The 230,686-nt window shown below is 39.1% G+C and carries 214 protein-coding genes, 9 tRNA genes, 3 rRNA genes, 1 other RNA gene, 2 pseudogenes, 1 riboswitch and 2 other annotated features (2 of these 232 only partly in view); of the genes and pseudogenes, 188 read left to right on the forward strand and 41 right to left on the reverse strand.

The genetic code is table 11. From position 1 onward, the window contains the following. Both AB3217_RS02415 and AB3217_RS02420 read left to right on the forward strand, forming a co-directional pair. Positions 1-343, forward strand: the end of a protein-coding gene (locus AB3217_RS02415) for an alpha-glucosidase (protein WP_317763376.1). 1,319 nt of this gene lie to the left of the window's left edge; 343 of the gene's 1,662 nt are visible here — the last part of the coding sequence; its start codon lies beyond the left edge, outside the window; its stop codon occupies positions 341-343. 94 nt (positions 344-437) lie between these two features. Then, positions 438-965: a hypothetical protein gene (locus AB3217_RS02420; protein WP_057783993.1), complete on the forward strand. Its 528-nt coding sequence runs from the start codon at positions 438-440 to the stop codon at positions 963-965. A 355-nt stretch (positions 966-1,320) separates the two neighbouring features. On the opposite strand, the gene AB3217_RS02425 is transcribed toward AB3217_RS02420, so the two are convergent. After that, a complete protein-coding gene (locus AB3217_RS02425; protein ID WP_367365628.1) occupies positions 1,321-1,764 on the reverse strand; it encodes a hypothetical protein in 444 nt (147 codons plus the stop codon). 386 nt (positions 1,765-2,150) lie between these two features. Further along, positions 2,151-3,131: an ROK family protein gene (locus AB3217_RS02430; protein WP_068805774.1), complete on the reverse strand. Its 981-nt coding sequence runs from the start codon at positions 3,129-3,131 to the stop codon at positions 2,151-2,153. A 241-nt stretch (positions 3,132-3,372) separates the two neighbouring features. On the opposite strand from AB3217_RS02430, the gene AB3217_RS02435 reads away from it, so the two are divergent. The 3 genes from AB3217_RS02435 to AB3217_RS02445 all read left to right on the forward strand — a co-directional run bounded on the left by AB3217_RS02435 (position 3,373) and on the right by AB3217_RS02445 (position 6,472). Next, the gene (locus AB3217_RS02435) at positions 3,373-4,248 is read left to right on the forward strand and encodes a DegV family protein (RefSeq protein ID WP_057783987.1); all 876 of its coding nucleotides are present in this window, start codon (positions 3,373-3,375) and stop codon (positions 4,246-4,248) included. Positions 4,249-4,430: 182 nt separating this feature from the next. After that, positions 4,431-5,159, forward strand: a complete 729-nt coding sequence (locus AB3217_RS02440; RefSeq protein ID WP_068805777.1) for a gamma-glutamyl-gamma-aminobutyrate hydrolase family protein — start codon at positions 4,431-4,433, stop codon at positions 5,157-5,159. A gap of 23 nt (positions 5,160-5,182) precedes the next feature. Then, positions 5,183-6,472 carry an APC family permease gene (locus tag AB3217_RS02445; RefSeq protein WP_057783983.1) on the forward strand — a complete coding sequence of 430 codons (1,290 nt, stop codon included), beginning with the start codon at positions 5,183-5,185 and terminating at the stop codon, positions 6,470-6,472. 85 nt (positions 6,473-6,557) lie between these two features. Here AB3217_RS02445 and AB3217_RS02450 read toward each other — a convergent pair whose 3' ends face one another. Next, positions 6,558-7,400, reverse strand: a complete 843-nt coding sequence (locus AB3217_RS02450; RefSeq protein WP_068805780.1) for an aldo/keto reductase — start codon at positions 7,398-7,400, stop codon at positions 6,558-6,560. Positions 7,401-7,543: 143 nt separating this feature from the next. Here AB3217_RS02450 and AB3217_RS02455 point away from each other — a divergent pair, with 143 nt between their 5' ends. Both AB3217_RS02455 and AB3217_RS02460 read left to right on the forward strand, forming a co-directional pair. Next, the gene (locus AB3217_RS02455; protein ID WP_057783980.1) at positions 7,544-8,410 is read left to right on the forward strand and encodes an aldo/keto reductase; all 867 of its coding nucleotides are present in this window, start codon (positions 7,544-7,546) and stop codon (positions 8,408-8,410) included. A 198-nt stretch (positions 8,411-8,608) separates the two neighbouring features. Further along, on the forward strand, positions 8,609-8,863 hold the full coding sequence (locus tag AB3217_RS02460; RefSeq protein ID WP_057783977.1) for a GlsB/YeaQ/YmgE family stress response membrane protein: 255 nt from the start codon (positions 8,609-8,611) through the stop codon (positions 8,861-8,863). A 220-nt stretch (positions 8,864-9,083) separates the two neighbouring features. Here AB3217_RS02460 and pnuC read toward each other — a convergent pair whose 3' ends face one another. Beyond that, positions 9,084-9,851, reverse strand: a complete 768-nt coding sequence (gene pnuC, locus AB3217_RS02465) for a nicotinamide riboside transporter PnuC (RefSeq protein WP_057783976.1) — start codon at positions 9,849-9,851, stop codon at positions 9,084-9,086. 196 nt (positions 9,852-10,047) lie between these two features. Between pnuC and AB3217_RS02470 the strand changes: the two genes are divergently transcribed. Continuing rightward, positions 10,048-11,094 (forward strand): YdcF family protein, encoded by a 1,047-nt coding sequence (locus AB3217_RS02470; protein WP_084254256.1) that lies wholly within the window; start codon positions 10,048-10,050, stop codon positions 11,092-11,094. 45 nt (positions 11,095-11,139) lie between these two features. Next, a complete protein-coding gene (locus AB3217_RS02475) occupies positions 11,140-12,063 on the forward strand; it encodes a hypothetical protein (protein WP_057783968.1) in 924 nt (307 codons plus the stop codon). 181 nt (positions 12,064-12,244) lie between these two features. On the opposite strand, the gene AB3217_RS02480 is transcribed toward AB3217_RS02475, so the two are convergent. Then, a complete protein-coding gene (locus AB3217_RS02480) occupies positions 12,245-13,189 on the reverse strand; it encodes a magnesium transporter CorA family protein (protein WP_068805785.1) in 945 nt (314 codons plus the stop codon). A gap of 300 nt (positions 13,190-13,489) precedes the next feature. Between AB3217_RS02480 and AB3217_RS02485 the strand changes: the two genes are divergently transcribed. The 11 genes and pseudogenes from AB3217_RS02485 to AB3217_RS02535 all read left to right on the forward strand — a co-directional run bounded on the left by AB3217_RS02485 (position 13,490) and on the right by AB3217_RS02535 (position 23,576). Then, positions 13,490-14,383 carry an SDR family oxidoreductase gene (locus AB3217_RS02485; RefSeq protein ID WP_068805787.1) on the forward strand — a complete coding sequence of 298 codons (894 nt, stop codon included), beginning with the start codon at positions 13,490-13,492 and terminating at the stop codon, positions 14,381-14,383. Between the two features lie 12 nt (positions 14,384-14,395). Then, positions 14,396-14,962, forward strand: coding sequence for an alkaline shock response membrane anchor protein AmaP (gene amaP / locus AB3217_RS02490; RefSeq protein ID WP_057783962.1), 567 nt, complete (start codon positions 14,396-14,398; stop codon positions 14,960-14,962). Positions 14,963-14,972: 10 nt separating this feature from the next. Further along, positions 14,973-15,167 (forward strand): DUF2273 domain-containing protein, encoded by a 195-nt coding sequence (locus tag AB3217_RS02495; protein WP_068805789.1) that lies wholly within the window; start codon positions 14,973-14,975, stop codon positions 15,165-15,167. A 67-nt stretch (positions 15,168-15,234) separates the two neighbouring features. Next, complete coding sequence (locus tag AB3217_RS02500; RefSeq protein ID WP_057784022.1) at positions 15,235-15,759, forward strand: Asp23/Gls24 family envelope stress response protein; 525 nt, start codon at positions 15,235-15,237, stop codon at positions 15,757-15,759. Between the two features lie 496 nt (positions 15,760-16,255). Continuing rightward, positions 16,256-17,761 (forward strand): annotated as a pseudogene (locus tag AB3217_RS02505) (helix-turn-helix domain-containing protein). Between the two features lie 312 nt (positions 17,762-18,073). After that, a complete protein-coding gene (locus AB3217_RS02510; protein WP_367365629.1) occupies positions 18,074-19,570 on the forward strand; it encodes a WxL domain-containing protein in 1,497 nt (498 codons plus the stop codon). Between the two features lie 14 nt (positions 19,571-19,584). Next, on the forward strand, positions 19,585-19,899 hold the full coding sequence (locus AB3217_RS02515) for an LPXTG cell wall anchor domain-containing protein (protein ID WP_147206809.1): 315 nt from the start codon (positions 19,585-19,587) through the stop codon (positions 19,897-19,899). Between the two features lie 428 nt (positions 19,900-20,327). Then, positions 20,328-21,047, forward strand: a complete 720-nt coding sequence (locus tag AB3217_RS02520) for a WxL domain-containing protein (protein ID WP_068806856.1) — start codon at positions 20,328-20,330, stop codon at positions 21,045-21,047. A gap of 27 nt (positions 21,048-21,074) precedes the next feature. Further along, positions 21,075-22,148: a DUF916 and DUF3324 domain-containing protein gene (locus tag AB3217_RS02525; protein WP_367365630.1), complete on the forward strand. Its 1,074-nt coding sequence runs from the start codon at positions 21,075-21,077 to the stop codon at positions 22,146-22,148. A gap of 117 nt (positions 22,149-22,265) precedes the next feature. Then, positions 22,266-23,159, forward strand: a complete 894-nt coding sequence (locus AB3217_RS02530; protein WP_367365631.1) for a YihY/virulence factor BrkB family protein — start codon at positions 22,266-22,268, stop codon at positions 23,157-23,159. A gap of 54 nt (positions 23,160-23,213) precedes the next feature. Beyond that, a complete protein-coding gene (locus AB3217_RS02535; protein WP_057783607.1) occupies positions 23,214-23,576 on the forward strand; it encodes a DUF3899 domain-containing protein in 363 nt (120 codons plus the stop codon). Positions 23,577-23,632: 56 nt separating this feature from the next. Here AB3217_RS02535 and yidA read toward each other — a convergent pair whose 3' ends face one another. Both yidA and AB3217_RS02545 read right to left on the reverse strand, forming a co-directional pair. Beyond that, positions 23,633-24,445 carry a sugar-phosphatase gene (gene yidA / locus AB3217_RS02540; RefSeq protein WP_068806862.1) on the reverse strand — a complete coding sequence of 271 codons (813 nt, stop codon included), beginning with the start codon at positions 24,443-24,445 and terminating at the stop codon, positions 23,633-23,635. Further along, positions 24,445-25,818, reverse strand: coding sequence for an HD domain-containing protein (locus AB3217_RS02545; protein WP_057783603.1), 1,374 nt, complete (start codon positions 25,816-25,818; stop codon positions 24,445-24,447). The genes yidA and AB3217_RS02545 overlap by 1 nt, the downstream gene beginning before the upstream one ends. Positions 25,819-25,975: 157 nt before the next feature. Between AB3217_RS02545 and AB3217_RS02550 the strand changes: the two genes are divergently transcribed. The 6 genes from AB3217_RS02550 to AB3217_RS02575 all read left to right on the forward strand — a co-directional run bounded on the left by AB3217_RS02550 (position 25,976) and on the right by AB3217_RS02575 (position 31,984). Continuing rightward, entirely contained in the window at positions 25,976-26,416 is a 441-nt protein-coding gene (locus AB3217_RS02550) for a DUF1934 domain-containing protein (RefSeq protein WP_367365632.1), read from the forward strand. A gap of 45 nt (positions 26,417-26,461) precedes the next feature. Beyond that, positions 26,462-27,034, forward strand: coding sequence for a DNA-directed RNA polymerase subunit delta (gene rpoE / locus AB3217_RS02555; protein WP_057783600.1), 573 nt, complete (start codon positions 26,462-26,464; stop codon positions 27,032-27,034). 175 nt (positions 27,035-27,209) lie between these two features. Further along, a complete protein-coding gene (locus tag AB3217_RS02560) occupies positions 27,210-28,808 on the forward strand; it encodes a CTP synthase (RefSeq protein WP_068806866.1) in 1,599 nt (532 codons plus the stop codon). A gap of 227 nt (positions 28,809-29,035) precedes the next feature. Beyond that, entirely contained in the window at positions 29,036-30,316 is a 1,281-nt protein-coding gene (locus tag AB3217_RS02565; protein WP_057783596.1) for a UDP-N-acetylglucosamine 1-carboxyvinyltransferase, read from the forward strand. Between the two features lie 9 nt (positions 30,317-30,325). Further along, complete coding sequence (gene rho / locus AB3217_RS02570; protein WP_367365633.1) at positions 30,326-31,618, forward strand: transcription termination factor Rho; 1,293 nt, start codon at positions 30,326-30,328, stop codon at positions 31,616-31,618. Between the two features lie 108 nt (positions 31,619-31,726). Further along, a complete protein-coding gene (locus tag AB3217_RS02575) occupies positions 31,727-31,984 on the forward strand; it encodes a type B 50S ribosomal protein L31 (protein ID WP_057783593.1) in 258 nt (85 codons plus the stop codon). Positions 31,985-32,043: 59 nt separating this feature from the next. Here AB3217_RS02575 and AB3217_RS02580 read toward each other — a convergent pair whose 3' ends face one another. After that, positions 32,044-33,270 (reverse strand): multidrug efflux MFS transporter, encoded by a 1,227-nt coding sequence (locus AB3217_RS02580; RefSeq protein WP_068806913.1) that lies wholly within the window; start codon positions 33,268-33,270, stop codon positions 32,044-32,046. 84 nt (positions 33,271-33,354) lie between these two features. On the opposite strand from AB3217_RS02580, the gene AB3217_RS02585 reads away from it, so the two are divergent. Continuing rightward, positions 33,355-34,056 (forward strand): class A sortase, encoded by a 702-nt coding sequence (locus AB3217_RS02585; RefSeq protein WP_057783591.1) that lies wholly within the window; start codon positions 33,355-33,357, stop codon positions 34,054-34,056. Positions 34,057-34,182: 126 nt separating this feature from the next. Here AB3217_RS02585 and AB3217_RS02590 read toward each other — a convergent pair whose 3' ends face one another. Next, a complete protein-coding gene (locus tag AB3217_RS02590) occupies positions 34,183-34,656 on the reverse strand; it encodes a low molecular weight protein-tyrosine-phosphatase (RefSeq protein ID WP_057783589.1) in 474 nt (157 codons plus the stop codon). Positions 34,657-34,760: 104 nt separating this feature from the next. On the opposite strand from AB3217_RS02590, the gene AB3217_RS02595 reads away from it, so the two are divergent. The 10 genes from AB3217_RS02595 to AB3217_RS02640 all read left to right on the forward strand — a co-directional run bounded on the left by AB3217_RS02595 (position 34,761) and on the right by AB3217_RS02640 (position 43,330). Continuing rightward, positions 34,761-35,354 (forward strand): LemA family protein, encoded by a 594-nt coding sequence (locus tag AB3217_RS02595; RefSeq protein WP_057783588.1) that lies wholly within the window; start codon positions 34,761-34,763, stop codon positions 35,352-35,354. Between the two features lie 32 nt (positions 35,355-35,386). Further along, positions 35,387-36,283: a zinc metalloprotease HtpX gene (gene htpX / locus AB3217_RS02600; RefSeq protein WP_068806873.1), complete on the forward strand. Its 897-nt coding sequence runs from the start codon at positions 35,387-35,389 to the stop codon at positions 36,281-36,283. Positions 36,284-36,381: 98 nt separating this feature from the next. Then, positions 36,382-37,137, forward strand: a complete 756-nt coding sequence (locus AB3217_RS02605; RefSeq protein ID WP_367365634.1) for a hypothetical protein — start codon at positions 36,382-36,384, stop codon at positions 37,135-37,137. Between the two features lie 116 nt (positions 37,138-37,253). Continuing rightward, the gene (murF, locus tag AB3217_RS02610; protein WP_057783582.1) at positions 37,254-38,630 is read left to right on the forward strand and encodes a UDP-N-acetylmuramoyl-tripeptide--D-alanyl-D-alanine ligase; all 1,377 of its coding nucleotides are present in this window, start codon (positions 37,254-37,256) and stop codon (positions 38,628-38,630) included. Between the two features lie 172 nt (positions 38,631-38,802). After that, complete coding sequence (locus AB3217_RS02615; protein ID WP_057783580.1) at positions 38,803-40,365, forward strand: DEAD/DEAH box helicase; 1,563 nt, start codon at positions 38,803-38,805, stop codon at positions 40,363-40,365. Positions 40,366-40,640: 275 nt separating this feature from the next. Continuing rightward, entirely contained in the window at positions 40,641-41,000 is a 360-nt protein-coding gene (gene acpS, locus AB3217_RS02620) for a holo-ACP synthase (RefSeq protein ID WP_057783578.1), read from the forward strand. 8 nt (positions 41,001-41,008) lie between these two features. Next, positions 41,009-42,136: an alanine racemase gene (alr, locus tag AB3217_RS02625; RefSeq protein ID WP_367365635.1), complete on the forward strand. Its 1,128-nt coding sequence runs from the start codon at positions 41,009-41,011 to the stop codon at positions 42,134-42,136. A gap of 74 nt (positions 42,137-42,210) precedes the next feature. After that, on the forward strand, positions 42,211-42,474 hold the full coding sequence (locus AB3217_RS02630) for a hypothetical protein (RefSeq protein ID WP_057783574.1): 264 nt from the start codon (positions 42,211-42,213) through the stop codon (positions 42,472-42,474). A 21-nt stretch (positions 42,475-42,495) separates the two neighbouring features. Continuing rightward, on the forward strand, positions 42,496-42,867 hold the full coding sequence (locus AB3217_RS02635; RefSeq protein ID WP_260266779.1) for a type II toxin-antitoxin system PemK/MazF family toxin: 372 nt from the start codon (positions 42,496-42,498) through the stop codon (positions 42,865-42,867). Between the two features lie 97 nt (positions 42,868-42,964). Continuing rightward, positions 42,965-43,330 carry a DUF488 domain-containing protein gene (locus tag AB3217_RS02640; RefSeq protein ID WP_367365636.1) on the forward strand — a complete coding sequence of 122 codons (366 nt, stop codon included), beginning with the start codon at positions 42,965-42,967 and terminating at the stop codon, positions 43,328-43,330. Here AB3217_RS02640 and AB3217_RS02645 read toward each other — a convergent pair. Next, the gene (locus AB3217_RS02645; protein WP_068806892.1) at positions 43,315-43,803 is read right to left on the reverse strand and encodes a GNAT family N-acetyltransferase; all 489 of its coding nucleotides are present in this window, start codon (positions 43,801-43,803) and stop codon (positions 43,315-43,317) included. The genes AB3217_RS02640 and AB3217_RS02645 overlap by 16 nt on opposite strands. Before the next feature lie 42 nt (positions 43,804-43,845). Then, a riboswitch (PreQ1 riboswitch) is annotated at positions 43,846-43,890 on the forward strand. Between the two features lie 7 nt (positions 43,891-43,897). Between AB3217_RS02645 and AB3217_RS02650 the strand changes: the two genes are divergently transcribed. Continuing rightward, a complete protein-coding gene (locus AB3217_RS02650; RefSeq protein WP_367365637.1) occupies positions 43,898-44,407 on the forward strand; it encodes a QueT transporter family protein in 510 nt (169 codons plus the stop codon). A 100-nt stretch (positions 44,408-44,507) separates the two neighbouring features. Here AB3217_RS02650 and cbpA read toward each other — a convergent pair whose 3' ends face one another. The 3 genes from cbpA to AB3217_RS02665 all read right to left on the reverse strand — a co-directional run bounded on the left by cbpA (position 44,508) and on the right by AB3217_RS02665 (position 47,812). After that, complete coding sequence (cbpA, locus tag AB3217_RS02655) at positions 44,508-45,155, reverse strand: cyclic di-AMP binding protein CbpA (RefSeq protein WP_057783566.1); 648 nt, start codon at positions 45,153-45,155, stop codon at positions 44,508-44,510. A 130-nt stretch (positions 45,156-45,285) separates the two neighbouring features. Then, on the reverse strand, positions 45,286-46,668 hold the full coding sequence (locus AB3217_RS02660) for a L,D-transpeptidase family protein (protein ID WP_057783565.1): 1,383 nt from the start codon (positions 46,666-46,668) through the stop codon (positions 45,286-45,288). A 181-nt stretch (positions 46,669-46,849) separates the two neighbouring features. Next, positions 46,850-47,812: an L-lactate dehydrogenase gene (locus AB3217_RS02665; protein ID WP_057783563.1), complete on the reverse strand. Its 963-nt coding sequence runs from the start codon at positions 47,810-47,812 to the stop codon at positions 46,850-46,852. A gap of 273 nt (positions 47,813-48,085) precedes the next feature. On the opposite strand from AB3217_RS02665, the gene pth reads away from it, so the two are divergent. The 24 genes from pth (at position 48,086) to AB3217_RS02785 (ending at position 73,014) form a co-directional block, all read left to right on the forward strand. Further along, positions 48,086-48,643 (forward strand): aminoacyl-tRNA hydrolase, encoded by a 558-nt coding sequence (pth, locus tag AB3217_RS02670; protein WP_057783561.1) that lies wholly within the window; start codon positions 48,086-48,088, stop codon positions 48,641-48,643. Positions 48,644-48,665: 22 nt separating this feature from the next. Further along, complete coding sequence (mfd, locus tag AB3217_RS02675; RefSeq protein ID WP_367365638.1) at positions 48,666-52,172, forward strand: transcription-repair coupling factor; 3,507 nt, start codon at positions 48,666-48,668, stop codon at positions 52,170-52,172. 33 nt (positions 52,173-52,205) lie between these two features. After that, complete coding sequence (locus AB3217_RS02680; protein ID WP_068806915.1) at positions 52,206-53,780, forward strand: polysaccharide biosynthesis protein; 1,575 nt, start codon at positions 52,206-52,208, stop codon at positions 53,778-53,780. Positions 53,781-53,811: 31 nt separating this feature from the next. Next, complete coding sequence (locus AB3217_RS02685) at positions 53,812-54,081, forward strand: RNA-binding S4 domain-containing protein (protein ID WP_068806901.1); 270 nt, start codon at positions 53,812-53,814, stop codon at positions 54,079-54,081. Between the two features lie 213 nt (positions 54,082-54,294). After that, positions 54,295-54,666: a septum formation initiator family protein gene (locus tag AB3217_RS02690; protein WP_057783555.1), complete on the forward strand. Its 372-nt coding sequence runs from the start codon at positions 54,295-54,297 to the stop codon at positions 54,664-54,666. Between the two features lie 154 nt (positions 54,667-54,820). Further along, on the forward strand, positions 54,821-55,303 hold the full coding sequence (locus tag AB3217_RS02695) for a S1 domain-containing RNA-binding protein (protein ID WP_057783553.1): 483 nt from the start codon (positions 54,821-54,823) through the stop codon (positions 55,301-55,303). 80 nt (positions 55,304-55,383) lie between these two features. Continuing rightward, positions 55,384-56,781 carry a tRNA lysidine(34) synthetase TilS gene (tilS, locus tag AB3217_RS02700; protein ID WP_367365639.1) on the forward strand — a complete coding sequence of 466 codons (1,398 nt, stop codon included), beginning with the start codon at positions 55,384-55,386 and terminating at the stop codon, positions 56,779-56,781. Continuing rightward, positions 56,781-57,323 carry a hypoxanthine phosphoribosyltransferase gene (hpt, locus tag AB3217_RS02705; RefSeq protein WP_057783549.1) on the forward strand — a complete coding sequence of 181 codons (543 nt, stop codon included), beginning with the start codon at positions 56,781-56,783 and terminating at the stop codon, positions 57,321-57,323. The genes tilS and hpt overlap by 1 nt, the downstream gene beginning before the upstream one ends. Before the next feature lie 96 nt (positions 57,324-57,419). Beyond that, positions 57,420-59,579 carry an ATP-dependent zinc metalloprotease FtsH gene (ftsH, locus tag AB3217_RS02710; RefSeq protein WP_057783547.1) on the forward strand — a complete coding sequence of 720 codons (2,160 nt, stop codon included), beginning with the start codon at positions 57,420-57,422 and terminating at the stop codon, positions 59,577-59,579. Between the two features lie 148 nt (positions 59,580-59,727). Next, on the forward strand, positions 59,728-60,612 hold the full coding sequence (gene hslO / locus AB3217_RS02715) for an Hsp33 family molecular chaperone HslO (protein WP_057783545.1): 885 nt from the start codon (positions 59,728-59,730) through the stop codon (positions 60,610-60,612). Between the two features lie 127 nt (positions 60,613-60,739). Beyond that, positions 60,740-61,747 (forward strand): tRNA dihydrouridine synthase DusB, encoded by a 1,008-nt coding sequence (gene dusB / locus AB3217_RS02720; protein WP_367365640.1) that lies wholly within the window; start codon positions 60,740-60,742, stop codon positions 61,745-61,747. A gap of 73 nt (positions 61,748-61,820) precedes the next feature. Next, positions 61,821-63,314 (forward strand): lysine--tRNA ligase, encoded by a 1,494-nt coding sequence (gene lysS / locus AB3217_RS02725; RefSeq protein WP_057783541.1) that lies wholly within the window; start codon positions 61,821-61,823, stop codon positions 63,312-63,314. A gap of 507 nt (positions 63,315-63,821) precedes the next feature. Continuing rightward, a 16S ribosomal RNA gene (locus AB3217_RS02730) occupies positions 63,822-65,399 on the forward strand. Positions 65,400-65,488: 89 nt separating this feature from the next. Further along, a tRNA-Ile gene (locus tag AB3217_RS02735) sits at positions 65,489-65,563 on the forward strand. A 13-nt stretch (positions 65,564-65,576) separates the two neighbouring features. Further along, positions 65,577-65,649 (forward strand) — tRNA-Ala (locus AB3217_RS02740). A 181-nt stretch (positions 65,650-65,830) separates the two neighbouring features. Beyond that, positions 65,831-68,754, forward strand: a 23S ribosomal RNA gene (locus tag AB3217_RS02745). A 92-nt stretch (positions 68,755-68,846) separates the two neighbouring features. Then, positions 68,847-68,963: ribosomal RNA gene (gene rrf, locus AB3217_RS02750) — 5S ribosomal RNA — on the forward strand. The 16S, 23S and 5S rRNA genes sit together here with 4 tRNA genes alongside, the layout of an rRNA operon. Before the next feature lie 6 nt (positions 68,964-68,969). Beyond that, positions 68,970-69,042: transfer RNA gene (locus AB3217_RS02755), tRNA-Asn, on the forward strand. 53 nt (positions 69,043-69,095) lie between these two features. Next, positions 69,096-69,168, forward strand: a tRNA-Thr gene (locus tag AB3217_RS02760). A gap of 115 nt (positions 69,169-69,283) precedes the next feature. After that, a complete protein-coding gene (locus AB3217_RS02765) occupies positions 69,284-70,762 on the forward strand; it encodes a peptide MFS transporter (RefSeq protein WP_367365641.1) in 1,479 nt (492 codons plus the stop codon). Between the two features lie 109 nt (positions 70,763-70,871). After that, positions 70,872-71,693 (forward strand): metallophosphoesterase, encoded by an 822-nt coding sequence (locus AB3217_RS02770; protein ID WP_367365642.1) that lies wholly within the window; start codon positions 70,872-70,874, stop codon positions 71,691-71,693. Positions 71,694-71,797: 104 nt separating this feature from the next. Next, positions 71,798-71,880 (forward strand) — tRNA-Tyr (locus tag AB3217_RS02775). Between the two features lie 9 nt (positions 71,881-71,889). Next, a tRNA-Gln gene (locus AB3217_RS02780) sits at positions 71,890-71,961 on the forward strand. Positions 71,962-72,177: 216 nt separating this feature from the next. Continuing rightward, positions 72,178-73,014, forward strand: coding sequence for a metallophosphoesterase (locus AB3217_RS02785; RefSeq protein ID WP_068806263.1), 837 nt, complete (start codon positions 72,178-72,180; stop codon positions 73,012-73,014). Between the two features lie 64 nt (positions 73,015-73,078). Here AB3217_RS02785 and AB3217_RS02790 read toward each other — a convergent pair whose 3' ends face one another. The 3 genes from AB3217_RS02790 to asnB are packed head-to-tail and all read right to left on the reverse strand — an operon-like array spanning position 73,079 to position 77,703. Then, positions 73,079-74,560 carry a UDP-N-acetylmuramoyl-L-alanyl-D-glutamate--2,6-diaminopimelate ligase gene (locus AB3217_RS02790; protein ID WP_367365643.1) on the reverse strand — a complete coding sequence of 494 codons (1,482 nt, stop codon included), beginning with the start codon at positions 74,558-74,560 and terminating at the stop codon, positions 73,079-73,081. 42 nt (positions 74,561-74,602) lie between these two features. Beyond that, positions 74,603-75,823 (reverse strand): aspartate kinase, encoded by a 1,221-nt coding sequence (dapG, locus tag AB3217_RS02795; RefSeq protein ID WP_367365644.1) that lies wholly within the window; start codon positions 75,821-75,823, stop codon positions 74,603-74,605. A 5-nt stretch (positions 75,824-75,828) separates the two neighbouring features. Continuing rightward, on the reverse strand, positions 75,829-77,703 hold the full coding sequence (gene asnB / locus AB3217_RS02800; protein ID WP_367365645.1) for an asparagine synthase (glutamine-hydrolyzing): 1,875 nt from the start codon (positions 77,701-77,703) through the stop codon (positions 75,829-75,831). Between the two features lie 198 nt (positions 77,704-77,901). On the opposite strand from asnB, the gene proC reads away from it, so the two are divergent. The 3 genes from proC (at position 77,902) to AB3217_RS02815 (ending at position 80,677) form a co-directional block, all read left to right on the forward strand. Beyond that, positions 77,902-78,693 (forward strand): pyrroline-5-carboxylate reductase, encoded by a 792-nt coding sequence (proC, locus tag AB3217_RS02805; RefSeq protein WP_367365646.1) that lies wholly within the window; start codon positions 77,902-77,904, stop codon positions 78,691-78,693. Between the two features lie 73 nt (positions 78,694-78,766). Beyond that, a complete protein-coding gene (gene nagA, locus AB3217_RS02810; RefSeq protein WP_367365647.1) occupies positions 78,767-79,912 on the forward strand; it encodes an N-acetylglucosamine-6-phosphate deacetylase in 1,146 nt (381 codons plus the stop codon). Positions 79,913-79,975: 63 nt separating this feature from the next. After that, the gene (locus AB3217_RS02815; protein ID WP_057784636.1) at positions 79,976-80,677 is read left to right on the forward strand and encodes a GntR family transcriptional regulator; all 702 of its coding nucleotides are present in this window, start codon (positions 79,976-79,978) and stop codon (positions 80,675-80,677) included. 57 nt (positions 80,678-80,734) lie between these two features. Here the strand turns inward: AB3217_RS02815 and AB3217_RS02820 are convergent, their stop codons facing one another. Next, positions 80,735-81,478: a WecB/TagA/CpsF family glycosyltransferase gene (locus tag AB3217_RS02820; protein ID WP_367365648.1), complete on the reverse strand. Its 744-nt coding sequence runs from the start codon at positions 81,476-81,478 to the stop codon at positions 80,735-80,737. A 115-nt stretch (positions 81,479-81,593) separates the two neighbouring features. Between AB3217_RS02820 and AB3217_RS02825 the strand changes: the two genes are divergently transcribed. The 14 genes from AB3217_RS02825 (at position 81,594) to AB3217_RS02890 (ending at position 97,910) form a co-directional block, all read left to right on the forward strand. Further along, positions 81,594-83,066: a nicotinate phosphoribosyltransferase gene (locus AB3217_RS02825; RefSeq protein WP_057784634.1), complete on the forward strand. Its 1,473-nt coding sequence runs from the start codon at positions 81,594-81,596 to the stop codon at positions 83,064-83,066. A 14-nt stretch (positions 83,067-83,080) separates the two neighbouring features. Next, positions 83,081-83,902 carry an ammonia-dependent NAD(+) synthetase gene (gene nadE / locus AB3217_RS02830; RefSeq protein ID WP_057784633.1) on the forward strand — a complete coding sequence of 274 codons (822 nt, stop codon included), beginning with the start codon at positions 83,081-83,083 and terminating at the stop codon, positions 83,900-83,902. 247 nt (positions 83,903-84,149) lie between these two features. Further along, entirely contained in the window at positions 84,150-86,813 is a 2,664-nt protein-coding gene (locus AB3217_RS02835) for a cation-translocating P-type ATPase (RefSeq protein ID WP_367365649.1), read from the forward strand. Between the two features lie 23 nt (positions 86,814-86,836). After that, complete coding sequence (locus tag AB3217_RS02840) at positions 86,837-87,274, forward strand: hypothetical protein (protein ID WP_057784631.1); 438 nt, start codon at positions 86,837-86,839, stop codon at positions 87,272-87,274. Between the two features lie 139 nt (positions 87,275-87,413). Continuing rightward, positions 87,414-89,597: a Tex family protein gene (locus AB3217_RS02845; RefSeq protein WP_367365650.1), complete on the forward strand. Its 2,184-nt coding sequence runs from the start codon at positions 87,414-87,416 to the stop codon at positions 89,595-89,597. Beyond that, a complete protein-coding gene (locus tag AB3217_RS02850) occupies positions 89,594-90,049 on the forward strand; it encodes a SprT family protein (protein WP_057784629.1) in 456 nt (151 codons plus the stop codon). The genes AB3217_RS02845 and AB3217_RS02850 overlap by 4 nt, the downstream gene beginning before the upstream one ends. A gap of 70 nt (positions 90,050-90,119) precedes the next feature. Continuing rightward, positions 90,120-90,205: transfer RNA gene (locus AB3217_RS02855), tRNA-Leu, on the forward strand. Between the two features lie 220 nt (positions 90,206-90,425). Continuing rightward, positions 90,426-93,359 carry a sigma 54-interacting transcriptional regulator gene (locus AB3217_RS02860; protein ID WP_367365651.1) on the forward strand — a complete coding sequence of 978 codons (2,934 nt, stop codon included), beginning with the start codon at positions 90,426-90,428 and terminating at the stop codon, positions 93,357-93,359. 263 nt (positions 93,360-93,622) lie between these two features. Beyond that, positions 93,623-94,600 carry a mannose/fructose/sorbose PTS transporter subunit IIA gene (locus AB3217_RS02865; protein WP_068806240.1) on the forward strand — a complete coding sequence of 326 codons (978 nt, stop codon included), beginning with the start codon at positions 93,623-93,625 and terminating at the stop codon, positions 94,598-94,600. A gap of 27 nt (positions 94,601-94,627) precedes the next feature. Further along, positions 94,628-95,437: a PTS mannose/fructose/sorbose transporter subunit IIC gene (locus tag AB3217_RS02870; RefSeq protein ID WP_367365652.1), complete on the forward strand. Its 810-nt coding sequence runs from the start codon at positions 94,628-94,630 to the stop codon at positions 95,435-95,437. Between the two features lie 21 nt (positions 95,438-95,458). Beyond that, a complete protein-coding gene (locus AB3217_RS02875; protein ID WP_068806234.1) occupies positions 95,459-96,376 on the forward strand; it encodes a PTS system mannose/fructose/sorbose family transporter subunit IID in 918 nt (305 codons plus the stop codon). Positions 96,377-96,573: 197 nt separating this feature from the next. Beyond that, on the forward strand, positions 96,574-96,945 hold the full coding sequence (locus AB3217_RS02880) for a DUF956 family protein (RefSeq protein ID WP_057784543.1): 372 nt from the start codon (positions 96,574-96,576) through the stop codon (positions 96,943-96,945). A 60-nt stretch (positions 96,946-97,005) separates the two neighbouring features. Then, positions 97,006-97,410, forward strand: coding sequence for a PTS sugar transporter subunit IIA (locus AB3217_RS02885; RefSeq protein WP_057784542.1), 405 nt, complete (start codon positions 97,006-97,008; stop codon positions 97,408-97,410). Then, a complete protein-coding gene (locus tag AB3217_RS02890) occupies positions 97,410-97,910 on the forward strand; it encodes a PTS sugar transporter subunit IIB (protein ID WP_057784541.1) in 501 nt (166 codons plus the stop codon). Before AB3217_RS02885 ends, AB3217_RS02890 begins: the two co-directional genes overlap by 1 nt. A 72-nt stretch (positions 97,911-97,982) precedes the next feature. Here the strand turns inward: AB3217_RS02890 and AB3217_RS02895 are convergent, their stop codons facing one another. Both AB3217_RS02895 and AB3217_RS02900 read right to left on the reverse strand, forming a co-directional pair. After that, complete coding sequence (locus tag AB3217_RS02895; RefSeq protein WP_087128590.1) at positions 97,983-98,876, reverse strand: IS3 family transposase; 894 nt, start codon at positions 98,874-98,876, stop codon at positions 97,983-97,985. Next, positions 98,873-99,547, reverse strand: coding sequence for a helix-turn-helix domain-containing protein (locus tag AB3217_RS02900; protein WP_100078201.1), 675 nt, complete (start codon positions 99,545-99,547; stop codon positions 98,873-98,875). Before AB3217_RS02900 ends, AB3217_RS02895 begins: the two co-directional genes overlap by 4 nt. A 215-nt stretch (positions 99,548-99,762) precedes the next feature. Here AB3217_RS02900 and AB3217_RS02905 point away from each other — a divergent pair, with 215 nt between their 5' ends. The 5 genes from AB3217_RS02905 to accA are packed head-to-tail and all read left to right on the forward strand — an operon-like array spanning position 99,763 to position 104,051. Next, entirely contained in the window at positions 99,763-100,743 is a 981-nt protein-coding gene (locus AB3217_RS02905) for a beta-ketoacyl-ACP synthase III (RefSeq protein WP_367365653.1), read from the forward strand. Between the two features lie 13 nt (positions 100,744-100,756). Further along, positions 100,757-101,155: a biotin/lipoyl-containing protein gene (locus tag AB3217_RS02910; RefSeq protein ID WP_057784539.1), complete on the forward strand. Its 399-nt coding sequence runs from the start codon at positions 100,757-100,759 to the stop codon at positions 101,153-101,155. 2 nt (positions 101,156-101,157) lie between these two features. Next, positions 101,158-102,501 carry an acetyl/propionyl/methylcrotonyl-CoA carboxylase subunit alpha gene (locus tag AB3217_RS02915; protein ID WP_260267857.1) on the forward strand — a complete coding sequence of 448 codons (1,344 nt, stop codon included), beginning with the start codon at positions 101,158-101,160 and terminating at the stop codon, positions 102,499-102,501. Beyond that, positions 102,485-103,285, forward strand: coding sequence for an acetyl-CoA carboxylase carboxyltransferase subunit beta (locus AB3217_RS02920; protein ID WP_057784537.1), 801 nt, complete (start codon positions 102,485-102,487; stop codon positions 103,283-103,285). Before AB3217_RS02915 ends, AB3217_RS02920 begins: the two co-directional genes overlap by 17 nt. Then, positions 103,278-104,051 (forward strand): carboxyltransferase subunit alpha, encoded by a 774-nt coding sequence (gene accA / locus AB3217_RS02925; protein ID WP_068806221.1) that lies wholly within the window; start codon positions 103,278-103,280, stop codon positions 104,049-104,051. Before AB3217_RS02920 ends, accA begins: the two co-directional genes overlap by 8 nt. Positions 104,052-104,123: 72 nt before the next feature. On the opposite strand, the gene AB3217_RS02930 is transcribed toward accA, so the two are convergent. Next, positions 104,124-105,227 (reverse strand): LCP family protein, encoded by a 1,104-nt coding sequence (locus AB3217_RS02930; protein ID WP_232310796.1) that lies wholly within the window; start codon positions 105,225-105,227, stop codon positions 104,124-104,126. A 158-nt stretch (positions 105,228-105,385) separates the two neighbouring features. Between AB3217_RS02930 and AB3217_RS02935 the strand changes: the two genes are divergently transcribed. The 3 genes from AB3217_RS02935 to AB3217_RS02945 all read left to right on the forward strand — a co-directional run bounded on the left by AB3217_RS02935 (position 105,386) and on the right by AB3217_RS02945 (position 108,121). Continuing rightward, positions 105,386-106,339 carry an AEC family transporter gene (locus AB3217_RS02935; protein WP_057784535.1) on the forward strand — a complete coding sequence of 318 codons (954 nt, stop codon included), beginning with the start codon at positions 105,386-105,388 and terminating at the stop codon, positions 106,337-106,339. A 64-nt stretch (positions 106,340-106,403) separates the two neighbouring features. Continuing rightward, positions 106,404-107,447, forward strand: coding sequence for a DMT family transporter (locus AB3217_RS02940; RefSeq protein WP_260267860.1), 1,044 nt, complete (start codon positions 106,404-106,406; stop codon positions 107,445-107,447). A 2-nt stretch (positions 107,448-107,449) separates the two neighbouring features. Further along, positions 107,450-108,121, forward strand: a complete 672-nt coding sequence (locus AB3217_RS02945; protein WP_367365654.1) for a 2,3-diphosphoglycerate-dependent phosphoglycerate mutase — start codon at positions 107,450-107,452, stop codon at positions 108,119-108,121. Positions 108,122-108,534: 413 nt separating this feature from the next. On the opposite strand, the gene AB3217_RS02950 is transcribed toward AB3217_RS02945, so the two are convergent. From AB3217_RS02950 to AB3217_RS02960, 3 genes are all read right to left on the reverse strand, one after another. After that, positions 108,535-109,884 (reverse strand): aminopeptidase C, encoded by a 1,350-nt coding sequence (locus tag AB3217_RS02950; protein WP_057784532.1) that lies wholly within the window; start codon positions 109,882-109,884, stop codon positions 108,535-108,537. Positions 109,885-109,969: 85 nt separating this feature from the next. Next, positions 109,970-110,656: a ribose-5-phosphate isomerase RpiA gene (gene rpiA / locus AB3217_RS02955; RefSeq protein WP_057784531.1), complete on the reverse strand. Its 687-nt coding sequence runs from the start codon at positions 110,654-110,656 to the stop codon at positions 109,970-109,972. Next, positions 110,643-110,969 (reverse strand): GNAT family N-acetyltransferase, encoded by a 327-nt coding sequence (locus tag AB3217_RS02960; protein WP_057784530.1) that lies wholly within the window; start codon positions 110,967-110,969, stop codon positions 110,643-110,645. Before AB3217_RS02960 ends, rpiA begins: the two co-directional genes overlap by 14 nt. 198 nt (positions 110,970-111,167) lie before the next feature. Here AB3217_RS02960 and AB3217_RS02965 point away from each other — a divergent pair, with 198 nt between their 5' ends. From AB3217_RS02965 to AB3217_RS03045, 17 genes are all read left to right on the forward strand, one after another. Next, positions 111,168-111,704: a dUTP diphosphatase gene (locus tag AB3217_RS02965; RefSeq protein ID WP_057784529.1), complete on the forward strand. Its 537-nt coding sequence runs from the start codon at positions 111,168-111,170 to the stop codon at positions 111,702-111,704. Positions 111,705-111,785: 81 nt separating this feature from the next. Continuing rightward, positions 111,786-113,156 (forward strand): DNA repair protein RadA, encoded by a 1,371-nt coding sequence (gene radA / locus AB3217_RS02970; RefSeq protein WP_057784528.1) that lies wholly within the window; start codon positions 111,786-111,788, stop codon positions 113,154-113,156. A gap of 30 nt (positions 113,157-113,186) precedes the next feature. Continuing rightward, entirely contained in the window at positions 113,187-114,305 is a 1,119-nt protein-coding gene (locus AB3217_RS02975; RefSeq protein ID WP_068806213.1) for a PIN/TRAM domain-containing protein, read from the forward strand. An 83-nt stretch (positions 114,306-114,388) separates the two neighbouring features. Beyond that, a complete protein-coding gene (gene gltX / locus AB3217_RS02980) occupies positions 114,389-115,879 on the forward strand; it encodes a glutamate--tRNA ligase (protein WP_057784526.1) in 1,491 nt (496 codons plus the stop codon). A gap of 109 nt (positions 115,880-115,988) precedes the next feature. Beyond that, positions 115,989-117,395, forward strand: a complete 1,407-nt coding sequence (cysS, locus tag AB3217_RS02985) for a cysteine--tRNA ligase (RefSeq protein ID WP_260274835.1) — start codon at positions 115,989-115,991, stop codon at positions 117,393-117,395. Positions 117,396-117,401: 6 nt separating this feature from the next. Next, positions 117,402-117,821 (forward strand): Mini-ribonuclease 3, encoded by a 420-nt coding sequence (locus AB3217_RS02990; protein ID WP_068806207.1) that lies wholly within the window; start codon positions 117,402-117,404, stop codon positions 117,819-117,821. Beyond that, the gene (gene rlmB / locus AB3217_RS02995; protein WP_367365655.1) at positions 117,808-118,584 is read left to right on the forward strand and encodes a 23S rRNA (guanosine(2251)-2'-O)-methyltransferase RlmB; all 777 of its coding nucleotides are present in this window, start codon (positions 117,808-117,810) and stop codon (positions 118,582-118,584) included. Before AB3217_RS02990 ends, rlmB begins: the two co-directional genes overlap by 14 nt. Before the next feature lie 185 nt (positions 118,585-118,769). Further along, entirely contained in the window at positions 118,770-119,360 is a 591-nt protein-coding gene (locus AB3217_RS03000) for a sigma-70 family RNA polymerase sigma factor (RefSeq protein ID WP_057784522.1), read from the forward strand. Positions 119,361-119,476: 116 nt separating this feature from the next. Then, complete coding sequence (gene rpmG, locus AB3217_RS03005; protein ID WP_084254274.1) at positions 119,477-119,626, forward strand: 50S ribosomal protein L33; 150 nt, start codon at positions 119,477-119,479, stop codon at positions 119,624-119,626. Between the two features lie 12 nt (positions 119,627-119,638). Continuing rightward, positions 119,639-119,806, forward strand: coding sequence for a preprotein translocase subunit SecE (secE, locus tag AB3217_RS03010; RefSeq protein WP_057784521.1), 168 nt, complete (start codon positions 119,639-119,641; stop codon positions 119,804-119,806). Between the two features lie 100 nt (positions 119,807-119,906). After that, the gene (gene nusG / locus AB3217_RS03015) at positions 119,907-120,452 is read left to right on the forward strand and encodes a transcription termination/antitermination protein NusG (RefSeq protein ID WP_057784520.1); all 546 of its coding nucleotides are present in this window, start codon (positions 119,907-119,909) and stop codon (positions 120,450-120,452) included. A 124-nt stretch (positions 120,453-120,576) separates the two neighbouring features. Next, positions 120,577-121,002: a 50S ribosomal protein L11 gene (rplK, locus tag AB3217_RS03020; RefSeq protein ID WP_057784519.1), complete on the forward strand. Its 426-nt coding sequence runs from the start codon at positions 120,577-120,579 to the stop codon at positions 121,000-121,002. Between the two features lie 88 nt (positions 121,003-121,090). Beyond that, positions 121,091-121,780 carry a 50S ribosomal protein L1 gene (rplA, locus tag AB3217_RS03025; RefSeq protein WP_068806201.1) on the forward strand — a complete coding sequence of 230 codons (690 nt, stop codon included), beginning with the start codon at positions 121,091-121,093 and terminating at the stop codon, positions 121,778-121,780. Between the two features lie 49 nt (positions 121,781-121,829). Next, positions 121,830-121,952: a sequence feature (ribosomal protein L10 leader region), on the forward strand. A 23-nt stretch (positions 121,953-121,975) separates the two neighbouring features. Continuing rightward, positions 121,976-122,482, forward strand: coding sequence for a 50S ribosomal protein L10 (rplJ, locus tag AB3217_RS03030; RefSeq protein ID WP_068806198.1), 507 nt, complete (start codon positions 121,976-121,978; stop codon positions 122,480-122,482). A gap of 33 nt (positions 122,483-122,515) precedes the next feature. Further along, a complete protein-coding gene (rplL, locus tag AB3217_RS03035) occupies positions 122,516-122,881 on the forward strand; it encodes a 50S ribosomal protein L7/L12 (RefSeq protein ID WP_057784516.1) in 366 nt (121 codons plus the stop codon). A gap of 117 nt (positions 122,882-122,998) precedes the next feature. After that, positions 122,999-123,245: a binding site (T-box leader), on the forward strand. A gap of 55 nt (positions 123,246-123,300) precedes the next feature. Next, on the forward strand, positions 123,301-124,158 hold the full coding sequence (locus AB3217_RS03040) for a homoserine O-succinyltransferase (protein ID WP_057784492.1): 858 nt from the start codon (positions 123,301-123,303) through the stop codon (positions 124,156-124,158). Between the two features lie 20 nt (positions 124,159-124,178). Further along, positions 124,179-125,432, forward strand: coding sequence for a homoserine dehydrogenase (locus AB3217_RS03045; protein ID WP_057784491.1), 1,254 nt, complete (start codon positions 124,179-124,181; stop codon positions 125,430-125,432). A 74-nt stretch (positions 125,433-125,506) separates the two neighbouring features. On the opposite strand, the gene AB3217_RS03050 is transcribed toward AB3217_RS03045, so the two are convergent. The 4 genes from AB3217_RS03050 to AB3217_RS03065 all read right to left on the reverse strand — a co-directional run bounded on the left by AB3217_RS03050 (position 125,507) and on the right by AB3217_RS03065 (position 129,700). Further along, positions 125,507-126,085 (reverse strand): TIGR00730 family Rossman fold protein, encoded by a 579-nt coding sequence (locus tag AB3217_RS03050; RefSeq protein WP_057784490.1) that lies wholly within the window; start codon positions 126,083-126,085, stop codon positions 125,507-125,509. 73 nt (positions 126,086-126,158) lie between these two features. Beyond that, complete coding sequence (gene nrdF / locus AB3217_RS03055; protein WP_229923045.1) at positions 126,159-127,172, reverse strand: class 1b ribonucleoside-diphosphate reductase subunit beta; 1,014 nt, start codon at positions 127,170-127,172, stop codon at positions 126,159-126,161. A gap of 24 nt (positions 127,173-127,196) precedes the next feature. Further along, the gene (gene nrdE, locus AB3217_RS03060) at positions 127,197-129,362 is read right to left on the reverse strand and encodes a class 1b ribonucleoside-diphosphate reductase subunit alpha (RefSeq protein ID WP_057784489.1); all 2,166 of its coding nucleotides are present in this window, start codon (positions 129,360-129,362) and stop codon (positions 127,197-127,199) included. A gap of 107 nt (positions 129,363-129,469) precedes the next feature. Next, a complete protein-coding gene (locus tag AB3217_RS03065) occupies positions 129,470-129,700 on the reverse strand; it encodes a redoxin NrdH (RefSeq protein WP_046871054.1) in 231 nt (76 codons plus the stop codon). 252 nt (positions 129,701-129,952) lie between these two features. On the opposite strand from AB3217_RS03065, the gene AB3217_RS03070 reads away from it, so the two are divergent. From AB3217_RS03070 to AB3217_RS03150, 17 genes are all read left to right on the forward strand, one after another. Continuing rightward, the gene (locus AB3217_RS03070) at positions 129,953-130,561 is read left to right on the forward strand and encodes a class I SAM-dependent methyltransferase (RefSeq protein WP_057784488.1); all 609 of its coding nucleotides are present in this window, start codon (positions 129,953-129,955) and stop codon (positions 130,559-130,561) included. Continuing rightward, positions 130,561-131,079, forward strand: a complete 519-nt coding sequence (gene tadA / locus AB3217_RS03075; RefSeq protein ID WP_068807902.1) for a tRNA adenosine(34) deaminase TadA — start codon at positions 130,561-130,563, stop codon at positions 131,077-131,079. Before AB3217_RS03070 ends, tadA begins: the two co-directional genes overlap by 1 nt. A gap of 28 nt (positions 131,080-131,107) precedes the next feature. Beyond that, an RNA gene (gene ffs, locus AB3217_RS03080) (signal recognition particle sRNA small type) lies at positions 131,108-131,194 on the forward strand. An 80-nt stretch (positions 131,195-131,274) separates the two neighbouring features. Next, positions 131,275-133,068 carry a DNA polymerase III subunit gamma/tau gene (dnaX, locus tag AB3217_RS03085; protein WP_367365656.1) on the forward strand — a complete coding sequence of 598 codons (1,794 nt, stop codon included), beginning with the start codon at positions 131,275-131,277 and terminating at the stop codon, positions 133,066-133,068. A gap of 19 nt (positions 133,069-133,087) precedes the next feature. Next, positions 133,088-133,402, forward strand: a complete 315-nt coding sequence (locus tag AB3217_RS03090) for a YbaB/EbfC family nucleoid-associated protein (protein WP_057784485.1) — start codon at positions 133,088-133,090, stop codon at positions 133,400-133,402. Between the two features lie 17 nt (positions 133,403-133,419). After that, a complete protein-coding gene (gene recR, locus AB3217_RS03095) occupies positions 133,420-134,019 on the forward strand; it encodes a recombination mediator RecR (RefSeq protein ID WP_057784484.1) in 600 nt (199 codons plus the stop codon). A 30-nt stretch (positions 134,020-134,049) separates the two neighbouring features. Further along, positions 134,050-134,703: a dTMP kinase gene (gene tmk, locus AB3217_RS03100; protein ID WP_186806966.1), complete on the forward strand. Its 654-nt coding sequence runs from the start codon at positions 134,050-134,052 to the stop codon at positions 134,701-134,703. Between the two features lie 5 nt (positions 134,704-134,708). Continuing rightward, positions 134,709-135,038, forward strand: a complete 330-nt coding sequence (locus AB3217_RS03105) for a cyclic-di-AMP receptor (RefSeq protein WP_057750521.1) — start codon at positions 134,709-134,711, stop codon at positions 135,036-135,038. A gap of 23 nt (positions 135,039-135,061) precedes the next feature. Beyond that, positions 135,062-136,066 carry a DNA polymerase III subunit delta' gene (gene holB, locus AB3217_RS03110; RefSeq protein WP_057784482.1) on the forward strand — a complete coding sequence of 335 codons (1,005 nt, stop codon included), beginning with the start codon at positions 135,062-135,064 and terminating at the stop codon, positions 136,064-136,066. A 38-nt stretch (positions 136,067-136,104) separates the two neighbouring features. After that, entirely contained in the window at positions 136,105-136,449 is a 345-nt protein-coding gene (locus AB3217_RS03115; RefSeq protein WP_068807896.1) for a DNA replication initiation control protein YabA, read from the forward strand. 13 nt (positions 136,450-136,462) lie between these two features. Beyond that, entirely contained in the window at positions 136,463-137,344 is an 882-nt protein-coding gene (rsmI, locus tag AB3217_RS03120) for a 16S rRNA (cytidine(1402)-2'-O)-methyltransferase (protein ID WP_057784480.1), read from the forward strand. A gap of 31 nt (positions 137,345-137,375) precedes the next feature. Beyond that, a complete protein-coding gene (locus AB3217_RS03125; RefSeq protein ID WP_057784479.1) occupies positions 137,376-138,137 on the forward strand; it encodes an acyl-[acyl-carrier-protein] thioesterase in 762 nt (253 codons plus the stop codon). A 62-nt stretch (positions 138,138-138,199) separates the two neighbouring features. Then, positions 138,200-139,195, forward strand: a complete 996-nt coding sequence (galE, locus tag AB3217_RS03130) for a UDP-glucose 4-epimerase GalE (protein ID WP_057784478.1) — start codon at positions 138,200-138,202, stop codon at positions 139,193-139,195. A gap of 156 nt (positions 139,196-139,351) precedes the next feature. Beyond that, entirely contained in the window at positions 139,352-140,077 is a 726-nt protein-coding gene (tsaB, locus tag AB3217_RS03135; RefSeq protein ID WP_057784477.1) for a tRNA (adenosine(37)-N6)-threonylcarbamoyltransferase complex dimerization subunit type 1 TsaB, read from the forward strand. Beyond that, positions 140,061-140,636: a ribosomal protein S18-alanine N-acetyltransferase gene (gene rimI, locus AB3217_RS03140; protein ID WP_057784476.1), complete on the forward strand. Its 576-nt coding sequence runs from the start codon at positions 140,061-140,063 to the stop codon at positions 140,634-140,636. Before tsaB ends, rimI begins: the two co-directional genes overlap by 17 nt. Before the next feature lie 7 nt (positions 140,637-140,643). Next, the gene (gene tsaD / locus AB3217_RS03145; RefSeq protein ID WP_367365657.1) at positions 140,644-141,681 is read left to right on the forward strand and encodes a tRNA (adenosine(37)-N6)-threonylcarbamoyltransferase complex transferase subunit TsaD; all 1,038 of its coding nucleotides are present in this window, start codon (positions 140,644-140,646) and stop codon (positions 141,679-141,681) included. Between the two features lie 20 nt (positions 141,682-141,701). Beyond that, positions 141,702-142,697, forward strand: a complete 996-nt coding sequence (locus AB3217_RS03150; RefSeq protein WP_057784474.1) for a serine hydrolase — start codon at positions 141,702-141,704, stop codon at positions 142,695-142,697. Between the two features lie 65 nt (positions 142,698-142,762). Here AB3217_RS03150 and AB3217_RS03155 read toward each other — a convergent pair whose 3' ends face one another. Continuing rightward, positions 142,763-144,706 (reverse strand): ABC-F family ATP-binding cassette domain-containing protein, encoded by a 1,944-nt coding sequence (locus AB3217_RS03155; RefSeq protein ID WP_068807883.1) that lies wholly within the window; start codon positions 144,704-144,706, stop codon positions 142,763-142,765. 113 nt (positions 144,707-144,819) lie between these two features. Between AB3217_RS03155 and AB3217_RS03160 the strand changes: the two genes are divergently transcribed. Further along, a complete protein-coding gene (locus AB3217_RS03160; protein WP_068807880.1) occupies positions 144,820-145,443 on the forward strand; it encodes a redox-sensing transcriptional repressor Rex in 624 nt (207 codons plus the stop codon). A 4-nt stretch (positions 145,444-145,447) separates the two neighbouring features. On the opposite strand, the gene AB3217_RS03165 is transcribed toward AB3217_RS03160, so the two are convergent. Then, a complete protein-coding gene (locus AB3217_RS03165; RefSeq protein ID WP_367365658.1) occupies positions 145,448-146,056 on the reverse strand; it encodes a lysostaphin resistance A-like protein in 609 nt (202 codons plus the stop codon). A 230-nt stretch (positions 146,057-146,286) separates the two neighbouring features. On the opposite strand from AB3217_RS03165, the gene groES reads away from it, so the two are divergent. The 4 genes from groES to AB3217_RS03185 all read left to right on the forward strand — a co-directional run bounded on the left by groES (position 146,287) and on the right by AB3217_RS03185 (position 152,200). Further along, positions 146,287-146,571: a co-chaperone GroES gene (gene groES / locus AB3217_RS03170; RefSeq protein ID WP_057784470.1), complete on the forward strand. Its 285-nt coding sequence runs from the start codon at positions 146,287-146,289 to the stop codon at positions 146,569-146,571. A gap of 31 nt (positions 146,572-146,602) precedes the next feature. After that, complete coding sequence (gene groL / locus AB3217_RS03175; RefSeq protein WP_367365659.1) at positions 146,603-148,234, forward strand: chaperonin GroEL; 1,632 nt, start codon at positions 146,603-146,605, stop codon at positions 148,232-148,234. A 673-nt stretch (positions 148,235-148,907) separates the two neighbouring features. Continuing rightward, positions 148,908-150,743, forward strand: a complete 1,836-nt coding sequence (locus AB3217_RS03180; protein WP_367365660.1) for an APC family permease — start codon at positions 148,908-148,910, stop codon at positions 150,741-150,743. Between the two features lie 248 nt (positions 150,744-150,991). Further along, positions 150,992-152,200: a glycosyltransferase family 4 protein gene (locus AB3217_RS03185; RefSeq protein WP_367365661.1), complete on the forward strand. Its 1,209-nt coding sequence runs from the start codon at positions 150,992-150,994 to the stop codon at positions 152,198-152,200. 33 nt (positions 152,201-152,233) lie between these two features. Here AB3217_RS03185 and AB3217_RS03190 read toward each other — a convergent pair whose 3' ends face one another. Next, positions 152,234-152,878: a YigZ family protein gene (locus AB3217_RS03190; protein ID WP_057784329.1), complete on the reverse strand. Its 645-nt coding sequence runs from the start codon at positions 152,876-152,878 to the stop codon at positions 152,234-152,236. Positions 152,879-152,926: 48 nt separating this feature from the next. Here AB3217_RS03190 and AB3217_RS03195 point away from each other — a divergent pair, with 48 nt between their 5' ends. From AB3217_RS03195 to whiA, 28 genes are all read left to right on the forward strand, one after another. Next, the gene (locus AB3217_RS03195; protein ID WP_057784330.1) at positions 152,927-154,276 is read left to right on the forward strand and encodes a DEAD/DEAH box helicase; all 1,350 of its coding nucleotides are present in this window, start codon (positions 152,927-152,929) and stop codon (positions 154,274-154,276) included. Continuing rightward, the gene (locus tag AB3217_RS03200) at positions 154,242-154,931 is read left to right on the forward strand and encodes a ComF family protein (RefSeq protein ID WP_260266947.1); all 690 of its coding nucleotides are present in this window, start codon (positions 154,242-154,244) and stop codon (positions 154,929-154,931) included. Before AB3217_RS03195 ends, AB3217_RS03200 begins: the two co-directional genes overlap by 35 nt. Before the next feature lie 137 nt (positions 154,932-155,068). Then, entirely contained in the window at positions 155,069-155,632 is a 564-nt protein-coding gene (gene raiA, locus AB3217_RS03205) for a ribosome hibernation-promoting factor, HPF/YfiA family (protein WP_057784332.1), read from the forward strand. Positions 155,633-155,862: 230 nt separating this feature from the next. Next, a complete protein-coding gene (gene secA / locus AB3217_RS03210) occupies positions 155,863-158,229 on the forward strand; it encodes a preprotein translocase subunit SecA (protein WP_367365662.1) in 2,367 nt (788 codons plus the stop codon). Between the two features lie 83 nt (positions 158,230-158,312). Further along, positions 158,313-159,429 (forward strand): peptide chain release factor 2 gene (gene prfB, locus AB3217_RS03215; RefSeq protein WP_367365663.1). Its coding sequence is split into 2 segments (ribosomal slippage): positions 158,313-158,384 and positions 158,386-159,429, totalling 1,116 coding nucleotides; the frame shifts between segments, so codons are not numbered across the junction. A gap of 29 nt (positions 159,430-159,458) precedes the next feature. After that, positions 159,459-160,178, forward strand: coding sequence for a response regulator transcription factor (locus tag AB3217_RS03220; protein ID WP_057784335.1), 720 nt, complete (start codon positions 159,459-159,461; stop codon positions 160,176-160,178). Then, a complete protein-coding gene (locus tag AB3217_RS03225; RefSeq protein WP_068806921.1) occupies positions 160,147-161,577 on the forward strand; it encodes a cell wall metabolism sensor histidine kinase WalK in 1,431 nt (476 codons plus the stop codon). Before AB3217_RS03220 ends, AB3217_RS03225 begins: the two co-directional genes overlap by 32 nt. A 156-nt stretch (positions 161,578-161,733) precedes the next feature. After that, positions 161,734-162,588 carry a phosphate ABC transporter substrate-binding protein PstS family protein gene (locus tag AB3217_RS03230; RefSeq protein WP_367365664.1) on the forward strand — a complete coding sequence of 285 codons (855 nt, stop codon included), beginning with the start codon at positions 161,734-161,736 and terminating at the stop codon, positions 162,586-162,588. Between the two features lie 17 nt (positions 162,589-162,605). Then, the gene (gene pstC / locus AB3217_RS03235) at positions 162,606-163,529 is read left to right on the forward strand and encodes a phosphate ABC transporter permease subunit PstC (RefSeq protein ID WP_367365665.1); all 924 of its coding nucleotides are present in this window, start codon (positions 162,606-162,608) and stop codon (positions 163,527-163,529) included. Further along, entirely contained in the window at positions 163,529-164,416 is an 888-nt protein-coding gene (gene pstA / locus AB3217_RS03240; protein WP_367365666.1) for a phosphate ABC transporter permease PstA, read from the forward strand. The genes pstC and pstA overlap by 1 nt, the downstream gene beginning before the upstream one ends. Before the next feature lie 14 nt (positions 164,417-164,430). Beyond that, positions 164,431-165,234, forward strand: coding sequence for a phosphate ABC transporter ATP-binding protein PstB (gene pstB / locus AB3217_RS03245; RefSeq protein ID WP_084254307.1), 804 nt, complete (start codon positions 164,431-164,433; stop codon positions 165,232-165,234). A 26-nt stretch (positions 165,235-165,260) separates the two neighbouring features. Further along, positions 165,261-166,016 (forward strand): phosphate ABC transporter ATP-binding protein PstB, encoded by a 756-nt coding sequence (gene pstB / locus AB3217_RS03250; protein ID WP_367365667.1) that lies wholly within the window; start codon positions 165,261-165,263, stop codon positions 166,014-166,016. Between the two features lie 15 nt (positions 166,017-166,031). Next, the gene (gene phoU / locus AB3217_RS03255) at positions 166,032-166,709 is read left to right on the forward strand and encodes a phosphate signaling complex protein PhoU (RefSeq protein ID WP_057784341.1); all 678 of its coding nucleotides are present in this window, start codon (positions 166,032-166,034) and stop codon (positions 166,707-166,709) included. A 124-nt stretch (positions 166,710-166,833) separates the two neighbouring features. Next, entirely contained in the window at positions 166,834-167,169 is a 336-nt protein-coding gene (locus AB3217_RS03260) for a PspC domain-containing protein (protein ID WP_367365668.1), read from the forward strand. A 14-nt stretch (positions 167,170-167,183) separates the two neighbouring features. Next, positions 167,184-167,540 carry a phage holin family protein gene (locus tag AB3217_RS03265; protein WP_068806930.1) on the forward strand — a complete coding sequence of 119 codons (357 nt, stop codon included), beginning with the start codon at positions 167,184-167,186 and terminating at the stop codon, positions 167,538-167,540. Positions 167,541-167,574: 34 nt separating this feature from the next. Beyond that, complete coding sequence (hprK, locus tag AB3217_RS03270) at positions 167,575-168,516, forward strand: HPr(Ser) kinase/phosphatase (RefSeq protein WP_068806933.1); 942 nt, start codon at positions 167,575-167,577, stop codon at positions 168,514-168,516. 15 nt (positions 168,517-168,531) lie between these two features. After that, complete coding sequence (gene lgt, locus AB3217_RS03275; RefSeq protein ID WP_186806937.1) at positions 168,532-169,374, forward strand: prolipoprotein diacylglyceryl transferase; 843 nt, start codon at positions 168,532-168,534, stop codon at positions 169,372-169,374. A gap of 69 nt (positions 169,375-169,443) precedes the next feature. Beyond that, complete coding sequence (locus AB3217_RS03280) at positions 169,444-170,460, forward strand: NAD(P)H-dependent glycerol-3-phosphate dehydrogenase (protein WP_068806939.1); 1,017 nt, start codon at positions 169,444-169,446, stop codon at positions 170,458-170,460. A gap of 28 nt (positions 170,461-170,488) precedes the next feature. Further along, positions 170,489-171,397 (forward strand): UTP--glucose-1-phosphate uridylyltransferase GalU, encoded by a 909-nt coding sequence (gene galU / locus AB3217_RS03285; RefSeq protein WP_057784347.1) that lies wholly within the window; start codon positions 170,489-170,491, stop codon positions 171,395-171,397. A 174-nt stretch (positions 171,398-171,571) separates the two neighbouring features. Next, positions 171,572-172,513 carry a thioredoxin-disulfide reductase gene (trxB, locus tag AB3217_RS03290; protein WP_367365669.1) on the forward strand — a complete coding sequence of 314 codons (942 nt, stop codon included), beginning with the start codon at positions 171,572-171,574 and terminating at the stop codon, positions 172,511-172,513. Between the two features lie 179 nt (positions 172,514-172,692). Next, positions 172,693-174,420 (forward strand): phospho-sugar mutase, encoded by a 1,728-nt coding sequence (locus AB3217_RS03295; protein ID WP_367365670.1) that lies wholly within the window; start codon positions 172,693-172,695, stop codon positions 174,418-174,420. Between the two features lie 40 nt (positions 174,421-174,460). After that, positions 174,461-175,090 (forward strand): YfbR-like 5'-deoxynucleotidase, encoded by a 630-nt coding sequence (locus tag AB3217_RS03300; protein WP_057784350.1) that lies wholly within the window; start codon positions 174,461-174,463, stop codon positions 175,088-175,090. 106 nt (positions 175,091-175,196) lie between these two features. Beyond that, the gene (gene uvrB / locus AB3217_RS03305) at positions 175,197-177,200 is read left to right on the forward strand and encodes an excinuclease ABC subunit UvrB (protein ID WP_068806945.1); all 2,004 of its coding nucleotides are present in this window, start codon (positions 175,197-175,199) and stop codon (positions 177,198-177,200) included. A gap of 11 nt (positions 177,201-177,211) precedes the next feature. Further along, complete coding sequence (gene uvrA / locus AB3217_RS03310; RefSeq protein WP_367365671.1) at positions 177,212-180,079, forward strand: excinuclease ABC subunit UvrA; 2,868 nt, start codon at positions 177,212-177,214, stop codon at positions 180,077-180,079. A 10-nt stretch (positions 180,080-180,089) separates the two neighbouring features. Beyond that, complete coding sequence (locus AB3217_RS03315; protein WP_068806951.1) at positions 180,090-180,641, forward strand: HdeD family acid-resistance protein; 552 nt, start codon at positions 180,090-180,092, stop codon at positions 180,639-180,641. A gap of 131 nt (positions 180,642-180,772) precedes the next feature. Further along, positions 180,773-181,666, forward strand: coding sequence for an RNase adapter RapZ (rapZ, locus tag AB3217_RS03320; RefSeq protein ID WP_068804813.1), 894 nt, complete (start codon positions 180,773-180,775; stop codon positions 181,664-181,666). Beyond that, entirely contained in the window at positions 181,663-182,673 is a 1,011-nt protein-coding gene (yvcK, locus tag AB3217_RS03325; RefSeq protein WP_367365672.1) for a uridine diphosphate-N-acetylglucosamine-binding protein YvcK, read from the forward strand. The genes rapZ and yvcK overlap by 4 nt, the downstream gene beginning before the upstream one ends. Before the next feature lie 23 nt (positions 182,674-182,696). Next, positions 182,697-183,626, forward strand: a complete 930-nt coding sequence (gene whiA / locus AB3217_RS03330) for a DNA-binding protein WhiA (RefSeq protein ID WP_057784356.1) — start codon at positions 182,697-182,699, stop codon at positions 183,624-183,626. A 51-nt stretch (positions 183,627-183,677) separates the two neighbouring features. On the opposite strand, the gene clpP is transcribed toward whiA, so the two are convergent. Beyond that, complete coding sequence (gene clpP / locus AB3217_RS03335; RefSeq protein ID WP_147206683.1) at positions 183,678-184,271, reverse strand: ATP-dependent Clp endopeptidase proteolytic subunit ClpP; 594 nt, start codon at positions 184,269-184,271, stop codon at positions 183,678-183,680. Between the two features lie 459 nt (positions 184,272-184,730). Between clpP and AB3217_RS03340 the strand changes: the two genes are divergently transcribed. Continuing rightward, on the forward strand, positions 184,731-187,523 hold the full coding sequence (locus tag AB3217_RS03340; protein ID WP_367365673.1) for a KxYKxGKxW signal peptide domain-containing protein: 2,793 nt from the start codon (positions 184,731-184,733) through the stop codon (positions 187,521-187,523). Positions 187,524-187,752: 229 nt separating this feature from the next. Here AB3217_RS03340 and AB3217_RS03345 read toward each other — a convergent pair. After that, positions 187,753-187,824, reverse strand: a tRNA-Arg gene (locus tag AB3217_RS03345). 66 nt (positions 187,825-187,890) lie between these two features. Here AB3217_RS03345 and rpoN point away from each other — a divergent pair. The 12 genes from rpoN (at position 187,891) to smpB (ending at position 202,676) form a co-directional block, all read left to right on the forward strand. Continuing rightward, a complete protein-coding gene (rpoN, locus tag AB3217_RS03350) occupies positions 187,891-189,219 on the forward strand; it encodes an RNA polymerase factor sigma-54 (protein ID WP_260266935.1) in 1,329 nt (442 codons plus the stop codon). A gap of 193 nt (positions 189,220-189,412) precedes the next feature. Beyond that, complete coding sequence (locus AB3217_RS03355) at positions 189,413-190,441, forward strand: sugar-binding transcriptional regulator (protein WP_068808544.1); 1,029 nt, start codon at positions 189,413-189,415, stop codon at positions 190,439-190,441. Positions 190,442-190,514: 73 nt separating this feature from the next. Then, the gene (gene gap, locus AB3217_RS03360; protein ID WP_057806716.1) at positions 190,515-191,537 is read left to right on the forward strand and encodes a type I glyceraldehyde-3-phosphate dehydrogenase; all 1,023 of its coding nucleotides are present in this window, start codon (positions 190,515-190,517) and stop codon (positions 191,535-191,537) included. Between the two features lie 127 nt (positions 191,538-191,664). Then, positions 191,665-192,867, forward strand: coding sequence for a phosphoglycerate kinase (pgk, locus tag AB3217_RS03365; protein WP_057784281.1), 1,203 nt, complete (start codon positions 191,665-191,667; stop codon positions 192,865-192,867). An 82-nt stretch (positions 192,868-192,949) separates the two neighbouring features. After that, complete coding sequence (gene tpiA / locus AB3217_RS03370; protein WP_057784283.1) at positions 192,950-193,705, forward strand: triose-phosphate isomerase; 756 nt, start codon at positions 192,950-192,952, stop codon at positions 193,703-193,705. Positions 193,706-193,776: 71 nt separating this feature from the next. Beyond that, complete coding sequence (gene eno, locus AB3217_RS03375; protein ID WP_057784285.1) at positions 193,777-195,096, forward strand: phosphopyruvate hydratase; 1,320 nt, start codon at positions 193,777-193,779, stop codon at positions 195,094-195,096. A gap of 157 nt (positions 195,097-195,253) precedes the next feature. Next, complete coding sequence (locus tag AB3217_RS03380) at positions 195,254-196,012, forward strand: nucleoside phosphorylase (protein WP_367365674.1); 759 nt, start codon at positions 195,254-195,256, stop codon at positions 196,010-196,012. 23 nt (positions 196,013-196,035) lie between these two features. Further along, the gene (glpK, locus tag AB3217_RS03385) at positions 196,036-197,550 is read left to right on the forward strand and encodes a glycerol kinase GlpK (RefSeq protein WP_068808241.1); all 1,515 of its coding nucleotides are present in this window, start codon (positions 196,036-196,038) and stop codon (positions 197,548-197,550) included. 304 nt (positions 197,551-197,854) lie between these two features. Further along, entirely contained in the window at positions 197,855-199,414 is a 1,560-nt protein-coding gene (locus tag AB3217_RS03390) for a ClC family H(+)/Cl(-) exchange transporter (RefSeq protein ID WP_068808238.1), read from the forward strand. Between the two features lie 98 nt (positions 199,415-199,512). Further along, entirely contained in the window at positions 199,513-199,749 is a 237-nt protein-coding gene (secG, locus tag AB3217_RS03395; RefSeq protein ID WP_057784293.1) for a preprotein translocase subunit SecG, read from the forward strand. A 72-nt stretch (positions 199,750-199,821) separates the two neighbouring features. Continuing rightward, a complete protein-coding gene (gene rnr, locus AB3217_RS03400) occupies positions 199,822-202,191 on the forward strand; it encodes a ribonuclease R (protein WP_367365675.1) in 2,370 nt (789 codons plus the stop codon). Positions 202,192-202,202: 11 nt separating this feature from the next. Next, complete coding sequence (smpB, locus tag AB3217_RS03405) at positions 202,203-202,676, forward strand: SsrA-binding protein SmpB (protein ID WP_367365676.1); 474 nt, start codon at positions 202,203-202,205, stop codon at positions 202,674-202,676. 44 nt (positions 202,677-202,720) lie between these two features. On the opposite strand, the gene AB3217_RS03410 is transcribed toward smpB, so the two are convergent. The 4 genes from AB3217_RS03410 to AB3217_RS03425 form a co-directional block, all read right to left on the reverse strand. After that, the gene (locus AB3217_RS03410; protein ID WP_068808230.1) at positions 202,721-204,151 is read right to left on the reverse strand and encodes an APC family permease; all 1,431 of its coding nucleotides are present in this window, start codon (positions 204,149-204,151) and stop codon (positions 202,721-202,723) included. Positions 204,152-204,284: 133 nt separating this feature from the next. Then, entirely contained in the window at positions 204,285-204,851 is a 567-nt protein-coding gene (locus tag AB3217_RS03415; protein WP_367365677.1) for a GNAT family N-acetyltransferase, read from the reverse strand. Positions 204,852-204,865: 14 nt separating this feature from the next. Further along, positions 204,866-205,450, reverse strand: coding sequence for an LURP-one-related/scramblase family protein (locus AB3217_RS03420; RefSeq protein ID WP_068808222.1), 585 nt, complete (start codon positions 205,448-205,450; stop codon positions 204,866-204,868). 24 nt (positions 205,451-205,474) lie between these two features. Next, positions 205,475-206,347 carry a Cof-type HAD-IIB family hydrolase gene (locus AB3217_RS03425; RefSeq protein WP_057784305.1) on the reverse strand — a complete coding sequence of 291 codons (873 nt, stop codon included), beginning with the start codon at positions 206,345-206,347 and terminating at the stop codon, positions 205,475-205,477. A 133-nt stretch (positions 206,348-206,480) separates the two neighbouring features. Between AB3217_RS03425 and AB3217_RS03430 the strand changes: the two genes are divergently transcribed. The 3 genes from AB3217_RS03430 to AB3217_RS03440 are packed head-to-tail and all read left to right on the forward strand — an operon-like array spanning position 206,481 to position 208,183. Continuing rightward, entirely contained in the window at positions 206,481-207,203 is a 723-nt protein-coding gene (locus tag AB3217_RS03430) for a uracil-DNA glycosylase (protein WP_057784307.1), read from the forward strand. Between the two features lie 3 nt (positions 207,204-207,206). After that, positions 207,207-207,677: a tRNA (adenosine(37)-N6)-threonylcarbamoyltransferase complex ATPase subunit type 1 TsaE gene (tsaE, locus tag AB3217_RS03435; RefSeq protein WP_057784309.1), complete on the forward strand. Its 471-nt coding sequence runs from the start codon at positions 207,207-207,209 to the stop codon at positions 207,675-207,677. Next, the gene (locus AB3217_RS03440) at positions 207,674-208,183 is read left to right on the forward strand and encodes a GNAT family N-acetyltransferase (protein ID WP_260274853.1); all 510 of its coding nucleotides are present in this window, start codon (positions 207,674-207,676) and stop codon (positions 208,181-208,183) included. The genes tsaE and AB3217_RS03440 overlap by 4 nt, the downstream gene beginning before the upstream one ends. Here the strand turns inward: AB3217_RS03440 and AB3217_RS03445 are convergent. After that, on the reverse strand, positions 208,176-208,712 hold the full coding sequence (locus tag AB3217_RS03445; protein WP_367365678.1) for a 3'-5' exonuclease: 537 nt from the start codon (positions 208,710-208,712) through the stop codon (positions 208,176-208,178). The genes AB3217_RS03440 and AB3217_RS03445 overlap by 8 nt on opposite strands. 169 nt (positions 208,713-208,881) lie before the next feature. On the opposite strand from AB3217_RS03445, the gene AB3217_RS03450 reads away from it, so the two are divergent. Together AB3217_RS03450 and murB are read left to right on the forward strand one after the other, a co-directional pair. After that, positions 208,882-209,796: a Gfo/Idh/MocA family protein gene (locus tag AB3217_RS03450; protein ID WP_260274854.1), complete on the forward strand. Its 915-nt coding sequence runs from the start codon at positions 208,882-208,884 to the stop codon at positions 209,794-209,796. Positions 209,797-209,824: 28 nt separating this feature from the next. After that, entirely contained in the window at positions 209,825-210,724 is a 900-nt protein-coding gene (gene murB, locus AB3217_RS03455) for a UDP-N-acetylmuramate dehydrogenase (RefSeq protein ID WP_068808210.1), read from the forward strand. A 146-nt stretch (positions 210,725-210,870) separates the two neighbouring features. Here murB and AB3217_RS03460 read toward each other — a convergent pair whose 3' ends face one another. After that, positions 210,871-211,515: a DUF1361 domain-containing protein gene (locus tag AB3217_RS03460; RefSeq protein WP_367365679.1), complete on the reverse strand. Its 645-nt coding sequence runs from the start codon at positions 211,513-211,515 to the stop codon at positions 210,871-210,873. A 131-nt stretch (positions 211,516-211,646) separates the two neighbouring features. On the opposite strand from AB3217_RS03460, the gene cdaA reads away from it, so the two are divergent. From cdaA to AB3217_RS03540, 16 genes are all read left to right on the forward strand, one after another. Beyond that, positions 211,647-212,498, forward strand: a complete 852-nt coding sequence (cdaA, locus tag AB3217_RS03465; protein WP_057784321.1) for a diadenylate cyclase CdaA — start codon at positions 211,647-211,649, stop codon at positions 212,496-212,498. After that, positions 212,495-213,346, forward strand: coding sequence for a YbbR-like domain-containing protein (locus AB3217_RS03470; protein WP_057784322.1), 852 nt, complete (start codon positions 212,495-212,497; stop codon positions 213,344-213,346). Before cdaA ends, AB3217_RS03470 begins: the two co-directional genes overlap by 4 nt. Positions 213,347-213,373: 27 nt before the next feature. Beyond that, positions 213,374-214,732 carry a phosphoglucosamine mutase gene (gene glmM / locus AB3217_RS03475; RefSeq protein WP_260274855.1) on the forward strand — a complete coding sequence of 453 codons (1,359 nt, stop codon included), beginning with the start codon at positions 213,374-213,376 and terminating at the stop codon, positions 214,730-214,732. Between the two features lie 228 nt (positions 214,733-214,960). After that, on the forward strand, positions 214,961-216,781 hold the full coding sequence (gene glmS, locus AB3217_RS03480) for a glutamine--fructose-6-phosphate transaminase (isomerizing) (RefSeq protein ID WP_057784324.1): 1,821 nt from the start codon (positions 214,961-214,963) through the stop codon (positions 216,779-216,781). Positions 216,782-217,023: 242 nt separating this feature from the next. After that, positions 217,024-218,088, forward strand: a complete 1,065-nt coding sequence (locus AB3217_RS03485; RefSeq protein WP_057784325.1) for a glucosaminidase domain-containing protein — start codon at positions 217,024-217,026, stop codon at positions 218,086-218,088. A 421-nt stretch (positions 218,089-218,509) separates the two neighbouring features. After that, complete coding sequence (locus AB3217_RS03490) at positions 218,510-218,815, forward strand: hypothetical protein (protein ID WP_068808189.1); 306 nt, start codon at positions 218,510-218,512, stop codon at positions 218,813-218,815. Positions 218,816-218,910: 95 nt separating this feature from the next. Continuing rightward, positions 218,911-218,982 (forward strand) — tRNA-Asn (locus AB3217_RS03495). A 245-nt stretch (positions 218,983-219,227) separates the two neighbouring features. Next, a complete protein-coding gene (locus tag AB3217_RS03500; RefSeq protein ID WP_367365680.1) occupies positions 219,228-221,213 on the forward strand; it encodes a DUF1430 domain-containing protein in 1,986 nt (661 codons plus the stop codon). A 4-nt stretch (positions 221,214-221,217) separates the two neighbouring features. Next, positions 221,218-221,841, forward strand: coding sequence for an ATP-binding cassette domain-containing protein (locus tag AB3217_RS03505; RefSeq protein WP_367365681.1), 624 nt, complete (start codon positions 221,218-221,220; stop codon positions 221,839-221,841). A gap of 258 nt (positions 221,842-222,099) precedes the next feature. After that, a complete protein-coding gene (locus AB3217_RS03510; protein WP_068808185.1) occupies positions 222,100-222,822 on the forward strand; it encodes a GntR family transcriptional regulator, LSA1692 subfamily in 723 nt (240 codons plus the stop codon). A 12-nt stretch (positions 222,823-222,834) separates the two neighbouring features. Further along, a complete protein-coding gene (locus AB3217_RS03515; RefSeq protein ID WP_367365682.1) occupies positions 222,835-224,151 on the forward strand; it encodes a Sapep family Mn(2+)-dependent dipeptidase in 1,317 nt (438 codons plus the stop codon). Beyond that, a complete protein-coding gene (locus AB3217_RS03520) occupies positions 224,152-225,105 on the forward strand; it encodes a N(4)-(beta-N-acetylglucosaminyl)-L-asparaginase (RefSeq protein WP_068808181.1) in 954 nt (317 codons plus the stop codon). A 23-nt stretch (positions 225,106-225,128) separates the two neighbouring features. Further along, positions 225,129-225,656: a GrdB-related putative oxidoreductase gene (locus AB3217_RS03525; protein ID WP_068808180.1), complete on the forward strand. Its 528-nt coding sequence runs from the start codon at positions 225,129-225,131 to the stop codon at positions 225,654-225,656. Between the two features lie 15 nt (positions 225,657-225,671). Further along, entirely contained in the window at positions 225,672-226,982 is a 1,311-nt protein-coding gene (locus tag AB3217_RS03530; RefSeq protein ID WP_068808177.1) for a PTS sugar transporter subunit IIC, read from the forward strand. Positions 226,983-227,191: 209 nt separating this feature from the next. Beyond that, the gene (locus tag AB3217_RS03535) at positions 227,192-228,067 is read left to right on the forward strand and encodes an ABC transporter ATP-binding protein (RefSeq protein ID WP_068808175.1); all 876 of its coding nucleotides are present in this window, start codon (positions 227,192-227,194) and stop codon (positions 228,065-228,067) included. Beyond that, positions 228,064-228,798, forward strand: a complete 735-nt coding sequence (locus AB3217_RS03540; RefSeq protein ID WP_367365683.1) for a hypothetical protein — start codon at positions 228,064-228,066, stop codon at positions 228,796-228,798. The genes AB3217_RS03535 and AB3217_RS03540 overlap by 4 nt, the downstream gene beginning before the upstream one ends. Positions 228,799-228,906: 108 nt before the next feature. Here AB3217_RS03540 and AB3217_RS03545 read toward each other — a convergent pair whose 3' ends face one another. From AB3217_RS03545 to AB3217_RS03555, 3 genes and pseudogenes are all read right to left on the reverse strand, one after another. After that, entirely contained in the window at positions 228,907-229,581 is a 675-nt protein-coding gene (locus AB3217_RS03545) for a helix-turn-helix domain-containing protein (RefSeq protein ID WP_260274668.1), read from the reverse strand. 213 nt (positions 229,582-229,794) lie between these two features. Then, positions 229,795-230,550: a hypothetical protein gene (locus AB3217_RS03550; protein ID WP_367365684.1), complete on the reverse strand. Its 756-nt coding sequence runs from the start codon at positions 230,548-230,550 to the stop codon at positions 229,795-229,797. After that, positions 230,543-230,686: pseudogene (locus AB3217_RS03555) on the reverse strand (ATP-binding cassette domain-containing protein); it runs 570 nt beyond the window's last position. Before AB3217_RS03555 ends, AB3217_RS03550 begins: the two are co-directional and overlap by 8 nt.

The following is a 230,686-nucleotide window of genomic DNA, read 5'->3' on the forward strand; positions in this document are numbered from 1 at the left end:
GGTTAATCCTAATTATGATGAAATTAATGCCAAACAAGCAGTTGACGATGAGAATTCAGTTTTTAATTTCTATCGGCGAATGAATCAACTGCGTAAACAGTATGATGTAATTGTTTATGGGGATTATCAGTTGTTAGATCCAGATGATGACCAAGTTTGGGCATATACCCGTCATTTAGACACACAAGATCTATTAGTTATTAGTAATTTCACAGAAAGAACCGTACAGCGGTGGTATGATTTGAGCCAGCAAAGTAATAAATTGAAGCTTTTGGGGAATTATGCTGACGATCAAAACGAGACCTTACGCCCTTATGAGTGCAAAGTGTACTTGATTCAGTAAGTGATTAAAACTTGTAACATGCATTTATGATGAATAGTTGTATAATGGATTTTATGAACAAAAATCGCTGAATAATCAGTGTGGGAGGTTTAGTATGCTTTACCAATATCCAACATTAGCCAAAATCAATGAAACAGGAAACGCAATTCGGGTTAACGAAAATAGTGTCATTCAAAGTTTGCCAAATATGTCAGGGGTCGATTATTTTGTCAAAAGTAAGGATCAACATGACTATTATGTTTTTATTGATCGCGGTGAGCAGGGTGGAGCAGTTATTCATACCGATAATTACAGCGATTTAGGCTTTTTCTTAATCGAAACACCATTGTCTGATTTTGATCTAGACATTAATCCAGAAACAAGTTTAGTGGAAATGTACGATGGAGCTGGTGTTGTCACGGATTTTACGGATGCGGTTGAAAAAGATGAAATCAAAAAAATGCTTGATGAATACCAAAATGCTTCGGATGAAGAATTAGAAGCAAGTGATGTCTATAAAGAGCTAGATAAATATGTGAGTCGTTATCTGGAACTTGACGAAACGACGGAAAAACATGTCAATTTGGCTATAATTCGAATTGCAATCTTGAGTATTAGTCAACAAAGTGCAACGGAGCAGTAAAGTAAAGAGAGTAGAAAAAAGGACGGTTAGATTCTGAGCATAGCCTAGACTAACGAATGATCCATACTTTGGATCGTTCATTAGGCGTAGCTAAGCGAAAAAATCTAACTGCCTTTTTTACATTTTAGAAATAATATTCGGCCTCTTCTTATTTATTACCACCAAATAAAAATTAATAAATTTTCAATTAAAATCTGTTTTAAGGTTTTTCGTATTTTATGGCCGTCAGGGGTGAAATTGTTAAGAACATAGCTAGCCTTATGGTCGTTATTCTTGAAATAAAAAACAATTTTTTCTGAGGGCGTATCGGTGGTTTGCCAGTAAAACGGTAATGCACCAATAGAAGGCAGTACGTCTAAAAAAGTAAATTTATGTGGAAATCTTTTTTTAAGAAATTTTGAATTGCATGGGCGTTATAGTTGGTTGCCCGCTGGAAGCCAAATTTGCCTTCTTGAATGTGGAAAATGTGTTCCCACTGATTTTGAACATCTACAGGGAGGGCAGCAAGCGTATCGGTCCATGATCCGGTTTTCGGATCTTGTTTAAGGATAAGATTCTCGTGGGGATTTAATTCATAGGCATAGCCGATTTGTAAAAGACGGCTATTTTTCTGAACCTGCCGGAATAAGTTTCGAATTCCGACTTCCCGAATGATTTTTTCTATGACTTCATAAATGGTGGCTAGTTCCCAGACTGTTAAACACCAATATACAATTGAACCAGGGGTGAAAGAAAAAGGAATTAAAAGCATGGGGATAATCTGATACAGCCAAACGTGGAACAACGGCATAATCGACATATGGATACTTAACGCAAAGAGACCGAACGATAAAACGCCGGCAAAATAGGTTATTAAACCAAGCTAAGTGATTATTCGAGGAATCAATGCGTAGTTTACAAATAGGGCATGTTTGAAAATCTTAAAATTTTTAAAGTTAGTTTGAAAGCTTTGCAGCAGTTCTGGTACTGTATTGGGATTCTTCATGCAGGTGTTCCTCCGTAAAATGGATAGGTTAAGGTTGATAACATTTTCTAGTACATCACTAAACATATTTTGTACACAAGTTTACCATACATATGTTAAAACCAATAGTTTGATTAAAAAAGTGATTAAGACGAAATTATGAGCTTTTGAAGCTAAGCCATTTCATACTTAATCACTTTTTAGTTTATTGAAGACCCGTATTAATTGGATTGGGAAGGATCGTCCTGTGGTTTACTTTCAAAATCAGGGATGAGATGCTCATCGTCTAAATGGAGAAGAAGATTGTAAAGTGCACCATACAAACTTGCATCGTTCTTAAAATAGGCCGAATAGATTTCTGGAACAGACAAAGTTTTGCGCAGTAACGTATTGTCATCTCTAAGTAATTGTAATTGATGTTTTATTTCCGGCACGAGGATACTTTCTGCACTGATACCACCGCCAATGACATATCTGCTTAAATCAAGGACAGCTTGAGTATTGATAATCATATAGGCAATTCTGCGGCAGTACTGGTCGAAAATTTTTCGTGCGGCGGGTTCGCCATTTTCAATTGCTTTGAAAACACGCATCCCATCGTTATGATCAGTAAAGTCCAATACAGTTGCAATATTATTAATCATTCTTACTGCTGAACCTGCATTAAACATTAAATTATCAGCATCATCTGCTGCACCGTTAATTTGCGAGAGCATAAAACTTAGGTCACCACCCTGAGCATTAGATCCATACCAAAGGTGACCATTTAGAATGATGCCACCGTCCACAGTGGTTCCCAAGATAATTGCGGCACCATTTTTGATTTCTTTTAAATTACCTAGCCAGAGTTCTGCTAGGGCGGCTGCTTTACCACTGTTTTCCATGGTCACCGGCAAGTCATACCGGCGATTAATAATTTTACTTAAACTAAGGCCGTGTAACATTGGGAGGGCGCCGCCGTGATAAATAATTTGTTCTTTTTGATCAATACGGCCAGGTACACTAAAAGCGACCCCCCTGATATGTGGAAGGACTTCGTTAATTACGCCATATAATTTTTTTAAAAAACTATCCACACTATCGCGCGGTGTACTAAACTGGGACTTAACTTTTAAATTACCACTATGATCAATTAGCGCATATTTCGTATATGTTGCGCCAATATCGATAGTTAGGTAATCTTTTCCCGGATTGTAATTCATTACGTTTTTCCCTTCCTTAACTCAATAAAGCTATTATAGCGCAATTGACAGCGATATCACAATTCGAGTTTTGAGAGTGTGATTTTCTAATAGATGAACCCAATAATTTGTTACAGAAGTGACCAATTTTTTTATAATGTAAATTTTGTCAGGGAAAATACTTCCTAATTCCATGGATTTGATTTGCTATTCTCACGTAAGTCTTTATACTAAAAGGTATCCAAACAACGAGGAGAAATGTATGAAAACAGCAATTGTAACGGATAGTTCTGCCTACCTTTCTGACCAACAAGTTCGTGAAAATGACATCATTGTGGTACCAATCACGGTTATTTTTGGGCAAGAAACTTTTTTGGAGAATATTGATATTGATGATCAGTTGTTCCATGAAAAGCTCCAGACTTCCGGTTTGATGCCCTCCACAACTCAAATCACGTTAGGACAAATGCAAGAAGTTTTCGATAAATTGATTGCCGAAAATTACGATGAGGTGATTTGTATCCATCTATCTAGTGGCATTACAAGTTTCATCGAAAACCTAACGGAATATGCAAAAGGTATTACAGAAATTAATGTCCTCCCGTTTGATTCGCGTATGACTAGTCAAGGTGAAGCTAACATGGTCTTGTTGGCTGCCAAATTACGTCGAGAGGGGAAAACTGGTACGGAAATTATTCCTTATTTGAAACACCTTCGTGAGACAACTAAGGTTGATTTTATGGTGGATAATTTAAGCTTTTTGATGCGTTCAGGACGGATCACCAACCGCTCGGCCATTATGGGAAACTTGTTAAGAATTAAGCCAATTTTAGATATGGATGAAAAGGGACGTATTGTGATTCAAAGTAAGGAACGCACACGGAAACGTGCACTTCAAAAAGTTTTGGATAATCTACATTCTGATTTGGACCGTGGTGAAGATGAGTATCGTGTTTCCATTATTTACGGAGTAGACCATGATTTAAGTGCCAAATGGGAAGAGACCATTCAACAAGAGTTTCCAGCAGCTAAGTTTGAGAGTAATCAATTGGGGCCCGTAATTATGTCCCACACCGGTGAAGAAATCGTTGGTGTCATCTGGGGTAAAGATTGGGAAAAAATTAAGATTGACGAATAAAGTAGAACTTTGGCTCCTATTTCTACACATTTTAAAATAGTTTATTGAAGTTAAGGCGGCCTTTCAAGTCAACTAATTAGTTGAATTGGAAGGCTACTTTTTTGATTTAAACTTGAGAAACTTCTAGAAAAATGGTATATTGTTAAAATTAAATTAAAAAATGAGAAAGAAGTGTTAGTTACATGAAACCAGTTATTGCAATTACTGCAGATGTGAGGGTGGCTGATTCAGAAGTTATTAACGAACGCCGGGCTGACTTTGCTCCTCGTGGTGCAGTAGACGCAGTTTTAGCAGCGGGTGGCCTCCCGATCGTTTTACCTTATACTGCTCCTGAGTTATCGGAAGAACTTGTGAACACGTTTGATGGTTTGTTAATTCCGGGTGGTCCAGATGTGGATCCTACCTTCTTTGGTGAAGAGCCGATTCCTGAAATTGGTCGAACTTATTATAAGCGTGATGCATTTGAAATTGCACTTGTCAAAGCAACAATGGCTGCCAAAAAGCCGATTTTTGGAATCTGTCGAGGAATTCAAGTGATTAATATTGCCATGGGCGGCACAGTTTTCCAAGATTTAGGTGTGCAAGATCCAAGTTGTCGAATCCGACATGCGCAGGCGGCTCCCGGTGAATTTCCAACGCACCATGTGGTCATTGAACCTCATAGTTATGTGCGATCAATTCTCAAAACAGATCGCAGTTATGTAAATTCACGGCATCATCAGGCTGTGCGGAAAGTTGCAGTCGGATTAACCGTTTCTGCACAAAGTGATGATCAAGTGATTGAAGCTGTTGAGTCTACACAAAATAGTGAAATAGTAGCAGTTCAATGGCATCCCGAAAATATGTGGCAAGAATTTCCAGACCAACTAGAGTTTTTTAAAGATTTGGTTAAACGTAGCCAACACAATTAAAGCGCGCGAAAGTGAGGATACCTATGCATATTGAAACAGAAAAACAAAAGATGGGTTTTTGGAGTATTGTCCTGTTAGGGATTAATGGGATTATTGGTTCAGGAATTTTTCTACTTCCAAATCAAGCGATGAAACTGATGGGAACCGCAAGTATCGGTGTTTTTATTTTTGATGCTTTACTTGTGACAAGTATTACCGTTTGTTTTGCAGAATGTGCTTCCTTGTTTGAAGTAAATGGGGGTCCATACATATACGCTAAAGCAGCCTTTGGTGAATTTGTAGGTTATGAGGTCGGTTTTGTGACTTGGGCAATTCGCATGATTGCTGAGGCGACAATGGCGGTTGCGTTTGCGACTGCGTTAGGCGGGATTGTACCAGGTTGGAATACCCCCCTGATTAAAAATATTATTGTGACCGTAGTGATTGTGAGTTTGGCACTGATGAATATTTCTGGTGTCACCCTTTCAAAAATCGTGAATAACATTGTGACAATTGCGAAATTATTACCCTTGCTGTTGTTTGTTTTGATTGGATTCTTTGCAATTAATGGTAACAATTTTACACCGTTGTTTCCTGGGGGAACTTATCATAGTGGTGCATTTGCTGCAGCAGCAGTTTTACTGTTTTACGCCTTTACTGGATTTGAAGGCTTAGTGGTAGCTGCCGGTGATATGCGAAAACCAGAGAAGAATTTGCCACGTGCTATTTTACTGGTCATTGTGATTGTAACCGTGTTTTATATTTTGTTACAAGTTGTGTCGATTGGAATTTTAGGACAACACCTAAGCGCGTCAACGGCACCAATTCAAGAAGCATTTGGTAAAATTGCTGGTAATTTTGGAACTAGTCTGGTGGCTGCCGGGACAATCATCTCAATTGGTGGTATCTGTGTGGCATCTTCATTTATTACACCTCGTTCAGGAGTAGCAATGGCAGAAAACGGTATTATGCCGGCAATTGTTGGTCGGCGTAATAAAAAGAATGCCCCATACGTGGCCATTCTTGTGTCGGCAACAATATCACTACTGATTGCTTGGTCTGGAACGTTCGAAACTTTAGCTCAAATTAGCGTGGTTTCGCGTTTTGCTCAGTATATTCCAACTTGTTTGGCGGTTATTGTGTTTCGTTATACGCGGGCACAGGAACTACGAACGTTCAAAATTCCTGGAGGTTGGTTAATTCCAATCATCGCAATTTTGGTCAGTGTGTGGTTGCTGATTCAGGTTGATGTGTCACAATTGTTATTTGGTTTTGGGGCCCTGGTGATTGCTGTACCATTCTATTGGATTATGAAAAAACAGGCAAAAGCATAAATAAAAGAGAATGAAAAATAAGGCGCATTAGATTCTGACGTAACTCAGTACACAGAATCTAATGTGTCTTATTTTCCATTTATATTTAAAATTCTTCATAAACTGCTGGATCTTGGTTCTTAACACGGCCGTCTGGACGGTCCAAATTCGTGATGGCTTCCATTTCTTCTGGCGTTAACTCAAAATCAAAGATGTGTAAGTTTTCTCTTTGACGGACGGTTGAACTTGATTTTGGAATGGGCATAACACCTATCTGAGTTTCCCAGCGTAAGATTATTTGACCAACGGATTTCTTATGGGCATCAGCAATTTTTTTGATTGTGGAATCTTGCAGTACAGAACTTGCTCGACCAAGAGGGCTCCAAGCTTCAGTTGCGATATGATGATCTGCATCGTATTCACGTTGAGGTGCCTGTGAGAAATAGGGATGCAATTCGACCTGATTGACGGCCGGTGTTACGCCGGTTTCATCAATCAAACGATCAATATGTTCTGGTAAAAAATTAGAAACGCCGATTGAACGAACTAACCCCCATTTTTGGGCATCAATTAAAGCTTTCCATGCTTCCACATAATGATCTTCTTTTGGATTTGGCCAGTGAATTAGGTAAAGGTCGAAATATTTTAACCCGGTTTGGTAAAGTGATTCTTGAATGTTAGTTAAAGCTTCGTCGTATTGGTGATGACGTCCTGGTAATTTTGATGTAATCATGATCTGAGAGCGCGGAATATCACTTTGTCGAATGGCCTCACCAAGTGCGCCATGGTTCTCGTAATTATAAGCTGAGTCCAAAGCACGATAGCCATTATCAAGTGCACTGCGAATAGCACTTACACCAGTTGCCCCATTTAATTTATAAGTTCCAAAGCCTACTTGTGGAAAAACGGCCCCATCATTAAGCTTGATTTGTGGAATTTGATGACTCATTATTGACATCTCCTAGAATTTAAAATAGTTGACATTAGACTTGAACGGTTAAACAATGAAAACGTTCTATAGTTTTAGGATAAGCTAAATTTAGCTTTCATGCAAAAATAGCCTATCAATTTAAAGAAAGATTAGGTGAAATAATGACTGAAGTAAATGCAAACAAGGTGGGAACACTGACACTTGGAGAAAAAACGTTTAGTCGCTTAGGATATGGTGCAATGCAACTACCCGGCAAGGGTGTTTGGGGGCCCTCAGAGAACCCTAAAAATGCTGTAATGGTTTTACAACGAGCAGTTGAACTAGGCGTGAATTTTATTGACACGGCAGATGCTTATGGACCGTTCACCTCTAACTTACTGATTCGGGATGCCTTTGCACCTTACAAGGGCGAATATAAAAATGTTTTTATTTCAACAAAAGTGGGTTTTACACGCCAAGGGCCTGATAAATGGATTCCAGTTGGTCGCCCTGAATATTTGCGACAAGAAGTTGAAATGAATTTACGCACATTGGGTGTAGATAGTATTGATCTGTTGTTTTTGCATCGAATCGACCCCAAAGTTTCAGTTGCGGATCAAATTGGTGAACTTGCCAAAATGCAGCAAGAAGGAAAAATTAAGCATATTGGTCTAAGTCAAGTTTCAATCAATCAGATTCAAGAAGCCAGCAAGTATGCCAAAATCGAAGCAGTACAAAATCTTTATAATGTTACTAATCGAAAAGACGAGAATGTTCTAGATTACTGTGAAACCCATCAAATTATTTTTGTTCCTTGGTTTCCTTTGGCAACTGGAGCTCTTGCTAAACCAGGATCAGTTTTAGATGGGTTAGCCAAAAAGTATCAGGCAAGTCCTTCACAAATTGCCTTGGCTTGGTTATTAAAACGATCACCGGTGATATTGCCAATTCCAGGGACTTCCAATTTAGATCATTTGGAACAGAATGTGGCTGCAACAAATGTTAAATTAACAGATGAAGACGTTAAGGGAATTAATGACTTGAAATAAGATATTGATAAGTCGGTATCATAAGAAAATTATAATTACTACAATAAGCATTAAAGTTGTAAGAACCTTTAGAAATTTGCTATACTAACTGTGTAAACAAATCTTGTTTTTCTAAGAGGCGTTTATAGAGACAACTAAGTGATCACTAGTTGATTTTATGAGTAATACTCTAGACAAAACCAAAAGGAGTGAAGGACAATGTTTGGATGGCTATGGGCTTTAATTATTGGTGGAATTATCGGTGCGCTTGCAGGTGCGATTACAAGTAGAGATTTACCAGCAGGATGGATTGGTAATATTGTAGGAGGACTAGTGGGTGCTTGGTTAGGACAATCCCTTTTGGGAACATGGGGACCTCAGTTAGCAGGAATGGCATTAATTCCCTCGATAATTGGTGCAATTGTGGTTGTGCTAATCGTATCAGCAATTTTTGGAATGAGAAAAACAAAATAAAGAGTGAACGAATTGAAACGGTTAAACAGCTGCATTTAAGATCGATGGAAGCGGGATCGCGATCTCGCAGGAATCGGGGTTAAATGCGGCCGTTTGTTTCAATAAGTTGTCCTAATAAAGAGTGAACGAATTGAAACGGTTAAACAATCTTTTTTTGAGTAAGAAAACAAGCGTATTTCCAGCTTTTTGCTGAAAAATACGCTTGTTTTTGTATGTGGACTTAGGCGTGTGTCACGTCACCAACGGTTTCTTCTTTTTCGGAATAATTATTTTCTTCCTTAATAAGACGTGCACGTTCTTTTTTGTTGTACCATGGAGATGTTGTAAATGCTAAAACATCGTTAATAAGGTAGATTGAACTGTTTACAAACATGGCTAATGTAGCTGAGCCCTGACGGAATGAAATGAACCAAAGGACCATTTGTGCAATTCCTGAAGCAACCCACCAGAAGTATTGGTTGTTGAAACGGAGGAAGCAGATAACACCAGCTGTTAAACTAATTGAAAAACTGATGGCGTCAACCCATGGACGAGGATCATTAGTGAATGTACCGATTAGGTAACCAGAGACAAAGTAAACAACCACTGTTGAAGCTAATGCCACAAACCAAGTTTTACCAGTGAACTTACGAATCTTAGAAACCATGTTAACGTTCCAGTTTGCACTCATCAGAACTGGTAAATCAAGTGTAACAACGTAAGCCAACTGTTCTGCCATACTTAAATAATTTTTTGCTGCAAAACCTGTGATTATAAAACATAATGCAGATAATAATCCTAACCAACCATTAACTGATTTTGCGGCATTGATTGCTAAAATACATAAAACACCTAATGTGGTTCCAATAAATGTAGTAATTGTTAAAGCTGTAATTGGTGAATTCACCAAAGTCATGATTTGACAACCAAGACTGAAAAAGAATAAATAGTAGTTTTGTTGAGGCCAACCCTTTAATTGATGTGCCAAAAAGTGTAAATAATTAGACATTTGCTTATCTTCCTCTCTTGTTTCTATGTATACGGCCGTACACAATATGTTCCGATTTCAAAACCAAACAACACTATATATTGTATCTCGAAATTAAAAAAATGAAAGACTTGATTTTATCTTTTTTTTGCGGTATAGGAAAAGCTACAATTAAATAACGACATTAAAGTTTAAAAAATCTCGAAAGCATTCTAAAATGAAAATAGGAGAGGAAGTGACAAAGATGGACTTTAGTTATTGGGGCAGCATTTGTTTAGCAGTTTTTATCACGTTGTGGCTTACTGATCGGCGTCGATTTTTAAATGGTTATTTTTTGATTGCCGGGCTGATATGTTTTGTGATTGCAGTTTGGCAGTGGCTTGAAGTGACTCAGGCACCTTGGATGCAAGCTATGATGTTGATTACGAGCTTAGTCCTGACTGGAATTATTCCCATTGCTTTAGCCTTTTTTGCACTTGCCTGTGTGCTCTATAGTAGAAGACTTATTCGTTATTCGGGTTCACAACTTGGTTACGTCATGTTAGAAACTATTGGTTTTGTGATTTGGGGCATGCTTATTGTAACCCTACTAAATTCGCTATTTTTTCGTAGTCATCTTATATGGATGATACTTGGTATTTTATTTTTATGGATCGGCTATCTCATGGTTGGTTTTCTTTCATATGCGTTGTCTTCTTTGCTGGACGAATTGCCTATTCTGTATTCTGTGGATTTTATTGTGATTTTGGGAGCGGGTCTACTGGCAGATGGCAGTGTTTCGAGGATTCTCCAGCGACGCCTGGATAAAGGAATTGCAATATACAAACAGCAGCGAAAACGAGGGGCTCACCCGCAATTTGTGGTTTCGGGTGGACAGGGTTCCGATGAAATCATGCCAGAGAGTCGTGCTATGGGCAACTACTTGATAGAAAACGGTATTGCTAAATCTCAAATTATTCAAGAAAATGCTTCAACCTCTACTTATGAGAATTTATATAATTCAGAAATATTAATGACAAAGGAAAAGGTTTTTCATCGAGCCATTTTTGTTACAAACAGTTTTCACGTGTTTCGAGCTGGTGTTATTGCGAAACGATTGCATACAACAATGTCTGGAATTAGTGCGTCGACATCCATCCATTATCTTCCGTTTGCAGCTTTTAGAGAATATTTGGCTTTATTTATGATGTTTAAATGGACAAATGCTATGATTTTGGCTACCCTGACAATTAGCTATTTAATCTACTGGTTATTCGTTTATTAATTAACTTGTGGAACATGGTATAATGTCGTCAAGGAGGAGAAAATCATGACCTTACAATTAAATATTAAGAAGAGCTTAGTTGGGGTAGCTGCTGTTGTTATGCTGTTTTCTTTGGTTGCATGCAGTAATGGTGGACAAAGTGATGCAGCAAGTAGCTCGTCGTCTTCTGCCACTTCAACGCAGACCAACCAAAAAAAGGCCTCAGCTTTATTAAAAAAAGCCCAAAAGCAAATTGAAAATGGACAAACAAGTAATGCACTAGCAACGTTAAAAAAAGCGCAAAGCTTAAACAATAATGATAGTAAAGTAAGTGAATTACTTGCAAATGTTCAAAACTATTTAGCCGCCAAAGAGGCACTGAATAGTGGTGATACTGATTCTGCAAATTCTAGTTTGGCAAAAATGACGTCAGAAAAGACAAACGGGGATGCACTGACTTCACAAGCTAAAGATTTGAGCACCAAATCCGCTCAACTAAAAGAAGCAAATAGGTGGTATCAAAATGCATATGATGCTGTTTCAAATGGGTACTACGAAACAGCTAAAGCGGATTTGGCTAAATTAAATGCGTTGCCTTCATCAGTTAGAGGGATTAAAAACCTTCAAGAGCAAGGAAAAGCTTTAACGAATCAAATAAGTGTTGCAAGTAGTAGCTCGACTACATCTCAAAGTTCCAGCATGAATTCAAATAGCAATTCAAGCAGTTCAGGCGCGTCTCAAACTACTGGGAGTTTGACGGATGACCAGGTTGATAGTGTCATTACTTCATTCACGGGAACAGTGGGGATTACTAATCAGCGCGGACTTTCTTTTGGTGTGACGCAGATTGGTACGAACTACTACCAAGTTGAAGTACGTCAGAACAATTCTTCCAATACAGTAGGCAGTTTGACCGGTATTTACCGTTATAATACGCAAACAGGTAGTTATTCTAAACTGAATACAATTACAGGTAATTATGAAAAATAATTAATATTGAAAATGTTTGATCTTTAAAAACAGGCCAGAGAAATTTTTTCTCTGGCCTGTTTTATTTGCAAACTTAAATAGCTAAAACACATTAAAATTGGCAAATCTTTTGGATCTTTTTTTGATCACATGAGTAATTTGTGCTTTGAACATACAGCGTATTAGATTGTTTGTGCATTTTCTATTTTGAATAATCTTTTTTCTTTAAATGAATTGCTGTAATTATTGTAAGAAGGGTTGCTAAACTCATAACAATGAGAAAACCAAACGACGAACTTTTACCAGGAATTCCACCTGTATTCATTCCCCAAATTCCAGAAATTAAAGCAGGAATCGAAATGACTAATCCCGCCGAATCTAGAAATTTCATTAAATGATTGAGATTATTATCCATCATGTCAGTAAACAGTCCACCAATAGTTTCCAGTAAGTCTCGATAAACGCGAACTAGTTTATTTGCATGGCGTTGACTGAGCTTGATGTCATAAATCAATGCTTCATCATTAATATTTGAAATGAACGCCTTTTCTTCCCATAACGAATCTAAGGTTTCGGCCTGATCCTGTAATGTGTGATCTAGATAGACAATCTTTCTTTCCGTGTCAGCTAAACGGAATAATTCTGAATTTTCTGTAGTTTTTCTTGCGGCCTGATCTAAATCATCAATTGTCTTTTTTATTTCCTGTAGTTCCTTAATAAAATGGGTATACGTGGTGAAAATGGCAAATGAAATTAGCAAATCTAAGTTTGTGATTTCCTGTCCCCTTTGTTCAACGAGATGTTCAATAAACTCTGAATTCTCACAGACATAAGTGATAAGTAACGAATCTGATATTACAAATGAGATAGGCTCTAATTGGAATTCAATATTTTCTTTAGTATTGGCAGAGAGATTAATAAAGACAAGAGAATAGCTATTATTCAAGTTTGTATCTTTAAGTTTTTCAAATCGAGAGACTTCTTCGGCTTGATTGGATCCGATAAAAATGTCATTTGGAAGATCAAATTGATCGATAGTTTTTTGAGTTTCTTCTTTGGTGGCATTTTTTAAAACTATCCAATTGATTTGTTTTGGATGGTTGGCTTTAGTGATACCTTTTTTTGAAATGTTGAAATTTAAAATCACTTCTATATCTCTCCTTTCAAGTTCAGTTTTACATGATGAATTCAAACATTTAATTGCGTTTATTTCTATTATGTCAGAAATCAGATGACGAGTTAAAAGGATATGCTTATTTTAATCATTAGAAATAGTTAAGCATCTTGCTTGAAAAACTAATCTGGTTTCGATATCCTAAAAGTATCAAAAGGAAATCTTATTTTAACAATAAGATGAGGGTGATCACTTTAAAATGGGGTTTCTAATATTGATAATGGGTTTACTAATTAGACCCAATATGACAGTTAAGAAGGGGGAAAGTAAGCTATGAAGGAACCAGATCTGAAAGATCCACGTTACTTGTATCATACTGACGGCTTTGAAAAGCAAGATCAAGAAACGCCGGCACTTCAGGCCAAGATGCAACCAGTACCTGACTGCGGCGAGACAAGTTATCGTGGCAATCACAAACTGGAGAATCGCCGTGTATTAATTACTGGTGGTGATTCGGGAATTGGTCGGGCAACAGCCATTGCGTTTGCTCGAGAAGGCGCAGATATTGCACTTCAATTTTTTCCAGGTGAAGAAAAGGATGCAAATGCTGTTGCAGAGTACGTAAAGGAGGCTGGTCGCCGTATTTTATTACTGCCAGCCGATTTACGTGAAGAAAGTACAGCAGCAAAACTTGTTCAAGATACTGTAGATGAATTTGGTGGGTTAGATACGCTAGTTTTGAATGCAGGTCAGCAAGTTTCTTGTTCAAATTTAGAGGATCTGTCTATGAAACAAGTAAACGACACTTTCCAAGTTAATATTCTTTCAATGTTTGCCTTGGCGCAAGCTGCGTTACCTCATTTACCGGCAGGAAGTAGTATCGTTACAACCACCTCTATTCAAGCTTTTAATCCTAGTAAACATTTAATGGATTATGCAGCAACGAAGGCAGCAATTGCAAACTTTACTATTAATTTAGCTAAACAAGCTGCCATTAAGGGAATACGTGTAAATGGTGTTGCTCCTGGTCCGATTTGGACACCTATTCAGCTAGATAAGGGTCAGCCAAAAGAGGCCTTGCCAAAATTTGGTCAGGATAGTTTGTTAAAGCGAGCAGGACAACCAGCCGAATTAGCTCCCGTGTATGTTTTCTTAGCTTCTAATGATGCAAGTTATGTCACAGCCCAAATTTATGGGGTAACGGGTGGAGAGGCGATCAATTTATAGGAGGGCAACTATATGAATAAATTTTTTAAAACAGTCCTCATTGTTTGTGCCTTACTCTTTATGGTATTGTGCTTGTTTGTCACATCCTTAACTTGGCCGGGGGAACAGCATTCACAATTTTTAGTGAATATGAGAGATTTCTTTTTAACAAATTACTATGCTTATACCACAATGTTTTGGATTTCTGTAGTTGTCTTAGCTGCTTTTTTGATTGTTATCCTGATCATTCTTTTTTATCCCAAAGCAACGACAACTTTTACTTTAAAGGAAAATCGAGGCAAGTTGAGTGTGCACAGCCGGGCCATTGAAGGAATGGTACGTTCAATGCTCAATAAAGAGGACTTTATTGGATCACCTAAAGTGAAGGTTCAAACGTTAAATCGACGAATTACAGTAATTGTTAAAGGTGAAATTAAGAGAACTTCTGCTCTAGTTGATCATACTGAAGAATGGTCAAACAGAGTCCAGGATCGAATAAAAAATCTTGTGGGTGCTCATCATTCAGTTAAGGTTAATGTCAGACTAGAACGCTACCAATCAAGGGGAGCGGCTACTTCAAAAAACGTTCGCGTAGAGTAGGAGGTCGCAAATGAAAGCAATATTTGATGAATATAAACTCCCTATTATTGGGGGAGTGGTCGGACTGATTATTGCAGTTTTATTAGTTACGATTGGCTTTTTTCAAACCCTTTTGCTCATCATTATGGTGGGCATAGGTACAGCAATTGGGCTGTATTTAGATAAAAGCCATCTGTTAGATGAATATTTGAATAACAAAGAATAAATAGGAGGAAACTAACATGAAAGAAAAAGAATTAATTCAACCAAACGGTATGACAGGAAGGGATCAAATGAATAAGAGATCTAATGCACAAACAAAACCGGATATTAATGGCGAACTTACTTACGATGATAAAGTTGTTCAAAAAATCGTTGGAATTGCTTTAGAGGAGATTGACGGTTTGTTGACTGTTGATGGTGGATTTTTCTCTAATATTAAAGATAAATTGGTCAATAGTGATGATGTGCGTTCAGGGATCAATGCTGAAGTTGGCAAAAAACAAGTTGCGATTGATATGGACATCGTTGCCGAATATGGTAAAGATATTGAAGATATTTTTGAACAGATGAAAGAAGTTATTACACGTGAAGTTAAAGATATGACTCATCTAGATGTCATTGAAGTTAATGTAAACGTGGTAGATGTTAAAACTCGTGAAGAGTATGAAGCGGATAGTGAGACTGTACAAGATAAGGTGAAAAACACTGCCGAAAAGACAGGTAACTTTGCTTCTAAGAAAACGGATCAAGCCAAGAATGCCATGGATAAAGGGCGTCGTAAAGCAGATGAAGCAAGAGAACCACGGGTTGAATAATTAAATAATAGGGTACTAAAGGTTGAAACTACAAAAACTTATCTTGTTGCTTGATACGAAAACGTTCATGGCAGCAAAATTAGATAAAATGCCGTCTTCCAGCAAATTTGGGCTGGAACGTAGTGCGAGTTCTTGCGGCCGAGCTTGCCACAAGAATCGACATCGACAGGAGCAAGAAAGATTTTCGGAACGAAAATCATCATTACTAGGCGGAATAGTGGGCACGACTTGGAGCCGCAGGACGGCAATTAAACTACTGCTTTTGAACCAAGTCGTTTAATACTAGTTATTGAAGTAATTTTGATCCTTTTAACCTTTAGATAGGGTATTTAAAGATGTTGCTTTATGATTGGAACTCAATCATAGTGCAACATCTTTTTTATAGACAAGCGTTTATTTATTGTAATGATTCGTTATATTTGTAAACGTTTTACATGTTATATGGTAAAGTGTAACTAGAGAAGTAGAAAAAATAAAAAGTGAGTGTTTAATAACGATGTACAAAACGGATTTGTTAGAGAAAAATCAACAAAATTTATTTAAAATCCTAGAAATTCTTTATTTAGACGGAAATCCAGTGACCAAGCAATCGTTGACCAAAAAATTAAAAATTTCACCTGCAACGTTGAAACGTTATTTAGAAGATTTAAATGAGGATGTTCAACCTTTAGTTGATGAAAACAAGGTAGAAATCAAAATCGAGGCCAATACGGCGAGTTTCAAAATACTCAAAAACTTTGCACTTGATGATTGGCTGTTTGATCGTTATTTAAAAAAATCACCCAAGTTTCAACTTGTGATGCTTTTTTATAATCATGGAAGTCTTACGACATATACCCTTCAAGAAAAATTAAATCTTAGTGAGGCTTCTTTGTAGCGCACTATTAAACAGCTTAATACCGTTTTGAGTGAATTCAATTTGAGTATTCACAATGGGAATATTATTGGGGATGAATTACAAATTCGCTTCTTTTATTACAACCTTTTTCAAGTCATTAATTATTCGCCTAAAGTGCGAGATTTTAATTTGGATCAGTTTGTGAATGAAGTGCAGACCGAATTACATTTCTACTTTCACTCTGAAGCAATTCATAGGGTGCGTTTGTGGTTGACAATTTCTCAGCATCGGTTGGTTGTCCAGTCCAAGTTACAAACGAGAATACCAGAATCGGTTCGTGAATTATACGAAAACAATGAGCTTTATTTTCATATAAAAAAAGTATTTCAGCGCGTCTTTCATGTTCGTTCACAAACAAAATCGGAGTTTGAATCTGAGGCGTTTTGTGTCATGTTAATTAGTATGTCTGTATTTAATAGCAAGACAAATGTGGCTCAACGTTTTTACGATATTTATAATTCTCAACACACACGGTTGTCTCAGGTAGTGGATCAAACGAATCATTTGATCCAAAAAACGCTCGAAATTAAGGATAGCCAGTGGCCCTTTGAATTAATGAAGTTAGTTTTTGATATTTGTGCACGACCGTTTTGTTTTTCGGGTAATTTGGAATATATGGATGAAATTTATGCTGACTACTATGTCTCGCATTTTTTCTCACATCAGGCACGCCAGGTTGTTAAAGAAATAATGCGAGTGTTAACTCAATCCAAGTATGGAGAAGTGAGCAAATTAATTGAACAAAATTGGATCTATTTTCAGCGGCGGTTACTATTTGCGATCCGTGATTTTAGATACCAACAGATTAAGGATATCAATATTGGCGTAGATACTACTTTTGATTATTATATTAGCCAGTTGATTATTGATCTTATCCGCCAGATGTTTAAAAGAGATTTGCGAGTTAATGTAAACTATTATCAGCCCGGGAATGCCTATGATTTGGTGCTAACGAATTATCACGACGAGCCTTACGATGACACGGATTATACATATTGGCTAACTAATCTAGGGACTACTCGTGATTTAGTAGCGATTAAAAAAATCGTTGAAACTCATTTTTATGAAAAGACTCCGGTGCATCAGTTAATGTTTAAAAAATAGTAGAGAAAAAGAATGGGAAAAATAGGCTTTAGCTGGGTCTCGTGCTATTTCCCAAATACTATTCCTAAAATGTAGAAAAGAGTCAGATTCTGAGTAGTCTAGATTATACTCAGAATTTAACTCTTTTTTTTTGCATTTTTTTGAATGGAAATATGATTAAACATTAGAAAATGAGAGCTCTAACGCACACAAAAATATGAATTCTTGCAATTTTTTTGAGTTAACTATAAAAAATGAAATCGCTATCAGTTAAAACTTGCTATGATTAACTTGTAAAAAGGAAGCGGTTAGTTTTGAGGAGAGGCGATGATTGTGAAAAGATTTCTAAAGTCGTTACTAGTGTTTGTCACTTTAGCCAGTATTTTCGGATTGTATAGTCATCAACAAACTTATGCAGATGATGCAGAACCGAATTTTAACCTTGTCATCTCGCAAAACTCTGTTCATGTGGGGGACGCGGTTGAAATTAAAGTAAATCAATTGAAAACGGTGGAAGAGAGTTCAATTGATTTTAGTATGATTATTCCAACCGGGGTGATAATTGATAAAACGGCACTTAGCCAAGCAGCTACTAATGATGGATTTAAGTATCAATTGGAGAGCGATAAGTTGAACTTAACTTTAACTCCAAAAACCTCGAAAAATTTTGTCATTAAGTTAATTGCACAATCTGCAGGTGAATTTTCAATAAGTATTTTGGATAGTAAGCAGGCACTGACTAGTAATGTAGTCCAGATAGGAGCCCAAGCTGAGGCTTCCTCAGCAGAAAGTACGAGTAGTTCATCGAGTTTGCCAAGTACAGCAGATGAAAGCAAAAACAGTGTATCGAGTTCATCAGTCGAAAAAGTGGAAAGTTCAAGTTCACAAGCAATCAGTTCAGCAGAAGACTCAAGCTCACAAGTAAGTAGTTCAGCAGAAAGCTCAAGTACAGAAGCAAGTTCAAATGCGAAAACTACTTCAGGTAAATCGGCGCGAACGATTGTTAATGCGAACATTAAACTTGATCAGGCTGTCAATAATATCAATATTTCATATATATATCGTTATGCAAGTGATACAGATCAAGCCCTTACAGGTTATATTCAAGATCCAGACGAAGAAAAGATTACCGTTACCTATACCCTAACAAAGTTATCCGGAAATGGTGCTACCCCACCTCAAAACGGTGTAGTGCAAACGTTAGGAACGTTTACAACTGATGGCGCAAATGCTAAAACGGCATTCAGTTATTCACTTCTGGCTAATAAGTTTGCGGCGTGGACGACAAACTCAGTGGGATCGGTGTATGTACTGAGAGTAATGTTTGCAGGTACAGGTGGGCAAAAGAGTTTTAATATTCGGATTGTCTACACAGACGGGTTACTCAGTCTGACTGCTCCTTCAAATATTGATTTTGGAAGTGATTTGAATGCTGAATTCACTGGAAACCCAATCTATATGGGAAAGGTTGCTACTGGCAGTCAGGCACTTGAAGTTACTGATACCCGTAAAATTCCAACTGGATATCCTATAAACGGATGGAATTTGACGGTTGCTTTAAAAAAACAAATGACAGGAGTAACAACTAAATGTGTTTTGACAAATAGTCTGCATTATATTTACAAAGGGACGGATAACACGCTAAGTTCTGCTTCAAGCCCAGTGATGAGCTTGACCACTGGAACACCAGGGAAAACAACGCCTGTTTCGGCTATGTGGGATTCTAAAAATGGAATAGCGTTTGAGCCCACAGCCGGACAACCAGTTGCTGGTGAACAATATACAGGTGCGGTTACTTGGACGTTGCAGGATGCACCGGTTAATCAGTAGGGAGATGATGCCATGTGAAAAGAGGATTAATACTTGTGATACTGAGTGTTGCGTCGATGTGTTTGTTTAATTCACCGATCCGTGGTGATACCCACGTTTCCGAAAGTTATGTGGGATTTACGAAGGCAGCACCTGCAACGCCGCAACCTAATGTGCCGGACAAACCCATTTATTCAAAGGTAGAAACGGCATCACAAGGTAAACAACAATATTTGCCGCAAACAGATGAACAGTCAGAAATTTTATTGAGTGTCATTGGATTATCAGGAATGATTGTAGTTCTTGGATATGGGATTCAGAGAAGAAGGATTTTTATAGCAGCCAAATAAGTAAAAGGATAAACCAAAAAAACGAATAGGAGCCACTCCGACTTATTGCTATAGCAATTAGGGAGGATGGACATCCGTATGAGAATAAGATTTTACGAAAGTAAAATAAATCTAAAAAACGAATAGGAGCCACTCCGACTTATTGCTATAGCAATTAGAGAGGATGGACATCCGTATGAGAATAAGATTTTACGAAAGTAAAATAAACCTAAAAAACGAATAGGAGCCATTCCGACTTATTGCTATAGCAATTAGAGAGGATGGACATCCGTATGAGAATAAGATTTTACGAAAGTAAAATAAACCTAAAAAACGAATAGGAGCCACTCCGACTTATTGCTATAGCAATTAGAGAGGATGGACATCCGTATGAGAATAAGATTTTACGAAAGTAAAATAAACCTAAAAAACGAATAGGAGCGATTGTCATGAAAAAAACAACTTTAATCTCACTAATTAGTATGAGCGGTCTTGTTTTAGGAGCTATTGCACCAGTTACTGCAATGGCAGCAGAAAACCGTACTGAAGACACAACCGCATCCGTTACATTTAAAGAAAACACGACTCACCCAGTTGATCCGGTCGACCCCACAGATCCAGATGAACCAGGTGATGGAAGTGGAACTGGCGAAGTTGGACCTTTAAGTATTGATTATGTTTCTAATTTTAATTTTGGAATTCATAATGTGCCAACCGAAGATGCGGTTTATACAGCAGAAGATGATGAAGGGGCTAGCAAAACATTTCCAAACTATGTCCAAGTTTCAGATCAACGAGCTGGGGACCCTAAAGGCTGGAGCCTAACCGTTAGTCAAAAAGGCAACTTCAAAGATAGCAAGGCAAATACTTTAACAGGTGCGCAAATTCTTTTAGGCTCGGCAATTGTTAAAACAACCACGAATAGTTACCCTAGCTCAAATCATACAGTAACTTCTTCTACTAATGGTGCGGCATTACAACCTGGAGGTGCTACTGTGAATGTGATGGCTGCAAAAGCTGGTGGTGGTTCCGGAACATGGGTTGATGTTTTTGGACAAGCAAATAACTCAACAGTAAAATTAGAAGTTCCAGCTGCAGCACATCCAAATGCGGATAGCTATAGTACAACGCTCACTTGGAGTTTAGCAGACACACCAGTTAATTCTTAAAATAATTAGGTAAAGGAGGTTGTCACTGTGAAACGAAAAACTTTTATCTTGATACTAATGACTTTGGTACTAAGCATTCTCACAATCTTGCCGGTTTCGGAAAATCAGCTAACCTTTGGAGTTCAAGCAAACCTTCCTGAAAATCAAGTTGACAATAAGGTTACCTATTTTGATTTGAAACTAAACCCGGGTGCTAGCCAAACTGTAACGGTCACGGTAACAAACGGGACTAAAAAACAAGTCAAGATAAAACCGGAAGTAAATACAGCGACAACCAATCTAAATGGTGTAGTCGAATATCAGAAAGTATCAGCTAAGAACTTTGATTCATCCCTGAAGTATCCTTTGTCTAAATATGTAACGCCAGTCGAAAAAACGATTGTCTTAAATGCAAAACAGTCTAAGAAAATCCATTTCAAAATCAAAATGCCTAAAGGTAAGTTTAATGGTGTAATGGCTGGTGGCATTCGTCTTCAAGATGAAAATGCCGAGATTAGTAAAGATGCTAAGAAGAAAAAAGGAACAACTGTCCAAAATGAATATGCGTATTTAGTGGGAATAGTCTTACAACAAACTGCAAAAAAGGTTACACCTGATATGAAATTGGCAAGTGTCAAGCCAAGTCAAAACAACCTTCGAAATGTAATCAATTCCCGTTTACGAAATGTTAAGGCAACTTATTTAAATAAATTGTCAGTAAATGCAAAAGCTTCCAAAGCTGGTAGTTCAAAGATTTTGTATCACCAGAAGACTTCTAATATGCAAATGGCACCTAACTCAGTTTTCAATTATGCATTGAATTTAAATGGACAAAAATTGAAGGCTGGGACATATGTCATGGATATCACAGCTAAATCTAAAAAGCAGACTTGGCATTTTAAAAAGCAGTTTACGATTACTCGTAAAAAAGCGGCTGTGTTAAATGCAAAGGATGTCTCAATTAAAAAGAATTATAGCTGGATTTATATCTCGGTAGGAGTCCTCATCTTGTTAATCATGATCGCAATTGCATTCTGGCTGATCCGTAGAAAACTAAAAGCTAAAGAAGCTGAAAACGAAGCATTACGCGCCCAACTTGAAAAACACTCCTCAGACAACTAATTGTTTAATGACCCCCTTTGCAAATAAGACTGGAAATTTCCAGTCTTATTTGTTTATTGTTTCAATAAGTAATACTAAGCTGGTAAACTTAAAGAAAAGTCGAAAGAGGATTTAGCTATGTGGATTCAATTTAAAGAAACAAATTTTTTTAAATTTATCACAATCTTTTTGCGCCGATTTAAAAGTGGAAATGTGTCGAACAATGGAATTGTTTTTGCGTATTATACTTTGCTCTCATTCTTTCCTTTACTTCTGTTAATTGGAAACCTGTTACCATTACTGAATTTGCCGATAAAAACCGTTCTAGAATATGTGCAACAGGTCATGCCAGAAAATATTTATGAAATTTTGAGTCCTTTAATTCGTCAGTTATTGACAACTAATAGTGGCGGCATTTTTTCGATAGGAGTTGTGGTGGCAATTTGGTCGGCAAGTCGCGGCATTTCGGCATTTCAAAAATCGTTGGATGCGACCTATGAAATGGAGAATTCTGCAAATGCTATTCTGAGTCGGCTGTTGTCTTTTGTGATTGTCCTTATTTTTATGTTGGCCTTGGTTGTGGTCGTCCTGTTCTTCACATTAAGTTCGGCTGTTTTGACTTATTTGACCCCAATCCTTCATCTACCTCAAAACTTGGTGGGCATCGTGAGCACAGTTAAATGGCCGATTACCATTATTGCGGCTGTCATTATTTTGGCTGTTTTGTATGTCATTGTGCCAACCGCAAAGGTCTATTGGCGGTTTGTCTGGGTTGGTGCGGCGTTTTCGATGGTTGGTTTACTGTTGCTAACGCAGTTCTTTGCGCTATATTTACGTTACTTTGGCGGCGAAATTACCACCTATAGAACAATTGGGACTTTTATTGTGATCATGCTGTGGTTGGATCTTTTTGCGGAGATTCTCTTGATTGGCGGGGTCATCAATGCTTCCTTACAAGAAGGCTGGCAGAAAAAAGCGTTTATCCCCAAGAAACGCCGTTCAAAAAGGCAAAAATCTGATAAACTGGTATAATACAAACATAAATTAATGTACCGGGAATTTTGGTTCTCGGATGCAGCTAAAGGTGTGAAAATTACGAATTTTATTAAAACGCATAAAGCTTTAACGACTGATGTCATTTTGATTTTGGCTGGGATAATCGATTGGTTGATTACGCGCAATGTCATTGTGACTAGCAACCACTTTTTTATGATTGGATTGGCGCTATTACTAATTGGTGTGGCCTTTGTATTAGAACGAGGACATTTACTAACGGGGTGGTTTCGCCGGCCAGCTAAAGGTGAAGAAAAACTGAAGCGAAAAAAGATCGATGTTCACAAAGTCGGGCGGATTAAAAACAGTCCAATTGTGTTTACAAAGCCAGCACGCTATTTTTTACGCATTGGGATTTTTACTGTTGTTGTCAGTATTCTTGTTTCATTTATCTAAAAAACTCTTTACCAAATGATTTTTGAAGTCATTGGTAAAGAGTTTTTGTTGGGAACCTAAGTAGTTAACACAAATTTTTGAATAGCTTTGGCAACGCCGTCTTCTTCGTTTGTGGCAGTTACAAATTTGGCTAATTGTTTGACTTCTGGAATTGCATTACCCATTGCGACGGGAGTTCCAGCAACTTTTAACATAGAAAGATCATTTCCTTGGTCACCAATTGCCATCATATTTTCAGACGTCCATCCTAAACGTTTCGCCAAATCTTTCAGAGCGTTACCTTTGCTGGCCGATTTATTTAAAACTTCTAAAAAGAAAGGCTCACTTTGCACAAAGTAGTATTTCTCTAAAAAGCTTTGTGGAATCTTTTCACGCAGAGCGGTGATCTTTTCTGGTGGGTCAATGAACATCCCCTTTGGAATTCGTAAATTCATTGGCATTTCACCGACATCACGATACCGAATACCCATGCGCACGTAAAAACTTTCCGCAATTGTGTAAGGACTCAGATTCTTATTGGCAGTATAAATATGGTTTTCAGTTTCTACATGAAAATGACTGCGCAATTTCCGACTTAAGGCTTCAAGATCAGTATAGTCATTGTAGTTTAGAGTATGCCGAATAATGGTCCGCCCCTCGATTGTTCGAACCAGCGCGCCATTGTAAGTAATGACAAACTGGTCATCACCAGACAAGCCTAGTTTTTTTAAGTGTTCAGCGACCCCAGTAAGTGGTCGTCCGGAGCATAAAACAATTTTGACACCAACTTGACTGGCCTGCTTGATAACAGAAACGGTTTTGTCGGTAATTTGTTTATTGTCGGTTAAAAGCGTGCCATCAAGGTCAATGGCCACAATTTTGATCGCCATTAGCGTTGACCTCCCTTAGCATCTAGCAAAATTCCGTTTTTAATATACGATTGAAACTCTTTGTAAATTGGGTGGAAGAGTTCACTATCATCTTCAGATAGCATTTTTTTAGGAAAGAAGAAACGTTCATCACCAGAAACCCGTCCCGTGATCGCAGCCACTAAAGCACTCACGGTTGAAAGCTCAACTAAACTACCATCGTGTTGCATAAGCTCAATTTGGGTCCGTGGTTTAGTGGTGCTAGGATCGTAAGCATCATATGGTAAGTCATAGCTATTATTGATAGCTGTGTAGTAGGTACTGTTAAACCCAGCTTTTTCAATGAGGCTTCGCAGCTCAGGTAATAAATATTCTGTTTCGCGCGTAAAGCGTACTGATTTCAGTGGGATACGATTTAAAAATCGATTTGATAAATCATTTAAAACGGGATCTTTATCGTCCTCCCACTGTTGGAAGTAGGTGTTTAAAACGCCATCATCTAAACGTAAATAATCGGCAACTGTTGCATTGTGATTAAAAAACGGCATCAAAAAATAAGGAATAAAATCGCGTTGCTTACTATTATCATTGGTAGCATCGCCATAAATTTCGTTTGCTCGTTGCAAAAGATGACTTAAAATCATTTCCATTGAGCGAGAAACAGGATGAAAGTAAACTTGAAGGTACATTTGGAAACGACTGACGATAAAATCTTCCACGGCATGAATGCCGCTGATTGAAAAGGCAATGCCATCTTTATAAGGACGCATCACGCGCAAAATTCTGGTTAAATCAAAAGTGCCGTAGTTTGTGCCTGTATAATAGGAATCACGAAGCAGATAATCCATTCGATCAGCATCAATTTGGCTAGAGATCATTTGGACAACCTGTGGATTTGGATATTTATGAGAGATCACGCTGGCAACTTCGCTCGGAAACTTTGGTGAAACTCGGCGGAGCACTTGGTTAACCTCGGTTTCTGGGTCCGTAATAATGTGTTCGGTATAGCTTTCATGATCAGTATGAAAAATATGCTCAAATGTATGTGAGTATGCGCCATGACCAATGTCATGCAGTAAGGCAGCACATAAGGTGACGAGACGTTCTGAATTGTCCCATAAACCATCGCCAGGTGTCTTTGAGGGATAGTTACGCTCAAAACTGTCACAAATGCGCCGGGCAACTTCATAACATCCAAGGGAGTGTGAGAAGCGCGTATGTTCAGCACCATGGAACACAAGTGAAGTTGTACCAAGTTGATGAATGCGACGTAAACGTTGAAATTCTTTTGTATTAATTAAGTCTAAGATGACCTGGTTTTGAACATAAACATAGTTATGAACCGGGTCACGAAATACCTTTTCCATTGGCAATAATTTATTACGGTAATCCATGAAAATAGGCTTCCTTCCATCTAAAAGTTATTTGTTAAGCCTAGTATAACAAAGTTTTGTAATTCCGTTTGAATAAAGCCAAATCGCTATGATGAATGAATTTTTGGGTTTATACTAATAAGGAAGTTATTTTTGGGAAAGAAGGGTGCTGACTTTAATGGATGAACTTAATACTGGTGTACCGGTTGCCATTCATTTGGACACTTATATCACACAAGAAGGAGAAGAGTTCCATTTTGCATTTGATGAAGATGGTCAACTTTTTCAAATGGGTGATTCTTTTTATATTCGTTACCAAGAAACGGATGAAGATACCAAAGAACAAATTCCGGTCACTATGAAAATTGATAGTGAAGGAGACGTCTTATTGACGCGTTCCGGTGAAAACAAATTGCGATTACGCTTTAGTAATGGCAAACGAATTCAGGCCCGTTATCGTACACCATACGGAATTTTACCGGTCGATACAGTTACCCCGTTTTTGGAAGTTCGTGTGCGTGATCGACCATTTTCCGGAACTGTGAATGTGGATTACCAGTTATTTGCTGGTGAAAGTTTATTAGGAGACTACAAAATTAGATTGCAATTTACAGCCTAGGTAATGTATCATAGGGAGTAGACTGTTGAAAGGACGTGCACCAGTTTGGATTTGAAAATTTTTGATGGTCAAGACAAAACTGAACTTTCATTAATCGAGGTTGCTCATGCAATTCTTGCTCAGCATGGTGATCCCATGGCATTTGTGGATCTTGCTAATGAAGTTCAACAGTATCTTGGCAAAACCGATGAAGAATTCCGCGATCGTTTGTCACAATTTTATACTGATTTAAATACTGATGGTAGTTTCATTTCTTTGGGCGACAATAGTTGGGGGTTACGTACTTGGTACCCCTTTGAGTCAATTGATGAAGCCATTATTCATGCTGATGAGGATGAAGATGACGATCGTCCAAAACGTAAGAAACGTAAGAAGGTTAATGCTTTCTTAGCTGACGCCGCAGATGATGACGACGTAATTGATTATGATGCCGATGATCCAGAAGATGATGATGTTGTTGCTGATGACGACAATGACTTTGATTCCGATAATAATGATGATTATACTGATAGTTCAAAAGATGATGATAGTGATGATTTACCTGATGATGATTTGCCCGATGGTATCGAAGGACAGTTATCTGAGTTAGATGATGACGATTCGGATGATGATGAATAAGTCAGCTTTTCAAGCTTGACATTAGATTAGTTACCTTGTATTATCTTTATTGGGCGCTTTGCTATGTGCAAAGCCAAACAGTACGGATTTTAAATTGTGCTCCCTATTCCAAATGAATAGGGAGTATTTTTATTATTTCATAAATGTCCCTAAAAAACCTCAAAGGAGTTATAAAATGACTAAATACATTTTTGTCACTGGTGGCGTTGTTTCTTCGCTTGGAAAAGGAATCGTAGCGGCTTCTCTTGGTCGTTTACTCAAGAATCGTGGCCTAAAGGTTACCATTCAGAAGTTTGATCCCTATATTAATGTTGACCCAGGAACGATGAACCCGTATCAACATGGGGAAGTATTTGTTACAGATGATGGCACAGAAACTGATCTTGACTTAGGTCACTATGAGCGGTTTATCGACAATGATCTTAACAAGTATTCCAATGTGACAACTGGGAAAATCTATTCTGAGGTTTTGAAAAAGGAACGTCATGGTGACTACTTAGGTGCCACTGTGCAAGTAATTCCACATATTACGGATACCATCAAAGAAAAAATCATGCGCGCTGGGACAATCACAGATTCTGATATTGTGATTACTGAAATTGGTGGAACAGTTGGTGATATCGAATCTCTTCCATTCTTAGAGGCTTTGCGTCAAATGAAGAGTGAAGTGGGTTCGGAAAATGTGATTTATATTCACACCACTTTGATTCCTTATTTACGTGCAGCTGGAGAAATGAAAACAAAGCCAACTCAACACAGTGTTAAGGAATTGCGTGGGCTTGGAATTCAACCAAATATTTTGGTAGTTCGGACTGAAAAGCCCATTACACAATCCATGCGGAATAAAATTGCGTTGTTCTGTGATGTAGATCCAGAAGCTGTTATTGAATCACGTGATGTGGATAATTTGTATCAAATTCCGTTGAATCTTCAGGCTCAAGGGATGGATCAAATTATTGTGGATCACTTTGGTCTTAAGACACCAAAAGCTGATATGGAAGACTGGCGAAAGATGACAGAACATGTTCGTAATGATTTGGACCATGTCATTAAGATTGCCTTAGTTGGTAAATATGTGGCCTTACAGGATGCTTACATTTCTGTATCTGAAGCTTTGAAACATGCCGGATATCCAGTCAATGCTAAAATTGAAATTAAAAAAGTGGATTCTGAAAAAATCACAACCGATAATGTTTCTGAAATTCTTGGCAACGTAGATGGTTTAATCGTTCCTGGTGGGTTCGGTGATCGTGGAATTGAAGGCATGATTACGGCCATTCAGTATGCTCGTGAAAATGATTTACCATTCTTGGGAATTTGTTTAGGTATGCAAATGGCTTCCGTTGAGTTTGCGCGAAATGTCTTAGGTCTTAAAGATGCTAATTCAACAGAAATGAATGCTGATACACCGCATAACATTATTGACTTAATGGCCGACCAGGAAGACGTTCATGATTTGGGTGGAACACAACGATTAGGCTTGTACCCATGCAAACTTAAAGCAGGTTCTGTGGCTGCTGCAGCATATGACAATCAAGATGTTATTCAAGAGCGTCATCGTCATCGTTTTGAATTTAATAATAAATATCGGGATGCTATGCAAGAACATGGATTAGTATTTTCCGGCACTTCTCCTGATAACCATTTAGTTGAAGTTATTGAATTACCTGAAAAGAAATTCTTTGTGGCTTCTCAATATCATCCAGAATTCTTATCACGGCCACAACGTCCAGAAGGTTTGTTCAAAACCTTTATTGCAGCTGCTAATAAATAACAGTAAACAAAGTAGTACACGATCGTCAATAAGACATAGTCGTGTACTATTTTTGTGAATAAATTTATAGAAAAATTAGGTCAAATTATAAGTTTTTCGTGAATAACCCTTAGGCGGGTTCGGTTTATTGATTTTTTTTAATTTATGGTTGTTTTTTTGATATAGGTTATTTATGATTAGAATTGACTGTACAATTATTAGCATGTTGATAAGTGAGGAAAGTACACATGAAAAAAATGGTAATCCGTGGCGGACAACAACTTTCCGGTGAAGTGACAATTGGCGGTGCTAAAAACAGCACAGTAGCTTTAATTCCAGCTGCTATATTAGCCGATACTCCTGTCCGCCTAGACTCTGTTCCAGACATCTTAGACGTTCATAATTTAATGATCATTCTTGAATCAATGAATGTTCATTCTACGTTTGAAAATGGTGTTATGGAAATTGATCCAACTAATATAATTGAAAGTGCCTTACCAAGTAAGGCAATTAAAAGTTTGCGTGCTTCCTACTATTTTATGGGGGCATTGCTAGGTAAATTCAAACGCGCAACGGTAAGTTTCCCAGGTGGCGACAATATTGGTCCTCGTCCAATTGACCAACATATCAAAGGATTCAAGGCCTTGGGTGCTACGGTTAACGAACAAAACGATTCGGTTTATATCACGACTGATAACCGTGAATTACACGGTGCCCATATTTTCTTAGATGTCGTTTCTGTTGGAGCAACCATTAATGTCATTTTGGCGGCTGTCAAAGCCAACGGGCAAACAACGATCGAAAATGCGGCTCGTGAACCTGAAATCATTGATCTGGTGACCTTCCTAAATAGTATGGGAGCTAGGATTCGTGGGGCAGGAACAGATGTCATTCGTATTGATGGTGTGGATAGTTTGAGTAGTAATGCTACTCACACAATTATTCCAGATCGCATTGAGGCGGGAACTTATTTGTCATTGGCTGCTTCAGTGGGCAACGGTATCCAAATTAATAACATCATTCCAGAACATTTGGAATCTTTTAACTCAAAGCTTCTGGAGCTTGGAGTTGATTTAGATGTTGGTGAGGATAGTATTTATGTTCCTGAATCGCGTAATTTACATGCCATTGAAATAAAAACAAATCCGTTTCCCGGCTTTGCAACGGACCTTCAACAGCCCATCACACCCGCTTTAATGAAGGCTCAGGGAAGTAGTGTCATTGTGGATACTATTTACCCCAAACGTGTTAAACACATCTCACAGCTGCAAAAAATGGGTGCTAACATTAGAGTTGAAAATGATATTATTATTGTGGCACATACAGAACAATTACATGGCGCCGAGGTTGAGGCTGGTGAAATTCGTGCCGGTGCGGCCTTGATGATTGCTGGCTTGATGGCTTCGGGAACAACGATTATAACTAAAGCTGAGAACATTTTGCGCGGGTATGATCGCATTGTTTATAAGCTGAAGCAACTGGGTGCCAACATTGAAATTGTGAGCGATGCAGAAGAAAAAGTTAAATAGAGGTAAAGAATGAGCGATTTTTTAACAATGGCGGAATTACAAAAAATGACGCTCAAACAGATCTATGGTTTTGCGCGTCAATTTAAGATTCCGTATTATGGTCAGATGAACAAACCAGAATTAGCTTTAGCTATCATTCGGGCTCAAGCTAAGGAACAAGACTTTGTCGAAATGGAAGGCGTTTTAGATATCGTCTCCCAGGAAGGCTTTGGTTTTTTACGGCCAATCAATTATGGGCCTTCTCAAGAAGATATTTATATTTCGGCTTCACAGATTACTCGGTTTGGATTGCGAAATGGTGATCTTGTCACAGGAAAAGCTCGACACCCCAAACCATCTGAGCGTTATTATGGCTTGATGCACGTTGATCGAGTAAACGGAAAAAATCCCGAAGAAGCTAAACAACGACCTCATTTTCCGGCATTAACACCTATTTATCCCAAACAACAAATTAAATTAGAAACAACCTCGGAAACCTTGTCTACCCGCTTAATTGATATTTTCACACCAATCGGTTTTGGTCAACGAGGGCTGATTGTGGCCCCACCCAAGGCTGGTAAAACCACTTTGCTAAAATCAATTGCCAATGGCATTGCTAAAAATTATCCCAAGGTTAAACTAATTGTGTTATTGATTGATGAACGTCCTGAAGAAGTGACGGACTTGGAGCGCTCGATTAAAGGTGAAGTGGTATCTTCGACTTTTGATAAAGAGCCGAAAAACCACATTCGAGTTTCGGAACTTGTTTTGGAGCGGGCACTGCGCTTAGTCGAAGACAAAGAAGATGTGGTCATTTTACTGGATTCAATTACGCGTTTAACGTGGGCATACAATTTGGTGATTCCACCCAGTGGTCGAACGTTATCCGGTGGAATTGATCCAGCTGCGTTTTATAAACCCAAGAAATTCTTCGGAGCGGCGCGGAATATTGAAGAAGGCGGCAGTTTAACAATTTTGGGAACCACGTTGGTTGATACGGGAAGTCGCATGGATGATGTTATCTATGAGGAGTTCAAAGGAACAGGGAATTCTGAGTTAACCTTATCACGAGAACTTGCGGAACGCCGTGTTTTTCCTGCGCTTGATATAAAACAATCAGGAACCAGAAAAGAAGAATTGTTATTACCACAGAATGTTTTGGATCAAGTTTGGCGGATTCGCCGTGCTATGGTGGGTGATTCGCTTGAAACAACGGAACAATTGTTACAATTCTTGAAAAATACTAAAGATGATCAAGAATTTTTAGGTGAGATTGAAAATGTGAAGTTTAAATCAGCCGTTCGGAAACGAAAACCACGGTAAAAGTGAGTTGCGTGTAATAGATATTCATGATATTATAGTGGTCGTTGATTAATTTAAGAAAATAACTATGTCTCAGTAAATGACTCATGGCAAAGGAGCGTATTTATAATGAAAAAAGGAATTCATCCAGATTATCACGAAGTCGTATTTCAAGATTCAACAACTGGTTATAAGTTTATTTCCGGTTCAACAAAGACTTCTGCTGAAACAATCACAATGGACGATGGCAAAGAATATCCATTAGTTCGTGTTGAAATTTCTTCTGATTCACACCCATTCTACACAGGTCGTCAGAAGTTCAACCAAGTCGATGGTACTGTCGATCGTTTCAACAAGAAATACGGACTTACAGACGACAACAAGTAATTCTGTACTTAAAAAAGCTCGAACCAACTGTGACGTTGATTCGAGCTTTTTGTTTTGGGTTAATGTTTGCGGTCGGCGTGCGTGTTGATTTGAACCAAAATAAAATTCAAAGCAACTAAGACTGATGTGGAAATAAAGACGGATCCGTAATCAAAGGTTCCAGAAACTGCAGATCCAATTAAGGGACCGGACATGTTTCCTAATGCTTGAAAAGATTGATTCCAACTAAATACCCGACCTGTTACTTCGGCAGGCGAGCGTTTTGACAAGATTGCTTGAACGGCAGGCAACATGGCGCCATCCGAAATACCAACCATAAAGCGGAAGAAAGCCAATAGCCAAACTGAACTAACAAATGCCATTGGAATATACATACAAATGGCAAAAATAAAACCAATGGAAAGAATTTTTTCAGTCCCGATATGATCTCCTAATTCACCAAGTCTTGGGGCAGAAAAAAGCGTTGCAATTCCAGGAACGGCAGCTACGATTCCAGCCACAAGAGTGATCGGGCCAATTCCTTTCATTAACTGCCGCACGTAAAGGCTTAAAATAGGCGTGATTGAATTATTGGAAGCTTGAATAATCATGGTTGTGATAAACATGCCAAACACAATTTTAGGATTATCTAATTTGCCGATGACTTCTTTAGCGGTTAAAGGTTTTGCGCGTTCTACAGGATGGAAATGTTCATGCACAAAGAAATAGCTCAAAAAGAAAACGAGTAATAAGACGGCCCCGGTAATGAAAAAGGTAATTCGATAAGAGAAAAATTCTGCTAAAATTCCACCAAGTAAGGGGCCAATCAAGTTACCACTGACATACCCGGTTGATAATGTTCCTAGAGCCAAACCACTTTTTTCTTTAGGAGTTTCTGTAGCTAACAAAGCGTTAGCATTACTTATGTACCCGGAAAATACACCTTGAACCATCCGTAAAGCAATTAATTGCCAAATTGTTTGAACCAATCCCATTGCGCCAATTACAAATGCCATGCCAAGTGAAGCACGTAAGATCATTAGTTTTCGGCCTTTAGAATCGGCAAGTTTTCCCCAGATTGGTGAAACTAAAGCGGTAACTAAATAGGTTGCAGAATATGTAATCCCACTGTAGAATGTAAGTTGTTGCTTGGAAAAATTGCCAAGTGTGTCGACATATAAGGATAAAAAGGGCATGACTTCACTAAAAGCCATCCCGGCCATAAAAGTGCCAAACCAAAGGACGACTAAGTTTTGTTCCCAGGGTGCTCGTTTTTTAAATATGGATCTTTTAATTTTAGAAAACAAAGCCATCCTCCTTTCTAAACGAAATTAGGTTAATAAAAACTATATTTATTAGAATACCACTATTTAGGTTACAGGGAGAAGAACATGAAAAAAAAGGGAACCAGGATTAGAAAATGGCTAACCACAATTTTAATTTTAATTTTGTTGCTTATAAGTTTGGCGTTAATTTTCAATGAACAGATCAAAGATTGGTTAGTTGATTCTTATAAACCACAAATTACGCAGCAAACGATTAAAAAGAATAAAAATAAAAAAGCTAGTTACAATTTCAAGAGTGTTAAGTCACTTGATTTTCAAACGGTTGCGAAGGCACGCGCTAATTCTGCTAAGTTGAATGTGGTTGGGGAAATTAGTATTCCAAAAATTAAGTTGAATTTACCAATTGCAGAGGGGGTCACCAATGAAAATTTGGCATTGGCGGCAGCAACTTTGAAGCCTAATATGAAAATGGGTAAAGGTAATTATGTTTTGGCTGGGCATCACATGGTGCGAAAAGACATTTTATTTAGTCCTTTGTATTGGAAGATGAGACCCGGAATGAAGATTTACATCACTGATCTAAAAAGAATATACACGTATAAAGCAACGAAAAGGCAATTTATTGCAGCGACGCGTGTGGATGTGATTAATGATGTGCCAAACAAAAAAATAATTACGTTGATTACTTGTGATGCAACTGGTGCCAAGCGTCTCATGATTCGCGGAAAATACGAGAGTTCAGTTGCATACAAGAAAGCACCAAAGAGTATTCAAAAGAGTTTTTCGAAAAATTTTAATAATAAATAGGCAGGTCATGTGACTAAGTAACCCTTATTCACATACTTGAGCGATTAGAATATATCATCTTAAAAACGACTGGGAAAACTTTCCCGGCCGTTTTTAGATTTAAAATGAAGAGAAATCTAATGTGACTTATTTTTCACTATCGCAGTTGGTTAAGTAGTCAAGCCAATTGTCAATACCAGCGGCGATTTGTTGGTAGGCGGCTTCAAATTTATGCGTGTACCAAGGATCTGGAACATCACTTGCCGGATTTTTAGATGAAACTGACATAAAAAGTCTGAGTTTTCCTCGTGAGTTTACGGGTTTTAATTTTTGCAAATCCTGCATATTTTTATGATCCATTCCGATAATCAGATCAAAGTTTTTAAAGTCAGTCTTTGTGACAGGACGAGAAATTAATTGTTTGGTAGATACCCCATGATTTTGTAAAGTTGCAATTGTTTGGGGATGCGGTGGGTTACCCTCTTCCCAGTCACTGGTACCGGCGGAATCCACACTAAATTGGTGCGTCAATCCAGCTTGAATTATTTTTTGGCGAAAAATCGCTTCGGCCATGGGAGAGCGACAAATATTTCCTAGACAAACAAATAAAATTTTTTGCATAAATACCACCTAATCTTAATTATTTTTGAATTCATTGCCTAACGCTTTATAAACAACCCGCCGTCTGGTATTATCAAGGTATTAAAACGAAGAGGAGAATTAGTATGACAGTAGGAATAATAATTGCAGTAATCGTCGTCATTCTAATCGGATTGTTTATTATATTATATAACAATTTGGTTAAGGCCAGAACTTATACACAGGAATCATGGAGCCAAATTAATGTTCAATTGAAGCGTCGAAACGATCTGATTCCAAATTTAGTTTCTACGGTTCAGGGGTATGCTTCGTATGAAAAAAGTACCTTATCCAAAGTTGTTGAGTTGCGAAACCAATTGGTGTCTGTTACTGACAACCCCCAGGCTAGTGCAACGGATCGTGCACAGACAATGGCTTTATCGGATCAATTAAGTTCTCAATTAAAAAGTGTGTTTGCTTTATCTGAGAGTTATCCTGATTTAAAGGCAAGTGCTGAGTTTACAAAACTTATGGAAGAGCTAACAAACACTGAAAATAAAATTGCTTATTCTCGTCAGCTATATAATTCAAGTGTGGCCAGTTACAACATGAAATTACAAACATTTCCAAGTAATTTGGTTGCTTCGATGACAAGTTTTAAAGAAGCAACTTATCTACAAGTTCCAGAAGAAGAAACTAAAACACCTGATGTTTCTTTTAAAAAGTACGAAGATTTATAAAAATCAGTAAGCAGAGAAGGAGTTGATAAACAGTGCTATTCCAACAAATTGCACGTAATAAACGACGGACTATTTACGTCATGATAGGCTTCAGCTTGCTCGTGCTTCTTATTGGTGGTGCGCTTGGATACTTCTTCTATGATAGTGCCATTTCAGGCATTATCATGGCGGCTGTTGTTGCTGGAATTTATATGATCATGATGATTTCACAGTCAACCTCAGTAGTGATGCGAATGAATCACGCGCATGAAGTTACAGAAGCACAGCAACCTGAGCTTTGGCATATTGTTGAAGATATGGCGTTAGTTGGGAAAGTCCCAATGCCCAAAGTGTTCATTATTGATGATCCAAGTCCAAATGCATTTGCGACGGGAAACGATCCAAAGCACGCAGCCGTTGCCGTCACGAGTGGTATCATGGAGCGACTGAATCGTGAGGAAATGGAAGGCGTTTTAGGCCATGAAATTTCGCATGTTCGTAATTATGATATTAGACTGCAAACGATAGCCCTTGCGCTGTCGGCAGCTATTTCAATGTTGGTTAACATTGGCATGAATTCGTTTTGGTGGGGTGGCGGTCGTCGCCGAAATAACAACGATTCTGAGGGTGGTAACATACAAATAATATTGTTGATATTATCTGTAGTGCTCATTATTTTGGGACCCCTTGCTGCTTCAATTGCACAAATGGCATTGTCGCGAAATCGAGAGTATTTGGCCGATGCATCAAGTGTAGAACTCACACGAAATCCCCAGGGTTTGATCACAGCTTTAGAGAAAATTTCGGATAGCAAACCTATGCAGGCAGCAGATCCGACAAGCGCGGCGCTTTATATTTCAGATCCGTTAAAGAAAAAAGGTGGGTTATCTCATTTGTTTGATACCCATCCGCCAATTGAAGACCGAATTGCAAGACTTCAAAAGATGTAAGTTATTTAGCAAAATTTGGCGTACAATAATAAGTTGAACAGATAATTCATTGAAAGTGAGCTATTAAGATTATGCGGGATGATTTCGTATATATCCACTTGGAGCCCATTGCAAACTTGATTTACTCAAGAGGACTAAGTGTCGAAGATTTCCTACGTGGTATTCCCCGAATACCGACGCATATTTTGGTGTTGAATACACCGATTAATGATAATTTAAGTATTGATCCCCATACGCAGTTAAATACAGTGAGTGGGACTTTTAACATTCGAAAATATTTAACTAATCCAAAGGCCATTCATACGAGTTGGCTAGATTATTCGCGTGATGAGGGACTGGATGAACTTCTTCCGGAAGAAATTGCAGAATTGCTATATCTAGGCCATATGCATACCCATTATACGACGCCATTTTCTTATAAACTGCAAAACGATTTTGTTTTTCTTTCTTTGGGAAGTAAACATTTGAAAGTCTACTACCGCCAATTGAAAAATTTTTATCCAGTTTTGAATGGTGCACTTATTCGGCATACAAAGCAGGCTTTTAATGAGCGAAGAATGTTTCGGCGTTACGATGGGTTTCCCGAGATCCCACAGACTATGTTGCGACAGTTAACACCTATTCTAAGTAGTGGAATCATTTTTGCTTTTGATCAAGCATTCGAACAAGAAAAGCAGTACCGAATTCCAATTTTGATTGCTCAAGAAAATGGGCAGTCACCAATTTATCGTAGCCGAACGTCACTTTATAATAAGGCGCAGCAAGTAGCTGTTTTACGGTATAACATGGTGAGCAGTCATTGGCATTTAGTTATTACAAATTCGCGCGCTTTTGAAGATGATCAGTTTTATTAATTAATAACAATGTGAGAACTGACTGGTTCAGTTCTTTTTATTTTGTAAAACGAAGATAAATAGTTAGTGTGGTATAATTTAAGGGTTCTAAATTCGAGATTAGGAGAATGGATAAAATGAAAATGCAGTTGACAGAAATTGCCAATGCGGTTGGAATTGAAGAAGTACCTGAAAATTGGCAGGAAATTACAATTGCAAACGTTGAGTTTGATAGCCGTAAGGTGCAACCAAATTCGTTATTTATTCCATTAAAAGGTCAGCGTGATGGCCATGAATTCGTTGAAAATGCTATGAAAAATGGTGCTGTAGCCACGCTATGGGCAAAAGACCATGAAAATGTACCAACTGGGTATCCAGTCTTGGTAGTGGACGATCCACTTGAAACTTTGCAAAAATTAGCAGTTTACTATCTTGGCAAAATTAATCCAAAAGTGGTGGCAATTACAGGTAGTAACGGGAAAACAACCACTAAAGATATGACGGCTGCTTTACTGGAAACTGAATATAATGTTGTAAAAACAGAAGCTAATTTCAATAATGAAATTGGGGTACCAATCACTTTATTGAATATGAATGCTAACACAGAGGTTGTAGTGGTTGAAATGGGAATGGATCGTCCTGGTCAACTTGATTTTTTAAGTAAAATGGCCCAGCCAGACACAGTGGTAATCACCATGATTGGAGAAGCTCATATTGAGTTCTTTGGTACCCGTGATAAAATTGCGGATGCAAAATTGGAAATTACCCATGGGTTAAAAGAAGACGGTCTATTTATTTATAATGGTGATGAACCTCTCCTAAGAGAACGAAGTAAACAAGTTGAGCAACAACAATACACGTTTGGTAGTAGTGCCGCTGATGATTTGTTTGCTAGCAATGTGCAAAGTGCTCGTGATCATACAAGTTTTGAAATCAATTTAGTACCGGATCAAACTTATGAAATTCCAATGATTGGAAAATATAATGTTATGAATGCTTTAGCCGCTATTGCAGTGGCTAAGGCCTATCATATCGATCCGGCAAAGGTTGGGGATGCGCTAAAAAATTTTCAACTTACACATAATCGAACTGAATGGGTTCGGGGGAGTGCTGGTGAGTTGATTTTGAGTGACGTTTATAATTCAAATCCCACTGCTGCCAAAGAAGTTTTAGCTTCTTTTAGTCAAACAGAGATCAAAGGTAGTCGATTTGCTGTTTTAGGTGATATGTTGGAACTCGGTGAGCAATCTGATTTGATGCATGCTAGCTTGGCCAATTATTTAGATCCAAAACTAATTCAAGATGTTTATTTAGTTGGTACTCATATGAAAGCCTTAGAACAAGCTCTAAAAGCAAAATATGCTGATGATCACATTCATTGGTATACGGTGGAGCAAGAAAATCAATTAGTTGAAGATCTGAAAGAAAAATTAACTAACCAGGATGAAATTGTGATTAAGGGTAGTCATGGCATCCATTTGGAAAAAGTTTTATCAGGTTTACAAAACGCATAGTAAGACATTATTGAGCAAATCGGCCATATTGGTGCGGTTTGCTTATTTGTATGTGCGGGTGTATGATGTTAAGGTTATGTTTATAGCTGTGACTTCTCAGAATTGCAGGATAAAAGGACGGATTTTCTTTTGGATTCTGAAAGAAGCACGATTTCACTAGGAGGAAAATTATTTGAAGTTTACAGATTTCGATTTATCGGATGCGTTGCAAAAGACCATTCAAGAAAGTGGTTATGAAACGCCAACCCCGATCCAGGAACAAACAATTCCCCACGTTTTAGCTGGCAAGGATATCATTGGCCAAGCACAAACAGGAACAGGGAAAACGGCAGCTTTTGGTTTGCCAATCCTGGAACACGTTGATGTTGATAATCCCAACGTGCAAGCATTAGTAGTCTCACCTACACGAGAACTTGCCATTCAAACGCAAGAAGAATTGTATCGTTTAGGAAGAGCAAAGCACGTTAAAGTGCAAGTCGTTTACGGTGGAGCAGATATTCGCCGGCAAATTAAGAACTTAAAGAACCATCCCCAAATTATTGTGGGAACACCAGGACGTTTATTAGATCATATTCGTCGTCATACAATTAAATTAGAAAATGTCCAAACCTTAGTGCTTGATGAAGCAGATGACATGTTGGACATGGGATTTTTGCCTGATATTGAATCTATTATTTCTGAAACACCTGACAGCCGTCAGACATTGTTATTCTCTGCTACAATGCCTCCAGCAATGAGAAAAATTGGTGTGAAGTTTATGACTGATCCAGAACAAGTTATCGTTAAATCAAAAGAATTAACGGCTGACTTGGTTGATCAGTATTATATCAAGTCAAAAGAATTCGAAAAATTTGATATGTTAACCCGTGTTTTAGATGTTCAAAATCCTGCTTTGGCACTGGTATTTGGACGAACAAAGCGTCGTGTGGATGAAGTATCTCGTGGATTAGAAATGCGCGGATACAATGCTGCTGGAATTCATGGTGATTTAACCCAGCAACGTCGTTCTAGTATTTTACAAAAATTTCGAAATGGTGAAATTGACATTTTAGTTGCAACAGATGTTGCGGCTCGTGGATTGGATATTTCTGGAGTTACTCATGTTTATAACTATGATATTCCTCAAGATCCAGATAGTTATGTTCATCGAATTGGCCGTACAGGCCGTGCCGGAGCACATGGGGTTTCAGTTACGTTTGTGACACCTTGGGAAATGGATTACCTCCGTGAAGTTGAGAAATTAACTAAGAAACGGATGTTACCACTTAAACCACCAACAAACGACGAAGCCTTCCAAGGCAGAGTTGCAATTGCTGAAAAGGAAATTGAGGATCTTGTTTCTAAGACTCACGAAGACCAATTTAGTGATCAAACAAAAGAATTATTGGAAAAATACACGCCAGAACAATTGGTTGCTGCCTTATTAAGCAGTAAAACTAAGGCTGATTCTAGCCAAGTTAAGGTTCGTATTACACCAGAACGTCCTTTGCCTAAACATAAGGGCGGTAAAGGCGGAAATTATCATGGTAATGGTCATCGAGGTGGCGGTTATCGTGGTAACAACAAACGTCGTAGCAACAGTAGTAGCAGCTACCGTGGCAACCGTGATAACAATCATGGTAAGTCATCTGATCGTAGCCATGGCAACTACAAGAAAAACAGTGGTAGCAGCAATAACAGCGGAAACCGTCATTCTTCATCCAATAGTAAATTTACAATCAGAGAACATAACTAGTTAGTTCTTCTTGAAGGTGATTTGCGTGATCAAAATAACTCTTCTGAATTTCTGCAAATGTAGATTTTCTGCAGGGTTATTTTTTTGATCTCTAAGTGAATATTGCTCACCTTACTTTGAGAAAGATGAGTTTTACTTATTCAACGCCACGTTTTACACTTAAAAGGTGGATGTGATACTTATTGAAGTATGCTTCGTGAGATTTGTTGATTAAGGCGTATTTATAAAATAGGGATCTGTTAAAATAAAGGTAACTTAAATGTGGAGATGAGCCTATGATTTACGGAACGGGGATCGATTTAACTGATATTGACCGGGTTTTCAAAGTGCAATCAAACCTTCCCAAATTTGCGGAACGGGTTTTAACAGATAAGGAACAGAAACTATATCAAAAATATACGGGAAAACGAGCTAGTGAATTTTTGGCAGGTCGTTTCTCAGCAAAAGAAGCATATAGCAAGGCTTATGGGACAGGATTGGGTGCTGAAGTTGGGTTTCAAGATGTTGAAATTTTGGATAATCCTTCCGGTAAACCAACTGTGACGAAACAACCATTTACAGGAATTGCGCATATTTCCATTTCACATACTGAACATTATGTAATGACACAAGTGATTTTAGAAGAAAGAGGATAAATTGTCTTATGAACACAGGAACTCATCGACCAACGGTTATCAAAGTGGATGCACAAGCAATCCGACAAAATATTAAACAAGAATTGGGACGCTTGCAACCTGGAAATGAGTTATTTGCGGTGATTAAGGCTAATGGTTATGGTCACGGATTAACTCATGTGGCGCGTTTTGCCTCTGAAGCGGGGGCAACTGGTTTTTGCGTGGCAATTTTGGATGAGGCGTTGGAGCTGCGGGAAGCCGGGTTTGACCAACCAATTTTGGTATTAGGTATTGTGGAGCCAAAATACGCACAAATTTTGGCTGATAAAAAAATCTCTGTTGCCGTTGGTAGTCAGCAGTGGTTGGAGGAAGCAAACAAAGTGTTACGCGGTGATTCGGTGGTTCGTGTCCATTTTGCATTAGATACTGGTATGGGACGAATTGGGTTTCAAGAACCGAGTGAATTAAAAGCGGCGGTTGCCTACTTAAGAATGCATAGCGATTGTTTTTTGTTTGAAGGCATTTTTACTCACTTTGCGACTGCAGATGAATTGGATGATCACTATTTCAATACACAGGTGGCACGTTTTAAAGAGTTTATGGCTGTTTTGACCAAAAAACCGCGCTATGTTCATGTGGCCAATTCAGCTACTAGTTTGTGGCATAAGGCTTGTGAGGGTAATATGATTCGATTTGGAATTGCGTTGTATGGCATGAATCCTTCAGGGCACGTGCTTAAAGAACCCTATGAATTACAGCCTGCAATGACGTTAACTTCTGCGCTGGTTTTTGTGAAATTATTGAAAAAGGGACGCTCAGTTAGTTACGGTGCCACGTATACGGCGGAGGAAGATGAATGGATTGGGACGGTACCGATTGGTTATGCAGATGGCTATCCCCGCTGTTTGCAAGGATTTCATGTTTTAGTAAATGGTCATTTTTGTGAAATAGTAGGGCGAGTTTGCATGGATCAATTGATGATTCGATTGCCAAAACACTATGAAATCGGAACCGAAGTAGTTTTAATTGGTAGAAGTGGCGATAAAGAGATTTCGATGGTGGATGTTGCGGAAAAATCCGGAACAATTAATTATGAAATTGCCTGTGGATTTTCTTCACGAATTCCTCGAAGTTACTTGAACGATCATGAATCTTAATAAATTTATTACCATTTAGCACGGAAACGTGATATAGTAATGTTAATTCATGAATAACGACGGGAGTTTTGATCATGGAAAACATTCAACAGAACCAGGCTATAACTAATGACGGAAAAGCGACGATAAGCCGGTTACAGGCGTATTGTGATTTATTTGGCGTTAATCAAGAGACAGTTTCTGAGGATGTTGTAGAGACTTATTTTGCTGATCATCAATTTGACCGCGTTCAAGCCTTGATTGAGGGGTATGAGACAATGGCTAGTTTAAACGAGCAAATTGTCCATGAATTTCAGGCTTGTGATGATGAGTGTTATAACGAGTTTCTAAGAAATTAATAATTAGAGGTGACAATCGCAATGAGTGATGCCAATATTAAACGTGGCGACATTTTTTATGCGGACTTGTCTCCTGTAGTTGGGTCGGAACAGGGTGGTATGCGCCCTGTTTTAATTATCCAAAACAATATTGGTAATCACTACAGTCCTACTGTGATTGTCGCAGCAATTACTGCGAAGATTCAAAAACCAAAAATGCCAACCCACGTTGGAATTACAGCTGCAGAGACAGGGGTTGAACGTAATTCAGTTATTTTGCTCGAACAAATTCGAACGATTGATAAGCAACGACTTAAAGATCGTGTGGGAGAATTGAAATCTGGAAAAATGCTCGAAGTTAATAATGCCTTAAAGGTAAGTATTGGCTTAACTGAAAATATTCAACGTACATAAAGATGTTTGATCTATTACACATAGGACAGACTAAAAGGGTTAGTGCCAAGCAAGTTGGTCACTGGCCTTTTTATTTTGATTTTTTGGAGGGAAACTATTGCAAATTAAATTAGAGCTTGTGTATACAAAACCAGTTGATGAATCTGGGTATCGAATTTTAGTGGACCGTTTATGGCCGCGAGGCATTTCAAAAGTTAACGCTAAGTTAGATTGGTGGGCAAAAGAAATAGGACCAAGCACCGAATTAAGAAAATGGTTCGGGCATGATCCTGAAAAATTTAGTGAGTTTGCCGAAAAATATCGCTTAGAACTAAAAAAAGCTGAGTTTACAGCAGAATTTATTGAAAAAGTACAGACAAAATTAAAAACACAAGATGTTATTTTTCTTTTTGGTGCCAAAGATGAACGCCATAATCAAGCGGTTGTTCTTAAAAAATATGTGGAAACTCAATCAAAAAAATAGGCCATCTGATAGTCCGCAACAAAAATACCATTAAGGAAAAATTCATCTTTCAAAATTCCTTCAATTTTGAATCCGTGTTTTTTATAAAATTGAATGGCTCCGGGATTGGTTCCTAAGGCGCGCAGATGAATTTTGTGGACGCCAGATTCTTTTGCAAAGTGTTTGAAATGTTCCAACAATTGTCCGCCGATTCCCACAGATTGCTGTTGAGGGGAAATGCCAATTCCAAAAGTCCAAGTATATTTTGAAGCTGCCTTAGAGGTAGCCGGGTGAAAATCGATTGCACCCACTGGTAGATCATTGAGGACAGCGACAATGGTGTCCTGACTGGAATGGTCTTCAAGGTAAGCCTGAGCGTCTGGATAGGAGACGTTTGCAGGTGTGTTATTTGAATCCCAAATTTCATTTTCCATTTGGTAGAGTGTTTCGGCATCGGAATCACAAAATGGCCGAATCATTAGTGAATTTTTCATAGGAGCCTCCTGAATTACAGTTGATTTTATGATATCATAAAAAGGTTCGTGGTTCGCAATTATCCCACACAAAAAAACTAAGGAGGTATTTCTTATGACCAATCATCGGACGAAATCCTGGATTATTAATGCAATGGTAGCCGCATTGTACATTGTTTTATCATTATTAGTTGGTATTTTAAATTTAGCTTCAGGAGCTATTCAATTTCGGATTTCTGAAGGGCTGAACCACTTGGTCGTCTTTAATAAAAAATATATTTGGGGAATTACGGCGGGCGTATTGTTGTTTAATGCGTTTGGGCCAGGTAATTCGATCCCTAATGTTATTTTTGGGACGGGACAAACATTGTTGGCTTTGCTGGTGGTAGGCTATGTCAGTCCCCGGCTGCCAAAAATGTGGCAGAAGATGGCGTTAAATACGGTTTTATTCACTGTTTCGATGTGTTTAGTGGCATTAGAGTTAAAGTTAACGCTGAATTCACCATTCTGGTGGACATACTTTACAACTGCTGTTTCAGAATTAATTATCATGACCATTACTGCACCAATTATGTATTACTTGGATAAAGTGGTGCACTTCAATCAACGTATTGAAGAAAAGTAAATTAACAGTTATTTTTATATGGTTTAACTGTTTAAATCCACAAACTAAAAACAAGCTGAGATGAAAGTTACTTTTTCTCAGCTTGTTTTTAAATTTTCAATTAAATTCGATCATATGATTGCAAATCTTCAATTTCAGGGACGCGGAATTCTTTACGTTCCAAGTTGTCTACAATTCGATCTAATTTTTTCTTGCCTACCTCTGATGGTAAAGTGAACAATGTACGATGAACCAGCTCACCACCCTGAGCGTCTAGTGACATCACACTAGCGATTGATGTGTATTTTGTAATGATCTTGGCCATAGAAGCTAAGTCGCCACGTTCGCCGCTTGAAACGACTGTTAAGACATAGCTACCAACGTTCACGTTCCAAGATTGTGACAACATGTCCAAAAGACGGGCGTGGGTCAAAATACCATAGAAGTGGTTGTTGTCATCTAAAACGGTGATATAAGGCAAATCCTTAATTGAAAAGAACACATTAAAAAATGCTGCGTTAACTGAAATGAACTTGGTGGCATTTTTTAATAAAGTTGTCACAGGAAGGCTCATATCGCCACCCCGAGACTTATGACGATAAATATGCATTTTGTAAATATTTCCGCGGAATAACTGACCAGTTTCATCTAAAATAGGTACACAACGAAAGCCAGAATCCTCAAGAATTTTTAGTGCTTCTTCCAAAGTAGCGTCTTCACGCACTGTGGTTAAACGTTCCTTTGGTTTAACAAGTGATTTTAAGAGCATATAGCATCCCTCCAACTGAATAAGTAGTCTTCACAAGCTTAATGATAGCATGTTTTCAAAAAGAGTGCGATAGAATAACGAGACTTCTCACTATTTTATCACACTCTTTTAATGTTTGGTTGAGAAGCAACTAGAAAACGATAACTGGTGTTCCCAATGCTACGAGTTTGTAAACCTTTGGCATCACAGATGGTGGCGTATTAATGCATCCATTTGAACCGTGCGTCTTGTACCAAGTACCACCAAACGTTGGTTGCCAGGAAGCATCATGAATTCCAATCCCAGTGTCATCGATTGGCATCCAGTAGCTAACCTTAGTAGCATATTTGGTTCCATCTAATTCTGATCCCTTTAAAGTTGCGTTACGTTTCTTTGCCCAAACGGACCAAACGCCGGTTGTTGTTGTTTGTTTGGGTGGTAAGCCAGTAACGACGTTTGTCTTAAGCTTTAATTTGCCGTTGACATAGATAAACATCTTTTGGTTCTTTTTATCGACTTCAACATACGTATTGCCAATAACTTGTTTCTTCGTATTGTAGCCCGTTCCTTGAACAATTGGTTGCCGTGTAAAATCTTTCCCCTTTAGGATTTCTGCAGTAAGGGCCGCCGTTTCATCATCGACTTTTAAGCTCCATCCATAAAATCCACCACTTACCGTAACAGTTCCACGTAATGTACTCTTGAATGTCTTCTTTTTGCCATAGGTCCGGTACTTGGTATTAATTTTCGAAACGTAAGCTTTAACTAAAGTTGAGTTTAAACTGAGCTGACCATTTTTGTAAGTGAGCCATTTTGCAATTTCACTTTTTGGAATTGCAAATTTATAACCACCGACATTATAGTTTGCTTTTTCATTTATAATGGCATTCGTTTTTTTCGCGATTTTAGCATCTGAACCAGTTGTGACTGACGCATAAACGGCTTTGGTAATCGGGAGAGTAGTTGCACCAGAGGCTAAAGCTTTTTTTAGTTTGGAGGCTAGTTTAGCGGCATAAATTTTGTTTCCTTGCGTTCCATTACTTAATTTGACTTGACCATTTGTAATGGTCAAAGTGCCGTTCTTACCCGCTGTTCGAGTCTTATTTAATTTAGTGACTTCTTGATTGACCAACTTTGTGAATTGTTTTGAATTCTGAGTTGTGGTTAATTTAGTGGTTGAGCTGGCCTGCACAACATGCGCTAAATGAAGTGGCCATGACCAAACTGACTGTTTGTTTAAAGTAGTTTTTAAGGCCGTGGTTGATTTCAACTTCAAACCGACTTGTTTTGTATTGAAGCTTGTTAGAGTTTTACCATTTTGGGTAATGGAGAATTTACGATTGGTCAGCTGATTTGTGATGGTAGTGGATGCTTGTTGCACCGTTTTATTACCCACATTTATTCCCGCCACCTTAGTGTTAGGCAAAAAGCGATTGTTGGTAGCAAAGTAATAACTGCCGATCCCATAAACAACGGCGATAAGCACGATGAAAATGCTAAGTACTCGCCAATTGCTTTTAGATTTGTGTCTCATTTTGTTCCTCCTAAATTGTGTTCATGTATTAATTGTATAATTCAAGATACTGCAAAAGGAAAGAAACTTCAATATAAGAATTATATGATAGGTAAAACTAAGCAAACAAAAAAAACAACAATTCACATCATGGAAATTCGCGAATTGTTGTTTTTCAATTACTCAGAAGTAATTATTACCTTTACTTCTCTAAGTTAGCTAAACCGTCTGTCAAAACTTGTTTTAAAGTTTTTGCAGAAGCAGCCATCTTTTGTTTTTCGTCAGCATTCAATGGTGATTCGATGACACGTACCAAACCTGAACCATTGATAACAGCTGGTGTACCGATGTAAATGTCTTTTAAACCGTCATATTGGCCGTCCATGTAAGCACCAACAGGGAGAACAGCATTTTCATCACGTAAGATTGCTTTAGAAATCCGAGTCAAGGCAGTTGCAACACCATAGAATGTTGCGCCCTTCTTGTTGATGATTTCGTAAGCTTTGTTACGAACGTCATCTTCAATCTTAGCAAGATCATCAGCTGAAACGCCTTCTTCTTTAGCAATTTCAAGTAATGGTTTTGTACCAATTGTAGCTGCTGAATAACCAGCAAATTCTGAATCACCATGTTCGCCCAAGATGTAAGCATCAACAGAAGCAGGTGAAACGTTGAATTTCTTACCAAGTGCCACACGTAAACGAGCAGTATCCAATGAAATTCCTGAACCGATAACCTTTTCCTTAGGGAAACCTGAGAATTTCCATGTTGCGTAAGTCAAAATGTCAACTGGGTTAGCAGCAACTAAGAAGATACCGTTGAAGCCTGAGTCAACAACTGGTTTAACGATTGTTGATAAGATCTTCAAGTTCTTGTTCACGAGGTCTAAACGAGTTTCACCAGGTTTTTGAGGAGCGCCGGCTGTAATAACAACTAAGTCAGCATCCTTGCAATCTGAATATTCACCAGAATAGATCTTCTTTGGTGAAGTAAATGGAGTTGCGTCTTCAAGGTCAAGTGCGTCTCCTTGAGTACGTTCCTTGATAACATCAACAACAACAAATTCCTCAGCAATTCCTTGTTGAGCCATTGCAAATGCAAAACTTGAACCTACAGCGCCATCGCCGACTAAAACAACTTTTTGATGATTTGGTGTATTAGACAAAATATAACATCCTTTCAATTTGTGATTTCAGCTACAAGTATAACACGTTACCCATTGGTTTCGCATTCACTAATTAAACTTTTCACAAAATTAAATTTAGTCGGTTTCACTAATTATTTTTTCAGTGTGTTTGAGGTTACAAAACTGCAAGCCATAAGTGAATATGCTACAATTGATTAATCAATCAAACGGAGTGCTGAACGGATTATTTCTGTTCGGCTATTTTGTATTTTTGCCACAAATTGGAAAGAAATTAGGAGAGTTTAGATAAACATGAAAATGATCGTTGGATTAGGGAATATTGGTACACAGTATGACGAAACAAGACATAATACTGGTTTTATGGTTGTGGATCGACTAGCAGGTCTATATCACACAACATTTTCTAAACACCAAATGGAAGCAAGTTTGGCAACCACACAGATTAATGGTGAAAAGGTTTTGTTGGTAAAACCTTCCACCTATATGAATGAATCTGGCCGGGCGGTTCGTCCTTTGATGGATTATTACAAAATTGACATTAAAGATTTGATCGTGGTTTATGACGATATGGATTTACCAGTTGGTAAAATTCGTTTTCGTCAAAAGGGTGCTGCTGGTGGACACAACGGCATAAAAAGTTTAATTGCCCATTTAAAGACTCAAGACTTTGACCGCTTAAAAGTTGGAACAGATCATCCCCAAAAGACAACGGTGGTTAATTACGTATTGAGTAAATTCACGGCCACACAACAACCTTTGTTTGATGAAAGTGTTGACCAAGCTATCAAAGGTCTTGAAGACTGGGTTCACGGAATGACAATTGCAGATTTGATGAATAAGTATAATTAGAAAATCAGAAAGGAGATCCATAATGGAGATTCAGGATTTCTTTGCCCAAAGCGATGGGATTCAACAAGTTTTAAAAGAAGCTCAACCGAAAAAACGGCAATTGGTTACCGGCCTTGTTGGATCTGCAAGAACCCTTTTATTAAGTGAGTTGCTTAAAAAGAAGCAGGTTCCTATTTTAACAGTTTCAGATAATCTTTATCATGCCCAACAACTTAGTGATGATTTACAAAATGTTCTTGATGACACCCAGATCTATCTCTTTCCTGCTGAAGAGACACTTGCGGCTTCAGCTGCCACAAGTTCTCCAATTTATCGAGGTCAACGGACTGAGTTTTTACAAGCACTTTTGAGTAATAAACCAGGAGTGTATGTGACTTCCGTATCCGGGATTCGCCGTTTCTTACCACCAAAAAAAGTGATGAAACAGGCCGTGGTGGATGTGAAGGTTGGGGCGGAATTTGAGCTTACCCAATTGGAAGATCAATTAATTGATATGGGCTATGTGCGCGAAGAAATGGTGGCTCGCCCAGGAGACTTTGCTGTTCGGGGGTCAATTGTTGATATTTATCCGCTTGACACGGAATACCCAGTTCGAATTGACTTTTTTGATACTGAGGTTGACTCGTTAAGATATTTTGATGCTGAGAATCAACGCAGTGTAGAAAATATTGATGAAAGTCTTATTTTGCCGGCCACAGACTTTATTGTGACTAGAGACATGCTACAAAAGGGGATCCAGGTTTTTCAAAAGGCCGTTGAAAAAGAAAAAAAACATTTAAAAAGTGATAATGATTTACAATTATTGACAGAAAAATCCACTGATATTCTTGATCGTTGGCAACAACGGGATGTTCGGCCTGATGATATTGTGTTTACGGATTATTTATATGACAGGAAAAGTACGTTGTTAGATTATATGGCTAATTCTGGTGTACTGGTGATGGATGATTATTCACGGATTCTAGAAGCCGAAAATGATTTGCAAGATGATGAAGCCGAGTGGGTTGCTGATAAACTTAAAACTCATGAAGTAATTTCAACACAAAAGTTTGGTTTTGAGATTCGAACGTCAATTAAAGAAAATGACCAAGCACAAATTTTGTTATCTCTATTTCAAAAGGGACTTGGTCGTCTGAAACTAGATAAATTAACGGATCTTCGTACCCGTGCCATGCAAGAATTCTTTGGTCAAATGCCAGTGCTAAAAACGGAGATGGATCGATGGCACAAACAACAGCAAACCGTTGTTGTTCTGATTCAAAAAAAGGATCGGTTAGACAAAGTTAACGAAACACTGAGAGACTTTGAAATTGACGCAGTGGTTGCTCATGGAAAGACGATTCATGCCCAAACCGTGACCATCATGCAAGGTGAATTAGCAAGCGGTTTTGAATTCCCAGACGCCAGCTTGGTGATTGTAACTGAGCATGAATTGTTTGCAAAAATTCCCAAAAAACGACCTAAACGGCAAAAAATGGAAAATGCGCAACGTCTAAAGAGTTACACCGAACTAAAACCAGGAGATTATGTTGTTCACGTGAATCATGGAATTGGGCGCTATACAGGGATGACCACGCTATTGGTTGATGGGGTGCATCAGGATTACATTACCATCCAGTATTCGGGAAGTGGTAAACTTTTTATTCCTGTGACCCAGTTAAACTTAGTACAAAAGTACGTAGCGTCTGAGGGCAAAAAACCTCACTTAAATAAATTAGGTGGCAGTGACTGGGCGAAAACTAAACGTCGAGTTGCTGCAAAGATTGAAGACATTGCGGATGAGTTGGTAGAACTTTATGCGCAACGAGAGGCAGAAACTGGATATGCGTTTTTACCTGACGATGACTATCAACATCAGTTTGAAGACGATTTTGCCTATACAGAAACACCGGATCAATTGCGCAGTGTAACAGAAATTAAACGTGATATGGAACGCGCGAAACCAATGGATCGGTTGTTAGTAGGAGATGTGGGTTATGGTAAGACGGAAGTAGCCCTACGTGCAGCTTTTAAAGCAATCGAATCAGGAAAACAGGTGGCTTTTTTAGTGCCAACAACAATTTTGGCACAGCAACATTATGAAACAATGATTAACCGGTTTAGTGGTTATCCAATTTCTGCTGGTGTGCTTTCTCGGTTCCGAACCAAAGGCCAAATCAAGGAAACATTGACAGGTTTGAAAAATGGTACGGTTGATATTGTGGTTGGCACACATCGATTACTGTCAAAAGATGTGAAGTTTCAGGATTTAGGCTTGCTAATTATTGATGAAGAGCAACGATTTGGTGTGAAACATAAGGAACGAATTAAACATCTGAAATCAGACGTGGATGTTTTAACGTTGACTGCAACCCCGATTCCTCGGACCTTGAACATGTCTATGATTGGAGTACGTGATCTTTCTGTGATCGAAACACCGCCAACCAATCGGTATCCCATTCAAACCTATGTTATGGAGGAAAACGCCGGTGCGATTCGGGATGGCATTCATCGCGAAATGCACCGGGGTGGTCAAGTCTTTTATTTGCATAATCGGGTTGAAGATATCGAAGAAACGGTAAGTCAGATTGAAGCGCTGGTACCTGAAGCAAGTGTGACTTATATTCATGGCCAGATGTCTGAAAAACAAATGGAAGACGTTTTGTATGATTTTGTGCAGGGCGAATATGATGTATTGGTAACCACCACAATTATTGAAACTGGTGTCGATATCCCTAATGTAAATACGCTATTTGTGGAAAATGCGGATCACATGGGATTGTCGCAGCTATATCAATTACGTGGTCGAATTGGACGCAGTAGTCGAGTGGCCTATGCTTATTTCACTTACAAACCCAATAAAGTTTTGACTGAGGTTAGTGAAAAACGGTTGGAGGCCATTAAGGATTTCACGGAATTAGGTTCAGGATTTAAGATTGCTATGCGAGATTTGTCAATTCGTGGTGCCGGTAATTTATTAGGCAAGCAACAACATGGATTTATTGATTCTGTCGGTTATGATTTATATACGCAGATGTTATCTGATGCGGTCGCCAAAAAGCAGGGTAAATCAGCGAAGGTTAAGACGGACGCAGAGGTTGAGCTTGGCATTGAGGCTTATTTGCCAAGTGATTATATTGAAGATCAACGACAAAAAATTGAGCTTTATAAACGCATTCGCCAAATTGAAAGTCAAGATCAGTTTGTGGAAATTCAAGAGGACTTGATTGACCGGTTTGGAGAATATCCAATTGAAGTAACCAACTTATTGGCGGTTGGTCAGATTAAAATGTTGGCTGATGAAGCCTTGATCGAAAAAATCCAGCGCCAAAAAGACGATATATTTGTGACACTTTCCGCGCGAGCTACGCAAAAACTTCAGCAGGCAGATATCTTTGAGGCTTTGTCGGCCACCCAATTACGAGCTATGGTAAACATTGATAATGGTAAGATGCAGATTAAACTGGTTATTCAGCCTGCAATGAAAGAAAAAGATTGGTTAAAACAATTACAACATTTTGTAGAAGCTTTAATAAAAAAAGTGGCGTAAATTTAGGAGGGAACTCCCGTGCAAAATAAAAAAATGAAGACTGTTATGCAAGGAGCGTTTATCCTAACGATTGCGTCATTAGTGGCGAAGGTTCTTAGCGCTATTTATCGAATTCCGCTGCAAAACTTAGTTGGCAATACTGGTTTTTATGTCTATCAACAAATTTATCCCATTTACGGAATTGGAATCACCTTTGCATTGAGCGGTTTTCCAGTTTTTATTTCAAAATTGATTGCAGAACAAGATTCAGAAGCTCAGAAAGTTAAAGTGGCTCGCCAATCTTTTTTAATTTTAGGTCTGATTTCCCTTGCCCTTGTGGTATTTTTGTTAATTGGAGCACCTGAGATTGCCCATGGAATGGGAGATTCCGGGTTAACGCCAATTATCAGATGTGTATCGTTCATGTTTGTTTTTATGCCTTTTTTAGCGGTTGGTCGGGGATACTACCAAGGTGTTTTTCAGATGGTACCTACTGCTCGTTCGCAAATTATGGAACAGGTTGTGCGGGTAGCTGTCATTATTGGTGTTGCCTATACAGCGGCACATCAAAATTGGGATGTCTACAAAATGGGCACTTGGGCAATGTCAGGTGCCGTGATTGCGGCAGTTGTTAGTACGCTATACTTTTTAAGACTTTTCCGTGTGAAAATTTTTGCGCCAATACAAGGCTTGTCAAGACAGCCACTTATTTCCGGAAGTTATGGAAAATTGACTAAACGTTTTTTCGTGGAAGGTGGCACGATTTGCCTGTTTGCGGCAATCATCATTTTATTACAGCTGATTGATTCATTTTCTGTAAAAAATGGATTGGTCGCGCAAGGTTTATCTAATGGTGCAGCTAAGTCGTTAAAAGGGGTGTATGATCGAGCTCAACCGCTTGTTCAGCTTGGCTTAGTCATTGCAACCTCGTTTTCAACGACCTTATTACCATCGCTAACCAAGGCGGTGCAAAACCGCAATCAATATGATTTTAAACGGACTGCTCAATCGATGTTTCATATTTGTTTAGCTATTTCTACTGCGGCAACTGTAGGAATGGTGACGTTATTGCCACAAATCAATCAGATTTTGTTCGGCAATACTGAAGGCACAATGGCTATTCAGATTTACGTTGTGGCTGTTATTTTGGCCTCACTAATTGCGACTTATAATAGTGTTTTGCAGAGCCTAAATATTTTTCGGCCTGCCATCTTTGCCTTTACAATCGGCTTGGTTGTCAAACTTGCCTTAAATCAAACGGCAGTCGTGAAGTATGGAATTGACGGTGCTAGTTGGGTTACCGTGTTGAGTTTAGCCGTTATATTGGGATGTATGCAAGTAAGAATTCCCGCCTATTTAAAAGGTAAATTGCATCTTGGATGGCAATTCTTTGGTAAACTGACAGTTGCAAGCCTAGTGATGGTTGTTAGTGTTACGTTAATGCGTTGGGGGTTGTTAAGCCTATTGCCAGATCTCAATCGAATTGGATTGAGTTTAGTGGTTATCGTGATTGTTTTGGTAGGAATTTTGGTGTTCGCGACGATGTCAATTGAATTACGATTGTTCACCATAAGGGAGTGGCTGACGATTCCGTATGGTAAGAAACTGTTAAAGAAATTAATTAAGTAGGTTTATAAATAAAAGAAATGAGGAAAAATAAATGCGATTGGACAAATTTTTAAAGGTGTCAAGAATTATTAAACGTCGCTCTGTTGCAAAGAAAATTGCGGATCAAGGAAGAATCTTGATTAATGATCGTACTGCTAAATCGTCAACTGATGTTTCAGTAAATGATCAAATCGTGATTAAATTTGGTAATAAAACATTAACGATTCGGGTAGACGCTTTGTTAGAAACAACCAAGAAGGATGATGCAGAGCGGATGTACACCATTTTATCTGAAGATTACGCACAAGATTTTCGAAAATAGATTTCTGGTTTTGTTATAACCAAAGGCAGATCAGTACTAGTTTATTTTGGGACTGGCTTTCCACTTTGTGGGAGTTTAGTCCCTTTTTTAGTAGTTAGGAAACCACTTACAAAATTTAATGAATTCTTTCCAACAAATCCATAGACACTGATATAAGAGCTTGTTATAATTGCCTTTAGAGATGTTTAAAATTTGGGGACGGGGGTTGTGTAAATGGCAAGTAACGTGAACGGGTCACAGCGTAATTTAACCAAAACAAACGAAAAAATCAGAAAAATTCGTACAACTCGACTGCACCGTTTTTATATCATTATGGGAATTTTCATTGTATTTGTTGGTATTTTTGGCTTTCAAATTATCCACACTCACTATCAACGAGCGGCTGTGGATCAACAAATTCAGACTAGTAAATCACATTATTCTGCGGCAAAAGCAGAAAATAAGACGCTAGGTTTGCAAGTGAAACAATTAAATGATTCCAATTACTTACAAAAATTGTTGAGAGAAAAATACTATTATAGTAAATCGGGTGAAATAATTTACAGTTTACCTTCGGATCATTCATCCGATGTCAGTCAAAATTAATTGAATTTTTTAGAAGTGGTTATCTTTTTCGAGTGCGTATTCTCACGGAAAAGATGATCACTTTTTGTTTAAAAATTCGTTTAGGATATACTCGCACTTGCATTCATGTGGTGCTATACTTATTACACATAGTCTAAGGAGGAAGTACTTTTTTATGGCAATTGAAGTTGGGTCAAAGGTATCTGGCAAGGTTTCGGGAATTACTAATTTTGGTGCGTTTATTGATTTAGGCGATCACAAAACCGGATTGGTTCACATTAGTGAAGTTTCCAATGGATTTGTGAAAGATATTCATGATGTTTTAAAGGTCGGCGATACAGTCACCGTTAAAGTACTAACAGTTGGCGATGATGGCAAGATTGGTTTGTCAATTCGTAAAGCTGAGGAACAACCAGCTCCAGCGCATCATAATCATAACCAAAGTAGTCATTCAAATCATTTCGAACATGAGGCTAGTTCACATCGTTCTTCAAAGCCAAGTTCTCATTATCAAGGCCATTCAAACAAGCAACATGACGATCCCAAAGATTTTGACTCTTTGTTATCAGGCTTTTTGAAAGATAGTGAAGTCCGGTTAACAACTTTGAAACGTAATACTGAAGGCAAACGCGGAGGTCGCGGAGGTCGTCGAAGTTAATTAAATAAAATAAAGTGAGAAGCCCGTTACAAAACAAACGTTTTGGTCGGGCTTTTCTTCAAATTAGAAGGTGAAATTTAATGGCCATCCAATTACAAAAAGCTTTTGATTTAATCATCAGGCAGTATCATGTAAAGCCAACGGATTCAGTTGTTGTGGGCGTTTCAACTGGGGTTGATTCTATGGTGTTATTAACATTGTTAGAAAAGTTACCGGTGAGCTGCCGACCAAAAATAATTGTGGCCCATGTGAATCATAAATTAAGGGAACAGAGTACAGAAGAACAGATCTTTATTGAAGCCTATGCACGTAAACACAACTTACAATTGAGAATTAAAGTTTGGCCATTAAGTCAACATCCGGACACGGGGATTGAAAACGCGGCTCGAAAGGTGCGTTATGATTTTTTTGCAGAAGTCGCGCAAAACCTGCAAGCTCGTTTTTTGTTCACTGCTCATCAAGCGGACGATCAAGCTGAAACCTTTCTAATGAAATTAGTTCGGGGTGGCGCACTACAGCAATTACAGGGGATTGGTTCGAGAGACTTAACTAAGACAACGAAAATCGTACGGCCACTATTATCTTTTTCAAAAGAAGAAATTCGTGATTTTGCAACGTCTAGACATTTGAAGTGGTATGAAGACCAAACCAATACAGATGAAAGCTTCACGAGAAATCGAATGCGCCATGAGATTGTTCCCCGGCTTAAGCAAGAAAATCCGCAATTTCTGAAACATGTTCAAAGCTATGAATCTCAGTTACAGACGTTAATATTGGCCACACGGCAGTATGAAGAAAAGATTGTCAAGAATCTACTAATTGATGAAGGGTACAAAGTTCCAGAGTTTTTATTATTAAGTGTGGAATGGCAGAGCTTAGCTTTAGAGTTCATTAGTAATAAAGAAGTGGGCAAAGGATTAGTTTCTAAAAAACAACAGACAGAAATTCTACAACTTCTTGGTAATTTGAAAAAACCATCGGGGAAAATTCAAATTAATTCACAGATGTGGTTTGTGAAAGCATACGACAAATTTAGTTTTCAATTGGTTTCAAAAATCCATAAAAAGACGCTGATAACGCGGAATTCTATGTTAATATTGAATCAATGGCATTTGATTGAAAGCTTTGGTCAGGTTGCTGTATTTGAAGCTGACAAATACTCAGGTAAGGTGACTGATTTGCAACAAACAATGCAGCTTAGTCAAAACCAATTTAGCATGCCACTTTCTGTGCGCCCGGCTAATAGGCAAGATCAGTTAAGATTGAAAACTGGTGGTCATAAAAAGGTACAACGTGTTTTAATGGATGCCAAGGTTTCTAATTGGCAAAGAAAAGGGTGGCCATTGCTGGTAGACGGGAATGGGAAACCAATTTGGTTATTAGGCCTTCGTAAAAGTTGGCTTGAGAAAACGTTTAAGGTAGAAGAATCTAAGTATTTCATAATCTGGAAACCCAATAATCTGGAGGAATCAAATTGATGAACGATGATATTGAACGTGTTTTATATAGTCAAACCGACATTGCTGATGCCTGTGCACGGTTAGGCAAACAATTATCAGGTGACTACGAAGGTAAAGTTCCTGTAGTCTTGAGTGTGTTATCTGGAGCAGTATTTTTCACAACTGACGTCATGCGACAAATGAATACATACACTCAGTTAGATTTTATTGACGTTTCTAGTTATCATGGTGGTACAAAGTCTAGTGGTGAAGTTCAATTGGTGACGGATATTAGTCGAGACGTAAGTGGCCGTGATGTGCTTATTATTGAAGATATCGTGGATACAGGTCGAACTCTCAAATTTATTATTGATCTTTTGAAAGATCGCCATGCAAAAAGTGTGAAAGTCTGCACTTTATTGGATAAACCAACCGGTCGTGTGTTGGAAGCTAAGGCAGATTATGTGGGATTTGTAGTCCCTAATGAATTTGTGGTTGGGTATGGCTTGGATTATAAAGGTGAGTATCGTAACTTGCCATACGTCGGTGTTTTGAAGCCCAAAATTTATATGGATAAATAATTGGTCAAAATTGGTCAAGTGTGATATTATCTATCTATCGAAGGCTAAGCACACGTTTGCTCACCGTTCGTAAAACCATCAACAAGGAGGATTCCAATGAATAAAAAAGGGAATAACAACGGACTTGTTAAAAATAGTTTGTTTTACATCGTTGTTTTCTTAGCTTTGGTGGGCATTATTTATTTTGTCACCGGTCAAGGAAGCAGTACACAAACGGCATCTATTTCTTCAAGCCAATTTGTGTCCCAATTACAAAAAAACAAGGTTAAGAGTTTTGTCGTACAGCCAACTAATGGTGTTTACAAGATTACTGGTAAATACCGTACAGCGCAAAAAGGCAGTGCTCAATCTGGTTTATTCCCGGCGTCAACTTCAACTACTAAAGTTGAAAGCTTTACAACATCTGTTTTGCAGAATGATTCAACAACTGCACAGATCACGAAAGCTGCGCAAAAGGAAAATGTCAAAATGGACACAAAACCAGAAGCTTCTAACAGTTTCTGGGTACAATTATTAATTACTGGTTTACCACTGTTAATTTTCATCGTCTTCTTCTACATGATGATGAGCCAAGCAGGTCAAGGTGGCGGTGGTAGTAAGGGTGTAATGAACTTTGGTAAGTCGAAAGTCAAGCCGGCCGATAAAAAGGCTAATAAAGTTCGTTTCTCTGATGTTGCGGGTGAAGAGGAAGAAAAACAAGAGCTTGTTGAAGTTGTTGAATTTTTGAAAGATCCTCGAAAGTTCGTGTCATTGGGTGCTCGTATTCCATCTGGTGTGCTTTTAGAGGGGCCTCCTGGTACTGGTAAAACATTGTTGGCAAAAGCGGTAGCCGGTGAAGCAGGGGTTCCTTTCTACTCCATTTCTGGTTCCGATTTCGTTGAAATGTTTGTTGGTGTTGGGGCTAGTCGTGTGCGTGATTTGTTCGATCAAGCCAAGAAGAATTCACCTTCTATCATTTTCATTGATGAAATTGATGCTGTTGGTCGACGTCGTGGAAGCGGCGTTGGTGGCGGTCATGATGAACGTGAGCAAACTTTGAACCAGTTACTGGTTGAAATGGATGGATTTACAGGGAACGAAGGCGTCATTGTTATGGCGGCTACTAACCGTTCTGATGTTTTGGATCCAGCTCTCCTTCGGCCAGGTCGATTTGATCGTAAGATTTTGGTTGGTCGTCCTGATGTTCGTGGTCGTGAAGCTATTCTGAAAGTTCATGCTAAGAACAAACCACTTGATAAAAATGTTGATTTGAATGAGATTGCCAAACAAACTCCAGGGTTTGTGGGTGCTGATCTTGAAAACTTGTTAAATGAAGCTGCTTTACTTGCGGCAAGACGTAACAAAAAGATTATTGATGCTTCAGATTTGGACGAAGCTGAGGATCGAGTTATTGCGGGACCTGCTAAAAAGAATGCAGTTGTCAGTCCTGAGGAACGTAAGGTTGTGGCTTATCATGAGGCGGGCCATACAATTGTTGGCCTTGTTTTGAATGATGCCCGTGTGGTTCATAAGGTTACCATTGTACCTCGTGGTCGTGCTGGCGGTTATGCCATCATGCTTCCTCGTGAGGACCAAAACCTAATGTCTAAGAAAGATGCTATGGAACAGATTGCCGGTTTAATGGGTGGTCGTGCTGCTGAAGAAACAATCTTTGATTCTCAATCGTCAGGTGCTTCCAATGACTTTGAACAAGCCACTGGAATTGCTCGTGCTATGGTTACTCAGTACGGGATGAGCGATAAAATTGGTCAGGTTGAATTATCAGCTCCAGGTCAGTCATACTATGGTGAAAATGGGCCAGCATATTCTGAAAAGACGGCCGCAACCATTGATGATGAGATCCGTCGTTTGACTGAAGAAGGTCATCAAAAAGCACTGGATATTATTGCTGCTCACCGTGAACAACACAAGATTATTGCTGAAGCTTTGTTGAAATATGAGACATTGGATGAAAAGCAGATTTTGAGTTTGTATAAAACGGGAGAAATGCCTTCTAAGGATGGTGCTTCAGAATTTCCAAGCGAAAAAGCGGCAACGTTTGAAGAATCTAAACGTGAGTTGGAACGTAAGGAAGCTGAACGCCATGCTGATGATAATGATGGCGATACTAGTGATTCGGACTCTAAATTAGAAGCTCCTAGTGAACATGATGAAGATTCTACTAGCAATACTGGTAGCAATCATCGTTTACCAAGTTCACATGATGATTCGAGCGATTCACAAGATCATGATTCTAATGATCATACGAATTTGTAAAATTGAATCTGAAATAAAGGTTTATAAAAACAGCAAATTTAGTAAGGAACTTCCTTATTGGTTTGCTGTTTTTGAGTAGTTAGGGGTTGGTTTCGATTACAAGATGTGTGAAAATGTAAGACGGTAAAAGAAAACTTGAGGAGAAAACATGAAAGATTATTTAATTAAAAGTATTATTAATGATGGCATGTTTCGTGCTTATGTGGTGAACGGTACAAACTTGGTTAAAGAAGCGCAGAAACGCCACGATACATGGAGTGCAGCGACGGCAGCATTGGGACGTTCTTTAGTTGGTACGGTAATGCTTGCATCTTCGTTGTTGAAAGGTAAAGAAAAATTAACGGTTAAAATTAATGGTGGTGGCCCAGTCGGGGGGATTGTGGTTGACGGTAATGCGAATGGGACAGTTAAAGGTTATTTGAAGAACCCACATGTTTCATTGCCTTTGAATAGTAAACATCATATTGATGTTGGTAAGGCTGTTGGTAATCAGGGAACGTTTTCAGTTACTAAGGATATGGGATTAAAAGATCCGTTCACGGGAAATGTGGGATTGGCATCCGGAGAAATTGGGGACGACTTTACTTATTATTTAGCGCAATCCGAACAAATTCCTTCTTCAGTGGGTGTTTCAGTATTTGTCAACCCTGATGAAACGGTTGAAGTAGCCGGCGGTTTCATGATTCAAGTGATGCCTGGAGCGAGTGACGAAGCAATCGATCGTTTGCAAACTACTTTGAATGATCTACCATTAGTTTCTGATTTATTACGGCAAAAAAAGACACCAGAGGACATTTTGAAACTTCTGTTTAAAGATGATAAAGTGAAAATTTTAGATAAGATGCCAGTTTCATTTGAATGTGATTGTTCAAAGGATCGTTTTGCGGCGGCCATGTCGAGTTTACCATCTGACGAAATTAAAACGATGATTAAAGAAGATCATGGTGCTGAGGTCACTTGTCGGTTTTGTGGGAATAAGTATCATTACAGTGAAGTTGAACTAAAAGCTATTTTACTTAAGTCACAAAGCTAATTTTTATTTGGGTGACTATCAGTTATGTGCTATTATAAATTTCATGACTGACTTTTAGTAAGATAATTGGCAATGATCAAGATAAAAGCTAAAGTGGATTTATCAAATATGTAGATGAGGTGACAAAATGGAATGGCAAATTGGCGATGTTAAGATTCCTAACCAACTAGTCGTGGCCCCTATGGCTGGTGTTACAAATTCAGCTTTTCGGTTGATTTGTAAAAAGTTTGGTGCAGGCCTTGTAGTTTGCGAGATGATCTCTGATCGTGGAATCATGTACAAAAATAAAAAAACATTAAGTATGATGAATGTGGATCCTCATGAACATCCAATGAGTATTCAAATTTTTGGCGGTACTAAAGAGACCTTAGTGGAGGCCGCTAAATTTGTGGATCAGCATACAGCTGCAGATATAATTGATATCAACATGGGCTGTCCAGTTAACAAAGTTGTGAAAACTGAAGCAGGCGCACGTTGGTTGTTAGATCCAAATAAAGTTTATGAAATGGTTTCTTATGTGACAGATGCGGTTAAAAAACCGGTCACTGTGAAAATGCGGACAGGATGGGATTCTGATCATATTTATGCGGTTGAGAATGCTTTGGCTGCCGAACGAGCTGGCGCTTCAGCTTTGGCGATGCATGGTAGAACCCGGAAACAAATGTATACGGGTCATGCGGATTGGGATATTTTGAAACAAGTTTCTGATCAATTAACTATTCCATTTATGGGTAATGGTGATGTTAAAACAGCTGAGGATGCCAAACGAATGCTGGATGAAGTTGGGTCTACAGCTGTGATGATTGGTCGCGCAGTTTTGGGTAATCCTTGGATGTTGCACCGTGTTTCTGCTTATCTTGAAACTGGCGAGTTAATCGATGAGCCGCAACCAGCAGAAAAGATTCGAATTGCAAAGAAACATTTACATGGCTTGGTGGAACTAAAGGGTGACTATGTTGGTCCGAGAGAGTTCAGAACGCAAGCAGCGTATTATCTGAAGGGAATTTCTCATTCGGCGAGAACTAAGGTAGCACTTAACAATGCAGAGTCCGAAAAAGAGATGGATGACATATTTGATCGCTTTGCAGAGCAACAACAAGAGCGGGCAATTAAACGTCAACAAATGGCAAGGTAATCGGTACTTGCTTTTTTAGTGTAAAATAGGCATCATGGATACGTGAGACTAATGGTAGAGGAGGATTTTTTCAGTGGCACAAAAAGAGCAAGACATGAACGATCAATTGAAAGTTCGTCGTCAAAAAATGCAGGATTTAAGAGATAAAGGGATTGATCCGTTTGGACATGCGTTTAAACGCACACATCTAACTAATCAATTGCATGAACAATATGGTGAGCTTTCAAAAGAAGAATTAGAAGAAAAGGATGTTAAGGCAACCATTGCAGGCCGCATGATGTCTAAACGTGGAAAAGGTAAGGTTGGTTTTGCAGATCTTAAGGATCGTAAGGGGACCATGCAGATTTATGTTCGTAAAGATACTGTTGGCGAAGATGAATATGCCCTTTTTAAACAAGCTGATATTGGCGACTTTATTGGTATTACTGGTGAAGTAATGAAAACTGATATGGGTGAGTTGACAGTTAAAGCAACTGATTTAACTTTCTTAACTAAGGCGCTTCGTCCGCTTCCAGATAAGTATCATGGTTTACAAAACGTTGAACAAATTTATCGTCAACGTTATTTAGACTTAATTTCAAATGATGATAGTTTTGACCGCTTCATGAAGAGAACCAAGATTATCAGTGCAGTTCGTAAGTATTTAGATGGTTTGGACTATACAGAAGTTGAAACCCCAGTACTCCACTCTCAGGCTGGTGGTGCTAATGCGCGACCATTTATTACTCATCACAATGCGTTGGATATTGATTTGTATCTTCGGATTGCGTTGGAATTACATTTGAAACGTCTGATCGTTGGTGGCATGGAACGCGTTTATGAAATTGGTCGTGTTTTCCGAAATGAAGGAATGGACACGCGTCATAATCCTGAGTTTACAATGCTTGAAACTTATACTGCTTATTTTGATTTTCATGATGTGATGGATGAAACTGAAGGCATTTTTAAGGCAGCTGTTAAAGCAGTTTCACCAGATGGTAAGATCACATTTCAAGGAACTGATCTTGATTTAGGTCAGGATTTTGCTCGTATGCACATGGTAGATGCAATTAAGAAGTATACCGGTGTAGACTTTTGGCCAAAGATGAGTTTGGAAGATGCGCGGAAGTTAGCTGATGAACATAAAATTCATTATGAAGATTGGTGGCAAGTAGGCCATATTATCAATGAATTCTTTGAACAATTAGTTCAGGATAAGTTAACCCAACCTGTATTTATCTACGGTCATCCTGTGGAAATTTCACCATTGGCAAAGAAAAATCCTGATGATGAACGGTTTACAGACCGATTTGAGCTTTACATTAAAGGCAATGAGTTTGCTAATGCTTTTACTGAGCTAAATGATCCAATTGATCAACGTCAACGTTTTGAGGCACAAGTTAAAGAACGTGAACAGGGTAACGATGAAGCTGAAGGCATTGACGAAGACTTTATCGAAGCTTTGGAATACGGGATGCCACCAACAGGCGGTTTGGGTATTGGAATTGATCGATTAGTTATGCTATTAACTGATGCGCCATCAATTCGAGATGTGCTTTTATTCCCAACAATGCGTCCAGATAAATAGAATAGAGCCATTTAAACAAACTATTGCAATTTTTTTGCAAATAGTTTGTTTTTTTATTTTACTATTTATAATATTTGAAAGCTGATAATTTAATGACAGGTTTGCTTAAAATGGAAACAAGATGTTGTGGTGAATACAAATTGTTCGGATCTGTGTGAGTTTGTTTAATGAATTTTGGCTCTGAACTCGAGAAGGTCGAATTTTGGTGTTGACCAATCGGGTATTTTTTGGTTATACTAGTACACGTTGTTTAGAAAGACATCGTGTCCAACAAAACTTGTCAAAAAACTTTTTGTTGACGAACTTAATTCAAAATGCTATTATTATATAGCTGTCGAAAATTGAATTTATCTTTTGGAACAGCCTAGTAGACCTTTGAAAACTGAACAAAGTTTCGACGAAACAAAATGTGTAGGGTCTTCAAATGAAAATTTTGGAGCAAACAATTTGCGAAGTCAATTCGCTTTAAACAATGAAACAACAAATGAGCTTGTAAAAACTCAAGTATAATATGAGAGTTTGATCTTGGCTCAGGATGAACGCTGGCGGCGTGCCTAATACATGCAAGTCGAACGCACTTTCGTTGAATGAATTAGAGGTGCTTGCACCGAAGATGATTTTAGCTATAAAATGAGTGGCGAACGGGTGAGTAACACGTGGGTAACCTGCCCAGAAGTGGGGGATAACACCTGGAAACAGATGCTAATACCGCATAACAAAGTAAACCGCATGGTTTACTTTTAAAAGATGGCTTCGGCTATCACTTCTGGATGGACCCGCGGCGTATTAGCTAGTTGGTGAGATAAAGGCTCACCAAGGCAGTGATACGTAGCCGACCTGAGAGGGTAATCGGCCACATTGGGACTGAGACACGGCCCAGACTCCTACGGGAGGCAGCAGTAGGGAATCTTCCACAATGGACGAAAGTCTGATGGAGCAACGCCGCGTGAGTGATGAAGGCTTTAGGGTCGTAAAACTCTGTTGTTGGAGAAGAACGTGTGTGAGAGTAACTGCTCATGCAGTGACGGTATCCAACCAGAAAGCCACGGCTAACTACGTGCCAGCAGCCGCGGTAATACGTAGGTGGCAAGCGTTATCCGGATTTATTGGGCGTAAAGCGAGCGCAGGCGGTCTTTTAAGTCTAATGTGAAAGCCTTCGGCTTAACCGAAGAAGTGCATTGGAAACTGGAAGACTTGAGTGCAGAAGAGGACAGTGGAACTCCATGTGTAGCGGTGAAATGCGTAGATATATGGAAGAACACCAGTGGCGAAGGCGGCTGTCTGGTCTGTAACTGACGCTGAGGCTCGAAAGCATGGGTAGCGAACAGGATTAGATACCCTGGTAGTCCATGCCGTAAACGATGAATGCTAAGTGTTGGAGGGTTTCCGCCCTTCAGTGCTGCAGCTAACGCATTAAGCATTCCGCCTGGGGAGTACGACCGCAAGGTTGAAACTCAAAAGAATTGACGGGGGCCCGCACAAGCGGTGGAGCATGTGGTTTAATTCGAAGCTACGCGAAGAACCTTACCAGGTCTTGACATCTTCTGCCAATCTAAGAGATTAGACGTTCCCTTCGGGGACAGAATGACAGGTGGTGCATGGTTGTCGTCAGCTCGTGTCGTGAGATGTTGGGTTAAGTCCCGCAACGAGCGCAACCCTTATTATTAGTTGCCAGCATTAAGTTGGGCACTCTAGTGAGACTGCCGGTGACAAACCGGAGGAAGGTGGGGACGACGTCAAATCATCATGCCCCTTATGACCTGGGCTACACACGTGCTACAATGGACGGTACAACGAGTTGCGAGACCGCGAGGTTTAGCTAATCTCTTAAAACCGTTCTCAGTTCGGACTGCAGGCTGCAACTCGCCTGCACGAAGTTGGAATCGCTAGTAATCGCGGATCAGCATGCCGCGGTGAATACGTTCCCGGGCCTTGTACACACCGCCCGTCACACCATGAGAGTTTGTAACACCCAAAGCCGGTGGAGTAACCTTCGGGAGCTAGCCGTCTAAGGTGGGACAGATGATTGGGGTGAAGTCGTAACAAGGTAGCCGTAGGAGAACCTGCGGCTGGATCACCTCCTTTCTAAGGATATTTAGAAACGGAAACCTACACATTGTCGAAACTTTGTTTAGTTTTGAGAGGTCTACTCTCAAATGTATATAAGCGCGAACGGGCCTATAGCTCAGCTGGTTTAGAGCGCACGCCTGATAAGCGTGAGGTCGATGGTTCAAGTCCATTTAGGCCCATAGATACATTTTTGGGGAATTAGCTCAGCTGGGAGAGCGCCTGCCTTGCACGCAGGAGGTCAGCGGTTCGATCCCGCTATTCTCCATTGACGGCTTAGCCGTCGAATTTGTTCTTTGAAAACTAAATAATATCGAAAAATTTTCTAATTTTAATTATTTATTATAATGTAATTAAACCGAGAACACCGCGTTTTATAGAGTTTTAAAACAAGATTAGTTCGAAAAATAATCGCTAAACTCAAAACCACTTTACCTTTGGTAAAGTTAGGTTAAGTTATAAAGGGCGCATGGTGAATGCCTTGGTACTAGGAGCCGATGAAGGACGGGACTAACACCGATATGCTTCGGGGAGCTGTAAGTAAGCTTTGATCCGGAGATTTCCGAATGGGGAAACCCAACAACACTAATCCGTTGTTACCACTACGTGAATTCATAGCGTGGCTGGAGGTAGACGCGGGGAACTGAAACATCTCAGTACCCGTAGGAAGAGAAAGAAATATCGATTCCCTAAGTAGCGGCGAGCGAACGGGGAACAGCCCAAACCAGGAAGCTTGCTTCCTGGGGTTGTAGGACTGAACATTTGAGTTACCAAAGATTTTCATAGCCGAACAGTCTGGGAAGACTGGCCAGAGCGGGTGATAGCCCCGTAGGCAAAATGAAGATCCCTCAGTTCAGGATCCTGAGTACGGCGGAACACGTGTAACTCCGTCGGAATCCGGGAGGACCATCTCCCAAGGCTAAATACTCCCTAGTGACCGATAGTGAACCAGTACCGTGAGGGAAAGGTGAAAAGCACCCCGGAAGGGGAGTGAAACAGTTCTTGAAACCATGTGCCTACAAGAAGTCAGAGCCCGTTAAGGGGTGATGGCGTGCCTTTTGTAGAATGAACCGGCGAGTTACGTTTACATGCCAGGTTAAGTTGAAGAAACGGAGCCGCAGCGAAAGCGAGTCTGAATAGGGCGACTGAGTATGTAGATGTAGACCCGAAACCAAGTGACCTACCCATGTCCAGGTTGAAGGTGCGGTAAAACGCACTGGAGGACCGAACTCGTGTACGTTGAAAAGTGCTGAGATGAGGTGTGGGTAGCGGTGAAATTCCAAACGAACTTGGAGATAGCTGGTTCTCTCCGAAATAGCTTTAGGGCTAGCCTCGGATTAAGGATCATGGAGGTAGAGCCACTGTTTGGACTAGGGGCCCGTCTTGGGTTACTGAATTCAGATAAACTCCGAATGCCATTGATTTATGTCCGGGAGTCAGACGGTGAGTGATAAGATCCATCGTCGAAAGGGGAACAGCCCAGACCACCAGTTAAGGTCCCTAAATATATGTTAAGTGGAAAAGGATGTGGAGTTGCATAGACAACTAGGATGTTGGCTCAGAAGCAGCCATCATTTAAAGAGTGCGTAATAGCTCACTAGTCGAGTGATTCTGCGCCGAAAATGTACCGGGGCTTAAACATATTACCGAGACTGTGGATGCCACCGCAAGGTGGCGTGATAGGAGAGCGTTCTAAGGGCAATGAAGGCAGACCGTGAGGACTGTTGGAGCGCTTAGAAGTGAGAATGCCGGTATGAGTAGCGAAAGACAGGTGAGAATCCTGTCCACCGAATGACTAAGGTTTCCTGGGGAAGGCTCGTCCACCCAGGGTTAGTCGGGACCTAAGTCGAGGCCGAGAGGCGTAGACGATGGATAACAGGTTGAGATTCCTGTACTAGTTAAACTTGTTTGAACAATGGAGGGACGCAGGAGGCTAAGGAATGCGCACGGTTGGATATGTGCGCCCAAGCAGCGAGTCTTGTTGAGAGTTAAATGCTTTCAACTTTAAGGACAAGCTGTGATGGGGAGTGAAATTTAAAGTAACGAAGTTCCTGATGTCACACTGCCGAGAAAAGCTTCTAGTTAGAGTTTAACTACCCGTACCGCAAACCGACACAGGTAGTCGAGGAGAGTATCCTCAGGTGAGCGAGAGAACTCTCGTTAAGGAACTCGGCAAAATGACCCCGTAACTTCGGGAGAAGGGGTGCTGATCGAAAGATCAGCCGCAGTGAATAGGCCCAGGCGACTGTTTATCAAAAACACAGGTTTCTGCAAAATCGTAAGATGACGTATAGGGGCTGACGCCTGCCCGGTGCTGGAAGGTTAAGTGAATGAGTTAGCTTCGGCGAAGCTTTGAAATGAAGCCCCAGTAAACGGCGGCCGTAACTATAACGGTCCTAAGGTAGCGAAATTCCTTGTCGGGTAAGTTCCGACCCGCACGAAAGGCGTAACGATCTGGGCACTGTCTCAACGAGAGACTCGGTGAAATTATAATACCCGTGAAGATGCGGGTTACCCGCGACAGGACGGAAAGACCCCATGGAGCTTTACTGTAGCTTGATATTGAGTGTTTGTACAGCTTGTACAGGATAGGTAGGAGCCATAGAAACCGGAACGCTAGTTTCGGTGGAGGCGTTGGTGGGATACTACCCTCGCTGTATGAACCCTCTAACTCGCGCCACTAAGCGTGGCGGAAGACAGTGTCAGGTGGGCAGTTTGACTGGGGCGGTCGCCTCCTAAAGAGTAACGGAGGCGCCCAAAGGTTCTCTCAGAATGGTTGGAAATCATTCAATGAGTGTAAAGGCAGAAGAGAGCTTGACTGCGAGACAGACAGGTCGAGCAGGGACGAAAGTCGGGCTTAGTGATCCGGTGGTACCGTATGGAAGGGCCATCGCTCAACGGATAAAAGCTACCCTGGGGATAACAGGCTTATCTCCCCCAAGAGTTCACATCGACGGGGAGGTTTGGCACCTCGATGTCGGCTCATCGCATCCTGGGGCTGTAGTCGGTCCCAAGGGTTGGGCTGTTCGCCCATTAAAGCGGTACGCGAGCTGGGTTCAGAACGTCGTGAGACAGTTCGGTCCCTATCCGTCGCGGGCGTAGGAAATTTGAGAGGATCTGTCCTTAGTACGAGAGGACCGGGATGGACATACCGCTGGTGTACCAGTTGTTCCGCCAGGAGCATCGCTGGGTAGCTACGTATGGATGAGATAAACGCTGAAAGCATCTAAGTGTGAAACTCGCCTCAAGATGAGATTTCCCATTCCATTTATGGAAGTAAGACCCCTGAGAGATGATCAGGTAGATAGGTTGGGAGTGGAAGTGTAGTGATACATGGAGCGGACCAATACTAATCGGTCGAGGACTTAACCACAAAGTGGTGTTCTTGAAGAGAAGGATTCGATATTATTTAGTTTTGAGAGAATAAATTTCTTTCACACGAGCCACGAAGGTGGATCGGAGAAGTGTGGTGGCGATAGCGAGAAGGATACACCTGTTCCCATGTCGAACACAGAAGTTAAGCTTCTTAGCGCCGAGAGTAGTTGGGGGATCGCTCCCTGCGAGGGTAGGACGTTGCCATGCGAATATTCCGGCATAGCTCAGTTGGTAGAGCCCCTGACTGTTAATCAGGTTGTCGACGGTTCGAGTCCGCCTGCCGGAGTAGTGATAGATGTTAACCTTCTCAATTGAAAGTTAGCATCTTTTTCTATACCTGCCGGCTTAGCTCAGTTGGTAGAGCATCGGTATCGTAAACCGAGGGTCGGGTGTTCAAGTCGCCTAGCCGGCATTGAATAAGACACCGTTTATGGTGTCTTTTGTTGTTTTTAGGAGAATTTGGGAAGCTTTACCCCTAAAAATAATACACGATAAGCTACATAGAGATGTTTGGAGGAAGAAATAAATTGAATAACCAAAGTGACGTGAGCAATGATAAGTCCTTCTTTGGGCAACCTAGAGGGCTCTCAACATTGTTCTTTACAGAAATGTGGGAACGTTTCAGTTATTACGGAATGCGTGCCATTCTGTTGTTCTATATGTACTATGCAGTATCAAAGGGTGGTCTCGGTTTTAGTCAGACAACTTCTGCTTCTGTGATGTCCATATATGGTTCATTAGTTTATCTAACGAGTGTAATCGGCGGTTTTGTTAGTGATCGTATTTTAGGACCAAGAAAAACTGTCTTTTGGGGCGGTATTTTCATCATGTTAGGACATATTGCACTAGCACTACCATTTGGAGCCCCAGCACTATTTATTTCAATTGCACTGATCGTCATCGGAACTGGGTTATTAAAGCCTAATGTTTCTGAAATGGTCGGCGGGTTATATACCGAAGAAGATATTCGTCGTGATTCAGGATTTAGCATCTTTGTTTTTGGAATTAACTTAGGAGCCTTGATTGCGCCACTGCTTGTTGGCTGGGTAGGAGCACACGTGAACTTTCACGTTGGTTTTTCACTAGCTGCAATTGGAATGTTCTTTGGTCTTCTTCAATACTACTTAGGTGGGAAAAAGTACTTAAGCAAAGACAGTTTGTATCCTTCTGACCCACTTGAGCCTAAGGACGCACATAAACTTGGATGGCAGGTGACCATTGGGGTTGTTATTTTTGCGCTTATCCTGCTCGTTATGCAACTGGCCAATGCCATGACAATTGACAATGTTGTCTTGTTATTAAGTTTGGTGGCAGTTGCCACACCAATTATTTATTTTGTTTTGATGTTTTCAAGTAACAAAGTGACTAAAATTGAACGTTCTCGTCTTTGGGCTTATGTTCCGTTATTTATTGCCGCAGTGATTTTCTGGGCAATTGAAGAACAAGGATCAGTGGTTCTTGCCTTATACGCGGCTCAACGAACACAGTTACATTTAGGGCCAATTACTTTGGCGGCTTCACAATTCCAGTCCCTTAATCCGTTGTTTATGATGCTATATACACCATTCTTTGCGTGGATGTGGATTAAAATGGGGAACAAGCAACCTACATCTCCACATAAGTTTGCTTATGGGTTGGCGTTTGCGGGAGTTTCGTACTTATTCATTGCTTTACCAGGAATGATGTTTGGAACGGCTGGTAAAGTTAATCCCCTTTGGTTAGTTGGTAGCTGGGCAATTGTTGAAATTGGTGAGATGTTAATTTCGCCAATTGGTCTTTCTGTAACTACTAAACTAGCACCAAAAGCATTTAGTTCTCAAATGATGAGTATGTGGTTCTTGGCAGATGCTGCTGGTCAAGCAATTAATGCCCAAATTGTACGTTTTTACACGAGCGCGACAGAAGTTCCTTACTTCTTGGTTGTCGGCGCTGTCAGCATTGTTTTTGGCCTTCTATTGCTCTTGTTATCTAAATGGATTTCATCCAAGATGGTCGGTATCAATTAAATTTAAAAATAAAGATCAGTTCTTTAAAGGACTGATCTTTTTCTAATTAGAAGACAATTTTTTGTGAGGCGTGTAAAATGATCAACTAACAGTGTGAAAGGAGACAAATATGAGGATTGCAATAACAAGTGACAACCACTTTGACGTAAATCGCTTAGATGTTGATGAAACACTAAAAAATCAAGCAGAATATTTAAGCCAACAAAACGTTGGGTTGTATTTAATTGCTGGTGATTTATTTAATGATTTTACAAAGAGTCTAGCGTATGTGCAAAACTTACAAAACGAATTAGGTTCCCAAACGCTTGTAAAATTTATTGCTGGGAACCATGATATGGTTCATGGCGTTACGTTCGAAGAATTAGAGAGCCAACTTGATAATAGTTATTTGCATAACCAATATTTTGATGTGCCAGAGACCGACTGGCGGGTAATTGGTAATAACGGGTGGTATGATTACAGTTTTGCGGACAATGTTAAGGGCAAAACTATCGCTAATTTTGAAACTTGGAAGCGTGCTTACTGGATAGATGGGTCTATTAAGCAACCAATGTCCGATGGTGAAAGAATGGGACTAGTTTTAGATGAAACTACTCAACAACTTAAAACGGCTCAGGAGGCCCCAAAACGTGTCCTGTACTTTACACATTTTGTACCACGACGTAATTATATTCGCTATGCACCTGAAGGAAATTTATGGAATATGGCTAATGCCTATATGGGGAGTGCAAAATTAGGACAAGTGTTAGAACAATTCGAAGTTAATAAGGTAATATTCGGTCATATGCACATTCATCCAGCTCCACAGCAATTTGAAAAAACGACTTACTACAATCAATCAGTAGGTTATTATACAAAACGAATTAAGGAATGGCAAAATGATACTTTCCTCGCCGAATGGCGATCACGACTGGTTTTCTTTGACCTTTAAAAAAATTAATTTGAGGAAATTTGTAAAAACCCCTTGATATTTGTTCAAATTTTCGGTATTATATTTTAGTCGGATGCGTTAGAAGTTTTAATGCAATTCAAAAGGGAAGGGTAGCGAAGTCTGGCTAAACGCGGCGGACTGTAAATCCGCTCCTTCGGGTTCGGTGGTTCGAATCCACTCCCTTCCATTTTATGAATGGGCTATAGCCAAGCGGTAAGGCATCGGGTTTTGATCCCGAGATGCGATGGTTCGATCCCATCTAGCCCAATAGTTACGCCTTTCTAAGTCGCTACCAGTTTAAGTACTGATGTAGAGGCTTTTTTTGTATCTTCTATTAATGCACTTAGGTAGTAAAGTTTTAGTGAAAAATAGGTTATCCTCTTATCTTCAAAAATTTACGGTACAATAGGTTCATATTAGGTGGGCTTATTTTTTTATTATTGATGAGTTTTCTTTCTAGTAGTGGAATAGACGGAGGCGTCTAATGAATTATACATTTATCGGTGACATTCATTCAGCTAGTGATGATTTAAAAGTACTTTTGAATGCCATTAATACGGAAGAGGATCGCCTGATTTTTCTAGGTGATTACATTGATGGGACAGCAACTCGGCATTTTTCAAAGCATGAAGAAACGCAATTAATTGATCCGTTAGGTGTTTTAGATATTTTGATGAATCGGGTTAATCAGCACAGTGATATTGTATTACTTGGCAACCATGATGATTTTTGGGTACAGACAGCTACTGGTGATGATTTGAGTTATCAAACGTGGCGAATTAATGGTGGTGCTCATACGTGGCGAAAATTAGGAATTCACTCCGGCGCGCTACCTGTGATTCAAAGGGCACTCAATGCTCCAAAACTGGCCCCTTACACGAAGTTCTTAAGTAATCGACCATTTACCTGGGAAACTGGCAAAATACTTGCAGTCCATGCTGGTGTTCGTTGGGGAGTGAGTCTTAATAAACAAGAAAAAGACGATTTACTTTGGATTAGAAATGACTATTATTTCAATGCAGGATTGGAATCAGCGGGATGGCATAAAAATGAGTTAGGTAAGGTGATTGTCACTGGACATACACCAGTTCAGATCTTTAATCGATCCGGATTCATAAAAATGCAAGCTGACAGTCAAGATGTACCGCGTTATTTAATTGATGCTGGTAGTCGTTCCGGTGCATTTAGTGGTGGAATTGTGGCATTAACGCTTGATCCAAATGGAGGGTTCGTTTCAGCAAAATTTGTGGTGAACCAACAAGTTCAGGAGATTCCAAATAAGTTAATTGAAGAAGATTTTCTGTCAAAAGATCCCAAGTAAGCAATGATAAAAGTCGCAAACCCATGAACAACTGGATTTGCGACTTTTTTAACATCTTATTTAATTAATCAGCCACTGGTTTTAACGCCAGGGCTTTGGCGGCTTCTTCACAGTCGTCAAAATGATGTTTGGTTCGACCAAGAATTTGGTAATCTTCGTGTCCTTTTCCGGCAATCAGGATGACGTCTCCCGACTTGGCCGATTCAACAGCTTTCGTAATGGCCTCCCGGCGATCAATGTAAACTTCGGGGTGATCGTTTGGAACGCCGGCTAGCATATCATTTAAAATAGCCTGCGGGTCTTCTGTACGTGGATTATCCGCGGTAAAAATCGGCTTCGTACTGTATTCAACGGCAATTTTTGCCATTTTGGCCCGCTTTCCTTTATCACGATCGCCACCACAACCAATCACACAGTAAATGTCTTTTTTAGCAAAGTAATGGATGGTCTCTAAAGCATTTAAAAGACTATCTGGTGTATGTGAATAATCAACAATTACCCGGACCCCTGTATGAGAAGGGATGGATTGAAAACGGCCTTTTACCCCCGAAACTTTTTCCAATGAAGTGATAATTTGTGCTTCTGGTAGCCCGCCTGCATAAGCCGCGGCAAAGGCAGCCAACAGATTGTAAACATTAAATTGGCCAATCAGTTTCGTTGTGACATGGGTGAGATGACCAAATACGGACAAGTCAAATTCAGTACCATGACTATAAATCTGAATGTTTTGAGCACGAATCATCGCATCGGTATTGAGCCCATAGGTCAACACGTGGGCAGCGGTATATTGTTCAAACTCACGACCAACGGGATCATCGGTATTTAAAACGGCGACTTTACTAGTGCCGTCTGCATTATATTTATTGCCTAATTGAGCAAACAACATACTTTTAGCGTGAATATAATCATCCATAGTTTTGTGAAAATCTAAATGATCACGCGTGAGATTTGTGAAGACAGCAACATCGTAATCAATTCCCCAAACGCGGCCCAAAACTAAAGCAATCGACGAAACTTCCATTGAAACGGTTTTTACGCCAACTTCGCGCATTTGTGCCAAAGTCTTTTGCGTCGTGATGGCATCCGGTGTGGTATTTTCAGTTGGAAAAGTTTCATCTTTAATGCGGCGATACATGGTTCCCATCAGACCAGTCGCCTGATTTTGATCTCGATAAATTTGGTCGATTAAATGGGTAACGGTTGTTTTGCCATTGGTGCCAGTCACACCAATCATATGCATTTTTTGGCTAGGAGCCTCAAAAAAAACATCGGCAAGGATTGCCATGGCTCGTTCAGTGTTTTGTACATACACAACAGGAACGGTAACGTTGATCCGCTTTTGAGCCACAATGATTTTGGCGCCTTTTTCAACAGCTTGTTTAACCAATGTATGACCATCAATGTGATAGCCACCTACGGCGATAAACATCGCACCAGGTTGAATCTCGCGGGTATCCTGAGTCAACATTGTCACATCAAAATCAGTTGTGATAGTTGGCTGAACTTGCTTGAATTTTAAACTATTAATTAATTTGCTAACTTTCATTGAGAACGCTCCTTTTTAGAATAGGCAGATAACTGACTGACATTACTGTTGAGTAAGGGTGAATTGATGGCTTTGTAAAAATTCATCGTGTAAACTGTTTAAAGCCGCAGTGAGGTCGGTTTTATGAATTAGAACCCAAATGGTCGTATAACTATCAGTTGATTGTAAAATATCGATATGGTGCTTGGCTAATGTGTTGACAATCCGGGCCGTGATCCCTGGAGTGCCCGTAATTCCGGCTCCTACAATGGCAACCTTGGCGCAATCAGAAACCATTCGATAGTTTGCATGGGCGGTTGCTAAAGTCTTTTCAGCAAGCCAGGTATCCATTTGTGGCAAATTGAAAACAACCGAATCGGTAGAAATATTAATAAAATCAATACTGAGATTTTGTGCGGCCATTAATTGGAAAATCTGACCAGATGTTAGGTTCTCAGTTGAAACAGAAAATTGAGTTAAGTTGTTTTGGTTGGTTATACCTGTAACAGTTCGATAATGAGAAATGTGGGGATTTCTTTCGCCAACAATTGTGCCTAATTCTTCAGGTTGTTGATAGGTTGCCCGAATCCGCATTGATAAGTTAGCTTGTTTAGCAACTTCAACAGCTCGTGGATGGATGACACGAGCGCCATTATGGGCCAAATTGGCAAGCTCATCATAGCTGATGGACTTGAGACAACGGGCCCTTTTTACAAGTTGAGGATCCGCCGTCATGATGCCGCTTACGTCGGTAAAAATATCTACCAATTCAGCGTTTAAGGCCATACCCAAAACGGCAGCCGAGACATCAGAACCGCCACGGCCGATGGTTGTGATTTCACCATCTTTAGTGGCACCTTGAAACCCAGCAACAACGACGACATTCGTCTTTTTAAACATTTTTTTGATAGGAGTCGGGTCAACGTTAAGTATTTTGGCATTTTGAAATTCATCATCGGTTACAATTCCGGCCTCACTGCCCGTTAAAGCAGTGGCATCTAAGCCAGCTTCACGGGCCTGTTCTGTAAACACGGTTGCGGAAACAATTTCACCAACGGAAACCAACATATCTAACTCACGTTTAGATAACCTTGATTGGTTATTGTGGACCAGATTTAAAAGACCGTCTGTTGTGTAGGATGTTCCTGGTTCCCGAAAGGCGGAAACCACAACCACGACTTTTTTACCGTGATCAACTGCGTATTTCACATGCACTAAAGCTTGCTTTCTAGCGGCTACATCTTTAACAGAAGTGCCCCCGAATTTTTGAATAACAATCTCCATTTTATCTATACCAACTCTCTATCGTTCTTCGGTTCTAACTCTTCCACATAAATTTTATGCCACATCATAAAGGTGAGAATCGTCCATAATTTTCGGGAATTATCTGCCACACCATCACGGTGATCATCTAATAACGTTAAAAAGTAGTTTTTATCAAAATACTGATCCGTTTGGGAATCTTGAATAATTGTGCGTGCCCAATCATACATTTCACTTTTTAGCCAGAAACGGATTGGCACAGGGAAACCTAATTTTTTACGATGTAAGACGTGATCAGGTACAATACCTTCAACTGCCTTTCGTAAAATATATTTGGTCGTTCCATGACTAATTCGTAAATCAGCTGGAATGCTGGAAGCCACTTTGAAAACTTCTCGATCCACAAATGGGGTTCGTAATTCCAAACTGTGTGCCATGGTAGTTCGGTCAGCATTGTGAAGCAAATCGCCGTTTAACCAGGTGTGCATATCGATAAATTGCATTCTTGTAATCGGGTCATAATCTTGTGATTCGTCATAAAATGGTTTCGTAATGGATTGAAATGGATGACTGAGATTATAATTTTTAAAAAATGCACGTTTTTCGGTTTCATTAAATATAAAGGCATTGCCAACATAACGTTTTTCAAGGGGTGTGGTGCCACGTAACAAAAATGAGCGACCCTTTACGCCACGCGGAATTAATCGGGCAATATGATTTAAAGCGCCATTTAAGGGCTTGGTGTAATTAAATACACTTAATGATTCTGGTTCGTGATAGATAGTGTAACCACCAAACAACTCATCAGCACCTTCACCTGTTAAGGCTACTTTTACATGTTTCACAGCTTCTTTTGCCAAGAAATATTGGGGCACAGCAGCCGGATCCGCAAGGGGATCATCCATACTCCAAACAAACTTAGGAAAAGCTTCCATGAATGCTTCAGGGGTAATTAAACTGCTGTAATTTTTAACGTCTAATTTTTCAGCCGTTTCTTGGGCAACATCTAGTTCACTGTAGCCTTCGCGTTCGAATCCAACTGAAATCGTTTCTAGGTTGGGGTTAAAATTTTTTGCCATGGCCACAATAATTGATGAATCAATTCCGCCAGATAAGAAGGAACCAACTGGCACGTCAGAGCGCATATGCATTTTGACGGAATCTAACAAAACTTCGCGAATCTTTTTGATGTAGGCCGTTTCCGATTCGCTCGAAGTATGAAATTCTCGATGGTAGTAACGATTAATTACGAGATCATCACCAATTTTTTTGGTTAATGTACATCCTGGTGAAAGTAGCTTGATTTCTTTAGTTAGGGTTTCTGGTTCTGGTACAAATTGGAATGTCATGTAATCTTGCAAGGCATCATGATCAAAAGTTCGCTGCGCAAGAATTTTGTAAATGGCTTTACTTTCGGAAGCATAATATAACTGGTCGCCTTGGATGGCATAGTAAAATGGTTTAATACCAAATTGGTCGCGAGCAGCAAAGAAAGTCTTTTCTTGTTTATCCCAAATCACAAACGAAAACATGCCGCGTAAATATTTAGTGACGTCAGATTGGTATTTGGCATACAAAGCTAAAATAACTTCGGAGTCAGACTCTGTTTTAAAACTGTATCCGTCTTTAATTAAATCATTCCGTAACTCAACAAAGTTATAAATTTCACCATTAAAAGTTAGCCAGTAGCGTTCATTATCATAGGATAGGGGTTGATGGCCGCCATCCAAATCAATGATACTTAAACGCCGGAATCCCATGGTGATGTGAGCATCTTCAAAGTAGCCACTATCGTCAGGGCCTCTATGGACCAACATATTTGTCATTTCATGAACTGTATTGTTTTCAGTCTGACCGTCGATTTTTGAAAGGTCGGTCAAACAGCCTGCAAATCCACACATACGGCCATCTCCTCTTTTTGTTTTATTAACTTTATATTTATGACTATATAGGTAACAGATTAAATCAAGTTTAAAAAACGGTATAAATCAAGAATTAACTAATTTTAACTGTAAAAAAGCGTTTTCACAACGAAAACAAATTGTTATTTTGAAAAATGATAAAATGGGAATATAAAAAAAGAAAGTAAGTGAATAAAAATGAAAATTGGATTTATTGGAGTTGGCAACATGGCAAAGGCCATTATTATTGGGTTGATCAAGGCGGGAGTTTCGGGAACGGACATTTTGGTGCACAGTGGTCACCTTGAACATTATGAGGCATTTGCAAAACAAAATCAGTTGGCGCTGGAAACTAGTAATGAAGAGGTTGCTAAAAAGGCTGATGTGGTGGTATTAGCCGTTAAACCAGACATTGCCAAACAGGTGTTAACTGATATTAAATTGGAAGTGAACAGTGCTGACAAATTAGTGGCTTCCGTCGTTTCTGGTCTAGATATTGCCGAAATGCAGGCCATTATTGGTGATTGGCCAATTATGCGGGTGATGCCAAACGTTAATGTTGAAATTAATGAAGGGATGACCGCCTTGGCTGCAAGTGGCCCACTAACAGATTCACCATTTAATATTGGTAAAAATATTTTTGAAAAAGTTGGGAAGGTCATGGAAGTATCTGAATCTGACTTCACAACCTTTGGAGCGATTGCAGGTAGTGCGCCGGCGTATGCTTACTTTTTCATTGATGCGTTATCACGAGCGGGCGTTAAGTATGGGTTGACTAAGCAGGCAGCAACCAAAATTGCGGCCCAAGTTGTGAATGGGAGTGCCAAAATGGTTCTTGAGGCCGATGATAACCCAGCTGCTTTAATTGATAAGGTTTCTTCACCAGGTGGGACAACGGTCGCCGGTTTTCTAGCAATGGAAGAGGCCGGTTTTATGACCTCGGTAGTCAAAGGCATTGATGCCACCATTGCGAAAGAAAAAGGTGAATAACAGATTCTCCTTGCAGTTGTGGTCTATACCGATTATAATGAACTTAAATAAAACTGAAGGAGATTTTTAACTAATGAGTACTGTATTGAAACACGCCACGATTTATACTGGTTTAGAGAAAATTGATGACGGCTTTATTCGGTTTAACAAACAAATCGAAGCTGTTGGGCCAATGAGCGAGTTCCGTCCCTTGCCAGATGACGAAATTCACTTTGCTGCAGAAACAATTGTGACCCCAGGATTTATTGATGTGCACAGTCATGGCGGCTATGGGTTTGATGCCATGGATGGTGACGCTGACCAAATTAACGAAATGGTTACGAAAATGACAAAAACAGAAGGAATTACCACTTACTTCTGTACCACAATGACGCAATCGAACGAAAACATTGATCATGCGATGAAAGGAGTAGCTAAAGCAGCTGCTGTCAATCCCGTCATTAAAGGGGTACATTTGGAAGGGCCCTTTATTTCAGCTACTTTCAAAGGTGCACAACCAGAACAATACATTAAAGATCCTGACGTTCACTTGTTGGAACAGTGGAACAAGTCTGCTAATGGGTTAGTTAAATTAATCACCATGGCTCCTGAAGATAAGGGTGCCGATGAATTTGAATCTTACTGTTTAGCACATGGAATTGTGCCATCTGTTGGCCATAGTAATGCCAAACGGGCGGATTTATTAAATAGTAAAGTGAGTCACGGAACTCATTTGTACAATGCACAACGGGAATGGAAGCATCGTGAACCAGGCGTTACCGGCCACGTAATGTTGGAAGACAACATCTATGCTGAATTAATTTGTGACGGTTTCCATATTGTTCCTGACATGTTGCGTTTGGCATACGAAGTTAAAGGCCCAGAACGGATCGAATTGGTAACTGACTCGATGCGTTCTAAAGGAATGCCTGAAGGCGAAAGTGAATTAGGTGGCCAAAAAGTTTATGTTAAAGACAAGCAGGCTCGCTTAGCTGACGGAACCTTAGCTGGTTCAGTTTTGGAATATACAGATGCCTTCAAGAATGCCATGAAATTTATGGGATGCAGTATTGAAAATGCCGTACAGATGAGTTCTGTCAACCAGGCTAACGAATTTGGTTTGGACAGTAAGGGAACTCTTGAAGTGGGTAAAGATGCGGATTTGAACTTGTTTGATGATAACCTGAACAAGTTGGCTACTTACAGCTATGGCCGTGAATTCTCAAATACTGAAAAATAAAGTTCCGAAACTAGCTATTTTTTCGTTATAATAAGCTTATAGTCGTTTACAGGAGGTGGAATCGTGGGATCCCCCATTTATATTCAAATTCACAATGAAATTAAAAAATCTATCGAGGCTGGTAAATGGGCAGTTGGTGACCGTATTCCAGCAGAACGTGAATTAGCAGAACAGTTCAATGTAAGCCGAATGACACTTAGACAAGCCATTCAGACATTAGTTGATGAGGGTATTTTGGAGCGTCGTGTGGGTTCGGGTACTTTTGTAGCTAATCAGAAAGTTCAAGAAAAAATGTCTGGTGTGACCAGTTTCACTGACTTAATGATTGCGCAAGGTAAAACTCCTTCCAGCAAAACGATTTCGTACCATGCGGGGCAACCTTCTATGAGTGAAAGCGAAAAGTTAGAGCTAAATGATGGTGAATTAGTTTTGCGGATGGAACGGATTCGGTATGCGGATAAAGTGCCTATCTGTTTTGAGACGGCTACGGTACCAGAAAATCTCGTGAAAGATTTCAGTAAGGCTGAAGTAACCAGTTCATTGTATGGTACGTTAGAGAAAAAGGCGGGATTAGTTCCCGGTAAGGCAACTCAGACCGTTTCGGCAATGCTAGCTTCTGAAAAGATTGCCGAATATCTATCTGTAAAACGTGGAGAAGCAATTTTACGTTTACGTCAGGTGTCGTATTTACAAGATGGGAAACCATTTGAATATGTGCGCACTCAATATGTGGGCGAACGATTTGAATTTTATCTCAATCGTTAAAAACACAAAAAATAGTTTGTCGATTTTCGAAATGAAAATGACAAACTATTTTTAGTATCAGAGCTTATTTTGTTTTTTGAGTTGATGAATTTTCCACATGAATTGAGGAATTATCATTTGTCGTTTGAGCCGTTTGGGTTCGGTAATTAATCGGTAAAACCATTCTAAATGATGATTTTGCCAAAATTGAGGTGCTCGTTTAACAATCCCTACAAAGACATCAAAACTGCCACCCACGCCCATCCATAACCCGTTTGTGAGGTGACGATGACGATGACTCGCAATAAACTGCTCTTGCTTGGGAAAACCAGTTGCAACGAAGACAATATCGGGTTGTTGGGCTTTAATCTCAGCTGCAATTAATGATTCGTCTTTATAGTAACCATCGCGGGCACCGACAACTTGAACGCCGGGAAAGTTAGCAGCTAATTTGGTTGTTAAAAGGTTGATCACATGCGGTTTAGCTCCTAAAAAATACACTTTCTTTTGTGTTTGATCGGCCCATTTAAGGAGACCTGTAAAAATATCAAATCCCGTGATTCGCTCAGGTAACGGTGTTTTTAGCGTTGCTGCGGCTTTAATAATGCCAATTCCATCCGGTGAGATATAGTCAGCTTTTAAGATAAGGTTACGATAGGGTTCATTTCGGTTTGCATACATGACAATTTCCGGATTTGCCGTGACAACAAACGTATTTTGGTGATTTTGAATTCGAGTTTGGAGTTGATTGATAAACTGATTACGTGTGGTATTTGCAAATGGAATCCCCATAATTTTAACGCTTCGAAATGGGTCATTCATAATAAAATCAATCCTTTCGACTATTGAAAATGACGCACCATGGAAAAAATGATAAAATAGGTGCAACTATTGTTAATATTATTAAACCACTAACTAACTGAGGAGTACAATCGTCATGACTAAAAAATATCCGGATGACAGTTTAACGTTACATACGGATGCCTATCAAATTAACATGATTCAAACTTACTGGGAACAAGGAATTCACAATAAGAACGCTGTTTTTGAAGTTTTCTTTCGAGATATGCCTTTTAAAAATGGGTACGCGATTTTTGCTGGTTTGGAAAGAGTCGTGAAGTATATCCAACAGTTGCACTTTACGGATTCTGATTTGGCTTATTTGAAAGAATCAGAACATTATCCGGATGACTTCTTGGAATATTTGCGTAACTTTAAATTTAGTGGCACAATTCGTTCCGCTGTTGAAGGTGATTTAGTTTTCAACGGCGAACCAATTATGCAAGTGGAAGGTCCGTTAGCTGATTGCCAATTAGTTGAAACCGCCATTTTAAATGTTGTGAACTATCAAACTTTGATAGCCACTAAAGCGTCACGAATTAAATCCGTCGTTGGCAACGATGCCTTGTTAGAGTTTGGTACGCGCCGTGCTCAAGAAATGAGTGCCGCAATTTGGGGGACTAGGGCGGCTTACATCGGCGGTTTTGATGCCACAAGTAATGTCCGGGCAGGTAAAATTTTTGGAATTCCGATCAGCGGAACCCATGCGCATGCCCTGGTTCAGTACTATCGTAACGATTATGATGCTTTTAAAGCATATGCCCAAACCCATCATGATTGCGTGTTTTTGGTAGATACCTATGACACGCTCAAAAGTGGGGTACCCAATGCGATTAGGGTAGCCAAAGAAATGGGTGATAAGATTAATTTCTTGGGCGTTCGAATTGATAGTGGTGATATGGCTTACTTATCAAAGCGTGTACGCGAGCAATTAGACGAAGCTGGTTTTCCGAATGCCAAAGTTTATGCTTCAAATGATTTAGATGAAAAAACAATTCAAAACTTAAAAATGCAGGGTGCCAAAATTGATGTTTGGGGTGTCGGCACAAAATTAATTACCGCTTATGATCAACCAGCTTTAGGGGCCGTTTACAAGATGGTTTCTATCGAGGGTGAAGACGGTAAGATGGTTGATACCATTAAACTATCTAACAATGTGGAAAAAGTTTCTACACCCGGTAAAAAACAAGTTTGGCGAATTTCTAAAAATGCAGATGGTAAATCAGAGGGGGATTACGTGACCCTCTGGGATGAAGATCCGCAAAAGCAACCTTCAATTTACATGTTCCATCCAAATTATACGTACATTAACAAAACGGTGAGTGATTTCAATGCACGCCCACTGTTACATGAAATTTTTAAAGATGGCAAGCTGGTTTATAAACTTCCAGAACTGAAAGATGTTAAGGAATACTCTCGCAAGATGTTGGATTCCTTATGGGATGAATATAAACGTGATTTGAATCCGCAAGACTATCCCGTTGATTTATCTGAGAAATGTTATGACCATAAGATGAACAGCATTAATGGTGTTCGAAAATACGTCAGTTCGTTAAAATTTAGTGAATAAGAGAGATGGCAACAATGCGAAAATTACAACAAGAGATTATCAAAAATTTAAGAGTGGCGCCCGAAATTGATCCAAAAACGGAAATTCGCCGTAGTGTTGATTTCCTAAAAACGTATCTAAAGAAAAACACCTTTATCAAAAGCTTTGTGCTAGGCATTTCCGGGGGTCAGGACTCAACATTAACCGGTAAACTAGGGCAGATGGCCATTACTGAAATGCGTGAAGAAACTGGCGACCAAGATTACCAGTTTATCGCAGTCCGTTTGCCATATGGCGTGCAAGCTGATGAATCGGATGCAATGGCGGCGATCGAATATATACAAGCTGATCAAGTTAAACGGGTCGACATCAAACCAGCTGCTGACGCAATGGTACAGGCACTTGAAGCTAATGATTTGAAGATTAGTGATTTTAACAAGGGAAATATCAAGGCCCGAGAACGCATGATTGCTCAGTACGGAATTGCTGGTGCTAATAATGGCATCGTGCTTGGTACGGATCACGCCGCTGAATCGGTGACGGGCTTTTATACCAAGTTCGGTGACGGTGGTGCAGATGTTACTCCAATTTGGCGGTTAGATAAGCGTCAAGGCAAGGCACTTTTAGAAGAGTTGAATGCGCCAAAACACTTATACGAAAAGGTTCCAACGGCTGATTTGGAAGATAATCGTCCTGCCTTGCCTGATGAAGTAGCGCTTGGCGTGACTTACGATGATATTGATAATTATCTAGAGGGGCATGAAATCGAAACTAAGGCTGCGGAAAAAATCGAAAGTTGGTATCAAAAAACGGCGCACAAACGTCATTTACCATATACTGTTTACGATAAATTCTAGAAGATTGAGATGCCAAGAAAAATAAAAAGCAAAATCACTTGCTATTAGGTTTGCTTATAGTTATAATAAATTAACAACAAAACATGAGGGAGTAACTAGCAGTTATTTCTGCGGCAATGTCGTCAACAAGATTAAATCTGGTATTGCCTGAAAAAGTGAGACTCGTGGATGTTCGCATTTTAGTGTGGACATGCACGGGTCTCTTTTTTTAAAAAGCCCCTGTGTGTCGAAAAATAAGGAGGAACACATGAAAGCTACAAAAGTTAATTACTACAACCAGAGCGTGGAAGATGTGCTGAAAGCTCAAGGCAGTTCTCCAGAAGGATTGACCGATGCACAAGTCCAAGAAAGTTTAACCAAGCACGGCGCTAATCAGTTAGAGACTAAGAAAAATACAAGTCTCTTACAAAAGTTCATCGCTCAGTTTAAAGATTTAATGATCATTGTATTGATTGCGGCGGCCATAGTATCCGTGTTTGTGGGTGAAGGCGTTGACGCCATCATCATTTTACTGGTGGTTGTGCTGAATGCGATTTTTGGTGTTTTTCAGGAAACAAAAGCTGAAGAGGCAATTGCGGCCTTAAAGGAACTTTCCGCGCCTCAAGCTCATGTTAAACGAAACGGAAAAGTAGAAACTATCAAGAGCGAAGATGTGGTTCCTGGCGATATTGTTTTGCTGGAAGCTGGCGATATTATTCCTGCCGATTTGCGTTTAATTGAGTCTGCTGGTTTAAAAATGGAAGAAGCCGCCTTAACTGGTGAGTCTGTCCCAGTTGAAAAACAAATTGCAGCTTTAAAGGATAGTAAGTTGCCAATCGGTGATCAAACTAACATGGCCTTCATGAATAGTAATGTCACGTATGGTCGTGGTAGTGGCGTGGTTGTTGGTACTGGGATGCATACTGAAGTTGGCCAAATTGCAGATATGATCAACAATGCCGAAGAAACGACAACCCCGCTGCAGCACAATTTAACGCAGCTGAGTAAAGTTTTAACTGGTTTAATTTTAGTGATTGCAGCCATCGTTTTCGTGGTGGGGATGATTCGGGGAAACGAAAGCCTAATTAATATGTTGCTGACGGCAATTTCTTTAGCCGTTGCTGCTATTCCTGAAGGCTTACCAGCCATTGTCACGATTACCTTAGCGTTAGGTACGCAACGAATGGCCAAACGACATGCAATCATTCGAAAATTACCAGCCGTTGAGACTTTGGGTGGGACCCAAATCATTGCGTCTGATAAAACGGGAACGTTGACCCAAAACAAAATGACTGTTGAAAAATTTTTTGTGAATAATCAATTGAAAGACACCGCGGATGTCGATCCAAAAGATTATCCTTACAACCATTTGTTTGAGTTAATGGTGTTAAATAATGATACCAAACAAACTAAAGAAGGTTTGATTGGTGATCCTACCGAAACGGCTTTAATTCAATTTAATTTGGATAAACATCAAAATGTCGAAAAATTAATTAGCTCAGAAAAAAGAGTTACCGAAGTCCCATTTGATTCTGAACGTAAATTGATGTCCACATATAATCAATTGGAAGATGGACGATTTTTACAAACGGTCAAGGGTGCCCCAGATGAATTACTACAACGAACAACATTGTTTGAAGAGGGCGAAGAAATCAAATCAATGGATGACGCCGAGCGTAAACTTGTTTTGGACACAAACCATAAATTGGCAACCCAGGCGATTAGAGTGCTGGGATTTGCATATCAAATTGTGGATGAAATCCCAGCAACCTTGGCGTCTGAAGTGGTCGAACAAGAATTAATTTTTGCCGGCCTAATCGGGATGATTGATCCCGAACGTCCTGAAGTAGCACAGGCTGTGGAAGAAGCTAAACAGGCTGGAATTCGCCCATTAATGATTACAGGTGATCATCGCGATACTGCGGCGGCAATTGCCAAACGTTTGGGTATTATTGAAGAAGGCGATGATCAAGCAGTTATATCTGGAACTGAATTGGATGAAATGGATGATAAGACCTTTGCTAAAAAAGTTAACCAGTATTCGGTTTATGCGCGTGTGGCCCCTGAACACAAAGTACGAATTGTAAATGCTTGGCAAAAACAAGGCAAAGTTGTGGCGATGACCGGAGATGGTGTGAATGATGCGCCTTCCCTTAAGCAGGCTGATATTGGGGTTGCCATGGGAATAACAGGTACCGAAGTTTCAAAAGGTGCCAGTGATATGATTTTGGCAGATGACAACTTCTCAACAATTGTGGTGGCAGTTGAAGAAGGACGAAAAGTGTTTGCCAATATTCAAAAAGCAATTCAGTATCTCTTGTCTGCAAACTTGGGTGAAGTTTTGACGTTGTTTGTCATGACAATGATGGGTTGGCAAATTCTTGCGCCAGTTCACATTTTATGGATTAATTTAGTAACTGATACCTTCCCAGCAATTGCGTTGGGATTGGAACCCGCAGAAAAGAATGTGATGAAACAAAAGCCGCGAGGAAGAGCAAGCAACTTCTTGTCTGGTGGGGTCGCAAGTAATGTGATTTATCAAGGACTGTTAGAAGGACTGATTACCTTGACAGTTTATGGTCTTGCCATCTTGTATCCGGTGCATGCTTCTTATGCTCAGGCACATGCAGATGCGTTGACCATGGCATTTGCAACATTAGGGTTAATTCAGTTGTTCCATGCCTTTAACTCAAAATCCATTCATGGCTCAATTTTTAGTGCAACTACTTTGAAAAATAAATTCTTTAATTGGTCAATTGTGGTATCGTTTATATTGTTGGCCGCTACCATAGTGGTTCCTGGTTTGAATGATATTTTCCACGTGAGTCATTTGGATCTGCACCAGTGGGCAATTGTTGGTGGTGCTTCATTATCAATTATTGTAATTGTTGAAATCGTGAAATGGTTCCAACGAAGATTTGCAGCTCGCTAATAATTAGAATTGGAGATATTAAAATGCGTAAAAGTAATCCGCAAGGGTATGCTAATTTGCTCAATCGGGTAATGGAATCGTCTGAACAAATGGGTGAAGAGGTTGATCCTCATTTTCAAAATTTCAAGAAAACATTAGCTTTAAAGGGAATTGATTCTTTAAGTGATCGTGACCTACATGAGATTGTCACCATTTTCAAAAAAGCAGTTGATCTGTATAAGCAAAATGTCGAAACTTTAAAAAAAGCAAAACCACCAGTTCAAATTTTAGGACGCCATAAGCAGTTAACTAGTGCTTATGAGACGTATGCCCAGGATTGTGAATTAATGCTAACTAGCATTGATGAAGCAAATAAAAAGATTGATTCTGAGCAGTTTAGTAAAGCAGAACAGGCTCAGGATAAGGATATGGATGCCGTTTCAAAAGCCTTTGATCGTATTATGGCAATGATGATGGGCTAAAATAGCCAAAAAAAACTAGGAAAAATAAATTCCTAGTTTTTTTGTATAGTGAAAATGGAAAATAGAATGAATGGGCCTGTATGCTATACTTATTACTATGTGTTGTTGAGAACGAAATGATTAGTTTGGAGTGAATTTTTTGGAAGATCGAATTGTAAAAATTGTTGAAAAACAACTATCAGATATGCGACCAAAACAGATTCATGCAGCATTGAGTCTTTTGGATGAGGGCGATACAGTTCCTTTTATTGCGCGCTATCGAAAAGAGCGAACGGGCAGTTTAGATGAAGTCCAGATTCGTCAAATTCAGACCAGCTATAATAAAGCAGAAACGCTAGAAAAACGAAGAGATGATGTTTTAAAACTCATTTCTGAACAGGGTAAATTGACACCAGATTTAGAAAAGCAAATTAAATCAGCAGATAAATTACAAACGGTGGAAGATCTGTATTTACCATACAAGCAAAAGCGCCGGACAAAAGCGACGATTGCCAAGGAGAAAGGACTTGAACCATTTGCTTTTTGGCTGATGACCTTTCCTCAGAGTGATTTGACAGCTAAGGCCAGTGAATTCATTAATGCCGACAAAAAGGTCACAACTGTTGAAGATGTTTTTTCCGGTGCCCATGAAATTTTAGCGGAAGCTTTTGGTGATAGTGCCGGATTCCGAGATTGGATTCGAAATTACACCCGTAAAAATGGCCGCTTTGTTTCTCAAGTGAAATCTAAGGGAAAAGAAAAAGATGAAGAAGGCGTTTATCAACTTTATTATGAATTTGATGAATCTCTTTCTAATATGGTGTCACACCGTGTTTTAGCCATTAACCGAGGCGAAAAAGAGGGCGTTTTAAAAGCCCAAATTAAAGTTGATGAAGCCGCTATCATGCGGTATTTACATTTTCGGATTATTGGCAGTCATGAAGGACCGGCAGTGACGCAACTTCAAGATGCTTATGAGGATGCTTACAAGCGGTTTATTGGCCCCGCAATAGAGCGTGAACTCCGAAATGAATTAAGTGAAGAAGCTAATACACAGGCAATCAACGTGTTTGGCGAGAACTTGTACCATTTGTTGATGCAAGCACCAATTAAAGGAAAAGTGGTTTTGGGATTTGATCCTGCTTACCGAACAGGCTGTAAGTTAGCTATCATGGATCCTAACGGGAAGTTCTTAGCGAAAAAGGTGATTTATCCGCATAAACCTGCCTCACAAACTAAACGGCAGGCGGCTGCTGGAGAATTCAAACAATTTTTGGAAGACTACCACGTTGAGATGATTGCCATTGGAAACGGAACAGCTAGTCGTGAATCTGAAGAATTCGTTTCGTCAGTATTAAAAACGATTGATCGGAAGATTTATTATGTGATTGTAAACGAAGCTGGAGCATCAGTTTATTCAGCAAGTAAGGCTGCTCGGGATGCCTTTCCTGAATTACATGTTGAGGAACGAAGCGCCATTAGTATCGGGCGACGTCTTCAGGATCCCCTTGCGGAATTAATTAAAATTGACCCTAAGGCAGTTGGGGTTGGTCAGTATCAACATGACGTGCCCCAAAAAGAATTAACCAGTCAATTAGATACAGTGATTGAAACAGCCGTCAACCAAGTGGGGGTCAACTTAAACACAGCCAGTCCTCAATTGTTGGAACACATTTCTGGTTTGACCAAAACAACTGCCCAAAATATTGTGAACTGGCGTGATGAAAACGGCAGTTATGAGGCTCGAAATCAATTAAAGAAAGTCCCTCGTTTGGGACCGAAAGCTTATGAACAATCAGTTGGTTTCTTAAGAATTGTTCAGGGGAAAAATGCGCTTGATAATACAGACATTCATCCAGAAAGCTACAAGGCTGCTAAAAAGTTATTAACTGAAGTTGGGTTAAGTTTGGATCAGATTGGGACTCCAGAAGCTGCACAAGCATTTAAACAGTTAGATCTTAACCAAACAGCAGCTGACTTAGAGATTGGTGTCGAAACCCTTCAAGATATTATTGCCGGATTAGAAAAAACAGGGCGCGACTTGCGCGATGGTATGCCTGCTCCGCTGTTGAGAAGCGACGTGCTTACTTTAGAGGATTTAAAGGTAGGGATGAAACTGCAAGGGACGGTTCGAAATGTGGTTGATTTTGGGGCCTTTGTCGATATCGGGGTTAAACAAGATGGGCTAGTTCATGTATCTAAGTTAACCAAGAAATTTATTAAGAATCCAGGTGAAGCTGTTTCAGTTGGTGATGTCGTCACCGTTTGGGTTGAAAGTGTTGATTTAGACCGACATCGAATTCAACTCACCATGTTAGATCCAGTTGACGCAACGAATAAATGACAGATTATGAATTACAAAAATTAGTGGAAGAAGTTTCAGAAACTGATTTTCACCGAAAATTTACGCATGAAGCCTACTTTAATTCACGTTTGCGCACTACAGGTGGTCGTTATCAGTTGCAGACCCACAACATTGATATTAATCCTCGGATGTTATCAGAACATGATTTACCGACTTTAATTGGCATTATAAAACATGAATTGTGCCACTATCATTTGCACCTGACGCATCAAGGCTATCAGCATCGGGATGCTACGTTTAGGCACTTATTGCGGCAGGTCGGTGGCTCGCGTTTCGCTCCAGCAAGCCCTGTAAAAAGCCGAAAGAAAGTCCGATTGATTTATGTTTGTCAGCAATGTGGTCTTCGTTATCCGCGTCAACGACACATTGATTTGAAAAAATATCGGTGTGGAAAATGTGGGGGTAGATTGCAACTTGTTCAAGCAAGTTAACGTGATTTTAAGGAAAAAGGTTGTAACTATTACCGTTTTTTGCTAATATAGTTTAGGTAATAGTTTTGTTGCACCCATGGCGGAATTGGCAGACGCGCAAGATTAAGGATCTTGTCGGGAGTTCTCCCGGTGGAAGTTCGAATCTTCTTGGGTGCATAATAGGTTTTAAAAAGGTAAGGAATTTATTCCTTACTTTTTTTCTCGCCAAAAATAGGAATACACAAAATTTAAAAATTAACTTTGTGTCGTAAGATTGGTTAAGTAAGCGTTATAAATCTTGAAAAGGTTAATTTCTGTATTAATTGACACAGTATGCTAAACTGATACTGTCTTGTGTAAGTATATCAACACAGTATCAAAAGATGAGGGTCATCATATGAAAAGAAAAGATCGAATTTATGAATTTGTTTCGGAAAAAACAACTGGTAGTACGGTAACAGAATTGAGCGAAGGTGCCGCTGTAACAACTGAGGAAGTTGCCAATGCGTTGGATTTAATTCGTTCTAATGTGAGCAAGGAATTAAATCAGCTGGTTCGCGAAAATAAACTGACCAAGATTTCTGGACGACCAGTACGGTACTGTCGTTTAGTGGAAGAAAATCAAGCTGGGGTCAAAGAAGTTGTAACCTCTCCTTTGGCAGAAGGAAAACGGCGCATTCATAGTGGCCTTGAAAAGCGTGAAATTTCAGAGCAAACAATACACCCCATTAATGAAAGTAGTGATGTGTTTGAACACATGATTGGCAATAGTTCCAGTATGCACAACCAAATTGAGCAGGCTAAGGCAGCTATTTTATACCCCCCGCGTGGTTTGAATACGTTAGTGATTGGGCCAACCGGTTCTGGGAAAACTTATTTTGCGAATGCTATGTTTGAATTTGCCAAACAACAGCAGCTGATTAAAAAAACAGATGAGTTAATTACGTTTAACTGTGCTGACTATTCACATAATCCAGAGTTATTAATGTCGCATTTATTCGGTTATGTGAAGGGCGCGTTTACCGGCGCTAATGAAGATAAAGACGGCTTGATTCAAGAGGCAGATAACGGGATGCTTTTCTTAGATGAAGTTCACCGGTTGCCACCTGAAGGACAAGAAATGATTTTTTATTTCATGGATCACGGAACCTACAGCAAACTTGGCGAAACTTCAAAGATACATCATGCAAATGTGCGGTTAGTTTGTGCCACAACTGAAGATCCTGAAAGCTCACTTCTAAAGACGTTTGTTCGTCGAATTCCGATTACAATTCAGTTACCAGCATTTAACAAGCGAAGTGCAAAGGAACGAATTGAACTTTTGAAGGCTTTATTAAGTATTGAAGCCAATCGGACACACAAACAAATTACTTTAACGGAAGATGTTGTACAGTCCTTGTTGGGCAGTGTCACTTATGGAAACGTGGGTCAGTTAAAGTCTAATATTCAGTTGGTTTGTGCGCGTGGATTTTTGAATAATATTGAGAATAAAGGTGAAATCATGATTTCGGTGGACGATTTACCACCGAATATTAAGGACGGTTTAGTTCATTTAGCTGCTAATCGTCGTGACTCTGGTGAGATTTCTAAATTATTGGAACCTTACATGACGATTCAACCGGATTCTGATACACACGTTTTGACCAACCGGAACGATAGTTATGAATTACCGTATAATTTATATGAAATTATTGGAGATAAAGCCACATTACTGCGGAAGCAAGGCTTAGATCAGGATCACATTAATCATTTTATTAAAACGGATATTAATCTTCATTTAAAAACATTTTCACCGGATGAAGATGATATGCGGGCAGAAGCTAAATTGGCCGAAATTGTGGACCAAAATATCATTGACTTCACAAAAGAGATCCAGACTAAGATTGAAAAGGAATTGAACTATCGTTTTCGCGATAATTTCCTTTATGCCATGAGCTTGCATATTAGTTCCTTCATTAAACGGATTCAGTCTGGGAAGCCGATGCGGACCATGAGTAAAGATTTGGTCGCGATGGTGGAGGATTATCCAAATGAAATGAAAGTAGCTCAAGAAATTAAAACGCAGTTAGAAAATCGGTACAATGTCCCAATTCCAGAGTCGGAAAGTTATTATTTGGCAATTCTATTGGTATCTTTAAAAATTGCACCAACTTCTGGTAAGGTGGGCATTGTCGTTGCAGCACATGGAAGCAGCACGGCGACTTCCATGGTTCAGGTTGTTTCCCAATTATTATCGGATAACTCCGTTCAATCATTCGATATGCCATTAGATATGGAGCCCCAAACAGCCTATAAAGAAATTGTGGACTGTGTCAAACGAGCAGATGAGGGTAACGGTGTGTTGCTTTTAGTTGATATGGGTTCGCTAAGCACGTTTGGAAATAAGATTACCGATGAAACCCATATTCCAGTCAAAGTGATTGATATGGTGACCACAGCCATGGTCTTGGAAGCTGCGCGCAAGGCATCCTTTATTGATACCGATTTGGCGGCGATTTATTCAGAGTTGCGTGAATTTCATGGTTACTCACGGATTAATGTTTCTACAGAACAGAAAGAAAAACACGTTGATTTATCGGAAAAACCTGTGCCGGGAACTACGCAACCTAAAGCAATTGTGGCAATTTGTTCAACTGGTGAAGGGACAGCAAAAAAGATCAAAAACATTTTAGATCAATTATTGGTTGAAAATTTGATTGATGATATTAAGGTGATCCCAATTTCGTTGGTTGGAATGGATCATCATCTGAAAAAAATCCAAGCTAAGTATCAGGTGATTGCAACCACTGGGATTACCCATCCTAATATTCAGGTACCATTTATGCCATTACAAAAAGTTCTTCAAGGTGGCGGTGAGGCCTTCATTAATAAAGTGGTTGAACGGGACTCAATTCAATCAATTGAAGATCATCAAGACGTAAAGTTGACTAAAGAACTTTGTTGGCAATATTTGGACGAATTTTATACTTTTATTAATCCCCACAAAATTACGGATGTTCTGTGGCAATACATTGATCAGCTACAAAGTGACACACAAAAGAAATTTAACGAATCTTTTAAAATCAATCTGATCATGCATATCGCTGGTGCGATTGAACGAACCGTTACCAAAGGGGAAATTTCCGCGCCAAAAGCAGAATTGGAAAAATTGAGTAAATCTGAATGGTATCCAGCGGTTGAAGCCGTTAATGAGAGCCATCTTCGGAGAATTCGGATTGATTTACCAGTTGAGGAAGTTTACTACATTGTTAAACTTCTAGAAACTTGGCAGACTAAGGAAGAAAATCCGGATCAGCCTGTTTCTGGAAATGCAACGCTAGCCCGAAAATAGATGGTTAACGGACTAAATAACACACAAGATTGATACATAAGTAGTGTATCAATCTTGTGTGTTATTTTTAATTGCTTTAAAGTAGGCGTTTTCATCTAGTGTATCTTGGCACGGTTTTTGCTTATATATAAGTGAGTGCAAATAATGATGGTCTTGTACTTAAGTGTCAATGTCTGTCCAACAGATAAATTTAGTTACAGGTTATTAAGAAATTATTCGTTATATTTTTGTTTACTGTAACAATCATAATAGGAGGTATAGAAATGGTAGGGATTATCATTGCTAGTCATGGTGAATTCGCCAATGGGATCTTACAATCCGGTTCAATGATTTTCGGAGAACAAAAGGATGTTAAGGCCGTTACATTAAAACCCAGCGAAGGACCCGATGATATTAAAGGAAAATTGGAAGAGGCAATTGCTTCTTTCGAAAACCAAGATGAGGTATTGTTCTTAGTTGATCTCTGGGGTGGAACACCTTTCAATCAAGTAAATAACTTGTTTGAAGCTCACAAAGACAAATGGGCGATTGTTGCCGGATTGAACTTACCAATGTTAATTGAGGCATATGCTTCAAGAATGTCTATGGATAGTGCCCGTGATATTGCAGCACACATTATCGAAACAGGTGTTGAAGGCGTTAAAGTTCGTCCAGAAGAATTACAGCCTAAAGAAAAGGCTGCTGCAGCTTCCGCACAACCATCAAATGCAGGAGCACCTGGTAAACTTGAGTACGTTTTAGCACGTATCGATTCACGTTTGTTACATGGTCAGGTCGCAACAGCTTGGACAAAGACTACCAACCCTACTCGAATTATCGTCGTTTCGGATAACGTTGCCCACGATGATTTGCGTAAGAGTATGATCCAACAGGCTGCACCATCTGGTGTTAAAGCTCATGTTGTGCCAATTGATCAAATGATTAAATTGGCAAAAGATGACAAACATTTTGGTGGCCAACGTGCCTTGTTACTTTTTGAAACACCTCAAGATGCCCTTAGAGCAATTGAGGGTGGCGTACCTTTGAAGACATTGAATATTGGTTCAATGTCACATTCAGTTGGTAAAGTTCAACCAAATACAGTTTTGGCTTTTGATCAAAATGATATTGATACCTTTGCTAAGTTGAAAAAAGACGGCGTCGACTTCGATGTTCGTAAAGTCCCAACTGATTCAAAGGGTAACATGGAAGATATTCTTCAAAAAGCACAAAGTGAGTTAAACAAACAGAAGAAAGCTTAATATTCAAGAAAAAACGGAGGAATAATCATGACATTAAATGCTATTCAAGTGATATTAGTGATTTTTGTATCATTTCTAGCTGGTATGGAAGGAATTTTGGATGAATTTCATTTTCATCAACCAGTTATTGCATGTACCTTAATTGGTTTAGTAACAGGTAACTTAGTTCCATGCATGATCTTAGGTGGATCACTTCAAATGATCGCTTTAGGTTGGGCAAATATCGGTGCTGCTGTTGCGCCTGATGCTGCTTTAGCATCTATTGCTTCTGCAATTATTTTAGTTCTTGGTGGCCAAGGCAGAGCCGGAGTTTCATCTGCTATTGCTATTGCTATTCCACTTTCAGTTGCCGGCTTATTATTAACAATTATCGTGCGTACCATTGCAACTGCTGTCGTTCATTTGATGGATGCTGCTGCAGAACGTGGAAGTATTCGCGGTGTTGAAGGATGGCATTTATTCGCTGTATGTATGCAAGGTGTGCGTATTGCAATTCCTGCAGCTTTAATCTTAGCCGTTGGTGCTGGTCCCGTTAAAGGAATGCTAGATGCAATGCCAAGTTGGTTGACAGGTGGTTTGTCAATTGGTGGTGGTATGGTTGTTGCCGTAGGTTATGCTATGGTTATCAACATGATTGCAACTCGTGAAGTATGGCCATTCTTTGCCATTGGATTTGTTTTAGCAACCATTAGTGAATTAACTCTTATTGCTCTTGGTGCTATTGGTTTGTCACTTGCTCTTATCTACTTATCACTTTCTCAACAAGGTGGTTCTAACAATAACGGCGGTGGTTCAAACACTGGTGATCCAGTCGGCGATATCATAGATCACTATTAGGGAAAAGGAGGATAACACAAAATGGCTGATAATAAACAATTAAAATTAACACGTAGAGATCACATTTCGATCTGGTTGCGTCAGACCTTCATTCAAGGTTCTTGGAACTATGAACGTATGCAAAATGGTGGTTGGTGTTACTCACTAATCCCAATGATCAAGCGCTTATATAAAACAAAAGAAGAACGTTCAGCAGCATTAAAACGTCATTTAGTATTCTTTAACACTCATCCATATTTAGCTTCACCAATCATCGGTGTTACGATGGCTCTTGAAGAGGATCGTGCAAATGGTGCACCAATTGATGATGCAACCATTCAAAACGTTAAAGTTGGTATGATGGGACCCCTTGCTGGTATCGGAGATCCTGTGTTCTGGTACACTGTAAAACCAATTATTGGTGCCGTTGCAGCTTCACTTGCAATGGGTGGCAATATTATGGGACCTATCTTGTATTTCGTTGCATGGAACGTCATTCGTATGGGCTTCATGTGGTACACACAAGAGTTTGGTTATCGTGCAGGTAGTGAAATCACTAAAGATTTATCTGGTGGTCTTTTACAAAATGTTACCAAAGTAGCTTCCATTGTTGGTATGTTTGTCATTGGTGCCTTAATTAACCGGTGGGTTGTGGTTAAGTTCACGCCCGTTGTCTCAACAGTTAAACAGGCTAAAGGTGCTTATATTGACTGGAGTCATCTTCCATCTGGATTTGCTGGAGTCAAAGAAGCTTTGATTCAACAAGCCGCTGGTCGGTCCTTAACAATTGATAAAGTGACTACTTTGCAAGATAACTTGGATCTTTTGATTCCAGGATTAGCCGCAGTTTTGCTAACATTCTTATGTATGTGGTTATTAAAGAAGAAAGTTTCTCCATTGGTTGTTATTCTTGGATTATTCGTTGTCGGTGTTGTATTCCATGTTATTGGTTTAATGTAAAATTAAATTAGTTTAACAGATATAACCTGATGATTAACATTCAGAATATGAATGAAGATCTTGAATAAGTAAAGTCAGAAATGATTTTACTTATTTTTTTAATTTAAGTTTTTTGATCGTTAATTGATTGTTTTGCGTAAATTAGCAAAACGCCTTATAATTATGGTCATTAAGAGGAAGAAATGGAGTAAATTTAAATGCCACAATCAATTAATACAAAAGTTGATTTAGTTATGGAAGGAACCTCATTTTTGGGGATGACCGATTACGGGAAAATTATGATTGGTAATCACGGATTTGAATTCTTTAATGATCGCGATGTTCGGAAATTTGTTCAAGTTCCGTGGGCCGAAGTGGATTACGTCATCGTTTCGGTTATTTTTAAGGGTAAATGGATTCCAAGATTTGCCATTAAAACAAAGAAAAACGGAACCTATTCATTTTCCGCAAAGGATCCCAAAAAGGTTTTACGTGCTATTCGTAAGTATATTGATCCCAGTCATATTGTGCGTTCTTTGGGTATGTGGGATATCATTAAACGACTCTTTACAAGAAAAAGTCGCAGGTAGAGGTTAAGTAGACCACATCATTCAAAATGTGTTTGATTAAATAAAAGGGGACTTATTTTTATGATTGCATATATTATTGCAGGACATGGCGATTTTGCTGAAAGTATCATGAATTCTTCATTTATGATTTTTGGAAAACAAGAAGAGGTTCAGGCAATTAATTTTCAGCCAAATGAAGATCCGGAAGAATTAGAAGCACAGTACAAAAAAAGTGTGGCTGATTTTTCTTCGGAAGATCAGATTGTATTTTTAGTTGATTTATATGGTGGGACACCATTTAATGTGGCCACACAGATTGTGGCGGAAAATGCAGGCCGAATGACCTTGATTGCGGGTCTGAATTTACCAATGTTAGTTGAAGCATACACTGTTCGTGATCAATCAATTGACACTGTTGTCAATCACTTGGAAAAAACTGCTAAAGCAGGGGTTCGTCATTTAGAAATTCAAGATGGCGATAAATAATGCCAATGGAAATATTATTAGCGCGAGTGGATAGCCGGCTGTTACATGGACAAGTTGCTACCTCATGGACTAAAAGTGTGCATCCTAATCGCATTTTAGTGGTTTCTGACACAGTGGCAAATGACGAGCTCCGAAAGACGTTAATTACACAGGCGGCGCCAATGGGAGTTCCTACAAATGTGATCACCATTGAAAAAATGTTGCGTCTCTACCAAGAGCCAATGTTTGATTCATTTAAGGTTCTACTGTTGACGGAAACAATGCAAGATATGCTGCGTTTAGTTAAGGGTGGTGTTGATTTGCATGCGTTGGGTATCGATGTGGGCAGTTTAGCATTTTCTGAAGGCATGACCATGCTAAATGATACGATTGCAGTCGGTGAAAAAGAAGCAGATGCCATTCGTTCCTTGACTGAGTTGGGATTAAATGTGTTTGCTCAAAAAGTACCGAGTGATGGAAAGAAAGATATCTTGCCAATGCTTGAAAAAAACAAGTTGTAGTGATGAAGATTGTGTCAGTGTACTAGGCCCTGTCAAGTTGACAAATGAAATAATATAAATTTTAACATGTATCTAAATGGCTTCATTCCAGTATTCATCTGGGGTGAGGCCATTTCTTTGTGCTGAACGGTTGTGGTGATTAAAGTAGATGATTCCTTCTTCAACTAAGCTCACAAGTTCTGGATAGGTTTTCGCCATTGGGTGACGATCCATCCAGCGTAGCTTAAATTCATTCCACCAACGCTCCATTGGTGCGTTATCATAGGGCGTGCCAGGCCGTGACATACTACGTCTGACCTGGAATTGATCCATAAATTGGTTAAACGATTTCGAGGTATATGCCGTGCCTCGGTCTGTATGCACCATTGGATGCACATCGCCTGCTTGAGTAAAAGCCCGTTGAAAAACTTGAATTTCTGCGGCACTTGTTTCCGTAATGCTGAGATTATAGGCCAAAAGTCGCCGACCATAAAGATCCAAAACGCCGCTCAGGCGCACCTTGTATTCACCGTTAATACCATATGACAACTCTGTTGAGTCAGAAAGCCAGACTTGATTGGGCGCTGTCACTTTAAATTTTCGATTCAATACGTTGTCCTGAATATACTGTTCCGATTGCTTTACACGGTTATGTTTTTTCTTGCGAATCTGACAATGAATATCTAGTTCACGCATTACTCGACGGACCTGCTTAAATGTAACTGGGAAGTTAATTTGTTCATCTTGGCGTAAATTTTCCAATAAATTACCAGCTCCAATTCCTTGATGATGAAAATCAAACCAGTATTGTGCTCGTTCTTTAAGTCGTTGATCCCGTAATTCCCAAACAGTTTCTTGGCGTTTGAGTCCTTTGTTGTATGCTTGTCGGCTGACGCCGATAATTACCAGTAGCTTTGTGATTGCTCCATGATGACCTTTACTGACGTCCTTAATTGCCTGGTAAGCCAGTTGATGCTGTTTTTTCACCCCTTGTACCGTAGTTCCTGAAATTTTTTTATGAAGGCCTCATAAAGTTCTTTGTCTTTTAATTGCGATTCTAACTCACGAATTCGTAAATTAGCCTTATCCAAATCTGTAAGTGCTGCTTGTTTTTTGTGATGACCACGATTATCTACGAGGAATTCATAGCCTCTTTCATGAGCCTTAAGCACCCAAGAACGTGCTTGTTGATAGGAAACCTGAAAATGAGTGGCAGCTTCGCTATAACTATGTTTATCTTTGGTTACATACTCTACAACTGCAATTCGTTCTTCAACAGTAGTTTTTCTACCCATAGTGAGGACCAACTTTCTAGATGGTGACATCGTCACCGTTTTGTCCTCATTATACCTGGAAATCCAGTTTACTAATTGACTTGTTGAACGTAAACCAAATTTAAGAGCCACTTCTGCAAGCGAATAGTCACCATTTGAATACGTGTGAATTGCCTCTAACTTTAATTTCTGTGAATAATGTTTATTCTGACGTGCTTCTTTTAATCCCTCAAAACCATCACGCTCATAACGTTTTAACCACGTTCTAAAAACATTACCATTAACATTATGTTCTCTCGAAAAGGCCTCACTAGACATTTTTGATTGCCTGAATTGCTCAAGCAAGGTTAACTTTTCAAGTTCTGTATACTTAGCTCTGGGCATACAAATATCCCTCCATAGTTATTAGATGAATTATATTATTTCATCTGACAACCATAAAGGGATTATTACACAGTGAGGGAGTGACTTACTGAGACAGTCTTTTTTTGCTGAAAAGCTAATTTATTATAAAGATTTACATGAGAATTTCTTCAAATTCCCCAATCCCCAAAAAGATTGGTAAAATAAAGAAAATAGGTTAAGTGAGGAATGAAAGAATGACGGTACATGTTAAGATTGCAGCAACGGGGCATTACGTTCCTGAACGAATTGTCGATAATTTTGAATTAAGCAAAATTATGGATACTAGCGATGAATGGATTCAGATGCATACAGGAATTCAAACGCGCCACTTTGCCATGCATAATGAGAACACATCTGATTTATGTGTGCAGGTGGGAAACCAACTTTTAAATAAGAGTGGGTTGAAAGCAACAGACATTGACTTGATTTTGGTTTCAACAATCACACCTGATAGTTTAACGCCAGCAACAGCTTGTATTGTTCAGGATAAGCTTGGAGCTAACAATGCGTTTGCAATGGATATTTCAGCAGCTTGTGCTGGTTTTGTATTTGGATTAAGTACAGCCGAAAAGTTCTTAAGATCTGGCCGGTACCACAATGCACTCGTTATAAGTGGCGAAACCAATTCTAAGATGATGGATTTCACAGATCGAACTTCCGCAGTCTTCTTTGGGGATGGCGCTGGTGGCGCACTTTTAGAAGTGACGGAAAACCCTGAAGAAGAATTTTTTGTTGATGAAAAATTGCAGAGTGTTGGAAGCCAACATCAAACCATTCACAGTGGCAGAATTGCTCCCATTCAAGAAATAGCAGCAACTAACTATCCAAAACTAGATGCCTTCTATCAAGATGGGCGGTCCGTATTTTCATTTGCGACTGAAACTGTGCCGACGCAAATGAAACAAATTTTGAGTAAGAATCAGTTAAACGCAGATACAATTGACGCGGTTATTTGTCATCAAGCCAATCTTCGGATTATCGAAAAAATTAGCGATGTATTGGCAATTCCAATGTCTAAGTTTCCGGTCAATGTCACGGAGTATGGCAATACCTCATCAGCTGGAATACCAATGGCCTTAGATCAATTAAAACGTGATCCAAAACGGTCAAAAAAGGTTTTATTAACTGGATTTGGGGCTGGTCTCGATTATGCGAGCATGTTGATTAGCTTCTAGGAGGTTATCAGAATTGAAGTTAGAAGATCTCAATAAATTATTAGATAAATTAGAACAAATGAATTTTAGTGAGGTAGAACTTGAAATTGACCAAACTAAAATTCATGTAAAAAAGGGGTTTGATGCCACAACTAAACAAATGGTTTCAGTTAAACCAGAGCAAAGTCAAAGGGATGTAACTTCTGATGAGTTTGTCATTAAAAGTCCCATGGTGGGAATTGTGCACTTCGAAACACCTTTGAAAAATGGCCAGAAAGTGAGTGCCGGTGATGTCGTCGCTCAAATTGAAAGTATGAAATTATTTAATGATGTCACTAGTCCGCGTGGTGGTCTAATTGATGACGTAAGGGTTCAAGATGGTGATTCAGTTGAGTTTGACCAGCCATTATTATCAATAAAAAAGGATAAGTAATTATGTTTAAAAAAGTATTGATTGCGAATCGTGGCGAAATTGCCGTGCGTATCATTAAAGCATGCCATCAATTGAATATCGTAGCTGTGGCTGTATATTCAACAGCCGATCGACAAGCACAATTTGTAAGGCTTGCTGATGAATCTGTCTGCATTGGCCCAGCTAGTGCAAAAAATTCCTATCTTAATCGAGAAGCAATTCTAATGGCCGGAATCAATACAAATGCGGATGCAGTTCATCCAGGATATGGTTTTTTATCTGAAGATGAACTGTTTGCACAAATGTGTGAAGAATGTGGTATGACGTGGATTGGTCCCCAAGCTAGTCTTATTCATGATTTTTCAGACAAAACAAATTCACGAAGAATTGCTAAACAGCGGGGATTGCCCATTATTCCAGGCTCAGGCATGATTACTAGTGAGACTCAGTTGTATGATCAAGCAAACAAGCTAGGGTATCCAATATTATTGAAAGCTAGTCATGGCGGGGGTGGTAAGGGAATTCGCATGGCACATTCTGCCAAAGAGTTGTTTGCTAAATATCAAATTGTGAAAGAAGAGGCAGATTCCTCCTTTTTAGACGGGTCGATTTATTTGGAAAGGGATTTTGAAGATGCTCGTCATATTGAAGTTCAAGTGTTAGGACTACCGGATAAACTCTTAATTTTAGGTGATCGGGATTGCAGTTTACAACGTCATCGCCAAAAAATTATTGAAGAAAGTAATGCTAGTGTACTGACAAAACCAGAGCGCCAAGAACTTTACAAACTGGTCCACCAGTTATTGGATGATGCCAATTATCAAAGTCTTGGCACAGTCGAATTTTTGTTGGTTCAACACCAGTTTTATTTTCTGGAGATGAATACCCGCTTACAAGTGGAACATAGTATCACTGAAGAAACCAGTGGTGTTGATATTGTTCAAGCCCAAATAAAAGCTGCGGCACATAATTCTTTAGGATTTTCCTATGTAACTTTTGATGGTCATGCCATTGAATGCCGATTAAACGCAGAAAACGATTTGACAAATTTTGTCTTTGAGACGGGAAAGTTGCAAACATTTTTAATGCCAACGGGAGTTCGTGTGGATACTGGTTTGCAGAGTGGTGATAAAGTCACCCCGTTTTATGATCGCTTATTGGCAAAAATTATTGTTTATGCTCCGGATCGGGATCAGGCGATTCGACAAATGCAAAAGGCTTTATCCCAAGTGGAAGTTTGTGGTATTGGAACAAATTTAACTGAATTAAAACGCGTGGTGGCCAGTCAAAAATTTGTTACGGATCAGTACGATATTCATTCAGTAGGTAAGCTGATGGAGGAATCAAATCATGAGTCATATGCCTGAAAAAAATAGTTGGCAAGTTTGTCAACATTGTGGGAAACATGTGCATGATTTACAGTGGGCACCGGATTTTCGGTGTCCATTTTGTGGTGTCCTGCAACGATTAACAGCTGACCAACGATTAAAAATCACAGTAGATGCTGGGAGTTGGCAAAAAATTGATTTGAAGTTTCAGACAACTAATTTTTTGAACTTTCCAGGTTATTCGGAAAAATTAAAAAGAGCAAAAACTACAACTGATGACGAAGAGGCTATTAAAATTGGGATCGCCAATATTGGTGGCTTTCCAGTAGCAATGGGTGTGATGGACAGTCACTTCATGATGGGAACTTTGAACACAACGGTAGGTAGTGCCATTAAACAAATCATGCAAATTGCAATTGAACAACAATTACCATTGATTTTTTTCGTTGCTTCCGGTGGAGCTCGAATGCAAGAAGGCATTTTTTCATTACTACAGATGAACACAATCTTAAATCAGTGGCCAGATTTGGAAACAACCAAACATGTTGTGATTAACGTTTTAACTGATCCAACGATGGGGGGTGTTTCCGCAAGTTTTGGATTTAAAGCAGATTATGTTCTGGCAGAGGATCACGCTCAAATTGGTTTTGCTGGGAAAAGAGTCATTGGCCAAACCACCCATGAAAAGCCTGCAGAGAATTTTCAAACGGCAGAAGATTTGCTGACCCATGGGTTGGTGGATCAAGTTGTAGCACGTGAGAATATGAGAACTAAGTTGATTACGCTGTTGCGTTTACATAGTGGGGATGATGTTCATGACTAAAACGCTAGAAGAAAAAATTAAGTTAATTCGTTCACCCAATCGTTTGACGGCCCGGCAAGTTATCAGGCAATTAATTTCAGATTTTTTTGAAGTTCACGGGGATCGGTTGCTGGGAGATGATCCAGCATTAACTGCTGGAATTGGGCTCTTTCACAAACAACCAGTGAATGTTTTGGGAATTAATCGGGGAAGCAACATTCAGCAACGGCGCGAATTAAATGGTGGCGCTGTGCGTGTGACTGGTTACCGCAAAGCATTACGAGTCGTTGAAGCGGCGGAGAAGTTTAAACGGCCTGTTATTTCACTCATCAACATGCCTGGCGCAGATGCCAGTGCATTTTCAGAAGAACATGGACAAAGTGAGGCAATTGCAGATCTTATTTTAAAAATGGGTCAGCTAAGCGTGCCTAACGTTGCCTTATTTTTAGGTGAAGGCCATAGTGGAGGTGCGTTAGCGTTTAGTAATGTCAATCAAATTTTAATGCTGGAAAATGCTTTGTTTTCGGTGGCTTCACCAGAAGCGGTACAAGCCATTTTAAAAAACCGGAACAAAACACAAGATGCCAGTGAGTTTATGCCAATGACTGCTCAGCAATTAAAAGAAATCGGGTTAGTAGATCAGATAGTAGTGGAGTCCCCGTCGAATACTTTGATGGACAGGATAGATAAAGCTATAGTAAATTCTTTGAACGAACTAGAGAAATTGAATGGCTTGCAGTTAAAGACGCAACGGTTTAAGAAATTTGAAAATATTACGCAAATATAGCTTATTTCAAGCAAAAAAAGAGAAGTACTTCAATAAAAGTTGAAGTGCTTCTCTTTTTTGTTTGGTTAAACGTTATGGTCCAGTTGGGGCGCCTGTATAAGAACTGTCACTGCTAGAGGTGCTATATCCATATGAGTCAGTACTAGTACTAGTCGATGTGCTGGCAGAACTCTGCTCACTAGTCGATGAACTGGTTGTATCTGTGCTTGAGCTTGAAGCTGTGAGCTTTTTAGTTTTGGACAGCCCTAATTCTTTTCGAATCTTATTTGAAATTTTCCGACGTTCGGCCATGGAAGCAACTTGATAAGATAAACCGTCAATTGTTTCGCTTGTTCCTTCCAATGTGTCAGACTTAACATGATGAGAGGCGTTCTTGTAATCGAAACGCAGTGCCAACATATCGTTGAAAGTTAGATTCGTTTTCATGTTCTTTTGGATAGAATTCATAATCTTTTGGAAACGAGTGACTGATGAGATTGAGAGGGCCTTTTTAACAATGGCCAAAATGACTTGGCGTTGTCGTTTTTGACGACCGTAATCACCGTTAGGATCATCGTAACGCATTCTTGAATAAGAAAGGGCTTCTTTACCTGTCAGATGAGTTTTAACACCTTTTTTCACGTTGGCTGAACCATATTTAAAGGTTAGAGGTGGTGTGACATCTACACCGCCAACTGAATTAACTAGTTCTTTAAGACCACCCATATTCATCACAACATAAAAATCGATTGGCACATCAAGTAAATTTTGAACTGTCTTAATCGATTGGGTTGCGCCGCCAATATTATACGCAGCGTTGATTTTTTGAGTCGTGTTATTAATGGTGACTTCCGTATCACGCGGAATACTTGTCATATAGGTCGTCTTTTTTTGAGCGTTTAATGAGGCCACAATCATTGTGTCACTCAAGCCTTTGTTTTTTCGTCCAAGGGCACCAGTATCGGTTCCCAAAATTAAAACGTTAAGTGGGTCCTTATTTTTGATTACCTTTGCAACGTTTCGAACGGTCGGTGTTTTTACTTTTTGATATGCCTGTTTTGCTGTTTTTTGGGCACTTGTGTACATGGTGTAAGCTTTAACACCACCAGCGGCCAATAAAAGCAGAGCAATAATGCCAATACTCCACCAAATTTTTTTGTGCGATTTTTTAGAGCTCTTCATGTGTTTCTCACTCACTAAGGTGAACCTCTTTTCAATTATTTAATTTTAAAAATTAAAACGTTTTCCTCGTGGTTACATCATATTTTGGCGGCCTTTTTATGAAAACAAGCTATGAAAATATGCTATACTAATCATTGTTGCACTTATCATACACCATCTAGGGAAGGGATAAAATCACAATTTTTATACATAGTATTCAAGGCGTTATCATAATTATTGTGATGATTGCCGTTGGATATATTCTGTCTTGGCGAAAGTGGTTTGATGAAAGTTCCTCAAAACTGATCGCAAAATTAGTTACTCAAATTGCTTTGCCTGCCTACATGATTAGCACGATTACAAATGATTTTACTGCAAAAAAGCTACTAAGTACACTACCAGATTTGCGTTTTCCGGTTTTGTCGATGTTAATTTTATTTGCATTAGCTGCTGTTTTGTACCGGGTCATGCAAATAAAAGAGCAACATAAGGGACTATTTGAATCAATGTTTTTAAATTCTAACACAGTTTTCATTGGGTTACCTGTGAATATGGCACTTTTTGGGAACCGCAGCTTACCATATGTGTTAGTTTATTATATGGCAAACACCACAATCTTTTGGACGTTAGGTGTTTGGCTGATTCAACGGGATGGTACGGAAACTGAAAAATTCAGTTTAAAGACGACATTAGGGAAGATCTTTTCACCACCGCTTCTCGGTTTTATTTTGGGTGTGTTGTTGGTTATTTTTCATATCCAACTCCCACAATTTATCTTAACGGATTGCCAGTACATTGGCGGATTAACAATCCCACTATCTATGTTCTTTATTGGGATTGCGATTCAACGAGCTGGTATTCAAAACGTCAAAATTAACCGTGATAGTTTAGGGGTTTTGTCTGGAAGATTTATTTTTGCGCCCATTCTCATGAGTCTTTTGGTATTGCCAATGCCTGTGCCAGTGTTAATGAAACAAGTTTTCATTTTACAGTCTGCAATGCCAGTTATGACAAACGCACCAGTGGTTGCAAAATTATATCATGCCGATGAAAAGTATGCGGCCATCATGGTTACGGAAACCACACTTTTGAGTTTGATTGTCATTCCATTATTAATGATGTTTGTTAAGTCTGGATTGGTTACTTAAGATTTTGTAAAGATATAGTAGGAAAAGAACTTTAGTTTAAAATATTTGGGAGATAATAAAGAAATTGAGAAAAACAGTCGGTTACATTAGTTTTTCAACTTTAATGTTTAGTTTGATGGAGATTGCCTTAAAAATGGCGGGCGGCGCATTTGATCCAATTCAATTGAATCTGATTCGTTTTGCAGTAGGTGGATTAGTTTTACTACCAATCGCTTTGAATTCTCTAAAAAAACAGCAACGTAAGCTGAATTGGAAAGATTTAAGGTTGTTCGGGATTACTGGATTTATCTGTGTCATCATTAGTATGACATTGTATCAATTGGCAATTGTTTATTCACCGGCAGCAACAGTTGCAGTATTGTTTAGTTGCAATCCAGTGTTTGCCTTAATTTTTTCGTATTTAATCTTGCATGAACGTTTAGGACGTGCTAATTTAATTTCAGTAGTTGTTTCAGTAATCGGACTGTTGGTTATTGTTAACCCTGCACATTTAACAAATGTCGTGGGACTAACCTTAGGGGTCACTTCGGCATTAACGTTTGGGTTATACAGTATCATTTCCCGTTATGGTTCTCAAAAACGAGATTTAAACGGGATCGTAATGACTTGTTTTACCTTTTTAACCGGGACAGTTGAGTTGTTGGCCATTGTCTTGTTAACGCATGTTTCAGCTATCGGTCGTTCAATGGGTCAAGTTAGTTATCTTAAGCAGTTTGTCAATATTCCCGTTTTCGAGAATATTAGTTGGCAGTACTTACCATTGCTCTTCTTCATTGGTGTTTGTGTCACTGGTGGTGGATTTGCATTTTACTTCTTGGCAATGGAGACATCAGATGTTTCAACTGCTTCACTTGTATTCTTTATCAAACCAGCACTGGCACCTGTACTGGCAGCACTGATTTTGAGTGAACAAATTACATTACCAACCATTATTGGAATTGTGATTATTTTGATGGGATCAGTGATTACATTTATTGGTAATCGTTCTAAATCAATTCGTTCCGAAATGGGACAACCAGTTTATCCTGAAAAAGAAGATCAAACTGATTCAAATGACTTAATTGGAAAAGTCGAAAGCTTTAATTCAAATGTTGAAGATGAGGATTAAAAATGACGGATTTAGTCTTATTGCGACATGGTCAAAGTGTAGCTAACCGCGATAATGTCTATACAGGCTGGAGTGATGTACCACTTACCGAACAGGGTAGGCAAGAAGCACATAAAGCTGGTAATCTTATTTTGCAAACGGGGATTCAGTTTGAGGATGTCCATACCTCGATGCTAAAAAGAGCAATCACCACTGCAGACATTGTGATGGATGAGATGCATCAAAATTGGTTGCCAATTCATAAAACATGGCGTTTAAATGAACGGCATTATGGGGCTTTACGTGGACAAAATAAGGACGAAACCCGAAAAACATATGGTGTCCATCAGGTTGCTTTGTGGCGACGAAGTTTTAAAGCCGTCCCACCACTTTTAACGACAACTGAATCAGATCGTCGCTACGTGGAGTTGGGTGATGTTGAGCCACGGGGCGAGAGCCTTGAAATGGCCTATAATCGGTTACTGCCGTATTGGATGGATAAGATTGCACCAAAGCTTTTAGAAGGTAAAAATCAGCTTGTTGTGGCTCATGGAAGTACCTTGCGAGCCTTAATTAAATATTTGGAACAAATTAGTGACGAAGGTATCGATGGGGTTGAAGTCGCTAATGGAGAACCCATTATTTATCAATTCGATGAAGAATTAAATATTATTAGTAAAGAAGTTTTAGACTAAATTAGTAAGGGCGGGTGACCTCTGAATTTCAGAGGTGCCTGTCTTTTTTGATTATCTGATGTTGGTTTAGAAAGGTAGAAAACTACATAATACAGAACTAACAAAAAATAGGTAAAGCTGTCAGTCAGAAATTCACCTGACTTTCGCTTCACCTATTTTTATCGAACTAATCGCTTTGTTTCGTTCACTAATGGACAGTTCCACACAGCAGTTTCATAATTATAAGTAAGATTCCTGCGGGATTGCGATCCCCACCTCCATCTCACTTATAATTACGAAATTAAACACCGTGTTTCACTCACTATTAGGACAACTCCACAACACAAGTCCAAATAAATAAGAACGCCTACAGCAGGAATTCTCCTGCTTACAGCGCTCTTATTTATTTGGACTTTAACGTGTTGTTTCGTTCATTAATCCTTATATGCCAATGCACCCATTGGATCCCATGGCAATAATTGAGTTGGTTCCTCTGCTTGTGCCTTACGTTGGTCTTCTGTTAAGAATTGTTTGTCCACAACGACTTGGTAGCAATATTCGCTCATCCATTCGTCAGTCATGACCATATAACCCTTAGTTCCAACTTTTTCGCCCCAGCTGTTTTCGACTTTCCATTTCTTTGGTTCGCCGTCAACCAAGTCAACACCAGTAATAACCATCGCGTGAGTCATCAAGCTTTCGCTGTAATCCAAACGTTCTGCCTTAGACATTGATAAATCAATATCAAACAAAGCTTCTTCATCGTAAACGCCAAGATCCAATAAACCACGTTTTCTTGGTTCTGAATGCTGACCGACATCACAACCAAACCAAACACTATGACCAGCCTTAAGTTGGTTGATAGCAGCTTGCTTGAAGTCATGCATATTTAAGTTTAAATGCTTAACCTGACGACCACCCACAACATTACCCAACATTTCGATTGAGTATGTGTGGTTAAATGGTTTGTCATCTGTAGGCGCATTGATGATTGAAACATAGTTCTTAAGGTCCCAACCAACAAACTTTTCAAAGAATGACTTAGGTGTTAATCCAGCTTCACGATGGAAGTTTTTGTCATCATCACGGTATTCCCAGTCAAATGTTGTAGGTGGTTCACCAAAGCTGTATGAAGCCATGCGGTAAACTTCTTCCAACATTTTTTCTTTACGTGACTGAACTTGCTCATCTGAAGTTTCAGCATTGTTGACAAGTTCGCGTAATTCAACGGCATCTTTACGAAGTTTTTCGTTTAATAAAGTGTTGAATTCGTTTGATTTGTTACTGTTGTAAGTTTCGGGGTAAACAGATTCAGGGACAATGCCATATTTATCAATGAGGGCACATAACATGTCCCATTGACCACCATCACCTTGAGGTTCGTTTAACAACCATGAAACCTTACGATCTGAGGTTGGTTTGTCAGCAGTAGCGATGACATTTTCGTAGAACCAGTTTGACTTTTCAAACTTGTCCCAGAAGAAAGTGTAGTTTTGAGAAAGTTCAAAATCTTTGATCTTGAATTCTTCAGATAAATGATGACGCATCGTGTTCAATGCGGCAAACATCCAACAACGGCCACTTTGCTTCTGATTGGCAACAGCACCTGTCTCTAAGTCAATTGAGAAAACGGGACTGAAATCAGCACCGCCACGAAGGCCTTCGCTAGCCGCTAAGATACCGTTCTTAGTAACCGCGCGTTCAAGGACTTTAGACTTGTTTTGTTCGTTATAATTTTTTGCGTAACGAGCAACTTGATCTTTAGAAATACTATTATTACTCAATTTGTTCACTCCTAACCTTTAATATATAAACATTGTAGTCGAAAAAGAATAATTAGTAAATGCTTAAATCTTGATTAAAAACTCTTTAGGGACGGGCTTGAATAACCTCGGGACCGTTCTGGCGACCCACAATGATGGTATTCACCATATCTAAGAACAGGCCCTGTTCAACGATCCCAACCTGTTTGATCAGATAATCAGCCAATTCGTGAGGATGTTCAATTTTGCCTAGATGTAAGTCGATGACGTAGTTTTTTGAATCGGTTAGGACATTTTTGCCAGCCTCGTCTAATCGAAATTCAGGATGGAGGTTTTTAGCGGCAAGCTTTTTATAAACCTGTTGACTACCATAGGGAATGACTTCTAAAGGAAGTGGAAATTTTCCAAGCGTCTGAACCATTTTTGATTCATCCACAATCCACATGACTTTTGTTGAGTTAGTTGCGACAATTTTTTCAAAAAGATGAGCCGCACCGCCACCTTTAATGCCCTGAAAATCTGCACTAATTTCGTCGGCTCCATCAATTGTGAGATCAATGTGGTCAACTTCATCAACCGACTTTACTTCGATGCCCAGTGATCCGGCCTGTTTAGCTGTCCGATTAGAGGTAGGGACCCCAATAACATGAAGATTTTCGTTTTTTACACGTTCACCTAGGGCATCAACCATGAATTTTACGGTTGATCCAGTTCCAAGACCCACAACGGTGTTATCTTGAATAAATTTGACAGCTTCTTGACCAACTAATTTTTTGAGTTCATTTTGATCCATTACTTTTCTCCTTTTCTTTTTGAACTTCTGCTTCCGAATGATTTTCAATTAAAGCTTGGTATTCCAAGTGCTTTTTCAAATAAGCACGGGCATATGGACAGAGTGGATAGATTTTCTTGTTCTGTTGTTTTGCAAAATTTAGCATTTCAATCATGAGCTGCTGTGCCATGCCTTGCCCACGTAATGCTGGATTCACAAAAACTTGTTCAATAACTAAGGTTTGGTCATCACGGATTGGAAAATAGGTGACGCACCCGCCAATTTTATCTTGATAGTTAAAACTAATTTTCTGACCATCATTAGTGAATTTCATCCCAACACTTCCTTGTCAAATTGTTAATTCCCCTTAATTGTCACCTCCGAATTTTGCAAAGTCAATTAGGAAACTTAAATTTCCCTATTTTTTAAATGAATTAGTTTACAAAACGGCATTTCAAACGGATAATATACAAAGATTGAACCTTTTAATGCGAAATTAATCATTAGATGAATAAGAAGGGAATTTTTAAGTATGAAGCGTGGTTTTGAAATTGTTTCTAAATATCAAGATAAAAATCTCAATCTTCCATATCGATCCACAGAGCACGCAGCGGGTTATGATTTTGAGGCGGCTGAAGATTTTGTTTTACCCTCTATTTGGAAAGGTAACTTTTTAAAGGTGCTCTGGTCACTACATCATAAGCGACCAGTCAGTGAAACTGACTTGGTGAATGGTAGTAAGGACCTAAAGCCTTTCTTGGTTCCAACCGGAATTAAAGCATATATGCAAGATGACGAGTTTTTGTTGGCCGCAAATCGTTCTAGCAGTCCTTTGAAACGAGGAGTGATACTGCCAAATGGTGTAGGGATTATTGATGCGGATTACTATAATAATGCTGGCAATGAAGGTGAAATTTACTTTCAACTCATTAATATGGGGTTAAGAGATATTACCATTAAAAAAGGTGAACGGATTGGACAGGGAATCTTCATGTCCTATTTACAGGCCGACGGAAAAGATGAACGAGCTGAAAAACGAGTAGGTGGTTTTGGTTCATCTGGTAAGTAGTTAGTTAAAGATTTATAAAGATATTTTCAAACCAATTGTTTTGGTAAGAATATGCTAAAATTGAAGGGAGCAGATACTACTATGGCAAAAGAAAAGACTCAGTTTGTCTGTCAAAATTGTGGCTACGTTTCGCCTCGATTTTTAGGCCGGTGTCCAAGTTGTGGTCAATGGAACACTTTGGTTGAAGAGCGGGTTGAAAGCGAAAAAGTTAATCACAAAGCTCGAGTTAGTTTCGAAGGTAACCGAGCCAAACCGCAACTAATTAGCCAAGTTGATATGAGTGAAACTCCCCGTGTAAAAACAGGTTTGGATGAGTTTAACCGAGTTTTAGGCGGTGGTATTGTAACTGGATCACTTGTTTTGATTGGTGGTGATCCAGGAATCGGAAAATCAACATTGCTTTTGCAAATTTCTGGTCAACTAAGCGAAACAAAGCATCGCGTTTTATATGTATCTGGGGAAGAAAGTGCTGCCCAAATCAAAATGCGTGCCGACCGTTTACATGTTGCTAGTGAGAATTTTTATTTGTTCCCAGAAACTGACATGAATAGCATCCAAGCGGCTATCAAAGAACTCAAACCAACCTATGTGATTATCGATTCGATTCAGACAATGCAGGAGCCGGATATCCAATCTGCTGTTGGTAGTGTAGCGCAAGTTCGTGAGATCACTGCCGAACTGATGCAGATTGCAAAAACTAACAATATTACAATTTTTATTGTCGGTCATGTGACTAAGGGCGGTGCAATTGCGGGGCCGAAGATCTTGGAGCATATGGTGGATACAGTTCTTTACTTTGAAGGCGATTTGCATCACACTTATCGGATTCTTCGGGCCGTAAAGAACCGATTTGGTTCAACTAATGAACTGGGAATTTTTGAAATGCGTGAAACGGGTTTGCAAGAGGTTGCCAATCCTTCAGAAATTTTCTTGGAAGAACGGCTAAAAGATGCTACGGGTTCCGCCATCGTGGTTTCAATGGAAGGGACACGACCAATTTTGGTTGAAGTCCAAGCTTTAATCACGCCCACTACTTTTGGTAATGCAAAACGCACAGCTAGTGGACTGGATCATAACCGAGTTTCTTTGATTATGGCAGTTTTGGAAAAACGGGCTAATTTTTTGCTGCAGAACCAAGATGCGTATTTAAAAGCTGCCGGTGGTGTCAAGTTGGATGAACCGGCAATTGATTTAGCTATTGCAATTAGTATTGCGTCTAGTTACCGCGATAAGGGAACGGACCCGATGGACGCATTTGTGGGTGAAATTGGATTGACGGGTGAAATTCGCCGGGTAAACCGAATTGAACAACGGGTGGCTGAGGCTCAAAAGCTGGGCTTCAAACGTATTTATTTGCCTAAAAACAACCTTCAAGGATGGACACCACCAACTGGTATCGAGGTTGTGGGTGTCGCAACTTTGTCAGATGCGTTGCGAAGAATTTTTAAATAGTAGGTTTAAATTTGAAAGGAGGGATGTTTAATGAAAAGGAATATTATTAAGGCCGTTTTTGCGTTAGCAGGTGGTGCGCTAGGTGCTATTTTGTTACCACCATTATGGCTGTTATTGTCGTTAGGTAATCATTGGTGGCTAAGTAATTCAGTTACAAATTTCGTGGTTGGAGCAATTATTTTCTTTATTATTTCACTGTTCTTAGCCGGCTACATTGAACGATTAGTAAGTCGCTTAGAAAAACAGATTTCAAAGATTCCACCGGTCCGTTTGCTATATGGAAGCTTATCAACGGTTGTTGGGCTGGTTTTGGCAATTTTGATTTCAACATTGTTTTATCGTCAACAAATCTTCTTTTTGAATACTGTTGTACCCATCATTTTAATGTTGACTTTGGGTTACTTGGGATTTCGGATTGGAACCACACAGGCTGACGAATGGCGTAAATTGTTCACGCGTCGTAAGGAACCTGAGAATGCCAAAAACGTCTTAGATCGCAAGTATTCAGATAATTTTCATCACTATAAAATTTTGGATACCAATATTTTGATTGACGGTCGAATTTATGATTTGATTAAGACTGGTTTTATTGAGGGAACGCTACTGGTTCCTAACTTTGTTTTGTATGAATTACAATATATTGCGGATTCTTCAGACAGTATCAAACGAGTACGTGGTCGTCGTGGTTTGGATATTTTAAACAAATTACAAAGTGATCATGTTATCCCGGTGGAAATGTATGAAGGTGATTATGAAGAAATTGATGAAGTCGATAGCAAACTTATTCGATTGGCAAAGGATAAGGATGCGGTGATTGTCACCAATGACTATAATCTCAACAAAGTGAGCCAATTTCAAAATGTTCAAGTATTAAATATTAACGCTCTAGCCAATGCATTGAAACCACGGGTCATTCCTGGTGAAAACCTGCATGTGATGGTGGTTAAAAACGGAACAGAACGGCAACAAGGAGTTGCGTATTTGGATGATGGTACCATGGTTGTGGTTGAAGAAGGTAAGTACTTCATTAATCAAGAATTGGATGTTGTTGTCACAAGTGCGCTTCAAACAGATGCCGGGCGAATGATTTTCGCAAAACCGTTACATTCGACACGAGGAATTAGTGAGCGTAACTCAGAAAATAGCTAAGATTGTGGCTTTATTTATTTGAGTGGCAATTGTACAATTGATTAAGCAATAAAATGTGAAAAACTTAGAAAGAGGCGTTAATTTTGGCAAAAAGTAAGATTCGTGTTCGTTATGCACCAAGTCCTACTGGTCATTTGCATATTGGAAATGCACGAACAGCTCTGTTTAATTATCTGTTTGCACGTCATTACAAGGGCAAGTTTATTATTCGAATTGAGGATACGGATACCAGCCGTAATATCAAGGATGGTGAACGTAGTCAGCTGGACAATCTAAAATGGTTGGGGCTGGATTGGGATGAAGGTCCCGATAAGCCTGGTGATTATGGTCCTTATCGTCAGTCTGAACGAAAGGCTATATATGAACCTTTGATTCAAGAGTTGTTGGACAAAAATTTGGCTTATGAATCTTATGAGACAGAAGAAGAGCTTCAAAAACAACGTGAAGAACAAAAGGCACGTGGCGAAATGCCTCGTTATGTTTATGAATACGCTGGGATGAGCGATGACGAAATCAAAGCTAAAATTGCTGAATCTAAGGCAGCTGGTTTAGAACCAGTTATTCGTTTCCGCGTTCCAGAACACAAAACTTATACCTGGGATGACATTGTTAAGGGCAATATTTCATTTGACTCAAGTACAATTGGTGGCGATTTTGTCATTCAAAAGCGCGATGGGATGCCAACGTATAACTTTGCCGTTGTGGTGGATGACCATAAAATGGAAATCTCGCATGTCTTCCGTGGTGATGATCATGTTGCCAACACGCCAAAACAATTGATGATCTATGAAGCATTTGGCTGGCAGCCACCCAAGTTTGGTCATATGAGTTTAATCATAAATAATGAGACTGGCAAAAAGTTAAGTAAACGTGATGAGAGTGTACTTCAGTTTATCGAACAGTACCGTTCACTCGGTTATTTACCAGATGCTATGTTAAACTTCATTGTTTTGCTTGGTTGGTCACCAGTTGGTGAAAGTGAAATCTTTACCCAACGTGAATTAATTAAAATGTACGATGAAAAACGTTTGAGTAAGTCACCTGCAACTTTTGATGGCAAAAAATTGGAATGGATCAATAACCAATACGTCAAGACGGCTGATGAAGATAAAGTGATGGATTCCGCTTTGCGTCAATTGATAAAGGCTGGTAACATTGAAAAAAATCCTGAACCAGAACGGGTTGAGTGGGCACGTAAATTAATTAACGTTTATAAACGTCAAATGAGTTATACTGCGCAAATTAATGAAATGGCTGATTTGTTCTTCAATGGTCCTGATGAGATCAATGAAGAAGCGAAGCAAGAAATTTCGGCAGACACTGCCTTGCCAGTTTTAAAGGCAATGTATGCTCGGTTTGATAAGATGGAAATCTTTGATACAGTCGAAATTTTAGCTGCTATTAAGGCGGTTCAAAAAGAAACTGGTGTTAAAGGGCGTGCGTTATGGATGCCAATTCGAATTGCCATTACCCATGAAATGCATGGACCAGAATTACCAGAAACCATTGAACTTTTGGGTCAAAAGACCGCAATGTCTCACTTGAAAGCAATGATTGATGAACTGGATAAGTAATAAAAAAGGATTGTGGGAGATGAGTTTCTTCACACAATCCTTTTTTAGGTGGTTTCTGGGATATGTGATAAAATCAAAACAGAATATAAAATGAAAAGAGGCCGTTTGAATGATAAACGTTTATAATACAATGACGCGACGAAAAGAAGCGTTTCAGCCCATCACTCCCGGGATTGTGAACATGTATGTTTGTGGTCCCACTGTATATAATTACATTCATATCGGTAATGCACGTAGCATCATTGCGTTTGACACAATCCGACGCTATTTTGAGTATCGTGGTTTTAAAGTGAATTTTGTTTCTAATTTTACCGATGTTGATGATAAAATGATCAATACCGCTAAAAAAGAAGGGACAACGGTTCCCAAATTAGCTGATAAATTTATTCAGGCTTTCATGGAAGATAGTCGCGCAATTAATGTGGAACCGGCAACTATGAACCCCCGGGCAACCGAAAATATCGCAGAAATCATCGATTTTATCCAGGTTTTGCTCGATAAAGGTTATGCATATGTGTCTGACGGGGATGTTTATTATCGAACTCGCAAATTTAAAAAGTATGGTGAACTTTCGGGCCAAAATATTGATGATTTGGAACAAGGCGCCAGTGAACATGTAAATGATGAAGAAACAGCCCGTAAAGAAGATCCCATTGATTTTGCGTTATGGAAAGGTGTCAAAGCAGACGAAATTTCTTGGGAAGCACCTTGGGGTAAAGGTCGTCCGGGTTGGCACATCGAGTGTTCCGTAATGGCCACAAAGTACCTAGGTGAAACCATTGATATTCATGCTGGTGGTGAAGATTTAGAGTTTCCCCATCATGAAAATGAGATTGCACAAAGTGAGGCCAAAACTGGTAAAACCTTTTCTAATTATTGGATGCATAACGGTTTTGTCACGGTTGGCGACGAAAATGAAAAAATGAGTAAGTCGTTAGGCAACTTTGTGACTGTTCACGATATTATCAAAGAAATGGATCCCCAAATTCTCCGTTTGTTTATGGCGACTACCCAGTATCGTCGTCCAATTCAATATACACGAGAAAATTTGACTGAAGCTGGTAATAATTTAGCTAAACTGCAAAATGCCTTTGCCAATCTAAATTATCGTTATGCAGATGCAATTGATGGCGAAGATCCCGAAATAGCAACGCGGGTTAAGGAATTAACTGACGATTTCAATCAGGCTATGGATGATGATTTTAATGCCCAAAATGGGATTGCGGTTGTGTATGAATTGGCCAAAGTTTTAAATGTGTATAGTGAACGCGAAACCGTTAAACGAAACTCACTAGATTTGTTAAAAGCTCGATTTATTGAACTGGTAAGTATTTTTGGAATTAAATTAGAAGAAACAAAATTAGAAGATGAAACGATTAAACAACTCATTACACAACGCGATCAAGCCAGAGAAAACAAGGACTTTCAACGTAGTGATGAAATTCGGGATCAATTAAAAGACCAGGGAATTATCTTGGAGGACACCCCTCAAGGAACTCGGTGGAAAAGGGAATAATATCGAATGACAGAATATGACGATTATAAACAATTAAATGGCATTGCATTAGCGTACTTAGGTGATGCAGTATACGAAGTTTACATCAGAAGACACTTGATTCAAAAAGGCCTGACAAAGCCAACTAAGCTCCATCATACGGCAACCAACTTTGTTTCGGCAAAGGCACAGGCAGCTTTAATTGATGCCATGAAGGCGCAAAAAATCTTAACTGAAACTGAAGAAGAGTATTTTAAACGGGGCCGTAATGCTAAAAGTCATACTTCCGCTAAAAACACTTCCGTTTTGACGTATCGGATTTCCACAGGGTTTGAAGCACTAATGGGGTATCTTTCTTTAAGTGGTCAGCAGGAACGCTTAGATTGGCTTGCTAACTGGTGTATTGCACAAGTAGAGGAAGGAAAAATTACACATGCCACAAAGTAAAAACGAAGATCAGAATGCAGCAGAGACGCAAGGTGATTTTATTATTGGCCGTCATCCAGCAGTTTCCGCTTTAAAGTCGCAACAAACAATCAATAAAGTGTTCATTCAAGAAGGCTTAAAAGCAGATGCAATTCACGATATTGTCAAACTTGCAGAAAAACGCAAACTTATTGTGTCACAGGTGCCTAAACATAAGTTAGACCATTTATCTGATGGACAAAATCATCAAGGCGTCGTACTTGCCATTGCAGCTTTTGAGTATGCTGATTTGGACGATGTTTTCAAAAAAGCCAGTGATAAAGACGAAGCGCCATTTGTCGTTATCTTGGATAATATTGAAGATCCACATAATTTGGGTTCAATTTTACGAACTGCTGATGCCGCAGGGGTTCATGGTGTGATTATTCCAAAACACCGTGCAGTTGGCTTGACTAGTACCGTGGCAAAAACGTCAGCAGGGGCCATTGAGCACGTGCCGGTTGTGCGTGTCACAAACTTGGTCAATACTATTAAAGAATTAAAAAAGCGCGGCATGTGGATCTTTGGTACTGATATGGATGGTACTGATTATCGTAAATGGGATGCAAAAGGATCAGTGGGCTTAATCATTGGTAATGAAGGTAAAGGAATCTCACCTTTATTGAAGAAACAGGTTGATGAAACATTGACAATTCCGATGGTGGGGCAAGTGCAAAGTTTGAATGCCAGTGTTGCGGCAAGTTTATTAATTTATCAAGGATTTTCAACACGCCATTCTTTATAAAAAGTACGACAAAAAATTCGATTACTCCGACAAAAGTAAAGTTTACTGCGAGGTTTTACAGTGAATTTTGCTTTTTTTGTGGCTATAATCCGCGTCATATCAACGATTTAAACGTGTGTTCCCTTGCCAGCCAAATACTTAATCTGGTATATTATTTTCTCGAGGAGGCTGGTTAGGAGTGACACATGACAAACAACACGTACGAAACTGAGTTAAGTTTAATTGATAAAGCAAAATATGGGGATTCTACAAGCTTTGAGCTATTATTTCATCAGTACAGTCCAATCGTGCTTCACATTAAGGAAAAGTATTTTTTACGAGGATACGAATTGGATGATTGGTTACAGGAGGGAAGGGTGTCTTTCTTTAATACGATCGCGAACTACGACAGTGAACGGCATATTACATTAGGAAAATTCTTTCAAACCAATTTTCAAAATCGGGTCTGCAGTCTTATTCGTCGAGAAATGGCCTTCAAACGGCGTTCAGATTTATTTAGCAATTCTCTGGAGGCAATGCAAGAAGAGAATAGTGACTGTGAGCGTTTGTTCATGACCAAACATGGTGGACCACACGAAATGGCAGTATTGAAGGAAGATTGTGAACGCTATTGTTCAGATCTTTCTGGGTTTGAAGCACAAGTTTTTCGTCACTTTTTTGCCGGAAAAGATTCAGCAGAGATTGCGACTATTCTAAATTGTGATCGTTCAAAAGTTTTAAACGCAATTAGTCGGTGTCGCAGCAAGTTTGAACAACGTGTTTCTCATGATCGGTAAATAAAAATAGGACTCAGGTCCTATTTTTTACTGTCATCAATTTTATTAATTGGTTGAAATTGACATGGTGGAGCTGGCATGATAAAGTTAGATTTGATTAATTAGGGAGATAAATTATGTCGCAAAAACAAATTGCTTTAGCATGTTCAGTTTGTGGATCACGGAACTATACAGTTGCGGCGAATCCAAACAGAACTACAAGATTAGAAGTTAAAAAGTATTGTAAACACTGCAACAAACACACGTTACACCGAGAAACACGCTAGGAGGAAAGTTCAATGAAATTTATTAAAAGTGTTATACAAGAGATGCATGATGTGACCTGGCCAAATGCACACCAGCTCCGCAAAGATGCTTCTTCTGTCATTGGACTCTCAGTATTCTTTGTTGCTTTCTTTGCACTGGTGGACTGGTTAGTTCAACTTTTTCTTGCTTTATTCCAGTAAAAGCATGGCACTAGATCGTTTTTTTTGATACAATAACTGTGTTGGAACTTCGTGTAGACGGAGTTTTTTTATTTTGTTTAAAATCAAAGGAGAAATACAATTGGAAACAGCTGCAAAAAATTGGTATGTTTTGCATACCTATTCAGGATATGAAAACAAAGTCAAAGCTAACTTGGAATCTCGTTCTCTATCAATGGGAATGCAAGATAATATTTTCCGAGTAGTTGTTCCTGAAGAAGAGGAACATGAAAACAAAAATGGCAAAGACAAGGTTACAATGAAAAAGGAATTTCCTGGATATGTTTTAGTGGAAATGGTCATGAGCGATCAAGCTTGGTACATCGTGCGAAACACTCCTGGTGTTACTGGCTTTGTAGGCTCACATGGTTCAGGTAGTAAACCATCTCCATTGTTGCCAGATGAAGCAGAACGAATTCTTCGTCATTTGGGGATGTCAGTACGGCATGCCACAATTGAAGTTGAAGTTGGGGAAACGGTCAAAATTGTTGATGGTGCTTTCTCTGGATTGACCGGGAAAATTACTGAAGTCGACAATAAAAATATGAAATTGAAAGTTAATATCAACATGTTCGGTCGTGAAACGAGTACAGAGCTTGATATGGAGCAAATTGACAAACTGGATTAGGGGTTTGTCCTTTTGATAATTACATGGTATACTTTTAAAGTATGCTTTTGTGCATATGTAAGCGTGGGAGAGGAAATTTAAATCCTCATCATACCACACACGGACTTATAAGGAGGTATGTCTCGTGGCAAAAAAAGTAGCTAACGTTGTAAAATTGCAAATTCCTGCCGGAAAAGCAACTCCGGCTCCACCAGTTGGTCCAGCTTTAGGACAAGCAGGTATTAATATTATGGGATTCACAAAGGAATTTAATGCACGTACAGCTGATCAAGCTGGCATGTTAATTCCTGTTGTAATCACAGTTTATGAAGATCGTTCATTCGATTTCGTTACAAAGACTCCACCTGCTTCTGTTCTCTTGAAGAAAGCTGCCGGTGTTGAACATGGTTCTGGTGAACCTAACACAAACAAGGTTGCAACTGTAACCAAGGATCAAGTTAAGGAAATCGCCGAAACAAAAATGCAAGATCTAAACGCTGCAAACGTAGAGTCTGCAATGCGCATGGTCGAAGGTACTGCACGCAGCATGGGCTTTGAAGTTAAAGACTAAGTTGTTGTAGTCGGATACTCCATTAAAATGGATGTATCAAGTGGGAGGAAAATCCGATAAAACCACATTTGCAAGGAGGAAAACACAGATGGCAAAAAGAGGTAAAAAGTATCAAGATGCCTTAAAGCAAGTTGATACAACAAAAGCATATGCACCAAAGGAAGCTTTGGACTTAGTTAAGAAAATGGATTTTGCTAAGTTTGACGCAACTGTAGAAACAGTTTTCAAATTAAATGTAGATACAAAACAAGCTGATCAACAATTACGTGGCGCTGTTGTTTTACCAAATGGTACAGGTAAAGAACAAACAGTTATCGTTTTTGCTAAAGGTGAAAAAGCTAAAGATGCCGAGGCAGCTGGCGCAGACGTTGTGGGTGACGATGATTTAGTTCAACGTATCCAAGGCGGCTGGCTTGATTTCGATGTTGCAATTGCAACACCTGATATGATGGCTCAGGTTGGACGTTTAGGTCGGGTTCTTGGACCCAAAGGTTTAATGCCTAACCCTAAGACCGGAACAGTTACAATGGATGTAACCAAGGCTGTTACAGAATCTAAAGCTGGAAAAGTTACTTACAGAACTGACCGTGATGGTAATGTTCATGTGCCAATTGGTAAGGTGTCATTTGATGCTGACAAGTTACTTGGTAATTTGACAGTTATTGAAGATACAATCGTTCGTGCACGTCCTGCTTCTGTTAAAGGAACATACGTACAAAACGTTTCTGTAGCTTCAACATTTGGCCCTGGTGTCCATGTTGATTTATCACAGTTTTAATTAATTGTGTATTGACATAGATAGCTTTTCTATGGTAACTTTGATTAGTAAATTATAATAAAATTTGCCTAAGACTCAGGTGACGAGTGATCGTCTTAATTTTTTGCCTGCCGAGGAACGTAGAAATGTAAATTTCCGTATCCCGTCTGGGTGCGGATTTTTTTATAATTAAAAAATTGCTGGAGGTGAAATTTAATGAGTAAAGAAGCAATCGCTAAAAAATCTGCAATTGTTGATACAGCTGTTGATTATTTTAGCAAAGCCGCTTCCGCAATCGTTGTTGATTCACGTGGATTGACTGTTGCAGAAGACACAGAGTTACGTAAGGAATTGCGTGATGCTGGTGTTACGTTGCATGTAATTAAAAACAAAATTTTAACTCGTGCTGCTGAAAAAGCTGGTTACAAAGAGTTAAACGATATTTTTGTTGGCCCAAGTGCTGTTGCATTCTCTGATGAGGACCCAGTTGCACCTGCAAAGGTTTTGAAAAAGTTTGCCGACGAACATGACGCACTTACACTTAAGGGTGGCATGATCGAAGGAAAAGTAGCTACACTTGATGAAATTAACACATACGCTTCAATGCCTAGTCGTGAAGACTTGCTCAGCATGCTTGCTAATGTATTACAAGCACCTGTACGTAATGTTGCTTATGCTGTTAAAGCTGTTGCAGATAAAAAGTCTGAAGAAGACGCTGCATAATTAAATTAGACAAATATAATGGAGGAAACAAAAATGGCATTAGATAAAGACCAATTTATTGAAGACTTAAAAGGTGCTTCAATTACTGACTTAAATGACTTAGTTAAAGCTATCGAAGACGAATTCGGTGTTTCAGCTGCTGCTCCAGTTGCTGCCGCAGGTGCTGCTGGTGGCGATGCTGCTGCAAAGACAACATTCACTGTTGAATTAACAGAGGCTGGATCAGCTAAAGTTAAAGCAATCAAGGCTGTTCGTGAAATCACTGGCCTTGGCTTGAAAGATGCTAAGGACCTTGTTGACAAGGCACCTTCAGCAATCAAAGAAGACGTTTCAGAAGACGAAGCAAACGATGTTAAAGCTAAGCTTGAAGAAGCTGGCGCTACAGTTACTGTTAAATAATCTGTTAACATCCAAAAAGAACTCACAATTGTGGGTTCTTTTTTTATCTTCAAATAAACTTCGAATCCATTATTGACATTGGTAGAAGTGAATGTTAAGTTAAGTAAAAGTTAAAAATATTAGATGTTGATGAGAAGAGTAAGATTGGAAACCTTCTTAAAGAGAACCTCGGTTGGTGCAATGAGGTGTGGGGAAAAAGTCTGAAGATGAGCTCGGAATTGACAACTGGTCGTTAACTGGCTGGTTGTCCGGTAGTAACCGATAACTTACAGAGCATTCCGATTTATTATGGGAGTGCTTGCTGAGTTTAATATTGAAAAATATTGAAAAATTGGGTGGCACCGCGAATGTCTTCGTCCCATAATCTTATACAAGATTATGGAATGAAGACTTTTTTTGTCAATAGGAGGGTGATGTGGGTGACAGCAAACGCAAAAAACGGATTCTTAGAGGCTTATCAAGAATGGCAAAATGTCAGGTTAAGCAATCCTGTAAATATTCTCATGTTAAATTTAATGCCAACAAAGAAAACAACTGAACGGCAGTTTCTGAAAGCCTTCAATCACATGAAACAAGATGTTAGCTTGACCTTCGCCTATCCGGCCAGCCATAGCTTTAAAAATACTTCAGCGGCATTAATGGCGAAATCCTATACCAAGTTTAGTGAAGCTTCAAAAAATAATTATGATGCCTTAATTATTACCGGGGCGCCAATTGAAACGTTAACTTTTGATCAAGTTGATTATTGGCAAGAATTTAAACAAATTATTGCTTGGTCCCATCACCATGTTAAGCAATCCTTATTTGAATGTTGGGCTGCTCAGGCCGCTTTGGCAGTCGAGTTTAATATTAAAAAAGTGAATTTAGACGAGAAAACATTTGGTATTTATTCGGCGACTGAGATTGATAAAGAAAGTCCGCTTGTTACCGGAATCAGGAAAAAGAAAGAATTAAAAATACCACAATCACGGCATACCACGATTGAGCACTTTTCTGGTGTCAAAGTGGTTGCAAGTAATGCTGAAATTGGACCTATGATTCTACATGCTCCTCAGATTAATCAAACCTATTTAACTGGTCACCCTGAGTATGAAGCAGATACGCTAGAAGTTGAATATAAACGAGATTTAAATAAAAAGGAACAGATATTGGCTCCAAAAAACTACTTTGATGGTGACGGCCGCATTCGCTATACTTGGCAAAATAGTCGTCAACTTATCTATCAAAATTGGCTTAACTTAATTTCTAAAGCTGACAATACATTTGCAAAAATTTGAGTCTAAAGGAGGTCTTTGTGATGACAACTATTTCGGTTGGAATGCTGGGTTGTGGTACCGTTGGAACGGGTGTCTTGACGTTATTAAACCGTGCTACTAATCAGATTGCGGAGTCTATAAAAGTTCATTTTAATGTTAAGAAAATTGCTGTTAGTCATCCTGACAAGAAAAGAAATTTGCACTGGGATGAAGATGTTCAATTTACTGGTGAAATTGAAAACGTCACAACTGATCCTTCAATTCAAATTGTGATTGAGGTCATGGGAACCGTTGACCAAGCCTATCACGCAGTTTGTCAAGCTATTAACCACGGAAAATCTGTGATTACTGCCAATAAGGAATTGATTGCTTTAAAAGGTCCCCAGTTGACCAAACTAGCACGACAAAATCATGTAGATCTTTACTATGAGGCGAGTGTCGGTGGTGGAATCCCAATTTTGCGGGTTTTGAGTGACAGCTTAATTACCGATCAAATTACTGGGTTAACTGGAATCGTAAATGGGACCTCGAATTACGTTTTAAGTGCAATGAAAGATGAACGTTCTAGTTATGCAGACAGTTTGAAACGCGCTCAAAAATTGGGATATGCAGAGGCCAATCCAATTAATGATTTGAGTGGCTTTGATTCGGCCTATAAATTGGCTATTTTAAGTCAGTTAGCGTTTGGGCATACGATTAATTTAAAACAATTAGAGCGCACTGGAATTGATAAAATTACGTTGGATGAGCTCAGTGGGGCGGCACACTGGGGGTTGACCATTAAGCCAGCGATTGTTGCCCGAAAAAAGGAGCATACCTTATACACGTTAGTGGCGCCTGTGGCAGTTACGAAACAGCATCCGCTTGCCAATGTGAGTGGCGTAGAAAATAGTGTGTTAGTTACGAGTACTGCTCTGGGAACAACGTCGTATACAGGAGCAGGAGCCGGTTCTGAGCCAACGGCAAACAGTATTATGAGTGATTTATTAACGATTACCCATCATATTTTGACCGAACAATGTGGCTCAAGCTATAATGCTCCATCTACGCATATTTCGGAATATTCACTGCTGAAGTTGCCGCTAGAGTATTTTATTGCGTTGGGAGAGCCTGCAAAAAAAGAGCCGAAATTCTCTAATGAAGCTTCCCAGTACATAGAGGACACTTTTAAAACTGGTAAGGCCGTTTTTTGCATTACATCCGTTTTAGATAAAAACGAGAAAACCAATCTTGAAAAAAGTCTTTCCTTCATGTTTCAGAACGTTCATTTTTACCCCATTTTAAAAGAAAATTAGTTTTAAAAAATACCGATGCTAAAACTGACAAAAATCAGTTCGACATCGGTATTTTATGTGGAAACATTAGACGTTTAATTCGTCCATTTATTAGGTAGTGTGTGTTGAAATGTTGTAAGCTGGGCAAACAAATCAGGGACGTTATCAGAGTTAACAAAAAGGCTTAAGTTTTCTTTAGGCGCAAAGCCAGCTTCAGTAGTTTGTTTTAGAAATTGAACCAGAGGGTCGTAGAAACCATCGACATTGAGTAAAGCCAATGGGTTTTGGTGCAGATTGATTTGGCTCCAAGACAACATTGTGAGAAATTCCTCAAAAGTTCCAAAGCCACCTGGTAAGGCAATAAAAGCGTCTGAAGCGTCCAACATGTATTGCTTGCGCTCGGAAATGTCTACTGTAGTGATAATTTTATCGCTTGGAATCCGGGCTAGTTTTTCATTGACCAGTACCTTGGGGATAACGCCAAGGACATCACCACCCTTGTCTAACATTTCGTTGCCTAAAACGCCCATTAAACCAAGGCGTCCGCCACCATAAACCAAACGATAATGATGCACCGCTAAATAATCGGCTAATGCAATCGTTGCTTTTTTATAATTTTCATCGTAGCCCGTGTTTGAGCCGCAAAATACACAAATTGATCGAATTGATTTCATAATCTTTGCTCCTTAAAGATAGAAAAAAGAATGCCACTAAGTTAGAAAACTTAGAGACATTCTTTTTAGTTCATTACTTATGGTCTTTAGGTTTACCAATATCATAATCTTTATCAGACATTGTTTCGAGTTGACCTAAGCGATAACCATTACCAACTTGTGAGAAGAAGTCATGGTTAGCTGTACCTGTTGAAATTCCGTTCATAACGATTGGGTTAACATCGGCTTCTGTATCAGGGAAGAGTGGATTTTGGCCCAGGTTCATCAAAGCTTTGTTGGCATTATAACGTGTGAAAGTTAAAACTTGATCTGACCAACCAACTTGGTCATATAAAACGTGAACGTATTTTTCTTCATTATCATAAAGTTCATAAAGAAAGTTAAACATCCAGTCTTTTAATTCCTGTTGTTTAGTTTCAGATAAGCTCTTCATAGCCAACTGGAACTTGTAACCAATGTATGTGCCATGGACAGATTCATCACGTAAAATTAATTTTATAATTTCAGCAACGTTGGTTAGTTTGTTGTGGCCCAAGTAGTAAAGTGGCGTGAAGAAACCAGAATAGAATAAGAAAGTTTCAAGGAAGACACTTGAAATCTTTTTCTTGAGTGGGTCACTGTCGTCATGATATAGTGTGTAAATTTTCTTGGTTTTGTTTTGAAGAAATTCTTCACTATCACTCCAAGAAAAGATTTCATCAATCTCGCCTGGTGTATTTAATGTTTCGAAAATAGATGAATAACTCTTAGTATGAACGGACTCCATAAATTGGATGTTATTTAAAACAGCCGTTTCATGAGGTGTCCGGACATCCTTTCGTAAGGCTGCCATTCCGTCTTGCGACTGTAAGGTGTCAAGTAAGGTAAGACCACCAAAAACGTGTCCTACGACCCATTTGTGATCTTCATCTAATGTACGCCAGTCGTCAAGATCGTTTGAAATTGGAATCCGGGTATCTAACCAAAACTGTTCGGTTAATTTTTCCCAAGTTGCTTTATCAATTTCATCGGAAACTTGATTCCAGTTGACGGCTTTGTAGTTACCATCTGCATTCCATTTCATTGGATCTAATTTTAAATCTGCCATTATTTAGTTCCTTTCCAAACGTAATTAAATTGAGCAGCTTTCACATTGATTAACGCCAACTTCACCGTCATTGTCAGTGAAAGTTCGAATATAATAAATTGATTTAATTCCCTTATTATACGCATAATTACGCAAAATGTTCAAATCACGAGTCGTCATTTTGTTTGTGCGGCCATCTTTCCATTCATAAATGCCTTCCGGAATGGTTGAACGCATGAAGAATGTCATGCTCATCCCTTGATCGACGTGTTGTTGAGCGGCTGCATAAATGTCCACGACTTTGCGCATATCAATGTCATAAGCAGATTGATAATATGGCAATGTATCGTTATCAAGGTATGGAGCTGGAAAATAAATTTTACCAATTTTCTTTTCTTGCCGTTCCTCAACTCGGTTGACAATTGGTTGTAAACTAGCTGTGGCATCGTTAATGTAAGAAATGGAACCAGTAGGGGCAACAGCCATTCGATTTTGATGATAAAGGCCATCTTTCATTACAGATTCTTTTAAGGCTTCCCAATCGGCGTGTGTTGGAATTTCAATTGACTTGAACAATTCCTTTGCTTTTTCAGTTTTTGGACCCCAGTCCTTGGCAACGTATTTATCAAAATAGCTACCATCAGCGTATTTGCTCTTTTCAAAATTGTGGAAAGTTGTTTGCCGTTCACGTGCGATTTCATTGGAAGCTTTTAAAGTCCAATAGTTTAATAGCATGAAATAAACGCTGGTAAAGTCCAATGAATCTGCGTCCCCATAGTACATATGGTTCTTGGCAAGGTAACCATGAAGTCCCATGGCACCCAATCCAATTGTATGGGAAAGATGATTTCCATTTTGAATGGATGGCACTACGCTAATATTGGAATGATCCGTTACAAAAGTTAGAGCGCGGACCATGGTTTCAACTGAGTGACCAAAATTAGGTGTGTTCATCATGTTGACGATGTTAGTGGATCCTAAATTACAACTAATGTCGGTTCCCAATGTGGTGTATTCTTGTTTGTCATCAATTTCAGAAGGAGTTTGCACCTGCATAATTTCTGAACAGAGATTGCTCATCACAATTTTTCCGTAAATTGGATTGTCGCGGTTAGCGGTATCGACGTTGACAACATATGGATAACCAGATTCTTGCTGTAATTTAGAAAGCTCATTTTCCAGGTCCCGGGCCTTTAATTTTGTTTTCCGAATTTCTGGATTAGCCACCATGTTGTCATACTCTTTTGTGATATCCACATATGAGAATGGTTTGCCGTATACTTTTTCAACTGAGTAGGGACTGAAAAGGTACATGTCTTGGTCTTTTCGTGCTAATTCATAAAACTTATCAGGAACAACGACACCAAGTGACAAAGTTTTAACCCGAATTTTTTCATCTGCGTTTTCTTTTTTAGCAGATAAGAAAGCAATAATGTCAGGGTGGAAAATATTGAGATAAACCACACCAGCTCCTTGTCGTTGACCAAGCTGGTTAGCGTATGAAAAACTGTCTTCCAAAAGTTTCATAACCGGAACAACACCACTTGCAGCGCCCTCAATCCCCTTAATAGGAGCGCCGGCCTCTCGTAAGTTGCTGAGGTTAATTCCGACCCCCCCACCAAGTTTAGACAGTTGCAGTGCTGAATTAATTGTTCGGCCGATAGCATTCATGTCATCTGTTGCCTGGATCAAAAAACAAGAAACCAATTCACCACGATGTTTTCTACCAGCGTTTAAAAAACTGGGGGTTGCGGGTTGGTAACGTTGGTGAATAATTTCATCGGCAATGTTCATTGCTAAGTTTTCGTCACCCTCCGCAAAATAAGTGGCATTCATGGCAACGCGATCAATAAAGTTTTCCAAGTAATAACTATTATCGTTTGTTTTTAACGCATACTGCGCATAAAATTTATAGGCCGCCATGAATGATTGAAAATGAAAGTTCTGCGCATTCAAGTAAGAATAAAGCTTTTCGAGAAACTCTGGTGAATATTTGTTGATGGAATCCTCATCTATGTAGTCATTTTTGATGAGGTAGTCAAAACGAGCTTGCAAGGAATCAAATTTCTTGGTGTTAGGTTTGACATTTTGAGCTAAGAAGGCGGCCAATGCATCATGGTCTTTGTTTAGTGGGATCTGATTATTAACAGGAATGTTAATTTCATTATTTAAATCATAGTATGTGACATCTTTAAGATTCTTGAGACTCATAATTTCACGCCTTTCTGCGATAAATACTAAATTTTAAGTAAATAAAAAACGCCTAGCTGTAATATGCAGCACGTGCGTTTTACCCAGCCTGATAAATATATAGGTTGCTAAATAGCAAGTTGTTTTAAAACGTCAGGTCGAAATCCAGCAATAGGTTCATTACCGTTTGATTCTACAACGGGAACAGCTTGGAATCCACGTGACTTTAAATAGTCGATATAATCAGGATTTGTATTAATATTACGTTCCTTAAAAGGAATGTTATGTTCGCTTAAGAAACGCTTTGTCATCTTACATTGCATACAGTTGTTTTTTGTATAAATTGTTACTTCACTCATGTAATCACCTTCAATTCTCTGTTTCTTTTATGTTTATACGATAGATTCAGTATACAGCATTCAATGTAAAATTCAATGAAAAACCACCATATTTAGTGTGTTTTTTTGATACTACACTAAATGTGGTGGTTTAATAAGGTTTTGAAGCAAAACTTTTTTTGTTCACTTTTTGATGGAGAATCTAACGCTAAGTTAGTTATGTATTAAGCAAGATAATCCTTTATAATAGAACCTATAAAGAAGGAGAAAATAATGACTGAATACTATTATACACAAAATCCAGAAGTTTTACATGAGAAACGACAGTGGCAATTTACATTATTGAATCAAAATTTAACTTTTAATTCTGACAACGGTGTTTTCTCCAAAGCCACGGTTGATTTTGGAACGCGAACTTTACTGGAAGCTTTAAATTTAAAAGAATTTACGGGTGAGGTTTTAGATGTAGGTTGTGGTTATGGGCCGATTGGATTAGCAATTGCCAAGGCAGTTCCAGAAATTCATGTTGATTTGGTTGACGTTAATTTACGGGCGTTGGATTTGTGCAAAGAAAATGCCGAGCAAAATAATATTCATAACGTGACAATTTGGGAATCGGATACGTATGATAAAGTTGAGAAGACCACCTATCAAACTGTTGTTTCTAATCCACCGGTTCGCGCTGGTAAATCAGTTGTCACGAAGATCCTAGTAGAAGCAAAAAATCATTTGCAAGTTGGCGGCTCTTTAATTATTGTTTTACAAAAAAAGCAGGGCGCGCCATCGGCCAAAAAAAAGATGGAACAAGTTTTTGGCAATGCCGAAATTATTCATAAACAAAAAGGTTATTACATCATTAAAAGTGTGAAGGAGTCCCAGTAATGGCGAACGACTTATCTGTTAACCAAGAATTATATTTTATGAGTCTGGCGTATGAAGAAGCCAAAAAAGCTAAAAGCATGGGTGAGGTGCCAATTGGAGCCATAATTGTTCATAAAAATCAAATTGTTGGTCAAGGACATAACTTGCGGGAAAAAGATCAAGATGCCACTGCCCATGCGGAATTGATTGCCATTCAAGAAGCTTGTCATACGTTAAAGAGCTGGCGTCTTTGGGACTGTCAACTCTTTGTCACTATTGAACCATGCATGATGTGCAGTGGTGCAATTATTAATTCTCAATTACCAGAGGTTTATTTTGGAGCGCGGGATCCTAAAGCTGGCATGGTGCAAAGCTTGTATCAGCTTTTGAATGACCGACGATTAAATCATCAAGTGCAAGTTCACGAAGGACTTTTTCAAAAAGAAGCGAGTCAAATTATGCAAAACTTTTTCCGAGAAATTCGGGCTCGAAGAAAAAACATAAAAAAAAGTAAACAAATTAGTAGAAATTCTGAGTAAAATCGAGTATTATTAATAGTGCCGAGAGGCCTTAAGGCAAGGGTGGACTTACGAATTGTGTCAGATCCGGAAGGAAGCAGCACTAAGTCTGATCTGTCTTGTGCCTTAAGTTATTGGGAAATTGATAAACTCTTAGTCAACATGGCTAGGAGCTTTTTATTTAGGTTTATAGAAACGATTGAAGGGAATTCAAAAATGAGTTATCAAGCTTTATATCGTGTTTGGCGACCACAACGTTTCGACGAGATTGTGGGACAACAAGTCATTACCCAAACTTTAAAAAACGCACTCATTACTGGGCAAACTAGTCATGCCTATTTGTTTACTGGTCCACGGGGAACAGGGAAAACATCGGCTGCTAAGATCTTTGCTAAGGCTGTTAATTGTCACCATTTAAAGGATGGTGAGCCATGCAACGAATGTGCAACGTGTAAAGCAATTACACAAGGACGCTTAAACGATGTGATTGAAATTGATGCGGCCTCCAATAATGGTGTCGAAGAAATTCGTGATATCCGTGACAAGGCAAAATACGCACCAACCGAAGCTGATTATAAAGTTTATATCATTGATGAAGTTCATATGTTGTCAACAGGTGCGTTTAATGCGCTCTTAAAAACCTTAGAAGAGCCGCCAGCAAATGTGGTGTTCATTTTAGCAACCACTGAGCCTCAAAAGATTCCTCTCACCATTATTTCCCGAACCCAGCGTTTCGATTTTCGCCGTATTTCAACGAAAGATAGCTTTGATCGAATGGTTTACATTTTGGGTCAAAAGAAAATTACGTATGATGAAAAAGCACTAATGGTTATAGCCAAAGCTGCCGAAGGAGGAATGCGGGATGCACTTAGTATTCTGGATCAAGCCCTGTCATTTGGTGATAATGAAATCACATTAAAAAATGCACTTCAAGTTACAGGCAGCGTCAATCACGATCTGTTAAATAAATATGTAGCCGAAATTTCGGATCAACAGGTGAGCGCAGCACTGGAAACCTTAGAAAAAGTTTTGGCAGAAGGTAAAGATGCAAATCGTTTTATTGAAGATTTGATTAATTTTTGTCGGAATCTTCTGCTATATCAACAGGATCCAACGTTGATTGTTGACCAAGAGTTAGGCGATGTTGATGATCAATTTAAAACATTTGCTGCTTCTCTTTCAGCTGAACGTATCTATAAAATGATTGATCATTTAAATAATACTCAGCAACAAATGCGATTTACGACACATCCGGACGTCTATATGGAAGTTTTAACAATCAAATTGGCGCAGCCGACAACACCGGCAACTAATTCGGGTGCAGAAAAAGCACCAGTCAAACAAGCAAAAAAACCTGTGACTGACAGTGCTGAAGTCACACGGCTAGAAGATCAGGTCAAAAAGTTGGCTGATCAAGTCAAACAGTTAGAAAGCCAAAAAAGTACCGGAGCTTCAAAACCCACTAATAATATCAATCGCAGTAATGGTCCCAAGAAACACGGACGGCAAGTTAAACCAAATCTCTCAAAGATTTATCCAGTTTTAGAGAACGCAACCAAAAAAAATTTGGTACAATTAAAGGAGATCTGGCCGGATTTAATGTCAATGTTAAGTGTGACACAGCGCGCTTTAATGCATGTGGCACAACCAGTCGCAGCAAGTGAAAAAGGGGCTGTAATTGCGTTTAATTACGCTTTCTTGTATGAACAGGCGGCTGATGACGGTGATCTTCGTCAATTATTGAGTGACGATATTGATAAGCTAGTCGGTCATGATTTGAAAATTGCTTATGTGGATGCGGATCGATGGCCAGAAATTCGTCAGGGGTACATTCAACAGCATAAAGCAGATCTGCAAAGTAATAATGAAAATGCGACATCTGATGTGGAAGAGCCTCCTGCTGAAAGCGAGCAGGGAACGGATGGCGATCTACAAGAAAGTAAGGATCCGTTAGTGACGAAGGCAGAAGCTTTGTTTGGCAGTGAAACGGTAGAAATCAAAGACGATTAAACAGAAAGGCGGAGTTAAAATGCGCGGTGGAATGGGAAATATGCAAAATATGATGCGACAAATGCAAAAAATGCAAAAAAAGGTAACTGAAGAACAAGATAATTTGGATGCGACAGAATTTACAGGAGTTGCCCCTGATGATATGGTCAAAGTCACTTTTACTGGTGATAAGACAATGAAAGATATTGCGATCAAACCAGAAGCAGTGGATCCGGATGATGTTGATATGCTGCAGGATTTAGTGGTAGCAGCAGTAAATGATGCAATGAAAAAGATTACCGACGAAACTAATAAAACGATGGGTAAATACACAAAAGGTTTGCCTAGAATGTAAGAATGAGGGCTTAATAAATGCAGTATCCAGAGCCAATTGCAAAACTAATCGATAGTTATATGAAGCTGCCGGGGATTGGTGAAAAAAGTGCGACCCGATTGGCTTTTTTTACCATTAATATGGATCAAGACGACGTCAGTGAGTTCGCAAAATCCTTAGTCTCCGCTAAACGAGATTTACATTTTTGTAGTATTTGTGGCAACATTACCGAGGATGATCCGTGTGAAATTTGCCGTGATAAGAGTCGTGATCAAGCGACTGTTTTAGTTGTGGAAGATCCCAAAGACGTCATGTCTATGGAAGAGATGAAAGAATATCATGGTCTGTATCATGTGTTGCAAGGTGTGCTTTCACCAATGGAAGGTAAGGGACCAGAAGATCTGAATATCTCTAGCCTTTTGAAGCGTCTTCAAACCAATCAATCCATCAAAGAAGTGATTGTGGCCACTAATGCAACACCTGAAGGAGAAGCGACGGCTATGTATTTATCACGGTTGATTAAACCAGCTGGGATCAAAGTTACAAGATTGGCCCATGGATTATCAGTTGGCAGTGATATTGAGTATGCGGATCAAATGACCTTATTTAAGGCTGTTGAAGGCCGAACTGAAATGTAAAAGACTAAATTTAAGAAGCGAGATGGCATGTTGACAGGAAAGTTTATTTCATTTGAAGGACCAGATGGTGCTGGGAAAACGACGGCATTAAATTCAATTGTGGCGGACCTCACCCCTCAATTAAATGATAATTTAGTTGTCACACGTGAACCAGGCGGAAACCGGATTTCTGAAGCAATTCGTGATATTATTTTAGATCGAAAAAATACAGAAATGGATGATCGAACTGAAGCATTGCTTTATGCAGCGGCACGGCGACAACATATTGTCGAAACAATTATGCCAGCATTAAAGAGTGGCAAAATGGTTTTATGCGATCGTTATGTGGATAGTTCTGTTGCTTATCAGGGAGCAGGACGTGAAATTGGGGTTGATGAAGTTTACCAAATGAACCTTTTTGCAACAGCCGGCTTATTGCCAGATTTGACAATCTATTTTGATGTTCCGTCTGAAATTGGATTGCGACGCATTATGACACACCGAACGGATGAAATAAATCGATTAGATGTCGAACAACTTTCGTTTCATAAACGTGTGCGGGCGTCTTATCTTAAGATAGCTGAGCAAAATCCACAACGAATTCAAGTGATTGATGCCACACAAAGTAAAGCCAAAGTTGTTTCAGATGTTGAAAAGATTATTTATCAAGCTAATAAGGGCCTTTTTAATAAGTCAGGAGAGTGAAGATTATGAAATTAATTATTGCAATTGTCCAGGATAAGGATGCTAGTCAGTTAAGTGATCAATTTATTGATGCCAATATTCGAGCTACCAAGCTTTCAACAACGGGTGGATTTCTTAAGTCAGGCAATACAACTTACATGATTGGAATTGACGATCAGCGGGTTGATGAAGTTTTAGCAATGATTAAGGAAGCTTCACATAGCAGAGAAGAGTTTATGACACCGCCTGTGAATCTGGATGCCAGTATGGAAGGAACCACTGCGTATCCTGTCAAGGTTCAAGTTGGTGGTGCAACTGTATTCGTTATGCCAATTGAAAAATTTCAACAATTTTAATTACAGCAACAAAGGAGCAGCAAATGACTGAAGACAAAATTCAAACGGCAGTTTCAAATAAACAACCAGAGTTACTCAAACATTTTGCCCAGATCATTGCTGATCACAAATTGGCACATGCTTATTTGTTTGCTGGAGAATCAGGAATTGGAAAAGACGAATTAGCAACGTGGATTGCAATGCGTCTTTTTTGTTTAAATGTGAAAGGAAATCAACCTTGTGGGCAATGTCAGGAATGCCGACGAATTAGTACTGGACAGCATCCAGATGTCGTCATTGTCAAACCTGATGGTCTAAGTATTAAAGTTGATCAAGTTCGTTTTCTTAAATCAGAGTTTACCAAAAGTGCGGTTGAAGGAAATCAAAAAATCTTCATTATCTCTGATGCGGATAAAATGACAGCTGGAGCGGCCAACAGTTTGTTGAAGTTCATTGAAGAACCTAGTCCGAATGTGACGGCTTTTCTATTAACAACGAATAAAAACTTAATGCTACCGACCATTATTTCACGGACTGAAGTTGTGGAGCTAAAGCCCTTAGTTCCGGCGCAGTTTAAGGCTCAGTTACAAGAAAAACAAATCACGCCGAGTTTAATTGCAGTGGCAATGAACTTGACTAATAGTGTAGTTGAGGTCGAAAATTGGGTTAAAGATGATTGGCTATCACAGGTGCAATCGGCACTCAGTCGTTGGTTTTTATTGACCTTTCAAAAAGATATGCGCGCTTTTGTAGAAGTGCAATCTAACATCATTGGTTTGGCAAAGACAAAGGATTCGCAACAATTAATTCTCGATATTGTGATGTTATATTGTCGAGAAGCCTTGCTTTTAAAAGTCAATCCGCAGAATTTGCGATTGAGTTTTCCTAATCAAGATCCACAAATTGAAAAATCCTTGATGACCAAATCTTCTTCAACTTTGATGCAAGCTACTGAAAAAGCCTTAGAGGCCAAAAGCTTATTGAATCGAAATGTAAGCTTTCAAAATGTATTAGAATCTTTGACCATCAAGTTGTGCCAAATTTATTAGGTACTCTGAGATTTAATAACTGTGAATGAGGTGAGATTGTGAATAAAAGGGAAATATATGAAAGTTTTAATGGCATTCAAGATCAGACACAAAAAATGTTAGATCAAATCAAAGAACTGCAGAGTGGAATGGCAGAGATTCTAGAAGAAAATGCAGAATTAGTGATTGAAAATGATCACCTGCGCGAACAATTAGAGAAGTACGAACGGCCATCTAAAAAAGAAGCCCAAAAGAGCACTAAGCATGGTCTCTCTAAATCACGGAAAAATCTGGAGAAGTTATACGGACGTGGATATCATGTTTGTAATGAATGGTTTGGTAAGCATCGAGAAAATGATGAGCCATGTGCATTTTGTCTTGATGTCATTTATGGAGATCGGTAAAGGAGATTGAAGCGTGCAATCACAAAAAAGTTTTGCCAAAAATCAAACTAGTGGAATTCTTTACCTTGTACCAACACCGATTGGCAATTTAGGTGATATGACATTTCGCAGTGTTGAAATATTAAAAGAAGTGGATATTATTGCTTCGGAAGACACAAGAAATACACAAAAATTATTAAATCACTTTGATATTGAAACGAAACAGATTAGTTTTCACGAATATAATACGAGACAACGGGTTCCAGAGTTGGTGGAACGCTTGCGTAATGGGGAGAACATTGCCCAAGTTAGTGACGCGGGGATGCCTTCAATCAGCGATCCAGGGCACGACTTAGTGGTTGCTTGTGTGAAACAAGCTATCTCGGTGGTTCCTTTGCCGGGAGCTAATGCTGGTTTAACAGCTTTGATTGCATCTGGGTTGTCACCCCAACCGTTCTATTTCTTTGGATTTTTAAATCGAAAGCCTGCTGAGCAGAAACGACAGCTAGAAAAACTAGCAAACAAAGAAGAGACTTTGATCTTTTACGAAGCGCCACATCGACTAAAAAAAACACTCACAAATATGAGTGCTATATTTGGTGCGGACCGATCGGCCGTTTTGTGTCGAGAATTAACGAAGAAGTTTGAAGAGTTTTTACGAGGTAGCATTCAGGAACTTTTGGACTGGGCAACGGATAATGAAATTCGTGGTGAGTTTGTAGTCATCGTTGAAGGAAATGCTCATCCAGAAAATCCAGAAGAAGCTCTACCAGAAATGTCTGTGGAAGATCAAGTTACTAATCTTATTAGTACCGGTGAAAAACCAAATGATGCGATTAAACAGGTTGCAAAATTGCGTGGGCTGAAGAAACAAGATGTTTATGCAACTTATCACCATTTACGGGATTCAAAATAGATAAATCAAGAAAATGAAAGAAGGAAACCACTTGGCAGGAAAAAGATTTAGTGAGAAACATCGATTAGTATATTATGACGGTGATCGTACTTATCATGCTTCAATTCCAATGTTGGTAAATTTAATGGTTTTGGCTTCTGAAGATCAGAGCGAAGAACTTGGCGTTGGTACGGAAGAAGTTTCAAAGTACGGTGTGGGATGGGTAGTCACACAGTATTTAATGACCATTAATGATCTCCCCAAAATCGGCTCAACCATCGAGTTGTCAACCGAAGCAACCGCGCATAACAAATTTTTCTGTGAACGACGTTTTTCAATTGCTGATGAAGCAGGAAATTCGTTATTAGAAGCTAACAGTAACTTTGTTTTAATGAATCATAAAACACGGCGAATGGGAAAACTAATCCCTGAATTGCTTGATCCATATGGTAGTGATGAAGTCAAACGCATTACCAGATTGCCACGTGTTCCGAAAATTACGGATGACCAAGGAACTGTTTCAAAAGAGTATCCTGTGCGTTACTTTGATTTGGATACTAACGGGCATGTCAATAATTCGCATTATTTTGAATGGCTGCTTGATGTATTACCAGCAGAATTTTTACAAACTCACATTCCAACTCGCTTGAACATTCAGTATCACAAGGAAATCCAATATGGTCACATTGTGAAAAGTGAAGTTGTCAAAACAAATGAAACAGATACCGAGATAAATACGTTACATAAAATGACAGTTAATGGCGAAATTTATTGCGAAGCAGAATGTAGTTGGAAAACAGTAACAGCTAATTAATTTGTTGTGTAATCGTTATGGTATAATCGAGTCATAAATTATGAAATACGGGGAGGCAAATTATGTCAGTTTTAGTCCTTGGTGGAGCAGGTTACATTGGATCACATATGGTCAAAAGGTTGATTGAACAAAATGAAGATGTTGTCGTTATTGACAATTTGGTTACAGGTCATCAACAGGCAGTTTCTAAGCAAGCCCGCTTTTATAAGGGTGATGTCCGAGATCGTGCATTTTTAGATCAAGTTTTTCAAAAAGAATCAATTGATACGGTGATTCATTTTGCAGCTTTTTCAATTGTGCCTGAATCAATGAAGGATCCACTGAAGTATTTTGATAATAATACGGGTGGTGTCATTACTTTATTAGAAGCGATGCATGCTAATCATGTTTCACGCATTGTCTTTTCGTCAACAGCAGCAACTTATGGTAATCCAGAAAATGCCATGATTAAAGAAACAGACGTTCAAGCACCTATCAATCCTTATGGTGAAAGTAAGTTAATGATGGAAAAAATCATGCATTGGGCAGACGTTGCTTATGGAATTAAGTTTGTAGCCTTGCGTTATTTCAATGTTGCCGGGGCTGCAGCTGATGGTAGTATTGGTGAGGATCATCATCCAGAAACACATTTAATTCCGATTGTTTTACAAGTAGCATCTGGAAAACGGGCAGAATTACAAATTTTTGGTGATGATTATGAGACACTAGATGGTACAAATGTACGTGACTATGTCCACGTCACTGATCTGGCAGATGCTCACATTTTGGCTATGAAGTACTTACAGGCAGGTAATGAGAGTAATGCGTTTAACTTAGGATCCTCAACTGGATTTTCAGTTAAACAAATTTTGGAAGCGGCCCGTCAAGCAACAGGCAAAGAAATCCCAGCTAAAATTGCGGCCCGCCGTCCAGGTGATCCAGATACGTTAGTTGCTAAGAGCGATAAGGCAAGAGAAGTCTTGAAGTGGCAACCACAATATGACGATATTCATGAAATTATTAAAACGGCTTGGAATTGGACCCAAAAGCATCCTAATGGTTTTGAAGACGAAAACTAAAACTGGAGAACTCGAGAATCGTTAATGATTTCGAGTTCTTTTTTATCAATTGTCATTCATCATGGAAATTGTGATAAGATATTTAGGGAAGAATACGAAAAGTTAGTTTTTTAACTATAAAGTAATTATAAACATTTTTAATGAAAAGGACGTATTATGAAAGTATTGGCATTGGACACTTCAAATCGACCGTTAAGTGCAGCGGTTTTGGATGATAATCAGCTATTGGCCATGACGACTACCAATATTCGAAAAAATCATAGCATTCAGTTGTTGCCAATTGTAGAAACACTTTTGAAACAAACTGGGTTGGAAGCAGAAGATTTGCAACGAATTGTTGTGGCACAAGGACCAGGCTCATATACAGGCTTAAGAATTGCTACAACTACTGCAAAGACATTGGCCTATACTTTAAACGTTGATTTGGTTGGTGTCTCTAGTTTAAAGACATTGGCAGCTAATGTGAACGACGAGGGTCGAATCATTGTGCCTTTATTTGATGCCAGAAGAGATAATGTGTTTGCTGGAATTTACCAACGAACTGCTACCGAAATGAAGACGATTATGGCCGACCGTCATATTTCAATTAAACATTTAATTGCTAATCTGTTAGAAATGCAAGTCCCTGTGTGGTTTATTGGGCAAGACGTTTCCATTTATGAAGAAACCCTAAAATTACAATTGACTGATAATTTTCACAGGGTATCGCGTGCACAAGATTTGCCAGATGCATATGTATTAGGACAGCTCGGCTTAAACGAGAAACCGGTTGAGCATCCCTTTAATTTTGTGCCCAAATATTTACGTTTGACGGAAGCAGAAGTTGAATGGAAGAAAAAACATCCACACGAGGATACGAAGCCGTATGTTGAAAAAATTTAGAGAACTTATTCAAAATCGTTTTTTTAATCGTACTAAACAATTACGAGAACAAGCATTTGAAATTCATGATCATGTCATTCAAATTGAAGATGACACTTATTTTATTGCCAAAGCCATGATCCCAGATATTCCAGATATTTTGAATGTGGAACGTTCTGTCTATGAAGGACAGACTCCTTGGGATCGCGCGGCCTTTGCGAATGAACTACGCCGTAAGTTTGATCGACTTTATTTGGTGATTCGGTATCACGATCGCATGCTTGGCTTTATCGGTGCCTCTTTTGACGATCGAACAAAGACGGCCCATATTACAAATGTGGCTGTGGTTGAAGATAAACAGAACCGGGGAATTGGGTCTTATTTACTCAAAATAATGATTGGTAAGGCAGAATTTATTGGTTATAAAAAGCTCACTCTCGAAGTCCGCAAAAGTAATGCGCGCGCCCAGGCGTTGTATTTAAAATTAGGGTTTGAGAAAACCGGTGTCAAGGCCCATTATTACTTTGGCGATCATGAAGATGCCATTGATATGACATTGGCACTGACACAAAAAGAGTAGGAGAATTATGGATAAGAAAAACTTGATTTTGGCATTTGAATCCAGCTGTGATGAAACCAGTGTGGCAGTCATTGAAAATGGTGAAAAGATTTTGTCAAATGTGGTAGCAACGCAGATCAATAGTCACAAACGATTTGGCGGCGTTGTGCCAGAAGTGGCTAGTCGTCATCATATTGAACAGGTCACAATTTGTATTGATGAAGCATTGAAAGAAGCAAATGTGAAAACAACCGATTTAACGGCAGTTGCGGTCACATATGGTCCAGGATTGGTGGGAGCATTGTTAGTTGGCGTTGCGGCCGCCAAAGCGTTTGCCTATGCGAATAACTTGCCATTGATTCCAGTGAATCATATGGCAGGTCATATCTATGCGGCTCGATTTGTTAAGCCCATTGAGTTTCCTGCGATAGCTTTATTGGTTTCAGGCGGGCATACGGAATTAGTATATATGCCTTATGAAAATGAATTTCAAATTATTGGCGAAACTCGTGATGATGCGGCTGGCGAAGCTTATGATAAAATTGGCCGTGTGTTAGGAATAACTTATCCAGCGGGCAAGGACATTGATGAATTAGCACACAAGGGTAAAGATAGTTTTCATTTTCCTCGCGCTATGATGCACGAAGAAAACTTTGATTTTAGTTTCAGTGGTCTAAAGAGTGCTTTTATTAATACTGTGCATCATGCAGACCAAATTAATGGAACTTTGGATCGGGCTGACTTAGCGGCTAGTTTTCAACAAAGTGTCATCGATGTCATTGTGGAGAAAACATTATGGGCATGCGAACAGTTTTCCATTAAACAGCTGATTTTAGCCGGAGGGGTTGCCGCAAATCATGGTTTGCGTGATACCTTGTCAGAAAAATTAAGTGAGCAATATCCGGACTTGGATTTTGTTAAAGCGCCTCTCAAATTATGTGGGGATAACGCTGCAATGATTGGTGCGGCTGGTTATGTAGCTATGAAACATCATGTTTTTGCGGACGCAAGTTTAAATGCAGAACCAAGTTTAGAATTTGACTGGGTCCCAGATGCCGTCAAATAAAACGAAGTGGAGACAAGTAGATGACAGATAACAAATTTACTAAAATGAAAGACGAAATCGACATGTTTATTGATCGTGGTGATATTTATGGCGCTTCGTTTAGTTTTATTAATGAAAATCAGATCGATAGTTTTTACCATGGTTTTCAAGGTAAAGATGCGTTTGCGGAACGTTTAGATCCTTCTATGATTTATGATTTATCTTCATTAACCAAAGTAGTGGCAACAACTACCCGTGTTTTTCAGTTATTGGCAATTCATGAATTAGGCCTGAAAGATTCTGTTACGGCTTATTTGCCTGGCTTTTCACATCCAGAGGTGACCATTGAAAATCTATTGTTGCACAATAGTGGTTTGCCAGCCGATGTAGAAAATGAACGCAATTTGACGGGTGTGGAACTCATCAAAAAGTTGTACGAGGATCCACTGGTGTATCAACCGGGAGAAAAGACGGTTTATTCAGATTTAGGTTTTATTCTGTTGGGTTTAATTATTCGCACTTTAAATGGTTCGATTGATAAAAGTGTGCAGGATCATATTTGGTACCCGTTGGCAATGACTAATACTGGCTACAATTTGAACCGACCGAAGTCTCGGTTTGTGCCGACCGAAGTGGATGCCCAACGAGGCCAAATTCAAGGCCAGGTACATGATTACAAGGCACTGTTACTAAATGGAGAAAGTGGTCATTCTGGACTCTTTTCTACCTTGAGCGATTTAACTGTTTTTACTGAAATGATGATTAATCGGGGAAAATATCAGAAAAAAGAAATTTTGGATCCTAACTTGTTTGATTTAATGGCAAGCTATGATGAAAATGGGCGCACTTTGGGTTGGCGACGTGTTAACCATAAGGAACAGTATGTTCAGACTGGCTATACTGGCACCATTTTATCGTTTGATCCTGAAATTAAACGTGGGTTTGTATTTTTAACTAACCGTATTTACCCAACTCGGGAAAACAGCCGATGGAGTGAAGATCGGGATCGCTTAATTGACTTATTTTTCGAAGACTAGTTATTAAACTAAAAAAGACCAAATTTCGTAGTCACACATCACGTGATTTTGAAATTTGGCCTTTTTTAATTCAATTTTTCGAGTTGTTCACTAAGTTGGGTCCATTTATTTTCAACCTGTGTAATTTTATCCTGTGTTTCGGTTAATTTGTTTTGTAATTCTTCAAGTTTTAAATGATCGTTAAAAAATTGGGGATCGGCCATTTTGGTTTGAATTTGCGTTTCAGCTTCAGAAAGTTCATCTAATTGTTTTTCTTGTTTATCAACTTCTCGTTGCAATTTTCGCTGAATCTTCTGATTTTCTTTGGAAGCACGGTAGTCTTGTTGCTTCGTACTTTCATTAGAATTGAAAACGTCATCAGTCCCATCAGTTGCGTCTACAGAATTAGTTTCTTGGTCTGCTTTTTTCATTAAATAATAATCGTAATCACCTAAGAACAATTGACTTCCATGAGGTGAAATTTCAAGTATTTCGGTTGCAACCCGGTTAATGAAATACCGATCATGAGAAACAAACAAGACAGTACCATCAAAGTCATTAAGAGCATTTTCAAGCACCTCGCGGCTATCAATGTCTAAATGATTCGTCGGTTCATCCAAAATAAGAAAATTGTCAGCTTGCATGGTCAGTTTAGTGAGTAATAAGCGAGCTCGCTCGCCGCCACTAAGGTTTTTCACCGGCTTTAAGACATCATCACCAGAAAATAAGAAACTACCAAGAAGTGAGCGAATGTCCTTTTCGGGAACTAGGGGATGCTGATCCCATAATTCATTCAAAACCGTTTTTTTATCATCAAGGTTATGTTGTTCCTGATCATAATAGCCAATTTCAACGCCAGCACCAAGTCTGACCGTGCCATCAAGCAAAGGAATTTTACCCAGAATAGTTTTCAATAACGTTGATTTACCAATTCCATTTGGACCCACAATTCCTAAGACGTGATGTTTATTAAGCTCGATATTAATTGGCGCAGACAAAACGTGATCATCGTAACCAATGGCGGCCTTTTGAACGGTTAATACCACATTACCACTGGCATGGTTAGCTGCAAAATGAAAATGCATTTCTGCGTTGTTATCGGTAGGACGATCTAAAACAGTCATTTTTTCCAATTGTTTACGACGGCTTTGCGCCCGTTTCGTTGTAGATGCACGCACTAAATTCTTGTTAACGAAATCCTCTAACTTATCAATTTTAGTTTGTTGTTTTTCGTAGGCTTTCCATTCCGTTTTCAAACGGGCAGCCTTTTGATCGACATAGGCTGAGTAGTTACCAGTGTATGCAGTTAATGTCTTTCGATCCATATCAAGAGTTCGTGTCACAACGTGGTCTAAAAAGTACCGGTCATGAGAAACTATGAGTAAAGCGCCACTATATGATTTGATATATTTTTCCAACCAAGCCAACGTATTCATGTCAAGATGGTTTGTTGGTTCATCTAAAACTAGTAAGTCATGTTGTTCCAACAACAGTTTGGCTAAGGCCAGTTTTGTTTTTTGACCGCCAGAAAGGGTGTTTACTGACCGTTGGTAAACGGCTTCTTCAAATCCAAAGCCGTGTAAGACGCCACGAATTTCAGCCTGGTAGCCAAATCCATTACGAGCTTTGAACTCTTGCTGTTTTTGATCATACAAATTAGATAATTTTTCGAATTCTTTTGCGTTTGCAATGACAGTGGGATCACCAAGTTGATTTTCTAGTTCATGAATTTCTTTTTCGAGTTGAATAACAGCCTTAAAAACAGTCAGCATTTCATCCCAAATTAAATTATCAGTATTCAGGCCTTGATTTTGAGCCAGATAGCCTATTGAAAGGTCCTTTTTGGTTGTGATTTCACCAGAATTTGGACGAGTGTCGCCAATTAGCATCTTAAGCAGGGTGGTTTTGCCGGCGCCGTTACGTCCAACCAAACCGATTCGATCCTGTTCTTGAATGTCAAAAGTTACATGAGAAAACAAGGGCTCACCGCTAAACTCACGGCTAACATCTTGGGCTTGTAATAAGATCACAATCATTCATCCTTTCGTGTTGCTCTTTTATTATATCTTAAATTTTGTTTTCTGTAGTAAGTGGTAGAATAAAGTTTGTTAATTATTCACAAACTTCATTGGAGGTTTACAAAATGGAAACAAAAATTCCAGAAGCAACTGCTAAACGGTTGCCACTTTATTATCGATATTTAAATAATTTATTGTATGCAAACAAGTTGCGAGTTTCTTCTGCTGAGTTAGCCGAATCAATTCAAGTCGATGCGGCCACAATTCGCCGCGATTTCTCCTATTTCGGGCCATTAGGGAAGCGCGGATATGGGTATGACGTTCACAAATTAATTGATTTCTTTAAAAAGATATTGGATCAAGACACGCTTACAAACGTTGCCCTCATTGGGGTTGGTAATTTAGGCCATGCCTTGTTAAATTTTAATTTTCATAAAAATAGCAATGTCAGGATCAGTGCGGCGTTTGACGTTAATCCTAAATTGATTGGCTCCGTGCAAAGTAATGTGCCTGTTTATGACATGAGACAATTACAAGAACAGCTGAAGGATCAACGGATTGAAATCGCCATTATTACGGTTCCAGCCACAATTGCCCAAAAAGTAGTGGACGAGTTAGTCCAGGGTGGCATTAAAGGAATCATGAATTTCACCACTGTGCGGATTTCTGTGCCAGAAGGCGTTCGTATTCAAAATATTGATCTTACCAATGAATTACAAACTTTAATTTATGCCATTAATCATGGTTAAATGATCAAAGCCCTAGAAAAGGGAGGACAACTAAAGAGTTCATTAGAATGTGAGCAATCATCGAGGTTTGAATTTTGCCGGTATGATGGTACAGCCAACAAAACCATAGTCCAATAGTGGCATAGAGCACAATATGACCGTCCGAATGAGCGATTGCAAATAAGCCACTAGAAATCAAGGCAGTTAGTATCTGTGAGACTTTAGGGCCTAAAAAGCCAAAGAGATTTGAGAGATTTCCAAAAAGAGTTTTTCGAAAAACAATTTCTTCCATAATGGGAGCGCCAATAATAATGGGCAAGACAAATAAGGGATAATTTTTGATGATTTTTAAAATGGCACTCGTATTTTGAGAAGCTGCACTTCCACCAGTTTGAACGGTTACTTTGAGGATAAGGCTCTGTAAAAATATGACAATAATAAAACCGAGAATGCCCCACAGAATAATCTGCCAGGTATGACTCGATTTTTTTTCGGGAAGGTTTTGGGGCATATTATGAAATGCCAAAAAGCCTAAAATTAGTGCACCAGCTAAATAATCGATAATTTGGACGCTAAAGATCATGCTGTGTGTGAATTTAAAAAAGCTATTTAGGAAGCTTGGCAAAAGATACACAATTAAATACGTAATTAAGATATAGATAGATTTCTTTTCAAGTTTCAACTGACGACACCTCACAAATATTACTATAGTATAGCATGTTTAAAGGCTTTTGAATTCTTTCGTCAAAAAAGGTCAGTAAAATGCTTGCATTCTAGTTTGAGAATGATATAGTAAATATTGTTGTTAGCACTTAGCAGTTAAGAGTGCTAAATTTATAAAATAAATAACTGGAGGGATTCATTTTGTTAAAACCATTAGGAGATCGCGTGATATTAGAAGCACAGGAAGAAGAAGAACAAACTGTTGGTGGCATCGTCCTTGCAAGCAATGCTAAGGAAAAGTCACAAAGCGGCAAGGTTGTTGCTGTGGGTGATGGACGCGTATTAGATAACGGTGAAAAGGTTGCACCTTCTGTTAAAACCGGTGACACAGTTATATTTGATAAATATGCCGGTACTGAAGTCTCATATGAAGATAAAAAGTACTTGGTACTTCATGAAAAAGATATTGTGGCAATTATTGACTAACTAAAATTAGAATTCTTGAGGTGAAATATTTATGGCAAAAGAAATAAAATTTTCTGAAGATGCACGGACAAAGATGTTAAAGGGTGTCGACAAATTAGCTGACACTGTTAAATCAACAATTGGACCAAAAGGACGCAACGTTGTTTTGGAGCAATCGTATGGTTCACCAACAATTACAAATGATGGTGTGACGATTGCTAAGGCGATTGACCTTGAAGATCATTTTGAAAACATGGGTGCTAAGTTAGTATCGGAGGTTGCTTCAAAAACTAACGATATTGCTGGTGATGGTACCACAACAGCTACTGTTTTGACCCAGGCAATTGTGAATGAAGGTATGAAGAACGTGACTGCTGGTGCCAACCCAGTTGGTATCCGTCGCGGAATTGAACGTGCAACAAAGGCTGCCGTTGAAGGCCTTCACAAGATGTCACATGATGTTAAAACTAAGGACGATATTGCCCAGGTTGCTTCAATTTCAGCTGCTAACGAAGAAGTTGGTAAGTTAATTGCTGACGCTATGGAAAAGGTTGGAAACGATGGTGTCATCACTGTTGAAGAATCACGTGGGGTTGATACAACCCTTGATGTGGTTGAGGGAATGCAATTCGATCGTGGATACATGTCTCAATACATGGTAACTGACAACGATAAAATGGAAGCTGATTTAGACAATCCTTACATTTTAATTACGGATAAGAAGATTAGCAATATTCAAGATATCTTACCATTGTTACAATCTGTTGTTGAACAAAGTCGTTCACTTTTAATCATTGCTGATGATATTACAGGTGAAGCTTTACCAACATTGGTATTGAATAAGATGCGTGGAACCTTTAATGTTGTTGCTGTTAAGGCACCAGGTTTTGGCGATCGTCGTAAGGCTCAACTTGAAGATATCGCAACCTTGACTGGTGGTACTGTAATCACTGATGATCTAGGTTTGAACTTAAAAGATGCAACCATTGATCAATTAGGCCAAGCAAACAAGGTTACTGTCACAAAAGACGACACAACAATCGTTGAAGGTGCTGGTGACAAGGATCAGATTGCAGAACGAGTTGCGACAATCAAACAACAAATTTCAGAAACTACATCTGATTTTGATAAGGAGAAGTTACAAGAACGCTTAGCTAAATTAGCAGGCGGTGTGGCTGTTGTCCGTGTCGGTGCAGCTACTGAAACTGAACTTAAAGAAAAGAACTATCGAATTGAAGATGCTTTGAATGCTACTCGAGCAGCTGTTGAAGAAGGTTTTGTTCCTGGTGGTGGTACAGCATTAGTTAATGCTATTTCATCTCTTGATGGCCTTAAAGCTGATGGTGACGAGTTAACAGGTATCAACATTGTTAAACGTGCTTTGGAAGAACCAGTTCGTCAAATCGCTGAGAATGCTGGTGCAGAAGGCTCTGTCGTTGTTGAAAACTTGAAGAAGCAGAAGCCAGGTATTGGTTATAATGCAGCTACTGGTAACTGGGATGACATGGTTAAAGCCGGAATCGTTGACCCAACTAAGGTTACTCGTTCTGCTTTACAAAATGCAGCCAGTGTTTCAGCTTTGTTGTTAACAACTGAAGCCGTTGTCGCTGACAAACCAGAACCCAAAGATGATGCAGCAGCCGGTGCACAACCACAACCAGGTGGCATGGGCGGCATGATGTAATTCGTTAAACAATTAAAGCCGTAAAATTAGATTCAATTCTAATTTTACGGCTTTTTTATATCCTCAACTAAAGGTCGAAACTACAAAAACTTATCTTGTTGCTTGATATGAAAATGTTCATGGCAACAAAATTAAATAAAATGCCGTCTTCCAGCAAATTTGGGCTGGAACGTAGTGCGAGTTCTTGCGGCCGAGCTTGCCACAAGAATCGACATCGACTGGAGCAAAAAAGATTTTCGGAACGAAAATCATCATTACTAGGCGGAATAGTGGGCACGACTTGGTGCCGCAAGCCACGTCCCCAAGCTCGGCCTTTATCTAAGGAAACCCGCTAAGATAAACGACACTACTGAGCCCATTTGCTTTCAGACTAAGTCTAATCTTTGCGATCAACACACTGATATAATAATTTTGATACTTTCAACCTTTAGATCCTCAAAAAACACGTAAACTTAAATTGAAAAATGGAAATGAATATTAAAGTTGCACTTCATTGTGAGATGTGTTTGAATGGACTGCGAGGTAATTAGTTTTGCTTTACGTAAGCTAATTTCATGAAAGTATGAAAACTTGATATAGTATAACAAGTTCATTTGTAGTAAACTTATTTTTGATTTGCACTGCCCGAGTTTTTGCTCGGGTTAATTTTATTTTTGTAGAGGAGCATTATAAAATGTGGCGTTATCTAAAACGGCTCTTGATTGGAAAACCGCTTAAGACTTTGGACGAGGGTGGACAATCATTAACAAAGTTTAGAGCCTTAGCTTTATTGTCATCAGATGCTTTGTCATCTATCGCTTACGGAACTGAACAAATTCTTTCCGTTTTGTTGGTTCTTTCGGCGGCAGCGACTTGGTATGCATTACCGGTTGCAGGAATTGTGTTGGTTCTGCTATTCGCGATTACGATTTCATACCGGCAGATCATCAATGCCTATCCATCAGGTGGTGGGGCATATGTTGTGGCCAGCACCAACTGGGGACAATCTGCTGGATTAGTAGCTGGAGGATCTTTATTAGTTGATTACATGCTAACCGTTGCTGTTAGTGTGACTTCAGGAACCGAAGCCATTACTTCGGCAATTCCAAGTTTGCATGCCTATGCGGTGCCCATCGCAATTTTGATTGTAATCGGAATTATGTCACTTAATTTACGTGGCCTACGTGATTCAGCCTCGTTTTTAACTTTCCCGGTATACCTGTTCATCATTATGATCACAATTATGATTGGGGTAGGCTTTTTCAATATTATTACCGGACGAGTAGTTGCCCACGCTGCGGCCAGTGTTGGATCGGCCGTACCAGGGATGACAGTTGTCCTTTTCTTAAAGGCATTGTCATCAGGTTCCTCATCCTTAACTGGGGTTGAAGCAATTAGTAATGCGGTTCCTAACTTCAAGCGACCACGAAGAAAAAATGCGGCCAACACATTAGCTATTATGGCGTTAATTTTGGCTGTCTTCTTTGCCGGAATTACCTTTCTAAGTTATGCTGGTGGAATTTTACCAAACGCTAATCAAACTGTCCTTTCTCAAATTGGGGAAAGCGTGTTTGGTCACGGTTTATTATTCTACTTATTGCAGTTATCAACAGCTTTGATTTTAGCTGTGGCCGCAAATACTGGATTTTCGGCCTTTCCGATGTTGGCTTACAATTTGGCCAAAGATAAATATATGCCCCATGCCTATATGGATCGGGGAGATCGTTTAGGCTATTCAAACGGTATTATTTCTTTAGCGGTCGGAGCGATTGTTTTAATTATCATTTTCCATGGTCAAACTAGTCTCTTAATTCCATTATATGCCGTCGGAGTTTTCGTCCCATTTACACTTTCACAATCAGGGATGATCATTCATTGGTTCCGTGAGCGAACCGGACACTGGTTATTAAAGTCATCAGCTAATTTACTTGGTGCGGCTTTATCATTTGGTCTGGTTATCTGCTTGTTCTTCTTACATTTTGGCAATGTTTGGCCATATCTAATTGTTATGCCAGCTCTTTTACGTTTGTTTTATAAAATTCATCAACACTACGTTAAAGTGGCTAAGCAGCTCAGAATTGCGGCTAAAGGAAAAGTTCAGCTGCATGACTATGATGGATCAACAGTCATTGTGTTAGTCAGCAACGTAACGAGAGTGACAGCAGGAGCCATTAATTATGCCCGTTCGATTGGGGACTATGTCATTGCCATGCACGTTTCCTTTGATGCGGATCCCAAAAAAGAGCACAAAACGGCGGTTGAATTCAAGGCAGAGTATCCGGATGTTAGGTTTGTGGATATTCATTCATCCTATCGTTCAATTGCTAATCCAACATTACGTTTTTGTGATGTCATTGCACGTCGCGCGGCAGAAAGAAACTACACCACGACTGTGCTTGTGCCACAATTTGTGCCCCGTCGACCTTGGCAAAATATTTTGCATAACCAAACTGGTTTGCGATTACGAGCAGCGTTGAATTCACGAGAAAATATCATTGTTTCAACGTATCATTACCATTTAAATGAGTAAAAAGCTTATTATTTTAAGTGTGTGAATAAGAGGCCGCGCAAAAATTATGTTTTTGCGCGGCCTCTTTATATTTCTAAAATGTTGGAAAGGCCAGATTTTTCCGCTTAGTTTAGGCTATACCCAGAAACAAACCGAATTTTTTCTCTTTCTTTTGTTTGATTTAAAGTAGTCATGTTATCTTGAATTGAACTTGTGTTACGTTTGTGGGGTTTGTATAATAGTTATAATATCTAGAAAAGAGGTCTAACATGCGATTTGAAATTATTGTAAGTTTATTTGCTACAGCAATTATATCTGCTGTGTTAACACCGTTTGTTAGACGACTCGCTTTTAAAGTTGGCGCTGTGGATGAGCCTTCTGCAAGACGAGTAAACAAGATTTCCATGCCCACGATGGGTGGGTTGGCAATTTTCTTGGCTTTTAATTTTGCAACTTTCTTTTTGTTGCGAGCGCAAATCCCAACCCGACAGTTATGGGGCATCTTTGGCGGCGAATGTATCATCGTGATTACTGGTGTGATTGATGATATTTTTGTGTTAAAACCTTATCAAAAAATGATCGGGATTTCACTTGCGGCAATAGAAGTCTTTGTTTTTGCAAATGTACGAATGACCACGTTGACGATACCATTTTTAGGCACGGTTGGTTTAGGCTGGTTGAGTTTTCCGATTACTTATCTATGGATTGCAGCAATCACGAATGCCATTAATTTAATTGATGGGTTGGATGGTTTGGCTACCGGAGTTTCGATTATTGCTCTATTTACAACTGGGGTAACAGGTTTGTTCTTCTTACCGACGCCAGATATTTACACAGTTGTGATGATTTTTACACTGGTAGCAGCAGAAATTGGCTTTTTGCCTTATAATTTCTTTCCGGCGCGAATTTATTTGGGCGATACTGGGGCTCTATTTATTGGATTTATGATATCCGTTTTCTCATTGTCAGGGTTAAAAAATGCAACGTTTATATCTGTCATTATTCCTGTGATGATTTTAGGTGTGCCAATTACGGATACCGTTTTTGCAATGCTACGACGAATTTTGAATAAACAGTCAATTTCACATGCGGATAAACGTCATTTACACCATCGATTGATGCAAATGGGGTTAACGCATCGGCAAACAGTTTTTGTGATCTATGGTATTTCACTTATTTTTTCATTTATTGCGTTACTTTATCCAATTTCTCCTATTTGGGGCTCTGTTTTGCTCACCATTGGAATTTTAATTGGTCTGGAGCTGTTTGTGGAGGCAATCGGGCTTGTGGGACAGGATCGGCGGCCACTTTTAAACTGGATTCAAAAGATTGTGACTTCGAATACGTCTAAAGAAGCCAGTAATCAACTCGAAACTGAGCGAGAAGAAAAGCAGCGAGTTGCAAAGATTAGAGAAGCACAAAAGCAAGAAAAAGAAAAAAAGGCTAGTTCTGAGTCTCATCAAAAAGATAAGCATTAAAAAATCTGTCCGATTCATATTTGGGCAGATTTTTTAATGCTTATTATCTAAAGGAATTTCATTAAATTGGTTGGCTTGAGATTGAAATGAAATGCGACCATTGAAAAAATCGGTGAGCTTTTTTTCAAAATTTTCAACTTGTGGTGTCGCTACAGGAACCGTAACTTGGACCTTTTCAGTGTATTGTGTATCCTGAATCATTAGTTTATGAACGCTTAACCAGTGTGTGAGTGGATCAAACTGTGAATAATCAATGGTAAGAAGCAAATCGGTTTGTTCAATACGTTCAACTAACCCGATTTCATCTAATAATTGCGAGGTTGAATTACTGTATGCTCGGATCAAACCACCAGCACCTAATTTAATACCACCAAAGTATCTGGTAACGACGACTAAAACGTTGTGCACCTCATTTTTTTGAAGGACTTCTAAAATTGGAACCCCTGCTGTCCCTGAAGGCTCTCCGTCGTCACTTGCCCGTTGAATATGATTATCATTGCCAAGCATGTAAGCAAAGCAATGGTGATTAGCCTTGTGATGGGTTGTTTTGATTTGAGTGAGAAACTGGTTGACGTCTGGTTCGGTTTGAATGCGAAATCCCGTAGCAATGAAGCGTGATTTTTTTATCTCAAGTTCATGAGAGCCGTTTTTTGAAATTGTAATAAAATTACTTGTCATAAAAAATATCACCTTTCTTTTACGTATGTTATTAACTGGGGATGAAAAATGGAAAAATCTGATTTTTATGGTCGTTTAGTACTCATGTCACGAGCAGAGAAAAATACGACGTTTAAACTAAGAAAAATGCCAACCATGCTTGTATCAGAAAAACGAGTGCGTTGCCTACGATGCAATACTTGGTTAGTTAAAGCGCAAGTTGCGCTACCACATGAAGAATTTTATTGTCCCGCCTGTATTCAATTAGGGCGGGTAACTACTTTAGATAATTTCTTCACTTTAGTGGAACCCAATCATTTCAAAAAGTTGGATCACTACTTAACGTGGCAAGGGCAATTAACAACCAGTCAAAAACGCTGTTCAAAAGAAGTTATTCACTCGTTTCAACAAGGTCGAGATCATTTGCTTTGGGCGGTCACTGGAGCCGGAAAAACGGAAATGCTTTTCCCGGGAATCAATGAAGCACTTAAGGATGGTAAAAGAGTTTGTTTGGCATCGCCACGAGTAGATGTTTGCTTAGAACTTTTCCCACGGCTGCAAGCCGCTTTTCAACATGTAGAGATTACGCTTTTGCATGGGCGGCAAACTGAACCCTACCGCTACACACAATTGACAATTGCCACAACCCATCAACTATTAAGATTTTACCATGCTTTTGATGTTTTGATTATTGATGAGGTAGATGCATTTCCCTATGCGCAAAATAAGCAACTGTTATTTGCGACAGCACAAGCTAAGAAGACAACGGGTTCCTGTTTGTTTTTAACAGCTACTCCTGGTGATGAGTTATTAAAAAAGGTTCATCAAAAGCAACTACAAGTTAGCTATTTACCGCGTCGTTTTCATGGCTTTCCACTGCCGGAAATTCAAACAAAGTTAGCCTTAAACTGGTATGGTAAAATCCAAAACAAGAAATTGCCAAGTGCCGTGAAACAGTTTCTTAAACAGTGTGAAGAATCTAAGCGACAATTTCTATTATTTGTTCCGCACATTAGTCATCTAGAGTTTGTGCAAAAGGCAGTCAATCAAGCTTTTCCCAAATTGTACGTGACAACCGTTTTTTCGGCAGACGATCAACGATTAGAAAAAGTGCAATTGATGCGTGATCACGAAGTTAATGGGCTTATTACGACGACTATTTTAGAACGCGGGGTGACTTTCCCGGAAATTGATGTTTGTGTGCTTGGTGCAGATGATGATACTTTTTCTTCAGCTGCTTTGGTTCAAATAGCTGGTCGGGTGGGTCGGAGTCCGAAACGCCCCACAGGTAACGTTTTGTTTATTTGTGCGGGACTATCTCGGTCTGTGAAAAAAGCCATTCAACAAATAAAGTTTGTTAACCACAAGGCAAAGGAGGAAGAAAATGGACTGTCTGCTGTGTCATCGCCAAATACGTGAATCATGGCCGCTAGGTTTTCTGATGTTACCCCAAAAGAAAAGGGTTACAACAACTTGTTCAGATTGCTTAGCGGCCTTTCATAAAATTGATCGGGAGATGAGCTGTGAAGGGTGTGGTCGACAGCAAAATTCTCGAAAATTATGCCAAGATTGTCTAAAATGGCAAGCTAAAACAACTTATGATTTTTCAAATCGAGCATTATTTCAATATGATGAAGCAATGAAAACGTATATGCACGATTATAAATTCCAAGGTAATTATCAATTACGGCACGTTTTTGATGTCACTTTTTCTCATTTTATTGGCATGCAGACAGAGGTGGACTTTTTAGTGGCTTTACCGATAGATCGCCAAACCTGGCAAACGCGTGGGTTTAATCAAGTGACTGGATTACTTACAGAGCTCTCCACAACGGACCTTCTTGTGATGGATCGTCAAAAGAAGGAAAAAAGACAGTCACAAAAGAAACGACGAGAACGCTTGAAAACTAGTAATCATTTTCAAATTGATGTAGAATGTCCGGAACAGATTAAAAATAAAAGGATTTTGTTACTCGACGACGTTTATACCACAGGACGAACGCTTCGACATGCTGCCGAAACGCTGTATGCGGCGGGATGTCGCAAAGTTGACAGTGTGACGTTATGTCGATAATAAATTTTTTTCGTTTTTATTTGTTAATAATAGCGTTTTCATTTATAATGGAATTAAGCAAGATATTAGAAGAGTGGTCCTTTCAATATCGTGTTTGGGCGAGCACAAATGCTTGCTACTGAAGGGAGAGAAGATTTATGCTTGATTTTAATGTACGTGGCGAAAATATTGAAGTGACAGAAGCAATTAGAAATTATGTGGAAAAACGCATTAGTAAACTAGAAAAATATTTTGATTCTAGTGTGAATGCTAAGGCTCATGTAAATCTAAAGGTTCATCCAGACAAGACAGCCAAGGTTGAAGTTACAATTCCACTTCCATATTTGGTACTGAGAGCTGAAGAAACATCACCTGATCTGTATGCAAGTGTTGATTTGGTCACTGATAAGTTGGAGCGCCAGATCCGCAAATATAAAACAAAAATTAATCGTAAATCTCGTGAAAAGGGATATAAAGGCGTTGAAGTTCCCGGTGCAGATCTTGATGCCGATGATGAAGATACAGATTCATCTGAATCAAAATTTGATATTGTAAGAACAAAACGTGTTTCACTAAAACCAATGGACAGCGAAGAGGCCGTTTTACAAATGGATATGTTGGGACATGATTTCTTTATCTATCAAGATGCTGAATCTGATGCTGTTAACATTGTCTATCGTCGTAATGATGGCCGTTATGGCTTGATTGAATCTGATGATTAGTTAAATAAAATAACCTGTGAACTGAAAAGAAAGTGATCGATTTGAGTGTGATTTCAAATCTGATTTCTTGATTTTCAGTTCTTTTTGTATAGTTAATGCGAGGTTCTTAACTCTTTTGTTTAAAAATAGGCGTAGTAATGTTAAAATGTTATATGGTCTACAAGTTTTTAGAATAACAAATATGTAATTTAAAAAATGAAAAAGTTTAGATTTAAGAGGGGAACTGTTGAATGGCTAATGTATTAAGAAAATGGGTTGAAAGTGATAAACGTGACCAAAGACGTTTGGACCGTTTGGCTAACAAAGTTGAAGCATATAAAGATGAGTACAGTCAATTACCTGATACAGATCTACAAGCAAAAACACCTGCACTTAAAGCACGTTTAAAAAATGGTGAGACTTTAGATGACATCTTACCAGAAGCTTTTGCGGTTGCTCGTGAGGGTGCCAAACGTGTGCTTGGTCTTTTCCCATTCCATGTCCAAATCATGGGTGGTATTGTCTTGCATGAAGGTAATATTGCTGAAATGAAAACTGGTGAAGGAAAAACCTTAACTGCTACAATGCCAGTTTATCTGAACGCTTTGGCTGGTAAAGGTGTTCATGTTGTCACAGTTAATGAATACTTATCTGGCCGTGACGCGACTGAAATGGGTGAGTTATATAACTGGCTCGGTTTGAGCGTGGGCTTAAACATTGCAGAAAAATCACCAGAAGAAAAACGAGCTGCCTATGCGGCTGATATTACGTATTCAACCAATAGTGAAATTGGTTTCGATTATTTACGGGATAACATGGTTGTTTACCAAGAAGATATGGTTCAACGACCATTGAATTTTGCGATCATTGATGAAGTTGATTCCATTTTAATTGATGAAGCCCGAACACCATTGATTATTTCTGGACAATCAGAAAATGGTACTCATATGTATCGTCGTGCGGATCGCTTTGCAAAAACATTGACGGCTGAAAAAGATTACAAGATCGATTGGGAATCAAAATCAATTTCTTTAACTGATAATGGAATTGAAAAGGCTGAAAAGTATTTCAATCTAGAAAACCTTTATGATGTGGATAACGCTTCGTTAACTCATCATTTGGATCAAGCGTTACGTGCTAATTACATCATGTTAAAAGACAAAGATTACGTTGTGCAAGACGGTGAAGCTTTAATTGTTGATCAATTTACAGGACGAGTTATGCAAGGTCGTCGATTCTCTGATGGGCTGCATCAAGCCATTGAAGCCAAGGAAAACGTTGAGATTCAAGAAGAAACCAAGACCATGGCCAATATCACTTATCAAAACTTGTTCCGTATGTATCATAAACTATCAGGGATGACCGGTACTGCTAAAACTGAACAAGAAGAATTTCGTGAAATTTATAACATGGAAGTTATCTCTATTCCAACTAACCGTCCAATGATCAGAGATGATCGTCCTGATCTTCTTTATCCAACCTTGGAAAGTAAATTTAATGCTGTTGTAAATGAGATCAAGCAGTTGCATGCCAAAGGACAACCAATGTTGATAGGTACTGTGGCGGTTGAAACTTCTGAACATTTGTCACATTTGTTGGATGAAGAAAAAATTCCACATGTTGTTTTGAATGCAAAGAACCATGCCAAGGAAGCTGAGATCATTATGAATGCCGGTCAAAAAGGTGCTGTAACGATTGCAACTAATATGGCTGGTCGAGGAACTGATATCAAGTTAGGCCCTGGGGTTAAGGAATTAGGTGGACTGGCCGTAATTGGTACTGAGCGTCATGAGTCACGACGAATTGATAATCAGCTTCGTGGCCGTTCAGGTCGTCAAGGTGATCCAGGTATGTCTCAATTCTATTTATCACTTGAAGATGATTTGATGATTCGTTTTGGTTCCGAACGAATTAAGAATTTATTGCAACGACTTAAAGTTTCTGATGATGATGCGGTGATTCAAAGTCGCATGATTACCAAACAAGTTGAGTCTGCCCAGAAACGAGTCGAAGGTAATAACTACGATTCTCGTAAGAATGTTTTACAGTACGATGATGTGATGCGTGCGCAACGTGAGGTTATTTATGGCGAACGTCAGCGTGTTATCATGGCAAAAACTTCTTTGAAGAATGTCATGGTGCCAATGATTGAGCGGACTGTCAACCAAGTTGTGGATGTGCACACCCAAGGACCTGACAAGAAGAAGTGGGATCTAGAAACTATTTTAGATTTTGCTAAATCGAATATGGTTAATGAAGATAGTATTGGGCTTAGCGATTTTGCAGGTAAAACATCAGAGGAAATTAAGGGATACTTATTGGACAGAGCAAAGGAAATCTATGCTCAAAAAGAAAAGCAGCTCTATGATCCAGCACAAATGTTGGAGTTTGAAAAGGTTGTTATTTTGCGTGTTGTTGATGCCCATTGGACTGAGCATATTGATGCAATGGACCAACTCCGTCAATCAATTGGTTTACGTGGTTATGGTCAATTAAACCCATTAGTTGAATATCAATCTGATGGTTATCGTATGTTTGAAGAAATGGTTTCAGATATTGAATATGATGCAACTCGTCTGTTCTTGAAGTCAGAGATTCGTCAAAATATCCAACGATAATTTGGTTCAGAAAGAAAGGTTGGCATCAAAACACTATGTTTTGGCCAATCTTTTTTTAAGGTTAAATTTAAGGAGCTAAAAAAATGGAATTAAGTGAAGCAAAAAAGCAAATTAATCAAATGAAACAAGAAGTCGCTGACTTTAGGGGGTCGCTTTGACTTCGATAAACTAAGTGAAAGTATTTCTATCAATGAGGCCAAGATGGGAGAACCCAATTTTTGGAATGATCAAGCAAAAGCACAGAAGTTAATTGACGAAACGAATATCTTAAAGCAAGAATATGATCAGTTTCATGATCTTCAATCACAAGTAGAAAACTTAGAAGTAACTGAAGAACTTCTTGAACTTGAAGCCGATCCTGACATGCAAGCAGAATTTGAGAATTCATTTACGAGTACACAAAAAGCTTTAAGGGAATATCGACTGGGCCTTCTTTTAAATGGTAAGTATGATGCTAATAACGCTATTCTTGAAATTCACCCCGGAGCCGGGGGAACAGAATCTCAAGACTGGGGATCAATGCTTTTAAGAATGTACACAAGATGGGCAGAACAACACAATTTTACTGTTTCAATTGAAGATTATCAGGCTGGTGACGTTGCCGGACTGAACAGTGTGAGTGTGGTCATTGCTGGCCATAATGCTTATGGTTATTTACGATCTGAAAAGGGTGTGCACCGGCTCGTACGAATTTCTCCCTTCGATGCGGCGGGTAGACGGCACACTTCATTTGCATCCGTGGATGTTATGCCAGAACTGGATGATTCTGTCGAAGTTGATATAAAACCGGATGACTTGCGAGTTGATGTTTATCGTTCAAGTGGTGCTGGTGGGCAACATGTTAACAAAACTTCCTCAGCCGTACGGATTACGCATTTACCGACCGGTATTGTGGTGGCTAGTCAAGCCCAACGTTCACAATTGCAAAATCGACAAACAGCGATGGCTATGTTGCGTGCTAAATTGTATGAACGTGAAGAACAGAAAAAAGCAGAGCAGAAAGCTGCTATTGAAGGTAAACAACTAGAAATTGGTTGGGGATCACAAATTCGGTCGTACGTTTTTCACCCGTATTCCATGGTTAAAGATCATCGGACTAACTACGAAACAGCCAATGTTTCCGGCGTGATGGATGGGGATCTAGATGGGTTCATCGATGCCTATCTTCAATGGAAACTACAACAGGCAAATCCAAAGTAATGTCAGGCAAACAAGTGGAGGCGGGTTTGATGAATAAAAAGATCTTAATTGTCGATGATGAGCCTTCAATTGTTACGTTACTTACGTATAACTTGAACGAGGCTGGCTTTCAAGTTGAAAGCGTCGGATCCGGTTTACAAGCTTTGGCTTGGCTAAGAACCAAGCAAGCTGATTTGATTGTGATGGATTTAATGTTGCCAGGAATTGATGGCTTAGAGGCAATTCGACGCATCCGAGGAACTCAAGAAGAAACACCAATTATTATTTTGACAGCTAAAAATAACGAACTAGATAAAATAATTGGTTTTGAAATTGGTGCGGATGATTATCTGACAAAACCATTTAGTCCTCGAGAACTAGTGGCAAGAATTAAAGCAATTTTACGCCGAACGGAAAATGGTCAAAAAAAGGTTGCGCCGATTGAGACCAGTCAAGAAATTCGGTATTTAGGTAATCTTTCGTTAAATTTAGACCGTTATGAAGTCCAAAAAAACCACCAAAAAGTAGCCTTAACACCTAATGAATACAAATTGCTGGTTTATTTATGGGATCATGCGGATCGGGTTTTAAGTCGCGAACGGATATTAAATGCCGTTTGGGGTTACGATTATGCAGGCCAGACGCGGATGGTGGATATTCACATTAGTCATTTACGCGACAAAATTGAAGATGATCCCAAAAATGCAAAATTAATTTTAACAGTGAGAGGCTTTGGATATGAATTCAATACAAAAAAGACTGCTGAATAGAACGTTACGTTTTTTTCTGACTAGTTTTGTCGGGAACCTGTTGATGGCTTTTTTAGTGTTAAGAGCAGTTCAAAAGGGGCAGCATAGTTTTAGTACAAAAGAAATTAACTATATCTTACTGTTTGCTATTACAATTTTTGTGACTGCTATTGAAGTAGTTGTTTATTGGAGTAATTTGCGCCAGTCGCAAATGCGTCAAGACGCTTTAAACGAAAAGCTGCAAGAAGTTTTGAATGGTGAAAAAGCTAGCCAAATTGTGTTACCAAAAGATGATCCGTTTTATGAACTCACGATGACCGTCAACAAAATTGAATCCCATGATCGCCATCAAATCCATAATCTGACGAATCAAGGTAATGAACTAAAAGCCATTGTGAACAATTTACCGGTGGGTGTGTTGGTAATTAATCGGCATCGTGAAGTCCAATTGGCGAACCCGGCTACGGTAGATTTATTGCAGTTGCAAATTAAATCGGATCCGCACCCTTATACAATGGATATCAAACAAAGAGAACTTCAGGCATTGATTGAACGAACTTTTGAGACGAAACGCAGTCATCACCGGACCCTTCACTTGAAACGAGAACCTAGTGAAAAAGTGGTTGAGGCAACCGTTGTTTATAATAAACAAGTTCACCATCGTTTTGAGGTGATTGTGTTATTGTATGATATTACTGAGGCTTGGACTGTGGAACAAATGCAGTTGAATTTTGTCAGCAATGCTAGTCATGAGCTAAGGACGCCAATAACCGCCATTTCTGGATTTGCAGAAACTCTGATGAATGGTGCGAAGAATGATCCAGACAAATTGGATGAATTTTTAAGTATTATTCAAAAAGAAAGTCGAAAATTAGTTCGATTGGCTGATGATATTTTATCAATTTCAAGGACGCAATCAGATGATGAACAGTCATTACAAATTTCGGATTGTGAGTTAGCCGCTTTAGGACAGGAAGAAATTGATCTTTTGCATCGTGGGATTCAGCTACACCAGGTCACGGTCTCCAATAAGATTCCTAAGGATGTGACAGTTCAAACTGATTCTCAACAGTTAGGCCAAATCATTAAAAATTTGGTGGCCAATGGTATTCGCTATAATCACCCTCATGGACAAGTTACGTTATCCTATGCAGAGACTAATAATCGCTGGCAACTAATTGTAGAAGATGACGGAATTGGGATCGCAGCTGATGAACAACATAAAGTTTTTGAACGTTTTTATCGAGTCAGTTCCAATAAATCAGGTGAATTAATCAGTGGTACTGGTTTAGGACTGCCAATTGTAGCTGAAAGTGTCAAAAACCTAGGTGGCGAAATTCGCCTCAATTCTGAAGTGGGTAAGGGTTCTAAATTTATTTTAACCTTTCCTAAAACTTGGCATCCAAATACAGAAATATAAAAACATTACTAATATACAGGCACTAAATCATGACAAGGTTCGTGATTTAGTGCCTTTTTTGCGTTTTAATCTTTACACAACCTTTACATGAACAACATGATAGCTAAACACACAGTAGATAAACTCAAGATGTAACGTCGAGAGGAGATGGAATAAATGAAGCGAATTATAGGGGTAATTCTTGCGGTTGGAATATTAGCCGTTGGATTAGTCGGGTGTGGGACTAAGAAGGGACACGCAATCACAATTGTGGGGTCAACAGCCTTACAGCCACTGGTTGAACGAGCTGCTAGTAACTATCAACTCGTAAATTCGAATGTGGCGATTACCGTTCAAGGCGGAGGTTCGGGGACTGGTTTGAGTCAAGTCCAGTCTGGAGCCGTCACAATTGGCAACTCAGATGTTTTTGCAGAAGATCAAGAAGGAATCAAAGCTGCAAAATTAGTCGATCATAAAGTGGCTGTGGTGGGAATTACGCCCATTGTTAATAAAAAAGTCACAGTAAAAAATTTAACCGCTAAGCAACTTCGTCAAATCTTCACAGGTAAAATTACGAATTGGCAACAAGTTGGCGGTAAAAAGCAAAAAATAACAGTAATTAATCGATCTCAAGGAAGCGGCATTCGAAACACCTTTGAAGCAATTGTTCTTGCTGGTAAAACAGCATTGCGCTCCCAGGAACAAGATTCTAACGGCACCGTCCAAAAAATTGTAGCGGCCACTCCTGGAGCTATCAGCTACACGTCATTTTCATATGTCAATGACCAAGTAAGGGCATTGAACCTTAATGGTGTTCAGCCAATTGCAGCAAACGTCATGACGAATTCATGGCCAATTTGGTCTTATGAACACATGTATACCAAGGGAAAACCTGATGTGCAAACCAAACAGTTTTTAAATTATGTCAGATCACCAAAAAATCAAAAAACACTAATTACTGATCTAGGTTATATTTCAATTCATGATATGAAGGTTACTCGAGATTATCACGGGAACCTTCGGCATAAATAGAAAGGAGTGTGAAAAGTTTGGATAAGATCAAACGACAATTAACAAGTTCTTCTAAAGCAACCCGACAAGATCGAATCGGAAAGCTAGTTGCCTTTTTATGTACTTTTTTGATTGGGCTACTTGTTGTTTCCATTTTCTATATGGTAGCTTCCAGAGGGTTAGCGACCTTTTTTAAAGATCATGTTTCCTTGTGGGACTTTTTAAGTCATCAGAATTGGAATCCTAGTCAAGTTGGCAAGGATGGCACACCAGAAGTGGGTGCTTTACCAATGATCGTAGGTTCCTTTTCTGTGACTGTTTTATCAGCTATTTTAGCCACGCCGTTTGCGGTCTCCATGGCATTGTTTATGACCGAGATTGCGCCAAAGAGAGGACAAAAAGTTCTCCAACCAGTTATTGAACTATTGGTAGGAATTCCCTCTGTTGTTTATGGATTTGTAGGATTAACGATTGTGGTTCCAGTTGTTCGTGCCTTGGGCGGAGGAACTGGATTTGGAATTTTATCTGGGACACTCGTTTTGTTTGTCATGGTGTTACCTACAATCACCTCCATGTACGTCGACAGTTTACGATCGGTGCCCGGTTTTTATCGTGAAGCAGCCTTGGCACTAGGGGCTACGCGTTGGCAATCCATATATAAAGTTATTTTGCGAGCTTCAGTACCCGGATTGTTGACGGCCATAATTTTTGGAATGGCTAGAGCATTTGGTGAAGCTTTAGCCGTCCAAATGGTCATCGGAAATGCTTCATTGTTGCCACACAATTTGATCTCACCTGCTTCAACGTTAACCAGTGTCTTGACAACAGGCATTGGTAACACGGTTATGGGCACACTGCCTAACAATGCGTTGTGGTCGCTTGCCTTAATCTTGTTATTGATGTCGCTAGCATTTAATCTGCTGGTACGTGTGATCGGAAGCAAAGGGAGGTTAACGAAATAATGAATGCAAAAAGAATTGATAAACTGGCCACAGCCGTTATCAGCCTCTTAGTTGGTGTTGTGGTGTTAATTTTATTGTCATTAATTGGATATATTTTGGTAACCGGATTACCGCATATCTCATGGCATTTTTTAACTTCACCTTCCCAAGCTTTTTTAAAGGGTGGCGGAATTGGTGATCAACTATTTAATTCATTTTATTTGTTGGTTCTGACGCTTGTAATTTCATTCCCAATTGCACTTGGGGCGGGTATTTACTTATTTGAATATGCACATAAAAATTGGGTGACAAATACCATTCGCGTAGCAATTGAAGTTCTTAGTTCCTTACCTTCAGTGGTTGTCGGGTTGTTCGGATTTTTATTGTTTGTGGTTGAATTTAAGCTAGGTTTTTCAATCTTGTCGGGGGCGATTGCATTGACGTTTTTCAACCTGCCGCTTCTAACCCGGAGCATTGAAAACTCCTTAACTGCTGTCCCAAAACTACAACGAGAAGCTGGGTTGGCGTTAGGATTTTCACGATGGCAAACAGTATTAGGGGTAATTTTTCCTGAAGCATTGCCGGGAATTTTGACGGCCGTAATTTTAAGTGCGGGTCGAATTTTTGGTGAAGCGGCCGCGTTAATTTACACAGCAGGTCAAAGTGCCCCAATTTTAAATTTTGCCAACTGGAATCCTTTCAGTCCAACTAGTCCTTTGAATCCAATGCGTCCTGCCGAAACACTTGCAGTTCACATTTGGAAAATTAATTCAGAGGGAATTATGCCAGATGCAAGCGCAGTATCGGCCGGGGCATCCGCCGTTTTAATTGTGGTTGTGCTCCTCTTTAATTTTTCGGCGCGCTGGCTAGGCAATCGAATTTATCGAAAAATCACGGCGTCCAAATAAATGAGGTGGTTTAATTGAAAAAATATTCACTAACAGAAAATTATATTCACAAATTTGATCCAAATAAAACCACCATTGGGTTGTCAACCGAGGATTTACAGGTTTTTTATGGTGATTATCATGCCATGTATGATGGCAATTTACAGTTTCCTAAAAATGCGATTACAGCAATGATCGGGGCTTCGGGTTCGGGAAAATCAACTTTTTTACGCTGCTTAAACCGAATGAACGATGATATTGCGACGGTAAAGGGCAAAATTGTGTATCAAGGAATTGATATCAATGCACCAGAAATCAATGTTTATGAAATGCGCAAACATGTGGGAATGGTTTTTCAACGACCCAATCCGTTTGCAAAATCCATCTTTAAAAACATTGCCTATCCGTTGCAAAAGGCGGGAATTAAATCAAAGGTTGAGCTAAAAGAACGGGTGGAAAAAAGTTTACGGCAAGCAGCTTTATGGGAGGAAGTTAAGGATGATTTGAATCGTAGTGCCTTGGCTCTTTCAGGTGGCCAACAGCAACGCCTGTGTATTGCTCGAGCATTAGCTATGAACCCGGATGTGTTGTTGCTGGACGAGCCGGCCAGCGCTCTTGATCCGATTTCAACGGGAAAACTTGAGCAGGCTTTGTTTGAACTAAAAAATCAGTACACGATTATTATGGTGACACACAGTATGCAACAGGCTTCGCGTACTAGTGATTATACGGCTTTTTTCCACATGGGACATGTTCTTGAGTTTGATCGTACAGAACGCATTTTTACCAAACCTCATATTCAAGCAACTGAGGATTATATTTCTGGGAATTTTGGTTAACCGGAACTTTGTAGAAGGAGAAAAACATGGCAAATATAATTACAACTCGCAATGTGCGGCTATATTATGGAGATCATGAAGCGCTGCACGGAATTGACTTAGATTTTCCTAAAAATCAAATTACAGCTTTAATTGGTCCTTCTGGAAGTGGCAAATCGACTTTTCTGAGATGCTTAAATCGAATGAATGATCTTGTAAGTGGCGTAACTATTACTGGTAGTTTAAAATTAGATGGTAAAGATATTTACAGTCCTCAGACCGATGTGGTGGCGTTACGTAAAAAAGTTGGAATGGTATTTCAACAGCCCAACCCATTCCCGTTCTCTGTTTTTGACAATGTGGCATTTGGCCTACGATTAGCTGGCATAAAGGATCATAAGTTAATTCAGGAACGGGTCGAAACGAGTTTGAAACAAGCAGCTGTTTGGGAGGAAGTTAAGGATAATTTAACCGATAATGCCTTATCTTTTTCAGGTGGCCAGCAGCAACGGATTTGTATTGCCCGTGTTTTAGCAGTTCACCCAGAAATTATTTTGATGGATGAGCCCACCAGTGCGTTAGATCCCGTTTCAGCAGGAAAAATTGAAGAATTATTGTTGGACATTCAGGACAAATTTACCGTTGCCATTGTGACGCACAATATGCAACAGGCTTCACGAATTTCAGATCAAACGGCATTTTTCCTTGATGGAAAATTAGTGGAAATGGGTTCGACCAAACAATTATTTATGGCACCAAAGCAAGAAGCAACCAGTGATTATTTGAATGGAAAATTTGGCTAGACGGAGGTTATGAAGATGCGCGGAATTTTTGAAGATGAACTCAAAAAATTGCATGGAAAATTTACTGAAATGGGAATTAATGTTAGTGAGGCCATTTATCGGGCTTCAAAATCATTTATTGATCATGACAAATTACTTGCGCAACAGGTTATTGATCATGATGAACAGATTAATGAGGAAGAGATCAAATTGGAAGACCAAGCCTTAATGTTAATTGCATTACAACAGCCAGTGGCAACAGATTTTCGGCGGATTATCATTGTTTTAAAGGCGAGTTCTGATTTGGAACGCATTGGTGATCATGCGGTAGGGATCGCTAGAGAATCCATTCAGTTAAAAGGTGAACACCGGATTGAGGAAATTGAAAACGAAATTGGCGAAATGACCAATAATGTGCGTTCGATGTTAGAGGAAGTTTTGGATGCCTATGTCAAAGAAGATGAGATGGGTGCTAAAAAGATTGCGAGCGCAAATCAAAAAATTGACGAGGACTATGCGGAAGTTCGTGAAAAAACAATTAAAATGATGAAACAGGATTCAAAAGTGATCACAGGAAGTGCAAGTTACTTGATGGTTGCTAGTTATTTAGAACGCATTGGTGATCATATTGGGAATATTGCGGAATGGGTGGTTTACAATGAAACGGGTCATCTTGCAGAATTAACCCCAGATCATCATCCAGAAGAAAAATGAATGATAGACTTGATAGATGAAAGTTTAAGAATCTATCAAGTTTTTTATTTTAGGGGTTAAGTTTGCCAATTTAGCTACACAAGCTGTAGAATATAATTAATTAACAACTTGAGGTGAATAACTTATGAAATCAAATACAAAACGAAAATTTACAAAATCAAATAGTCGAATGGTATCAGGTGTCCTAGGTGGAATCGCAAATTTCTTTGCGATTGATCCTTCAAGTGTGCGGGTCGTCTTTGTTATTTTGACATTAATCTCGCATATTTGGCCAGGAATTTTAATCTATGCTTTACTGGCTTGGTTAATGCCAGAAAGTCAAGAACAACGTACCAGCGGTTTTACAGAAAGCTTCTTTACTGGTTTTGACCAACCACAACAAAAATCACAATCCCGAAAACGAAAAGTTATTAAAGATGTGCAAGAAGAGGACGATCCAACTTCTAAACATCAAAAATAGGAGGAGGGTGCCTTATGAAGTTTTGGCAAAGAGTAGTTGCCGATGCAATTATTTTTATTGCTTTGGCAGGATTTTATCGAAATAGCGGTAATTTTGTGGTCACCAGTGTCTGGGTTGCCCTTGGTGCTAGTTTAGTTTTAGCTATTTTAAATGCATCAGTCAAACCATTCTTACAGTTGATTTCCTTACCAATCACAATATTGACCCTCGGGCTTTTTAGTATTGTGATTAATGCGGTTATCTTGCAATTAACTTCGGTTCTAGTAGGATCAGCTAGTTTCTATTTTTCATCGTTTGGAATGACTATGTGGATTGCACTGCTGATGTCCATTTTAAATGCGATTATTTCGAATTATTTTATTAATCGATAGTGCGTCATGTCATAAAATCACAGGGGGTTTTATTTTGGCAGATAGTGTGAAGGTAGCAGATCTTGTAAAATCAACAAGACTAGATGTTTATTCCGGAAAAGAATTTTTAACAAAACGGGATATTACAGTTAGTGATATTTCACGACCCGGTTTAGAGTTAACCGGGTATTTTAATTTCTATCCACATGAACGTGTGCAACTGTTTGGGCGTACCGAGATCTCTTATGCAAAAGGCAGTATGACCAGTGAGGAACGTCTTGATGTTTATCAGCGTATGGCCCATGATGACACACCAGCATTTGTTATTTCGCGTGGGTTACCAATTCCAGAAGAGCTAACGACGGCTGCGAAGGCAAAAAATATACCTGTCTTGGGTTCTGCCTTACCTACCTCGCGGTTATTGAGTAATATGACCAATTATCTGGAAGGTAAACTGGCCGAACGGCAATCTGTTCACGGGGAACTGGTTGATATTTATGGACTTGGTGTTCTGATTACTGGAGACTCTGGGGTTGGTAAAAGTGAAACGGCACTGGAACTGGTTAAACGTGGACATCGTCTGATTGCTGACGATCGTGTAGATGTTTATCAGCAAGATGAACAAACGCTGGTGGGCGAAGCACCTAAAATTTTACGTCACCTTTTGGAAATCCGCGGAGTTGGAATTATTGATGTGATGAACTTGTTTGGTGCGGGTGCTGTGCGGACCGAAACGGATATTAACTTGATTGTGCATCTTGAAAACTGGGATGATGATAAGCAATTTGACCGGTTAGGTAATGGACAACAAACACGTAAATTCTTTGATGTCGAAATTCCAAGGATCGCGATTCCTGTTCGTACTGGACGTAACTTGGCAGTTATTATTGAGTCAGCGGCGATGAACTTTAGAGCCAAAAATATGGGTTACGATGCAACTAAGGTTTTTGACGAGAATTTGAACGAGTTAATTAAAGATAATTCGAAGAACAACTAACAGGAGATGACGGGTGTGAAGGTATTTTTAGGGGCACTAAACCCAATTGCATTAAAACTGGGTCCTTTTGAGATTCACTGGTATGGTGTGATTATTGCCAGTGCGGTTGTTATTGCAACATTCTTGGCTGTTCGTGAAGGAAAGAAAAGACAAATCGATCCCGACGATATTTACGATATGATTTTGTGGGCGTTACCTGCCGCTTTAATAGCGGCTCGCGCCTATTATGTAGCCTTTGAGTGGTCTTATTATTCCCAACATCCAAGTCAAATTATTGCTATCTGGGATGGGGGAATCGCCATCTACGGATCTTTAATTGGAGCTGGTTTGGTTGTTTATTTCTTCTGCAAATCCAAATGGATTCCAGTTTGGCTCATGCTTGATGTTGCAGGACCCGTAGTTTTGATGGCTCAAGGAATTGGTCGCTGGGGAAACTTCATGAATCAAGAGGCTTTTGGACGGATCACGTCCCTCCAGTTTTTGCAAAATTTACATATTCCCCATTTTATTGTTCAACAGATGTTCATTAATGGTGCCTATCGTCAACCAACATTTTTGTATGAATCAATCTGGGATATCTTGGGATTTATCCTGTTGATGAGTTTTCGCCATCGAAAACATTTATTTAAGCAAGGTGAAGTTTTTCTTAGTTATGTGATTTGGTATTCATTTGGTCGCTTCTTTATTGAAGGGATGCGGACTGATAGTCTAATGATTGGAAATGTGATTCGGGTGTCGCAGGTCTTGTCAGTGATTTTGTTTGTCGGTGGGCTGACGTTCTGGTTTATTAGAAGGAAAAAGCTGACAAATAATCCTTGGTATTTAGATGGAAATGAATTAAATCCGCAGAAAAGTTGAGTAATCGCTGGGATTGTTAGATAATGGAAAAGTAGAACAAGAAATGATTAATTATAAGGAGTTATATTGATGTCTGAGAAAATTGCGGTATTAGGTGCTGGTTCATGGGGTAGTATTTTGGCCAACCTGTTAACAGAGAACGGTAACGATGTTCGTGTTTGGTCAAATGCACCGGAACAAGTTAAGGAATTAAACGAAAAGCACACTAATGAACACTATGTTCCGGGATTTAAGTATTCGGATAAGTTAGTTGCTTATGATGATCTAGAAGCAGCGCTCGATGGAGTTGCAGTTGTCTTGTTTGTTGTTCCTACTAAAGTGATGCGCTTGGTAGCTAACGAAATGGTCGAAGTTTTAGAAAAAACTGGCAACAAACCAATTATCGTTCATGCTAGCAAGGGATTAGAGCAGGGGACGCACAAACGCCTTTCTCAAGTTTTGGAAGAAGAAATTCCAGAAAAGAATCGTCAAGCTATCGTTGTTTTGTCTGGTCCTAGTCATGCTGAAGAAGTTGCTAAAAAAGATATTACCTTGGTAACAGCTGCAAGCACAGATCAAACAGCAGCACAAAAAATTCAAAAATTATTTATGAATAAGTACTTCAGAGTTTATACGAACGATGACATCATTGGAGTTGAAACGGGAGCAGCCTTAAAGAATATTATTGCTTTAGGTGCTGGTGCCCTTCATGGCTTAGGCTATGGTGATGATGCAAAAGCCGCTTTGATGACTCGTGGATTGGCAGAAATCAGCCGTTTGGGAGTTGCCTTAGGGGCAAAACCTTTGACTTTTATCGGTTTATCTGGAGTTGGTGATTTGATTGTGACGGCCACTAGTGTTCATTCACGTAACTGGCGTGCAGGTAATGAATTAGGTCAAGGAATGCCCTTAAAAGAAGTTATTGATACAATGGGCATGGTTATTGAAGGAATTCCTTCAACGCAAGCAGCTTATGAATTGGCGGCTCAAAACCATATTGACATGCCAATCACCAATGCCATCTATGATGTTTTATATAATGGTAAAGATGTAAAGACCGTCATCGAAGAATTGATGGATCGCGAAGGCAAACCCGAAATTGAGTAAGTAGATTTTAAATAAAGGGGAGTTATTTATGTCAGATAGAGTTAGAAAAGCAATCATTCCAGCTGCTGGATTAGGAACTCGTTTTTTACCAGCTACTAAGGCTTCACCTAAAGAAATGTTGCCAATTGTGGACAAACCAACCATTCAATTTATTGTTGAAGAGGCCCGTAAAGCTGGAATTGAAGACATTTTGATTGTCACTGGTAAGGGTAAACGTGCTATCGAAGATCATTTTGATTCTGTTCCGGAATTGGAAAGCAATTTGAAAGCCAAGCACAAGGATAATCTTTTAAAATTGGTCGAAGAAACGACTGATATTAATTTGTACTTTATCCGTCAGTCACATCCTCGTGGATTAGGTGACGCCGTATTAATGGCGAAGGATTTTGTGGGTGATGAACCATTTGTGGTTATGCTTGGTGATGATTTGATGGAAGATAAGGTCCCATTAACTAAGCAACTCATGAATTCTTACGAGGAAACACATGCTTCAACTTTGGCGGTTATGCAGGTCCCTCATAAAGAAGTTTCAAAGTATGGTGTGATTAAACCTCAAGCTAAAATTAAACCTGATTTATTTAACGTTGAAAGCTTTGTTGAAAAGCCAAGCCCTGAAGAAGCACCAAGTGACTATGCCATCATTGGTCGCTATTTGTTGACACCAGAAATTTTTGATATTTTGGAAAATCAAAAACCTGGTAAAGGCAACGAAGTTCAACTTACAGATGCTATCAACGAGCTTAATAAAACACAACGGGTATTTGCTCACGTATTTTCGGGCGACCGGTATGATGTTGGAAATAAGTTTGGTTTCTTAAAGACGAACATTCAATATGGTTTGAAGCATCCCGAAGTAAAAGATGATTTACGCGAATACATCAAGCAGTTAGGTGCTAAACTAACTGCAGAAGATAAAGTTAGCAAAAAATCAAAATAATTAAGAAATCAAAATAGGTCTGAATAGAAACTGGCAATTACCGGAATTCTCTGGAATTGCCAGTTTCGTTATCGCAAGGAGAAACGGACTAACTAATTGTAAGCAAAATGTTAGACATTTTGATAAGAAGATAGTATATTATTATCATTATCAATTGAGAGAAGGGGAAAGTACTTGGCAAAAGAATATGACGTTATTGTAATTGGTGCGGGTCCTGCCGGAATGACAACCGCTTTGTACGCTTCACGTGCTAATTTATCCGTTCTAATGTTAGATCGCGGAATTTATGGCGGTCAGATGAATAATACTGCAGCAATTGAAAACTATACTGGTTTCAAATCCATCTTAGGACCAGATTTGGCTAAAGACATGTATGATAGTTCAATTCAATTTGGAGCGGAATATGCCTACGGGAGTGTTCAGTCAATCGAAGATCATGGGGATGTTAAAGTTGTAAAGACGGATACCGACGAATTTACAACGAAGGCAGTTGTGCTCGGAACCGGTTCTGAATATAAGAAACTCGGTGTGACTGGCGAGGATACCTACAGCGGCCGCGGCGTTTCCTATTGTGCGGTATGTGATGGTGCCTTCTTTAAGGGCATGCATTTAATCGTTGTTGGCGGTGGGGATTCTGCTATCGAAGAGGGAATTTATTTAACCCAGTTAGCTTCAAAAATTACTGTTATTCATCGTCGTGATCAATTACGTGCACAAAAGATCACTCAAGAACGTGCTTTTGCTAACCCTAAAATGGAATTTGTTTGGAATAGCAATGTCACTGAAATCTTGGGTGACGATCAAAAAGTTACTGGTGTTAAAGTTAACAATAATAAGACTGGTGAGGACAGTACGATTGAAGCCTCTGGCGTGTTTATCTACGTGGGTAATCATCCAATGACTGACAACCTGCATAATCTCCCAATCTTAGACGAAAATGGCTGGATTCCAACAGATGATCATATGCAGACGAAAGTTCCCGGTATCTTTGCTGTTGGTGATGTTCGCCAAAAGGATCTTCGCCAAATTGCAACCGCTGTTGGTGAAGGTGGTATCGCTGGACAACAAGTTTTCTCATACATTCAAGATTTAAAAGCTAAAGCTACTGTCAAATAAACAAGTAAAGTTTCGGGAATACTAATTTCTCGAAACTTTTTTTGAGTTAAAAAAGTATCGGAGGAAACCGATATGACTAAAAATTTGCCTATACCAAAGAAAACGTTTCAATCAACCAGCTGGTTTGTTGTATACTTAAGATGTTGAATAAAATACGCCAATATTTGGGGGTAAAAAACGTGAGTTGGAAAGATACCTATCAATCATGGATGGAACGGGTTGATTTAGAACCTGGATTAAAAAAAGAATTAGATCAGTTGGCAGGAGAAGACACTGACTTAGAAGAAGCATTTTATGCACCAATGGAATTTGGAACCGCTGGAATGCGGGGGGTCATGGGTCCCGGAATTAACCGGATGAACATTTATACAGTGCGTCAAGCGACAGAGGGACTTGCAAACTTCATGGATGAGCTGGATGAAAAGACGAAGCAACAGGGCGTTGCCATTAGTTTTGATTCACGTTATCACTCTAAAGAGTTCGCACATGAGGCTGCACACGTTTTGGGTGCTCATCATATTCCTAGTTTTGTGTTTGATGACATGCGACCAACGCCTGAACTATCTTTTACAGTCCGTCATTTGCATACCTATGCTGGAATAATGATTACGGCGAGTCATAATCCAAAGCAATATAATGGTTATAAGATATATGGGCCAGATGGTGGGCAAATGCCACCCGTGGATTCGGATAAAATTACAGCGTATATCCGCAAAGTAACGGACATTTTTGATGTCCCCGTTGCTGACGAGCATGAATTACGTCAAAATGGCTTACTTACCTTGATTGGTGAAAATGTGGATGAGGCATATCTTGCCAAAGTAAAAACCATTACGATTAATCCGGATTTGATTAAAGAGTATGGAGCAGACATGAAGCTGATTTACACACCACTTCATGGAACTGGCAAAGTTTTAGGCAATCGTGCTTTGCAAAATGCGGGATTTAATGATTTTACAATGGTTCCTGAACAGGCAACCGCAGATCCAGAATTTATTACCACCCCATTTCCAAATCCAGAGTTTCCACAGACCTTTGATTTGGCCATTAAACTAGGTAAAAAACAAAATGCTGATTTACTGGTAGCAACGGATCCAGATGCTGATCGATTAGGGGCCGCAGTACGTCGACCAAATGGTGAGTATCAATTACTAACAGGTAACCAGATGGCAGCGTTAATGCTCAATTATATTGTGACTGCACGGCAGGAAAATGGCACATTACCTAAAAATGCAGTGGCAGTAAAGTCCATTGTTTCTAGTGAACTGGCTACCAAAATTGCTGAAGCACATGGGGTTGGCATGGTTAACGTTTTAACTGGATTTAAATTCATCGCTGATCAAATTCAACATTATGAAACGACTCATGAGCATACTTTTGTTTTCGGATTCGAAGAAAGCTATGGGTATTTGGTTAAACCCTTCGTGCGTGATAAGGATGCCATTCAGGGGATTGTGATGTTGGCAGAAATTGCGGCTTACTATCGTAAACAGGGGAAAACCCTTTATGACGGGTTACAAGATCTTTTTGCAAAATATGGTTATTATGCAGAAAAAACGATTTCAAAAGATTTTCCCGGCGTCGATGGTAAGGCAGAGATGGCCAACTTAATGACGAAGTTTCGGGAAGAACGTCCGACTGATTTTGCGGGTCAAGAAGTTACCGCTTTGGAAGACTTTGAAAAACAAGTGACAACGTTTGCGGATGGCACAAGCAGAAAGATTGCTTTACCCGTTTCAAATGTTTTAAAGTATCAACTTAAGGACGGTACTTGGATTGCTATTCGACCATCTGGGACGGAACCCAAAATTAAATTCTATGTGGGTACTGTGGGATCAGACAATGCAATTGCTCAAAAGAAAGTTGCTGATTTTGAAAAGGCAATTGACAAATTTATTGAAGCTTAATTTAAACTTCTTCGGATAAAATTTGACTAGGAGGCCGCTGATGGGAATTCACCAATATATCAAGAGTTTAAGTAATTTAGAGACTTTAGTGCGTGCACCAGGAATTTTTAAATATCAGAAGCATTCAGTTGCTGAGCACTCTTTCAAGGTAACCCAAATTGCCCAATTCTTAGGTGATGTGGAAGAAAATAAAGGAAATAAAGTCAACTGGCAATCACTTTATGAAAAAGCTTTAAACCATGATTATAATGAGCGATTTATTGGTGACATCAAAACACCTGTGAAATATGCGACGCCTAAATTACGATCGATGTTGGCTGATGTCGAGGATTCGCTTTCTGAAAGTTTTGTGAATACTGAAATTCCTAGCGAATTTCGAAGTGCTTATCGGCGGCGTCTTTCTGAAGGTAAGGATGACACTTTGGAAGGTAAAATATTGTCGGTAGCTGATAAAATTGATCTCCTGTATGAATCTTTTGGTGAGATTCAAAAGGGAAATCCGGAAGCAACCTACGAGGAAATTTATAAAGAAAGTTTAAGTACCATTGTAAAGTTTAAAGAGCTAGCATCCGTGCAGTATTTTTTGCATGAAGTTTTACCAGATTTATTGCGGGAAAAGTTTACTGATCAGGCTAAGTTAGGAAAAATTACCCAGCAAATTATCAAGTAAACAAGATGATAGCGAAAGTATGTTCGGTATGGTAAAATTGAATACATTGTTGAAGAGGAAGGCAATCGCTTTCCTTTTTTTGTGAACGAAATGGAGGGCCTTCTCGATGATAGATCGTACTGATAATAATAAGTTTGACTTAGTTTCAAAATATAAACCGACTGGTGATCAGCCAAAGGCAATCCAGCAGTTAGTGGCTGGAATTAATACGGGTGAAAAAGCCCAAATTTTGTTAGGGGCAACTGGGACTGGTAAAACTTTTACCATTTCTAATGTGATTCAACAAGTGAACAAGCCAACACTAGTTTTGTCACACAATAAAACTTTGGCGGGACAACTCTATGGTGAGTTCAAACAATTTTTTCCTAACAATGCTGTGGAATATTTTGTCAGCTATTACGATTATTATCAGCCCGAAGCATATGTACCATCAAGCGATACGTATATTGAAAAAGACTCTTCAATTAATGATGAAATCGATAAACTGCGGCATTCAGCCACTAGCTCATTATTGGAACGGAATGATGTCATTGTGGTGGCGTCCGTTTCTAGTATTTTTGGATTAGGTGACCCAACTGAGTATAAGAACCACACTGTATCATTACGAGTTGGCCAACAAATTGAACGGAATACGTTACTTCGTCAATTGGTTGATATCCAGTTTGAACGTAATGACATTGACTTTCAACGTGGGCGTTTTCGTGTGCATGGGGACGTTGTCGAAATTTTCCCAGCATCACATGATGAAAAAGCGTTAAGAATTGAGTTTTTTGGCGATGAAATCGATCGAATTCGCGAAGTGGACGCCTTAACTGGCGAAGTTGTTGGTGACCGTGAACACGTTGCCATCTTCCCGGCAACCCATTTTATGACAAATGAAGATCAAATGGAAGTTGCCATTCAAGGAATTGAAGCAGAGTTGAAAGATCGTTTACAGGTTTTAGAGTCTGAGGGAAAACTCCTTGAAGCTCAACGTTTAAAACAACGGACAACCTATGATGTTGAAATGATGCGTGAGATGGGTTACACCAGTGGTATTGAAAACTATTCGCGGTTTATGGACGGTCGCAAACCGGGAGAACCCCCATATACGCTGTTGGATTTCTTTCCAAAAGATTTCTTGACGGTGGTTGATGAATCGCATGTGACGATGCCACAAGTCCGTGGGATGTACAATGGTGATAGGGCACGTAAACAACAGTTAATTGATTATGGCTTCCGATTGCCAAGTGCGTTGGATAATCGACCGTTAACACTAAAAGAATTTGAACACCATGTGAATCAGATCGTTTACATGTCTGCTACTCCTGGACCTTATGAAGAAGAGCAAACGAATCATGTGGTTGAACAAATTATTCGACCAACTGGTTTATTGGATCCTGAAATTGAAGTTCGCCCAATTATGGGGCAGATGGATGACCTTGTGGGTGAAATTAATAAACGATCAGAATTAAATGAACGGGTCTTTGTGACCACTTTAACAAAGAAGATGGCAGAAGATTTGACTGACTATCTTAAAGAACTTGGAATCAAGGTTGCTTATCTGCATAGTGATATCAAAACGTTAGAGCGAACGCGGATTATTCGTGATTTACGAACGGGCAAATATGATGTTTTAGTCGGGATTAATTTGTTACGTGAGGGGATTGATGTACCGGAAGTGTCGTTAGTGGCTATTTTGGATGCAGATAAGGAAGGCTTTTTGCGGAATACCCGTTCTTTAATTCAGGTTTCTGGACGAGCAGCACGAAATGTTCATGGCCGGGTTATTATGTACGCAGACAGTGTCACGCAATCGATGCAAGAAACCATTGATGAAACTGCCCGCCGTCGGAAAATTCAGGAAGCTTACAACGAAAAACACGATATCACCCCCCATACGATTAAAAAATCGATTCGGGATCTTATTTCGCCAACGAAAACAACTGAAGATACAGGTAAAAAAGATGATTTCTTAGAGACTGATTTCGACGATATGTCTAAGAAAGATCAAAAACAAATGATTGATAATCTTACTGAACAAATGCGTTCCGCGGCCAAAAAATTAGACTTCGAAACGGCAGCTACATTACGTGATACAATAATGGAATTAAAAGCCGAAATAAGTTAGGGGGTATTGATTTGGCAAACGATAAAATTGTCATTCATGGAGCTAGAGCACATAATTTAAAGGATATTGATGTCACAATCCCAAAAAATAAAATGGTTGTGATTACAGGTCTTTCAGGATCAGGAAAAAGTTCTTTGGCATTTGATACTTTGTACGCAGAAGGACAAAGACGCTATGTAGAAAGTTTGTCTGCATATGCACGTCAGTTTTTAGGCCAAATGGATAAACCAGATGTTGATTCAATCGACGGGTTAAGTCCAGCCATTTCGATTGATCAAAAAACAACCTCCAAAAATCCCCGATCAACAGTTGGGACAGTGACTGAAATTAATGACTATCTGCGATTATTATGGGCGCGTGTTGGCCACCCAATTTGTCCAAATGATGGAACTGAAATTACCAGTCAATCCGTAGAACAAATGGTGGATCGTGTTTTGGAATTGCCAGAACGCACAAAACTTCAAATTATGTCACCTATTGTCCGTGCTAAAAAAGGTCAACATAAAAAAATCTTTGAAAAAATTAAGCGTGAAGGTTTTGTCCGGGTCCGTGTGGACGGTGAAATTCATGATATTGAAGAAGAACTTGATTTAAACAAAAGCAAAATGCATACCATCGAGATTGTTATTGATCGGATTGTGATCAAAAAAGGTATTCGGTCTCGTTTGTTTGATTCCTTCGAAGCTGCGTTACGTTTAAGTGGTGGATATGCTACAGCTGACATCATTGATGGAGAACCCCTTTTGTTTTCTGAACATTATTCTTGTCCAATTTGTGGATTTACAGTGGGTGAATTAGAACCTCGTCTATTTTCATTTAATGCGCCATTTGGGGCTTGCCCAGATTGTGATGGCCTAGGAGTTAAATTGGAAGTTGATATGGATTTAGTTGTTCCGGACCCATCTAAGACTTTAAGAGAAGGGGCCTTGGCGCCTTGGAATCCAATTAGTTCTCAATACTATCCAAGTTTGCTTGAACAGGCTTGTGAGGCATTTGGGATTGATATGGATACGCCATTTGAGAAGTTAAGCAGTCAGGATCAAAAAACGGTGTTACATGGTTCAAATGGCAAGCAATTTCACTTTCATTATGAAAATGATTTTGGTGGTGTTCGTGATGTGGATGTGGCATTTGAAGGGGTCATTGAAAATGTTGATCGCCGTTATCGAGAAACAAATAGTGACTTTACCCGGGATGTTATGCGGGGCTACATGCGCGAATTAACTTGTCAGACTTGTCATGGCTATCGATTAAATCGAAAAGCCAGAAGTGTTAAAGTCATGGGCGAACATATTGGTGAAGTTTTGGCGTTGCCAATTGACGATGCCATTAACTTTTTTAACCATGTTGAGTTGTCAGAGCAAGAAAGTTCGATTGCCAAGCCAATTTTAAAAGAAATTCGTGATCGCTTAACCTTCCTCAGAAATGTTGGTCTTGAATATTTAACTTTAAGCCGGGCTTCACGAACTTTGTCTGGTGGTGAGGCACAACGAATTCGTCTTGCAACTCAAATTGGTTCAAATCTTTCTGGTGTTCTGTATATTTTGGATGAGCCGTCAATTGGGCTACATCAACGCGATAATGATCGGTTAATTGGATCGCTTAAAAAGATGCGCGATCTAGGGAATACTTTAATTATTGTTGAACATGACGAAGATACAATGCGAGCGGCTGATTATTTAATCGATATTGGTCCTGGAGCTGGTGATAACGGCGGTAAAGTAATGGCTGCTGGGACACCTGCTGAGGTTGAAAAAGTACCGACTTCTTTGACTGGTCAATATTTGGCAGGAAAGAAGTTTATTCCTGTTCCACTGAAACGGCGTAAAGGAAATGGCAAAAAAATTACAATTAAAGGTGCAGCCGAAAACAACTTAAAGAAAATTAATGTCGATTTTCCGCTGGGAAAGTTTATTGCAGTAACTGGTGTTTCGGGATCTGGTAAATCTACGTTGATTAATATGATCTTAAAACGTGTTTTGGCACAAAAATTAAATCGTAACTCAGAAAAACCAGGTAAATATCGTTCGGTTGCTGGCGTGAAAAATATTGAAAAGATAATTAATATTGATCAAAGCCCGATTGGGCGGACGCCGCGGAGTAACCCGGCAACTTATACTAGTGTTTTTGATGATATTCGTGGTTTATTTGCCCAAACTAATGAAGCTAAACTACGTGGTTATCATAAGGGACGCTTTAGTTTTAATATCAAGGGTGGCCGTTGTGAAGCTTGTAAAGGTGACGGAATATTAAAGATTGAAATGAATTTCTTACCTGATGTTTATGTTCCATGTGAGGTTTGCAAAGGGAAACGCTATAACTCAGAAACGCTTGAAGTGAAATATAAAGGTAAGAGTATTGCTGATGTTCTGGAAATGACTGTCGAAGAAGCCTTGGACTTCTTTGAACCCATTCCAAAAATTCGGCGTAAATTACAGACCATTGTAGATGTTGGCTTAGGTTATGTGCAATTGGGGCAAGCTGCTACGACACTATCTGGTGGAGAAGCACAGCGAATGAAACTCGCTTCTGAACTGCATAAACAATCTGCAGGAAAAAGCTTTTATATTTTGGATGAACCGACTACTGGTTTGCATACCGATGACATCAAACGATTGCTTGATGTTTTACAGCGATTGGTTGATAAAGGCAATACGGTTCTAGTGATTGAACATAATTTAGATGTCATTAAGACAGCCGATTATCTAATTGATCTTGGTCCAGAAGGCGGGGCCGGTGGCGGTTCAATTGTAGCAACTGGGACTCCAGAGCAGGTGGCAGAAGTTAAAGAAAGCTATACTGGACAGTATTTGAAGCCGGTTTTGGAACGTGATAAGCAACGGACGATGGAAGTGTCAGAAACAAAAACAACTAATTAACTATAAAGGGATGGTGAAAGCAGTGAATCGTGAAGATGGCTGGGGATTTGATTGGTCTGAGCTAATTACCGGGATCATTTTCCTGATCGCAGGATACTTTGTTTTTCGTTTACCACAAGTGGCAATTACCAGCTTAGCTATTGTTTTTGGAATTGCCGCGGTTGTCCGTGGTATTACAATCATTGGTGGGTACCGACGTTTAAAAAGAGCAACAGGAACTAAAGCAAACTTAGCACTTGGTTTGGGAATCGTTGATATTTTTATAGGTGCGATCTTTATGTTTGATATACCGAGTGCCATTACCTTCTTGAGTTATTTGTTTGCATTTTGGTTTTTTGTTGATGTTGTTGAGCGATTGGTCGTAAGTAATCATCTGAAGATTTTTGGCAATGGTATTTATTGGTTGTCAGTTATAATTGATTTACTTCTTTTAGTAGTGGCGGTTGTACTATTAATTCGGCCGATGCTAACGATCTTGACTTTGAATGCAATTGTTGGTTTTTATCTTGTGATTTTTGGTGTAAATGCAATTATTATTGCATTTGCGCGAAAAAATAAGTGAATTAAAAAAAGTCGAAGCAAATGTGATAAAGTTGCTTCGGCTTTTTTACTAAAATAGAAACAAAGACGGGTTTTACTTAAAATGGCACACCCGGTGTGCTATAATTAGGAATCACGATCGGGGGATTTAAAATGACAGATGAAAAAATGCAATTAGTCATTGTTACTGGAATGAGTGGTGCCGGTAAAACAGTAGCTATGCAAAGTTTTGAAGATTTAGGCTTCTTCTGTGTGGATAATATGCCGCCCGCATTGTTGCCAAAATTCTGGGAACTGGTGAAAGAATCTGGAAAAATCAGTAAAGTAGCATTGGTTATCGATTTAAGATCACGTGCGTTTTATGATCAAATTCTGCATATGCTAACTGATGAAAACGAAGGCTCTCCAGCTATTGAGTCCCAAATTTTGTTTTTGGATACATCAGATAAAGAATTAGTTTCCCGTTATAAGGAAACTCGGCGTTCACATCCATTAGCAATGGAAGGTCGTGTTGTGGATGGTGTTCGTAAAGAACGGGAGTTATTGGCACCAATTCGTTCAAATGCGCAATACGTCATTGATACAACGACCATGACGCCACGTGAATTACGAGAACAAATTTTTGAAACTTTTGGGACTGAAGGCACAGCTGGAAACTTCCACGTTGAAGTTGTTTCATTTGGTTTTAAATACGGTTTGCCAATTGATGCTGACATCGTGATGGATGTCCGTTTCTTGCCAAATCCCTATTATGATCCAAAATTAAAAAATAAAACTGGTTTGGATAAACCTGTTTATGACTATGTTATGAAGCAACCGGTAACGGAAAAGTTTTATAGCCATTTCATTTCGCTATTGCGTTATGTCATGCCGGGGTATCAAAAAGAAGGCAAATCAACGGTTACGATTGCCATCGGGTGTACCGGTGGGCAACATCGATCAGTCGCCATAGCTCAAAGAATAGCTGATGATCTAACTGCTGATTATACTGTTCATGTTCAACATCGGGATGTGAATAAACGAAAGGAAACTGTGAACCGGTCATGACAAAGAGACAAGCAGCAAAAAACCGTCCTAAGTTTGTGGTGATTGGTGGCGGAACGGGCTTGCCCGTTATACTTAAGAGTTTAAAAAAACAAAATGCTGATATTACTGCGGTGGTTACCGTGGCTGATGATGGGGGGTCATCTGGCGTCATTCGAAATTATGTAAACGTTGTGCCGCCTGGTGATATTCGAAATGTTATTGTGGCCCTTTCTGACTTACCAAAATTGGAATTAGATATTTTTCAGTATCGTTTTAAAAGCAATGATAGCTTTTTGTCAGGCCATGCGATTGGTAACTTGATTATTGCAGCCTTGTCAGAAATGAAGTCTGGTGTTTTTACAGCAGTGCAAGAACTTTCTGAAATGATGAAAGTCGATGGGCACATTTACCCGGCTTCAAACGAACCATTAGTTTTGCATGCTGAATTTACTGATGGGACACAATTAGCAGGTGAGTCAGAAATTACGGCGGCGCACAAAACCATCAAACGGGTTTGGGTTGAGCCAACTTCTTGGAATGCTGACGAAAAGCCACATGCCGTTCAGGAAGCCATTGATGCCATTTTAGATGCTGATGAAATCATTTTAGGCCCCGGCAGTTTGTTTACCAGTATTTTGCCCAATCTTATGATTTCAAATATCGGGGATGCAGTCCTAAAAACTAAAGCTGAAGTTATCTATATTTGCAATATTATGACGCAAAAAGGTGAGACTGATAACTTTACGGATTCTGACCATGTCGCAGTTTTGAACCGCCATTTAGGTCAAAACTTTGTGGATACCGTTTTGGTAAACACGGCAAAAGTGCCTGACGATTATATGGACTATAATCGTTATGATGAATATTCGACACAAGTTCGGCCTGATTTTAAAGGATTACGTGTCCAAAATTGTCGAGTTGTTTCAGATAACTTTTTGTGTTTACGTGATCATGGCGCGTTTCATGATGGGGATCGGGTTGCAGAAGAATTATTAAACGTTGCGGGTAATCCTAAGGCCTGTGATTAAATTTTGTGAAGGGAGGGATTTTCGTGTCTTATGCGAGTGAAGTAAAAAAGGAATTAACGGGGATTAAGGTACATCAACAAAACGCAAAAGCAGAGTTAATGGCGTTGATTCGTATGAATGGATCAATTAATTTGGCCCATCATCAATTAGTTCTGAGCGTTCAAACCGAAAATCCTGCCATTGCGCGCAGAATTTATGCACTGTTAAAGGATTTTTATTCCGTTGAGGGTGAACTAATTGTTCGACGCAAAATGAAATTGAAGAAAAACAATTTGTACATTGTGCGTTTAATGACAAGGTCCCAGGCAATTTTAGAGGATTTGTCAATTTTGGCCGATGGTTATCAAATTAATGAAAAGGTTCCGGATGGTTTATTAACGACGGAAGGCGAAATCCGCTCATATTTACGTGGTGCTTTTTTGGCGGGAGGCTCAGTTAATAACCCAGAGACTAGTCGGTATCATTTGGAAATTTATTCTCTTTACGAAACTCACAATGCCATGATTATGGACTGGATGAACCGTTATGATTTGAATGCTCGAGCGACGGAAAGGCGAAGTGGTTACATTGTTTATCTGAAAGAGGCAGAGCAAATCGCTAATTTCTTGTCTTTAATTGGAGCAACAAATTCAATGCTGAAATTTGAAGACATTCGGATTTTGCGTGACATGCGCAATTCTGTAAATCGACTGGTAAATTGTGAAAATGCCAATTTATCCAAAGTAGCCAATGCATCCAGTAAGCAAATTAACAATATCAGATATATTGATGAGGTTGTTGGTATCAATAGTTTGCCACCCAAACTGCAAGAGGTCGCTGAGGCTAGGTTGGCCAATCAAGAAGTGAGTTTAAAGGAATTAGGAGAATTAATTCCGAGTGGTGCAATTTCTAAGTCAGGTATTAATCATCGATTACGTAAACTCAATGAATATGCAGAAAAATTGCGAGCTTAAACTAAAAAATGGTGTGGATTTTAAAATCCACACCATTTTTGTTTGCTCAGATTACTTTAAATCTGAATTGTTTTGCATAATTGCATCGATCAGACCGTAGTCAACAGCTTCTTGGGCTGTGAAGTAATGATCACGTTCCGTATCGCGATTAATGTTCTTCAAAGGCTGACCAGAATTATCTGCCAAAATTTTGTTCAATTCTTTACGAGTCTTCAAAATTTCAGTTGCTGCAATTTCAATTTCAGTTTGTTGTCCTTGAGCACCACCGGATGGTTGGTGAATCAAAACTTCTGAATGAGGCAATGCGAAACGTTTGCCCTTTGTACCAGAAGAAGCCAGAACACTTGCCATGGATGCTGCCATTCCCATTACAATGGTTTGGACATCGGATTTGATGAACCGCATGGTATCATAAATCGCGAGTCCAGCTGTAACTACACCACCTGGTGAGTTAATGTAAAGATAAATATCTTTATCAGAATCCTGAGCGTCTAGGAATAAAAGCTGGGCAATGATTGAGTTTGCAACATCATCATCAATTGGGCCAGAGAGCATGATGATTCGGTCTTTTAGTAAACGGGAATAAATATCATAAGCACGTTCGCCACGTGATGACTGTTCAATAACTGTTGGAACTAAGTTCATAACTTAGCAACCTCCCTTTAAAATTCATCTTAATTTTATTAGCTCATCGCTAACATGTTTACAGCTTACCGCTATGGTCAAAAAAGGTCAAACAATTTAACTCAACTGAAGAAAAGTTTTTCAACGTAATCGGTTACGCTTCAAAGTCTATAATTTAGCACAAAAATAAGAATTTTGCTACTAGTAAATATTAGGCTAACAGGTAGCACGAAACATGAAATACGGCAGTGGTTACTCATGAAAACTGTATTGATAAATGAGCTGAAATCGAAGTAGATTAAGTATACGAGGGAATTTTTAAAAAATAAATTGAAAAGTTAATTTTTATACACTATAATCAAGTCGTTATAGTACAACATTTATTTAATTGAGTATGTTTGTGTACAAAATAGAATAATGTAAGTGCTATCTTTATTTGAGGTTGATAAATAGGTACATATAAAAAAAGAGGTTAGTGCTATGGCAAAAAGTTCGCGGAAACAACGTGTTGCAAATTATGAGGCAACTACAAAAGAGCATTTTAAGATGTATAAAAAAGGCAAACACTGGCTAGTGGCTGGCATAGCGGTCCTAAGTTTTGGTACAGGGGTAGTTACTTCGTCTAATGTGCATGCTGATACAAATAATAATGTGATTGAGTCTAGCACGGAAAAAAGTAGTTCAGCTAGTGTGACGGCGACTAGCGCCGCAACATCTGAGACAGCAGCTTCATCCGCGGCATCGGATTCAGATAACAGTGGTATGGCAAGGACAGGCTTTTCGTCTGCGGTAACGAATAGTGTGGCGGCAAGTGCGATGTCATCCGGTTCTGTTGCATCCAAAAGTTCAAATACAAGCAATAGCGGCATAGCTTCAAATACTTTAGGTACATCAAGTATGGCATCTCAGAGTTCCGAGGTAGCAAGTGGTGCACCAGTCAGTGAAACGAATGATTCTAGTCAAGCATCAGATGATAGTGTGACACAAAGTAGCAGTAGATTAGGTGCAGAAAGTGCGTCATCGGAAGCAAGTGACCTCACAAATGAGTCAACAGGTAGTGCTGATACGCCAACAACTGATACCACCATCACTGCGGATCAGCAGAAAGCTATTAATAATTTAATTGCTTTAGGAAAAGACAACGGGATTGATTTGTCAAATATAAGTGAATCTAGTTTGCTGGCCGCTGCTTGGGATACTAAAACGAATACGGTAAATTCATACTATACTGATATGTTACCGTTACAGCCAGATTTTGTACTGGCTGCTCTTAAAGGTATGGATGAATCAAACAATTTAAATGCTGTTCAACATACCGGATATGCAGTTAATCCATACAATTATACTGACAAATCTGCAGTAACGGTTGATATTGGTCAAGGAACCATTACAGTAAATAAGTTAAATGGCGTCTCAAGTACAGATGAACAATATACTAGCTTAGCAAATGATGATACGATTACCATTAGTGATTTTTCAGAGATTACTTCAGCAATGGTTAGCAATATTACACAAACTGATGAAAAAATTGTTTTTACTTTAACTAACGAGGGGTTAAACCTGCTCACTAGTGGTAATTTTAGTGCGATTTTGGCTTTTCAGATGGTTAGTGCTGATAATACTGCCGGTTATGTTGAGGTCTTTGGTGTGACTGCACCGATATCAGTGGGCGTTACTGGTATTGCTGATACAGCGAAGAATACTGAAGGCATTGAGGAGACTGGTACAATTGGAACAAATCAACTTTATTATGCAGTTGAGACAGCCTTGGCTAACGACAATCTCCCACAAGATGATAAGTGGAGTAGCAAAACTGGTTCAATTTTATTGCCTAATGGTACTTTAGCTGTTAATTTAAAAGAATTGTCAGGTTTTCAAATTGATTTGACTAAAAATAAATTGATTCCAACAAACTCGATTCCAATTAGTAGTGAATTTTGGACAATTTCTCAGAATAGTGATGGCGACTATATTGCAACATTTACGGGTACTTTTTATAACAATCCGAATCCCGTTAAACCAAGTGAAGCTAATAATTGGCATTTTGGTTATACTCCGGTAGCAGCTGTAGGCATCAGTTATACAGGTGTACCGGCAACCGTAACTGTTCATTATGAAGATGAAAATGGTGTTGCAGTTGCAACTGATGAAGTGTTAACTCAAGGGACTGTATATGGAACCTACAAAGCAGATGCACCAACAATTCCGGGCTATGAAATTGATACGGATACGCCAACTTCTGGGGAGATTACTGATCCTAATCAAGTAGTCACTATTAAGTATATTGCAGATGCACAAACGAGTGATGTGCAGTACGTTGATGACGACAATAATGATGTGCAAGTTGGCGCATTGGTTCCTATTAATGGAACTACTAATGAAACTGTCAATTGGAATACGAGTGACAGTATACCGTCAGGTTATCAACTAGCCGAAAATCAAGTGGCAAATGGTACTTATACTTTTGGCGCAAGTGACAACGCAAATGTGGTAGTTCATTTAGTTCATGTGCATACGATAAGTAATGAAAAGAATACAACTGATACGGTAACTTACGCGGGGATTGATGGGGTGAGTCTCACTAGTAATTCAGTCACAATTCAGTGGACATCTGATACTGACGAGGTAACAAAGGACGTTGTTTGGACAAGTGATGCAAGTACTACAACAATTCAAACCCCTATAATTTCTGGATATTCTCCTGATAAGTCACAGGTAGTCTTTACAAATGTAACTGAAAAAGATGGAGAGCCAGCTAATCAAACGCAGGAAGTTATATATACCGCAACCAATCATGGTTACACAGTGACACCGGTTGATCCAACAGGTAAGCCGATTACAGGGACCGCACCTAGTCAAGAAACAGGTGTCACTGGACAACCAGTGACAGTGCCAAATGTGCCCGGATATCAGGTAACAGCAATACCTCTAATTCCGGATACTGATTCAGAAGTGAAAGTTGTGTATGTACCTATTTCAAAAAATATTACACAACATAAAGGTAACAAGCCAAGCTCAAATTTCATTAAGCATTCTTCTACCAAAGCTAACGTAGCGAAAAAACTTGCAGAATCTAGAACGCTTAGCCAAGAAAAAGTGGAACGAACTGCAAAGGTTAAAAGAACCGGTAAAAGTAATAGTGAAACTTCTATTTTGCCTCAAACAGGTGAAAAAGAAACAAATATTTTTGTTCTTATAGGTTATGAACTTCTTATTCTACTTGGCCTTTTTGGGACTTTAGGAAAGCAACGTAAACAGCATAATTTAAAATAGTATTTTTTGAATCTTGGTTCTAAATAATAATCGCTCCATAGGTGATTGGAAATGTCATCTATGGAGCGATTATTTTATCAGTGTCGTTCATTGTTATTCTTGTACCACAATTGATTTCAGTTGACTTATTATAGTTAGTGTTAAATAATAGATTGAATTATGAACACCATTTCAATGGTGAAACAGTGCTTGTTTTACAGAATCAATCTAATTTCAGGGTACAAAAAAATGCGCCATGCGGGAGTCGAACCCGCGTTTCGAGAACCGGAATCTCACGTGCGATCCACTACACTAACGGCGCAAATTACCTTTTAATTTTACTGTATTAATATTAAAAACACAAGTTTATTTAATCGAGGTGATTAGTTTGGCGCTTCAACAAGGCCTTCATCAGCAACAAAAACAAGTTCAACGGTTAGCAATGACGCAAACTTTACAACAATCAATCCAGATTCTGCAATACAACGTTGAAGAATTACAAAACTTTTTAAACCAGAAGGCACTTGAGAATCCATTAATCACTGTGACGACTAATCACGATGATTATATGAATAGTTCACGACAAAATTCTTCAAGCCAATCAGTTGATGAAAATTACATGAATCAAATTCCAGATGATACACGTCAGTCACTTTTTGAATATTTATTGGATCAAGTGCATTTAACGATGCGTGACACACCCTTACGTAATTTAGTTTTGTTCTTAATAGAATCCATTGATAATAATGGTTATCTAAAAATGCCAATCGAAGAGGCGATGGAAAAAACTGGGGCTAATAAAGTGGACATTGTCGATGCTGTTACGTTGATTCAACAGCTAGATCCTCCAGGTGTTGGTGCAAAGAATCTTCAAGAATGTTTGCTACTGCAAGCAGAGAATGATGACTGGGCACCAAAGGCGGCAGTAGAAATTCTAAGAGATAACTTTGACGAACTCGCCAATCGAAAATGGCAGGCAATAGCTAAAGAGCAGAATGTGACGCTGGAGGAGATTCAAACTGTATTTGATTACGTGCGCACACTGACTCCTAAACCGGGTGCTTTATTTAATTCGGAAGGTTCGCAATATATTTTTCCGGATCTAATTGTAAAAAATGAAGCAGGAAAGTTAAGCATTTATACATCAAGAGCAGCAAAACCAAAAGTCCATTTTCAAAAACAATATTTTCAGCAAATGTTGCAACGTAAGGACGACGAAGTAACAGATTATGTAAAAGAAAAGAAACGAGAATTTGACTGGATATCTCGTAGTTTGGATCAACGAGAGAGTACTATTCTCCGGGTGGGAAAAGTATTACTGGAATATCAACAAGATTTTTTTCTTGAAAAAACCAAAGAATTGCGTCCACTGTTATTACAGGATGTTGCGTTGAAACTGGGGTTACATGAATCCACAATTAGTCGTTCAGTCAACGGGAAATATTTACAAACTCGTTTTGGAACTTTTGAATTAAAGTCATTCTTTAGTAGTGCGGTTGCAAAGACAGATGCATCTCCAGAAGGGTTATCAGTAGATTCCGTTAAGAGACTGCTTCAGAAGTTTATCCATGAGGAAAATAAAAGCAAACCACTGTCAGATGCAAAAATTGTTAAGAAACTTGCAGAAAAAAATATTGAAGTTTCAAGAAGAACGGTAGCTAAATATCGGGAAAGCTTGAACATTGCATCCTCTTCAACACGTAAACGTTATGAATAGTGTTAATTAAGGACCGACAGCGAATTTTTCTAGGCTTTGAGTTGCAATAGTGGCTGTCTCCTGATATAATTCAATATGTAAGTAAGGGGTATACAACTGAAGTAGTTCAGGTCTGTATGCCATTTATTTTGAATCTGTCGGGTCACTAAATGACACATGTGGACGTCAAACGTCCCGACTGGGAGCAATGATCATGCAAAACGAGTTGAAATGGCTGGAAGCCATCGCACCAGATATGGTAGATGTGTTTTTGAAGCGTTTTTCGGTTCTACGGACGATCGCTTTAATGGCTCCCATTGGCAGACGAGGCTTATCGGTTCATCTTAATATGAGCGAACGTGGGTTAAGAACTCATACTGATATGCTTAGACAGTTGGACTTGATACAGTCGTCACCCGCCGGAATGACATTAACTAGGGAAGGCCGATTAGTTTTAGACGGTTTGAACGATATGGTTAATGATATGCTTGGTTTACAGCAGTCAGAAAGAGACCTAGCAATGTTACTAAACATTGATCGTTGTTTTATTGTTTCTGGAGATTGTGATGCCCAAGACAGGGTGTTTGATAGTTTGGGAGGAATTCTAAACGATACACTTGCAAAAATCTTGCCAGAGGGTAATAATGTAATAGTGGTTATGGGTGGTAACACAATGGCACAAGTTGCTAAAGAGTTTTCACCAGAATTATCCACAAAACGCCAACTCACATTTGTTCCTGGGCGTGGTGGTATGGGACAATCACTTGCGATGCAAGCTAATACAGTTTGTGCAATTATGGCGGAACGGACACATGGTGAGAGCCAGTCAATGTATCTGCCAGAGAAGTTGAGTGAAAAAAGTTACCAGCCGTTGCTAGAAGAACCAAGTGTTCAGTTAGTTCTTCAATTAATTGAGCAAAGTAACGTTGTGATTCATGGCATTGGACGAGCCGACGAGATGGCTGAGAGACGAGAGGTTGATCCAAACATTCTCCAACTTCTCGAGCAAAAGAAAGCAGTCGGAGAAGCCTTTGGTTGTTTTTACAATCAGCAAGGTGACATCGTCTATCGGGTACCTCGAATTGGGTTACAATTAGAGCGTATCAATTCAATCGATCATGTTTTTGCGGTTGCAGGTGGGCATACAAAAGCGCAAGCAATTCGTTCTTACATGAATTTAGCACCACATCAGACATGTTTGATGACTGATGAAGGTGCAGCAAACTTGATTTTAAAAAAGTAATATTTGTTTACAAATATCACTTTTTAAAATAAAAAAATTATTTTTTTACTTTCCTAAAGGAGGAAATCTTAGTATGACTGTAAAGATTGGTATTAATGGTTTTGGACGTATCGGTCGTTTAGCTTTCCGTCGTATTTATGAATTAGGCGCAAAGTCAAATGATATCGAAGTTGTGGCTATCAATGATTTGACAAGTCCAGCAATGTTGGCACACTTATTGAAGTATGACTCAACACATGGTACTTTCCCTGGTGAGGTTAGCGCAACAGAAGACTCCATCATCGTTGATGGCAAGAAATACCGTGTTTACGCAGAACCTAAAGCACAAGATATTCCATGGGTTAAGGCTGACGGTGTTGACTTTGTTCTTGAATGTACAGGTTTCTATACATCAAAGGCAAAATCACAAGCTCATTTGGATGCTGGCGCAAAACGTGTTCTGATTTCTGCTCCTGCTGGTAACGACCTTAAGACTGTTGTTTACAACGTTAATGATGACGTTTTGACTGCAGATGACAAGATTGTTTCTGCTGGTTCATGTACAACAAACTGTTTAGCACCTATGGCTTACTTCTTAAACCAAGAATTTGGTATTGAAGTAGGTACTATGACAACAATCCATGCTTACACAAGTACACAAATGTTACTTGATGGCCCAGTTCGTGGTGGAAACTTACGTGCTGCTCGTGCTGCTGGTGTTAACACAATTCCTCATTCAACTGGTGCTGCAAAGGCTATTGGTCTTGTAATCCCAGAATTGAATGGTAAATTACAAGGACATGCACAACGTGTTGGTGTTGTTGATGGTTCATTGACAGAATTAGTATCTATCTTAGGTAAGAACGTTACTGCTGACGAAGTTAATGCTGCAATCAAGAAACATACTGAAAACAACGAATCATTTGGTTACAACGAAGACGAAATCGTATCTAGTGATGTTATCGGAACTACATTCGGTTCAATCTTTGACCCAACACAAACTGAAGTTACAACCGCTGGAGACAAACAATTAGTTAAAACTGTTGCTTGGTACGACAACGAATATGGCTTCACTTGCCAAATGGTACGTACTTTATTGAAGTTTGCTACTCTCTAGGATTAAATTAATCTTTAAGTTTGCAGATTTCAAAACCGTCTAACGGTTTAAGGCGGAGGGAGGCAAACTTCCTCCGCCTTTTTTAATTTAAAAATACATGAAATTTCTTAAACAGGAGGAATTAACTTTGGCTAAATTAACAGTTTCAGATTTAGACGTTAACGACAAAAAAGTTTTAATGCGTGTTGATTTTAACGTCCCTGTAAAAGACGGTGTAATTGGTGATGATAACCGTGTTGTGGCTGCATTACCAACCATCAAATATATTATTGAACATAATGGTAAAGCTATCTTGTTCTCACATCTTGGCCGTGTAAAGACTGAAGATGACAAGAAGGCTTTAACAATGCGTCCAGTTGCACAACGTTTGTCAGATCTTTTGGGCAAACCTGTAACTTTTGTACCAGCAACTCATGGCAAACAATTAGAAGATGCCATTGCTGATATGAAAGATGGCGATGTTCTTTTGTTTGAAAACACTCGTTTTGAAGATCTTGACGGCAAGAAGGAAAGCGGCAATGATGCTAAGTTAGGTCAATACTGGGCTTCACTTGGTGACGAGTTTGTAAATGATGCTTTTGGTACAGCTCATCGTTCACATGCATCCAACGTTGGTATTTCAACAGCTATGAAAGCTGCTGGTAAACCAGTTGCAGCTGGTTTCTTAATGGAAAAGGAAATTAAATTCTTAGGAAACGCTGTTGATAATCCAAAGCATCCATTCGTTGCTATTTTGGGTGGTGCTAAGGTTTCTGACAAGATTGGTGTTATTGATCACTTACTTGATAAAGCTGATAAAGTTATTATCGGTGGTGGTATGACATATACCTTCTATGCAGCTAAGGGCCTTAAAATTGGTAATTCACTTGTTGAAAAAGACAAGATTGATTTAGCAAAACAAATTTTGGCTAAAGCTGGTGACAAGATTGTGCTTCCTACAGACAATGTTGTTGCTGAAAAGTTTGATAACGATGTGCCAAACAAAGTCGTTGAGGGTGATATTCCTGATGGCTACATGGCTCTTGATATCGGACCTAAATCCATCAAGGCATTTGAAGATGTTTTGAAAGATGCTAAAACAGTTGTTTGGAATGGCCCAATGGGTGTATTCGAAATGAGTAACTATGCTAAAGGAACTCTTGAAGTTGGTAAGTTCTTAGGCACATTATCTGACGCAACTACAATTGTTGGTGGTGGTGATTCAACTGCTGCTGTTAAACAACTTGGTGTTGGCGACAAGTTAACTCATATTTCTACTGGTGGTGGTGCTTCCCTTGAGTACCTTGAAGGAAAAACTTTACCAGGAATTGCAGCTATTTCAGATAAATAGGCAAATAGTGAGCTTGAAAACCAATTCAGGCTCTTTGCTGTGAAATGACTGAGATTTGTTATCAATGAAAGGAAGTATTATTGTGCGTACACCAATTATTGCTGGAAACTGGAAAATGAATAAGAACCCTAAGGAAACAACCGAATTTGTTAACGCTGTTAAAGCAGATTTACCTGCAAGCGACAAAGTTGAATCAGTTATCGGTGCTCCTGCAGTTGATTTACAAGCTTTATTAGATGCTGCTAAAGGCTCTAACCTAAAAGTTGCTGCTGAAAACAGTTATTTTGAAGACGAAGGTGCTTTTACTGGTGAGACTTCACCTAAAGTTCTTTCTGAAATGGGCGTTGATTATGTAATTATCGGCCATTCAGAACGTCGTCAATATTTCAAGGAAACTGACGAAGACATCAACAAAAAAGCTAAAGCAATCTTTGCTAACAACATGTTACCAATCATTTGCTGTGGTGAAACTTTAGAACAACGTGAAGCTGGTCAAACAAATGACTGGGTTTCAGGCCAAATCACAAACGCTCTTAAGGGCTTATCTGCAGACCAAGTGGCATCACTTGTAATTGCTTACGAACCAATCTGGGCTATTGGAACTGGTAAAACAGCTTCAAGTGATCAAGCACAAGAAGTTTGTCACGTACTTCGTGAAACTGTTGCTAAGTTATATGACCAAACAACCGCTTCTAAAGTTCGTATCCAATACGGTGGTAGTGTAAAACCTGCTAACGTGAAGGAATTAATGGGCAAAGAAGACATCGATGGTGGATTAGTCGGTGGTGCAAGTCTAGTTCCTGACTCATTCTTGGAATTAGTTAACTTTAATGCTTAATTTTAGAGCAGTTTTGTAATACAATTGATCTGTAACAGAATTTACTAAATTTAGTGAGGAGAAATTACAATATGTCACTTATTACTGATATTTATGCACGTCAGGTTTTAGATTCACGTGGTAACCCAACTGTTGAAGTTGAATTATATACAGAAGATGGCGGCTTTGGCCGTGGAATCGTTCCTTCTGGTGCTTCAACTGGTGAACATGAAGCTGTTGAACTTCGTGATGGCGACAAGAGCAAGTTCATGGGCCAAGGCGTAACCAAGGCTGTGGAAAATGTTAACAAGTTAATTGCTAAGGAAATCGTTGGTTATGAAGTAACTGACCAATTAGCAATTGACCAAGCTATGATCAAGCTTGATGGTACACCAAACAAGGCTAAATTGGGTGCTAACGCAATCCTTGGTGTTTCTTTGGCTGCTGCACGTGCTGCTGCTGATGAACTCCAAATTCCTTTGTATAACTACTTAGGTGGATTCAATGCACACGTTTTACCAACACCAATGTTGAACGTTATCAACGGTGGAAAACATGCAAACAATGATGTTGACTTCCAAGAATTCATGATCATGCCTGTTGGTGCACCAACAATTACAGAAGCAATTCGTTGGTCATCAGAAACATTCCACAACTTAAAGAACTTGTTAAACGAACAAGGATACTCTACAGCTGTTGGTGATGAAGGTGGATTTGCTCCTGACTTGAAGAACAATGAGGAACCATTCGAAATCCTTGTTGAAGCTATCAAGCGTGCTGGTTACAAACCAGGTAAGGATATTGCAATTGCCTTTGACTGTGCTGCATCAGAATTCTACAATACTGAAACAAAGAAGTATGACTTAAAGGGTGACGGCAAGTCATATACTGCTTCAGAATTTGTTGACTTACTTGACAGCATTGTTGACAAATACCCAGTTGTTTCCATCGAAGATCCTTTGGATGAAAACGAATGGGAAGATTGGCAAATGGCTACTGAAAAACTTGGTAAGAAAGTTCAGATCGTTGGTGATGACTTGTTCGTTACAAACACTGACTACCTTGCTAAGGGAATCAAGATGGGCGTTGGTAATGCTATCTTGATCAAGTTGAACCAAATTGGTACATTAACAGAAACTGTTAATGCTATTGAAATGGCTAAAGAAGCTGGCTATACAGCAATCGTTTCACATCGTTCTGGTGAAACAGAAGATACAACAATTGCTGACTTAGTTGTTGCTTTGAACGCTGGTCAGATCAAGACTGGTTCAATGAGCCGTACTGAGCGTATTGCTAAGTACAACCAATTGATGCGTATTGAAGATCAATTAGGTGAAGTTGCACAATACAAGGGTATCCATGCATTTTACAACTTAAGCGAACAAGCACGTAACGCAATTACAAACAAGTAATTCTACGTTTACCAACTAGTTCATTAAGAGTCATTCGGTTTATACCGAATGGCTCTTTTTTGGGTCTCTGTCAAATCGTATTGGTGGAGATTTTTGGGTCTGCTAATAAGTAAAAAAGTGTAAAATAGAATAAAAAGCCGTGAAGAAGGTAAACAATATGCAGGAGAACTTATCTTTATTTGATTTTGACGAACAGCAAGAGGCGGTACTGATGCCTGGCCATGATGGTCCATTTCAGTTTCATGCAAAAGCTATTTTTCCTTTTTTAAGTGATAGCGACATTTTGCAATTTGTGACGACGCATAATGGTAAACAAATCGGTATTTTTGAAACGATTACAAAAACTTTTCCTGTATACGAATGCTTGTACCAAAATGAGCTTCTTACGGTTGCTCAAGCGCCATTAGGGGCACCAGCAGCGACACAATTTTTAGATTTCTTAATTTATTTTGGCGTACGGCAAGTTATCAGCGTCGGTAGTTGTGGGGTTCTAGTAGATATACCAGAAAATAAATTTCTGGTTTCAACGGTGGCGTTACGCGACGAAGGGACTTCTTTTCACTACGCACCTAAGAGCGACTTCATTAAATTGAATCAATCCGTTATCAGCACTATCGAGCAGAGTTTAAAAGAGCACCACTTAAACTTTCATGAAGTACAAACGTGGACGACAGACGGATTCTTTCGGGAAACGCCCAAAGTTATTCAAAAACGAAAGTCACAAGGTTGTGAAGTTGTAGAAATGGAGTGTGCGGAATTGGCGGCATGTGCACAATTTCGAAAAGTAGACTTTGGTCAAATTTTCTTTACAGCCGATTCTTTAGCAAATTTGAAAGCTTATAATGAACGAAGTTGGGGTGCCCAGTCGCAAGAAAAGGGCCTAACACTTGCCGCCGAATTAGTACAAGCACTTTAAATTACAGGGAACGGAGCAATCATATGGTAGAGAACTACATATTATCAATTGATGAGGGAACCACCAGCACGCGGGCGATAATCTTTGATCATCAAGGTCAAAAGGTGGTTGATGCTCAACGTGAAATCCCACAAAACTTTCCTAATCCTGGGTGGGTTGAACATGATGCGAACGAAATTTGGGACGCTGTGTTATCAACGATTGCCGACGCCCTGATTAAATCACGAATTCGGCCTTCGCAAATTAAAGGAATTGGAATTACTAACCAGCGGGAAACCACAGTCATTTGGGATAAGAAAACAGGGTTGCCAATTTATAATGCGATCGTTTGGCAATCACGGCAAACGGCAGATATTGCCAATGAATTGATTTTGGCTGGTTATCAGCAAGAAATTCATCAAAAAACAGGTTTAATTGTGGATGCATATTTTTCAGCTACCAAAATTCGCTGGATTCTTGATCATGTACCTAATGCTCAGAAACGAGCAGAAAATGGCGAGTTGCTATTTGGCACCATCGACACTTGGCTGGTTTGGAAATTAACTGGTGGCGAGGTTCATGTGACTGATTATTCCAACGCCAGCCGGACAATGCTATTCAATATTCACGACTTAAAGTGGGATTCAGATATTTTGAAACTACTTAATATTCCACGGGTGCTCTTACCCAACGTAAAATCAAACTCAGAAATTTATGGGTACACAAAAGATTATCATTTTTTTGGTAGCGAAGTGCCAATTTCTGGTATGGCAGGAGATCAGCAGGCAGCTTTATTTGGGCAAATGGCGTTTGAACCTGGCATGGTAAAAAATACGTACGGTACCGGTGCATTTGTGGTGATGAATACCGGCAAAAAGCCTCAGTTGTCTGATCATAATTTACTGACCACTATTGCTTATGGCATTAATAATCAAATTTATTATGCACTTGAGGGCAGTATATTTGTGGCCGGGTCTGCTATTCAGTGGCTGCGTGACGGTATGCAATTACTCAAGAATTCTGCCGATTCTGAACAAGCGGCCAACGCATCTACTGATCGAAATGAAATTTATGTGGTGCCCGCATTTACCGGACTTGGGGCTCCGTATTGGGATTCAGTGACGCGTGGAGCCGTGTTTGGGATCACCCGTGGAACCACGAAAAATGATTTTATAAAGGCAACTTTACAGTCGCTTGCTTATCAAACGCGTGATGTTGTGGATACGATGAAGCACGATGCTGACGTTAAGATACCTATGCTTAAAGTTGATGGTGGGGCTTCACATAACAACTATCTAATGCGATTTCAAGCGGATATTTTAGGAATTGAAATTGACCGAGCGGCGGATTTGGAAACGACGGCTTTAGGAGCGGCTTTTTTAGCAGGACTAGGTGTTGGGTTTTGGAAAAATATTGAAGATATCAAAAGCATTTATAAAACGGGCCAAATCTTTTTGCCTGATATGAATGAAGAGGAACGCCAGAACCTTTATTCCGGGTGGCAAGAGGCTGTGCAAGCCGCACAATTATTCAGGCATCAACCATATCGAAAAAAGTGAAACGAAAGACAGTGGCAAAAAGGTGGTTGGACCGTGCGTTAGTCTGGCGACTACTCAGTATTTAGGAAGCTTATTAGTAAAACCCACTAATAAGCTTGTATCTTTCGGACGATGACCATTCTTGTGGCTTCAAATCAAGCCGCAAGAACTGGCTGCAAAAAATCTGTTTTACTTACATTTTAGTAATAATATTCTGGAAATATAAAGAGACCATACCCAAAATATAGTTTTTGCCTGGTCTTTTTTTCGTGACCGTATTTTGGTGATACACTGAATAAGAAGAGAAAAGAATTGAGATGAAGATATGCAGTGGCAAGGTTCCTTAGATAATAAAAAAAGTTCACCAGATGATACAAGGTTGGTGTCAATTATAAATGGTTGTTTGACTGGTGCTTTGGCCGGTTTAGTGGTGAGTGTGTTTCGCTTGGCGATTGTACAAAGCTTAAAATTAGTGACGATTGTTTATGATCAAATTTCCCACAATTGGGCTATACTGCCAATTTGGCTACTGGTCATGTTGGGTTTGGCTGTTGTAGTGGGATATTTAGGAAAACAGTTTCCAGAAATAAAAGGATCGGGGATCCCCCAAGTTGAAGGCCAATTGTCTGGAAATTTGGAGTATCCCTGGTGGTCAATTCTGTGGCGTAAATTTATCGGTGGTATTCTGGCAATTGGGTCTGGCTTATTTCTTGGTCGTGAAGGACCCTCAATTCAGTTAGGAGCAACCATTGGTCAGGGATACGCTGAATTGACACATGAATCAGAAGTTAATCGACGCGTATTTATTGCAAGTGGAGCGGCAGCAGGCCTGTCTGCGGCATTTAATGCACCCATTGCGAGCACGTTGTTTGTTCTAGAGGAAGTTTATCATAATTTTTCACCGTTAATTTGGACAACTGCTCTAGCAAGTGCAATCGCTTCTAACTTTGTTTCAACCGTATTTTTTGGTTTAACTCCAGTTTTACATATTGTTTATACCAAAACATTGCCGCTGACGATGTATCCTCATTTGTTGTTTCTTGGGATTTTTTTGGGAGTAATGGGATTCGTCTACCAGCGTGTTTTATTGAAGATGGGGGATTGGTACGAATATCTTATTAAATTACCAAAATGGTTGTTTGGCATGGTGCCCTTTATTTTAGTGATTCCAATTGGTTTATTGGTTCCAAATTTATTAGGCGGGGGCAATAGTATTATTTTGAATATTGCCGGGCATACACCCGGACTTCTAATTTTGCTTGGTATTTTTATTTTACGCTTTGTTTTCTCCATGATTTCTTATGGATCTGGTTTGCCTGGAGGAATTTTCTTGCCTATCCTGTCTTTAGGAGCAATTCTGGGGGCAATTTATGGTCAAACCATGATTTGGTTAGGTATTTTTCCAGCGAGTTATCTCACAAACTTTATTATTATTGCAATGGCTGGTTATTTTGCCGGAATTGGTAAGGCGCCATTTACGGCCATCCTATTGATAACTGAAATGGTTGGTACCCTTCATCATTTGATGCCACTGGCTGTCGTTTCGATCACGGCATATGTAGTGGTTGATTTATTAGGTGGTGCACCAATTTATGAATCTTTGCTGCACAAGATTGTAAAACCGAGTGTTCCTAATGCTAGGGGGAAACTGGATCGGGTAGAATTTCCAGTTTTTGCAGGGTCATACATGGTAGGCCATCAAGTCCGTGATTTTCAGTGGCCTCAAAATAGTTTGTTGATTGCGATTCGACGTGGAGAACGGGAAGTTATTCCTCATGGTGATACCTTGCTGATTGCGGGCGATACTTTGGTTGTTACCACGAATCATCGTAATCGCGGCAATCTTTTACATTTATTACACCAGCTTCCGATGCAAACGAAGTAGTGGTTTGTTAGAGAAAGTTAGTGGTAGGACTGGAAAAAAAAGGTAAACTATGATAAATTATAGAGGATATACTACAAGTTTAGGTAGGAGGTTGCTACTTGTATAATTTATTAATGACAATATTATTGGTTGTTTCCGTTTTGATTATCTTTGCGGTAATGATGCAACCAGCAAAAACGGATAATGCGTTATCATCTCTTACAGGTGGTGCGGACGATCTTTTTGCTCAGTCAAAACCACGTGGATTCGAAGCATTTATGCAAAAAGTAACGTTAGTATTGGGGATTATTTTCTTTGCGGTTGCGATCGCAATGGTTTACGTTTCATCACACTAACGGTTAAGCCTCCTGTGTTTCGCAGGAGGCTTTTAATTAAGGTTTAAAACAATATAAAATTTGAGGTAGAGTATGGAAACAAATAAACTACAAGCTTCAGTTAGTAGCTTTTTAAATCAACATCCAAAAGAAAGTTTTACTGCCGAAGAAATTTTTCAACAATTAAATTTGGAAGGTGCCAGCGTTTTTAATATTTTAGTAAAAGAGTTGGCAGTAATGGAACGTGCAAATCGGGTTCACATTACGGAGAAAGGTAAATTTACTTTGCCTATTCAGTCTAATCAACAATTGGTGCATGGTGTTTTTCATGCCAACGATCGTGGCTTTGGTTTCGTAGCTGTTGATCCGGAAGTTCCTGATGTTTATATCAGCGAGGATCATACGGCGTTTGCGTTAAATCAAGACGAAGTTGATGTTCGAATTATCCGAGCAGCTAAACCAGGGGATGACAAGGGCCCAGAAGGTGTTGTTACCAAGGTTACAGACAGACACTTTACGCAGGCGGTTGGCGTTTTTAAATCGGTTCCTGATCCTGAAAATGGTGTTATTGGGGAAATTGAGTTAAAGGACAAGAAGCTTTCTTCTTATCATTTTGATGTGCTTGCTTCTGGGATCAAACCTCAAGATGGGGCTGTGATTACGGCAGAAGTAACCCAGTATCCCAATTTAAAACATCCTAAATTAATGACGGGTTTAGCAATTGAGACCATTGGTTTTAAGGATGATCCTGGTGTTGATATTCTCCAGGTAATCTATCAACACGAGGTTCCTTATGAATTTCCAGATGATGTTAAAGAAGAGATTAAATCAATTCCTGACACAGTTACAGATGCCGAAAAGATTGGTCGTAAGGACTTAACTTCGGAAACAGTTGTGACTATTGATGGTGACGACTCGAAAGATTTTGATGATGCAGTTGGTGTGTACAAGATGGTCAATGGACATTATCATTTGAGTGTCAATATTGCTGATGTGAGCCATTACGTTAAAGAAGGTTCACCACTAGACCATGAAGCTTATCGCCGAAGTACCAGTGTGTACTTGACTGACCGGGTGGTACCAATGCTGCCTAGAAAGTTGTCAAACGGTATCTGTTCCTTGAATCCAAATGTGGAACGTTTGGCGATGACCTGTGAAATGGAAATGGATGAAGAAGGCAAGGTTGTCAGTCACAAGATTTATCCAAGTGTTATTAAGTCTGATGCCAGAATGACTTATTCGGATGTTAACAAAATCCTTGAGGCACATGATGAAAAAACAAGGGCAAAGTATGCCGATTTGGTTCCAATGTTTGAAACAATGGGCGAATTGCACAAGCTCTTATTGAAGCGGCGTAAACGTCGTGGAGCCATTGAATTTGACGATAATGAAGCAGAAATTATCGTTGATGAAACAGGTCATCCAATTGATATTAAAGTGCGGGTTCGTGGCACTTCAGAGCGGATGATCGAATCCTTTATGTTGGCTGCCAACGAAACAGTTGCGCAACACTACTCTGAATTGAAGGTACCATTCTTATATCGTGTCCATGAAACACCAGATAGTGAGAGAATGTTGAGTTTCTTCGAATTCTTAACAAACTTTGGTTATTCAGTAAAAGGCAGTTCTAAAAACATTAAACCAAAGATGTTACAAAGTGTCTTAAAACAAGTTTCGGGTAGTAAAGAAGAAACAATGATTTCAGTCATGATGTTGCGGAGTATGAAACAAGCCAAATATTCTGAAGATTCATTGGGTCATTTTGGATTAGCTGCGCAGTATTACACGCATTTCACCTCACCAATCCGTCGTTATCCAGATATGTTTGTTCACCGACTCATTCGGCACTATGCTGAAGATGGCGTTGGTGAAGAATCTAAGGCGCAGTATGTGGATCGGATTCCTGAAATTGCAGAACATACTTCAAAATTAGAACGTCGCGGTATTGACACAGAACGTGATGTTGACGGCATGAAGAAAGCTGAATATATGGGCGACCATGTGGGTGAAGAATTCAAAGCGGTTGTGAGTTCAGTTATGAAGTTCGGTCTGTTTGTGGAATTGGATAATACAGTTGAAGGCCTAGTTCATATTAGTCAAATGAAAGATGACTATTACGAGTATGTAGAAAACCAACTTGCATTGGTTGGCCGAAACACACATCGAACTTATCAGATTGGTCAAGAAATTGAAGTCAAACTGATTCGAGTAGACAAGGATCAAAGTGAAGTTGATTTTGCATTGTTGCATCCTGAAAAAACGCCAACGAGTGAAATTCAGTTACCACCACGTCAATTTAGGAATAGTGGGAATTTTAAATCTGGTAATCGACAGGGCAATCATAATAAGAACTTTCATAAAAAATCATCAAGCACTTACAAAAATAATTCTGCCAAGAAATTTAATGAAAATAATTCACACAAGGCTACGTCAACTTCAAAAACTTACAATCGTAAAAAGTAGGAGTGATGTAAATGGCAAAGGCTAAAAAGAAGAAGCAAGATTCAGCCTTAGCACAAAACAAAAAGGCGCGTCATGACTATCTTATTTCTCAGACATATGAGGCGGGAATGGTCCTGACGGGAACCGAAATCAAATCGGTTCGCGCTAGTCGAATTAACCTGAAAGATGGTTATGTCCAAATTCGAAATGGTGAAGCAACCCTGATGAATATTCACATTAGTGAGTATACAGAAGGTAATCAGTTTAATCATGATCCGTTACGTAATCGCAAGTTACTTTTACACAAGAAACAAATCACTGAGTTAGCTGAACAAACTCAAAATAAGGGAATCACAATAGTTCCTTTAAAAGTTTATATCAAACATGGGTTTGCCAAAATTTTAATCGGGGTAGCTAAAGGTAAACATGAATACGATAAGCGAGAAACATTGAAACGACGCGACCAAGAACGTGAAATTGCTAAAGCTGTGAAACGATACCGTTAAAAAGGACTAGGAAAAGTATTTTCCCAGCCCTTTTTTGGTATCCATTATTTTTGTGTTTCTTTTTTTCTTTGTGCTCTTGCAATTGATGGCATAATCAAGCCTAATGCCAAAAGAATTCCTGGAGTGACAATGTTCATAACTAATTCTTGCCAGTAGGTGAATGAACTTGGTGACACGTCCTGAGGTAAAATTCCAAACGTTGCGGCGACAAACGTAATGATGAAGCACCATAAGGCCACGAGATAGGCGGTACGATCGTTTTTGATAAACACGTAGTCAGAGTGAAATTTTTGCGAATTCTTTCTGACTTGCATGAAAGCAAAGAAGATCCAACAAGTCACATAGGGTGAAACAATTCCGTTCAGATTTAGCAACCAATTGAAGATTTCATTCATGTCCGGTAAGAAGACGCCCATAAGTAGAATTCCACCAGATAATCCAGAAGTCAAAAGGTAACCATTAATAGGTCGGCCATTTCGATTAAGTTTCAATAGTTGTTTTGGCATGAAGCGTTTGCCGGTATCTAAGATTAGCATCCGGGTCATTGCGTCTAGCAATAAGGCTAGAAGAGCAAACATGTAAAGTAGTTGGGCAATTGAGAACAAAAACATCATGGAGTGCCCTAAGCCAATGTGGCGCCCAACAAAATCAAACGCATAGTAACTTCCGTTCATCTTTAAATCTGCTGGCAAATGGTGATCGTTGAAGAAAACGCCTAGTGAAAACGAACCAAAGATGGTTAGGAAACCAGCCATCACAGTCAGCATAATAATTGACTTTGGAAAGTCTCGTTTTGGATGGCGCATGCGGGTAACATAGGGTGCAACCAGCTCTGAACCGCTTGTGGCGTATATTAACAAACCTAATGTTGAAAAAAAGTGCAAATCAATTTTCGGTGTAAAAGTCGATACATGTAATGGCGCGGAAGCAATGTGTTCGCCGTGGGTCAGATTAACCACCGTTAAAACGACAAAAAGAACTGTCATAATAAACATTGCGCCACCGCCTAAAGCATTTAAAACCTGTAACGAGTTTTTGATGTGATTCTGAAGAAAAATAAAAATGATAAAAACTAAAAAGGTGAGCAAAGCAAACATCGCATTAGACATATGTTGTTCCATTGCGTTACTGCCATTGATTAACCACCCAAAAGCGACAACCACTGAATTGGCGGTATCGACCACGTACGGAATTGAGGCCGCCCAATAAGTCCATGCCGTGAGATAACCTAGAGTGTCACCGCTAGTTTCACGTACCCAAGAGCTAAGGCCACCACCAGATTTACTAAAGGTTGAACCTAATTGACCAACCATCAGTCCGTACGGGATCACATATAAAGCAAATAAAAAGACCCATGTTGTGATGACACCAAGACCCTGGTTTTTAAAGTTATAAATAATATCATCAAAGCCGATCACATTGACGAAAGCCATAAGTCCTAAGACTGGCCAACTAATATATTTTGTATTTTTCATATTCCAAATTCCATTCTCAAAAATCATTTAATTTTAGCATAGTTTAAATCCAAAACGCTATAAAAAAATGAGACAAAAATAAATTTTTTTGCCTCAATCTTCTAAAGGGTGATTCAGATTTAATTTTTGAAGATTAAACTTGCTTTTTTAGATGATAGTAATGGTGACCAGCAACCACTTGGACGCGTTCATTTTTAAAGCCAACCCGTTGATAAAGTTTTGCGGCCTCAGGATTTTCAAAATCTACCAGTAAACCAATTTTGTGCGTGTGGACTTGTTTGCCAATTGTCGGTAAATAATTGAGCAATTGGGTGCCAATACCTTTGCCACGGTGCGTTTCAGCAACACACAAGGAGTTCAGGTACCATTCGTCTTTATCTGCCTCAGCATCTGAAAAGATGACGACTGTTTTTGGAATTTGTAATTCTTCATAGTAACGATTAAAAACGTCAAATAGTTGCTGTTCATGTTTGCCTACGTAGCCAAACATGACACCAAGAACCTCATCATGATCTTTCGCAACAATTAAGTTGGCCAGCTCACCTTGGTATTCCGGGGAAGCAAATGTCTTTTCAAAAAGCTGGGTTAGTTTTGAATTCGATAATTCGTGAAGAGCAGGCAATTCCATTTCTTCTAGGATGACTTTAATCAAGTCATCAATTTGTGGAACATCTTTTGTTTGTGCCGCTTGGATTTGCAAGTTTTTTCCTCCGTTTATTCAGTAAGTTTATTTTTATTCTTTTTATGTTCATGAATGTTATTAAAACTGGTTTCACCATTAGATAACTGCCATCCAGGGATGGATGCTGTCTTTTTGACACCACTTTTGGAATCTTTTTTAGTCCAATGATCAAGAATTGCGGCTAAACAAATACAAACAGGCTCTGTGGCCTGCGAAGTGATAAGTAGCTCATTGTAACCAGCACCATATAAAATGACAGGAGTAACGGTCATAATGCGTTTGTGGACACTGTAGACATGATGTGAACCCGTTCGCAAACTACCTGTGATGAACCATTTTAGTTTATTGATATACAAGAATTCGTGAAAAAGGCCAAAAGTTTTAGAGATCGAACCGATTTTATTACCGTTAAAAAAGATATCAAACTTAGGGAAAATTCCCACTGAGGTCTGTTTGATTTCCGCTAAGAGGTCACCTTGAATATCGTAGACAGACAGGGCATCATGGCGAATTCCCCATTTTCCAACCAGCAGATAGCAGGAATTATTGTGATCGTCACGAACAACGGTAGCGCCCTTATTGGTTGCATCTTGGTTCCTTACATAAAGCTTACGCATAAGTATACCCCCATAACAAGGCCGTTATTGGCGGTTGCTTTTGAGTTGTTCCAAAATGGCTTTACCAACCCCGTTTTCGTTATTTGAAACGGTTAAATGATTCGCAAGTTTTTTGATTTCCGGGATTGCGTTGCCCATTGCATAACTGGTATCGGCAATTCTTAGCATTGACGCATCATTTAAATTATCACCAATTGCCATTACCTGAGACATAGGAATGTTTAATTCGTCAGCATAATGTTGCAAGGCAATTCCTTTTTGAGCACGGATATTATTGATTTCAATATTAGTTCGAGAAGATGAAGTAATTGCAACTTCCACTTTTTTATTAATTTTATCTGAAACTGGCTTTAATTTTTTCGGACCTTCATTTGCAAATGCGATAATTTTAAGAATTCGAACGTTGTGATCATCAATTAGTTCCTGATAATCATCCACGTATGAAATATCCATCAATTCAACCCGAGCAGAAGCCAATGAGACGGCCAATTTAAAAGGCGTGTCAGGATTTAGATTATTTAAAAGTTGAGCCAAGTTTTGAATGTGCATGGTACGACTATTAGAAACCACTCCGTCGGCTGTTACAACTTCATAATATAAATTAGCCAAATTTAGTTCACGCATAATTTGAGTAACTGTAGCTCGGTGAAGGGGAACCATATCTAAAGCCTTACCATCAACATCATAAACTGCGGCTCCATTTAAGGTAATCATAGGAACTTGAATACCAAACTTTTCGATTAAAGGTTTGGCCTCAGAAAGCTGGCGACCAGTGGCGACGATAAAGTGAACGCCCTCACTTTGTGCTTGTTTGATTGCTGCAGCATTTTCTTCTGAAACTTCCATTTTTTCGTTGAGCAATGTGCCATCCATGTCAGAAGCAATTATTGAAATCATATTTTCACGTCCTTGTTAGGTTTTATATCTTCAGTTTAACATGAACCCTTGTTTTTTTTTAGTCATAACTCATTGGATTTAATGTTATTAAATCAATTATGGCTATGCTAGAATATGGAGGTGAGGTGTAAAAATGAAAACGTTTATTCATAATGATTGGCAAGAGGTCTTAGGACCTGAATTTGAAAAGGCTTATTATAAAGATTTGCATGATTTTTTAAAAACAGAATATCGCACACAGCTCATTCATCCTGATATGTTTCATATTTTTGAAGCATTTGAATGGACACCTTTTAATCAGGTTAAGGTTGTTATCTTAGGGCAAGATCCCTATCATGAACCTCATCAAGCACATGGCTTGAGTTTTTCAGTTTTACCTGGTGTGCGAATTCCACCTTCCTTACAAAACATTTATAAAGAATTACAAGATGATTTGGGCATTAAGCCAGTTTCACATGGTTATTTGGAGAAATGGGCCAAACAAGGTGTGTTAATGCTGAATACGGTATTAACAGTCCGCAATGGGCAGGCATTTTCACATAAAGGTAAAGGCTGGGAGCAACTAACGGATGTTGCGATTCAAAAGCTTTCGGAACGTGAAATGCCAGTTGTATTTATCTTGTGGGGAAAGGCGGCTCAAGCAAAAATTTCCTTAATTGATACGAAAAGAAACATTATTATTAAATCTGCCCATCCAAGTCCATTTTCTGCTTACCACGGTTTTTTTGGTTCTCATCCTTTTTCAAAAACGAACGCGGCTTTAAAAGCTTTAGGTGAAGAGCCAATTGACTGGCAGTTACCAGAGCATGTGGAACTTTCAGAGGACGCAAAACATAATTATCAGCAAACGAGGTAGCTCATGTTTAAGATCAAAACAAATGATGCAGAACAGACTGAAAAAATTGGTGCTCAACTTGCCCCCATTCTTGAACCCAACGATGTGCTTTTACTGGATGGCGATTTAGGTGCGGGTAAAACGACTTTTACAAAGGGATTAGCAAAAGGACTCGGAATTAAGCGCTATGTAAAAAGTCCCACATTTACGATTATTCATGAATATCACGAAGGACGGATGCCACTTTATCATATGGATGTTTATCGCCTTGAAGATGGTGGTGGCGATGACCTTGGTTGGGATGAATATTTCTTTGGTGGCGGTGTTTCTGTGATTGAATGGTCTCAATATATTCGTGATTATTTACCAGATGATTACTTAAAACTAAAAATTGCTCGTAATGACGACGATGATGATCAACGAATTTTAACTTTTGAGCCTCAAGGCCAGCATTATGAAGAATTGGTAGCTCAACTGAAAGAGGTTCTTGAATGAGTGAAGAAGTGACCATTGTTGAAGCCACCCGAGAAGATGCAGATGAAGTATTGAAATTATTGAAACAACTAGATCAAGAAACGGAAACATTTACGGTTGAAGATGATTTAAACAAATTGACAGCAGCGACTGAAGAAAAGCAACTTGAACTGATTCAACAGAGTCGTGAAAACTTGATTCTGTTGGCAAAATATCAGGGACATGCAATTGGGTTAGCTTCAGTGATGAAGGACGAAACTACTGAATTAGGAGAAGTAGGCGTTGCCGTATTGAAGTCATTTTGGAATCAAGGGTTGGGAACCGCGCTAGTTGAAGAAACCATTACTTGGGGTGAGTCGTTTAGCTGGTTACCAGGATTAATGTTAACAGTTCAGGAACGTAATCAGGGAGCTTATCACATTTATCGAAAACTAGGTTTCAAAGACATTCAGCGTAACAAAATAGGATTCCATGATAAAAATGGAATCCCCTATGCAACAGTAGATATGCAGCTTTTATTTAGTTAATCATCCGCACAAACGGTTTTAACTGTTCTGCACCAAAATTATTTGCTTCATATAACAAAATATTGGCGCAGGCTAGACTATCGTCTAACGCATTGTGATGATGATTGAGCTCGATGGCCAAGTGGGTGCAAACTGTGTCTAATTTATGGTTCTCAAATTCCGGGAAAAATTTACGACTAGAGCGCACCGTATCCAAAGTTAGGTAGTGAGTACGCTGAAGTTCATAATGTTCAAGACAACTTTTTAAAACACCGTTATCAAATGGCGCGTTATGAGCCACAATCAGTTGATTGGTCTGAAAAAAGGGATTAATAACCTGCCAAATTTCTGGAAAACTCGGTGCATCAACGACATCTTCTTCATGAATCCCATGAATTTGAACGTTTCGCCAATTAAACTCAGTATCTGGTTTAATAAGGGAATAAAATTCATCGGCAACCTGGTTATTGCGCACAATTGTTAGTGCTAAGGAACAGGCACTATACCGTTTGGGAGAGGCTGTTTCAAAATCCATGGCAACAAAATTCATAACAAAAAGTCCTTTCGAAAATGATTAATTTAGAAGTAGTTAGAAAAACTGGTCATGAATAATAATTAGAACCAAGTATTTCTAGTGGTTTTATTATAATCTGAAGCAATCTATAAAGATAGTATTAACTCTGTGTGAGTTTATTAAAGGTATGATAGGGGATCGCAATATGAAAAAAATTGGAGTACTTGGTCTAGGTAATATTGCTCAAAAGGCTTATTTGCCGGTCATCACGTCGCTACAGGATACTTATGAATGGCATTTTTGCACTCGCAACGCAGATAAAAGACAAAAATTGATGCGGCAGTATGGGATAACTCATGGTGAAGGAAATGTGGAAGAATTAATTGCTCAAAAACCAGCTGCAGTATTTGTTCATACGCCAACAGCTACCCATTATCAAATTATCAAAGCTTTGTTAGAGAACAATATTAACGTGTACGTGGACAAACCAGTTTCAGAAAACTTTGAAGAGGTTGAGGAACTATATCGACTGGCAAAAGAGCGTCAACTGATTTTAACCTGTGGGTTTAATCGTCGGTTTGTGCCAATGAATCAGAAATTAAAGGAATTGTCTAATAAGCAGGTGATTCGTGGTACAAAAATTCGTGAAAATGGCGCACAAGAAACAAAGTTTGCAATTTATGATTTGCTAATTCATGTGGTTGATACGGTTAATTTTCTGTTAGATGAACCAATTGAAAGCCAAGAAACTACTCTATTTACCGAAAATAGTAATTTACATCAAGCCATTGTGTCACTAAAAACCAAACATAGCTTAGCAACTGCCGAGATTAATTTAATCGGTGGCGTAAATGAGGAAACAACCTCACTTGAAACTAAGAGAGGACTAGCCACAGTCGAGAATTGTCAGAACTATACGTTGAAAACGCCGCAAGGGCAACAAAAAATAGCCTCTCCAGATTGGCAACCAACTTTGGTCACAAGAGGTTTCGATCCATTGATTCGTCAATTCTTGGCCGCAATAGATGGTCAGCAAGCCAATCCGGTATCGCCGGAATCTGCAATCGAGAGTCATCGTATTTGTCGGGATGCTGTTCGTCAATTTGAAGTGTTAAAATAGAATTTAATCGTAAATTGAAAGGACTCGTATGATTTTGCAAACGATAACTGAAACATTTCCAGACATTCAAATATTAGAACGTGAGCCACTGTCAAAGTATACAAATACTAAAACGGGTGGACCAGCCGATTACTTAGCTTTCCCCAAAACTGTAGAGCAGGTAAGTCAATTATTAGACTGGGCCAATCAACAGGAAATGCCATTGACAGTTGTGGGAAATGCAAGTAATTTAATTGTCCGAGATGGCGGAATTCGTGGTTTGACGGTCATCCTTACAAAAATGAAAGAAATTCAGGTGACTGGAAACCAGGTCGTTGCCGAAGCCGGGGCTGCGCTGATTCAGACCACTGAAGTTGCCTACCAAGCTGGTCTAACAGGAATAGAGTTTGCTGCAGGAATTCCAGGTAGCGTCGGTGGCGCTGTTTTCATGAACGCTGGGGCTTATGGTGGCGAAATTAGTGAAGTCGTTAGTGAGGCTAAAATTTTGACACGTCAAGGTCAAATCCGAACGCTCACTAATCATGAATTGGATTTTGGTTATCGTCACAGTAGTATTCAAGACTATGATGATATTGTGTTATCGGCAACGTTTAATTTGAAATCTGGGGATGCAGAAAAGATTAGGTCACGGATGGATGAATTAAATCGATTGAGAGCCTCTAAACAGCCACTGGAGTATCCTTCCTGTGGGAGTGTGTTTAAACGACCAACAGGCTATTTTACCGGTAAATTGATTCATGAATCTGGCCTTCAAGGTTTTCAGATTGGTGGTGCACAAGTTTCCCAGAAACATGCAGGATTTATTATTAATGTGGGTGGGGCAACTGCCACGGACTATCTCAATGTTATTCATCATGTTCAAAATACCGTTTTTGAAAAGTTTGGGGTTCATTTACAAACAGAAGTACGCATTATCGGTGAAAAATAAAGTCATGAAAATTAAGTGGCAGAGATTATCTTATTTTTGATGTTTCAGAAATAATATTCGGGAAACACAACGAAACCGCAACAAAAGCGTAATTTTTGTTGCGGTTTTTTTGCTTTTTATTGCCAAATCTCCTATTTTCCACTCTTTTAATTTGTGTTTCGAATTACGCGGAGAACCACATAGATGATACTTTGAAGTAAGGTCATTAAAAATACGAAAGCCAACATTTGTAATGACCACATGTTAAAGATTGGTTTTAAAACCCATTCAGGACTAATCAAGAGGTAGATGGTATGTAAACGTAAAAAACGGCCAATGAAAATGCCGATGGAAGATAGAGTTGTAAAGACGCCTACAATTCCCATTTCGACGATCCGATGATGAATGTGGTAACGTTTGACAATTGATCTGGTGACCTGAGTCATGCTCCACATGCCAAGCATGACGCTGGGGATGACAGCTAGTAACATATAAATATAATAAATCCACATTGAAATTGATAAACGAATTAAGCCTGTATCAGCGTAAGGATGCAACAAACTGAGATGGAAAAGATCCGTTAATAGGTAAGGCGCATTTGGATAAAATAGTAACCACAATAAAATAACTAACCAAAAAAAGAGTGAATTTTTTGGTCGATTTGAACCAATGTGAAAGGCAAATTCAATTGGTATATACGCTAAAAAAGTGTTGAGAAGCAAAAAATGATATGGTGGATGTACAAAAAAAGCAATGTATAGTAAACCCAAGCCATAACAAAGTCGAATTATCCATTTTGTCTTTGTAGTCATAGTGTTTTCCTCGCTAGGTTTATTGTAGCAGATGGAAAGAATATTTTGCTATAAAATGACCGGATTCTGAAGTTTTTCTTAAGGGTCTCTGTGCTATAATTATTTTTGTATTGGTTTGGAGGAAAAAACAAATGAATTTTGCTTGGGATCGACTGATTACTTTACATAACTTTATGAACCTAATCGATATCCTCGTGGTTTGGTTTGTGATTTATGAATTAATCATGTTGTTGAGGGGAACAAAAGCCGTTCAACTTTTTCGAGGGATAATTGTCATTATCTTGATCAAAGTGGTGAGTGTCCTTCTTGGATTAAGCACCGTTTCATGGATTATGGATCAAGTTATCAACTGGGGTGTAATTGCCATGGTTGTCATATTTCAGCCTGAAATTCGGCGTGGACTGGAACACTTGGGCCGTGGGTCTATGTTCGTCAAAAACAAAACTCAAAATGAAGCTGAAAAACATATGATTGCAGGGCTTGATAAGGCCATTCAATATATGTCAAAGCGGCGTATTGGGGCACTAATCACCATCCAAATGGATACGGGGTTAGAGGATTATATTGAAACTGGGATTGCGCTAGACGCCGATATTACTGGTGAACTACTAATCAATATATTTATTCCTAATACCCCACTTCATGATGGGGCAGTTATTATTAAGGATAATAAGATAGCTGTTGCGGCTGCCTATCTTCCTTTATCACAAAGTACGATGATTCCTAAAGAATTGGGCACACGACACCGAGCGGCAGTTGGTATTAGTGAAGTTACGGATGCCGTTACGGTTGTGGTTTCTGAAGAAACTGGTGAAATTTCTATTACAAAAGATAATGAATTATTGCGTAATATGACACAAGAAGATTATCTGCGTTACTTCCGCGATCAGTTTCTCAGTGATGAGGTACCAGAAAATCACAATGTTATTCAAGACTTCTTGGAGGGCATTACTTCCTTCTTCAAAGGGGGTCCGAAAAAATGAAAAAATTTTGGACAGAACGTTGGGTTTACCGATTTTTGGCGTTAGTTTTAGCAGTTCTTCTCTTTTTTTACGTGAAATCAGATCGAATGAATTCAGGCAACGTTTCTACTAGTGGCGGTTCCAGTGACACGGCGCTGATGGCAAATAAATCAAAAACATTAACGGTTCCCCTTGAATTGGACGTAAACAGTAGTAAGTACTTGGTTAGCGGGTATCCCTCAAAAGTAAAAATTAAAATTACTGGGCCAAGTGCATTGGTCACAACCACTACTAACACACAGAATTTTAAGGCATATGTCTCTCTTCGAAAACTGGGGCTTGGTGAGCATAAGGTTCGGATTAAAGAAGAAGGTTTGAACAAAGAACTTTCATACAGTTTTGAACCTGAAACGATTAAGGTGACAATCGCCAATCGACGAACGAAGACATTTGCAATTCAGCCAGAAATTAATCAAGACGCGATTGCAAAAGGGTATGAAAGCAAGGCTGCCATTTTACGTTCCCAGACAGTTTCGGCAACAGGTTCGGTTTCAGAAATCAATCGAATTACACAAGTTGTGGCTAAGGTTAATTTACCCAACAACACAAAACAGGATGTGACAAGTCAAGTGTTGTTACAGGCACTGGATAATTCTGGCGATACAGTAAATGTTATCCTAAGTCCACAAACAGTCAGTGTGACCGTGCCTGTCGAAAAATCGACGAGTTCATCAAGCAGTGGATCAGATGAAGAGTCGTCTAGTACTGAGGCTGATAATAAACGGACTAAGAGTTCATCAAGTTCGTCCCAAGAAACTAGTTCGGCGAGTTCAACTTCATCAAGTAGTACAAGTTCAAAAAGTAATTAAATTCAAAAGTTAGGAATGAGGAAAATTATGGCATTAAAATATTTTGGAACTGATGGTGTACGAGGAATAGCAAATGAAAGCTTAACGCCTGAAATGGCCTTTCAATTAGGAAGAACGGGAGGCTATGTTTTAACCCAGCACGCTGAAAATAAAAACGAACAACCACGGGTATTGGTTTCCCGTGATACACGAATTTCAGGACAATTACTTGAAACAGCTTTGATTTCCGGTCTCTTATCAGTCGGAATTGAAGTTTTAAATATGGGGGTTGTGACCACTCCTGGGGTGGCTTACTTAGTTCGAAAACAAGAAGCCGATGCGGGTGTTATGATCACAGCTTCACATAATCCTGTACAGGATAATGGAATCAAGTTCTTTGGTGCAGATGGTTACAAACTTTCTGATGAACTAGAGGGTGAAATTGAGGTTCTCTTGGACAAAGAAACCGATGACTTACCACGTCCTTCTGCTGAAGGCTTAGGAACTGAAAATGATTATCCAGAAGGCGCTTTGAAGTATACCCAATTTCTAGAACAAACGATCCCAGATGATTTGGACGGTTTGCACATTTGTGTAGATTCTGCTAATGGTGCCACTAGTGGTTTTGTTTCTCAAATTTTTGCCGATCTTGGTGCAGATTTTGATACCATGGCCACTTCGCCGAATGGCTTGAATATTAATGCCAATGTGGGTTCTACTCATCCGGAGCAATTACAAAAATTTGTTGTCGAAAAAGGCGCTGATTTAGGGGTCGCTTTCGATGGTGATGGTGATCGGTGTATCGCAGTAGATGAATTGGGAAATATCGTTGATGGCGACAAAATCATGTACATTTGTGGAAAATATCTCAGCAAACGTGGTCGTCTCAAGAAAGACACAGTGGTCACAACTGTTATGAGTAATTTAGGCCTATACAAGGCACTTGAAGCAAATGGTCTTCACTCCGTGCAAACACAAGTTGGTGACCGTTATGTGGTTGAAGAAATGTTAAAAAATGGCTATAACGTTGGTGGTGAACAATCTGGTCACGTTGTTTTCCTTGATTTTAATACAACTGGTGACGGGATGCTGACTGCCTTACAGTTAATGAATATCGTTAAACAGACTGGCAAAAAGTTATCTGAGTTAGCAGCTGAAGTTAAAACTTATCCACAGAAATTAGTTAATGTAAAAGTCCAAGACAAAAAGGCCGCTTTGAATAATGAAAAAGTTCAGGCAATCATCAAAACGGTCGAAAAAGAAATGAATGGCGAAGGTCGTGTGTTAGTTCGCCCAAGTGGGACCGAGGACCTATTACGAGTAATGGCCGAAGCTTCTACCAAGGAAGAAGTTTCTGCATATGTTGATCGCATTGTAGATGTCGTGCGTGAAGAAGTTGGTGCTTAGAATTAAAAAATGAGTAGTTATTGTTATCGAGAAGTTTAAAAACGATAACAGTAACTATTTTTTTGTCCCAATACTAAAATAGACCAATCTAGAGAACTAAATAAACCAAATATGATTAAAACAGTTGACAATCCTTTTAATTAGCGATAAATTTATAGATGTTTCAAGCGTACCAATTTTAATTATCTATATATACCAATTATAACTTATTTGTAAAGGATGTCAGCTATGTGTGGAATTGTCGGTGTAACAGGAAGAACAGATACAGTCGAAATTTTGATTTCTGGATTAGAAAAATTGGAGTACCGAGGCTATGATTCTGCCGGAATTTATGTAAATACTGCAGAAAAACAAGCTCATTTAGTTAAGGCAAGAGGAAAAATTGCAGATTTGAAACTTAAATTAACCCCTGAGATTAAGGGAACTGCTGGAATTGGTCATACAAGATGGGCAACAAACGGAGTGCCAAGTATCGAAAATGCGCATCCACAGTTTTCTGCAGATGATCGTTTTTATTTAGTTCATAATGGTGTGATTGAAAATTATGAGGAATTAAAAGCACAGTATTTAAGTGATGTTGAGTTTGTAAGTCAAACAGATACTGAAGTGGTTGTGCAACTTGTTGATCACTTTGTCGTTCAAGAAAACATGACAACAAAACAGGCGTTTAAAAAAACGTTGAGTTTATTGAAGGGTTCTTCTTACGCTTTCTTATTAATGGACCATGAAGAACCAGATACCCTGTATGTTGCAAAAAACAAAAGTCCCTTGTTAATTGGACTAGGTGATGAATTTAATGTTGTTTGCAGCGATGCACTCGCTATGTTGAATGTCACCAAAGACTTTTTGGAATTACACGATGGGGAAATGGTGGTTGTTACGCCACAGGCAGTTGAAATTACGGATCAAACTGGGAAGCAAGTAAAACGGGACTCTTTCCACGTTGATTTGGATCCAAAGGAAACGGATCGGGGTGCCTATCCTTATTACATGTTGAAAGAAATCGATGAACAGCCTGCAGTTTTACATCGAATTCAAAAAGCATATCTAGAGTCTGGCGACAAACCTGCGATTTCTCCCGATTTATTGGAAGCCATGAAACAAGCTGATCGTTTGTACATCGTGGGCGCAGGAACAAGTTACCACGCTGGCCTGGTTGGCAAACAATTATTTGAAAAGTTGACTGAGATTCCTACCGAGGTGGTTTTGGCCTCTGAGTTTGCTTATGCAGATCCAATGCTTTCCAAACATCCATTTTTCATTTTCTTAACTCAAAGCGGAGAAACAGCAGATAGTAGGCAAGTTTTGGTTCGCGTCAATGAAGAGTGGCACGCACCAAGTTTAACGATTACCAATGTTGAAAACTCAACGTTATACAGAGAAGCCACCTATCAATTGTTGTTGAACGCAGGTCCAGAAATTGCTGTAGCTTCAACGAAAGCATATACTGCTCAAATTGCTGTGGAAGCCGTTGTGGCTAAAGCGCTTGGAATGGCACGTGGTGTTGAGGTTGCGAAGAACTTTGACTTGCAGCGAGAATTGAGTTTGGCTGCAAATGCAATTCAAGCCATTGTAGACGAAAAAGCGAAAATCAAAGAGATTGCCCATGAAGATTTGGCTAAAACCCGCAATGCGTTTTATATTGGTCGTGGTGTGGATTACTTTGTTGCTTTAGAAGCTGCATTGAAGCTCAAAGAAATTTCATATATTCAGGCTGAGGGCTTTGCTTCAGGTGAGTTAAAACACGGCACAATTGCGTTAATTGAAGATCAAACGCCAGTTATCGCGCTTATTACGCAGGGGAAAACGGCTAGTCACACACGAAGTAATATCCAAGAGGTGAAGTCGCGTGGGGCTCAAGTGTTGGCAATTGTTTCCGAAGAATTAGCCAAACCTGATGATAAAATCGTGATCCCAACAATTTCTGAATTACTCATGCCATTAATAAGTGTGATTCCCGCTCAATTGTTAGCATACTATGCCAGCCTAGAGCGCGGATACAATGTTGATCAGCCAAGAAATTTAGCCAAAAGTGTCACAGTAGAATAAAGAAGAATGAAGTGCCTTACCATTTCCATCGTTTGGTAAGACTCTTTTTTTGTGGAAAAGTCTTTCTTTTAAATGTTAAGTTTTAGTTACAATCAATATATGAGCCTTGAAGAAGCTTGATTTGTAGGGATTTAGCAAATGTCGGTAATTTTTGGATGTTTCAATACAATTAAAGGCATTAATTTTTCCGGATTTAAGTTATATACTTATATTTAAGATGACTAAGATACGGGGGAAGCAGTATGCATAAACGATGGATAACATTTGTTTCATTCTTAATATTACTTTCGGCGGTTGCTGTTTTTAGCACACATACAAAAGCGGTTCATGCAGATTCACCACAGGCGTTTATTTCGCGGTTAACACCTGATGTTAAAACAGTTTCCAATAAATATAATTTATATGGATCTTTGATGATGGCTCAAGCAGCCTGTGAAAGTGCTTGGGGACAAAGTCAATTGGCGGTCAAAGGTAATAATTATTTTGGAATTAAAGGTACATATAACGGGAAATCGGTGACGATGCGGACGGCTGAGTACACTTCATCAGGCAAGCTTTACTATACAAACGCAAAGTTCCGAAAATATCCTAATGTAAAGGCATCGTTGAATGATAACGGGAAAGTGCTTCGTTATGGAACGGCGTGGAACAGTTCCTATTACAAAGGAACTTGGAAAGAAAACGCGTCAACGCCTGAAGCTGCAGCTAATTACTTAACTGGTCGTTATGCAACTGCACCTTCCTATGCGAAGTCTTTAATTAGCATTATCAAGGGATACAATTTGCATGCGTTGGTTGATGGAGTCGCAGTTAAATATACGACAAAGAAACTAACTATGCAGGTCAGATTAAAGCCTGGTCATAATTTCTATACACATATTCCCGGTAGTACGTATGCCTATAAACTTAAGCATTATGGAACAACCTATAAAGGAAAAACAATTACGATTAATAACCAAGGTGTTAAGCGTGGAGCTAAAACACCGTACTATCGCTGCTATTATAAGGGAAAATTAATTGGCTGGATTTATTCTACTGCCGTTGTGCAGGTCGCAAGGTATAAGACAGTTAAAAAGACAGCCACAGTGAGTGCGGCACCTTCCAATGATTTTTATAACCATTTGACCTATAGTGTTTACGCGACTAAACGACTTCATTATGGTAAGACGTATAAAAATCGGAATGTGACAATTAATATGCAAGCCCTCCGCGTCGGAACTAGGACACCATATTATCGTTGCTATATTGGTAGTAAGCAAATTGGTTGGATTTATGGTGGTGCTTTAACTAATGTGGTTGATGCTTAACACAATTTATTAAAGAAGTATGAGCAAAAATTAAAAACACTGTAGACTAAAATGAGAAAATGAGGTATATTGTAATTACCATTTATTTATTTCCTCTTCCTGTTTACCCCAAATGAACATAGTTGAGGGACATCTCTACGATGTATACATCAGATGGTGAGGATCAGAATTACATTCTGGTCCTTTTTTATTACCCTTTAAATATTTTAAAAAAATAGTTTGACACCGCTTACATAAAAAGGTATGATTACCTTTGAAAGGTAGTAGTGCATCTCCTCTACCTTTAATCAATTTTCTTTCTCTCTTATGCCAAAAAGGTGTGTTCTGAACGGAAATTCAGAACACTCTTTTTTTCTTTTTGAAAATCACTTGCTTCACAGATTGTTTGTCCTCTATACTTAATGGTGGAGGAATGATACTGATGGGACAACAAACATTTACATTAATTGAAGAAATTACGCGTAATGATGGTTCAAAATATACAGAGATTGCAAACATGATCATGAATGGGCGCGCTGAATTAGCAGCGGAACGTCATTTTATTAAGGAAGTTCGAATTTTGCAATTGAACATTCCACATTCTGCTCATGTTGTGAATTATGAGGATTATATTAACGAACGCTATCAGGTGCCCGAAGAAGATATGGATCATTGGGAAGAATGGAAAAAAGACGATAAGATTATGACGGATTTTAATGCTGTTTTAAAAGAAAATCATATTTCATAAGTTATATTCCGGTCAAAACTGACTATCTGGGCATCAATTATTAAAATTTAGTTGACAAGTCTGTGGTTTTCATGACATAAATATAAACATAGTAATGCTCCGTAGTTCAGTGGTAGAATAATTGACTGTTAATCAAGAGGTCGCTGGTTCGAGCCCAGCCGGAGCAGTATATATGATTTTGAGGTCGTTATACAACGGTAAAACGTTGATATAACGACCTTTTTTATTTTCCAGTCTTTTGAATGTCATTGGCATAGTAACATTTTCATTTGAGTTGGTAACTGCTAAACTAAAGTGAGCTAAAATTTTTCAGAGTAGTAGTTATTATGAATTTATGTAGTTACAGATCCACCATATTCAGTTTTTGTGAATTTAGGTCCTCAAATATAAAATTCTCGGGGGAGTAATTAAAGTGAATAGAATTAGACGTATCACGATTTGGATGGTCAGTATCATTTGTTTACTCGTACTTTTTACTTTTGTTCAGTCGACGGCACCGACATATATTGAATCAAGTCGTACCGCGTATGAAATCAATGGAATGCAGGGTGGGGTTGATAGTAAAAAGTTTAATAGGGTGGTTACAAATTACACCAACAAACATCATGTTTCGGCTATAAAGGTGTTTAATGTGCAAACCGTAAACGATACAGGAAATACCCAAACTAAAATGTACGTTTATGGAAAGGCCAGAGTGCCTAAAGAATCGCTTGCTTCAAAACAAGAGATGCAAACGAGTGATATTCGTTATCCCCTTTACTTTGTCGGGCATGTTAGTCAGGGTTCGATTCAACGAATGTTTAAACGTAATGGTATCCAGTACGCCCAAATCAACGAGAGTTGGAATTGGAATATTTCTAATTTTCTGAATACCACCCAAATATCTAGTATTCTAATATTGGTTTTTTTAGTAATGGGAATCGTTATTATTTTGGCTAATTTACATAACTTAAAAAAAGCCAATGTTCGTAATTTGTTGGGCATGTCGAATTTTGATGATGCGTTTGACACTTTTGTAGATGATCAAGGCTGTTTTTTAAGTAGTTATTTACTTGGCATTGTTGTGCTGATAATTTATATGTGGATAAGTAAGTTCACGAATTGTTATCGAATCATGGCTTATTTTGCATTGTTGTTATACTTAGGAGTTATTTTGGTAACTGGAGTAGCTGCTATCTTAAGGGCCCATTCACATTCTGAACGAACCATTATTGGTGCCATCAAAGGTAATGTTAAAAATAGGCTTGCTTTTTATATTAATATGATTATTAAAATTGTCGTGGAAATATTTGCTTGTATGACTTTCGTGACTTTACTGGGAACACTAAAACAGAATCATCAATTAAGTGATCAATTATCAGTTTGGATGCATGGAAAAACTTACTATACTATCAACATTTCTCCAATTAATACTACAAAAAAAGAAGATATATTTCTTGAACATGGCTCTACCACTCTATTCCATTATTTAGCAAATCATGGAGGGATGCTTGCGGCCTATCAAGGATGGGGAACTGACAAAACGGATGTTATGAGTTCTACAAATGGTCATGTTTTGACTGTAAACCCCAATTATTTAAAAATGAATTCAGTTTTTGCTTCGAATGGTAAAAGAGTTAAAATATCAAACAAAACAAGCACAACGTACGTTTTAATTCCTGAAGCACAATATGCCAATCGTAAACAAATTTTGCGGGAGTATCGTAGCGAACTATGGCTAAACAGTGCAGAAAATAAAACCGGAAAGAAACTGCTCATTAAGCCAATCAAAATTAAAAATGCACAGCACTTGTTTACTTACAGTGCGGATGCACTGGATATGGGCTATTATAATGGCTATGTAAAATCTGCAGTTGTCCTTGTTTTAACAAATGAATCTTTGGGTGGAATCAGTAAGAAAAATACAGACGCAAATAGTATTTGGTCAAGCTACCTCTCAACTGAAGCTTTTCTTAGTCCAAGTGTCGCAGTCATGCGGAAAGGAATTCAAAAATCAGGAATGTCTCGTTACATCGGTGGCATTGTTAACACAAAGAGCTATGCAATGAAACAACTAGCCTTAGTTCGTCGCAAACTAGCAATCTCAATAATGGTCCTGGTTATTATACTAGCAATCATTGTGCTTGAAAACATTTCGTTTAATAGCATTTACTTTAGTAACAATCGCAAGAAAATAGCCATTAAACGACTATTGGGGAGCCACTTCATTGGTATCTTTGGGAAATTCATCGTCTTGAATTTTGCATTAAGCTTTTTTGAATCCTTCGTCGTGTGGGCAGTGACCCACAATATGATGGTTATGATACTGTTGCTAGTACTATCCAATGTTAGTGAATTGTTAATATTGGGTATTCAAAACCGTTATTTGAACATTAATAAAGCAATTAAAGGAGAATAGGACAATGATCAGTTACTTAAAACTTAGTGGATGTAGTAAAAGCTTTGATCAGTATCATGTTTTTAGAAACGTTAACTATCAGTTTGAGACTGGCAAAATGTACGCACTCGTTGGGCCATCTGGAAGTGGCAAAACGACACTATTGAATAGTGTCGGCCGATTAGAAAAATTAACCAGTGGGTCAATCAGTTTTGATGATACAGACATCAAAACTATCCCAAGTTTGAAATATTTTCGTCGGTATATTGGTTATTTATTTCAGAATTATGCGCTTGTCGATGAAGAAACTGTTGCCCAAAATCTTAATATTGTGAAACATTATCGAACCAATGTTCTACAAGAACATTTGTCAAAATATGGATTAGATGATACCTATTTAACTCGTAAAATATTTACGCTATCTGGTGGAGAAGCTCAACGGGTTGCCTTGGCACGACTTAGTTTACAGGACCCGTTGATTGTTCTGGCAGATGAACCAACAGGAGCACTGGACCACGCCAATGGTCAACTAGTGCTTGATAGTTTACGTGAAATGGCGAATTCAGGAAAAATCGTTATTATTGCAACTCATGATGACCAAGTGAAGGCAGCCGTCGACGAATGTGTAAGAATTACTGATTTTAAGTAACACGTAAATTCGTAAAAAACTATTTGACACAATAAATTCTTGATAAACTATAGTAAAAAGAGTTCTGAAATCGGTTTTGCACTTTTATAATGTAAAAGTTAAATTTGCTAGATAATCATTTTTAGCATTCGTAAACTGTTAGTTTGCGAGTGCTTTTTTTAATAGTAATCGTAGCATCATTTTTCTCGAATTTTTGCATGTATCATGCTAGTATATACTAAACAGTACATACTAGTTTGATTAAATTGGAGGTGTGGCATGAGAAAAGCAAAATTTCGGTATGTGGCGGATATAATCAAACAGCGCGTGGATGATGGTGAGTATGGCACAAAGCAAAAGTTACCTTCTGAATATGATCTTGCTGATGAATTTCAAGTTAGTCGCTTGACAGTTCGTAAAGCTATTGCGCTACTAATTGAATCTCAGGTTCTGGTTAAAAGTCAAGGAAAGGGAACTTATGTGATTGACGCACCTAAAATCGAAAGTGGACGCCTAGGACTTCAAGGATTTACTGAAGCATCCCAAGCATATGGCAGAGATAGTCATACAGAAGTGATTTCCTATGCAAAGGTAAGCCATCCGTCTAAAAATGTTCTGGATATGCTTCAAATAAACAAGAATCACGAAGTTTCAGTGTATAGATTGGTTAGATGCCGCTATTGGGATAACGAACCAATGACAGTTGAACAGATATATATACCTGAACCATTAGTAAAAGGATTGTCAAAAAAAGATTTTACAGGCTCGCTGTTTAAAATTATTGAGAAACAGGAAAAAATTGCATATTCTCAACAAGAAATTGAAGCTGTTTTGGCTAAAGACCATATTGGAAAATTACTTCATGTTTCAGTTGGTGGTCCGATTCTAAAGGTACAGTCGGTTACGTACACCGCGGAAGCTAAACCAATATTTTTAGATACTTCTTATTATCGTGCCGACAAATATCGTTTTAAAACGACGTTGATTCGCCACAAACTTTGAGGAGGGTGAAGGATGACTCAAGAAATACATGTATTGACTGCGGATCAAGAGCAAGAATTTCTACAAGATCTACAAAAAATGATGCGCGTGGAGAGTGTTAAAAGTAGTCCAAAGGAACACGCACCCTATGGCGAAGGGCCACGTGAAGCTTTGACATTAGTTACACAAATTGGAAAGCAATACGGATTTAAAACAGGCATTGTGGATGATGCAGCTGCATACGTACAATGGGGAAACGACGATGAACACTACATTGGGATATTTGGTCATTTAGATGTTGTACCTGCTGGTAGTCATTGGACAACGGCACCATTTGAGTTAAGCAAACAGGATCAACGATTTTATGGACGAGGCATTTTGGATAACAAGGGGCCAAGTATGGCCTGCCTTTATGGAATGAAATTGCTGAAGGACATGGGCATTAAATTGTCGCATACCATTCGACTAGTATTTGACTCTGACGAAGAAAATGGAAGCGCTGACATGAAACGGTACTTAGCGAAGAAACCTGCACCGGTTTATGGGTTTACACCAGACTGTAAATATCCGGCTGTGTATGGTGAACGAGGAATTGTGAACTATGCAATTGAAACGCCTATTCTGCCAGCTGATCTTCAGATGTTTGATATCTTGAATCCCGAGGAACAAGCATCTGATCACGTTCCTGATTCAGTGATTGCCATGATAAATCAAGAAAAGATTAACATTGTGGGGAAACGTTCGCCGTCTAATGCGCCGGAATTGGGTAAAAACGCCCTAACCTTGTTAGCTAAGAAAATTGATGATAATCAATTGCTGAGTGGTCAACTTATGAATTATTTTCATTGGCTAGCGGGATTACACGATCAACATTATGGACAAAAACTGGGAGTTGAATTCGAAGACGCAGATAGTGGCAAGTTGATTATGACGCCTTATCAGTTGGAGAAAAACGCGAATGGATTAAAACTTTCAATTGCGATTCGCTATCCGGTTTCGATAACCGAAGAACAGGTGACGCAAGGCATCAAACAACATATTCTTCCTGACAGTAAAGTTCAAATTGTGCGCTCAATGCCAGGGGTTATGCATAACAAACAAGCTGATTGGATAAAACGGATTTCTGAAGTTTATGAACAGGTCACTGGATTAGATGGCACCCCAGTTACGACAACCGGAGCTACTTATGCCCGTGTGGTGCCGAACATTATTGCGTTTGGTCCTTCGTTTCCTGGTCAAAAAGGCATTGCACACAAACAAGATGAGTATATGGATGAAAAGGATCTTTTAACCAATATGGAAATTTATATGAAGGCAATATTAGTTTTAGGAAAAAGAAAGGATGATTAGATGACATACGGAACAATTGCAACCTGGAGAATGGCCCATGATGGGGTTGTGAAGGCGAGTAAATTATTAAAGGCTCAAGGTGCAGCTGGAGATGCAGTGGAGGCACTCATTAATACAGTAGAGGCCTACCCGTATTATAAATCGGTTGGTTACGGTGGTTTACCAAACGAACAGGGTGTTGTTGAAATGGATGCCGCTTTTATGGATGGCGATAGTCTCGCGATTGGAGCAGTTGCTGGCATTCAAAATGTCAAACATGCTGTTTCTGTGGCCCGTAAGTTAAGTGATCAGCATTTTAACAGTTTTCGGGTTGGTCAAGGAGCAACTCAATATGCAATGCAAAATGATTTTGAAATTGTGAATATGTTAACCCCACGTGCAAGAAAGATCTGGCAAAAACGATTAAAAGAAATTCGTGAAAAAAATTTAAATCCATATAACGGTCATGATACGGTTGGCGCGATTACGTTAGATCAGAAGGGATCTATGGCTGCTGGTACCTCAACTTCAGGGCTATTCATGAAAAAGGCTGGTCGGATTGGTGATTCACCGTTATCTGGTTCCGGATTTTATGTAGATAGCGAAATTGGTGGAGCAGCTGCAACTGGTCTAGGTGAAGACATTATGAAGGGCTGTTTATCCTACGAAATCGTAAGGTTAATGGGTGACGGTAAAACGCCTCAAGAAGCTTGCGATCAAGCGGTTTATCCATTTATTGAGAAATTGAAAAAGCGTTACGGGAAAGCTGGTGAGTTTTCATTGGTAGCTATGAACCACAAAGGTGAGTGGGGTGTTGCCACCAACGTTGAATTTACTTTTAGTGTGGGAAATGAAAATGAACAGCCACAAATTTTGATGGCCAACCCGGGACCAAACGAAACTACTGTTATTGAACCAATTACTCAAGAATGGTTGGATGCATACGAAAAGCGAATTAAAGCCCCTGTAGATTAAAACAGAGCGAGGAGGGAACACTAATGAAAGTGATTGTCATTTTAGACCAAATTCAATCAGGATTAGGTGGAAAAGAACGAGCGGATACTGAATTGGGTGGCAAAAGAATTGCAATGGGCAGTGCGGAAACTTTAGAGAAAAATCTGAAAAAGGCTAATGGTGAAGTTATTGGAACTTTTTATTGTGGAACCGATTATTATCATAAAAATGCCGAGGTGGTTCAAAGTAAATTTACTAAGATGGCGGAGAAAATGGAAGCTGATGTGGTTGTCATCGGACCGACGTATGACTATCCGGAATTTTCGACAATGGCCTGTGAATTAGCAACTTACTTTCAGGGGAATTCTGCTATTCCAGTGCTAGTTGCCACTGCTGTTGAGAAAAATGAAGAGCTAGTTACACAATATAAAGAAGATTTAACAATTATTAAAGTACCGAAAAAAGGTGGGACGGGATTATCTGATTCATTAAAGGCTATTGTAAAGGGCTGTGAGTTGTCCGTGAATAAAGCAGATATGACAGAATTTAAATCACAATACTGTTTTTCATAGAATGGAGGGAACCTTATGCAAAATAAAGCTGAAAAGATCTTAATGCCAATTGCAACAAAATTAGGTAATAACGTTGTGCTACGCTCGTTACGTGATGGATTCTTAATTATCACGCCTTTGATTATTGTAACTTCATTTTTCTTATTGATTGGAAACTTTCCAATCCCTGGCTGGAGTGAATTCTGGACTGGCATTTTAGGCTCTCATTGGAGTGAATGGTTCAGTTCAGTATCAAACTCAGTCTTTAGTTTTACTGGTTTACTAGGTTGTTTCGGGATTTCATACGCCTATGCTAAAAACCGTGGCTTGCAAGCCGTCAATGCTAGCGCAGTTGCAATCATTTCTTTCTTGATTCTTACGCCTACCACATTGACAGTTGGTAAGAAAACTGTTAGTGCAGTTGAAACTCTTTATCTTGGACCTAATGGAATTTTTCTGGGGATCTTTATTGCCTTAATCAGTGTAGAGCTTTATCGTTTTGCTTTGAAACGGCATTGGACAATTAGAATGCCCGAAGGTGTGCCACCGGCAGTGTCCCAATCATTCGATGCTTTACTACCTAGTGCTTTAGTTATTTTTGCATTTTTTCTTGTTCGAATTTTATTTAGTTTAACTAGTTTTGATACCGTTTACAATTTCATTTATACCATGTTACAAGCTCCATTGAAAAATGTTGGTAATTCATTGCCGTCTGTTCTTTTATATAATTTTTTGGCAAGTTTACTTTGGTGCTTTGGAATTAACGGCCCCACAATTACTAATTCAGTTTGGTCGCCGATTTTCTTTGTTTTGACGCAGGATAATTTACAGGCCTTTCAAAAGCATTTGGAATTACCACACATTTTTACACAGCCGTTTATTGATATCTTTACAACGTACGGTGGTGGCGGAAGTACATTATCTTTACTAATTGTTATGCTGGTGATCTGTAAATCAAATCGAGTGCGTCAGTTAGGCAAGCTAGCTATTATTCCGGGAATTTTTGGGATTAACGAGCCGATTATTTTTGGTCTCCCAGTTGTGCTTAACCCGATTATTGCAATTCCATTTATTATTATTCCAACTTTAAACACTCTGATTTCTGGCCTAGTTATGACTTGGGGATGGGTGCCACATACAAACGGCGTCTTATTGCCGTGGACGACACCCCCGATTATTTCTGGGTGGCTATCTACTGGAAGCTGGACAGGTTCAGTTTTACAATTATTTGAAATTATTTTAGGAATTATTATTTACTATCCATTTATCAAAATGTTAGATAATCAATATTTGAAGGAAGAAAAAGCAGCTTCTGCAGAATTGGATATTGATTTTAGTGAAGTATAAATTAGTTCGTAGTCTAAGAAAATAGAAGGGCTTTGAAGAATTATAAGGATTCTTCAGAGCTCTTTATGGTTTTTAGTGAAAAATGATATCTTAATTCAGACTCAAAATGATTAAAAATTGTAGATTAAATGCACCACTATATATGAAATAATAGTGTAAATGAGACGTAATTTTGCTATAATAAAAACATAATATGAGGAGATGATGGGATGACGATTACAGTTAAAAATTTAGGCAAAAGTTACGGTAGCCTTAAAGCGTTAGATATCGATCAACTAACAATTGAACCAGGTCATACATACGGATTAGTGGGAGCCAATGGAGCGGGTAAAACCACATTTTTCAAGTGCTTAACTAATATTATTACCGATTATTCTGGGGAAATTATTTTTGATGGTCGTAATCCAAGAAAAGAAAATTCAATTTTGACCAAAATGGGAATTGTCCTTGATGATCTTTCGGTTTACAAGGACTATACGGCCCGCTTTAATATCCAATATTTCGCCGGACTGCGTGGCCATTATGATGTGAAAAAAGTTGAACAAATGGCTGATGAGATTGGCTTATTATCTGTGCTTGATCGCCCAGTTAAAACTTTTTCATATGGTATGCAGAAAAAATTAGTGTTGCTGATAGCTCTTGTGAATTCGGCAGAGGTCTTAATTTTAGATGAGCCTTTCCGTGGGTTAGATCAAGATACCGTTAAGTGGTTTCAAAACTACTTGCGTCAATGGACGGGAAAAGGCAATCATACATTGTTGATTTCCAGTCACGTTCAAACAGATTTGGAAAGCTTATGCGAAACTGTTTTTGTGATAGACCATGGCCGCATCATTAAAGCACTAGATTTGAAGGCTGATAGTCAACAAGCCTATCGTAATATTTCGACTAATAATGACGAAGCTTTTGCAGATTTGTTGACCACAGAATCAATTAATTTCGTTAAAACTGAGACTGGTGTCAAGATTGATATTAATTCTGAATCATGGCAAAATTTATATCCTCAATTAGTGGAACACGCAATTGTGATTACTACTATGACAAAAGTATCAGTTTTGGATCAGCAAGGAGGCGTTGACGAATGAACGCAAGATTAATTTTTAAGATGGAACTGTTTAAATATTTACGGGACAAATATTATTTAATGGCGACCTTAATCCTATTTGGGTTAAACGTGATTGCAACAATTGCACTTTTAAATTTCGATCACCTTAATTCTTCACTTCTGGTGACAAGTATTGTCTTAGCAATCCTATTGTTTGTTAGTAATCTGATATTCTTAGGTATTATTTATCCCTTTCACTTACTTGCCATTGATTATAAGAATCGTGTTTTAGCCCTGATGGTCGCTTCTGGTGTGAATCGAAATAAACTATTTTTCGCTAAAATTGGAGCGGTTATCTTAGCAAATATTGTCGTCAGCTTTGTTTTGCTAGTGGTACCTGTTGCTACTCTAATTTATCAAGTTGGTAATCTTGGCGGCTGGGATGAGTTATTTGGTGAAATGGGGATGCTGATGGTGCCTCAAATGATACCATTGAGTATTAATGCAATTTTGAGTTACATTGCCGGATTATTTATCTTAATGACTTCAGTAATTATTGTAAAAGGTAAAACTTTGAGTATTTTGCTGTATTTTGGATTTAACATGCTAGTAGGTGTGATTACTTCGTTTATTAATACTCTATTTACTAGTAATCCTTCTTTTACACAACAATTTAGTGGTGACACGGTGGCCAGCAGTGTTATCGAAGTTATTGTCATTCTGGTGTTTGGATTTATCGCTTTACAAGGGCTTCGACATCAAAATCTCTAAGTGATGAAGCTTTTCCAAATAAATTGCATTATAAAACGTTATGCTCATTTTAAATGGGCATAACGTTTTTTTGTGACTGGTGGTTTTTGAAATTAAGAATTAGTCAAATCACCACCACGAAATTTTTTTGCCGATTTTTGGGCCTTCAGTTTTGGATTGATAGCCAGTATAAAAACTGCCAGCTTGCTCACGCATGCCTAATGGAATCTGTTTTTTGTTTAGCAAACGCACTTTAGAAATATAGGATTCGTTATGTTGAATTAATGTCCAGCGATTTTTAGCGGTATATTGGCCTGTCTCAAATTTTAGCCAGCTGCCTTTACCAAATGCGTCGTCAGAGACAAATACATCTACTTGTTGTGTAAGTTGTTGTTGATTTGCCAGGTTGGGTAAAATTGCATAGCCATCTTGAGTCTTAATGAATGGATTTAGATGATCAATCGTGGCGTTTTGTGTGGCCCGACCGTAACCTAGGAATGTTATGAATACAAAAGTGGCGATCAATAGAAGTCCAATTATTAATAGAACAGTTTTATATTTTCGTTTTTTTCGGACATTTGAACTAATTTGGCCAACCATGGAGTTTTCATTTTCCTTTGGCAGACAATCTAGTGAAATGTTTAGAATCTGGCTAATTTGGACCAGGGTGTCTAGATTAGGATAACTCAAATCGTTTTTCCAACGAGAAAGTGTTTGACGAGTTACGTTAAGTTTGTTTGCTAAAGATTCCTGCGTAAGTTTTAGTTTTTTTCTTCTTTCACGCAATTGAGTCGAAAATTTCATGTATGCTTCCTCCTAACAACTCTAATCGTACCCAGAAAATTATCAGAAGTAACGCAATTATCATGTTACATTTTTTTTTTGACTAAAAGCGGGTATCTTCGAGACAAAGAATCTTAAATTTAATGACATGAGGAACATATAAGAAGCAATTAAAAATTTCACTAAGCTTTGAAACGAGTTGGTTGAAGGTGTTTTTAATTGTGACTTTAAAGCTTATTCGGTTTCTACCCAATGTTTTAATAAATAGAGATTGGGGATGGTCAGAACTACTGTCCAAAGGAGCATGAATACACTAGTCATGAGTAAAGTAAAAATGATGTTAAGCGGCGTGCTAGCCGAGTACAGTGGTGAAAATAGTTTATTTATAATTGTACCAATTGGATTATTAAGTACACTTAGGATAATTAGCAAAAGGATAAATGTAGCCACGTAGAGTAGGCTTTGAAGCAAGCCTTGCCACTTGTCAGGTAAAAAGTTACTAATCGTGTTTTCTATAAGATGAGCTAGGCAATTAAATGTCCAACCTGTAAGAACTAACATGATCATGAATATCAACCCGCATACAAAGTATCCCAGCAAGATGTGTGTGGGTAATTTAACGTTTGATAAGGGTTTAATACTACTTACCCCAATAATAATAACTTCCAAAATTAAAAAATAGACAAAACTGGCCACTGCAGATAAAAAATTGGCAGCATACAATCGACTTTCGGAAACGGGAATAAGGCGATAGGTGTTACTCGTCCACATCTTTTCAATGCGTAGCGCAAAACGAATAAATAGGGTTGATGCTCCGATCCCTCCGTATACAAGAGAAAGATTTGCAAAATTAATACTATTAAATTCGTTTTCCAAAATCATCGCAATAAGGGTAATCAAAAGGGTAAGGACGTGTAAGCCAATAATTTTGTGAACGGTAGTATTTTTTTCTTTAAATAGTGTTTTAATTAAGACACTTGTATTAGTCATTTTGATCTTCTCCTTTATAAAAACTTTCAAAAAAGTCTTCGATACTTTGCCCGTAATCTTCCCGAATTTTATCAGCGTTCTTTGAAACAATAATTCTCTTATCTTTGACAATTAATATGCCGTCTAAAATATTAGC

It is taken from the genome of Pediococcus parvulus (genome assembly GCF_964063155.1).
GTDB lineage: Bacteria > Bacillota > Bacilli > Lactobacillales > Lactobacillaceae > Pediococcus > Pediococcus parvulus.

What these genes read in the sequence shown, in the direction of transcription:
- AB3217_RS03505 (WP_367365681.1), top strand. Translation starts at nt 221,218, where the DNA reads ATGATCAGTTACTTAAAACTTAGTGGATGTAGTAAAAGCTTTGATCAG.
- holB (WP_057784482.1), top strand. Translation starts at nt 135,062, where the DNA reads ATGACTGAAGACAAAATTCAAACGGCAGTTTCAAATAAACAACCAGAG.
- AB3217_RS02550 (WP_367365632.1), top strand. Translation starts at nt 25,976, where the DNA reads ATGGATGAACTTAATACTGGTGTACCGGTTGCCATTCATTTGGACACT.
- AB3217_RS02475 (WP_057783968.1), top strand. Translation starts at nt 11,140, where the DNA reads ATGACCTTACAATTAAATATTAAGAAGAGCTTAGTTGGGGTAGCTGCT.
- AB3217_RS02850 (WP_057784629.1), top strand. Translation starts at nt 89,594, where the DNA reads ATGACAGATTATGAATTACAAAAATTAGTGGAAGAAGTTTCAGAAACT.
- AB3217_RS03225 (WP_068806921.1), top strand. Translation starts at nt 160,147, where the DNA reads ATGAATTCAATACAAAAAAGACTGCTGAATAGAACGTTACGTTTTTTT.
- AB3217_RS02825 (WP_057784634.1), top strand. Translation starts at nt 81,594, where the DNA reads ATGACTAAAAAATATCCGGATGACAGTTTAACGTTACATACGGATGCC.
- AB3217_RS02420 (WP_057783993.1), top strand. Translation starts at nt 438, where the DNA reads ATGCTTTACCAATATCCAACATTAGCCAAAATCAATGAAACAGGAAAC.
- AB3217_RS02460 (WP_057783977.1), top strand. Translation starts at nt 8,609, where the DNA reads ATGTTTGGATGGCTATGGGCTTTAATTATTGGTGGAATTATCGGTGCG.
- AB3217_RS02890 (WP_057784541.1), top strand. Translation starts at nt 97,410, where the DNA reads ATGCCAATGGAAATATTATTAGCGCGAGTGGATAGCCGGCTGTTACAT.
- AB3217_RS03150 (WP_057784474.1), top strand. Translation starts at nt 141,702, where the DNA reads ATGACAGATAACAAATTTACTAAAATGAAAGACGAAATCGACATGTTT.
- AB3217_RS02835 (WP_367365649.1), top strand. Translation starts at nt 84,150, where the DNA reads ATGAAAGCTACAAAAGTTAATTACTACAACCAGAGCGTGGAAGATGTG.
- AB3217_RS02595 (WP_057783588.1), top strand. Translation starts at nt 34,761, where the DNA reads ATGACAGTAGGAATAATAATTGCAGTAATCGTCGTCATTCTAATCGGA.
- AB3217_RS03540 (WP_367365683.1), top strand. Translation starts at nt 228,064, where the DNA reads ATGAACGCAAGATTAATTTTTAAGATGGAACTGTTTAAATATTTACGG.
- AB3217_RS03280 (WP_068806939.1), top strand. Translation starts at nt 169,444, where the DNA reads ATGTCTGAGAAAATTGCGGTATTAGGTGCTGGTTCATGGGGTAGTATT.
- nagA (WP_367365647.1), top strand. Translation starts at nt 78,767, where the DNA reads ATGAGTACTGTATTGAAACACGCCACGATTTATACTGGTTTAGAGAAA.
- AB3217_RS02645 (WP_068806892.1), bottom strand. Translation starts at nt 43,803, where the DNA reads ATGAAAAATTCACTAATGATTCGGCCATTTTGTGATTCCGATGCCGAA.
- pnuC (WP_057783976.1), bottom strand. Translation starts at nt 9,851, where the DNA reads ATGTCTAATTATTTACACTTTTTGGCACATCAATTAAAGGGTTGGCCT.
- AB3217_RS03545 (WP_260274668.1), bottom strand. Translation starts at nt 229,581, where the DNA reads ATGAAATTTTCGACTCAATTGCGTGAAAGAAGAAAAAAACTAAAACTT.
- murF (WP_057783582.1), top strand. Translation starts at nt 37,254, where the DNA reads ATGAAAATGCAGTTGACAGAAATTGCCAATGCGGTTGGAATTGAAGAA.
- rapZ (WP_068804813.1), top strand. Translation starts at nt 180,773, where the DNA reads ATGACAGATGAAAAAATGCAATTAGTCATTGTTACTGGAATGAGTGGT.
- AB3217_RS02530 (WP_367365631.1), top strand. Translation starts at nt 22,266, where the DNA reads ATGTGGATTCAATTTAAAGAAACAAATTTTTTTAAATTTATCACAATC.
- AB3217_RS03550 (WP_367365684.1), bottom strand. Translation starts at nt 230,550, where the DNA reads ATGACTAATACAAGTGTCTTAATTAAAACACTATTTAAAGAAAAAAAT.
- cbpA (WP_057783566.1), bottom strand. Translation starts at nt 45,155, where the DNA reads ATGCTCTTAAAATCACTTGTTAAACCAAAGGAACGTTTAACCACAGTG.
- AB3217_RS02520 (WP_068806856.1), top strand. Translation starts at nt 20,328, where the DNA reads ATGAAAAAAACAACTTTAATCTCACTAATTAGTATGAGCGGTCTTGTT.
- yvcK (WP_367365672.1), top strand. Translation starts at nt 181,663, where the DNA reads ATGACAAAGAGACAAGCAGCAAAAAACCGTCCTAAGTTTGTGGTGATT.
- AB3217_RS02565 (WP_057783596.1), top strand. Translation starts at nt 29,036, where the DNA reads ATGAAAAAAATGGTAATCCGTGGCGGACAACAACTTTCCGGTGAAGTG.
- accA (WP_068806221.1), top strand. Translation starts at nt 103,278, where the DNA reads ATGACTAAAACGCTAGAAGAAAAAATTAAGTTAATTCGTTCACCCAAT.
- rplA (WP_068806201.1), top strand. Translation starts at nt 121,091, where the DNA reads ATGGCAAAAAGAGGTAAAAAGTATCAAGATGCCTTAAAGCAAGTTGAT.
- AB3217_RS02785 (WP_068806263.1), top strand. Translation starts at nt 72,178, where the DNA reads ATGAATTATACATTTATCGGTGACATTCATTCAGCTAGTGATGATTTA.
- AB3217_RS02870 (WP_367365652.1), top strand. Translation starts at nt 94,628, where the DNA reads ATGACATTAAATGCTATTCAAGTGATATTAGTGATTTTTGTATCATTT.
- AB3217_RS02865 (WP_068806240.1), top strand. Translation starts at nt 93,623, where the DNA reads ATGGTAGGGATTATCATTGCTAGTCATGGTGAATTCGCCAATGGGATC.
- dnaX (WP_367365656.1), top strand. Translation starts at nt 131,275, where the DNA reads ATGAGTTATCAAGCTTTATATCGTGTTTGGCGACCACAACGTTTCGAC.
- AB3217_RS03355 (WP_068808544.1), top strand. Translation starts at nt 189,413, where the DNA reads ATGCAAAACGAGTTGAAATGGCTGGAAGCCATCGCACCAGATATGGTA.
- AB3217_RS03200 (WP_260266947.1), top strand. Translation starts at nt 154,242, where the DNA reads ATGGACTGTCTGCTGTGTCATCGCCAAATACGTGAATCATGGCCGCTA.
- tsaB (WP_057784477.1), top strand. Translation starts at nt 139,352, where the DNA reads ATGAAAGTATTGGCATTGGACACTTCAAATCGACCGTTAAGTGCAGCG.
- AB3217_RS02560 (WP_068806866.1), top strand. Translation starts at nt 27,210, where the DNA reads ATGACTAAATACATTTTTGTCACTGGTGGCGTTGTTTCTTCGCTTGGA.
- glmM (WP_260274855.1), top strand. Translation starts at nt 213,374, where the DNA reads ATGGCATTAAAATATTTTGGAACTGATGGTGTACGAGGAATAGCAAAT.
- AB3217_RS02900 (WP_100078201.1), bottom strand. Translation starts at nt 99,547, where the DNA reads ATGCCCAGAGCTAAGTATACAGAACTTGAAAAGTTAACCTTGCTTGAG.
- asnB (WP_367365645.1), bottom strand. Translation starts at nt 77,703, where the DNA reads ATGTGTGGATTTGCAGGCTGTTTGACCGACCTTTCAAAAATCGACGGT.
- recR (WP_057784484.1), top strand. Translation starts at nt 133,420, where the DNA reads ATGCAGTATCCAGAGCCAATTGCAAAACTAATCGATAGTTATATGAAG.
- AB3217_RS03195 (WP_057784330.1), top strand. Translation starts at nt 152,927, where the DNA reads ATGGAAAAATCTGATTTTTATGGTCGTTTAGTACTCATGTCACGAGCA.
- AB3217_RS02585 (WP_057783591.1), top strand. Translation starts at nt 33,355, where the DNA reads ATGAAAAAAAAGGGAACCAGGATTAGAAAATGGCTAACCACAATTTTA.
- rimI (WP_057784476.1), top strand. Translation starts at nt 140,061, where the DNA reads ATGTTGAAAAAATTTAGAGAACTTATTCAAAATCGTTTTTTTAATCGT.
- AB3217_RS02690 (WP_057783555.1), top strand. Translation starts at nt 54,295, where the DNA reads ATGGCAAGTAACGTGAACGGGTCACAGCGTAATTTAACCAAAACAAAC.
- hpt (WP_057783549.1), top strand. Translation starts at nt 56,781, where the DNA reads ATGAACGATGATATTGAACGTGTTTTATATAGTCAAACCGACATTGCT.
- AB3217_RS02695 (WP_057783553.1), top strand. Translation starts at nt 54,821, where the DNA reads ATGGCAATTGAAGTTGGGTCAAAGGTATCTGGCAAGGTTTCGGGAATT.
- AB3217_RS03485 (WP_057784325.1), top strand. Translation starts at nt 217,024, where the DNA reads ATGCATAAACGATGGATAACATTTGTTTCATTCTTAATATTACTTTCG.
- murB (WP_068808210.1), top strand. Translation starts at nt 209,825, where the DNA reads ATGATTTTGCAAACGATAACTGAAACATTTCCAGACATTCAAATATTA.
- AB3217_RS02875 (WP_068806234.1), top strand. Translation starts at nt 95,459, where the DNA reads ATGGCTGATAATAAACAATTAAAATTAACACGTAGAGATCACATTTCG.
- AB3217_RS03315 (WP_068806951.1), top strand. Translation starts at nt 180,090, where the DNA reads ATGGTGAAAGCAGTGAATCGTGAAGATGGCTGGGGATTTGATTGGTCT.
- AB3217_RS03070 (WP_057784488.1), top strand. Translation starts at nt 129,953, where the DNA reads ATGACTGAATACTATTATACACAAAATCCAGAAGTTTTACATGAGAAA.
- AB3217_RS03420 (WP_068808222.1), bottom strand. Translation starts at nt 205,450, where the DNA reads ATGCGTAAGCTTTATGTAAGGAACCAAGATGCAACCAATAAGGGCGCT.
- galU (WP_057784347.1), top strand. Translation starts at nt 170,489, where the DNA reads ATGTCAGATAGAGTTAGAAAAGCAATCATTCCAGCTGCTGGATTAGGA.
- AB3217_RS02975 (WP_068806213.1), top strand. Translation starts at nt 113,187, where the DNA reads ATGAAAAGGAATATTATTAAGGCCGTTTTTGCGTTAGCAGGTGGTGCG.
- AB3217_RS02945 (WP_367365654.1), top strand. Translation starts at nt 107,450, where the DNA reads ATGACGGATTTAGTCTTATTGCGACATGGTCAAAGTGTAGCTAACCGC.
- AB3217_RS02635 (WP_260266779.1), top strand. Translation starts at nt 42,496, where the DNA reads ATGAGTGATGCCAATATTAAACGTGGCGACATTTTTTATGCGGACTTG.
- eno (WP_057784285.1), top strand. Translation starts at nt 193,777, where the DNA reads ATGTCACTTATTACTGATATTTATGCACGTCAGGTTTTAGATTCACGT.
- phoU (WP_057784341.1), top strand. Translation starts at nt 166,032, where the DNA reads ATGCGCGGAATTTTTGAAGATGAACTCAAAAAATTGCATGGAAAATTT.
- AB3217_RS02905 (WP_367365653.1), top strand. Translation starts at nt 99,763, where the DNA reads ATGACGGTACATGTTAAGATTGCAGCAACGGGGCATTACGTTCCTGAA.
- raiA (WP_057784332.1), top strand. Translation starts at nt 155,069, where the DNA reads ATGCTTGATTTTAATGTACGTGGCGAAAATATTGAAGTGACAGAAGCA.
- dapG (WP_367365644.1), bottom strand. Translation starts at nt 75,823, where the DNA reads ATGGAGATTGTTATTCAAAAATTCGGGGGCACTTCTGTTAAAGATGTA.
- gap (WP_057806716.1), top strand. Translation starts at nt 190,515, where the DNA reads ATGACTGTAAAGATTGGTATTAATGGTTTTGGACGTATCGGTCGTTTA.
- AB3217_RS02880 (WP_057784543.1), top strand. Translation starts at nt 96,574, where the DNA reads ATGCCACAATCAATTAATACAAAAGTTGATTTAGTTATGGAAGGAACC.
- AB3217_RS03000 (WP_057784522.1), top strand. Translation starts at nt 118,770, where the DNA reads ATGACAAACAACACGTACGAAACTGAGTTAAGTTTAATTGATAAAGCA.
- groL (WP_367365659.1), top strand. Translation starts at nt 146,603, where the DNA reads ATGGCAAAAGAAATAAAATTTTCTGAAGATGCACGGACAAAGATGTTA.
- glpK (WP_068808241.1), top strand. Translation starts at nt 196,036, where the DNA reads ATGGTAGAGAACTACATATTATCAATTGATGAGGGAACCACCAGCACG.
- AB3217_RS03300 (WP_057784350.1), top strand. Translation starts at nt 174,461, where the DNA reads ATGGGAATTCACCAATATATCAAGAGTTTAAGTAATTTAGAGACTTTA.
- AB3217_RS02840 (WP_057784631.1), top strand. Translation starts at nt 86,837, where the DNA reads ATGCGTAAAAGTAATCCGCAAGGGTATGCTAATTTGCTCAATCGGGTA.
- AB3217_RS02500 (WP_057784022.1), top strand. Translation starts at nt 15,235, where the DNA reads ATGAATAAGAGATCTAATGCACAAACAAAACCGGATATTAATGGCGAA.
- amaP (WP_057783962.1), top strand. Translation starts at nt 14,396, where the DNA reads ATGAATAAATTTTTTAAAACAGTCCTCATTGTTTGTGCCTTACTCTTT.
- glmS (WP_057784324.1), top strand. Translation starts at nt 214,961, where the DNA reads ATGTGTGGAATTGTCGGTGTAACAGGAAGAACAGATACAGTCGAAATT.
- AB3217_RS03530 (WP_068808177.1), top strand. Translation starts at nt 225,672, where the DNA reads ATGCAAAATAAAGCTGAAAAGATCTTAATGCCAATTGCAACAAAATTA.
- mfd (WP_367365638.1), top strand. Translation starts at nt 48,666, where the DNA reads ATGGAGATTCAGGATTTCTTTGCCCAAAGCGATGGGATTCAACAAGTT.
- AB3217_RS02920 (WP_057784537.1), top strand. Translation starts at nt 102,485, where the DNA reads ATGAGTCATATGCCTGAAAAAAATAGTTGGCAAGTTTGTCAACATTGT.
- AB3217_RS03425 (WP_057784305.1), bottom strand. Translation starts at nt 206,347, where the DNA reads ATGATTTCAATAATTGCTTCTGACATGGATGGCACATTGCTCAACGAA.
- AB3217_RS03390 (WP_068808238.1), top strand. Translation starts at nt 197,855, where the DNA reads ATGCAGTGGCAAGGTTCCTTAGATAATAAAAAAAGTTCACCAGATGAT.
- tsaD (WP_367365657.1), top strand. Translation starts at nt 140,644, where the DNA reads ATGGATAAGAAAAACTTGATTTTGGCATTTGAATCCAGCTGTGATGAA.
- AB3217_RS02770 (WP_367365642.1), top strand. Translation starts at nt 70,872, where the DNA reads ATGAGGATTGCAATAACAAGTGACAACCACTTTGACGTAAATCGCTTA.
- AB3217_RS02495 (WP_068805789.1), top strand. Translation starts at nt 14,973, where the DNA reads ATGAAAGCAATATTTGATGAATATAAACTCCCTATTATTGGGGGAGTG.
- AB3217_RS03340 (WP_367365673.1), top strand. Translation starts at nt 184,731, where the DNA reads ATGGCAAAAAGTTCGCGGAAACAACGTGTTGCAAATTATGAGGCAACT.
- rho (WP_367365633.1), top strand. Translation starts at nt 30,326, where the DNA reads ATGAGCGATTTTTTAACAATGGCGGAATTACAAAAAATGACGCTCAAA.
- AB3217_RS03440 (WP_260274853.1), top strand. Translation starts at nt 207,674, where the DNA reads ATGAGTGAAGAAGTGACCATTGTTGAAGCCACCCGAGAAGATGCAGAT.
- pstA (WP_367365666.1), top strand. Translation starts at nt 163,529, where the DNA reads ATGAATGCAAAAAGAATTGATAAACTGGCCACAGCCGTTATCAGCCTC.
- rlmB (WP_367365655.1), top strand. Translation starts at nt 117,808, where the DNA reads ATGCCACAAAGTAAAAACGAAGATCAGAATGCAGCAGAGACGCAAGGT.
- secE (WP_057784521.1), top strand. Translation starts at nt 119,639, where the DNA reads ATGAAATTTATTAAAAGTGTTATACAAGAGATGCATGATGTGACCTGG.
- AB3217_RS02790 (WP_367365643.1), bottom strand. Translation starts at nt 74,560, where the DNA reads ATGAAAGTTAGCAAATTAATTAATAGTTTAAAATTCAAGCAAGTTCAG.
- AB3217_RS02445 (WP_057783983.1), top strand. Translation starts at nt 5,183, where the DNA reads ATGCATATTGAAACAGAAAAACAAAAGATGGGTTTTTGGAGTATTGTC.
- rpiA (WP_057784531.1), bottom strand. Translation starts at nt 110,656, where the DNA reads ATGGATCAAAATGAACTCAAAAAATTAGTTGGTCAAGAAGCTGTCAAA.
- AB3217_RS02860 (WP_367365651.1), top strand. Translation starts at nt 90,426, where the DNA reads ATGAAAAGAAAAGATCGAATTTATGAATTTGTTTCGGAAAAAACAACT.
- AB3217_RS03090 (WP_057784485.1), top strand. Translation starts at nt 133,088, where the DNA reads ATGCGCGGTGGAATGGGAAATATGCAAAATATGATGCGACAAATGCAA.
- AB3217_RS02470 (WP_084254256.1), top strand. Translation starts at nt 10,048, where the DNA reads ATGAAAATAGGAGAGGAAGTGACAAAGATGGACTTTAGTTATTGGGGC.
- AB3217_RS03190 (WP_057784329.1), bottom strand. Translation starts at nt 152,878, where the DNA reads ATGACAAGTAATTTTATTACAATTTCAAAAAACGGCTCTCATGAACTT.
- rplL (WP_057784516.1), top strand. Translation starts at nt 122,516, where the DNA reads ATGGCATTAGATAAAGACCAATTTATTGAAGACTTAAAAGGTGCTTCA.
- AB3217_RS03065 (WP_046871054.1), bottom strand. Translation starts at nt 129,700, where the DNA reads ATGAGTGAAGTAACAATTTATACAAAAAACAACTGTATGCAATGTAAG.
- AB3217_RS02915 (WP_260267857.1), top strand. Translation starts at nt 101,158, where the DNA reads ATGTTTAAAAAAGTATTGATTGCGAATCGTGGCGAAATTGCCGTGCGT.
- AB3217_RS03490 (WP_068808189.1), top strand. Translation starts at nt 218,510, where the DNA reads ATGGGACAACAAACATTTACATTAATTGAAGAAATTACGCGTAATGAT.
- AB3217_RS03460 (WP_367365679.1), bottom strand. Translation starts at nt 211,515, where the DNA reads ATGACTACAAAGACAAAATGGATAATTCGACTTTGTTATGGCTTGGGT.
- tilS (WP_367365639.1), top strand. Translation starts at nt 55,384, where the DNA reads ATGGCCATCCAATTACAAAAAGCTTTTGATTTAATCATCAGGCAGTAT.
- acpS (WP_057783578.1), top strand. Translation starts at nt 40,641, where the DNA reads ATGATTTACGGAACGGGGATCGATTTAACTGATATTGACCGGGTTTTC.
- AB3217_RS02680 (WP_068806915.1), top strand. Translation starts at nt 52,206, where the DNA reads ATGAAGACTGTTATGCAAGGAGCGTTTATCCTAACGATTGCGTCATTA.
- uvrB (WP_068806945.1), top strand. Translation starts at nt 175,197, where the DNA reads ATGATAGATCGTACTGATAATAATAAGTTTGACTTAGTTTCAAAATAT.
- cysS (WP_260274835.1), top strand. Translation starts at nt 115,989, where the DNA reads ATGATAAACGTTTATAATACAATGACGCGACGAAAAGAAGCGTTTCAG.
- AB3217_RS03430 (WP_057784307.1), top strand. Translation starts at nt 206,481, where the DNA reads ATGAAAACGTTTATTCATAATGATTGGCAAGAGGTCTTAGGACCTGAA.
- hslO (WP_057783545.1), top strand. Translation starts at nt 59,728, where the DNA reads ATGAAAGATTATTTAATTAAAAGTATTATTAATGATGGCATGTTTCGT.
- AB3217_RS03380 (WP_367365674.1), top strand. Translation starts at nt 195,254, where the DNA reads ATGCAGGAGAACTTATCTTTATTTGATTTTGACGAACAGCAAGAGGCG.
- AB3217_RS03525 (WP_068808180.1), top strand. Translation starts at nt 225,129, where the DNA reads ATGAAAGTGATTGTCATTTTAGACCAAATTCAATCAGGATTAGGTGGA.
- cdaA (WP_057784321.1), top strand. Translation starts at nt 211,647, where the DNA reads ATGAATTTTGCTTGGGATCGACTGATTACTTTACATAACTTTATGAAC.
- pstB (WP_367365667.1), top strand. Translation starts at nt 165,261, where the DNA reads ATGGCAAATATAATTACAACTCGCAATGTGCGGCTATATTATGGAGAT.
- proC (WP_367365646.1), top strand. Translation starts at nt 77,902, where the DNA reads ATGAAAATTGGATTTATTGGAGTTGGCAACATGGCAAAGGCCATTATT.
- AB3217_RS03105 (WP_057750521.1), top strand. Translation starts at nt 134,709, where the DNA reads ATGAAATTAATTATTGCAATTGTCCAGGATAAGGATGCTAGTCAGTTA.
- AB3217_RS03520 (WP_068808181.1), top strand. Translation starts at nt 224,152, where the DNA reads ATGACATACGGAACAATTGCAACCTGGAGAATGGCCCATGATGGGGTT.
- AB3217_RS03180 (WP_367365660.1), top strand. Translation starts at nt 148,908, where the DNA reads ATGTGGCGTTATCTAAAACGGCTCTTGATTGGAAAACCGCTTAAGACT.
- AB3217_RS03410 (WP_068808230.1), bottom strand. Translation starts at nt 204,151, where the DNA reads ATGAAAAATACAAAATATATTAGTTGGCCAGTCTTAGGACTTATGGCT.
- AB3217_RS02575 (WP_057783593.1), top strand. Translation starts at nt 31,727, where the DNA reads ATGAAAAAAGGAATTCATCCAGATTATCACGAAGTCGTATTTCAAGAT.
- AB3217_RS02590 (WP_057783589.1), bottom strand. Translation starts at nt 34,656, where the DNA reads ATGCAAAAAATTTTATTTGTTTGTCTAGGAAATATTTGTCGCTCTCCC.
- AB3217_RS03515 (WP_367365682.1), top strand. Translation starts at nt 222,835, where the DNA reads ATGACTCAAGAAATACATGTATTGACTGCGGATCAAGAGCAAGAATTT.
- AB3217_RS02685 (WP_068806901.1), top strand. Translation starts at nt 53,812, where the DNA reads ATGCGATTGGACAAATTTTTAAAGGTGTCAAGAATTATTAAACGTCGC.
- galE (WP_057784478.1), top strand. Translation starts at nt 138,200, where the DNA reads ATGTCAGTTTTAGTCCTTGGTGGAGCAGGTTACATTGGATCACATATG.
- AB3217_RS02960 (WP_057784530.1), bottom strand. Translation starts at nt 110,969, where the DNA reads ATGAAATTCACTAATGATGGTCAGAAAATTAGTTTTAACTATCAAGAT.
- AB3217_RS02820 (WP_367365648.1), bottom strand. Translation starts at nt 81,478, where the DNA reads ATGAATGACCCATTTCGAAGCGTTAAAATTATGGGGATTCCATTTGCA.
- AB3217_RS02650 (WP_367365637.1), top strand. Translation starts at nt 43,898, where the DNA reads ATGACCAATCATCGGACGAAATCCTGGATTATTAATGCAATGGTAGCC.
- rnr (WP_367365675.1), top strand. Translation starts at nt 199,822, where the DNA reads ATGGAAACAAATAAACTACAAGCTTCAGTTAGTAGCTTTTTAAATCAA.
- AB3217_RS03045 (WP_057784491.1), top strand. Translation starts at nt 124,179, where the DNA reads ATGACAACTATTTCGGTTGGAATGCTGGGTTGTGGTACCGTTGGAACG.
- tsaE (WP_057784309.1), top strand. Translation starts at nt 207,207, where the DNA reads ATGTTTAAGATCAAAACAAATGATGCAGAACAGACTGAAAAAATTGGT.
- AB3217_RS02660 (WP_057783565.1), bottom strand. Translation starts at nt 46,668, where the DNA reads ATGAGACACAAATCTAAAAGCAATTGGCGAGTACTTAGCATTTTCATC.
- AB3217_RS03445 (WP_367365678.1), bottom strand. Translation starts at nt 208,712, where the DNA reads ATGAATTTTGTTGCCATGGATTTTGAAACAGCCTCTCCCAAACGGTAT.
- AB3217_RS02435 (WP_057783987.1), top strand. Translation starts at nt 3,373, where the DNA reads ATGAAAACAGCAATTGTAACGGATAGTTCTGCCTACCTTTCTGACCAA.
- AB3217_RS02630 (WP_057783574.1), top strand. Translation starts at nt 42,211, where the DNA reads ATGGAAAACATTCAACAGAACCAGGCTATAACTAATGACGGAAAAGCG.
- ftsH (WP_057783547.1), top strand. Translation starts at nt 57,420, where the DNA reads ATGAATAAAAAAGGGAATAACAACGGACTTGTTAAAAATAGTTTGTTT.
- smpB (WP_367365676.1), top strand. Translation starts at nt 202,203, where the DNA reads ATGGCAAAGGCTAAAAAGAAGAAGCAAGATTCAGCCTTAGCACAAAAC.
- AB3217_RS03510 (WP_068808185.1), top strand. Translation starts at nt 222,100, where the DNA reads ATGAGAAAAGCAAAATTTCGGTATGTGGCGGATATAATCAAACAGCGC.
- AB3217_RS03230 (WP_367365664.1), top strand. Translation starts at nt 161,734, where the DNA reads ATGAAGCGAATTATAGGGGTAATTCTTGCGGTTGGAATATTAGCCGTT.
- AB3217_RS02450 (WP_068805780.1), bottom strand. Translation starts at nt 7,400, where the DNA reads ATGAGTCATCAAATTCCACAAATCAAGCTTAATGATGGGGCCGTTTTT.
- secA (WP_367365662.1), top strand. Translation starts at nt 155,863, where the DNA reads ATGGCTAATGTATTAAGAAAATGGGTTGAAAGTGATAAACGTGACCAA.
- AB3217_RS02545 (WP_057783603.1), bottom strand. Translation starts at nt 25,818, where the DNA reads ATGGATTACCGTAATAAATTATTGCCAATGGAAAAGGTATTTCGTGAC.
- nrdE (WP_057784489.1), bottom strand. Translation starts at nt 129,362, where the DNA reads ATGAGTCTCAAGAATCTTAAAGATGTCACATACTATGATTTAAATAAT.
- AB3217_RS02885 (WP_057784542.1), top strand. Translation starts at nt 97,006, where the DNA reads ATGATTGCATATATTATTGCAGGACATGGCGATTTTGCTGAAAGTATC.
- nrdF (WP_229923045.1), bottom strand. Translation starts at nt 127,172, where the DNA reads ATGGCAGATTTAAAATTAGATCCAATGAAATGGAATGCAGATGGTAAC.
- tadA (WP_068807902.1), top strand. Translation starts at nt 130,561, where the DNA reads ATGGCGAACGACTTATCTGTTAACCAAGAATTATATTTTATGAGTCTG.
- dusB (WP_367365640.1), top strand. Translation starts at nt 60,740, where the DNA reads ATGGAATGGCAAATTGGCGATGTTAAGATTCCTAACCAACTAGTCGTG.
- AB3217_RS02965 (WP_057784529.1), top strand. Translation starts at nt 111,168, where the DNA reads ATGAAGCGTGGTTTTGAAATTGTTTCTAAATATCAAGATAAAAATCTC.
- AB3217_RS03050 (WP_057784490.1), bottom strand. Translation starts at nt 126,085, where the DNA reads ATGAAATCAATTCGATCAATTTGTGTATTTTGCGGCTCAAACACGGGC.
- AB3217_RS03265 (WP_068806930.1), top strand. Translation starts at nt 167,184, where the DNA reads ATGAAGTTTTGGCAAAGAGTAGTTGCCGATGCAATTATTTTTATTGCT.
- AB3217_RS02990 (WP_068806207.1), top strand. Translation starts at nt 117,402, where the DNA reads ATGACAGAATATGACGATTATAAACAATTAAATGGCATTGCATTAGCG.
- nadE (WP_057784633.1), top strand. Translation starts at nt 83,081, where the DNA reads ATGCGAAAATTACAACAAGAGATTATCAAAAATTTAAGAGTGGCGCCC.
- AB3217_RS03160 (WP_068807880.1), top strand. Translation starts at nt 144,820, where the DNA reads ATGGAAACAAAAATTCCAGAAGCAACTGCTAAACGGTTGCCACTTTAT.
- AB3217_RS02440 (WP_068805777.1), top strand. Translation starts at nt 4,431, where the DNA reads ATGAAACCAGTTATTGCAATTACTGCAGATGTGAGGGTGGCTGATTCA.
- AB3217_RS03185 (WP_367365661.1), top strand. Translation starts at nt 150,992, where the DNA reads ATGCGATTTGAAATTATTGTAAGTTTATTTGCTACAGCAATTATATCT.
- AB3217_RS02425 (WP_367365628.1), bottom strand. Translation starts at nt 1,764, where the DNA reads ATGTCGATTATGCCGTTGTTCCACGTTTGGCTGTATCAGATTATCCCC.
- AB3217_RS02455 (WP_057783980.1), top strand. Translation starts at nt 7,544, where the DNA reads ATGACTGAAGTAAATGCAAACAAGGTGGGAACACTGACACTTGGAGAA.
- alr (WP_367365635.1), top strand. Translation starts at nt 41,009, where the DNA reads ATGAACACAGGAACTCATCGACCAACGGTTATCAAAGTGGATGCACAA.
- AB3217_RS02430 (WP_068805774.1), bottom strand. Translation starts at nt 3,131, where the DNA reads ATGAATTACAATCCGGGAAAAGATTACCTAACTATCGATATTGGCGCA.
- clpP (WP_147206683.1), bottom strand. Translation starts at nt 184,271, where the DNA reads ATGAACTTAGTTCCAACAGTTATTGAACAGTCATCACGTGGCGAACGT.
- AB3217_RS03450 (WP_260274854.1), top strand. Translation starts at nt 208,882, where the DNA reads ATGAAAAAAATTGGAGTACTTGGTCTAGGTAATATTGCTCAAAAGGCT.
- pth (WP_057783561.1), top strand. Translation starts at nt 48,086, where the DNA reads ATGAAAATGATCGTTGGATTAGGGAATATTGGTACACAGTATGACGAA.
- AB3217_RS03260 (WP_367365668.1), top strand. Translation starts at nt 166,834, where the DNA reads ATGAAATCAAATACAAAACGAAAATTTACAAAATCAAATAGTCGAATG.
- rplJ (WP_068806198.1), top strand. Translation starts at nt 121,976, where the DNA reads ATGAGTAAAGAAGCAATCGCTAAAAAATCTGCAATTGTTGATACAGCT.
- radA (WP_057784528.1), top strand. Translation starts at nt 111,786, where the DNA reads ATGGCAAAAGAAAAGACTCAGTTTGTCTGTCAAAATTGTGGCTACGTT.
- AB3217_RS03470 (WP_057784322.1), top strand. Translation starts at nt 212,495, where the DNA reads ATGAAAAAATTTTGGACAGAACGTTGGGTTTACCGATTTTTGGCGTTA.
- rpmG (WP_084254274.1), top strand. Translation starts at nt 119,477, where the DNA reads ATGTCGCAAAAACAAATTGCTTTAGCATGTTCAGTTTGTGGATCACGG.
- AB3217_RS03535 (WP_068808175.1), top strand. Translation starts at nt 227,192, where the DNA reads ATGACGATTACAGTTAAAAATTTAGGCAAAAGTTACGGTAGCCTTAAA.
- AB3217_RS02485 (WP_068805787.1), top strand. Translation starts at nt 13,490, where the DNA reads ATGAAGGAACCAGATCTGAAAGATCCACGTTACTTGTATCATACTGAC.
- yidA (WP_068806862.1), bottom strand. Translation starts at nt 24,445, where the DNA reads ATGGCGATCAAAATTGTGGCCATTGACCTTGATGGCACGCTTTTAACC.
- AB3217_RS03220 (WP_057784335.1), top strand. Translation starts at nt 159,459, where the DNA reads ATGAATAAAAAGATCTTAATTGTCGATGATGAGCCTTCAATTGTTACG.